General features: G+C 32.1%; 212 protein-coding genes, 2 tRNA genes and 1 pseudogene (2 of these 215 only partly in view). 83 read left to right on the forward strand and 132 right to left on the reverse strand.

Translation table 11 applies throughout. The features are described 5' to 3' along the window. The 3 genes from RHP49_03400 to RHP49_03410 form a co-directional block, all read right to left on the reverse strand. On the reverse strand, positions 1 to 21 hold the start of the coding sequence (locus tag RHP49_03400; protein ID WNH13308.1) for a M1 family metallopeptidase. It extends 2244 nt beyond the left edge of the window; only the first 21 of its 2265 coding nucleotides appear in the window; the start codon lies at positions 19 to 21; its stop codon lies off the left edge, out of view. Positions 22 to 139: 118 nt separating this feature from the next. Further along, positions 140 to 643 (reverse strand): peptidase E, encoded by a 504-nt coding sequence (locus RHP49_03405; protein WNH13309.1) that lies wholly within the window; start codon positions 641 to 643, stop codon positions 140 to 142. A 130-nt stretch (positions 644 to 773) separates the two neighbouring features. Continuing rightward, positions 774 to 1574 carry a carboxypeptidase-like regulatory domain-containing protein gene (locus RHP49_03410; GenBank protein WNH13310.1) on the reverse strand — a complete coding sequence of 267 codons (801 nt, stop codon included), beginning with the start codon at positions 1572 to 1574 and terminating at the stop codon, positions 774 to 776. A 106-nt stretch (positions 1575 to 1680) separates the two neighbouring features. Between RHP49_03410 and pepE the strand changes: the two genes are divergently transcribed. Further along, positions 1681 to 2388, forward strand: a complete 708-nt coding sequence (pepE, locus tag RHP49_03415) for a dipeptidase PepE (GenBank protein ID WNH13311.1) — start codon at positions 1681 to 1683, stop codon at positions 2386 to 2388. 32 nt (positions 2389 to 2420) lie between these two features. Here pepE and RHP49_03420 read toward each other — a convergent pair. Continuing rightward, positions 2421 to 2493: transfer RNA gene (locus RHP49_03420), tRNA-Gly, on the reverse strand. 47 nt (positions 2494 to 2540) lie between these two features. Further along, the gene (locus RHP49_03425) at positions 2541 to 2966 is read right to left on the reverse strand and encodes a GNAT family N-acetyltransferase (protein ID WNH13312.1); all 426 of its coding nucleotides are present in this window, start codon (positions 2964 to 2966) and stop codon (positions 2541 to 2543) included. An 89-nt stretch (positions 2967 to 3055) separates the two neighbouring features. On the opposite strand from RHP49_03425, the gene RHP49_03430 reads away from it, so the two are divergent. After that, positions 3056 to 3526, forward strand: coding sequence for a GNAT family N-acetyltransferase (locus RHP49_03430; GenBank protein ID WNH13313.1), 471 nt, complete (start codon positions 3056 to 3058; stop codon positions 3524 to 3526). Between the two features lie 134 nt (positions 3527 to 3660). Here RHP49_03430 and RHP49_03435 read toward each other — a convergent pair whose 3' ends face one another. Continuing rightward, positions 3661 to 4062, reverse strand: coding sequence for an ankyrin repeat domain-containing protein (locus RHP49_03435; GenBank protein WNH13314.1), 402 nt, complete (start codon positions 4060 to 4062; stop codon positions 3661 to 3663). Positions 4063 to 4312: 250 nt separating this feature from the next. Between RHP49_03435 and gpmI the strand changes: the two genes are divergently transcribed. The 5 genes from gpmI (at position 4313) to RHP49_03460 (ending at position 8432) form a co-directional block, all read left to right on the forward strand. Continuing rightward, positions 4313 to 5827 carry a 2,3-bisphosphoglycerate-independent phosphoglycerate mutase gene (gpmI, locus tag RHP49_03440; GenBank protein WNH13315.1) on the forward strand — a complete coding sequence of 505 codons (1515 nt, stop codon included), beginning with the start codon at positions 4313 to 4315 and terminating at the stop codon, positions 5825 to 5827. A 54-nt stretch (positions 5828 to 5881) separates the two neighbouring features. Then, a complete protein-coding gene (locus tag RHP49_03445) occupies positions 5882 to 6286 on the forward strand; it encodes a hydrolase (protein WNH13316.1) in 405 nt (134 codons plus the stop codon). A 66-nt stretch (positions 6287 to 6352) separates the two neighbouring features. Beyond that, a complete protein-coding gene (gene map, locus RHP49_03450; GenBank protein WNH13317.1) occupies positions 6353 to 7171 on the forward strand; it encodes a type I methionyl aminopeptidase in 819 nt (272 codons plus the stop codon). Between the two features lie 71 nt (positions 7172 to 7242). After that, positions 7243 to 7620, forward strand: a complete 378-nt coding sequence (locus RHP49_03455) for a GxxExxY protein (GenBank protein ID WNH13318.1) — start codon at positions 7243 to 7245, stop codon at positions 7618 to 7620. A gap of 47 nt (positions 7621 to 7667) precedes the next feature. Then, positions 7668 to 8432, forward strand: a complete 765-nt coding sequence (locus RHP49_03460) for a methyltransferase domain-containing protein (protein ID WNH13319.1) — start codon at positions 7668 to 7670, stop codon at positions 8430 to 8432. On the opposite strand, the gene RHP49_03465 is transcribed toward RHP49_03460, so the two are convergent. Next, on the reverse strand, positions 8433 to 9101 hold the full coding sequence (locus RHP49_03465; GenBank protein WNH13320.1) for a uracil-DNA glycosylase family protein: 669 nt from the start codon (positions 9099 to 9101) through the stop codon (positions 8433 to 8435). Between the two features lie 61 nt (positions 9102 to 9162). Between RHP49_03465 and RHP49_03470 the strand changes: the two genes are divergently transcribed. Further along, positions 9163 to 9297: a 30S ribosomal protein THX gene (locus RHP49_03470; protein ID WNH13321.1), complete on the forward strand. Its 135-nt coding sequence runs from the start codon at positions 9163 to 9165 to the stop codon at positions 9295 to 9297. A gap of 3 nt (positions 9298 to 9300) precedes the next feature. Here the strand turns inward: RHP49_03470 and RHP49_03475 are convergent, their stop codons facing one another. The 3 genes from RHP49_03475 to RHP49_03485 form a co-directional block, all read right to left on the reverse strand. Continuing rightward, positions 9301 to 10026: a hypothetical protein gene (locus tag RHP49_03475; GenBank protein WNH13322.1), complete on the reverse strand. Its 726-nt coding sequence runs from the start codon at positions 10024 to 10026 to the stop codon at positions 9301 to 9303. A 4-nt stretch (positions 10027 to 10030) separates the two neighbouring features. Beyond that, a complete protein-coding gene (gene yaaA, locus RHP49_03480; GenBank protein ID WNH13323.1) occupies positions 10031 to 10789 on the reverse strand; it encodes a peroxide stress protein YaaA in 759 nt (252 codons plus the stop codon). 103 nt (positions 10790 to 10892) lie between these two features. Next, complete coding sequence (locus tag RHP49_03485) at positions 10893 to 11546, reverse strand: VOC family protein (protein WNH13324.1); 654 nt, start codon at positions 11544 to 11546, stop codon at positions 10893 to 10895. A 183-nt stretch (positions 11547 to 11729) separates the two neighbouring features. Between RHP49_03485 and yiaK the strand changes: the two genes are divergently transcribed. Then, positions 11730 to 12746: a 3-dehydro-L-gulonate 2-dehydrogenase gene (yiaK, locus tag RHP49_03490; GenBank protein ID WNH13325.1), complete on the forward strand. Its 1017-nt coding sequence runs from the start codon at positions 11730 to 11732 to the stop codon at positions 12744 to 12746. 68 nt (positions 12747 to 12814) lie between these two features. Here the strand turns inward: yiaK and RHP49_03495 are convergent, their stop codons facing one another. Next, positions 12815 to 13849 (reverse strand): RluA family pseudouridine synthase, encoded by a 1035-nt coding sequence (locus RHP49_03495; protein ID WNH14371.1) that lies wholly within the window; start codon positions 13847 to 13849, stop codon positions 12815 to 12817. Position 13850: 1 nt separating this feature from the next. Continuing rightward, complete coding sequence (locus RHP49_03500; GenBank protein ID WNH13326.1) at positions 13851 to 14405, reverse strand: PASTA domain-containing protein; 555 nt, start codon at positions 14403 to 14405, stop codon at positions 13851 to 13853. 202 nt (positions 14406 to 14607) lie between these two features. Here RHP49_03500 and RHP49_03505 point away from each other — a divergent pair, with 202 nt between their 5' ends. From RHP49_03505 to RHP49_03515, 3 genes are all read left to right on the forward strand, one after another. Then, positions 14608 to 15582, forward strand: a complete 975-nt coding sequence (locus RHP49_03505; protein WNH13327.1) for a D-alanine--D-alanine ligase — start codon at positions 14608 to 14610, stop codon at positions 15580 to 15582. A gap of 18 nt (positions 15583 to 15600) precedes the next feature. Further along, on the forward strand, positions 15601 to 16056 hold the full coding sequence (gene coaD / locus RHP49_03510; GenBank protein WNH13328.1) for a pantetheine-phosphate adenylyltransferase: 456 nt from the start codon (positions 15601 to 15603) through the stop codon (positions 16054 to 16056). Positions 16057 to 16118: 62 nt separating this feature from the next. Further along, positions 16119 to 16565 (forward strand): HEAT repeat domain-containing protein, encoded by a 447-nt coding sequence (locus tag RHP49_03515; protein ID WNH13329.1) that lies wholly within the window; start codon positions 16119 to 16121, stop codon positions 16563 to 16565. Positions 16566 to 16581: 16 nt separating this feature from the next. Here the strand turns inward: RHP49_03515 and RHP49_03520 are convergent, their stop codons facing one another. The 11 genes from RHP49_03520 to RHP49_03570 form a co-directional block, all read right to left on the reverse strand. Beyond that, positions 16582 to 16869: a YciI family protein gene (locus RHP49_03520; GenBank protein WNH13330.1), complete on the reverse strand. Its 288-nt coding sequence runs from the start codon at positions 16867 to 16869 to the stop codon at positions 16582 to 16584. A 10-nt stretch (positions 16870 to 16879) separates the two neighbouring features. Next, positions 16880 to 18544, reverse strand: coding sequence for a SulP family inorganic anion transporter (locus tag RHP49_03525; GenBank protein WNH13331.1), 1665 nt, complete (start codon positions 18542 to 18544; stop codon positions 16880 to 16882). 69 nt (positions 18545 to 18613) lie between these two features. Beyond that, the gene (locus RHP49_03530) at positions 18614 to 19015 is read right to left on the reverse strand and encodes a hypothetical protein (GenBank protein WNH13332.1); all 402 of its coding nucleotides are present in this window, start codon (positions 19013 to 19015) and stop codon (positions 18614 to 18616) included. Between the two features lie 190 nt (positions 19016 to 19205). Further along, positions 19206 to 19637 (reverse strand): doxx family protein, encoded by a 432-nt coding sequence (locus tag RHP49_03535; GenBank protein WNH13333.1) that lies wholly within the window; start codon positions 19635 to 19637, stop codon positions 19206 to 19208. Positions 19638 to 19757: 120 nt separating this feature from the next. Continuing rightward, positions 19758 to 22742, reverse strand: a complete 2985-nt coding sequence (secDF, locus tag RHP49_03540) for a protein translocase subunit SecDF (GenBank protein WNH13334.1) — start codon at positions 22740 to 22742, stop codon at positions 19758 to 19760. 190 nt (positions 22743 to 22932) lie between these two features. Then, positions 22933 to 23553, reverse strand: a complete 621-nt coding sequence (locus RHP49_03545; protein WNH13335.1) for a hypothetical protein — start codon at positions 23551 to 23553, stop codon at positions 22933 to 22935. A 73-nt stretch (positions 23554 to 23626) separates the two neighbouring features. Then, positions 23627 to 24553: a malate dehydrogenase gene (mdh, locus tag RHP49_03550; GenBank protein WNH13336.1), complete on the reverse strand. Its 927-nt coding sequence runs from the start codon at positions 24551 to 24553 to the stop codon at positions 23627 to 23629. Between the two features lie 310 nt (positions 24554 to 24863). Then, positions 24864 to 25880: a hypothetical protein gene (locus RHP49_03555; GenBank protein WNH13337.1), complete on the reverse strand. Its 1017-nt coding sequence runs from the start codon at positions 25878 to 25880 to the stop codon at positions 24864 to 24866. Between the two features lie 105 nt (positions 25881 to 25985). Next, entirely contained in the window at positions 25986 to 28532 is a 2547-nt protein-coding gene (locus tag RHP49_03560; GenBank protein WNH13338.1) for a TonB-dependent receptor, read from the reverse strand. Beyond that, positions 28519 to 29433: a FecR domain-containing protein gene (locus RHP49_03565; GenBank protein ID WNH13339.1), complete on the reverse strand. Its 915-nt coding sequence runs from the start codon at positions 29431 to 29433 to the stop codon at positions 28519 to 28521. Before RHP49_03565 ends, RHP49_03560 begins: the two co-directional genes overlap by 14 nt. A 68-nt stretch (positions 29434 to 29501) precedes the next feature. Further along, positions 29502 to 30023, reverse strand: a complete 522-nt coding sequence (locus tag RHP49_03570; GenBank protein WNH13340.1) for an RNA polymerase sigma-70 factor — start codon at positions 30021 to 30023, stop codon at positions 29502 to 29504. Between the two features lie 203 nt (positions 30024 to 30226). Here RHP49_03570 and RHP49_03575 point away from each other — a divergent pair, with 203 nt between their 5' ends. The 3 genes from RHP49_03575 to RHP49_03585 all read left to right on the forward strand — a co-directional run bounded on the left by RHP49_03575 (position 30227) and on the right by RHP49_03585 (position 32724). Beyond that, on the forward strand, positions 30227 to 31285 hold the full coding sequence (locus tag RHP49_03575) for a hypothetical protein (protein ID WNH13341.1): 1059 nt from the start codon (positions 30227 to 30229) through the stop codon (positions 31283 to 31285). 81 nt (positions 31286 to 31366) lie between these two features. Next, complete coding sequence (locus RHP49_03580; protein ID WNH13342.1) at positions 31367 to 32158, forward strand: membrane metalloprotease; 792 nt, start codon at positions 31367 to 31369, stop codon at positions 32156 to 32158. 104 nt (positions 32159 to 32262) lie between these two features. Beyond that, positions 32263 to 32724 carry a hypothetical protein gene (locus RHP49_03585; protein WNH13343.1) on the forward strand — a complete coding sequence of 154 codons (462 nt, stop codon included), beginning with the start codon at positions 32263 to 32265 and terminating at the stop codon, positions 32722 to 32724. 148 nt (positions 32725 to 32872) lie between these two features. Here the strand turns inward: RHP49_03585 and gyrB are convergent, their stop codons facing one another. Further along, entirely contained in the window at positions 32873 to 34822 is a 1950-nt protein-coding gene (gene gyrB / locus RHP49_03590) for a DNA topoisomerase (ATP-hydrolyzing) subunit B (protein ID WNH13344.1), read from the reverse strand. A gap of 575 nt (positions 34823 to 35397) precedes the next feature. On the opposite strand from gyrB, the gene RHP49_03595 reads away from it, so the two are divergent. The 4 genes from RHP49_03595 to RHP49_03610 all read left to right on the forward strand — a co-directional run bounded on the left by RHP49_03595 (position 35398) and on the right by RHP49_03610 (position 41092). After that, positions 35398 to 35664: a hypothetical protein gene (locus RHP49_03595; GenBank protein ID WNH13345.1), complete on the forward strand. Its 267-nt coding sequence runs from the start codon at positions 35398 to 35400 to the stop codon at positions 35662 to 35664. 5 nt (positions 35665 to 35669) lie between these two features. Beyond that, a complete protein-coding gene (locus tag RHP49_03600) occupies positions 35670 to 37070 on the forward strand; it encodes an amidase family protein (protein WNH13346.1) in 1401 nt (466 codons plus the stop codon). Continuing rightward, a complete protein-coding gene (gatB/aspS, locus tag RHP49_03605) occupies positions 37070 to 40411 on the forward strand; it encodes a bifunctional amidotransferase subunit GatB/aspartate--tRNA ligase AspS (GenBank protein WNH13347.1) in 3342 nt (1113 codons plus the stop codon). Before RHP49_03600 ends, gatB/aspS begins: the two co-directional genes overlap by 1 nt. Positions 40412 to 40558: 147 nt before the next feature. Then, positions 40559 to 41092, forward strand: coding sequence for a DUF2911 domain-containing protein (locus RHP49_03610; GenBank protein WNH13348.1), 534 nt, complete (start codon positions 40559 to 40561; stop codon positions 41090 to 41092). A gap of 96 nt (positions 41093 to 41188) precedes the next feature. Here the strand turns inward: RHP49_03610 and RHP49_03615 are convergent, their stop codons facing one another. Further along, positions 41189 to 41818, reverse strand: a complete 630-nt coding sequence (locus RHP49_03615) for a 7-carboxy-7-deazaguanine synthase QueE (protein WNH13349.1) — start codon at positions 41816 to 41818, stop codon at positions 41189 to 41191. 151 nt (positions 41819 to 41969) lie between these two features. Here RHP49_03615 and RHP49_03620 point away from each other — a divergent pair, with 151 nt between their 5' ends. From RHP49_03620 to rluF, 6 genes are read left to right on the forward strand one after another with little or no spacing between them, the layout of a single operon-like run. After that, positions 41970 to 43514 (forward strand): DUF853 family protein, encoded by a 1545-nt coding sequence (locus RHP49_03620; GenBank protein ID WNH13350.1) that lies wholly within the window; start codon positions 41970 to 41972, stop codon positions 43512 to 43514. A gap of 44 nt (positions 43515 to 43558) precedes the next feature. Continuing rightward, positions 43559 to 44122, forward strand: a complete 564-nt coding sequence (locus tag RHP49_03625) for a hypothetical protein (GenBank protein ID WNH13351.1) — start codon at positions 43559 to 43561, stop codon at positions 44120 to 44122. A gap of 9 nt (positions 44123 to 44131) precedes the next feature. Continuing rightward, entirely contained in the window at positions 44132 to 45103 is a 972-nt protein-coding gene (locus RHP49_03630) for a YitT family protein (protein ID WNH13352.1), read from the forward strand. A 23-nt stretch (positions 45104 to 45126) separates the two neighbouring features. After that, positions 45127 to 45495 (forward strand): cupin domain-containing protein, encoded by a 369-nt coding sequence (locus RHP49_03635; GenBank protein ID WNH13353.1) that lies wholly within the window; start codon positions 45127 to 45129, stop codon positions 45493 to 45495. Further along, the gene (locus RHP49_03640; GenBank protein WNH13354.1) at positions 45496 to 46323 is read left to right on the forward strand and encodes an alpha/beta hydrolase; all 828 of its coding nucleotides are present in this window, start codon (positions 45496 to 45498) and stop codon (positions 46321 to 46323) included. It abuts the gene before it with no gap. Positions 46324 to 46342: 19 nt separating this feature from the next. Beyond that, the gene (gene rluF, locus RHP49_03645) at positions 46343 to 47110 is read left to right on the forward strand and encodes a 23S rRNA pseudouridine(2604) synthase RluF (protein WNH13355.1); all 768 of its coding nucleotides are present in this window, start codon (positions 46343 to 46345) and stop codon (positions 47108 to 47110) included. Positions 47111 to 47183: 73 nt separating this feature from the next. Here the strand turns inward: rluF and folD are convergent, their stop codons facing one another. The 3 genes from folD to RHP49_03660 form a co-directional block, all read right to left on the reverse strand. After that, positions 47184 to 48062, reverse strand: coding sequence for a bifunctional methylenetetrahydrofolate dehydrogenase/methenyltetrahydrofolate cyclohydrolase FolD (gene folD, locus RHP49_03650; protein WNH13356.1), 879 nt, complete (start codon positions 48060 to 48062; stop codon positions 47184 to 47186). 95 nt (positions 48063 to 48157) lie between these two features. After that, positions 48158 to 49486: a signal recognition particle protein gene (gene ffh / locus RHP49_03655; protein ID WNH13357.1), complete on the reverse strand. Its 1329-nt coding sequence runs from the start codon at positions 49484 to 49486 to the stop codon at positions 48158 to 48160. Between the two features lie 410 nt (positions 49487 to 49896). Then, positions 49897 to 51648, reverse strand: a complete 1752-nt coding sequence (locus RHP49_03660) for a hypothetical protein (GenBank protein ID WNH13358.1) — start codon at positions 51646 to 51648, stop codon at positions 49897 to 49899. Between the two features lie 238 nt (positions 51649 to 51886). Between RHP49_03660 and RHP49_03665 the strand changes: the two genes are divergently transcribed. From RHP49_03665 to RHP49_03680, 4 genes are all read left to right on the forward strand, one after another. Next, positions 51887 to 52402 (forward strand): RNA polymerase sigma factor, encoded by a 516-nt coding sequence (locus RHP49_03665; protein WNH13359.1) that lies wholly within the window; start codon positions 51887 to 51889, stop codon positions 52400 to 52402. A gap of 223 nt (positions 52403 to 52625) precedes the next feature. Beyond that, the gene (locus RHP49_03670; protein ID WNH13360.1) at positions 52626 to 53525 is read left to right on the forward strand and encodes a FecR family protein; all 900 of its coding nucleotides are present in this window, start codon (positions 52626 to 52628) and stop codon (positions 53523 to 53525) included. Next, complete coding sequence (locus RHP49_03675) at positions 53518 to 55872, forward strand: TonB-dependent receptor plug domain-containing protein (GenBank protein ID WNH13361.1); 2355 nt, start codon at positions 53518 to 53520, stop codon at positions 55870 to 55872. Before RHP49_03670 ends, RHP49_03675 begins: the two co-directional genes overlap by 8 nt. Before the next feature lie 116 nt (positions 55873 to 55988). Further along, complete coding sequence (locus RHP49_03680) at positions 55989 to 57005, forward strand: DUF2971 domain-containing protein (GenBank protein ID WNH13362.1); 1017 nt, start codon at positions 55989 to 55991, stop codon at positions 57003 to 57005. A 161-nt stretch (positions 57006 to 57166) separates the two neighbouring features. On the opposite strand, the gene argS is transcribed toward RHP49_03680, so the two are convergent. Next, positions 57167 to 58951, reverse strand: coding sequence for an arginine--tRNA ligase (argS, locus tag RHP49_03685; GenBank protein WNH13363.1), 1785 nt, complete (start codon positions 58949 to 58951; stop codon positions 57167 to 57169). Between the two features lie 452 nt (positions 58952 to 59403). Here argS and RHP49_03690 point away from each other — a divergent pair, with 452 nt between their 5' ends. Next, complete coding sequence (locus RHP49_03690; protein ID WNH13364.1) at positions 59404 to 61473, forward strand: tetratricopeptide repeat-containing sensor histidine kinase; 2070 nt, start codon at positions 59404 to 59406, stop codon at positions 61471 to 61473. Here RHP49_03690 and RHP49_03695 read toward each other — a convergent pair. From RHP49_03695 to rpsL, 37 genes are all read right to left on the reverse strand, one after another. After that, positions 61470 to 62405, reverse strand: a complete 936-nt coding sequence (locus RHP49_03695; GenBank protein ID WNH13365.1) for an arginine deiminase-related protein — start codon at positions 62403 to 62405, stop codon at positions 61470 to 61472. The genes RHP49_03690 and RHP49_03695 overlap by 4 nt on opposite strands. Before the next feature lie 9 nt (positions 62406 to 62414). Next, positions 62415 to 63329, reverse strand: a complete 915-nt coding sequence (locus RHP49_03700) for an arginine deiminase family protein (protein WNH13366.1) — start codon at positions 63327 to 63329, stop codon at positions 62415 to 62417. 196 nt (positions 63330 to 63525) lie between these two features. Beyond that, positions 63526 to 64812 (reverse strand): citrate synthase, encoded by a 1287-nt coding sequence (locus tag RHP49_03705; protein WNH13367.1) that lies wholly within the window; start codon positions 64810 to 64812, stop codon positions 63526 to 63528. A gap of 166 nt (positions 64813 to 64978) precedes the next feature. After that, the gene (gene eno / locus RHP49_03710; GenBank protein ID WNH13368.1) at positions 64979 to 66271 is read right to left on the reverse strand and encodes a phosphopyruvate hydratase; all 1293 of its coding nucleotides are present in this window, start codon (positions 66269 to 66271) and stop codon (positions 64979 to 64981) included. Positions 66272 to 66427: 156 nt separating this feature from the next. Then, positions 66428 to 67534 carry a glutamine-hydrolyzing carbamoyl-phosphate synthase small subunit gene (gene carA, locus RHP49_03715; protein ID WNH13369.1) on the reverse strand — a complete coding sequence of 369 codons (1107 nt, stop codon included), beginning with the start codon at positions 67532 to 67534 and terminating at the stop codon, positions 66428 to 66430. An 89-nt stretch (positions 67535 to 67623) separates the two neighbouring features. Continuing rightward, complete coding sequence (gene rplQ, locus RHP49_03720) at positions 67624 to 68097, reverse strand: 50S ribosomal protein L17 (protein WNH13370.1); 474 nt, start codon at positions 68095 to 68097, stop codon at positions 67624 to 67626. Positions 68098 to 68158: 61 nt separating this feature from the next. Then, positions 68159 to 69151 (reverse strand): DNA-directed RNA polymerase subunit alpha, encoded by a 993-nt coding sequence (locus RHP49_03725; GenBank protein WNH13371.1) that lies wholly within the window; start codon positions 69149 to 69151, stop codon positions 68159 to 68161. A gap of 96 nt (positions 69152 to 69247) precedes the next feature. Continuing rightward, positions 69248 to 69853: a 30S ribosomal protein S4 gene (gene rpsD / locus RHP49_03730; GenBank protein ID WNH13372.1), complete on the reverse strand. Its 606-nt coding sequence runs from the start codon at positions 69851 to 69853 to the stop codon at positions 69248 to 69250. A gap of 192 nt (positions 69854 to 70045) precedes the next feature. After that, complete coding sequence (gene rpsK, locus RHP49_03735) at positions 70046 to 70429, reverse strand: 30S ribosomal protein S11 (protein WNH13373.1); 384 nt, start codon at positions 70427 to 70429, stop codon at positions 70046 to 70048. Positions 70430 to 70539: 110 nt separating this feature from the next. Beyond that, positions 70540 to 70914, reverse strand: coding sequence for a 30S ribosomal protein S13 (gene rpsM / locus RHP49_03740; protein ID WNH13374.1), 375 nt, complete (start codon positions 70912 to 70914; stop codon positions 70540 to 70542). Positions 70915 to 70916: 2 nt separating this feature from the next. Beyond that, on the reverse strand, positions 70917 to 71018 hold the full coding sequence (gene rpmJ / locus RHP49_03745; protein ID WNH14372.1) for a 50S ribosomal protein L36: 102 nt from the start codon (positions 71016 to 71018) through the stop codon (positions 70917 to 70919). 18 nt (positions 71019 to 71036) lie between these two features. Beyond that, a complete protein-coding gene (gene infA / locus RHP49_03750) occupies positions 71037 to 71252 on the reverse strand; it encodes a translation initiation factor IF-1 (protein WNH13375.1) in 216 nt (71 codons plus the stop codon). Between the two features lie 10 nt (positions 71253 to 71262). Then, positions 71263 to 72621, reverse strand: a complete 1359-nt coding sequence (gene secY / locus RHP49_03755; protein WNH13376.1) for a preprotein translocase subunit SecY — start codon at positions 72619 to 72621, stop codon at positions 71263 to 71265. Positions 72622 to 72635: 14 nt separating this feature from the next. After that, positions 72636 to 73088 carry a 50S ribosomal protein L15 gene (rplO, locus tag RHP49_03760; GenBank protein WNH13377.1) on the reverse strand — a complete coding sequence of 151 codons (453 nt, stop codon included), beginning with the start codon at positions 73086 to 73088 and terminating at the stop codon, positions 72636 to 72638. A 13-nt stretch (positions 73089 to 73101) separates the two neighbouring features. After that, entirely contained in the window at positions 73102 to 73284 is a 183-nt protein-coding gene (gene rpmD, locus RHP49_03765) for a 50S ribosomal protein L30 (GenBank protein WNH13378.1), read from the reverse strand. Between the two features lie 11 nt (positions 73285 to 73295). Beyond that, positions 73296 to 73820 (reverse strand): 30S ribosomal protein S5, encoded by a 525-nt coding sequence (gene rpsE / locus RHP49_03770; GenBank protein WNH13379.1) that lies wholly within the window; start codon positions 73818 to 73820, stop codon positions 73296 to 73298. 6 nt (positions 73821 to 73826) lie between these two features. Next, the gene (gene rplR, locus RHP49_03775; protein ID WNH13380.1) at positions 73827 to 74183 is read right to left on the reverse strand and encodes a 50S ribosomal protein L18; all 357 of its coding nucleotides are present in this window, start codon (positions 74181 to 74183) and stop codon (positions 73827 to 73829) included. A 10-nt stretch (positions 74184 to 74193) separates the two neighbouring features. Continuing rightward, entirely contained in the window at positions 74194 to 74736 is a 543-nt protein-coding gene (rplF, locus tag RHP49_03780; protein ID WNH13381.1) for a 50S ribosomal protein L6, read from the reverse strand. A gap of 17 nt (positions 74737 to 74753) precedes the next feature. Beyond that, positions 74754 to 75152: a 30S ribosomal protein S8 gene (gene rpsH / locus RHP49_03785; GenBank protein ID WNH13382.1), complete on the reverse strand. Its 399-nt coding sequence runs from the start codon at positions 75150 to 75152 to the stop codon at positions 74754 to 74756. A 74-nt stretch (positions 75153 to 75226) separates the two neighbouring features. Continuing rightward, entirely contained in the window at positions 75227 to 75496 is a 270-nt protein-coding gene (rpsN, locus tag RHP49_03790) for a 30S ribosomal protein S14 (GenBank protein WNH13383.1), read from the reverse strand. Positions 75497 to 75499: 3 nt separating this feature from the next. Further along, positions 75500 to 76051, reverse strand: a complete 552-nt coding sequence (rplE, locus tag RHP49_03795) for a 50S ribosomal protein L5 (GenBank protein WNH13384.1) — start codon at positions 76049 to 76051, stop codon at positions 75500 to 75502. Between the two features lie 2 nt (positions 76052 to 76053). Then, a complete protein-coding gene (rplX, locus tag RHP49_03800) occupies positions 76054 to 76365 on the reverse strand; it encodes a 50S ribosomal protein L24 (protein WNH13385.1) in 312 nt (103 codons plus the stop codon). Between the two features lie 14 nt (positions 76366 to 76379). After that, on the reverse strand, positions 76380 to 76748 hold the full coding sequence (gene rplN / locus RHP49_03805) for a 50S ribosomal protein L14 (protein WNH13386.1): 369 nt from the start codon (positions 76746 to 76748) through the stop codon (positions 76380 to 76382). 2 nt (positions 76749 to 76750) lie between these two features. After that, positions 76751 to 77008, reverse strand: a complete 258-nt coding sequence (gene rpsQ, locus RHP49_03810; protein ID WNH13387.1) for a 30S ribosomal protein S17 — start codon at positions 77006 to 77008, stop codon at positions 76751 to 76753. Between the two features lie 12 nt (positions 77009 to 77020). Then, the gene (rpmC, locus tag RHP49_03815; GenBank protein WNH13388.1) at positions 77021 to 77212 is read right to left on the reverse strand and encodes a 50S ribosomal protein L29; all 192 of its coding nucleotides are present in this window, start codon (positions 77210 to 77212) and stop codon (positions 77021 to 77023) included. A 13-nt stretch (positions 77213 to 77225) separates the two neighbouring features. Then, positions 77226 to 77645: a 50S ribosomal protein L16 gene (gene rplP, locus RHP49_03820; protein ID WNH13389.1), complete on the reverse strand. Its 420-nt coding sequence runs from the start codon at positions 77643 to 77645 to the stop codon at positions 77226 to 77228. 21 nt (positions 77646 to 77666) lie between these two features. Continuing rightward, positions 77667 to 78395, reverse strand: coding sequence for a 30S ribosomal protein S3 (gene rpsC / locus RHP49_03825; GenBank protein ID WNH13390.1), 729 nt, complete (start codon positions 78393 to 78395; stop codon positions 77667 to 77669). Positions 78396 to 78402: 7 nt separating this feature from the next. Continuing rightward, positions 78403 to 78810, reverse strand: a complete 408-nt coding sequence (rplV, locus tag RHP49_03830) for a 50S ribosomal protein L22 (protein WNH13391.1) — start codon at positions 78808 to 78810, stop codon at positions 78403 to 78405. A 6-nt stretch (positions 78811 to 78816) separates the two neighbouring features. Continuing rightward, positions 78817 to 79095 carry a 30S ribosomal protein S19 gene (gene rpsS, locus RHP49_03835; protein ID WNH13392.1) on the reverse strand — a complete coding sequence of 93 codons (279 nt, stop codon included), beginning with the start codon at positions 79093 to 79095 and terminating at the stop codon, positions 78817 to 78819. Positions 79096 to 79098: 3 nt separating this feature from the next. Beyond that, a complete protein-coding gene (gene rplB, locus RHP49_03840) occupies positions 79099 to 79926 on the reverse strand; it encodes a 50S ribosomal protein L2 (protein ID WNH13393.1) in 828 nt (275 codons plus the stop codon). A gap of 10 nt (positions 79927 to 79936) precedes the next feature. After that, positions 79937 to 80227, reverse strand: a complete 291-nt coding sequence (gene rplW / locus RHP49_03845) for a 50S ribosomal protein L23 (protein WNH13394.1) — start codon at positions 80225 to 80227, stop codon at positions 79937 to 79939. A gap of 5 nt (positions 80228 to 80232) precedes the next feature. Then, on the reverse strand, positions 80233 to 80862 hold the full coding sequence (gene rplD / locus RHP49_03850) for a 50S ribosomal protein L4 (GenBank protein WNH13395.1): 630 nt from the start codon (positions 80860 to 80862) through the stop codon (positions 80233 to 80235). After that, a complete protein-coding gene (rplC, locus tag RHP49_03855) occupies positions 80862 to 81479 on the reverse strand; it encodes a 50S ribosomal protein L3 (GenBank protein ID WNH13396.1) in 618 nt (205 codons plus the stop codon). Before rplC ends, rplD begins: the two co-directional genes overlap by 1 nt. Before the next feature lie 159 nt (positions 81480 to 81638). Next, positions 81639 to 81944, reverse strand: a complete 306-nt coding sequence (gene rpsJ, locus RHP49_03860) for a 30S ribosomal protein S10 (protein ID WNH13397.1) — start codon at positions 81942 to 81944, stop codon at positions 81639 to 81641. 11 nt (positions 81945 to 81955) lie between these two features. Beyond that, positions 81956 to 84082 carry an elongation factor G gene (gene fusA, locus RHP49_03865; protein ID WNH13398.1) on the reverse strand — a complete coding sequence of 709 codons (2127 nt, stop codon included), beginning with the start codon at positions 84080 to 84082 and terminating at the stop codon, positions 81956 to 81958. A gap of 6 nt (positions 84083 to 84088) precedes the next feature. Next, entirely contained in the window at positions 84089 to 84565 is a 477-nt protein-coding gene (gene rpsG / locus RHP49_03870; protein WNH13399.1) for a 30S ribosomal protein S7, read from the reverse strand. Between the two features lie 23 nt (positions 84566 to 84588). Beyond that, on the reverse strand, positions 84589 to 84963 hold the full coding sequence (gene rpsL, locus RHP49_03875) for a 30S ribosomal protein S12 (GenBank protein WNH13400.1): 375 nt from the start codon (positions 84961 to 84963) through the stop codon (positions 84589 to 84591). Positions 84964 to 85256: 293 nt separating this feature from the next. On the opposite strand from rpsL, the gene RHP49_03880 reads away from it, so the two are divergent. The 8 genes from RHP49_03880 to rlmB all read left to right on the forward strand — a co-directional run bounded on the left by RHP49_03880 (position 85257) and on the right by rlmB (position 99342). After that, complete coding sequence (locus RHP49_03880; GenBank protein WNH13401.1) at positions 85257 to 86960, forward strand: POTRA domain-containing protein; 1704 nt, start codon at positions 85257 to 85259, stop codon at positions 86958 to 86960. A 117-nt stretch (positions 86961 to 87077) separates the two neighbouring features. Next, on the forward strand, positions 87078 to 90227 hold the full coding sequence (locus RHP49_03885) for a SusC/RagA family TonB-linked outer membrane protein (GenBank protein ID WNH13402.1): 3150 nt from the start codon (positions 87078 to 87080) through the stop codon (positions 90225 to 90227). Positions 90228 to 90247: 20 nt separating this feature from the next. Continuing rightward, positions 90248 to 91711 carry a SusD/RagB family nutrient-binding outer membrane lipoprotein gene (locus RHP49_03890; GenBank protein WNH13403.1) on the forward strand — a complete coding sequence of 488 codons (1464 nt, stop codon included), beginning with the start codon at positions 90248 to 90250 and terminating at the stop codon, positions 91709 to 91711. Positions 91712 to 91744: 33 nt separating this feature from the next. Next, positions 91745 to 92392, forward strand: a complete 648-nt coding sequence (locus RHP49_03895; protein ID WNH13404.1) for a DUF5011 domain-containing protein — start codon at positions 91745 to 91747, stop codon at positions 92390 to 92392. Positions 92393 to 92402: 10 nt separating this feature from the next. After that, positions 92403 to 92936, forward strand: a complete 534-nt coding sequence (locus tag RHP49_03900; protein ID WNH13405.1) for a lipid-binding protein — start codon at positions 92403 to 92405, stop codon at positions 92934 to 92936. Positions 92937 to 93535: 599 nt separating this feature from the next. Beyond that, positions 93536 to 96805 carry a SusC/RagA family TonB-linked outer membrane protein gene (locus RHP49_03905; protein WNH13406.1) on the forward strand — a complete coding sequence of 1090 codons (3270 nt, stop codon included), beginning with the start codon at positions 93536 to 93538 and terminating at the stop codon, positions 96803 to 96805. Between the two features lie 11 nt (positions 96806 to 96816). Next, positions 96817 to 98382, forward strand: coding sequence for a SusD/RagB family nutrient-binding outer membrane lipoprotein (locus tag RHP49_03910; protein ID WNH13407.1), 1566 nt, complete (start codon positions 96817 to 96819; stop codon positions 98380 to 98382). Between the two features lie 225 nt (positions 98383 to 98607). Then, positions 98608 to 99342: a 23S rRNA (guanosine(2251)-2'-O)-methyltransferase RlmB gene (gene rlmB / locus RHP49_03915; GenBank protein WNH13408.1), complete on the forward strand. Its 735-nt coding sequence runs from the start codon at positions 98608 to 98610 to the stop codon at positions 99340 to 99342. On the opposite strand, the gene RHP49_03920 is transcribed toward rlmB, so the two are convergent. Then, on the reverse strand, positions 99339 to 100064 hold the full coding sequence (locus RHP49_03920) for a rhomboid family intramembrane serine protease (GenBank protein WNH13409.1): 726 nt from the start codon (positions 100062 to 100064) through the stop codon (positions 99339 to 99341). The genes rlmB and RHP49_03920 overlap by 4 nt on opposite strands. A 187-nt stretch (positions 100065 to 100251) precedes the next feature. Between RHP49_03920 and RHP49_03925 the strand changes: the two genes are divergently transcribed. Next, positions 100252 to 101529 carry a replication-associated recombination protein A gene (locus RHP49_03925; GenBank protein WNH14373.1) on the forward strand — a complete coding sequence of 426 codons (1278 nt, stop codon included), beginning with the start codon at positions 100252 to 100254 and terminating at the stop codon, positions 101527 to 101529. A 159-nt stretch (positions 101530 to 101688) separates the two neighbouring features. Here RHP49_03925 and RHP49_03930 read toward each other — a convergent pair whose 3' ends face one another. From RHP49_03930 to radC, 4 genes are all read right to left on the reverse strand, one after another. Next, positions 101689 to 102564 (reverse strand): hypothetical protein, encoded by an 876-nt coding sequence (locus RHP49_03930; GenBank protein WNH13410.1) that lies wholly within the window; start codon positions 102562 to 102564, stop codon positions 101689 to 101691. 105 nt (positions 102565 to 102669) lie between these two features. Next, on the reverse strand, positions 102670 to 103362 hold the full coding sequence (locus tag RHP49_03935; GenBank protein WNH13411.1) for a YjjG family noncanonical pyrimidine nucleotidase: 693 nt from the start codon (positions 103360 to 103362) through the stop codon (positions 102670 to 102672). Next, positions 103349 to 104653, reverse strand: a complete 1305-nt coding sequence (locus RHP49_03940) for a polysaccharide deacetylase family protein (GenBank protein WNH13412.1) — start codon at positions 104651 to 104653, stop codon at positions 103349 to 103351. The genes RHP49_03935 and RHP49_03940 overlap by 14 nt, the downstream gene beginning before the upstream one ends. Positions 104654 to 104710: 57 nt before the next feature. Further along, on the reverse strand, positions 104711 to 105409 hold the full coding sequence (gene radC / locus RHP49_03945; GenBank protein WNH13413.1) for a DNA repair protein RadC: 699 nt from the start codon (positions 105407 to 105409) through the stop codon (positions 104711 to 104713). A 49-nt stretch (positions 105410 to 105458) separates the two neighbouring features. Between radC and RHP49_03950 the strand changes: the two genes are divergently transcribed. Beyond that, positions 105459 to 106346 carry a dienelactone hydrolase family protein gene (locus RHP49_03950; GenBank protein WNH13414.1) on the forward strand — a complete coding sequence of 296 codons (888 nt, stop codon included), beginning with the start codon at positions 105459 to 105461 and terminating at the stop codon, positions 106344 to 106346. 4 nt (positions 106347 to 106350) lie between these two features. Beyond that, a complete protein-coding gene (locus tag RHP49_03955) occupies positions 106351 to 106809 on the forward strand; it encodes a VOC family protein (protein WNH13415.1) in 459 nt (152 codons plus the stop codon). Positions 106810 to 106829: 20 nt separating this feature from the next. Here RHP49_03955 and RHP49_03960 read toward each other — a convergent pair whose 3' ends face one another. Both RHP49_03960 and RHP49_03965 read right to left on the reverse strand, forming a co-directional pair. Next, the gene (locus tag RHP49_03960) at positions 106830 to 108185 is read right to left on the reverse strand and encodes a Mur ligase domain-containing protein (GenBank protein ID WNH13416.1); all 1356 of its coding nucleotides are present in this window, start codon (positions 108183 to 108185) and stop codon (positions 106830 to 106832) included. Positions 108186 to 108314: 129 nt separating this feature from the next. Further along, positions 108315 to 109049 (reverse strand): hypothetical protein, encoded by a 735-nt coding sequence (locus tag RHP49_03965; protein WNH13417.1) that lies wholly within the window; start codon positions 109047 to 109049, stop codon positions 108315 to 108317. A gap of 188 nt (positions 109050 to 109237) precedes the next feature. On the opposite strand from RHP49_03965, the gene RHP49_03970 reads away from it, so the two are divergent. The 3 genes from RHP49_03970 to RHP49_03980 all read left to right on the forward strand — a co-directional run bounded on the left by RHP49_03970 (position 109238) and on the right by RHP49_03980 (position 117432). Continuing rightward, positions 109238 to 115348 (forward strand): MG2 domain-containing protein, encoded by a 6111-nt coding sequence (locus tag RHP49_03970; GenBank protein ID WNH13418.1) that lies wholly within the window; start codon positions 109238 to 109240, stop codon positions 115346 to 115348. A 141-nt stretch (positions 115349 to 115489) separates the two neighbouring features. Beyond that, the gene (locus RHP49_03975; protein ID WNH13419.1) at positions 115490 to 116014 is read left to right on the forward strand and encodes a hypothetical protein; all 525 of its coding nucleotides are present in this window, start codon (positions 115490 to 115492) and stop codon (positions 116012 to 116014) included. A 2-nt stretch (positions 116015 to 116016) separates the two neighbouring features. Further along, a complete protein-coding gene (locus tag RHP49_03980) occupies positions 116017 to 117432 on the forward strand; it encodes a M64 family metallopeptidase (GenBank protein WNH13420.1) in 1416 nt (471 codons plus the stop codon). A 1-nt stretch (position 117433) separates the two neighbouring features. Here RHP49_03980 and RHP49_03985 read toward each other — a convergent pair whose 3' ends face one another. The 3 genes from RHP49_03985 to RHP49_03995 form a co-directional block, all read right to left on the reverse strand. Further along, positions 117434 to 117955, reverse strand: a complete 522-nt coding sequence (locus RHP49_03985) for a DUF4136 domain-containing protein (protein WNH13421.1) — start codon at positions 117953 to 117955, stop codon at positions 117434 to 117436. Positions 117956 to 118077: 122 nt separating this feature from the next. Next, positions 118078 to 119076 (reverse strand): GTPase ObgE, encoded by a 999-nt coding sequence (gene obgE, locus RHP49_03990; GenBank protein ID WNH13422.1) that lies wholly within the window; start codon positions 119074 to 119076, stop codon positions 118078 to 118080. A gap of 171 nt (positions 119077 to 119247) precedes the next feature. Then, positions 119248 to 120357: an adenylate kinase gene (locus RHP49_03995; GenBank protein WNH13423.1), complete on the reverse strand. Its 1110-nt coding sequence runs from the start codon at positions 120355 to 120357 to the stop codon at positions 119248 to 119250. A gap of 136 nt (positions 120358 to 120493) precedes the next feature. Between RHP49_03995 and RHP49_04000 the strand changes: the two genes are divergently transcribed. From RHP49_04000 to RHP49_04010, 3 genes are all read left to right on the forward strand, one after another. Further along, the gene (locus RHP49_04000) at positions 120494 to 121648 is read left to right on the forward strand and encodes a 5-(carboxyamino)imidazole ribonucleotide synthase (GenBank protein WNH13424.1); all 1155 of its coding nucleotides are present in this window, start codon (positions 120494 to 120496) and stop codon (positions 121646 to 121648) included. A 2-nt stretch (positions 121649 to 121650) separates the two neighbouring features. Next, a complete protein-coding gene (gene purE, locus RHP49_04005) occupies positions 121651 to 122130 on the forward strand; it encodes a 5-(carboxyamino)imidazole ribonucleotide mutase (protein ID WNH13425.1) in 480 nt (159 codons plus the stop codon). Between the two features lie 152 nt (positions 122131 to 122282). Beyond that, on the forward strand, positions 122283 to 124319 hold the full coding sequence (locus RHP49_04010; protein WNH13426.1) for a M3 family metallopeptidase: 2037 nt from the start codon (positions 122283 to 122285) through the stop codon (positions 124317 to 124319). Positions 124320 to 124353: 34 nt separating this feature from the next. On the opposite strand, the gene RHP49_04015 is transcribed toward RHP49_04010, so the two are convergent. After that, the gene (locus RHP49_04015; protein ID WNH13427.1) at positions 124354 to 125271 is read right to left on the reverse strand and encodes an AraC family transcriptional regulator; all 918 of its coding nucleotides are present in this window, start codon (positions 125269 to 125271) and stop codon (positions 124354 to 124356) included. Positions 125272 to 125442: 171 nt separating this feature from the next. Between RHP49_04015 and RHP49_04020 the strand changes: the two genes are divergently transcribed. From RHP49_04020 to RHP49_04035, 4 genes are all read left to right on the forward strand, one after another. After that, positions 125443 to 126942 carry an aldehyde dehydrogenase family protein gene (locus tag RHP49_04020; protein ID WNH13428.1) on the forward strand — a complete coding sequence of 500 codons (1500 nt, stop codon included), beginning with the start codon at positions 125443 to 125445 and terminating at the stop codon, positions 126940 to 126942. Positions 126943 to 127008: 66 nt separating this feature from the next. Continuing rightward, positions 127009 to 127371 (forward strand): DUF779 domain-containing protein, encoded by a 363-nt coding sequence (locus RHP49_04025; protein WNH13429.1) that lies wholly within the window; start codon positions 127009 to 127011, stop codon positions 127369 to 127371. 89 nt (positions 127372 to 127460) lie between these two features. Then, positions 127461 to 128015 carry a sigma-70 family RNA polymerase sigma factor gene (locus RHP49_04030; protein ID WNH13430.1) on the forward strand — a complete coding sequence of 185 codons (555 nt, stop codon included), beginning with the start codon at positions 127461 to 127463 and terminating at the stop codon, positions 128013 to 128015. Between the two features lie 2 nt (positions 128016 to 128017). Continuing rightward, on the forward strand, positions 128018 to 128281 hold the full coding sequence (locus RHP49_04035; GenBank protein ID WNH13431.1) for a hypothetical protein: 264 nt from the start codon (positions 128018 to 128020) through the stop codon (positions 128279 to 128281). On the opposite strand, the gene RHP49_04040 is transcribed toward RHP49_04035, so the two are convergent. Beyond that, the gene (locus RHP49_04040; GenBank protein ID WNH13432.1) at positions 128274 to 129107 is read right to left on the reverse strand and encodes a hypothetical protein; all 834 of its coding nucleotides are present in this window, start codon (positions 129105 to 129107) and stop codon (positions 128274 to 128276) included. The two genes, RHP49_04035 and RHP49_04040, sit on opposite strands and share 8 nt — an antisense overlap. A gap of 120 nt (positions 129108 to 129227) precedes the next feature. On the opposite strand from RHP49_04040, the gene gcvP reads away from it, so the two are divergent. From gcvP to RHP49_04070, 6 genes are all read left to right on the forward strand, one after another. Further along, positions 129228 to 132077: an aminomethyl-transferring glycine dehydrogenase gene (gene gcvP, locus RHP49_04045; GenBank protein ID WNH13433.1), complete on the forward strand. Its 2850-nt coding sequence runs from the start codon at positions 129228 to 129230 to the stop codon at positions 132075 to 132077. 103 nt (positions 132078 to 132180) lie between these two features. Next, positions 132181 to 133239: a ketoacyl-ACP synthase III gene (locus RHP49_04050; GenBank protein ID WNH13434.1), complete on the forward strand. Its 1059-nt coding sequence runs from the start codon at positions 132181 to 132183 to the stop codon at positions 133237 to 133239. Positions 133240 to 133241: 2 nt separating this feature from the next. After that, positions 133242 to 133763 carry a methyltransferase gene (locus tag RHP49_04055; protein WNH13435.1) on the forward strand — a complete coding sequence of 174 codons (522 nt, stop codon included), beginning with the start codon at positions 133242 to 133244 and terminating at the stop codon, positions 133761 to 133763. Positions 133764 to 133833: 70 nt separating this feature from the next. Beyond that, the gene (locus RHP49_04060; GenBank protein WNH13436.1) at positions 133834 to 135015 is read left to right on the forward strand and encodes a glycosyltransferase family 4 protein; all 1182 of its coding nucleotides are present in this window, start codon (positions 133834 to 133836) and stop codon (positions 135013 to 135015) included. A gap of 169 nt (positions 135016 to 135184) precedes the next feature. Continuing rightward, complete coding sequence (locus tag RHP49_04065; GenBank protein WNH14374.1) at positions 135185 to 135700, forward strand: acyltransferase; 516 nt, start codon at positions 135185 to 135187, stop codon at positions 135698 to 135700. A 2-nt stretch (positions 135701 to 135702) separates the two neighbouring features. Continuing rightward, positions 135703 to 136668: a Gfo/Idh/MocA family oxidoreductase gene (locus RHP49_04070; GenBank protein WNH13437.1), complete on the forward strand. Its 966-nt coding sequence runs from the start codon at positions 135703 to 135705 to the stop codon at positions 136666 to 136668. Positions 136669 to 136699: 31 nt separating this feature from the next. Here RHP49_04070 and RHP49_04075 read toward each other — a convergent pair whose 3' ends face one another. Together RHP49_04075 and RHP49_04080 are read right to left on the reverse strand one after the other, a co-directional pair. Beyond that, on the reverse strand, positions 136700 to 137506 hold the full coding sequence (locus RHP49_04075; protein WNH13438.1) for a DNA/RNA non-specific endonuclease: 807 nt from the start codon (positions 137504 to 137506) through the stop codon (positions 136700 to 136702). A gap of 1 nt (position 137507) precedes the next feature. After that, entirely contained in the window at positions 137508 to 139169 is a 1662-nt protein-coding gene (locus RHP49_04080; protein ID WNH13439.1) for an alkaline phosphatase family protein, read from the reverse strand. A gap of 109 nt (positions 139170 to 139278) precedes the next feature. Between RHP49_04080 and RHP49_04085 the strand changes: the two genes are divergently transcribed. Together RHP49_04085 and RHP49_04090 are read left to right on the forward strand one after the other, a co-directional pair. Next, entirely contained in the window at positions 139279 to 140016 is a 738-nt protein-coding gene (locus RHP49_04085) for an ABC transporter permease (GenBank protein ID WNH13440.1), read from the forward strand. Beyond that, positions 140016 to 140783, forward strand: a complete 768-nt coding sequence (locus RHP49_04090; GenBank protein ID WNH13441.1) for an ATP-binding cassette domain-containing protein — start codon at positions 140016 to 140018, stop codon at positions 140781 to 140783. Before RHP49_04085 ends, RHP49_04090 begins: the two co-directional genes overlap by 1 nt. Before the next feature lie 46 nt (positions 140784 to 140829). Here the strand turns inward: RHP49_04090 and RHP49_04095 are convergent, their stop codons facing one another. From RHP49_04095 to RHP49_04110, 4 genes are all read right to left on the reverse strand, one after another. Further along, entirely contained in the window at positions 140830 to 142056 is a 1227-nt protein-coding gene (locus RHP49_04095; GenBank protein WNH13442.1) for a DUF389 domain-containing protein, read from the reverse strand. 317 nt (positions 142057 to 142373) lie between these two features. Continuing rightward, positions 142374 to 143453: a mannose-1-phosphate guanylyltransferase gene (locus RHP49_04100; GenBank protein WNH13443.1), complete on the reverse strand. Its 1080-nt coding sequence runs from the start codon at positions 143451 to 143453 to the stop codon at positions 142374 to 142376. Then, positions 143446 to 144054, reverse strand: a complete 609-nt coding sequence (locus RHP49_04105) for a sprT domain-containing protein (GenBank protein ID WNH13444.1) — start codon at positions 144052 to 144054, stop codon at positions 143446 to 143448. Before RHP49_04105 ends, RHP49_04100 begins: the two co-directional genes overlap by 8 nt. Positions 144055 to 144213: 159 nt before the next feature. Beyond that, positions 144214 to 144900 (reverse strand): SDR family oxidoreductase, encoded by a 687-nt coding sequence (locus tag RHP49_04110; GenBank protein WNH13445.1) that lies wholly within the window; start codon positions 144898 to 144900, stop codon positions 144214 to 144216. Between the two features lie 141 nt (positions 144901 to 145041). Here RHP49_04110 and RHP49_04115 point away from each other — a divergent pair, with 141 nt between their 5' ends. The 4 genes from RHP49_04115 (at position 145042) to RHP49_04130 (ending at position 148600) form a co-directional block, all read left to right on the forward strand. Further along, complete coding sequence (locus tag RHP49_04115) at positions 145042 to 146148, forward strand: DUF4242 domain-containing protein (protein WNH13446.1); 1107 nt, start codon at positions 145042 to 145044, stop codon at positions 146146 to 146148. A gap of 114 nt (positions 146149 to 146262) precedes the next feature. Then, on the forward strand, positions 146263 to 146637 hold the full coding sequence (locus RHP49_04120; GenBank protein WNH13447.1) for a group 1 truncated hemoglobin: 375 nt from the start codon (positions 146263 to 146265) through the stop codon (positions 146635 to 146637). A gap of 22 nt (positions 146638 to 146659) precedes the next feature. Beyond that, complete coding sequence (locus RHP49_04125; protein ID WNH13448.1) at positions 146660 to 148051, forward strand: FAD-binding protein; 1392 nt, start codon at positions 146660 to 146662, stop codon at positions 148049 to 148051. 75 nt (positions 148052 to 148126) lie between these two features. Further along, positions 148127 to 148600 carry a cupin domain-containing protein gene (locus RHP49_04130; GenBank protein WNH13449.1) on the forward strand — a complete coding sequence of 158 codons (474 nt, stop codon included), beginning with the start codon at positions 148127 to 148129 and terminating at the stop codon, positions 148598 to 148600. A gap of 62 nt (positions 148601 to 148662) precedes the next feature. Here RHP49_04130 and RHP49_04135 read toward each other — a convergent pair whose 3' ends face one another. The 5 genes from RHP49_04135 to porU all read right to left on the reverse strand — a co-directional run bounded on the left by RHP49_04135 (position 148663) and on the right by porU (position 157318). Further along, the gene (locus tag RHP49_04135) at positions 148663 to 150288 is read right to left on the reverse strand and encodes a pyruvate dehydrogenase complex dihydrolipoamide acetyltransferase (protein WNH13450.1); all 1626 of its coding nucleotides are present in this window, start codon (positions 150286 to 150288) and stop codon (positions 148663 to 148665) included. A 3-nt stretch (positions 150289 to 150291) separates the two neighbouring features. Then, positions 150292 to 151290, reverse strand: coding sequence for a pyruvate dehydrogenase (acetyl-transferring) E1 component subunit alpha (pdhA, locus tag RHP49_04140; GenBank protein WNH13451.1), 999 nt, complete (start codon positions 151288 to 151290; stop codon positions 150292 to 150294). Positions 151291 to 151501: 211 nt separating this feature from the next. Further along, complete coding sequence (gene cdd / locus RHP49_04145; GenBank protein WNH13452.1) at positions 151502 to 151984, reverse strand: cytidine deaminase; 483 nt, start codon at positions 151982 to 151984, stop codon at positions 151502 to 151504. Positions 151985 to 152204: 220 nt separating this feature from the next. Then, on the reverse strand, positions 152205 to 153407 hold the full coding sequence (gene porV / locus RHP49_04150) for a type IX secretion system outer membrane channel protein PorV (protein WNH13453.1): 1203 nt from the start codon (positions 153405 to 153407) through the stop codon (positions 152205 to 152207). 32 nt (positions 153408 to 153439) lie between these two features. Continuing rightward, positions 153440 to 157318 carry a type IX secretion system sortase PorU gene (gene porU, locus RHP49_04155; GenBank protein ID WNH13454.1) on the reverse strand — a complete coding sequence of 1293 codons (3879 nt, stop codon included), beginning with the start codon at positions 157316 to 157318 and terminating at the stop codon, positions 153440 to 153442. Between the two features lie 266 nt (positions 157319 to 157584). Between porU and gldJ the strand changes: the two genes are divergently transcribed. Both gldJ and murF read left to right on the forward strand, forming a co-directional pair. Further along, on the forward strand, positions 157585 to 159282 hold the full coding sequence (gldJ, locus tag RHP49_04160; GenBank protein ID WNH14375.1) for a gliding motility lipoprotein GldJ: 1698 nt from the start codon (positions 157585 to 157587) through the stop codon (positions 159280 to 159282). A gap of 157 nt (positions 159283 to 159439) precedes the next feature. Next, positions 159440 to 160714 (forward strand): UDP-N-acetylmuramoyl-tripeptide--D-alanyl-D-alanine ligase, encoded by a 1275-nt coding sequence (gene murF / locus RHP49_04165; protein WNH13455.1) that lies wholly within the window; start codon positions 159440 to 159442, stop codon positions 160712 to 160714. A 571-nt stretch (positions 160715 to 161285) separates the two neighbouring features. Here murF and RHP49_04170 read toward each other — a convergent pair. The 9 genes from RHP49_04170 to RHP49_04210 form a co-directional block, all read right to left on the reverse strand. After that, entirely contained in the window at positions 161286 to 162053 is a 768-nt protein-coding gene (locus tag RHP49_04170) for a LuxR C-terminal-related transcriptional regulator (GenBank protein ID WNH13456.1), read from the reverse strand. A 174-nt stretch (positions 162054 to 162227) separates the two neighbouring features. Further along, a complete protein-coding gene (locus RHP49_04175; GenBank protein ID WNH13457.1) occupies positions 162228 to 162485 on the reverse strand; it encodes a GIY-YIG nuclease family protein in 258 nt (85 codons plus the stop codon). Between the two features lie 58 nt (positions 162486 to 162543). Then, a tRNA-Val gene (locus tag RHP49_04180) sits at positions 162544 to 162618 on the reverse strand. Between the two features lie 63 nt (positions 162619 to 162681). After that, positions 162682 to 163899, reverse strand: a complete 1218-nt coding sequence (locus RHP49_04185) for a folylpolyglutamate synthase/dihydrofolate synthase family protein (GenBank protein WNH13458.1) — start codon at positions 163897 to 163899, stop codon at positions 162682 to 162684. Positions 163900 to 163901: 2 nt separating this feature from the next. Continuing rightward, entirely contained in the window at positions 163902 to 164753 is an 852-nt protein-coding gene (locus RHP49_04190) for an energy transducer TonB (protein ID WNH13459.1), read from the reverse strand. Beyond that, positions 164753 to 165145 carry a biopolymer transporter ExbD gene (locus RHP49_04195; GenBank protein WNH13460.1) on the reverse strand — a complete coding sequence of 131 codons (393 nt, stop codon included), beginning with the start codon at positions 165143 to 165145 and terminating at the stop codon, positions 164753 to 164755. Before RHP49_04195 ends, RHP49_04190 begins: the two co-directional genes overlap by 1 nt. Position 165146: 1 nt before the next feature. Next, positions 165147 to 165848, reverse strand: coding sequence for a MotA/TolQ/ExbB proton channel family protein (locus RHP49_04200; GenBank protein ID WNH13461.1), 702 nt, complete (start codon positions 165846 to 165848; stop codon positions 165147 to 165149). A 107-nt stretch (positions 165849 to 165955) separates the two neighbouring features. After that, positions 165956 to 167356, reverse strand: coding sequence for a sodium:proton antiporter NhaD (gene nhaD / locus RHP49_04205; GenBank protein ID WNH13462.1), 1401 nt, complete (start codon positions 167354 to 167356; stop codon positions 165956 to 165958). A gap of 256 nt (positions 167357 to 167612) precedes the next feature. After that, a complete protein-coding gene (locus RHP49_04210) occupies positions 167613 to 168680 on the reverse strand; it encodes an anhydro-N-acetylmuramic acid kinase (protein ID WNH13463.1) in 1068 nt (355 codons plus the stop codon). Between the two features lie 105 nt (positions 168681 to 168785). Between RHP49_04210 and RHP49_04215 the strand changes: the two genes are divergently transcribed. The 10 genes from RHP49_04215 to RHP49_04260 all read left to right on the forward strand — a co-directional run bounded on the left by RHP49_04215 (position 168786) and on the right by RHP49_04260 (position 177782). Beyond that, positions 168786 to 169928 (forward strand): acyl-CoA dehydrogenase, encoded by a 1143-nt coding sequence (locus RHP49_04215; GenBank protein ID WNH13464.1) that lies wholly within the window; start codon positions 168786 to 168788, stop codon positions 169926 to 169928. Between the two features lie 151 nt (positions 169929 to 170079). Further along, positions 170080 to 170415 (forward strand): arsenosugar biosynthesis-associated peroxidase-like protein, encoded by a 336-nt coding sequence (locus RHP49_04220; GenBank protein WNH13465.1) that lies wholly within the window; start codon positions 170080 to 170082, stop codon positions 170413 to 170415. 90 nt (positions 170416 to 170505) lie between these two features. Continuing rightward, positions 170506 to 171561 carry an arsenosugar biosynthesis radical SAM protein ArsS gene (arsS, locus tag RHP49_04225; protein ID WNH13466.1) on the forward strand — a complete coding sequence of 352 codons (1056 nt, stop codon included), beginning with the start codon at positions 170506 to 170508 and terminating at the stop codon, positions 171559 to 171561. A 9-nt stretch (positions 171562 to 171570) separates the two neighbouring features. Continuing rightward, positions 171571 to 172065, forward strand: a complete 495-nt coding sequence (locus RHP49_04230) for a rhodanese-like domain-containing protein (GenBank protein ID WNH13467.1) — start codon at positions 171571 to 171573, stop codon at positions 172063 to 172065. After that, the gene (locus RHP49_04235; GenBank protein ID WNH13468.1) at positions 172058 to 172687 is read left to right on the forward strand and encodes a TIGR04282 family arsenosugar biosynthesis glycosyltransferase; all 630 of its coding nucleotides are present in this window, start codon (positions 172058 to 172060) and stop codon (positions 172685 to 172687) included. Before RHP49_04230 ends, RHP49_04235 begins: the two co-directional genes overlap by 8 nt. Further along, entirely contained in the window at positions 172680 to 173492 is an 813-nt protein-coding gene (locus tag RHP49_04240) for a purine-nucleoside phosphorylase (GenBank protein WNH13469.1), read from the forward strand. The genes RHP49_04235 and RHP49_04240 overlap by 8 nt, the downstream gene beginning before the upstream one ends. Positions 173493 to 173561: 69 nt before the next feature. Continuing rightward, entirely contained in the window at positions 173562 to 174530 is a 969-nt protein-coding gene (arsM, locus tag RHP49_04245) for an arsenosugar biosynthesis arsenite methyltransferase ArsM (GenBank protein WNH13470.1), read from the forward strand. 31 nt (positions 174531 to 174561) lie between these two features. Further along, a complete protein-coding gene (locus RHP49_04250; GenBank protein ID WNH13471.1) occupies positions 174562 to 175440 on the forward strand; it encodes a DUF547 domain-containing protein in 879 nt (292 codons plus the stop codon). 24 nt (positions 175441 to 175464) lie between these two features. Further along, positions 175465 to 176184, forward strand: a complete 720-nt coding sequence (locus RHP49_04255) for a TIGR04283 family arsenosugar biosynthesis glycosyltransferase (protein ID WNH13472.1) — start codon at positions 175465 to 175467, stop codon at positions 176182 to 176184. 77 nt (positions 176185 to 176261) lie between these two features. Continuing rightward, positions 176262 to 177782: a carboxypeptidase-like regulatory domain-containing protein gene (locus RHP49_04260; GenBank protein WNH13473.1), complete on the forward strand. Its 1521-nt coding sequence runs from the start codon at positions 176262 to 176264 to the stop codon at positions 177780 to 177782. Positions 177783 to 177862: 80 nt separating this feature from the next. On the opposite strand, the gene RHP49_04265 is transcribed toward RHP49_04260, so the two are convergent. After that, positions 177863 to 178594, reverse strand: a complete 732-nt coding sequence (locus RHP49_04265; GenBank protein WNH13474.1) for a metallophosphoesterase family protein — start codon at positions 178592 to 178594, stop codon at positions 177863 to 177865. Positions 178595 to 178672: 78 nt separating this feature from the next. Next, positions 178673 to 179680, reverse strand: a complete 1008-nt coding sequence (locus tag RHP49_04270) for a glycoside hydrolase (protein ID WNH13475.1) — start codon at positions 179678 to 179680, stop codon at positions 178673 to 178675. Between the two features lie 93 nt (positions 179681 to 179773). Here RHP49_04270 and RHP49_04275 point away from each other — a divergent pair, with 93 nt between their 5' ends. From RHP49_04275 to RHP49_04290, 4 genes are all read left to right on the forward strand, one after another. After that, a complete protein-coding gene (locus RHP49_04275; GenBank protein WNH13476.1) occupies positions 179774 to 181117 on the forward strand; it encodes an FAD/NAD(P)-binding oxidoreductase in 1344 nt (447 codons plus the stop codon). Positions 181118 to 181127: 10 nt separating this feature from the next. Then, the gene (locus tag RHP49_04280) at positions 181128 to 182708 is read left to right on the forward strand and encodes a 4Fe-4S binding protein (protein WNH13477.1); all 1581 of its coding nucleotides are present in this window, start codon (positions 181128 to 181130) and stop codon (positions 182706 to 182708) included. A 628-nt stretch (positions 182709 to 183336) separates the two neighbouring features. Beyond that, positions 183337 to 184029, forward strand: coding sequence for a glycosyltransferase family 2 protein (locus tag RHP49_04285; protein WNH13478.1), 693 nt, complete (start codon positions 183337 to 183339; stop codon positions 184027 to 184029). Beyond that, positions 184026 to 185516, forward strand: coding sequence for a glycosyltransferase family 2 protein (locus RHP49_04290; protein ID WNH13479.1), 1491 nt, complete (start codon positions 184026 to 184028; stop codon positions 185514 to 185516). The genes RHP49_04285 and RHP49_04290 overlap by 4 nt, the downstream gene beginning before the upstream one ends. A gap of 247 nt (positions 185517 to 185763) precedes the next feature. On the opposite strand, the gene RHP49_04295 is transcribed toward RHP49_04290, so the two are convergent. The 3 genes from RHP49_04295 to RHP49_04305 form a co-directional block, all read right to left on the reverse strand. Then, on the reverse strand, positions 185764 to 189564 hold the full coding sequence (locus RHP49_04295) for a hypothetical protein (GenBank protein ID WNH13480.1): 3801 nt from the start codon (positions 189562 to 189564) through the stop codon (positions 185764 to 185766). Between the two features lie 430 nt (positions 189565 to 189994). Further along, the gene (locus RHP49_04300) at positions 189995 to 190591 is read right to left on the reverse strand and encodes a mobile mystery protein B (GenBank protein WNH13481.1); all 597 of its coding nucleotides are present in this window, start codon (positions 190589 to 190591) and stop codon (positions 189995 to 189997) included. Further along, positions 190582 to 191043: a mobile mystery protein A gene (locus tag RHP49_04305; protein ID WNH13482.1), complete on the reverse strand. Its 462-nt coding sequence runs from the start codon at positions 191041 to 191043 to the stop codon at positions 190582 to 190584. Before RHP49_04305 ends, RHP49_04300 begins: the two co-directional genes overlap by 10 nt. 377 nt (positions 191044 to 191420) lie before the next feature. Between RHP49_04305 and meaB the strand changes: the two genes are divergently transcribed. Next, positions 191421 to 192425, forward strand: coding sequence for a methylmalonyl Co-A mutase-associated GTPase MeaB (gene meaB / locus RHP49_04310; GenBank protein ID WNH13483.1), 1005 nt, complete (start codon positions 191421 to 191423; stop codon positions 192423 to 192425). 387 nt (positions 192426 to 192812) lie between these two features. Here meaB and scpA read toward each other — a convergent pair whose 3' ends face one another. From scpA to mce, 8 genes are all read right to left on the reverse strand, one after another. Further along, entirely contained in the window at positions 192813 to 194945 is a 2133-nt protein-coding gene (gene scpA / locus RHP49_04315) for a methylmalonyl-CoA mutase (GenBank protein ID WNH13484.1), read from the reverse strand. After that, positions 194942 to 196759, reverse strand: coding sequence for a methylmalonyl-CoA mutase family protein (locus RHP49_04320; protein ID WNH13485.1), 1818 nt, complete (start codon positions 196757 to 196759; stop codon positions 194942 to 194944). Before RHP49_04320 ends, scpA begins: the two co-directional genes overlap by 4 nt. Before the next feature lie 23 nt (positions 196760 to 196782). Next, positions 196783 to 198072: an acetyl-CoA hydrolase/transferase C-terminal domain-containing protein gene (locus RHP49_04325; GenBank protein ID WNH13486.1), complete on the reverse strand. Its 1290-nt coding sequence runs from the start codon at positions 198070 to 198072 to the stop codon at positions 196783 to 196785. A 50-nt stretch (positions 198073 to 198122) separates the two neighbouring features. Next, a complete protein-coding gene (locus RHP49_04330; GenBank protein ID WNH13487.1) occupies positions 198123 to 199442 on the reverse strand; it encodes a sodium ion-translocating decarboxylase subunit beta in 1320 nt (439 codons plus the stop codon). A gap of 65 nt (positions 199443 to 199507) precedes the next feature. Then, a complete protein-coding gene (locus tag RHP49_04335) occupies positions 199508 to 199933 on the reverse strand; it encodes a biotin/lipoyl-containing protein (protein WNH13488.1) in 426 nt (141 codons plus the stop codon). Between the two features lie 30 nt (positions 199934 to 199963). Continuing rightward, positions 199964 to 200326: an OadG family protein gene (locus RHP49_04340; GenBank protein WNH13489.1), complete on the reverse strand. Its 363-nt coding sequence runs from the start codon at positions 200324 to 200326 to the stop codon at positions 199964 to 199966. Beyond that, positions 200326 to 201885 carry an acyl-CoA carboxylase subunit beta gene (locus tag RHP49_04345; GenBank protein ID WNH13490.1) on the reverse strand — a complete coding sequence of 520 codons (1560 nt, stop codon included), beginning with the start codon at positions 201883 to 201885 and terminating at the stop codon, positions 200326 to 200328. The genes RHP49_04340 and RHP49_04345 overlap by 1 nt, the downstream gene beginning before the upstream one ends. A 40-nt stretch (positions 201886 to 201925) precedes the next feature. Further along, positions 201926 to 202333, reverse strand: coding sequence for a methylmalonyl-CoA epimerase (gene mce, locus RHP49_04350; protein WNH13491.1), 408 nt, complete (start codon positions 202331 to 202333; stop codon positions 201926 to 201928). Between the two features lie 183 nt (positions 202334 to 202516). On the opposite strand from mce, the gene RHP49_04355 reads away from it, so the two are divergent. Continuing rightward, the gene (locus tag RHP49_04355; GenBank protein ID WNH13492.1) at positions 202517 to 203923 is read left to right on the forward strand and encodes a mannosyltransferase; all 1407 of its coding nucleotides are present in this window, start codon (positions 202517 to 202519) and stop codon (positions 203921 to 203923) included. 10 nt (positions 203924 to 203933) lie between these two features. On the opposite strand, the gene RHP49_04360 is transcribed toward RHP49_04355, so the two are convergent. The 14 genes and pseudogenes from RHP49_04360 to RHP49_04425 form a co-directional block, all read right to left on the reverse strand. Next, positions 203934 to 204302, reverse strand: a complete 369-nt coding sequence (locus tag RHP49_04360) for a hypothetical protein (GenBank protein WNH13493.1) — start codon at positions 204300 to 204302, stop codon at positions 203934 to 203936. 221 nt (positions 204303 to 204523) lie between these two features. Further along, positions 204524 to 204745 carry a hypothetical protein gene (locus RHP49_04365; GenBank protein WNH13494.1) on the reverse strand — a complete coding sequence of 74 codons (222 nt, stop codon included), beginning with the start codon at positions 204743 to 204745 and terminating at the stop codon, positions 204524 to 204526. Positions 204746 to 204759: 14 nt separating this feature from the next. After that, entirely contained in the window at positions 204760 to 205083 is a 324-nt protein-coding gene (locus RHP49_04370) for a hypothetical protein (protein ID WNH13495.1), read from the reverse strand. Between the two features lie 49 nt (positions 205084 to 205132). After that, entirely contained in the window at positions 205133 to 206659 is a 1527-nt protein-coding gene (locus tag RHP49_04375) for a bifunctional GNAT family N-acetyltransferase/carbon-nitrogen hydrolase family protein (GenBank protein WNH13496.1), read from the reverse strand. Between the two features lie 2 nt (positions 206660 to 206661). Beyond that, on the reverse strand, positions 206662 to 207636 hold the full coding sequence (locus RHP49_04380; GenBank protein WNH13497.1) for a deoxyhypusine synthase family protein: 975 nt from the start codon (positions 207634 to 207636) through the stop codon (positions 206662 to 206664). Beyond that, positions 207626 to 208565 (reverse strand): annotated as a pseudogene (gene speB, locus RHP49_04385) (agmatinase). Before speB ends, RHP49_04380 begins: the two are co-directional and overlap by 11 nt. Then, positions 208555 to 209952: an arginine decarboxylase gene (locus tag RHP49_04390; protein WNH13498.1), complete on the reverse strand. Its 1398-nt coding sequence runs from the start codon at positions 209950 to 209952 to the stop codon at positions 208555 to 208557. Before RHP49_04390 ends, speB begins: the two are co-directional and overlap by 11 nt. Before the next feature lie 524 nt (positions 209953 to 210476). Next, complete coding sequence (locus RHP49_04395) at positions 210477 to 211331, reverse strand: S4 domain-containing protein (protein WNH13499.1); 855 nt, start codon at positions 211329 to 211331, stop codon at positions 210477 to 210479. 78 nt (positions 211332 to 211409) lie between these two features. Beyond that, positions 211410 to 212312 carry a geranylgeranylglycerol-phosphate geranylgeranyltransferase gene (locus RHP49_04400; GenBank protein ID WNH13500.1) on the reverse strand — a complete coding sequence of 301 codons (903 nt, stop codon included), beginning with the start codon at positions 212310 to 212312 and terminating at the stop codon, positions 211410 to 211412. A gap of 54 nt (positions 212313 to 212366) precedes the next feature. Next, a complete protein-coding gene (locus RHP49_04405) occupies positions 212367 to 213296 on the reverse strand; it encodes a mevalonate kinase (protein ID WNH13501.1) in 930 nt (309 codons plus the stop codon). Between the two features lie 120 nt (positions 213297 to 213416). Next, on the reverse strand, positions 213417 to 214496 hold the full coding sequence (locus RHP49_04410) for a diphosphomevalonate decarboxylase (protein ID WNH13502.1): 1080 nt from the start codon (positions 214494 to 214496) through the stop codon (positions 213417 to 213419). Beyond that, on the reverse strand, positions 214497 to 215036 hold the full coding sequence (locus tag RHP49_04415; GenBank protein ID WNH13503.1) for a DUF1697 domain-containing protein: 540 nt from the start codon (positions 215034 to 215036) through the stop codon (positions 214497 to 214499). Continuing rightward, on the reverse strand, positions 215037 to 216290 hold the full coding sequence (locus RHP49_04420) for an NAD(P)/FAD-dependent oxidoreductase (protein ID WNH13504.1): 1254 nt from the start codon (positions 216288 to 216290) through the stop codon (positions 215037 to 215039). Further along, positions 216287 to 216976 (reverse strand): glycerophosphodiester phosphodiesterase family protein, encoded by a 690-nt coding sequence (locus tag RHP49_04425; GenBank protein ID WNH13505.1) that lies wholly within the window; start codon positions 216974 to 216976, stop codon positions 216287 to 216289. Before RHP49_04425 ends, RHP49_04420 begins: the two co-directional genes overlap by 4 nt. Before the next feature lie 61 nt (positions 216977 to 217037). Between RHP49_04425 and RHP49_04430 the strand changes: the two genes are divergently transcribed. Continuing rightward, entirely contained in the window at positions 217038 to 217880 is an 843-nt protein-coding gene (locus RHP49_04430; protein ID WNH13506.1) for a hypothetical protein, read from the forward strand. A 145-nt stretch (positions 217881 to 218025) separates the two neighbouring features. Here the strand turns inward: RHP49_04430 and RHP49_04435 are convergent, their stop codons facing one another. The 5 genes from RHP49_04435 to msrB all read right to left on the reverse strand — a co-directional run bounded on the left by RHP49_04435 (position 218026) and on the right by msrB (position 225579). Then, positions 218026 to 221721, reverse strand: coding sequence for a metallophosphoesterase (locus RHP49_04435; protein ID WNH13507.1), 3696 nt, complete (start codon positions 221719 to 221721; stop codon positions 218026 to 218028). 201 nt (positions 221722 to 221922) lie between these two features. Continuing rightward, complete coding sequence (locus RHP49_04440) at positions 221923 to 222852, reverse strand: aldo/keto reductase (GenBank protein ID WNH13508.1); 930 nt, start codon at positions 222850 to 222852, stop codon at positions 221923 to 221925. Between the two features lie 57 nt (positions 222853 to 222909). Further along, positions 222910 to 224472: a YdiU family protein gene (locus RHP49_04445; GenBank protein ID WNH13509.1), complete on the reverse strand. Its 1563-nt coding sequence runs from the start codon at positions 224470 to 224472 to the stop codon at positions 222910 to 222912. Between the two features lie 113 nt (positions 224473 to 224585). After that, positions 224586 to 225125, reverse strand: a complete 540-nt coding sequence (gene msrA, locus RHP49_04450) for a peptide-methionine (S)-S-oxide reductase MsrA (protein ID WNH13510.1) — start codon at positions 225123 to 225125, stop codon at positions 224586 to 224588. Then, on the reverse strand, positions 225115 to 225579 hold the full coding sequence (msrB, locus tag RHP49_04455; GenBank protein WNH13511.1) for a peptide-methionine (R)-S-oxide reductase MsrB: 465 nt from the start codon (positions 225577 to 225579) through the stop codon (positions 225115 to 225117). Before msrB ends, msrA begins: the two co-directional genes overlap by 11 nt. Positions 225580 to 225773: 194 nt before the next feature. Here msrB and RHP49_04460 point away from each other — a divergent pair, with 194 nt between their 5' ends. Then, complete coding sequence (locus RHP49_04460) at positions 225774 to 226973, forward strand: DUF5706 domain-containing protein (protein WNH13512.1); 1200 nt, start codon at positions 225774 to 225776, stop codon at positions 226971 to 226973. On the opposite strand, the gene RHP49_04465 is transcribed toward RHP49_04460, so the two are convergent. Then, the gene (locus tag RHP49_04465) at positions 226970 to 229354 is read right to left on the reverse strand and encodes a GAF domain-containing protein (protein WNH13513.1); all 2385 of its coding nucleotides are present in this window, start codon (positions 229352 to 229354) and stop codon (positions 226970 to 226972) included. The genes RHP49_04460 and RHP49_04465 overlap by 4 nt on opposite strands. Positions 229355 to 229533: 179 nt before the next feature. Further along, a protein-coding gene (gene araA / locus RHP49_04470; protein ID WNH13514.1) for an L-arabinose isomerase crosses the window boundary here: on the reverse strand, positions 229534 to 230686 show its 3' portion. It continues 353 nt past the right edge of the window; 1153 of the gene's 1506 nt are visible here — the last part of the coding sequence; the start codon falls outside the window, past its right edge; it ends in the stop codon at positions 229534 to 229536.

Consider the following 230686-nt stretch of genomic DNA (forward strand, 5'->3'; position numbering starts at 1 on the left):
GCAGTACTTTAATTTTTTCATTATCAATCTTTATTATTACTTATTAAACTTTAGCTTTTAGCCTTTAGCAAAAATGACATTACTAATCACAACTAAAAACGCGCAAAAATAATAAATATTGAAGTTATTTTACACAGTATTAATCAAAATTTAACACTGCAATAGTGTCTTTAACGGTAAGAATGAAACTTTTTTGTTTGGAATTTATTTTTGTTTTAATAATATTTTGCTGTTCTTGAATTAAATCAAACAAAACTTTATTAGTAATTTCAAAAGAATTTATGCTATTTACACCTTGTATTTCTAAATAACATTTCATTATATCATAATCATACTCTTCACCAATAAAATCAAAATCGACTTTTTCTCCGTTAATTTTTATACTTATTTTTTCACGTAAATAACTTTCAATATAGGTGTCAACATTTTTAGGCTTGAGTTCTTCCCCAAAAGTGATATTTGTATCATATCGCTGACGTAGTAAACTTTCAATATCAGAAAGAAACAGTCTTGAGGTTATTTGTAAAGATTGTGTTTCTTCAATATAATCTATTTGAGTTGTACTTATATAATAATCGTGAATGGCTTCAAAAGCAAAAAAAGATAGTGAACAAAATAATATTATAGCTTTCAAAAATTTCATCTTCTAATATTTGATACGAATGTAATGTTTTCAAAAAGTGTTCCAAAAAACATTAATCTATAATTGAACTTAAATTTTCTAAACACCTTCTGTCTGTATTTCATTCTTAAAAAACCAAGATTTTAAAACCTTACTTTGTTAACTTTAAAAATTCTATACTTTTACTATGAAGAAGTTCTAAAAACTCCATTTCATTTCCGTAATTAAGCAATGAAAAATCAAAATCGCTACTTTCTACATAAGCTATAAATTCCTCGACACGATGTTCTGGAATATCAAAATTATCAACTAAAAAATCTGAACCAAAATAATATTTAATAGCTTCTACAGGAACATCTGGAATACCCCTTTCTTTTTTATTACTAGCTTTTGACCTGAATAATGGTAATAATAGTTGATCTACCACATTTATTATATTAAGTCCGTTAACCATAGTAACATGCTGTGTGGGTATAGCTTTATTATCTACTTTTGTTTTATTATCATTTTCAAATTCAAATTCTTCTTTATGTTTTATCCCATAATACAAAGCGTCTAGCTTTGGCTTAAACAATTTTGTTGCTTGCAGATCTGCTTCTAAATTACCTGATAATTTGTTTGGTAACAAAACAATTTCATCTAACCTGTTTATTTCTTCTATTAAAAAGATTTTCATTGTTTTTGAAGCAATAATATCTTTATTTACTTTGAATTTAATATTTTGAAATTGTAAAGCGCTAACCTCAATAATATCATGTAGTCTAACAGTTAATGTAAACTCCCCGTTTTCATTACTAATAGTCCCCTTATTTAGAGATGTATTAAAAATAGTTATACCTGCCACATCATTACTTTCAACCATAATTTTACCTTTCACGTCTATGCTACTAAAAGTTTGAGAGGTCATATTTAATGCTGACAAAATCAAAAAAAGTGTAATAATTTTTTTCATGTTATTTTTTACTCTAATTTAACACTTAAAACTTACTTTAGTATTATTATATATATAAAATTTTGTTATATACTATATTTGCAATCCTTATTCTTAAGAATTAAATATGCGACATATTATTATTGCAAGTACCTCAACAACACATGGAAGTGGTTATCTAGAATATCTTTTAAAAGATTTAGAATTATTTTTTAAAAATACTGAAGAAATACTTTTCATACCTTATGCAAGACCTAGTGGATTATCTCATGACGATTACACACAAATAGTAAAAATCGCATTTTCAAAAATTAACAAAACAGTTAAAGGCATTCATGAATATGAAAACCCAATTGATGCCTTAAAAAAGGCTAAAGGTATTTTTGTTGGAGGTGGTAACACATTTGTACTTACCTATCAATTATACAAAAACAATCTAATTACTTCTTTACAATCTGCTGTTAATAATGGCACGCCCTACTTGGGCACAAGTGCTGGGAGTAATATTTGTGGTCTTACAATAAAAACCACAAACGATATGCCTATTGTATACCCACCAAGCTTTAATGCATTAGCATTAGTTCCATTTAATATTAATCCGCATTATCTAGACCCAGATACTAATAGTAAGCACATGGGAGAGACTAGAGAAATGAGAATTAAAGAATTTCATAATTTTAATACGCAACCAGTTATTGGATTAAGAGAAGGCAGTTGGCTACATGTACAAAATGATTCTATTATTTTAAAAGGGACATTAACAGCACGAATTTTTGAGTATAATCAAATTCCTTATGAAGTTGAACCTAGTACAGAACTAAATATATTAAAATAAAAAAAGCCTCATATTTCTATGAAGCCTTTAAGAGCGAGAGACCGGGTTCGAACCGGCGACATTCAGCTTGGAAGGCTGACGCTCTACCAACTGAGCTACTCTCGCATTAGCGGTTACAAATATATAATCTATTTATTATAATACAAGAAAAATTACAAGGTTTTTATAAAATGAAAGCCTAAAATTTTAAAGCCTTCATTAAAATAAAACTTATGTGACGGAGCGTTAGCAACATAGGTATTTAATTCGACAGATTCATAGCCTTTTTCTTTTACATAATTATAAATCCACTTAAAAAAAGCTTTCCCCAAGCCTTTTCCTCTATAAGCTTCATCTATATAAACATGATCTGGCTCAACACTTCTTCCTGAATAATGCCTAGTACAAAACCACAAGCCACAAACACCTATTAATTTATCATCATCATAAATAACGGCGCATTCATAGTTTTGATCTTTCATTTCAGAAAAACGTTGCTCTAAAACCTCATAAGAAATTCTATTATTATTTAACTTTTCAACCAAAGGAACCACAGCGTTTATACTTTCCTTATCTATAATTTCAAACTTAAATGACATTATTTGTTTTTTATGTGAAGATAAATAATTTCATAATCTCTATCAAATTGAAAAATAATTTTGTTTAAGTTTGAAATTATTACGTAGAAATGAACAACCAATCATATAATAAAAAAGAAAAAGGGTATTCAATAAAAAGAATTGACGCTAAAGAAACGCATCAAGTAAGACACCCCGTTTTAAGAGGAGGCAAACCTATTGAGTCTTGTGTTTTTGATGGTGATAATCTAAACACAACAATTCATTTAGGTCTTTTTGTAAAAGACAAACTAATTGGAGTTTGCTCATTTTTAAAAAACAATCATGATTTAATTTCAGAAACTTCACAATATCAGCTTCGAGGTATGGCTATTTTAAAAGCATTTCAAAATTACGGTTTTGGTAAGGCTATATTAAATTATGGAGAATTATACCTTAAAAATGAAGGCACGAATACTATTTGGTGTCATGCTAGAGAAATAGCTGTTAACTTTTACAAAAAAAATGGATACCAAATAATTGGAACACCTTTTAACATTAAAGATATTGGTTTACATTATATTATGTACAAAACATTATAAAACTTAATAATTAGGCTGATTTTAACCAAAAACAGCTCTAAAAAACATAAAAGTTGAGTCGTCTTAAAACAAAAAAAGCCTTGAAATCAAGGCTTTTTCGAGTGACTAACTCATAACAATTATATAATTTATAATTATTTTTTCTTTTTAGCATCTAAAGCTTCTTTAATAATAACTTTAGCTTCATGAGCGCCATGTAACTGCGCATATTTAGCAGCAGTGAAACCTTTATCCGACTTAGCTTTTAAATCAGCTCCTTTTGAAATTAAAAGTTTTAAAATCTCAGTTCTATTATATTTTGCAGCGTACATAACTGGTGTCATACCATTAGATTTTTCATTAACATTTTCTCCTCTAGCTAATAATTTTTTTACGGTCTCTACATCTCCTTTTGCTATAGAAACACAAAATGAGTTTACTTTAACAGAATAATAGTCTTCAATATTTGTGTTTACTGTTTTGCTAAAAGATGTTGCATTTACTGATACTATTGAAAAGCATAATGCGATTGCGGAAATAATGATTGTTTTTTTCATGATGAAAGATTTTAATTTGATTAATGATTACGTTTTTTGATATACTAAAGAGACGATTAGAACTTTAAACTGTTACACAAAAAACAGTTTTTACCACATTTTTAACGTTTAATTCACATTCTTTTAACGTAATTACTCATTTTTTAAATTCTTACTAAAACCCTTAAAATATTAGCCTTTTCAGAGGTTTTATACACCTTATGAGGACAAACTTCTTTATCTTTGTCTAGCAATTAAAATTTAACAAAAAATGAACAAAAAAGTTATCTTAATGATACTTGACGGCTGGGGAAATTCACCAGACCCAAAAGTTTCAGCTATCGATTATGCCAATACACCTTTTATAGATTCTTTATATAAAAAATATCCATTCGCAACCTTAAGGACCGATGGGTTACATGTAGGTTTACCAGAAGGACAAATGGGAAATAGTGAAGTAGGACACATGAATCTTGGCGCAGGACGTATAGTATATCAAGATTTAGCAAAAATTAACCTTGCTATTGAAAAAGATACTTTAAAAGATGAAAAAGTATTAGTTGATGCGCTTAAATATGCTTCAGATAATAATAAAAATGTACACTTTTTAGGATTATTAAGTGATGGTGGTGTGCATGCTCATACAAGTCATTTAAGAGGTTTTATAGATGCTGCAAATAAAGCTGGTGTAAATTCTTTTGTACATGCTTTTACAGACGGTCGCGATGTAGATCCTAAATCTGGAAAAGGCTACGTTGCCGATTTAGAAAACTATATTGAAGGCACAAACACAAAAATAGCTACCATTACAGGTCGTTATTATGCCATGGATAGAGATAACCGGTGGGAGCGCGTAAAATTAGCTTATGATGCTATTGCAAAAGGTATTGGTACAAAAACATCAAATGCAACCGCTTCTATTCAATCTTACTATGATGAGGACATCACTGATGAATTCATCAAACCTCTAATTCTTACAGATGCCAATAATGAACCTATTGCCAAAGTAGAAAAAGATGATGTTGTTATATTTTACAACTTCAGAACAGATAGAGGGCGTGAATTAACAGACATGTTAAATCAAAAAGATTTTCCAGAATATGATACTAAAAAAATCGATTTATACTATGTAACTATTACGAATTATAGTGATGCGTTTAAAGGTATAAAAGTAATTTTCAATAAAGATAATATAACAGAAACCCTTGGTGAAGTTTTATCTAAAAATGGCAAAAAACAAATTAGAATAGCAGAGACAGAAAAATATCCTCATGTAACTTTTTTCTTTTCTGGCGGACAAGAAACCCCTTTTGAAGGCGAATCGCGTATTTTAAAAAATTCACCAAAAGTAGCGACCTACGATTTACAACCAGAAATGAGTGCTTACGAGTTAAGAGATGCACTAGTTGAAGAACTTAAAAAAGGTGAAACCGATTTTGTTTGTTTAAATTTTGCAAACGGTGACATGGTTGGACATACCGGTATTATGGAAGCAGCTATTAAAGCATGTGAAGCTGTTGATGCTTGTGTAAATGATGTTGTAACAACAGGTTTAGAAAACGGTTATACAACACTACTAATTGCCGATCACGGAAATTGTGAGACGATGATTAACCCAGACGGCAGTCCAAACACTGCACATACAACAAACCCTGTGCCTATCATTTTAATTGACAACGATTTAAAAGAAATTAAGGACGGTGTTTTAGGTGATGTTGCGCCAACCATATTAAAACTTATGGGAGTTGAACAACCTAAAGCTATGACACGTTTCCCTTTAATATAAAGCGTTGAAAAGAAATTATTGTACTTTTGTATGAAACTCAAGTCTTTAATTTAAATGAACTTTAACAAACAACTTATTATTGCTGTAGATTTTGACGGCACTATAGTTGAAGATGCTTATCCTAAAATAGGGAAGCCCATACTTTTTGCTTTTGACACTTTGAAAAAGTTACAAGAAGAAGGGCATCGTCTAATTTTATGGACTTATAGATGTGAAGACAAATTAGAAGACGCCGTTAAATTCTGTGAAGATAATGGCGTCTTTTTCTATTCGGTAAATAGTAGTTTTCCAGAAGAAGAATATACTCACAATGTAAGCAGAAAAATTCATGCCGATTTATTTATAGACGATAGAAATATTGGTGGTTTTTTAGGTTGGGGAGAAATATATCAAATGCTAACAAACACGATACCTCCAATAAAAGAGAAAAAGAAAGGTTTATTTAGTTTTTTTAAGTAATTCTTTCAAAAACTAAGCGTAGTCACTCTTTCTATTTTAAGTATCTTTGCCATTATTTTTTGAACCATGATAGTTATAAAAACCCGAGAAGAAATAGAATTAATGCGCGAAAGTGCTTTAATTGTATCTAAAACATTAGGAGAAGTTGCAAAAGCAATTAAACCAGGCGTCACTACCTTACAACTTGACAAAATTGCAGAAGAACATATTAGAGACCACGGTGCTATCCCTGGTTTTTTAGGACTTTACGATTTCCCAAACACCCTTTGCATGAGTCCGAATACTCAGGTAGTACATGGAATTCCTAATAGCGAACCACTAGTTGAAGGTGATATTATTTCTATAGATTGTGGTGCTTTAAAAAATGATTTTTATGGCGATCATGCCTATACTTTTGCTGTTGGAGAAATTGACTCTGAAACAGAAAAACTACTTCAAGTAACAAAAGAATCTTTATACAAAGGAATAAGAGAATTCAAATTAAATAACCGTGTAGGCGATGTTGGTTATGCCATACAGAAATATTGTGAAGATCATGGTTATGGTGTTGTTAGAGAATTAGTAGGACATGGATTGGGTAGAAAAATGCATGAAGACCCCGAAATGCCTAATTATGGAAAACGAGGTCGAGGCAAGAAATTTGCTGAAGGTATGGTAGTTGCCATCGAACCTATGATTAACATGGGAACACATCGTATAAAACAGCACAGAGATGGTTGGACCATTACCACTTTAGACAATAAACCTAGTGCTCACTTTGAGCATGATGTTGCTATTGTTGACGGCAAGCCAGAATTACTTTCTACATTTGCTTATATATATGATGCCTTAGGTATTACCTCTAATGAAGAAGATGAATTTCGAAAAGAGGCATTAGTACTGTAAATCTCTCGCACTGAGATTCGCTGAGGCTCACTGAAATCCACAGAGAATTCTCAACTTCTAATAAAACATCTATGTATAACAAGATTACAGAAAACATTATTGGAGCCGCCATCGAAGTTCATAAAGCACTTGGCCCTGGTTTACTGGAGTCTGCATATCAAGAATGTTTATTTCACGAATTAAAATCTCTTGGTTACTCTCTAAAAAAAGAAGTTGTTCAACCAGTAATCTACAAAGATATAAAGCTTGATCATGGTTATAGAATTGACTTACTAGTTGAAAATAAAATTGTGATTGAATTAAAAACAGTTGAAAAATTTACTGATGTACATTCAGCTCAAATCTTAACTTATATGAAATTAGGTAATTATCCTTTAGGATTATTACTAAACTTCCAAACTAAACTCTTAAAAAACGGTATTAAAAGGTTCATAAACACAAACGAGTAAAACTCTATGATGCTCTGTGTCACTCAGAGAATCTCAGTGTAACAACTATGAAAAAAATCTTCAAAATAATTCTAAACACCATCCCGAGACCTTTATTAATTAGGCTAAGCTACCTTATTCGTCCCATTTTAGCATTTTTTTTAAAAGGCAATACATTTACAGATCCTATTGATGGTAAAAGTTTCAAAACATTTTTACCTTACGGCTATGGCACTCAACGCAACAATGTATTATCACCTTCAACTTTAAGTTTAGAACGCCATAGATTACTTTGGTTGTATTTAAAAAATGAAACTGATTTATTTTCTGCGAAAAAAGAAGTACTTCATTTTGCTCCAGAACAATGTTTTTTAAAACGTTTTAGAAAACTAAAGAATCTAGATTATACCACTACAGACCTACTCTCCCCTATTGCTGATGTAAAAGCAGATATTTGCAACCTGCCTTTTAAAGATAACACGTATGATATGATTCTTTGTAATCATGTTTTAGAACATATCCCTGACGACACAAAAGCCATGAAAGAAATGTATCGTGTTTTAAAACCAGGTGGTATGGGTATCTTTCAAATTCCTCAAGACTTATCTAGTGAAACTACTTTTGAAGATGATAGTATTACAGATAAAAAGGAACGTGCTAAAATATTTGGACAATATGATCATGTTCGTGTTTATGGTCGCGATTACTTCAATAAATTAAGAGATATTGGTTTTAAGGTTGAAGAAGTAGATTATACAGCAACACTTTCCGCGGAAGCCATAGAAAAATATTGTTTAGCCAAAGGGGAAATTATTCCTGTTTGCTTCAAGTAATTACAAAAATTCCCGATACTGCATCACTCTAAAATCGAATGTATTAAATTTAGGATTCTTTGCTTTTAACTGTTTATATAAAGGTATTCTACTTATTGAGATATTAGCTGCTCCAGAACCCGAGGTTAAAGACACCGTTTTTATGGTTCTAGAAAAATTATCGTCTGCACGCAGTTCAAATTTGTGAATACGTGGTATTTCATTAGAAACTAATTCTAATCTTAAACCATAATCTTTTATATGTTTTCTAAAAAAATACTCAGGACCATTTTTACTATTACCTCCTGTAAAAAGTAGCGTATCTATATTAGGATACTGTCTTAAATATTTAACTAAATCACGAAGTTTAATATTTTTCATTCCTAAATCTGAAGCATCAATTTTCTCGCGCTCACAACTGTCTACAATATCACAAACACCAATTTTATGACTGATTAAAAATTGTTTTCGTTCTTCTACAGCTTTAACAGAATTATCAAAACTCAAATCTAAATTATGAATTTTATCAATAAATAACCACAAGGAATTGTAATAGCTTCCATAACAAAAATCGACATCTTTTTCTAAAAGGTCTCCTGTTGAAAATCTTGGAGGGGGCAATGTTCCAACTATTAATTTTGTTGTTGAAGATTGAATAAATGGTTTATATGGATGTATATGTTTAAACACTTTTCTTGCTTATATCAGTTAAATAATGTATTTTATATGTAAATTAAAAACACAATAAATTATGGGTAAAGGTGATAAAAAAACAAAACGCGGAAAAATAAATCGAGGCACTTTTGGTACTCGACGACCACGTGTTAAAAAGAAACAATCTATTGAGAATAAAATTAGCATTACCAATAAAGCTACACCAAAATAATATTTAATTCATTTCTTTTAAAAGCTTTTCAACTTCTAGTGTCGTTGATTTAAAAAGGCGCTTGTTTGGTTTTGTCATATGCTGAGACTCGGCATATATCTCTTCAAGCACCTCTTTTCCTGCTTTGGTTTTATTTCTACTCAATAAAAATTTAGCATATACTAAACGTTCGTTATAAAAAGAGTAACGTACATCTATAGCTTTTAGGTTAGTTTCTGCTTCGTCTACTTTACCAATTCTTTCTAGAGCTAATCCGTATAAAAACTGCGATCTAGATTTCTTGAATTCAGAATGGTCAATTATTTTTTCTGCATATAAAACAACCTTTTCAAAATCTTCAACATTAAAATAACACTCTATAAGTTTCTTAAAAACATAAAGATCGTTTTGTTGGTTTCCTTCAAGAGCTTCTAAATAATGTGAAATCGCATTATTATAATCTTTTATTTCTAAATACGCATCAGCTAAATTCACTCTGTTTTGATATGATTCTGAAAACTGAAGTTGCTTTTCTAAATCATTAATCTTTTTGGTTGGATTTATTATATGAGTGATTTCAGTAGTAATTTTTTCAGCATCACGTTTATTATAAACCTGAGTTATTAAATAAATGGCGCAGCCTATTCCTGGTAAAAACATAATTAAGAAAACCCAATAATATGGGTTTCTGTTTTTATACATATGATATATACAATAGCCTTGAAGCAATAATATTAGGTAGTAATGCATATTATTATCTTATAAAGATTAAATCGGTTTCAGTAGACATGGGCTCACTAAAACCATATCCATCATAATTAAATCCTTTTAAATCATCTATAGTTTGAGCATTAGTATCAATTATGTAACGCGACATTAAACCTCTTGCCGCTTTAGCATAAAATGAAATAATTTTATACTTACCGTTTTTAAAATCTTTAAAGTTTGCAGTAATTACAGGTACTTTTAATTTTTTTGTATCAATAGCTTTAAAATATTCATTGCTGGCTAAATTCAAAAACAACTCATTATCTTCTAACTCTTCATTTAAGGCATTAGTAATAGTATCTTTCCAAAATTCATATAGATTTTTGTTTCTTCCAACAGGAAATTTAGTTCCCATTTCTAAACGATAAGGCTGAATTAAATCGGTTGGCTTTAACAAACCATACAAACCAGAAAGAATGCGAACTGTATTTTGTGCAGTCTCTATTTTTTCCTGTGGAATTGTATATGCATCAAGCCCTTTATAAACATCACCATTAAAAGCATACATGGCTGGTCGTGCATTATCGGTAGTGAAAGGTAATTGCCAATCTTGATTACGCTGAAAGTTTAATTGCCCCAAAGCATCCGAAATACTCATAAGTTTTGATAAACTATTAGCAGATTTACTTTTAAGTAGCTTATTAATACGTTCTGATTGTGACAAAAAACTAGATTCGGTATATTGTGTTGTTGGTAGTGGGGTTTCAAAATCCAGTGACTTTGCTGGTGACAATACTAATTTCATAAGTAAGTTTATTTTTCCATTTCCGCGAAAGCGAAAATCTCAATTTTTATATTTTAATTCCACAAATGGGAATAGTTATTATTTATTTTTTAAAATATCTAAATTACGATAATTCTTTTATCTCTCCGTTTATAAAACTAAAGTTATAATCGCCTTTTATAATGAAGTCGGATGTATAAGCTACCTCTTGTGTAGGATGCCATTTTTTAATAGATTTATTTATTAAAATAAATAATCCTTCATCGTTTCCTAAAGCACAGAACCTAGAAAAATCGCCATCAAAAACAGGAATTGCTTTTATACTATTTATGGCATTATAAACACCTTCGATATTGGTTGTAGCTATAGCCATTTCACTAATTGAGAGAATAGATTTTGGTGAAAAAACAGATTTAGCAACCAAACCTAAATTCTTTCTAGCAATAAATTCTATAATATTTTTATCGGCATCATAAAAATAAATAGCTTTAGCATTCCAACTTTTAAAATCCGATATCAGGCGCTCACCATCAGGTAGAATAGGCACACGTTTTTTTAGCCAAATCAGCGCTTCCTCAATTTTATTTGAGTAAATATTAAATGCTATATGCGATGGTTTTGTTTCTTTTTTATATTCAAAAGTCAAAATACTTCCTTGTGTATTAAAAGAAATTTTTTCTTCGGAATTATAAACCAATTCTAAGTCTAAAACATTTTGATAAAACTGTTTTTGATTTTCAATATTATTGGTAAAAAGTGTAATTTCTTTTATTATCATAAACCAAATATAATTTAGTTAAATATAACTAACATGCTATTTAAAATGAAAAATTTTATGATTTAATAAACGATTATTATGGTTCCTTAATTAAAAAACACATTACTTTATATATTTAAAAAAAACTAACTTCGCTTTGTTACTCCCTTTATATAAATATTTTGTAACCAAAAAATTAAGCTAATGACAAAACCTACCGTAAATATCCCATTTAACGAAATGCAGGATGTACTTTACAAACTGCTTTTAAAGTATAAATTTTCAGAATCAAAAGCTCAATTAATGGCTAGAGTATTCGCAGAAAACACTTTAGACGGGGTGAATTCACATGGAATTAATCGTGTGCCGCTTTTTATTAAATATGTAAAAGAAGGTATTATAAAAATTGATACTGAAGCAGAAAAAGCTGAAACCTTTGGCAGCATAGAACGATGGGATGGCAACCATGGACCTGGTATTATTAATGCTACAAAATGCACTACAAGAGCTATAGAATTAGCTAAAACACACGGGATGGGTTTAGTAGCCTTGCGTAATACCAACCACTGGATGCGTGGAGGCACATACGGTTGGCAAGCAGCAAATGCAGGCTGCATTTCTATACTTTTTACTAATACCAAACCTAATATGCCACCTTGGGGCGGAAAAGATAGTCGCATAGGTAATAATCCTTTTATTATTTCAATACCACGGGAATCAGGTCATATTGTTCTTGATATGGCAATTTCTCAATTCGCTTTCGGAAAAATTAATGAGTATAAACTAAAAGGAGATAAACTGCCCTACCCTGGTGGTTGGGATGCAGACAACAACCTGTCTAACGATCCTGAAAAAATTTTAAAAAAAGAGCGTGGCTTACCTATTGGTTACTGGAAAGGATCGGCGCTTTCAATGATTTTAGATATGTTAGCAACATTACTATCCGCAGGAAACTCTACCTATAAAGTGGGCTTAAAAGCATTTGAAACAGGGGTTTCCCAAATATTCTTATGTATAGCACCCGAAGTATTCAATGATAAAAATATACAAGAAACACTACTTAACGAAATTATTGATTACACACACGATGTAGAACCTATGCACGCTGGAGATAAAATATACTACCCAGGTGAACGCACCCTACAAACTCGCACTAAAAATTTGAAAAACGGTATCCCTGTAAGTACTGAAATATGGAATACAGTTTTGAGTTTGATGTAAAAATTTAAAACGCTGTGCATTACCTCAACTTAAATTAAGCTAAAGAGTGTCACAAAAAAACTTTTAAACTAAGCGCCTTGATGTTTTGAATAGGTACGCCACTTTTCAATACATTCTTTCATATCGTCTGGAATAGGTGTATCAAACTTTAAGAACTCTCCTGTTTTTGGATGTACAAAACCTAAAGTTTTAGCATGTAACGCTTGTCTTGGTAATACTTTAAAACAATTATCTACAAATTGTTTGTATTTGGTAAAGGTGGTACCTTTTAACACTTTTTCACCTCCATAACGCTCGTCATTAAACAATGTATGACCAATATGTTTCATATGCACACGTATTTGATGGGTACGACCAGTTTCTAGCTTACAAGACACTAAAGTTACATATCCCAAACGCTCTAAAACTTTGTAATGGGTTACAGCTGGCTTGCCTTTATCGGCTTCATCATCTAAAAACACGGTATTTTGCAATCTGTTTTTTGGGTGACGTCCAATATTGCCTTCTACAGTACCTTCATCTTCTTCCATATTGCCCCAAACAATAGCAACGTACTCGCGTTCGCTAGTTTTATTAGCAAATTGCAACGACAAATGTGCCATAGCGGTTTCCGTTTTAGCAACTACTAAAAGTCCACTTGTATCCTTATCTATTCTATGTACTAAACCAGGGCGTTCGCTAGAGTTATTTGGCAAATTATCAAACCTATAAATTAAAGCATTTATGAGTGTTCCTGAGTAATTTCCGTGACCTGGATGCACAACAATTCCTGCTGGTTTGTTAACCACAAGAAGCTCATCGTCTTCATAAACCACATCAAGCGGAATATCTTCACCTACCAATAAATTTTCAAATGGTGGATGCGCAAACAACACTCTAATTTCATCAAAGGGTTTTACTTTGTAATTAGACTTTACAACAACATCATTAACAAAAATACTTCCGTTTTTAGCAGCTGCCTGAATTTTACTTCGGGTTGCATTTTCAACAAAATTCATTAAGTATTTATCTATACGCAATGGTGTTTGTCCCTTATCTACGGTAAAAGCATGATGTTCGTAGAGGTTATCTTCGTCTGGTAATTGTGGTGTATAATCTTCCATTTTATGGTCTGTTACCATTACCAAGCACCAAATCTATTACAGATGTTTTGGCTAGTTTATCACCGGGTTGTATGGTTTTTCCTTTATAAGTCATTTTAAGCACTAAATCTTTCCCAATATTATCCTCATAACTAAGCTTACCAACTCTAAAACCTAGAGCTTCTAAGGTAGGTTTAGCTTGTCTAAAAGTACGTTCTCTTAAATCTGGAACTACTATTTTTCTATAACCTGAAGGATTTAATGTTAAGTATATTTTTCTATCTTCCTTTACTTTTGTCCCTGCTGGTGGCTCTTGTTCTATAACCGAAAACTTAGGATAATCTGGATTAAAATTTGCAGAATCCTGAATTTGCATAACCAAATTATTTTCGTTCAATTCTATTTTAGCCACACTAATAGACTTTCCTGTTAAATTAGGAACAGTCTCAAAATCGCCATGGTTTGTTGATACATTTAACCATTTTAACGCGATAAAGCATATAACAACTAATCCCACAACGGCCAACAAAATTTGCTTTAAAAAAGTTTTACTGGCAAAAAATTTAATAATACTCATTTACAGAATTTTCAATTAGGCAAATATATAAAAACAGAACTGTTTTTTCTTTTGCAATATATATGATATTTTAGCTTAACTAATAATAGATACGATTTATTGTTTGTTTTAGATGCATATAGAGTATAATTAAAAAATATTTCTGCATTAGAAGAAGAATTTTAAAGATCCCCTCCTTTGAGGGAAAAACAAAATATTATTAATGAAAAAAAATATAGCCATTATTATGGGAGGATATTCAAGCGAATATCGAATCTCTTTAAAAAGCGGAAACGTTGTTTTTGAAACTTTAGATAAAGATAAGTACAATGCTTATAGAATCCATATTTTTAAAGACAAATGGGTTTATGTAGATACAAATAATGCTGAATTTACGGTTGATAAAAATGATTTTTCAGTTACACTAAACAATTCTAAAATTACGTTTGATTGTGTTTTTAATGCTATTCATGGATCTCCTGGTGAAGATGGATTTATGCAAGGATATTTCAAACTTTTAAATATTCCTCAAACCAGTTGCGATATGTACCAAGCCAGCGTCACCTTTAACAAAAGAGATTGTTTAAGTATTTTAAAACCTTACGGAATAAAAACTGCCGAATCTTTTTTCTTGAACCTTGGAGACCGTATAAATGAAGATGCTATAATTACAAAAGTAGGCTTACCGTGTTTTGTAAAAGCAAATAAAGCAGGTAGTAGTTTTGGGGTTACCAAGGCTCATAAAAAGGAGGAATTAAAAAATGCAATTGATGTGGCTTTTAAAGAAGATGATGAAATTATTATTGAATCATTTTTAGACGGCACAGAAGTTTCAGTTGGTGTTATCACCTATAAAGGCAAAACAAAGGTTTTACCTATTACCGAAATTGTAAGTGAAAATGATTTTTTCGATTATGAAGCTAAGTACTTAGGAAAATCACAAGAAATAACGCCTGCGCGTTTAACAACAGAACAAGAAACTAAAGTGAATACCGCTGCAAAAAAGGTTTATGAGGTATTAAAAATGAAAGGATTTTCTAGAAGTGAATTTATTTTTAAAGATAATGAACCGCATTTATTAGAAGTTAACACTGTACCTGGATTAACCCGAGAAAGCATATTACCACAACAAGCAGCCGCAGCAGGAATTAGTATGAGTGATTTATTTGATAATGCTATTGAAGAAGCTTTGAAATAAAAATTGTAATTTTAAAAAATGAACAGAGCTATATTTCCAGGGTCTTTTGATCCGTTAACAAAAGGACACTACGATATTATAAAACGTGGCATCCCACTCTTTGATGAAATCATTGTTGCCATTGGTGTAAACGGCTCTAAAAAATACATGTTCTCTCTTGAAGAACGGAAAGCTTTTATTGAAAAATCTTTTGCCGATGAACCTAAAGTGAAAGTCGCTACATACGAAGGTTTAACCGTTGAATTTTGCAAGGAAATTGGCGTTGAATTTATTTTACGCGGTTTGCGTAATCCTGCCGATTTTGAGTTTGAAAAAGCCATTGCATATACCAATAGAGACCTTGCTCCTATTGAAACCGTATTCCTATTAACATCCGCAAATACATCGCATATCTCTTCTTCAATTGTACGAGATGTCATTAAAAATAATGGCGATTACACTAAGTTGGTACCTGATAGTGTGCGAGTGAAATAAACATAAATTCTGTAACGTTTCTTATTTATTTTATACTAATAAATGATTACATCTTTAAATTTATGTATTACCAAATTGCATATATCCTTTTTAAACTGAAATTAATTCAGCCATCTGAGAATGCTATTAGCTTTTGGATGCAGAATAATCATGTTAAAAAACTAGAGTATGCTTTAAAATTTGGAAACTACAAAACAAGACAATTAGCTGCTGAAGCTTTAGAATTTGCTGGCAAACCTTCATCTATCCCTGTGCTTCTTGATGCGATAAGTGATAAAGTTCAAAACGTTTCTATTGCTGCTTTAAATGCATTAGAACGTATTGATCCTGAAGATGAAATCATTAAAACAGTCATAAAAAAAAGATTCCATTGGGTAACTCAAATAAGGGAAGCCTCAAAAAAACGTGAAGCCAACAAAGGAAAAAAGCATAAAATTTATAAATGGGAAAGAGCTAGTAAAAAATCTTTTGAGCGCGTAAAAGAGCAACTAAAAAGACCAATGCGATAGCTTTACTTCATATGGTTTAATCTATCAAAAACTTAAGGGCTTCCGACGTTTTACTTGGTATGAATTCAGTAAATTCATAAACAGCTAAATCACGAACCTTAAAAGGATCTTTTTCTATAATGTCTAGTAATTCATTTTCATTAGAAAGGTTACTTAAAATAACACCTCCAGTTCTTGGAACTTTTCTTCCTGAAGCAATAAAATTTCCGAGGGTAAATTGTTCATCTAAATATTCAATATGCTCGTTTATATATTTGTCTATAATATCTAAAGAAACTTTGTAAGTAACATTTATGATATACATAATATAATATTTAAAATTTATACTCTGAAAGTCCTTTGGTAAAAGCCTCAGGGTTTTCGGCTAAATAATAACGTGGGTCATCAACAGCTTCAATAATAACTTCTCTAAATTTTGGACTCGACTTATACAATAATATTTTACAATCGTCGCTTAAATGTTTTAGCTTAATTGTTTTACCTTCAGCTTCGTATTTATTTACTAAATTGAATATCGCTTCAATTGCAGAATGATCACTTATTCGAGATTCGACAAAATCAATTTCCACTTTTTCAGGGTCATTTTTAATATCGAATTTTTCGTTAAAAGCCTGAATAGAACCAAAAAATAATGGCCCCCAAATTTCGTATGTTTTGGTTTTACCATCTTCTGAAATCCGTTTTCTTGCTCTAATTTTCTTAGCATTTTCCCAAGCAAAAACTAATGCTGAAATAATAACACCTACAAATACGGCTATGGCTAAATCATAAATTACAGTAACAGAAGAAACAATAATTAACACTATAGCATCTGATTTTGGAATTTTTCTAATAATTCTAAAACTAGACCATGCAAAGGTTTCTATTACCATCATAAACATAACACCTATTAAAGCTGCTATTGGCACTTGTTCAATATACTTGTCTGTAAATAGAATAAAGGTCAGTAAGGTTACTGCCATCATAATTCCAGATAATCTCCCTCGACCACCAGCATTAAGGTTAATAACTGTTTGCCCAATCATACCACAACCACCAGTACCACCAAATAACCCACTTACTATATTTCCAGCACCTTGAGCAAGACATTCTCTATTTCCATTACCGCGTGTTTCAGTTATTTCATCAACTAAATTCATTGTCATTAAAGACTCTATCAACCCTACCGATGCTGCTAAAAAAGCATATGGTAAAATAAACCTTAAGGTATCTAAATTAAAAGGTAAATTTTTCCATAAGTCTATATTTGGAGTTGGAAATTCTCCTTTCAATCCACTGCCTCCGCCTTCAATAATATACGAACCAACAGTACTAACTTCTATACCTCCAAATACAACGATAGCTGTTGTAATAAGAATAGCCGTTAAGGCTGCAGGCAATTTGTTTGTTATTTTTGGTAAAACCCATATAACACCCATAGTAAGCAATACTAAACCTATCATTACATAAAGCTCGGCACCCTGCATAGGAATATTTATATACTCTTTTACACCTTCAACTGATACTTCTAACTTCTTATGAGAAAACATACGTACTTGAGCTAGAAAAATAACGATTGCTAACCCATTAACAAACCCCATCATTACAGAGTGTGGAATCAACCTCACGAATCGACCTAATTTAAATAAACCTGCTCCTATTTGAAAGACTCCCATTAAAATAACAGCCGCCAACAAATAGAAATAGCCCATATTTTCGATGGGTGTGTCAAACATCATACCTTTAGCATGACCTTCTGAAATTAAGTGCACAAAAATTACAGCAACGGCACCTGCAGCACCAGAAATTAAACCTGGTCTGCCTCCAAAAATAGCTGTAATTAAGCCAATAATAAATGCTCCTGAAAGCGCAACTAAAGGATCTATTTGAGCTACAAAAGCAAAGGCTACTACTTCAGGAATCATGGCTAATGAAGTTGTAATACCTGCTAATACATCGTCTTTAGCATTAGGTATTATCTTTCTAATAAATTCAGTCATGGTTTGTTTTTTGAAGGTGCAAATTTACGGTTAATTAAGAGATGCACAAGAATTTGTCTCAATTTTACTTTACTGAGACACTAAAACGTTTGAAACAAAAACTGAATGTTGCGTATTTAACCAATTTAACGCTTGATCTCTTTTCTGAAATAATTTAATATTCCAATTATTTTCTTTATTAATATTTATCAATGTTTCGGTTGACATTAACCCGCCACTTGTACCAATAAGAACAGCCATAGCTTTAATCTCTTTCAAATTACCTATACTAATTTGAGCCTCAAAAGTATAACTGTAAGAGTTCTTTTTATTTATTAATAACAAAATAGGAAGCGATAAATTATTAAGCAAAAAATCATGATATTCATCAACCATAACTTCATTCATCTCTATTCCCTCTCCAACAATAACTTCAGCTAAATTGCTATTTAAAATAGAAATAACGCCAAATGACAATTCATAACTTTTCATACAAACCTTTTTTTTGAGAGATTCTAAAAAAACTATAAAAACATTTAAATACTCATTTTCCCATAGCAATTACAACGCCAAAATAGTTCATTTTTTTCAAAATTATACCTGCTTAAAATAATTAATCAACAAAAAAAACCTATCATACTGAAGACGAAAGGCTTAATTAAATAAAGAATTAAAATATTTTTTAGAGATCTCTAACTTTATAATTTTCTATTGGATAAATAAAAAGTAAGGCGCTTATTATAACTATATTTTTAATTATATATTGACCAACTAATGTTAAAGCATAAGGTGCTTTAGTAAAAGAATCTTCAGAAAAGCATATTAATGGTATAAAGGTTAATACTAAATGTAATAACGCTGCTGTTACTGCAACTTTCATCTTTAAATTAAAGATTAACATACAGCCAATAATAACTTCAATGACTGCTAACATTACAATACTTATATTTTCAGGTAAAACTCCTATTGTTAAAAAAGTTATTGTCTTTTTGGCTAAATCTTCGGCTGGACTTAACTCCGGAAAAAATTTAAGCATCCCAAACCAAAAATAGATAACACCTATACTAATAGCTAAAAATCTACCTTTATTAATTCCTAATATAAAACGTGTCATATTTTTTTAAGTTCTATTATTATTCTAAATTATATTAAAAATTTCTGCAAACTACGAATAAAAAAAAATCCTATCAACTAAAAAGTTGATAGGATTTTTTAATTAAGTTAAGAATTTGGTTTAACTTTTCTTTTTATCTTCTAACTTTTTCACTGAATCATACATAATTGGCGTTGCTATAAATAGAGACGAATATGTCCCTACTACAACTCCTACTATTAAAGCAAACATAAATCCTCTAATAGAATCACCCCCAAAAATAAAGATAGCTAACAATACCACTAAAGTTGTTAATGACGTATTTAATGTTCTGCTTAAAGTACTGCTTAATGATACATTTACCACTTTTTCAAAATTCCAAGAAGTATGCTCGTTAAAAAATTCACGAATTCTATCAAATACAACCACAGTATCATTTAAAGAGTAACCAATAACTGTTAGAATTGCTGCAATAAATGCTTGATCTATTTCCATGCTAAATGGCATAAACCTATAAGTTAACGAAAACACTCCCAATACAATAACAACATCATGGAATACAGCTACAACTGCACCAAGAGAATATTGCCATTTCTTGAAACGGAATAATATATAAAGGAATACTACGATTAAAGACCCTAATATAGCCCAAAAAGAAGCTTGTTTAATATCATCAGCAATGGTTGGACTTACTTTAAAAGACTCCATTAAACCTACTTGTTTATTTACATCATTTAAATCTATAAAATCTTCGTAACTAACTCCTGATAAATGGGATTGTAATGTATTGTATAATTTCAATCTTATTTCTTCATCTACCTCAGCACTAGCTTCGTTTACTTTATATTTAGTAGTAATTTTTAACTGATTGGCATCTCCAACAGTTTTAGCATCAGCACTACCAAAAGCATCTGCCAAAGTTGCCGAAATTTCTGAAGCACTAACATCTTGTGCAAAACGTACTTGATAAGTTCTACCTCCAACAAAATCGACGCCTTGATCTAATCCGTTTGTAAATAAAGAACCTAAACTTAATACAATAAATACTCCTGAAATGATATAAGCAATTTTACGTTTCGATAAGAACTCTATATTTATATTTCTGAAAAGATTTTTAGTTATTGCTGTAGAAAAATCTAACTTTCCTCCTTTATTAGCATACCAATCAACCAATAATCTTGTAATAAAAATTGCAGTAAATAAAGAAGTCATAATACCTATTAATAAGGTAGTTGCAAACCCTTTAATTGGTCCTGTACCGAAAACAAATAAAATTAAAGCCGTAAGACCAGTTGTAATATTGGCATCTAAAATTGAAGATAACGCATTACTAAATCCATCTTTAATAGCTTCTTTTTGTCCTTTACCTTTAGTAAGCTCTTCTCGAATACGTTCAAATATAAGTACATTCGCATCTACCGACATACCTATTGTTAATACAATACCTGCAATACCTGGTAATGTTAATACCGCTCCTAGCCCTGATAAAATACCGAAGATTAAAAGAATGTTTAATAACATTGCAACATCTGCAAATGCACCTGCTTTTCCGTAATAAAAAACCATCCAAATTAATACAAGCGCTAAAGCGATCATGAAAGACATTTTACCACTATCAATAGCTTCTTGACCTAAAGAAGGTCCAACTACTGTACTAGAAATAATATCTGCTGATGCTGGCAACTTACCTGCACGCAATACGTTTGCTAAATCGATAGCTTCATTTAGTGTAAAATCTCCAGATATAGAAGAACTACCACCAGCTATTGGCCCTGTAGTAACTCCTGGAGCAGAATACACAACATCATCTAAAACAATTGCAATTTGACTGCCTTGAGAATATGCTTTACCAGTCATTTCCTCCCAAATCTTAGCCCCTTTTGCATTCATTTGCATAGACACTTCAGATTTTCCTGTTGGACCGAATTGATTTCTAGCATCAGTAACTACTGCACCACTCAATTCTGGCGTGTTATCTCTATTACCAATTAATGCATATAAATCTACTATCTCACTATTCTTTTTAGGTTTACCAAAAGCAAATTTCGCATAACGCATTTCAGCAGGAAGCAAAGCTCTTACTTGTGGCATGTTTAAATACTTAAGAACTGTTTCTTTATCTTTTATTGCAAATCTTGCAATAACTGGTCCACCTTGGTAGCCTTGTCCTTTAATTAAATCGAAAATTGGATTTACTGTTGCTACTTCAGTAGAATCAGTTGTTGCATCTCCTAAAAGGTCATCAATAGCCGAATCGGTAGCATCTTCAACATCATTAGGTTCTTGCTCTGCAGTTTCGGTTTTTGGCGCTACTACATCTTTTAATACTTCATTAGCTTGTCCTAGAAAGTTAAAAAACTGTTCTCCTTTATAGGCATCCCAAAACTCTAATTGCGCCGTACTTTGTAATAAAGAGGTTGCTCTTTCAATGTCTTTAACCCCTGGAAGTTCTACTAAAATACGTCCCGAACTACCTAAACGTTGAATGTTAGGTGATGTAACGCCAAACTCATCAATACGCTTACGTAATACTTCAAAAGCAGAAACAATAGACTCATCTATTTTAGTTTCAATAATACCTTTAACTTCTTCATCAGCCATATTTCCATTAATCTCACCATCTAATGCTTTCGTATAAAAAATATCTGGAGAAGCTAATTTTGTATCGCCTTTTATTTTATCAAAAGCAACAAAGAAATCTTCTAAATAGGTGTTTTGACTATCCTTTTGAAGCTCTGATGCATCATCTAATGCTTTATTAAAAACAGGATCTTTAGTGTTATTTGCTAAGCCTTTTAAAATGTCTTTAACTGAAACTTGCAAAATAACATTAATACCACCTTTTAAATCTAAACCAAGATTCATGGCTTTTTGTTTCACTTCATTGTAAGTAAATTTAGCAATACCAATATTAAAAACAGTATCGGTTGCTATAGCTTCTAAATAGCTAGCTTCTTCCATACTTCGCTTTGAACGATAATCGTCTTCTGTATCTGGAATTTTACTAATAGCAGTTTCTTCTGCTTGGTTCTCAATTTGCTTTGCTTTGAATGTAAATGATAATTGGTAAAGACTTACCAAACCAAATAAAATCGCAAATAATTTTACTAATCCTTTGTTTTGCATTTTATATTTTTTTGTGGTCAAATTTTTTTAAAACGGGCAAATATATGCTTTACCTCTAAATTTGACAATTTTTTATATTTAAATAAGGTTTTATAGCTTCATTATATTAAAATGAACACTATATCTTAATTATAAGAATACTTGTAATTATTCTGGGGAAGTGTTTATAATCCAAAAGAAAATCACCCAGTTAGCAAATTGGGCCAGCTCTAACTTCGGGTATTTTGTGTAACGCATTGTCTATAGTTATCGTAATATTTCTACGAATCTTATAGGCTACTTTTATAATACTATCTTTTTCTGAAATGTCTATATTATTAGCAGATAAATAGACATTAGGGTTAAAAAACCGATCATTTTTAGGTTTTGGTTCTAATACATACTTTCCATTGAATCCTAAATCTGAATGATTGCCATTATCAATTTCAAAAACATCAATATTATAACTAAACGAATCGTCGTTTAAAGGTGATTTGACAGGGTTTTTATCTTGACTAAAAGGTGCATAATCAAGTATTATATGTTTCTCTTTAGAAAAGGTTTTTTTTATACTAGCGACATCTGTATCACTATAATAAGAAATTCTTAAGCTTCCTTTTTCAATCTCGGCTACTTGTATATTTTGAACTCCTAAATCTTGCAATTGTTTTTTTACAATCGCAATGGTTTTTTGAGCTTGATTAGTAGTTGTATCAACATTTGCAAACTGCAACACAATTTCTTGATTGGGTACAGAAATTTGTTCATGAAAAACAACTCCTAAAACAGTAAGAATAACAACTAAAGTACTTATGTACCACCTTTTCTTCATGTGCCAAATATAAAAAAATAAAGACTGTATTTCTACAGTCTTTATATAAATATCTATTTTAAGGTATTTTATTCTATAATTCTAATAAACCATTCGTTTTTCTAACTCCTTCTGCACTAGCTTGCATGTGTGCTTTTTCAGCATCACTTAGCTCAATATCAACAATACTTTCTATACCATTTTTACCTAAAATTACTGGTACTCCAATACAAATATCATTTAAACCATATTCACCTTCTAACAACGTAGAACAAGGGAATAATTTCTTTTGATCGCAAGCAATAGCTTGAACTAAACCACTCACAGCGGCTCCTGGTGCATACCAAGCAGATGTTCCTAACAATTTAGTAAGTGTAGCCCCTCCTACTTTAGTATCTTCAGCTACTTGTTGTAAACGCTCTTCATTTAAAAACTCAGAAACTTTGATACTATTTCTAGTTGCATGAGACGTTAATGGTACCATACCTGTATCGCTATGTCCACCAATAACCATTCCATCTACATCGCTAATTGGAGCTTCTAAAGCTTCTGCTAATCTGTATTTAAAACGTGCAGAATCTAAAGCACCACCCATACCTATAATTCTATTTTTAGGTAAACCTGTAGATTTATGTACTAAATAAGTCATGGTATCCATTGGGTTACTTACAACAATAATAATTGTGTTAGGAGAATACTCTATTAAATTTGCAGATACTGTTTTTACAATACCAGCATTAATTCCTATTAATTCTTCACGAGTCATACCAGGTTTACGAGGAATTCCAGAAGTAATCACACAAATATCGCTTCCTGCAGTTTTACTATAATCATTAGTAATACCTGTAATTTTAGTGTCAAACCCATTTAAAGAGGCACATTGCATTAAATCCATAGCTTTTCCTTCAGCATAGCCTTCTTTAATATCTAATAATGCGACTTCTGATGCGAAATTTTTAATAGCAATATACTCTGCACAACTTGCGCCTACTGCTCCTGCTCCTACAACTGTTACTTTCATAATTTAAATTTTAATTTGGTTTTTGTTTGTATATGTAATTTGAATCAATAATTTCCACATTAATTGAAATAATTATTGCTCAAATTTCATAATATATATAATTGAATTTTATGACTTTAGTCATGCAAAATTACGAATTTAAATACTCTAAATAAAAAAAGTGCAAGATTAAATCTTACACTTTTTCAATACTAATAACTAAAAAAAACTAACTAAAACTAAACAATTATTTATTTTAATTTTTTTATATAAATTTAAATGCTTAAACCACTATTAGGCATTATAACCTAAAGGGATGATTTTTTTCAAATTATCTAAAACCAAAATTAATACCTACTGAAAAAGCATCAAATTCAGCTAAGTGATATTCAGCATTAAGTCTGAAAAAACCTAATTTTAATTTTGTACCAATAGTACCACGCACCCCAGAAACTTTACTCGATACTGAAAATGGGTCAACAATATTTTTTGATGTTATTAAACCGTTAGATATTCTATAAGTTCCTAACATATCTGATTCTGATTTTCCACTTATAAAACCAACACCACCATAAAAGTTAATTACAGGAAGTTTTGTTGAAGCTATAAGTTGTAATAACCAAGTATTTGTTTCATTTTCTATGCGTTGATTTTCACCTTCTATTACAGATGAATCTGTTAAATCGTATGAACCATCTAAATGCGTATATGCAACTAAACCCGATATAGCAACTGGTAATAATTTATCTGCTGGCAACCATTTGGTAAATTCCATTTGCAAACCAGCTCCGTACATACTTAAATCGACATCATCTGTTTCTATTTTAGGAAGAAAACGAGCCTTAACCTCTATACCTTTACTAAGCCCTAAAGCACCTTGAATAAATGCTGACGGCAATAAATTAGCACTTCCTGAACCAATACCAGTTGGCAATTCAATTTCCTCTGTTTGATTTCCAAAAATAGGATCATCATAAGTAATTTCAACACGTATGCTTGGATTATTTTCTCCTAAAGCAGTAGCTACCATTTTAGAATTAGAGCCATCAACAAATTGCACATTACTATAATCGCTCACATTCATTAAAAACATTTTGTTCTCATCTTTTATTAAAGCAGCATTTGCAACTACAGAAATTTCAAAACCGCCTAATGGTTTCGCATCTGCTGTATTAAACCAATTGGCATTCATGCTATACATTAAACCGTTGGTACCTGGCATTAAATAATCACTTGCAAAACGCTGTGCATCATCTAAGCCAGCAGCCAAAAGTGCATCTAAATCATTTTGCGCTTTTGAAGAAATTGTTGCAATACACAACAAGATAAGTAGGAATGTCTTTTTCATTTTTTTTGAATTATGGAATGGAACAAATATAATAAAAAAACCACACAAATAACACTTTATCGTTTTAAATTGCTTTTTAACGATATTGCTATGTGTGTTTTATGATTAAAAATTTAATCTGAAACTGATATTAGGTGTTAGACCAAGAGATTTATTATTTATTTGAATAGCTTTACTTGTATCTTCTGGATTAACCTCATAATATCTATTTATGGTATTTTCTCTATCTAAAATATTTAAGACACCAACTCTAAATACACCCAAAACAGTTTCTGAAAATTTGAAGTCATAGGCAATTGAAGCATCTAATCGCATAAAATCATCAATATTTTCATTATTGGGCGCATCATAATTAATGCGGGTATTATTTCCATCTTGAACAGTTTCATTACCATCAATGGGTTTTGTAAATGGTTGTCCCGAACGCCATATACCACCTATGGATGCCTCTAAGCTTTCTAAAACATTATAATTAAACGCCAAAGAAACCGAATGTCTAATATCTACATTGTTTGGAAAAACAGAAGGCGTAATACTTGCAAATTCATAATCATTTATACTATAAGTATAGCTTAACCAAGTACTATAAGTATCTGCCGTTTTATTCAATAAAAACTCAACACCTCTTGAATTGTAACGCCCCTCTGCATTAACATATTGAAAATTATTATAAAATCCTTGATTTGATGCCGTAATACCATCTACTAATTTATAAAACCCTTCTACATCCAACAACCAATTATTTTGATTAAACTCAAACCCAAAAGATGCTTGCTTACTTTCAGAAATTTTTATTTCTTTTTCGTTAGCCAAAATCCATCTCCTGTTTTCAACACCTAAAAAATCATCTTGAAAGTCTATTTTTTGATTTGCAGATTGGTTTTTAAATTCTCCTTGAAGTTTTATAGCAAAATGACGAGATAATTTTTGCCTTAAATTTAAACGTGGCTCAAGAATAAGTTTATTAAACTTTTGAAAGTAATTACCCCGAACACCCAATCGCAAATATGTTGTATTATTTCTATACTCTATTTCACTAAAAAGCGCATGATTTAACAATACATCCTTTTTAACTCTATCATAAGAAGGCGCACTAACAGTTGTTTCGTATAAAATACCAATTTCGCTGAATTGATACCCGCTTAAAAGTTTAAAAACATTATTAATTTTATAATAAGTATTTAACTTAACTCCTGTTTCTAAAACTTCATTTGCCTGCGTAAGTCTTTGGTCTGTTTCAATCCTATAATTAGTAGCATCTACATTATATTTAGAATAAAACGCAGACAAACGGGTTGTTAATTTAGTATTCCAAACTGCATCCCAACGACCTCCCAAACCTAAATTTTCTTGTTTTAAATTACTCGTTTTTGATTCAGTTATTCCATCAGAATTTTGGTAACTTTCGGTATAATCTAAATTATTATTAATACCAATAACATTGGCTCTAAACTTATGTTTATCAGTAATATCAAAAAGCAACTTTGCTGTATAATCGTAAAAGAAAAAATCTGACGATCTATTACCATCTGTTATATTATCACTATTTGTGGTAAGCTCACTATCTTGAAAACTGCGTTCAAAATAATTATCATAAGTTGGGGAATTAAATACATCTGTAAAAGATCTTCTTCCTGAAACGTGCAATGCCAATTTTTTACTTATTGGTATTTCAAAATACGCATCTGCATGTATTAAATTAGCGCCAAATCCACCAGAAAAATCATTTCCAATAACATCTTTTGTAGACATATTAATAGTACTAGACACTCCATCACTAAACTCACTCGAAGTTCCATTTTTTATTACAACAACTTTATTTGTAAGATGCGGATTGTAAGCAGAAATAAGTCCAAAAAAATGCCCAGAGTGATACATTTTTATACCATCCCATATCATTAAATTTTCGTCGTTTGTTCCACCACGCACATTAATATTTGCAACACTTTCATTAACGCTTTCTATACCAGGAAACGCTTGAATAGATTGCAAAATATCCGGCTCTGTTAATCCAGGAAGCGTGCCAAATTTCTTTGTATTTAAAACAGTACTACCATCTGTTCGTTTTTGCAAGCCTGTGATTAAAAATTTAGAAATTAACACTTGGTTTAATTCTTCTATATCTTCCTCTAAAACAATAGTTTTACAGTGACCATCAATCAACATTAATTCTTTAGCAGAAAAGCTTGCTGTTTTATAACCAATAAATGAAATAATAATAGTTTCATCTACAGTTATATTACTAAAATTAAAAACACCATCAATATTCGTAATAACACCTTTTGAAGTGTTTTTTACATAAACAGAAGCTCCTAAAAGGGGTTTGTTATTTAGTTTTGAAGTAACAGTACCACAAATTTTAATTCGCTTATTTAAAGTAGAGACAGTGATGTATCGATCGTCTAAAAATTTAAAATTTAATAATGTTGAAGCATTAAGACTGCTTATTATCTCTTCAATAGTATCCGTAACTAGTGGTTTGTTTATAAAGACATTTTTAACGTCGTTTTCCGTGTACGAGAATTTTACATCAAATTGTGTTTCTAATTGCTTTATTAAAGCTAGTATCGATAATTTTTCTTGTGATTGTAAACCAAAAGAAAAAATACTAAAACATAAAAAAACAATAAATAGATATTTAGTTTTTAGCATAGTTATAGAACTCAACTTTATTGCCATTAATTTTGTAGCTCAAATTTAATGGAATCGTTACAGACTGCAAGGCTACGTTTTTATCCTTATGTGTAAAACTTCCTGAAAACAACTTCGCTGTATTAATATTTTCAACAGAAATAGACATATCAAACTGAACTTCTAACTCGTCAATAACTTGCCAAAGCGGCACATTATCAAACGATGATTCTTGAGCTATCCAAGACGGATTTTCTGCAATAAAATCTTTAACCAAAATCACTTCGTCTTTAATAATTCTAAAGGTTTTACCTGGAGTCAAAACAACTTTACCCTTATCACTTGTTACGCTTACAGAACCTTCGTAACATTGAACTTCAAAATAATTATCGCGTTCTTTTACATTAAACTGAGTACCTAAAACCTGAATACTTCCCGCCGCCGTGTTAACGGTAAACTTTTCTCCCTTTGTCACTTTAAAAAAAGCCTCCCCATCCAAATTCAAAGTTCTATTATTTTTCCATTCTTTTTTATTGTATGTAAGATGAGATTGCGCATTTAATATAACTTCAGAATTATCTGGCAAATTAAACACTCTTGTTTCTGCTATTTGGGTTTCAAAAGATTTTATATTGTTGAAAAACAAAAAATAAGATGATGCCAACAGTACTACAAAAATAGCTGCTATTTTTAAAAACGACTTAAAGTTTAAAGGTATTACTTTAGATTCTTGCTTATTAAAAGTTCTGGTTTTAAAATCTGCCAAAGCCTTTTGTGCATCCACCTCAGGAACAGTTATTTGTTTTGCATAAAAGCCTGCTTTTTCTAAAACAGAAAAGTCTTCATTAGGGTATAACTCTTTAATTTCTTCAGAAGAAATTTCACCATTAAACCATTTTAATATGTCGTTTTCTTTACTCATTAATTTGATGCGTTACAATTATTAGACACCTATATATTTATTTACCCTATGTTATTTTTTAATTTTCTTTAAATATTTATGCCTTCCATTTTTTTACGGAGTATTTTTAAAGCTGCTGACATTCTTTTTTCTACTGTTTTTTGAGATATATCAAGCAATTCTGCTATTTCTCTGTATTTCTTATCCTCTATTCTATTTAATAAAAATACTTCTCTTTGTTCTTCACTTAAATCCGAAATCACAGACTCCAACTTTTGTTTAAACTCATTTTCTTCTAATAAATATTCTGGACTTAAATTTGTCTGATCAACATAAGGAGACTCTTTTGCATATGACATCACAACTTTTTGATGACGAACCGTGTTTAAAAAAAGATTATTAACGGTAGTAAACAAATACGTCTTTGCTTTTTCAAAATCAATTTTAGAACAATTTTCCCATACTTTTGAAAATGCGTCTTGCACAAAGTCTAAAGATGCTGCTTTATCACCACATTTGTAATAAGCAAAATTATTAACTGACTGAATATGTTCTAAGTAAAAAGAATCAAAGTATGATTCTTGGCAAAGTTTAGGTTTGGAGCTATTCATAAATCTATATAATAGTATGATTCAACAAAAATATGAATAAAAAAAACAAGTCGTAATCATCTTAAAAACATACACTTACATGTTTGTTTATGAAAAACAATAAAAAACCATAGGGTAAATCAAATGCTAAGGGTCTTAAATATAGAAAGCGAAAAAAAATCGCTGTGAAAAAGAAAAACTTTATAACCCAAAAAAATTTAATCATGAAAAATTTAAAATTATTAACCGCAATCTTATTAACATCAATTTTTAGTTTCACATCTTGTCAAGACGAAATTGATAGTGAAAACGGACAAAATCCAAATACCAATTCTGCTCAATCTCCAACTGCAAATAACCTTGAGCGTTCATCAATGCATGATGGTAGTTTTGACGATTTTTTAGACGGGATGTCTTGCTCTTCTATTTTATTACCAGTAACTGCAACAATAAATAATACCGAAATAACTATTATTAATGAATCTCAATACAACTTAGTTTTAAACATTCTTGGAGAATTTACTAATGATAACGATTCAATCGAGTTTCAATTTCCACTTTCAGTAATGCTAAATAATTACACTGAAGTACAAATAACAAATCAGATAGAATATGATGAACTTATGAATGCTTGCGAACAAGCTGAACAAAATGCCGATGACGCCATAAATTGTCTAGATATTAATTTCCCAATTACTATTTTAACGTACAGCTTAAACTTTGAACAAACTGGCAGTATTATTATTGAATCTAAGCAACAACTATATACTTACATGAATAATTTTGGTAATGATGAATTATTTGCCATAAACTATCCAATAACAGCTAGTTTAGCAGGACAAAGCAATACTGTTGTAGAAATTTCAAGCGATATGGATTTACAAACTAAAATCACACAATGCCTATCTAATGATGACGCTATGAAAGAGGCGGAAGAAAATGCACAAAATTTAGAAGACATTCTAGTTGAAGGCACTTTTAAAATTGAATCTTTTATAAATGCGAGTATAAATAGCGCTAATGATTATGCAGACTACACTATTGATTTTGCTAACGACTTAAGTTGTAAAGCTGAAAACATAGTAAATACAACTGCCAATAATATTGAAGGAACCTACACCGTAGCATCAGAGCTTGAAGTATTTTTATCGTTGACATTTTCTGGAAATACTGCTTTCGAATTATTAAACCAGACCTGGGAAGTAACTAGCTATTCTGAAAATTCAATCTCTATGCAAAGCACAACAAATACAGCGATAACCTTAGTTTTAACCCAAATATAAACTAAGTTAGTATCTGTAATATATGTTATGGTAAAACAGCTGTCTATATCAGGCAGCTGTTTTTAAGTAAAAAAACAAATTATGAAATATAAAATTTTAATAGCAATAATCTTATTTGTATTTATTAACGCTTGCTCAAAAGATGAACCAGTAAACAATAATGATGATACTCCAAACAACACAATTAACAAATCATTAAATAGACAAGCAACTGGCAGTTCTGCTAATGATTTATTATCAGACGATACCTTTACAAACATGATTATAGAATTGGTTTATGTAGAAGGCCTTGAACCTACTCAAACAGCTATAGATAATTTTGTATTGTTTCTAACAAACAGAACCTATAAACCAGATGGCATAATCATTGAAAAAAGAGCTATTCCATCACCAGGAAAGGACGTATATAGTATTGAGGATATTGCAGATATAGAAAAAGAACAACGCAAATATTATAATACAACAGATAAAATTGCTGTTTGGGCTTATTTTTCAGATGGAAAATCCGATAAGGATTCTGAAGCGAATAATACGGTTGTTTTAGGAACAGCTTACTGGAACACTTCATTTGTAATTTACGAAGAAACTATTAAAAACCTAAGCAATAGCCCCCTCGAACCAAGTCGTTCTCTTTTAGAAACTACAGTTATCAATCATGAATTTGGACATATTTTTGGACTTACAAACCTTGGAACAAATTTACAAAGCAATCATGAAGATGAAGATCATCCAAAACATTGTAATGTAGAAAATTGCTTAATGTATTGGGCTACAGAATCTGCAGTAAACATTTCTAACATGGCAAACATGAGTTCTGCACCTCAACTGGACTCCCAGTGTTTAGCCGATTTAAAGGCTAACGGAGGTAAATGATTTTTTTAAATTAAAATAAGAAACGGTAGGGTAAAATACTTTAAAAGTGTCTTATTAATGAAGGCTTATTAGTAGCTTATTTATTAATTAAAAAAATTAGACTTATGAAATCACTTAAAAAATTAATGCTTGTAATAATTATAGGAACTTCGATTACATTATACAGTCAAGAAACTGAAGTATCAAACGAAAAACTTGTTGATAAAAAATCATATTATCAAAAAAGAGCTACTGAAGATGCCAAATACGAACAACAATTTAACGCAGAAACTAAAGCAGATGAAGAGGTTTTTTGGAAAGACCAAAAAGCGTATGAAGACAATTTAAAACGAAAAGACAGAAAAGCCTATCGAGCTTATATGAAAGGTAAAAAAGATGCTTACGCTAATCATTATGACCATTGTAACAACCATTGTCATCATAGTGATTATTATTATCACCATGCTTCATTTTATTATTACAGATATAATGGGTATTATTATGAAAGCGACCCAAGAAGAAAGACTATTAGTACAAGAGCTCGTGTTTCTACTCCAAATATAAAAGTAGGCTTAGGATTATTTTAAATAAGTTGATGTTATTAAATTCAAATAACAAGATATAAACCTTTTGAGCAAGAGTACCAAAACCATTTAATAATAAAAGAGACTGCCTAAAATTTTAGGCAGTCTCTTTTTATATAAAAACATTTAAATAAATTTAAAAAAACATCTTTTACGCATCAATATTCGCATAAATAGCATTTTTCTCAATAAACTCTCTACGCGGAGGTACTTCATCTCCCATTAACATAGAGAAAATTCTATCTGCTTCTGTACCATTATCAATTTGAACTAAACGCATGGTTCTAAATTCAGGATTCATTGTTGTATCCCAAAGTTGCTCAGCATTCATTTCCCCAAGACCTTTATAACGTTGTATTTTAGATCCATCTCCAAATTCCGAAACAATAGCATCGCGTTCTTTATCAGACCAAGCATATTGTTTTTTTGCACCACGCTTCACTAAATATAATGGTGGTGTTGCAATATAAATATGTCCGTTCTCTATAAGTTCCTTCATATACCTAAAGAAGAATGTTAAAATTAGAGTTGCAATGTGACTACCATCAATATCGGCATCACACATAATAACTACTTTATGGTAACGTAATTTTGAAAGGTTAAGCGCCTTACTATCTTCCTCAGTTCCAATAGTAACCCCTAATGCTGTAAAAATATTTTTAATCTCTTCGTTTTCAAAAACTTTGTGAACCATCGCTTTTTCAACATTCAATATCTTACCTCTTAATGGTAAAATCGCTTGAAATGCTCTATCTCTACCTTGCTTAGCCGTTCCACCTGCCGAATCTCCCTCTACAAGAAATACTTCGCATTTTGCAGGGTCTTGCTCAGAACAATCACTTAATTTACCAGGTAAACCACCAATACTCATAACGGTTTTACGCTGTACCATATCACGTGCTTTTTGCGCTGCATGACGTGCTTGTGCTGCTAATATTACTTTTTGAACAATAATTTTAGCATCATCCGGATGCTCTTCTAAATAATCGGTTAACATTTCTGAAACCGCTTGACTTACCGAAGCAGAAACTTCCCTATTTCCTAATTTAGTTTTTGTTTGTCCTTCAAATTGTGGCTCTTGTACTTTTACAGAAATAATGGCAGTTAATCCTTCACGAAAATCATCACCAGCAATATCAAACTTTAAGTTTTTTAATAAGCCCGATTCATCTGCATATTTTTTAAGTGTATGTGTTAAACCACGACGGAAACCAGAAAGATGTGTTCCACCTTCATGTGTATTAATATTATTTACATACGAATGTAAATTCTCGGCATACGATGTGTTATAAATCATAGCGACTTCAACAGGGACACCATTTTTTTCACCTTCGAAAGCAATAACATCTTTCATTAATGGCTCACGAGTCGCATCTAAATACTTGATAAACTCCTTAAGACCTTCATCTGAATGAAATGTTTCTCCTTCAAACTCACCATCTTCTTTTTTAGATCTTTTATCAACTAAATGAACAGTGATTCCTTTATTCAAAAATGCTAATTCTCGCAAACGACTTGCAAGCGTATCATAACTATACTCTAAAGTTTGAGTAAAAATAGTTGAGTCTGGCTTGAACGTAACCGTTGTACCTCTTTTATCAGTCTCTCCTACTTTTTTAACAGGATAGATTGCTTTTCCACGTTCGTATTCCTGTTCCCAAATCTCTCCTTTTCTATATACAGTCGCTTTTAAACTTTCTGACAAAGCATTCACACAACTTACACCAACACCGTGAAGCCCACCAGAAACCTTATAAGAATCTTTATCAAATTTACCACCTGCACCAATTTTAGTCATAACAACCTCCAATGCAGAAACACCTTCTTTTTTGTGCAAATCTACTGGAATACCACGACCATCATCTTCTGTAGTAATCGAGTTATCTTCATTAATAGTAACGGTAATATTATTACAATGTCCTGCTAAAGCCTCATCAATCGAGTTATCTACAACTTCATAAACTAAATGATGTAAACCTCTTGTACCTACATCTCCAATATACATAGAAGGACGCATACGTACATGCTCCATACCTTCTAATGCCTGAATACTATCTGCCGAATAATTATGCTCGTTAAAGACTTCTTTTTCTTCGCTCATATTATTATATATCTATAATTTAAAGTTTAGTTTTATAACATAAAAAAATGACGCCTATGCATCATTTTCAATCACTAACAAATATACGGATTTTAAACTCATTTTAAAAGTATTTTATCGATTCCACATAATAATTATCAACATTTGTTAATTACTGAAAAGTGTCTTAAATCACCTAAAAAGCGCCTTAAAATGGATTTAGGCATGTTTTCACCCATCAATAATTAAATAAAAACCAAAAAGCAGCTAAAACACGCTATTTTGAATGTAATTATCCCAAAAACTCACTAAAAAAACAACTAGCTCAACATAAAATCGTTTGTTTTTTTCAAAAAAAATCAAGTATGAGATTAAACTAATAAAACCAAAAAACCAAACACCCTTTCATATTTTCAACTTACACTGTGTTTTTATATGAATTCATAATAAAATTTAGAAATTTACACACATATTAAAAGAGTATTCACTAACATTCCCTTTATACTAAGTTTAAAGACTTAGACACATAAACTCCATAAAAACTTTCGTAATTTTACCACCTAAAATTTCCGCTATAAAAATTAAGATTTAAAAGCATGAGTAAAATTATGACAGTCGACATATTGTCGAGCATTAAAGGAGCACAACCATCTGAGGCTGTGAATAAATTATTTGAAGTTATTAAAAACGCTAATTCAACAAATAACACCTTTAATAATGTTAATAATAATTGTGTGTCTTTAAATGATTTAAGAGATGATATTGTAATTGAAAGTTCTGAAACTGAAAAACAAATCATTAAGGAAAACTTCCCAAAAGAAAAAGACGGTTATTTAGTGGTTGCTAAAGTTATTGAAGAGTAAAAATTATGGAATCTCAAATAAAACTCATACACCAGCAATTGGTGTCTAAACAAGTGCGTTGTATAGATTTGATACAGCAAAAATTAGATTTGCTAAAAAACAATACCCACAACACGGTTAATTCTCTATTAGAAACTTTAGCTTTAAATTTAGCTACAAAAGTTGATAATAAAATTGCCAACGGAGAGACTATAGGCTTACTTGAAGGCATTCCTTTTGGGATTAAAGACGTGTATATGCTTCAAGGCACATATACAACGGCAAGTTCTAATTTATTAAAAAACTATAAATCGGCATACACAGCAACAGCCATTCAAAAGCTTTTAGATGCTGGTGCCATTCCTATTGTAAAAGAAAATTGCGATAGTTTTGGTCATGGATCTTCTAGCGAAAACACCATTTTTGGCGCTGTTAAAAATGCTATCAATCCAGAACTCGTTGCTGGTGGTTCTAGTGGAGGATCGGCAGTTAACGTTGCTAAAGATTACACCGTATTTTCTATTGGTGGCGACACTGGCGGCTCGGTACGACAACCTGCTGGCTACAATAATATTTATGGATTAAAACCTACTTACGGCAGAATTTCGCGTTATGGCTTAATGGCATATGCATCTTCAACAGACTGTGTAGGACCTTTAGCAAAATCTGTTGAAGATATTCGCATTGTTTTAAATGTGATGAGCGGAAAAGATGTTAAAGACCAAACCACTTACGTTTCCGCGGAAATAAACGAAGATTCAATTTTAAATTCCGACAGCGTTAAAACCGTTGGTTACTTCAAAAACTTTATTGAAAGCGAAGCAATTGACACGCAAGTAAAAGCTGATTTTTTAGCGACTATTGAAAAAATAAAAGCAAAAGGCATTGTAGTAAAAGCTTTAGATTTCTTTGAATCTGAAACTTTGGTTTCTACTTATTATACCTTAGCTATGGCCGAAACCGCCTCTAACCTATCACGTTTAGACGGTACCAATTATGGCAATAGAATAGAAGCTGAAAATTTAAAAGAAACCTATGCAGTAACACGTTCAGAAAATTTTTCAGAAGAAACCAAACGTCGAATTGTTGGAGGCAATCAGGTATTATCTCAAGGGTTTTCAGATGAAATATATTTAAAAGGATTAGCCATTCGCGATCAGATTTCAGAAAATTTCAACAATGATTTTAATGAAGTAGATATCATCCTTTCTCCAGTTACACCTAGTACTCCACCAAAAATAGGCGATAGTTTAAAAGACCCACATGCTATGTATTTATCTGATGCTTATACCGTTGGTTTTAGCCTAGGACAATTACCAACGCTTACTGTACCACAAGGTACTGCAACGGGGTTACAAATTACAGCAGCAAAAAATAATGACGAACTTGTTTTGAAGTTTGCTAACTTCTTAAAAGATACGATATAATGGAATTAGAGCAAATAAACGAGGCTTTAAAAGCCCACGATTTAGAATTGGTAATCGGACTGGAAACACACGTTAGATTAAACACCAAAACCAAGTTATTTTGTTCTTGTCCAAATCAAGAAATAGATACCCCAAACCAAAACATTTGTTCAGTTTGTACTGGACAAATGGGCGTTTTACCCGCCATAAATAAAGAGGCCATAACAAAGGCTATTTATTTTGGAAAAGCTGTAAAATCTTCTTTTGAAAACGAAGTGATTTCCTGGGATAGAAAACATTATGAATACCCTGATAACCCGAAAAACATACAAATTACGCAGTTTCATAACCCCGTTATTCCAGACGGTCAAGTTTCTTGTTACCGTAATGACGGGTCTCAATTCACTGTGAATTTAACACAAGTTCATATTGAGGAAGATGCTGCTAAATTGATGCACGAAAAGAAAACATCTTTAGTCGATTTTAACAAAGCAGGAGTACCACTTATTGAAATTGTTACAGAACCATGTATTCGTCATATTGAAGATGCTTCAACTTATGCGCAATACATTCAGCGTATTGTTCAGAATTTAAAAATAAGCGAAGCTAATCTTGAAAAAGGAGAGTTTAAATCGGATGTTTCAGTATCGCTTCGTAAAAAACACAGCTACAAATTAAATCCACGTACCGAAATAAAAAACCTAAACTCTTTTAAGTTTATGGTTGATGCTTTAAAAGAAGAAGTCGAAAAGCAACTCAACTACTTTTTAGAGCATAAAGAATTTAGACCAGACCAAACTACGGTTTTATGGGATGCTGAATTAAAGCAAACCAAAACCATGCGTAAAAAAGAGTTTGAAGCAGATTACCGCTTTATTTCTGAACCTGATTTGCCATTTGTTTCTATCAAAGATGTTGTTGAATCTATTGATGTAGATTTAAGCACACTTCCTTATGCCGTAGAATCTATTTTAATAAAAGGGGGTGTTTTGCCACAAGACGCTAAATTTTTTACAGCCGATTCGTTACGCTCAGAAACTTTTATTGCTATAAATAATATAATAAGAGACCCGTCTTTTGTTGCTAAAACATTAGTAAATAATATTGGTGCCGATGAATATGCCGACATACATAGAATAGAGCATCTTATTGAAATTTTTCAGCTTTTTAAAGATGAAAAAATAACATCTGTATTAGTTCAAAATGCAATTACTTCCTATTTAAAAGATAGAAGTTTTGATTACAATAAGTATTTTGAAGACAATACTATTTCGGAATCTCAGATTAAAGAAGCAATTCAAAAAGTAATTTCTGAAAATGAAGCCGTTGCCAACGATATAAAAAATGGAAACCAAGGAAAAGCTGGAATTCTAGTTGGAAAAGTCATTGCCATTATTGGTAAAGGCGCTTCAGGAAAAGTGATTCGCCAAGGAATTATTAATGCAGTAGCTACTAGTGGCGGAGTTGGAAACGGAATGTCTAACATAAAAGACTCTTCTGCTCAAAAAGCAAATAACCAAGAACCAAAAGCTTTAACAGAAGAAACACTTCCAGAGATTCCGTTAATCATTAAAGAGGAGTACAGAACACATAAAATATCTGATTTATCAGAAAGTTCAATTTCAGAAACTGTAACACTTGCTGGCTGGGTATCTAGTGTACGTGACCATGGTGAATTGATGTTTATAGATTTACGTGATTCGAGTAACGAAATTTTCCAAGTACGTTTAAGCAGAGAGTCTTTCGCTAATCTAGATGATCTGGTAAAGTTGAAACCAGAATCGGTTATCACAGTTACAGGAACGGTTGTTCAACGTAAAGAAGATGATTATAATGCATCACTTAGAGCAGGAACCATAGAATTAGAAACATCAGATTTAGATATTTTAAATCTATCTAAAACCTTGCCGTTCGAAATTAAAAGAGCGACAAAAACTAATGAATCTGTTCGTTTTCAATATAAATATTTAGATCACAGAAATGACGATGTTCGAAGAGCTATAGTTAATCGTCATAAAGTGATTAAATTGATGCGTGATATTTTAGACGAGCAAGAATTTCTAGAAGTAGAAACACCAATACTAACAGCGGGAACCGATGAAGGCGCAAGAGAGTTTATTGTGCCAACAAGAAAAAAAGCAGGATCTTTTTACACATTACCACAAGCACCTCAACAATTCAAACAAATTTTGATGGTGTCTGGTTATGAGAAATATTTCCAAATAGCACGCTGTTTTAGAGATGAAGATTCTCGTGGCGATCGTCAGCCAGAATTCACACAGTTAGATATAGAAATGGCATACGCCAGTATGCAGCAAATTATAGATTTAAACACAAAAATGTTTAATAACATCGTATCGAAAATATATGGTAAAAAATGGATTTTACATCCGTTTGAAATCATTACCTATAAAGATGCTATGGATAAATATGGTTGCGACAGACCTGATTTACGCTTCGGATTACAAATGGAAGACATTACTGCCATTGTAAAAGAAACCACCTTCCAAGTATTTAGCAAACCTATTGATGATGGTGGTATTGTAAAATGTATTAAAGTTTCAAAAGAAGAACAAGGTAAAAAACGCTTATCTAAAGGGCAAATAGAAAAACTAACAGCTACCGCTCAACAACACGGTTTAGGTGGCTTAGCATATATTATTGTAAATGAAAATGATTTACAATCGCCAATAATTAAATTCTTAGGTGAAGATATTGCTGCAGGAATTATTAAAGCTACAAATGCTCAAGTTGGTGATATTGTGTTCTTTTCTGCTGCCGATTATGAAACCGCTAACAAAGCATTAGACGCTGTTCGTCAAGAATTAGGAGCCATGTTAAAATTAATTAATCCTAAAGAGTTAAGACCAGCTTGGGTCGTTGATTTCCCAATGTTTGAAAAAACAGATGAAGGTCGTTGGACATTTACACACAACCCGTTCTCTATGCCAGCGATCTATGATATTGACAAACACATGAATGGTAAAGAAGATGAAATTGGGACCATCATTGCTCAACAATACGATTTAATACTCAATGGTTACGAAATTGGAGGAGGCTCCGTTCGTGCTCACAAACCAGAAATATTAGAGGCTACCTATAAAAACATGGGTTATAATAAAGAGGAAATGCTTAAAAGCGTGGGTACTATGTACGAAGCTTTCCATTATGGCGCACCACCACACGGCGGTATTGCTTGGGGAGTTGATAGATTAATGATGATTTTAGAGAAAAAAGCATCTATTAGAGAAGTTATGGCGTTCCCTAAAACAGGCACTAGTGAAGATTTATTATTTGGCTCACCTTCTCCTTTATCTGACAAAAAAGTAGAAGAAATGAATGTTAGAGTAATCCGCAAATAATTGTTTTAACTTAATTATAAAACTTAAAGCTTCAGTTAATCCTGAAGCTTTTTTTAGGCACATAAAACATAAATTTTAACATTCCTAAACGACTTTTATAAAAACTTTAAGACAGTTTCAGTTTATCTTTAAAAAAAATATAAAATTATGACAAAATCAACTTATTTAACAACCATCGCTTTAGCATTTGTAATGCTATTTTCTATTAATGTAAATGCTCAGAAATTTGCTAAATTGGATAAAAGCCCAATGGATGCTGCCGCATTTCCTACTGATTATAAAGACGCAAATAAACTGATTAAAATAGTTTACAGCAGGCCTCAACTTAAAGGACGTGAATTAAGTAAACTTGCTCCTAACGGAAAAGTTTGGAGAACTGGTGCAAATGAAGCTGCTAATATCACATTATACAAAGACATGAAAATTGCTGGTGAACCTGTAAATTCTGGCGAATATTCTCTTTTTACAATTCCTGGAGAAAAAGAATGGACAATCATTTTAAGTAAAGATATTAATGTTTGGGGTGCTTATTCTTACAATGAATCTAACAATGTTATTAAAGTTTCTGCACCAGTAAGTTCTGGAGAATTATTAGAAGCTTTTTCTATAGCATTTTCTGATGATGGCACAATGCATTTAGGATGGGGAACAACAAGAGTTGCTGTACCTTTTACTAAATAAGTTAGCAATTTGCAAAACTAAAAAGTTCCGAAAAACGAATATGTTTATCGGAACTTTTTGTTTTATCTATTTTATAACAGTAACCGAATACTGAATTTAAGGAATATTCAAATATTTATGCGTTTGTAAAGAGACTTTCCATTTAGGATTCGCCATGACATAATCTACAATTTCTGGCACCACTTTATCTCGCTTACTCCACTCGGGTTGTAAATATAAAATGCAGTCTTTATTAACCTTGGCAGCTTGTTCTTCTGCGAAACGAAAATCATCTTTATTGTAAACAATCACTTTTAACTCATGAGCATTCTCATAAACCTCCTTAGTAGGAAGCTTCATTTTTTTAGGAGATAAACAAATCCAATCCCAAACACCTGTTAATTTATAAGCTCCAGATGTTTCAATATGAACTTGTAAGCCTTCAGTTTTTAATTGTGTTGTTAAAGCTGTCATGTCCCAAGTTAAAGGTTCGCCACCCGTAATAACAATAGTATCACTATACTTTTTAGCGTTTTCAACAATCTTTGCAATATCTGTAGGCGGGTGTAAATCGGCATTCCAACTTTCTTTAACATCACACCAATGACAACCCACATCGCATCCACCAACACGTATAAAATAAGCCGCTGTTCCCTTATGAAATCCTTCTCCCTGAATGGTATAAAATTCCTCCATTAAAGGCAACATTTCACCTTTATCTACTAACTCTTGTATCTCTTTATTCATCGTTTGCAAAGATACATATAACTTAAATTATTTTAGTTATTTTAAGTTTCAATTCTAAAAACACGTGTCGTTATTATGTATGATATAAGAATTAAAAAGTCTATTTTTTTCTTCCTTGTTTTTCCTGTATTTTTACCCAAATTTATTTGGCATGAGTAACAAAGACACTTTTTTTAAATACATAACGGAAGGTAATACAACAAAAGGTGATTTTATTCCTGTAGGAGCTGCTATGTTAGACAGCGAAACCATAACAGGTGCTCATGTAAAAATCCCCTTAAAAACCATGAATCGTCATGGCTTAATTGCTGGCGCTACTGGGACAGGAAAAACAAAATCGCTACAGGTTTTAGCAGAAAATTTAAGCGATAAAGGAGTTCCTGTTTTACTTATGGATATTAAAGGTGATTTAAGTGGGTTAGCACAACCAAGTCCTGGGCACGCAAAAATTGATGAACGTCACGAAAAAATAGGGCTTCCCTTTGAAGCTAAATCGTTTCCTGTTGAAATATTAACCTTATCTGAACAAGACGGTGTTCGTTTAAGGGCTACGGTTAGTGAATTTGGCCCTGTTCTTCTTTCAAGAATTTTAGATTTAAGCGAAACACAAACAGGTGTTGTTGCTGTCATTTTTCAATATTGTGACGACCATCAAATGCCTGTTCTTGATTTAAAAGATTTCAAAAAGATATTGCAATATGCAACTCAAGAAGGTAAAGACGAATTTACAGAAGCTTATGGAAGAATATCTACTGCCTCAACAGGTGCTATTTTAAGAAAAATTGTAGAGCTTGAACAACAAGGAGCAGATTTGTTTTTTGGTGAAACCTCTTTTGATGTTGATGACTTATTAAGAGTTAACAATGAAGGTCGTGGTTATATTAATATCATGAGACTAACCGATATTCAAGATAGACCAAAATTATTTTCAACATTTATGCTGAGTTTGTTAGCCGAAATCTATTCAACATTTCCTGAACAAGGTGATAGCGACAGACCTGAACTTATTATTTTTATTGATGAGGCACATTTAATTTTTAATGAAGCTTCAAAAGCATTGCTAAGTCAAATTGAAAGTATTGTAAAATTAATACGAAGTAAAGGAGTTGGTTTATATTTTGTAACACAAAACCCAACTGATGTTCCTGAAGGTGTTTTAGGGCAACTCGGTTTAAAAATACAACATGCTTTAAGAGCCTTTACTGCAAAAGACCGAAAAGCTATAAAACTAACCGCAGAAAACTATCCAGACTCCGAGTATTATGATACTACCGAAGTATTAACATCGCTAGGTATTGGAGAAGCATTGGTGTCTGCTTTAGATGAAAAAGGACGACCAACACCATTAGCAGCAACCATGATGCGCGCTCCTATGAGTAGAATGGATGTTTTAACAGAAACTGAATTAGGCAGTTTGCTTTCTAACTCTAAGCTTGTAAAAAAATATAATAAAACTGTTGATAGAGAAAGTGCTTATGAAATGCTTAATAAAAAAATTGAGTTAGCTGAAACTGAAGAAGCTAAAGAAAAAGTAAGACAAGAGCGTGAAGCTCTTAAAAAAGCTCAATCTAAGCAACGTGAATACTCTACAACAAGAAGAAAAAGTACCGCTATGAATCCTATTGTAAAAGTACTTACTAGTGCTACATTTATACGTAGTGTTTTTAGCATATTAACTAAAGTGATAAAAAAATAAGTCGATAATCGGCATTTAATTAACTTAACAAACAGCTCCATTTAATGCGTCATTCATTTTTAGGCATTTTAGCCATAACCTTATTAGTAGTAAGTTGTAACAAAGAACAAAATCCGTTTGAAATTAGCAAACAACATATTGGTGTTTTAACAGATTCTACTCAAATAAAAGATTTAAAAACTATTTTTAGCAACGATTCTGTTGTGAAATTTATTAGTGGAGACGAATTCGCTGGAAGCAGAAATAATATAGAAGTTTTTGAAAAAGGAGGAAAAAAACTATTAATACTTACACCAAAACAAGCTTTAGATTCTACATCGGTTATTGAAAGCATTCAAATTATTGATCCACGCTATAAAACGTCTAAAAACATATCAACACTAAGCACGTTTAAAGAGGTTTCAAGCACCTATAAAATTTCAAAAATCAGTAATTTAATTAACGCTGTCCTTATAACTGTTAATGAATTGAATGCCAGTTTTGTAATAGATAAAAAAGAACTTCCTGCAAATCTAAGATTTGATATGAATTTAAAGGTTGAAGCCACTCATATTCCAGATAATGCAAAGCTGAAATATTTTTTCGTAAATTGGAGTAGTTCTAACTAATCCGAAAAAATGAATCCACTTTTTTCAAAATTACTAATCGATGTTGCACGTAAAAGGCTTGAGAAAAAACAAGCTAATAAACCTATCAGTAAAAAACAGATAGTTCCTTTAGCAAGAAAATTTCAAGTTGAAATATCTCATGCTATAAAAGAATATATTTTTATTATAATAGGTGTGTTCTCAGCTGGTTTTGGGCTAAAAGGATTCTTACTACCAAATAGCTTTATAGATGGTGGTGCTACTGGAATTTCCTTATTATTAAAAAATATAACATCGTTAGAATTGGGGTTACTTTTAGTATTAGTAAACCTCCCTTTTTTAATTCTAGCTTCAAGAACTATTGGCATAAAGTTTGCACTAAAAAGTATAGTAGCTATTACACTGTTAGCCTTTGTTGTTCACTTTATTAATTACCCTATTATTACAGAAGACAAACTATTAATTGCAGTTTTTGGTGGTTTCTTTTTAGGTTTAGGAATAGGAATGTCCATGAGAGGTGGAAGCGTTATAGATGGCACAGAAGTTTTAGCGATATATTTAAGTAGAAAACTCTCATTAACTATTGGAGATGTATTACTATTAATCAATATTTTAATATTTTCTGTTGGAGCTTATATCTTATCTATTGAAATAGCACTTTATGCTATTCTTACTTATTTATCTGCTGCTAAAACAGTAGATTTTGTAGTTGATGGCGTTGAAGAATATGTAGGTGTTACTATTATATCGAATAAACATGAAGATTTAAGAAAAATGATTACAGAAAACCTAAGGAGAGCCTGCACTATTTATTCGGGAAAAGGAGGTTATGAAAAAAACGGGAAAAGTTATGATAAAGATATCATATACACGGTGGTAACGAGATTAGAAATTGCAAAACTGCAAACAGAAATTGATAAAATTGATCGAAATGCATTCATAATAATGGGAGTTGTAAAAGATTTAAAAGGTGGTATGATAAAGAAAAAACCCATGAAATAAAAAACACAAAAAGTTTAAAATTAGTGACTCAAAAAAAATACACCATACAAAACACCCCATTTGTAGTTCCTACTACCGATGGAAAAGTTATAAAAGAACATTTTGGTTTAGCAACCGATGGGAACTCTCAAATTAGTATTGCTCACATGAAAGCACCCGCTGGTTGGAGCGAACCTTTTCAAACTCCAGAGTTTGACGAATACACCTTTATTATAAGCGGTAAAAAACAATTTATAATTGAAAATGAAACTATTATTTTAGAAGCAGGACAATCAATAAAAATTAAAAAAAATACGCGAGTACAATATTCCAATCCGTTTACAGAAGTATGTGAATATATTGCTATTTGTACACCTGCCTTTTCTATAAACTTAGCAAAAAGAGACCATTAAATGAGTAAATATATCCCTAAAATAATTGGACACACCATAAACTTTACTAGCTATTTTTCATCTAAATATGCTGCAAAATTGGCTGTTAAAATATTTTCAACACCTAAGAAAGGTAAAATAAGTGGAGAAGAAGCCGACTACCTTAAATCTGCTGTTCAAGATGATATTACATATAAAGATTTTTCTATAAAAACATATCGCTGGAGCGGAAAAAAAGATACTATTTTATTAGCTCATGGTTGGGAGAGCAATGCTTATAGATGGAAAGATTTAATAGATTTATTAAAAAAACACGACTACAACATCATTGCTATTGATGCACCTGCTCATGGTAATTCGGGCAGTAAAATATTTAATGCTGTATTATATTCTGAATGTATCCACCTTGTCGCTAAAAAATTTGACACAGACATTATTATAGGCCACTCTATAGGCGGTACTGCCGCTGCCATTTCTTTAAGTAACTATAGCGCTTTATCCACAAAAAAATTAATATCGTTAGGAGCACCTTCTAACTTTCGTGGATTAGTGAACAACTACATTAAAGTAATGGCTTATAACAAAAAGGTTTCAAAGGCAATGAATGCCTATTATTTAAAACATTTTGGACAATTACCAGAGTACTTTTCTGTCGCCAATTTTTCAAAAAACATTCGAGCAAAAGGGCTTATTATTCATGATAAAAAAGATAGAATTATTTCATATAGAGATGCTTTAGACTACTCAAAACACTACAAAAATTCTGAACTCATTAGAACCATTGGTTTTGGTCATGGATTAAAATCTGAAAAGGTATACAATCATATTTTAGACTTTTTAAAGGCATAAATTATCGTACTTTTACCCAATGGAAGATCAACTAAAACGCATTAATAAATTTTTAAGTGAAGTTGGCTACTGCTCACGCAGAGAAGCCGATAAACTTATTGAAGCAGGACGTGTAACTATTAATGGTGTCATACCTGAAATGGGTACTAAAATTGCCCCTAATGATGTGGTTCATGTTGATGGCGTAGAAATAGAAAACAAAAAAGAATCTTTTGTTTATTTAGCTTTTAATAAACCTGTTGGTATTGTTTGTACAACCGACACCGGTGTTGAAAAAGACAATATTATAGATTTTATAAACTACCCTAAACGTATTTTTCCTATTGGAAGGTTAGACAAACCCAGTGAAGGCTTAATTCTTCTAACGGATGATGGCGATATTGTAAACAAAATTCTTAGGGCTAGCAATAACCATGAGAAAGAATATATTGTAACGGTAGACAAACCTATTTCTCAAACCTTTTTAGAACGCATGCGTAACGGCATTCTGTTAGAAGAGTTGAAACAAACAACTAAAAAGTGTGCTGTTAAAAAGATAAACTCGCATACTTTCAGTATTATTTTAACTCAAGGTTTAAATAGGCAAATTAGACGTATGTGCGAATACTTAACTTATGAAGTGGAAACACTAAAACGGGTTCGCATTATGAATATAAATCTAGATATGCCTATTGGAGAATATAGAGAACTTACTAAAGAAGAATTTATTAATTTAAATAAACTTTTAGAAGATTCTACTAAAGAATACAAAGCAACTAAACTGCAAAAAAAAGATAGACGATTTTAACTTAAGTCTCAAAAAACAAAAAACCTTGTAAATTTTTAATTCACAAGGTTTTTTATTTATATTTTACTCTATACTATTTCAAATTTCTTTCTCTAGCAAGTAATGTGTTTTTAAGTAACATGGCTATAGTCATTGGCCCTACACCTCCTGGTACAGGAGTTATATAACTTGCTTTTTTACTTACGCTTTCAAATTCTACATCACCAGCTAACCTGTATCCATTTTTCTTAGTGGCATCTGGCACACGTGTAATTCCCACATCAATAATAACAACATCTTCTTTTACCATATCTCCTGTTAAAAACTCAGAAATACCAATAGCAGCAACAATAATGTCTGCATTTTTTGTGATATCAGCTAAATTTTTAGAACGACTATGAACAACGGTAACTGTAGCATCTCCCGCTGGTCTTTTCTGACTCATTAAAATACTCATTGGACGACCAACAATATGACTTCTTCCCATAACTACTACATTTTTACCAGAAGTCTCTACTTGATACCTTTCTAATAATTCAAGTATACCATAAGGCGTTGCAGGTAAAAACGTTGGTAAATCTAAAGCCATTTTCCCAACATTTGTTGGATGAAAACCATCAACATCTTTATCTGGATCTACTGCCATTAAAACTTTTTGTTCGTCAATATGATCTGGTAAAGGCAACTGCACTATAAACCCATCAATATCATCATCGTTATTTAGGTCATTTATTTTTCCTAATAATTCTTCTTCACTAGTGTAATCTGGCAAATCTATAAGTGTAGAATTAAAACCAATACGCTCACAAGCTTTTACTTTAGCATTTACATAGGTCATACTTGCACCATCTGTACCTACTAAAATGGCGGCAAGGTGTGGCACTTTTTCGCCTTTAGAAATCATTGCTTTAACATGCTCAGCAATTTCATCTTTTATATCGTTACTTACTTTTTTACCGTCTAAAATTGTCATGCTTTATCTGTTTTTGCCACGAATACACGAATATTTTTTTTATCGTAAAGACGCAAACTCAAAATTTATTTTTATTTACTGAATATTAACTCAATCTACTTCATATTCTGCATCATCTGCATCATCTTTTTACCGCCACCGCCTTGCATCATCTTCATCATTTTGCTCATTTGGTTAAACTGTTTTAAAAGCTGATTTACCTGCTGAACAGAAGTTCCTGACCCCTTTCCTATTCTAACTTTTCTGCTCGCGTTTATTATTGACGGGTTTGTTCTTTCTTTTGGTGTCATAGAATGAATTATAGCTTCAATACCTTTAAAAGCATCATCATCAATATCTATATCTTTCATCATTTTTCCAGCTCCAGGAATCATACCCATAAGGTCTTTCATGTTCCCCATTTTCTTTATTTGCTGAATTTGCTTTAAGAAATCGTCAAAACCAAATTGATTTTTCGCAATCTTCTTTTGAAGCTTACGTGCTTCAACTTCATCAAATTGCTCTTGAGCACGTTCTACTAACGACACCACATCTCCCATTCCTAAGATACGATCTGCCATACGAGAAGGATAGAACACATCAATAGCTTCCATTTTCTCGCCTGTACCAATAAACTTAATAGGTTTATTGACTACAGATTTAATAGAAATTGCAGCTCCACCACGTGTATCACCATCTAGTTTGGTTAGAATAACACCATCAAAATTTAAAACATCGTTAAAGGCTTTTGCTGTATTTACAGCATCTTGCCCTGTCATAGAATCTACAACAAACAAAGTTTCTTGTGGTTGAATAGCTTTATGAATGTTAGATATTTCGGACATCATCACCTCATCTACAGCTAAACGACCAGCAGTATCTATAATAACTACATTAAATCCGTTTGCCTTTGCATAAGCAATACCTGCTTTAGAAATAGCTACAGGATCATTATTTCCTTTATCACTAAAAACCTCAACACCAATTTGCTCTCCAACTACGTGTAATTGGTCTATTGCAGCAGGACGATATACATCACAGGCAACCAATAAAGGTTTCTTTGTTTTTTTGTTTTTAAGATAGTTGGCTAGCTTACCTGAAAAAGTTGTTTTACCAGAACCTTGTAAACCCGACATTAAAATAACGCTTGGTGTACCAGAAAGGTTAAGCCCTTCGGCATCGCCTCCCATAAGCTCGGTTAATTCGTCTTTTACGATTTTAACCATTAATTGTCCCGGCTGTAACGTAGTTAATACGTTTTGACCTAAAGCTTTTTCTTTTACTCTAACAGTAAACTCTTTTGCTATTTTAAAGTTAACATCGGCATCCAATAAAGCACGTCTTACCTCTTTTAAAGTTTCGGCAACATTTACTTCTGTAATACTTCCGTGTCCTTTAAGAACGTGTAAGGCTTTATCTAATTTATCGCTTAAATTATTAAACATATATTTCAGTCTTCTATTGGCAGTTTGCGGTTAGCAGCCTGCTCATAAATTTAAAGATGCAAAGTTAATGATTTGAAGTGTATTAATGAAGTTGGTTTTTATAAAAAAATGTTAGTTTATCGTTAGCCTGCTTTTTGCTTTAGGGATTTTACATTGGCTAACATTTTAAATTAATGAAATCATGAATGCGTTGCATTTACAGTGATAGCTTTTGGCGAGGCGAGTATCGAGCCAAAACTTTTAGAAGAAAGCCCGACCCCACCCCGATAGCTATCGAGAGTGGTAACGCCCAAATATTTTTAATAAAAAAAAGGTTGTCAAATAAATTTGACAACCTTCATAAAGGAAACTTAACTTATAAATTAACCTAACCAACCCAAAAGATAAGGTTTCCTTTTTACCAAAACATATTATATTTTCTTTTCAAGCACTAATATTCTTTCTATTTCACCAGTAGAATTATAGTCTTTCAATTCAATTCTATCTTGTGCAATTTCTTTTATCCTCCATCTATGGTTTAAGTCATTAAATGGTGCATTACTCCCAAAAAATAATCCAAGATGTAAACCTTCATTTCTATATGCTAACCAAGAACCACTAAAAATACCATTATTAGGATCTATAACTTTAACTCGACCTGTTTCCATAAAGTCTAAAGTATACATATAGAATTTTTCCGGATTATTAACACCATTATTATGATAAGCAGCTACTTCCCATTCTCCATTAATTAACACATTGTCAATAAATTTTAAATCGTCATCGGCATCTGGACAATGTCTTCTTAAAACCATTTTATTATTCGCATTTTCCAACTTAATTAAACCTGACTCTAAGAATGTTATTAACCACTCAAGATTTAAGTTTGGACGTCCTTCTAAATTAACTTGTAAAATAAAACCAGCATTTCTAATGCCAATTTCATAAGTTCCTTCTACTAGTTCACCATTAACTCTAAGTTTAACAACGTTATTTGGAAAGAATTTAAGTGGTGTACCTATATACTCATTTTCATTATCGGATCCATTTATATTTAAGCGAGATACTCTCCAAAAACATTCTTGTAAATAGTTTTCTATGCGTTCTTTAGTAACATCAATAACAACATCACAATTTTTATTTAAAATAATTCTATTACCACCTGCTTGGTATAATTTTATTCTACCTGGTCCTAAATCATAAACAAACCATTCTAAAGTAAAGTCTGCTAAATTATCAAACTTTAAGTTTATTAAAGCACCATTATCTGTTACACGAGTTGTCCATGTACCAGTTAACATGTCGCCACCTCTAGCACGCATTTTTACAATATTTTCAGCTTTAAATTGAATAGCATATTCATTATAATGCTCTAATAAATCATCATCATTTCTTTCAAATTCATGAACCACCCAAAAGCAAGTCATTAATAATCCATCCAAACGCTCTTTATCAAAATCGTTATCATGATAATCATTATCATCATCTTCATCACAGGCATCTTTTGCCTCTCTAATAGTTGTTTGCAATTCTTCGTTATTAATTACAACAATTTCAGATCCATCGGCTAAAAGCATCGTTACAGGAAAGTTAATACTTGCTAAAAATTCAGAATTTCTAACGCGCTCTAAAAAACGATGTAATGCTCTATCATTTTCAATAGTTTTCACATCAATAACTTGAAAAGCTGTATCATATACTGAAAATGCTAATGGATATTGAAAATCGATACATTCAATATCATCATCTTCTTCATTTTCACCAGCACAATCTTGAATTAGTTCTTGTAGAGCTAGACGATTTTCTATAACAATTTCCTCATAATTTGATGAAACAATTGTAATAGGAAACACAATGTCTAAATTATCATCGTCATTATCAAACTCATCAAAAATGGCCTTGATAACTTTATAATCTTCTTCAGAATCAATAGTGATTTCAAGACCATTTACAATAACAATAACAGGTAACTCTATAGATAAGCAACTCGCATTATCTATAATATTATCTTTAGAACCATCTAACTTAGCAGTAGAAGTCATTAACGTTGTAAGTTCTGAAGTTGCAGTAAGTGCTTCTGTCTCTGCTGGTGGAGTGATTTCTGTTACTTCATCTTGACAAGAAGTAAACATTAAAAGGGCAAAAAAAGGTAATAGTAATAATGTTCTCAATTTGGTATTCATAATAAATGAATTTGGGTTAAACATAGCTTTTTGAATATAAAACAGGATAACTTTAAAAATTCCTACCCTTTATCTCCTTTTTTTTTATTTTAGTAAAAAAATATAGCTTTTGGATTATTAAGTAAAATCTATATTTCTTTACTTAGACTCCCGCTTTCGCGAGAATGACAATTCCAATAGAAACCTCAATGCTATGCAATGAGGAGTTTTTTTTGAGTGCAACCAACTACCAACAACAATGGGAAAACAACTACATGAAAATATTTGTGAGGAACGCATGTTTTCTTCTATATTTAATAAACACTCAAAAAATTTATACAACTTTTTATACTATAAATTTGGTGATTTATTAAATCCGAAAGATAAAGTACAAGAAGCTTTTGTTAAATTATGGCAAAACTGTGCTAAGATTTCACCAGATAAAGCAAAGAGTTTTCTATTTACTACCGCAAATAATTTAATGTTAAATGAAGTTGCTCACCAAAAAGTAGTTTTAAAGCATCAACAAACCAAACCTAAAATGCATACTAACGAAAGTCCTGAGTTTTTAATGCAGGAAAGTGAGTATCATGATAAATTACAAAAAGCACTCGCGAATTTAACCGAAGCGCAACGTGTCGCTTTTATGATGAATCGTATTGAAGGAAAACGTTTTAAAGAAATTGCTGAGATTTTAGACATTTCGACCAAAGCGGTTGAAAAACGTATTTATGGGGCTTTGGAAAAATTGAGAAAAGACATTAAAGAGTTGTGAAAGAAGAAAAAAAATGACAGAAGACTGAAGACCTATAAGTTATTAAAATTAAACTTTTGTTTTTCGCACAAAGTCACTAAGACTCAAAGTTTTTCTCTGTGAATCTCTGTAAAAACTCCATGAATCTCTGCGTAGCATTTTGGAATTTGGAATTTATTTTTTGTTTTTTTTAAGTAAGGGTAGGGAAAAATAAAACATAACTGTTATATAATTGAATAAGCAAATGATGAACAGAGAAAAACTCATATCGAAATGGTTAGATAACAATTTAAATAATCTAGAACTTGAAGCGTTTAAAAACCTTGAAGACTATGACGATTTAGTAAAGTTAGACACCAGCTTGCAAACTTTTAAAGCAGATAATTACGATACCTCTAAAGAATTAGAAACCGTATTATCTACTATAAAAAGTAAAAAGCAACAACCAACTCATTGGTTTAAGCCTTTTATGCGTATTGCTGCTATACTTGCCATTTGTTTTAGTTTATACTATTATATAACAACTATAGATACTACAATATCAACTATGGTAGCTCAAAAAACAACTATTGATCTACCAGACGCATCTAGTGTTTCCCTCAACGCTAAATCGTTATTAGCTTTTAATAAAAAAGATTGGAAAAATGAACGCGAAGTAGAACTTCAAGGTGAAGCTTTTTTTAAAGTTACAAAAGGCTCTACATTTAAAGTTATAACAAAACTAGGAACCGTAACGGTTTATGGCACTCAATTTAATATAAAACAACGAGATAATTATTTTGAAGTTATTTGCTACGAAGGTTTAGTCGGGGTTACCCACAACACTCATGAAACGAAATTAAAACCTGGAGACAGTTTTTTAATTATAGATGGGGAAATAATTGCTAAAGAAAAAGAAAACCGCTCGACACCTTCGTGGTTAAATAACGAAAGCACCTTTAAAAGTTTGCCATACAAAACGATTATTGCCGAATTTGAAAGACAATATGACGTAGATATTACTCTAGTAAATATTGATTCTAACCAATTATTTACAGGGAGTTTTATGCACAATAATATAGACGTTGCTTTGAAATCTATTTCCTTACCCTTACATTTAACTTATAGTAAAACCAATAATACTATCATATTAAAAGGTGAGTAAAAACATCCGTTTTTCTATTATTATTTTAATATTTTTTTTGAATAATGCTTACCTAAAAGCACAATCCGTTCAAGAAGAAAAGCAACCGCTTATTACCTTATTAAAAACACTTCAAAAAACATATAATGTTAGTTTCTCGTATGCCGATGAAACTATTAAAGACAAAAAAGCAACACCTTTAAAAAAGGATTTAACCCTACAAGAAGCTTTAGAATTTTTAAAACTTGACACCAATTTAGATTTCGAACTTATAAATAACAGATTTGTTGTAATTAAAACGCAACAAAACACTAATAGATTATTTAAAACTCAGAGATTAGAAGAAATTGTAGTGAATAATTATTTAACTACAGGTATAACAAAACTTAACGACGGGTCGATTACCATAAATCCTGAAACCTTTGGTATTCTTCCAGGATTAATAGAACCCGACGTATTACAGACCATTCAAGCACTTCCTGGTGTTTTAAGTGCCGATGAAACCGTATCGAATATTAATGTTCGTGGTGGCACACACGATCAAAATTTACTATTATGGGATGGGATTAAAATGTATCAATCTGGACATTTTTTTGGTCTTATTTCTGCTTTCAATCCCTATACTACTAAACATGTAAATGTTTATAAAAACGGAACGCGCTCTAAATATGGCGATGGTGTTTCTAGTATTATAGACATGCGATTATCTGATAATATTGATAACGAATTTAATGCAGGTTTAGGCTTTAATTTAATTAATGCCGATGGCTATGCTAAAATTCCGTTATCTAAAAAAACCGAATTGCAATTATCGACGCGTCGCTCTATAACCGACCTCATAAACACCTCTACCTTTGAGCAGTACTCGAAACGTATTTTTCAAGATTCCGATTTTAATACAGCTAAAAACAATGACAATTTTATTTCTCAAAATGAATCGTTTTATTTTTACGATGTTACTGCCAAATTTTTATATGATATTACTAAAAAAGATAAAGTCAGACTGCACTTTTTAAACATTTATAACGATTTAAATTATGATGAACAATCGACTATTAATGACCGAAATGAAGCTTTAAATAGCAAATTATCGCAACGCAATTCTGCCATTGGTATTACTTACACAAGAGATTGGAATAATACCTTATCTACAACCTCACAAATTTATATATCTAACTACGATTTAGATGCTACCAATTTTGATATTTTGAACAAGCAACGTCTTATTCAAGAAAATGAAGTCTATGATGGTTCTGCTAAAATGGATATAAATTACATCCCAAATAACCAATTTAAAATTAATGGCGGTTATCAATTTAGCGAAGTTGGTATTAGCAATCTAGAAGATGTTAGTAACCCAAATTTTAGAAGCTATATAAAAGAAGTTATAAGAAGCCATGCTATATATGCCGAAACTAGCTTATTATCAAACCATGCTAAAACAAAATTAGTATTGGGTGGGCGCTTAAACTATTTTAAAAAACTTGATGTAATTTTAGCAGAACCAAGGTTAAGCTTTAGCCAGCGGTTTTTAAATTATTTTAGACTTGAGATTTTAGGCGAATTTAAAAGTCAGACTACCTCACAAATTATTGATTTACAAAACGATTTTTTAGGGATAGAAAACAGACGCTGGGTATTAGCTAATAACAATAAAGAAGTGGTAGTTAACAACACTAAAACCATTTATCCTGTACCCGTTTTAAAAAGTAAACAAGCATCAGCAGGCATTCATTATAACAAAAATAGGCTATTAATAAGTGCCGAAGGCTACATAAAAAAAGTAGACGGCATTACAGCTAGGAGTCAAGGATTTCAAAACCAATATCAATTTGTAAACAGTATTGGACGTTATAACATTAAAGGCATTGATGTTTTGCTAAACAAACAATTTAATACTATTATTAGCACTTGGATATCCTACTCTTACAGTAGCAATAATTATACGTTTAACGATTTAAATGAAGGACAACGATTCCCAAACAATGCCGATATAAGGCACGCTATAACTTTTGCTGGCACTTACACTTATAAAGATTTAAAAGTAGCTTTAGGTTTAAATTGGCATTCTGGAAAACCTACAACATTACCAGATGCTAATAATCCAGTAAATGAAGGTGAGATAATCTATCAAAAACCAAATCATTCTAATTTAAACGATTATTTAAGAGCAGATTGCTCTGCTACTTATGGGTTTTACATTTCAGATACAGCTCGTGCTACTATTGGCGCATCTGTTTGGAATATTTTAAACAAAAAAAACATCATAAACACCTACTACACTTTAGATGATGAGAATACGGTTAACAAAGTTGAAAACCAGTCGTTAGGTATTACTCCTAATGTAAGTTTTAGAGTAAGGTTTTAATTTGATTTTATCAGAAAAATTCGCCAACTTCGTTTAACATTAGATGTAAAAACATTAAAACGATTTCATATCAAGTAGTTATCTATAAGTGTATTAAAAAATCATAAAAGAATAAAATGGGAGAAAAAATATTAAATTTTGATACGGCTTTTCCATTAATGGAGAAATTTGACAAAGAGGTTTTTAAAAAAGTTTTTCCAAAATCGACCTATTTACAAGCTTATCATTTAGGCAGAATAGTAGGAAAGTTTAATTACAAAGGATTATTTGACAATACAAATTACAAGGTTAGTATAGATGAATCTTTTATTCATTTTACTTCATTACAAGCTTTAACAAGTATTTTAAATAATGGTTTTTTTAGATTATCTGAATTCAGACACTTTGAAGACATTGAAGAACTACATTACGCCTCTAAAATATTTAGTGATATTGACTCATTTAAACCAAATGAAGAAAATATCAATGACCAAAAAGAAAATTGTTTTGCCTTATCTGCTTGCCTAAAAACAGAAAACACTCTTAAAAATTCTTTTATGTGGGAAAAATATGGCAATAAAGGAAAAGGAGTTATTATTCAATTCAAATTAAATTATGATAAAATATTCAAATTTCTTTTAGGTAAAGTACAATATGGAGAAGAGGGTTTGAAAAACATAACCTATATAAAAGAGCTTGCTGAAAAATTTAGAGTCGAAAATGATGGTTTTTATTATGATGAATTCCCAGAAAGGATAATGGAATTTTTAGCGTTTCATAAACAAGATAAATATTTATCCGAAAACGAAGTTCGGTTCTTTTTTAACGAAAAGAAACGAAAATATGATAAACACAACCACGAATCAATTTATGAAGATATTACCGCAAATAATGAAGTAAGATACTTCTTTAAAACATTCCTAACTGAAAGAAAATCAGTTTTAGAAAGAGAAATTAACAACAAAGAAATTAGTAACCAATATTTCGAACTATATCCAACAATTGAAATAGAGAATATAATTTTAGGCAATAATCTAGACATTAAGAGAAAGGTGGAAATATTTCAATTACTATCAGTGATTAAAACTAAATATAAATATAATTTTGAACTTCATCAACTCACAGATGAAGATACAATTCAAGAATTCAGATAATAGAATATAAAAGCCTACACCTAACAATGCAGATAAAAATTGCTTAATTCAGTAAAATAGAATGTTTCTAAAACAAATTAATATTAAATTTAAACATCGGAAAATTGCTTTTTAAAACTCGCAACTTTTCATATCCAAAACCGCTAAACAAACCTCAAAAATTACATCCTTTCAGGAACTTGAATACCTAAAACGCTAAACGCATTTTTTATGGTATTGGCTACCGTATTAGAAAGCTGTATTCTAAGCAACTTTTCATTGTCGGTATCGGCACCTAAAATAGACACGTTTTGGTAAAAAGAATTAAATTCTTTTACTAAATCATAAGTATAATTAGCCACTAAAGCTGGACTATGGTTTTCAGCAGCATTTTGTATCACCTCTGGAAACAATTGTAATTGCTTAATAAGTTCTTTCTCTTTAAGATGTAATGGCAAATCTTCAACTGTTTGCGCAACAGCCTCTTTTACATTGGCTTTTCGTAAAATAGATTGAATTCTGGCATACGTATATTGAATAAAAGACCCTGTATTTCCTTGAAAATCTATAGATTCTTTCGGATCAAACAAAATACGTTTTTTAGGATCTACTTTTAAAATGTAATATTTTAAAGCTCCTAAACCAATCGTTTTATATAAGTCTTGTTTTTCTTCTTCTGTGTATCCATCAAGCTTTCCTAATTCTTCTGAAATCTCACCAGCAGTACGCGACATCTCATCAACTAAATCATCAGCATCAACAACAGTACCTTCTCTACTCTTCATTTTTCCGCTAGGTAAATCTACCATACCATAACTTAAATGATATAAGTTTTCTGCCCATTCAAACCCTAACTTTTTCAGAATTAAAAACAACACTTGAAAATGGTAGTCTTGCTCGTTACCAACAGTATAAACCATACCACCAACATCTGGAAAATCTTTAATACGTTGTATAGCAGTACCAATATCTTGCGTCATATAAACCGCAGTTCCATCGGCACGAAGTACTATTTTTTTATCGAGTCCGTCTTCGGTTAAATCACACCAAACCGAACCATCTGCTTCTTTAATAAAAACACCTTTTTTTAATCCTTCAGCAACAAACTCTTTTCCTAATAAATAGGTATTACTTTCATAATATAAGGTATCAAAATCTACTCCTAGGTTTTTATAACTTTCTGCAAAGCCTTCATACACCCAACCGTTCATTTTTTTCCAAAGCGCCACAACTTCTTCATCACCTGCTTCCCATTTTAAAAGCATATCTTGAGCTTCTAATAATAATGGTGCATTCTTTTTGGCTTCTTCTTCTGTTTGTCCTTGGGCAATTAAATCTTGAATTTCCTTTTTATATTCTTGATCGAACTTTACATAGTAATTCCCAACTAATTTATCGCCTTTTAAACCCGTACTTTCAGGAGTTTCTCCGTTACCAAACTTCTCCCAAGCCAACATACTTTTACATATATGTATACCACGGTCATTTATAATTTGAGTTTTATATACTTTTTTACCAGACGCCTTTAAAATTTCGGCAACACTATACCCTAAAAGGTTATTTCTAACATGGCCTAGATGAAGTGGTTTATTAGTATTAGGTGAAGAATACTCTACCATAATAGCTTTTTCTTCGGCATTTGGCGAAACAAAACCATATGTTTCATTTTCTTTTATGCCATTAAAAAAGTTAATATAATATGAGTCGCTTATTTCAATATTCAAAAAGCCTTTTACAACATTAAACGCTTTTACATCTTCTACAAACTCTACCAAATAATTACCAATAGTTTCTCCTATTTGTACTGGATTTCCTTTCACAAAACGCAACATAGGAAAAATAACAACAGTAATATCGCCAGGAAATTCTTTTCGGGTAGCTTGAAATTCTACCGATTCTAATGTTACATTAAAACTTGTTAAAACAGCTTGTTTTACTTGGTTTGATAAGGTTTCTTGAAGACTCATTAATCGTTACTTTTTTAGGTGAGCAAAGATAAAACTTTTATTTATGCCTTGTTGCAAAAATTAGCTTTTATAAGCCAATACAATCTGTAGTTGAACCTACATTAAAATCACAACCAAATCATTAATAAATAAAATGCAAAAAAAAAGAAAAAAACAATGTGCATTTCATCGGCTAAAGTGTCGTTTTCCTATGATTTTTGCCGTTCATCTATTCGTCGATTTTTTCTCAAAAATAGACCTATCCATTCATCTAATTTTTTGGTAGTAAAACCCATAAATTAGATTTTGATAAGCGTTTTTACAACTTTTGTTGAGTAAAGCTATTAATATTTTTTTTGTTTTATTAAAAACACTAATAATAGATTACAGGATAAAATTAGGACTTTCTTTATTTCCCTCAAATAAAGACACTAAATGATTTTATTTTAAAGCACTGTAATACTAATGATTGTATGAGGAAAACAATTACTTTAATTATATTATGTTTATCTATATTCTTTGGTTTTTCTCAAACTAAGGAAATAGACAGCATTTCCATACAATTAGCGTTTCAAAATCAAGATTCTACAAAAGTTGAAACGTCTTTACTATTAATTAAATCACTTTATGAAATTAAAGAATACGACAGAGCCTTAAAATATATTGTTCAAAGTGAAAAACTCTCTTCAAGTATAAACTACAATAAAGGTATTGCCGAAATAACGTATTATAAAGCCTTAATTTACGCTGCAAAAGATGATTATATAAATGCTACCAGCGGTTATAATAAAGCAAAAGAATTATTCATTCAATTAAGTGACACTCTAGGTGTTGCTTATGTAAACAATAGTATCGGGTTAATAGAAATTAAGCGTGGTAACTATGCTAACGGATTAAAACACTTACTATCTGCCATTAAAGAATTAGAAAGCAGACGCCTTAAAAGAGAACTTTCTTTAGCTTATAGCCACCTAGCCAAAGCCTTTTATGAAATTCATGACTACGATCAAGCAATAGATTATAATTTAAAAGCCTTAGAGGTTCAAGAACAACTTAATGACGCTGTAGGAATTAGTCAAACTAACAATCAACTTGCCGAATTATACTCCATTAAAAAAGAATACAGAAAAGCTATTGAATTTTACGAAAAAGTTATTGAGGGTAATACTGGTGCTAGTGATTCTATCCGTGCTCAAATATTCCCAAAACTTGGAGGTGAATATTTAAAATTTAACGATTATGAAAAAGCTTCTAAATATTTAATTGAAGGCTACAACTTAAATACACGTTTTAAAAACGAACCTAATTTACTAATTGCGTTAAATAATCTAGGTGATTTAAACTTAAAACAAAGTCGATTAATTTTAGCTGAAAGGCAATTATTGCAAGCTGGAGCTATTGCTGAAAAAATTGATAACAAAACGGAGTTATTAAAGCATTATAAATTAATGAAAGCTTTAGATTCTACCAAACGTAATTTTGACAGAGCTTTTATTTGGCAGCGCAAATACTATGATTTAAAAAATAGCCTTAATAGAAAGACGGTTTCTTTAGACACAAAAACAAAAGTTTCTAATGCTCTAGAATTAGAAACTAATTTTGATAATAAAGAAGCATTCATCCAACCTGAAGAAAAAGCAACTAACGCTGAAGGATTAAAATTCTTTAATAAATACAAGCTCATTTTTTACGGATTAATAGCTGCATTAGCTATTGTATCTGTTTTTTTAGTTCTTATTTTTTTAAAAAGAAATAATAATATAAAATACACTCAAGAATTAGAAGAAAAAAACATTAAAATCGAATTACAAAATGAAGCCTTTTCAGAACAAACCAAACATCTGGAAAATGTTAATAATGTAAAAGATAAATTATTTTCTATAGTATCTCACGATTTAAAAGACTCGCTTTCATCTATTAATGGCTTTATAGATTTACTTAGAGAAGGATCTTTAACTAGAGAAGAGTTTGACAACTTAATTCCCGAATTAAGCGAGAATGCCAACAATGCTTCATTATTGCTATTTAATTTATTAAACTGGTCTAAATCTCAAATGCAATCATTAGAGCCTAAACCAACTTTATTTGATATTCAAGAAGTTTTTGAAGATAAAGTGAAACTTGTTGAACAACGCATGGAAAGCAAAGGCATAGAATTAATAGATCACTCGTTACGAGATTTTGCTTATGCCGATAGAAGTATGTTTGAAATTGTTGTTCAAAACTTACTTGCCAATGCTCTAAAATTTTGTAAAAATGGAGACTCCATTACCATTGCAAACCACATTAGTAATGGTAGTTGTATTGTAAGTATTGCAGATACGGGTGTTGGTATTTCAAAAGAAAATATTGAAAAACTATTTAAGAATAATTCTTTTACTACCATGGGTACCAACAACGAAAAAGGAACTGGTTTAGGACTATCTATTTGTAAAGAATTAATAGAGCTTAATAATGGTAAAATCTGGGTAGAAAGTACTCAAGGTGTAGGAAGTACCTTTTATGTACAACTTCCAAAATCCAGACCTAATGGAGACCATTAGGCTTTAGGTAAAAACACTTCTGCCATCATACATCGCGCACTACCGCCCCCACAAGCTTCAATAGTCTTCAAGGAACTAGAAAGAATAGCCGTATGCTTTTCTAATTTTTGTATCTGAGATGCTGTTAATGAATTATAAGCCGATTCACTCATTATTAAATACAAAGTATCATTAGCACCTTTTACTTGTAGCATATTACCAGCAAAATTATTAACCTGAGATTCTGTGATGTCTATAATTTCTTTTCCGTCTTCTTTTAAATGGGTAATGACATTTTTACGTTCTTTCTTATCATCAATACTACTTAAGCAAATAACTGCAAACGTTTCACCTAAACACATCATAACATTGGTATGATAGATTGCTTTACGCTCACCCTCTACAGTTTGGTTTGCTGAAAAAACAACTGGAAAATATTCAAAGTCTTCACAAAACTCAATGAATAAATCTTCATCTGCACGAGGTGACAATGCACAATATGCTTTACGATTTACCCGATCTAACAAAAGGCTTCCTGTGCCTTCTAAAAAAACATTTTCTTCTTCAGCACTTGTATAATCAATAACATCATGTATTAAAAATCCAGCGTCTTCTAATTTTAAAAGGACATCTTCTCGACGCTCAAAACGTCTATTTTCAGCAAACATGGGATATAAGCCAACGGTTCCATTTTCATGAAAAGACACCCAGTTATTAGGAAAAATAGAATCAGGAGTATCAAACTCATCCGTATCATTTACAACCACTACATTAACCCCTATTTCTCTTAACTTTATGACATAATCATCAAACTCTTGTTGTGCTTTTGCATTAATAGCAGCTGGTAACAAGCCCGCCAATTCCTTTTGGTAATAGTTATTTACGGCTGTTTGTTCGTTCATCCTAAAATTGATAGGACGAATCATTAAAATAGTATTTGTAGTTTGTTGCATATATTTAAATTAATCCCTAATTAATGGCATAGTAGAACATCTTAACAAACCTCCTTGTTTTGAAATTTCGGCATAAGGAACTTCTTCAACCTTAAAACCTTGTTTACGTAACCATGTATTTAAGCGTGTAAAGTTTTTTTCAGATATAATAACATCTTCAGAAATGGAAAAAATATTACTATTCATTTGGTACATTTCGTCTTTATCAATTTCAAATATATTTTCTTTTCCAAAAAAGTCAACTAACCATTGATATTCCTTTTCAACTAAAAACCCGTTTTTATGTATAATAGCTTTGTCTTTTCCAATAGGTTGAAAACAGCAATCTAAATGCAAAGCATTTTCTTTAGCATTGGTATTTGACTTTCTAAGCTCAAAAGATTTGACAATTTTATGAGGAAACAATTCTTGAATAGCAATAACTGCATCCATATTGGTGCGAGCAGTAATTAAATCTGGATAATCAATGCCAGAATATGTTCCAATAAAAATATAATCGTTCCAAGGCATGACATCACCGCCTTCAACATGACATTCTTCTGGTAAAATAATACGGTTTTCTTCTTCTACTTGATTCCATATATACCCAATAGCTTCGACTTCCTCTTCTCTATTAGGTAATATATTTGCCCGTAGCATCTTATTTTCGATTACAAAAGCAATATCACGTGAAAATATTTGGTTACAGTTTTCTATAACTTTTGGTCTTAAAATAGTAACATCATATTTTTCAAAAACAGATGCTACAGCATCTAATTCAAGAATCATATCTTCTTCTTTAGGATAGGTTGCCGTCAACACATGTTCAATACTCTTAGGGTCATAGCAATCTTCTACTTTTGGCGTAGGACCATTACTTTTCGCAGTTCCTAAAACAACGGTACGCAACCGTGATGTTTCATTATTTACATTTAATTTAAGCATTTACAAACGTAAAAAATATATTTCACTTTTTGAAAAATTAATAATAATATTTCAGTTTAACTAAGAATTTATCATTTTAAAACTAAAAATAAACAAAATATTAAATTAAAGTCATTAATTACAACGCCTTATAAACAAAAAAAAGAGCTTCATAGAAAACTATGAAGCTCTTAAATAATACATTATAAAATATTATTTATCTTTTTTCAATGGGCACAAACGATCTTTCTGTTGCTCCAATATATAATTGTCTAGGTCTTCCAATAGGTTCTTTACGTAAACGCATCTCACGCCATTGAGCAATCCACCCTGGTAAACGTCCTAAAGCAAACATAACGGTAAACATATCGGTTGGTATTCCCATACCTCTATAAATTATACCTGAATAAAAATCTACATTAGGATACAATTTTCTATCAACAAAGTATTGATCTTCTAAAGCTTCTTTTTCTAGACCTTTAGCAATATCTAAAATAGGATCTTTTATACCTAAATCGCCTAAAACCTCATCGGCAGCTACCTTAATGATTTTTGCTCTAGGGTCGAAATTTTTATAAACACGGTGTCCAAAGCCCATTAAGCGGAAAGGATCTTGCTTATCTTTAGCTTTAGCCATATACTTTTTAGTATCTCCACCATCTACTTTTATAGCTTCTAACATTTCTAAAACCGCTTGGTTTGCTCCTCCATGAAGTGGTCCCCAAAGCGCAGAAATACCTGCAGAAATAGATGCAAATAATCCAGCATGTGATGAACCAACTATTCTAACCGTTGAAGTTGAACAATTTTGTTCATGATCGGCATGAAGAATTAAAAGCTTATCTAAAGCATCTACTAAAATTTTATTTTGATTATAATCTCCATTAGGTTTTCTAAACATCATTTTCAAAATGTTTTCTACATAACCTAAAGAATTGTCACCGTAGTCAAGAGGTAAACCTTCTTTCTTACGAAAAGTCCAAGCTACTAATACAGGAAATTTTCCTAATAAACGGACTACTGATTTATACATATCTTCTTCAGATTCTACATTTACTGAAGATGGATTAAAAGCCGTCAATGCACTTGTTAAAGAGGAAATAACACCCATTGGATGTGCTGACTTAGGAAAAGCATCTAATATCTTTTTTACATCTTCATCAACAATAGATTCAGCTTTAATATCATCATGAAACTTGTCATTTTGTTCTTTTGTAGGAAGTTCTCCAAAAATTAAAAGATAAGCAACTTCTAAAAAATCAGCTTTTTCTGCTAACTCTTCAATAGAATACCCTCTATATCTTAAAATTCCTTTTTCTCCATCTAAGAAAGTAATTGCACTTTCGCAAGAACCCGTGTTTTTAAAACCAGGATCTAAAGTAATAACGCCACCTGTGTCAGTTCTAAATGTTTTAAAATCTATTGCAACTTCATTCTCTGTTCCTTTAAGTAAAGGAAATTCATGTTTCTTACCATCGATTTCTATAGAAGCAGTATTTGCCATATTTTTAATTAATTTGTTATGTTTAGCGGGAAGCTAATTTACAAAATTAGTGCCGATTTAAGAAAAAGATTAGTAAAGGTTTTAATAATTAACAAATCAGTAATATTGTTCAAAAAAAAAAGCGATTATTAAAAAAAATAACCGCTTTCTTAAAAAAATAATTTTCTTATTTTATTTTAAATGCTTTTTCTTGTGGGAAGTAAGCAATTTCTCCTAACTCTTCTTCAATACGAAGTAGTTGATTATATTTAGCCATACGGTCACTACGTGATGCAGAACCTGTTTTTATTTGTCCACAATTAAGTGCTACAGCTAAATCGGCAATAGTATTATCTTCTGTTTCACCAGAACGGTGAGACATTACAGAAGTATAACCAGCATTTTTAGCCATATTAACAGCTGCAATCGTTTCAGTTAAAGAACCAATTTGATTTACTTTAATTAAAATTGAATTAGCAATACCTTCTTCAATTCCTCTAGACAAACGCTCAACGTTAGTTACAAATAAATCATCACCAACTAATTGTACTTTATCTCCAACTAATTCTGTTAAATATTTCCAACCTTCCCAGTCGTTCTCATCCATACCATCTTCAATAGAAATAATAGGATACTTAGCAACTAGCTCAGCTAAATAATCTGCTTGTTCTTTTGAAGTTCTTACAACACCTGTATCTCCTTCAAACTTTTTGTAATCATATTTACCATTTTCATAAAATTCAGCTGATGCGCAATCAAGTGCTATCTTAACTTCTTCACCAAATTTATATCCAGCATTTTCAACTGCTTTTGCTATGGTTTCTAATGCATCTTCAGTACCTCCAGCTAAGTTTGGCGCAAAACCACCTTCATCTCCTACTGCAGTACTTAAATCTCTATCATGAAGCACCTTCTTTAGATTATGAAAAATCTCAGATCCCATTTTCATAGCATCTGTAAAATTTTTAGCTTTAACAGGCATAATCATGAACTCTTGAAATGCTATTGGAGCATCACTATGAGAACCACCATTAATAATATTCATCATTGGTAATGGAAGTGTATTTGCAGACACACCACCTACGTAACGATATAAAGGTAAACCTAACTCTCCTGCTGCTGCTTTAGCTACTGCTAAAGAAACACCTAAAATGGCATTAGCTCCTAATTTTGATTTGTTTGGAGTTCCGTCTAAATCGATCATAATTTGATCAATTAAGTTTTGTTCAAAAACAGAAACACCCAATAATTCTTGAGCAATAATTGAATTTACATTATCAACTGCTTTTAAAACACCCTTACCCATGTAGTCGCTTCCACCGTCTCTTAATTCGACAGCTTCATGCTCTCCTGTTGATGCTCCTGATGGCACAGCAGCTCTTCCTAATACATCATTTTCTGTTACAACATCTACTTCAACAGTAGGATTTCCTCTAGAATCAAATATTTGTCTAGCGTGAATATTAATTATTACACTCATAATTTGGTTTATTTTTAATCTTGTTATTACTTCAAATTTACGGCTATTTCTTATTTATTTTTAGATGTTTTTAAATAAATATTGAAAAACACGTCTACAACGTTTTAGTAAAGAAAATCCTCAAAAAAAGCGTTGTTTTTTGAGGATTTATAATTATTATTTATTTTTTATATTTTCAATAAACTGATCGAAAAGGTATGATGAATCATGCGGTCCAGGACTTGCTTCAGGATGGTACTGAACTGAAAAACAATTTTTATTTTTCATGGCTAAACCAGCAACAGTTTGATCATTTAAATGTACGTGAGTTACTTCCAAATCTTGATGTGCCTCAGCCTCTTCTCTATTCACTGCAAAACCATGGTTTTGAGAAGTAATTTCACCTTTTCCTGTAATCATATTTTTCACAGGATGATTAATACCTCTATGCCCATTATGCATCTTATATGTAGAAATACCATTTGCACGAGCAATAACCTGGTGTCCAAGGCAGATACCGAACAAAGGCAAATCTCTTTTTATAATCTCTTTAGCAACTTCTTGAGCTTCTATTAAAGACTCTGGATCTCCAGGACCATTTGACAAGAAGTAACCATCTGGTTTAAAAGCTTCTAATTCTTCAAATTTTGAATTATAAGGAAACACTTTAATATAAGCATCTCTACTTGCAATATTTCTAAGAATATTCTTTTTAATACCAATATCTAAAGCCGCTACCTTATAGGTTGCATTTTCATCACCATAATAATAAGGTTCTTTTGTAGACACTTTGGACGCTAACTCTAAGCCTTCCATATTTGGTACATCTGCCAACTGTTTCTTCAATCCTTCAATATTATCAACTTCAGTTGAAATAACAGCATTCATAGCGCCATGGTCTCTAATATAGCTTACCAAAGCTCTCGTATCTACATCTGAAATTGCTAAAAGGTTATTTTTATTTAAAAAATCTTCTAAAGAACCATCTGCAGCATCTCTAGAATATTCATAACTAAAATTTTTAACAATAAGACCTGCGATTTTTATAGAATCTGATTCTATTTCATCTTCATTTGTACCGTAGTTCCCAATATGAGCATTGGTTGCTACCATAAGTTGCCCATAGTAAGATGGATCAGTAAAAATTTCTTGATATCCAGTCATTCCAGTGTTAAAACAAACTTCTCCAAAAGAAGTTCCTTGTTTTCCACCTACTGCCTTACCGTAAAAAATAGTGCCATCGGCTAATAAAATTATGGCTTTTTGTCTTTTTTGATATTTCATTTGTTCGCTAAAAAAGTTTTACAAAATTGCATAAAAAAAAGGATAAACTAAAATAGTTTATCCTTAATATTTTAAATGCTTATTAACATTTATTCTTCTTCGTTTGATGCTTTAGTTTCTACAACTGGAGCAGCTTCTGGTTTAGAACCACCTCTTCTACTTCTTCTAGTTGTTTTCTTAGCTTTCTTTTCTGCATTGTAAATTTCATTATAATCTACAAGTTCAATCATAGCCATATCAGCATTATCACCTAAACGATTACCAAGTTTAATAATTCTTGTATAACCTCCAGGTCTATCAGCAATCTTAGGAGCTACATCTCTAAACAATTCTGTTACAGCATCTTTTTGTCTTAAACGAGCCATTACAATACGTCTATTGTGTGTTGTATCTTCTTTAGATTTAGTAATCATAGGCTCTACAAATTGTTTTAAAGCTTTTGCTTTAGCAACCGTTGTATTAATACGCTTATGTTCTATTAAAGAACAAGCCATATTAGCTAACATTGATTTTCTGTGAGCTGTTTGTCTACCTAAGTGATTTATTTTTTTTCCGTGTCTCATGACATTTGTTTTATCATCTTGCTACCAAACTCGACTTGTGCGAGGAGCAAAATATGATTAATTAATCTTTATCTAATTTATATTTGCTTAAATCCATTCCGAAATTTAAACCTTTAACATTTACAAGCTCTTCAAGCTCTGTTAAAGACTTCTTTCCGAAGTTTCTGAATTTCATTAAATCATTTTTATTGAATGATACTAAATCTCCTAAAGTATCTACTTCTGCAGCTTTTAAACAGTTAAGTGCACGAACAGATAAATCCATATCGATTAACTTAGTTTTAAGCAACTGTCTCATGTGAAGAGATTCTTCATCATAAGTTTCAGTTTGTGCTATTTCGTCAGCTTCTAATGTAATACGCTCATCAGAGAATAACATGAAGTGATGAATTAAAGTTTTAGCACCTTCTGTTAAAGCATCTTGTGGCGTAATTGATCCATCAGTAATGATTTCAAAAACTAATTTTTCATAATCCGTTTTTTGTTCAACACGATAGTTTTCAATACTATACTTAACATTCTTTATAGGTGTGTAAATTGAATCTGTAAAGATTGTACCTATTGGTGCAGATGCTTTTTTATTTTCTTCTGCAGGTACATAACCTCTACCTTTTTCAATTGTGATTTCCATGTTGAAATTAACTTTAGGATCTAAGTTACAGATAACTAATTCTGTATTTAAAACTTGGAATCCTGAAATAAATTTTTGAAAATCTCCAGCTGTAATTTGTTCTTGACCTGAAATAGAAATAGAAATTGATTCGTTATCAATATCTTCAATTTGTCTTTTAAAACGAGCTTGTTTTAAGTTTAAGATGATTTCTGTAACATCTTCAACTACACCTGCAATTGCAGAAAACTCATGGTCTACACCTTCAATTCTAACTGATGTAATTGCAAATCCTTCTAATGAAGATAATAAAACTCTTCTTAAAGCATTTCCAACTGTTAAACCATAACCTGGTTCTAAAGGTCTAAATTCAAATTTCCCCTCATAATCGGTAGAATCAATCATGATTACCTTATCGGGCTTTTGAAAATTAAATACTGCCATATTTTTCTTCGTTTTAATTGTTATTTGGTTGCGCGGTTTAAAAGTTTGAAGAAATACTTATAAACCCTTTGGCCAAATACCAATATTAATAATTTATTATTTAGAGTATAATTCGACGATGAATTGTTCGTTAATGTTTTCTGGAATTTGAAGTCTCGCAGGAACAGAAACAAAAGTTCCTTGCTTTGTATCTGTGTTCCAAGTAATCCATTCGTAAACTTGACTTGAGTTTGAAAGAGATCTTTCAATAGCTTCAAGTGATTTTGATTTTTCTCTTACAGCAACAACATCACCAGCATTTAAAGAATAAGAAGGTATATTTACCAACTCACCATTTACAGTAATGTGTCTGTGAGAAACTAATTGTCTTGCTCCGCTTCTAGTAGGTGCTATTCCCATTCTAAAAACTACGTTATCTAATCTAGACTCACAAAGTTGTAATAAAACTTCACCTGTAATACCTTGAGAAGCTCTAGCTTTTTTAAATAAACCTCTGAATTGTCTTTCTAAAATACCATAAGTATATTTAGCTTTTTGCTTCTCCATTAATTGGATTGCATATTCAGATTTTTTTCCACGACGTCTTGCGTTTCCGTGTTGACCTGGAGGGTAATTTCTTTTTTCAAAAGATTTATCTTCTCCAAAAATAGCTTCACCAAATTTACGTGCTATTTTAGTTTTAGGACCAGTATATCTTGCCATTTTAAATTGTTATTTAAGAGTGATTATGAATTAAGGTCTTAATCTTATCCTTCGATAATCGTTGATCTCTTGTTGATACTTGTTATTATTTTTTCAGTTTGCAAATTTATGCAAAAAATTAATACCATCTATTAAATAGATGATATTAATTTTATTTACTTGATTTATTTAAAACACGTGGTTTAGACGTGATTAAACTCTTCTTCTTTTTGGAGGACGACATCCATTATGTGGTAATGGAGTAACATCAATAATTTCTGTCACTTCAATTCCTGCATTGTGAATAGAACGAATAGCAGATTCTCTACCATTTCCTGGTCCTTTAACATAAACCTTTACTTTCTTCAAACCAGCTTCTTGTGCTACAGCTGCAGCATCTTCAGCAGCTAATTGAGCAGCATAAGGTGTGTTTTTCTTAGAACCTCTAAATCCCATTTTACCAGCAGAAGACCATGAAATAACATCTCCTTTTTTGTTGGTAAGTGAAATAATGATGTTATTGAAAGAAGCTGTAACGTGAGCCTCTCCAACAGCATCTACAATAACTTTACGTTTTTTTGTGCTTGTTTTTGCCATAATTTCTAGTGCTTAGTTATTAGTTGATAGTCGCTAGAATCCTAAACCATTATAATTTCAAACAGATTCTTTCCAACGTCTAAATACTAAAGACTAAATATTTCTAATTATTACTTAGTTGCTTTTTTCTTGTTAGCAACAGTTTTTCTTCTACCTTTTCTAGTTCTAGAGTTGTTCTTAGTACGTTGACCTCTTAAAGGAAGTCCCGATCTATGACGAATACCTCTGTAACATCCAATATCCATTAAACGTTTAATGTTCAATTGTGTTTCAGAACGTAATTCACCTTCGATAGTAAAAGTTCCAACAGCTTCACGAATACCACTAATTTGGTCATCGGTCCAATCTTGAACTTTAGTACTTTCATCAACTTTAGCTTCTGCTAAAATTTCTTTTGCTCTACTTCTACCTATTCCATAGATATAAGTTAAAGAGATAACTCCTCTTTTGTTTTTTGGTATGTCTACACCTGCAATTCTTGCCATAATTACCCTTGTCTTTGTTTAAATCTAGGATTCTTTTTGTTTATCACGTAAAGTCTACCTTTTCTACGCACGATTTTACAATCTGCACTTCTTTTTTTACTGATGCTCTTACTTTCATCGTATTAGTATCTATAAGTTATTCGAGCCTTCGTTAAATCGTAAGGACTCATTTCTAATTTAACTTTATCTCCTGGTAAAAGTTTAATATAATGCATACGCATTTTACCAGAGATATGCGCTGTCACAATGTGACCATTTTCTAATTCAACACGAAACATCGCATTTGATAATGCTTCTATAATTGTGCCGTCTTGTTCTATTGCTGCCTGTTTTGCCATAGTATAATATTTAAGCTACTGCTTTTCTATTTTTACCTGTTTTCATCAAGCCATCATAGTGTCTATTCAACAAATAAGAATTTACTTGTTGCATAGTATCTATAGCTACTCCAACTAAAATTATTAATGAAGTACCTCCAAAGAACAATGCCCATCCTTGTTGTACGCCCATAAGTTTAACTATAAATGCTGGGAACACAGCAATAAGTGCTAAAAATATAGACCCCGGTAAGGTTATTTGGGACATTATTTTATCTAGATATTCTGAAGTTTCAGAACCTGGACGAATACCAGGAATAAAACCTCCACTACGTTTTAAATCGTCTGCCATTTTATTTGTTGGTACTGTTATCGCAGTATAAAAATATGTAAATACAATTATTAACAACGCGAAAGTTAAATTGTAAGCCAACCCAAAAATATCAGTATAATTTGTTTGTAACCATGCTCCAAAAGCAGAATCCTTTAAGAATGAAGAACCACCAATCCAACTCGGCACAAACATAATAGCTTGAGCAAAAATGATAGGCATAACACCAGAAGCATTAAGCTTTAATGGGATGTATTGTCTAGATCCAGCCATAGCACTTTTTTCATAGCCACCAGAAGCTGTTCTTCTAGCATATTGTACCGCTATTTTTCTAACAGCCATTACAAGTAATATAGCTGCAAGAATGATAACAAACCAAACTACAAGTTCTATTAAAATCATCATTAATCCACCATTACCACCTCCTTCAATTCTAGAAGCATAATTTTGAACAAATGATGCAGGCATACGCGCTATAATACCAACCATTATTAATAATGAAATACCATTACCAATACCCTTATCTGTAATTTTTTCACCTAACCACATTGCAAATATACAACCCGTTACCAAAATAACTATTGATGAGAAATAAAAGGTAAATCCTGTACCTAATAAAAAGGCAGAAGATGGTATACCAAAAGCAGGTTGTAAACTAGCTAAGTATCCTGGAGCTTGAAATAAACATATCAAAATAGTTAACCAACGTGTAATCTGATTAATTTTTTTCTGACCACTAGCACCTTCTTTTTGCAGTTTTTGTAAATAAGGAATTGCTATTCCCATTAACTGAACGACAATAGAAGCAGAAATGTATGGCATAATACCCAAAGCAAATACTGAAGCATTTGCAAATGCTCCACCTGTAAAAGCATTAAGTAAACCCAATAAACCTCCATCAGCTTTATCGGCTAAACCTCCTAATTGGGAAGCATCAATACCTGGTAAAACAACTTGTGCACCAAAACGATAAACTAATAACAGACTCAAACTAACTATGATTCTGTTTCTTAGTTCTTCTATTTTCCAAACATTCTTTAATGATTCTATAAATTTCATACTTATAATAAGTCTTATAAAGTTACAGCTTCTCCTCCTGCAGCTTCAATAGCAGCTTTTGCTGAAGCAGTAAACTTATGAGCAGATACTTTTAATTTAGCTTTTAATTCTCCTCTACCTAAAATTTTAACTAGATCATTTTTTCCAGCTAAACCGTTTGAGAACAATAATTCGAAATCTACTGTATCCTTTATTTTCTTATCATCAACCAATTGTTGTAATGTATCTAAATTGATACCTTGATATTCTACACGGTTAATATTAGTAAAACCAAATTTAGGAACACGTCTTTGAAGCGGCATTTGACCACCTTCAAATCCTAATTTCTTAGAATAACCAGAACGAGACTTAGCACCTTTGTGACCACGAGTTGCAGTACCACCTTTACCAGAGCCTTGACCTCTACCTATTCTTTTTCCTTGATTTTTTACTGAACCTTCTGCAGGTTTTAAATTACTTAAATCCATTTTCAGTTTTATATTATTTTGTTTCTTCAACAGAAACTAAATGTGAAACTTTAGCAACCATACCAAGTATATTTGGTGTAGCTTCATGCTCTTTTACTTGACCAATCTTTTTAAGACCAAGAGCTTCTAAAGTTCTTTTTTGTCTTTGCGGACGATTGATTGCGCTTTTAACTTTTGTTACTTTAATTTTTGCCATCTCTGTCTTTATTAAGCGTTAAAAACTTGTTCAAGTGAAATACCTCTATCTCTAGCAATAGCATTCGCATCTCTTAATTGTAATAAAGCATCAAAAGTAGCTTTTACAACATTATGAGGATTTGAAGACCCTTGTGATTTAGATAATACATCATGTATTCCAACTGCCTCAAGTACTGTTCTAACAGCACCACCAGCAATAACTCCTGTACCAGGAGCTGCAGGAATAATGTTTACTCTTGCACCACCGTATTTACCTTTTTGTTCGTGTGGTAAAGTTCCTTTTATGATAGGAATTCTCACAAGATTTTTCTTAGCATCTTCAACAGCTTTTGCAATTGCACTAGCAACGTCTTTAGATTTTCCTAAACCTTGTCCTACAACACCTGCTTCATCACCAACCACAACGATTGCTGAAAAACCAAATGCTCTACCACCTTTAGTTACTTTAGTAACTCTTTGTACACCAACTAAACGATCTTTAAGATCTAATCCACCTGGTTTTACTAACTCTGCACTTTTATATTTTTGAAACATAATTTCTTAGAATTTAAGTCCTGCCTCTCTGGCTCCTTCAGCTAATGATTTTACTCTACCGTGATATAAATATCCGCCTCTATCAAAAGCGATCGTTTCTACACCTGCCTTTAAAGCTTTTTCAGCAACAGCTTTACCTACTAGAGTAGCCACTTCTGATTTATTTGCTTTAGCAGAACTAATATCTTTATCTCTTGAAGATGCAGCACTGATAGTTTTACCAGATACATCATCAATTATTTGAGCATAAATTTCTTTATTGCTTCTAAAAACAGCTAATCTTGGTTTTGTTTCTGTTCCAGAAACAATTTTACGAATTCTGTTCTTAATTCTTATTCTTCTTTGATTCTTTGTTAATGCCATAACTAATTTTTTAAGCTGATTTACCTGCTTTTCTTCTTATTTCCTCACCAACAAACTTAACACCTTTACCTTTGTAAGGTTCTGGTCTTCTAAAACCACGAATTTTCGCAGCTACTTGTCCTACAAGTTGTTTATCAAACGAGGTTAGTTTAACAATCGGGTTTTTTCCTTTTTCTGAAATAGTCTCTACAGTGACTTCTGGAGCTACATTCAAAATAATATTATGAGAAAATCCTAAGGCTAAATCTAATTTCTGACCTTGGTTTGATGCTCTATAACCAACACCAACCAATTCTAATTCTTTAGTCCATCCTTTAGATACACCTTCAATCATGTTATGCATTAATGATCTATATAAACCATGTTTAGCTTTTTGATCTTTAGAATCAGAAGAACGAGTAACCCATACGCTACCGTCTTCTACTTTTATTTCAATAGAATCGTAATTTTGTGTTAACTCTCCTAATTTTCCTTTTACAGTTACTACGCTATCTTTAACGTCAACTGTTACACCTTCTGGAATGGCTACTGGATTATTTCCTATTCTTGACATTTCTTTCTGGCTTTAAATTAGTAAACGTAACATAAAACTTCTCCACCTACATTATCTCTTTTGGCTTGTTTACCTGTCATTACTCCATGTGAAGTAGAGACAATAGCAATACCAAGACCATTAAGGATTCTAGGTAAGTCATTAGCACCTGCATACTTACGTAAACCTGGTGTACTAATTCTTTGAAGTTTCTTAATTACTGGTTCTTTTGTTTCTTTGTTGTACTTAAGAGCAATTTTAATTGTTCCTTGTACTGATGAATCATCAAACTTATAACTTAAAATATATCCTTGTTCGAATAATATTTTAGTAATGTCTTTTTTCAAATTAGATGCAGGTATTTCAACCACTCTGTGGTTAGCACGCACTGCATTTCTAATTCTCGTAAGATAATCCGCGATTGGATCTGTATACATATTTATTAATTTGCGGTAGTGGTTTTCAAAAAACTCTTTTTCTTGAACCTAAAACCAATTTATAATCTTTTTTATTACCAACTTGCTTTTCTAACACCTGGTATTAAACCTTGGTTAGCCATTTCTCTGAAAGTTACACGAGATATACCGAAAGTTCTCATATATCCTTTAGGTCTTCCAGTTAATTTACATCTATTATGCATGCGAATTGGAGAAGCATTTTTTGGTAACTTTTGTAATGCTTCATAATCTCCAGCTTCTTTTAAAGCTTTACGTTTTTCAGCATATTTTGCTACTGTTTTAGCTCTTTTTACCTCACGGGCTTTCATTGATTCTTTAGCCATATCTTAGTTCTTTTGAAAAGGTAATCCTAATTCGGTTAATAATGATTTTGCTTCTTTATCAGTTTCTGCAGTCGTTACAAATGTAATATCCATACCTGATATTTTATTGACTTTATCAATATTTATCTCTGGAAAAATAATTTGTTCAGTAATTCCTAAATTGTAATTACCACGTCCATCAAATCCTGTAGCTTTAATACCGTTAAAATCTCTAACACGTGGAAGTGCAGAAGTTACTAAACGATCTAAAAACTCATACATTTTTTCACCACGTAAAGTAACTTTCACACCAATTGGCATGCCTTTACGTAATTTAAAAGATGCAACATCCTTTTTAGATAATGTAGATATCGCTTTTTGTCCAGATATAGTAGTTACTTCTTCTACAGCGTAGTCGATTAACTTTTTGTCTGCAACTGCTGCTCCAACTCCTTTAGATATTACTATCTTAGTAAGTTTAGGAACTTGCATTACATTCTTATATCCAAATTCGTCTGTAAGAGCAGCAATTATTTTGCTTTTATACTCTTCTTTAAGTCTAGGTGAATATGCCATAACTATATTACTTCATTAGATTTTGTTGAAAATCTTACTTTTTTATCGCCTTCTACTCTATAACCAATTCTTGTTGTTTCTCCTTTTGAAGTTAACAATGATAAATTAGAAATATGAATAGCAGCTTCTTTCTCTACGATTCCTCCTTGAGGATTTTGTGCACTTGGTTTAGTATGTTTCTTAACCATGTTTACACCCTCAACAATCGCCTTGTTCTTTTCTATCAATACTTTTTGTACTTTACCTTCTGATCCTTTATGATCTCCAGCAATTACTTTTACAGTATCTCCAGTTTTTATTTTAAGCTTTCCCATCTTAATATTCTGTATTAAAGCACCTCTGGTGCTAATGATACAATCTTCATGAATTGTTTATCACGAAGCTCTCTAGCAACAGGACCAAATACACGTGTACCTCTCATCTCACCCGTTGGGTTTAATAAAACACAAGCATTATCGTCAAATCTTATATAAGATCCGTCTGGTCTTCTTACTTCTTTCTTAGTACGCACAACAACTGCTGTAGAAACTGCTTTTTTCTTAATGTTTCCATTAGGAGTTGCATCCTTAACAGAAACAACTATCTTATCACCTACAGAAGCATATCTTCTTTTAGTTCCTCCTAAAACACGGATAACTAAAACTTCTTTTGCTCCAGTGTTGTCTGCTACTTTTATTCTTGATTCTTGTTGTAACATAATTACTTAGCTCTTTCTATTATTTCAACTAATCTCCAACATTTAGATTTACTTAAAGGTCTTGTTTCCATGATCTTTACAGTATCTCCAATATTACAATCGTTCGTTTCGTCGTGCGCAACATATTTTTTTGTTTTTAACACGAACTTACCATACATAGGGTGCTTTACTTTTTTAACCTCTGCAACAACTATTGATTTTTGCATTTTGTTACTAGTAACAACTCCTATACGTTCTTTTCTTAAATTTCTTGTTTCCATCTTTCAGCAGAATTATTGTAATTCTCTTTTAGTTAATTCAGTCGCAATTCTAGCTACAGTTCTTCTAATTGAACGTAATTGAATTGGATTTTCTAAAGGAGATATTGCATGAGCCAATTTTAGGTCTGAATAACTCTTTTTTGTTTCACCAAGTTTCTCTTGTAACTCAGCTACAGATAATTCTTTAATTTCTGATTGTTTCATAATATCAAATAAATTATGCTTCGTAATCTCTAGCGATTAAAAACTTAGTTTTTACTGGCAATTTTTGAGCTGCTAAGCGTAATGCTTCTTTAGCTACATCTAGAGGTACACCTCCAATTTCAAAAATTACTCTTCCTGGTTTACATACTGCAACCCAGTATTCAACGGCACCTTTACCTTTACCCATACGTACTTCAAGAGGCTTTTTTGTAATTGGCTTGTCTGGAAATACTTTTATCCAAAGTTGCCCTTCTCTTTTCATGTAACGTGTAGCGGCAATACGAGCTGCTTCAATTTGACGAGATGTCAAAAACGTTGAATCTAACACTTTTATTCCAAAAGTTCCGTTTGAAAGTTGGTTTCCTCTTTGAGAAAGACCTTTCATACGTCCCTTTTGCTGTTTACGAAATTTTGTTCTTTTAGGCTGTAACATTTTTCTTTACTTTATAAAAAATTACTTTCTACGACGAGGGTTCGATTTATTATTTCCACCACGTCCTCCGGCTCCACCTTTTCCTTGCTTTTTGGACATTCCAACAAGCGGAGAAAGTTCTCTTTTACCATATACTTCACCTTTCATGATCCATACTTTAACACCTAATCTACCATAAGTAGTATGTGCCTCAACTAAAGCATAATCAATATCGGCTCTAAAAGTTGATAAAGGAATACGTCCTTCTTTGTAGTGTTCAGAACGTGCCATTTCAGCTCCATTTAAACGACCACTAATCTGGATTTTAATCCCTTCAGCATTCATACGCATTGTAGCAGCAATAGCCATTTTAATAGCACGTCTGTATGAAATTCTGTTTTCAATTTGACGAGCAATGCTAGATCCTACTAAAAATGCATCAAGTTCAGGTCTTTTAATTTCAAAGATATTAATCTGAACTTCTTTTCCAGTAATTTTCTTAAGTTCTTCTTTTAACTTGTCTACCTCTTGACCGCCTTTACCAATAATGATACCTGGGCGAGCCGTTGTGATAGTAACGGTTACAAGTTTAAGAGTTCTTTCGATAATTACTCTACTAACACTAGCTTTAGATAAACGTGCGTGAACATATTTTCTAATTTTATCGTCTTCGGCAAGCTTATCTCCATAATCATTACCTCCGTACCAGTTAGATTCCCATCCTCTGATAATACCTAAGCGATTCCCGATTGGATTTGTTTTTTGTCCCATATCTATCTTAGCTTTGTGTGTTATTTTTTGCTCCAACTACGATTGTTACGTGGTTTGAACGTTTTCTTATTCTGTGTGCACGACCTTGAGGAGCTGGACGTAATCTTTTTAACATAGATCCGCTATCAACTTTTATCTCTTGTACAATCAATTCAGCCTCTTCAATATTAGCTTCTTCGTTTTTAGATTGCCAGTTTGCAATTGCAGACAATAACAATTTCTCTAAACGACCAGATGCTTCTTTTTGGTTGAATTTTAATATATTAAGTGCATGTTCTACTTTTTCGCCTCTTACTAAATCAGCTACTAAACGCATTTTTCTCGGTGATGTAGGACAGTTATTAAGTTTAGCAAAAGCAACTTGCTTTTTAGCTTCCTTAATAGCGTCTGCCATTTGTTTTTTACGACTTCCCATAGCTTACTACTTTTTACCTTTATTTTTAGCACCTGCATGTCCACGGAATGAACGTGTTGGTGAAAATTCTCCTAATTTATGACCTACCATATTTTCAGTAACATATACTGGTACAAATTGACGGCCATTGTGAACTGCAATTGTTTGTCCAACAAAATCCGGAGTAATCATACTTGCTCTTGACCAAGTTTTGATTACTGTTTTTTTGTTAGTTTCAACATTAACAGCTACTTTCTTTTCTAATTTATAATGAACGTAAGGTCCTTTTTTTAATGATCTTGCCATGTCTTATTTCTTTCTACGTTCTACAATATATTTATTACTTGCTTTAGTCTTAGAACGGGTTCTGTAACCTTTAGCTGGAATACCGTTTCTAGAACGAGGATGTCCACCTGAAGACTTACCTTCACCACCACCCATTGGGTGATCAACTGGATTCATAACTACTGGTCTCGTACGTGGTCTTCTACCTAACCATCTAGTTCTACCTGCTTTACCTCCTACTAATAATTGATGATCTGAATTAGACACAACACCTATTGTAGCCATACAGTTAGCAAGAATTAATCTTGTTTCACCTGAAGGTAATTTAACAGTTGCAAACTTACCATCTCTTGCCATTAACTGAGCAAAAGCACCAGCACTACGAGCCATAACAGCTCCTTGACCTGGACGTAATTCTATACAAGAAATAATAGTTCCTAATGGAATTTGACTTAATGGCATTGAATTTCCAATTTCAGGAGCAATACCTTCTTGACCAGATACTACATTTTGTCCAACCTGTAAACCATTTTGAGCAATAATGTATCTTTTTTCGCCATCTTGATAGTTCAATAATGCAATAAAAGCTGTTCTGTTTGGATCGTATTCAATAGACTTAACTTCTGCTGGAATTCCAGTTTTGTTACGTTTGAAATCGATAATACGATACTTTCTTTTATGACCTCCACCTATATAGCGCATGGTCATTTTTCCTTGACTGTTTCTACCACCAGACCTTTTGTTCGGAACGAGTAAACTCTTTTCCGGCTTATCAGTAGTTATGGCGTCATAACCATTTACTACTCTAAATCGCTGTCCTGGTGTGATTGGTTTTAATTTTCTTACTGACATTTGTCTTTAATTACATGTTACTGTATAAATCAATCATTTCACCTTCCGCCAGTTGTACAATTGCTTTTTTAACAGCATTTGTTTTACCATGTTGAATACCTGTCTTTGTATGACGAGTTCTTCTATCTGGACGGACATTTATAGTACGAACTTTTTCAACAGAAACACCATAAGCAGCTTCAACTGCTTTTTTGATTTCTACCTTGTTCGCCTTTGTATTCACTGCGAATGTATAGCAGTTGTTTAACTCGCTATCAGCTGTCGCTTTTTCTGTGATTATAGGTTTAATTAAGATATTCATTGTTTCTATTTACTTAAATTTGTTTCAATTCCTTCTAAAGCTCCTTCTAAAAGCACAATTTGATTTGCATTTAAAATCTTATAAGTGCTTAATTCTGAAGAAGTTACAACTTCAGAGCTTTTTAAATTGCGCGATGACAAATATACATTATTATTTGACCCACCCAACACAAAGAGAGATTTTTTGTTTTCTAAATCTAAAGCCTTTAAAACAGCTGTAAAATTCTTAGTCTTTACAGTGTCAAAATTAAAGTCTTCTAAAACTACAATTGACTTCTCTCCTGCTTTGATACTTAAGGCAGATTTACGTGCCAAACGCTTCACATTTTTATTAAGTTTGAAGCTGTAATTTCTAGGTCTTGGACCGAACATACGACCACCTCCTTTAAATACACCAGACTTAATACTACCTGCTCTTGCTGTACCAGTTCCTTTTTGCTTTTTAATCTTACGCGTACTTCCAGAAATCTCAGCTCTTTCTTTCGATTTGTGAGTTCCTTGACGTTGGTTTGCTAAATATTGTTTAACATCCAAATATACTGCGTGATCATTAGGCTCAATAGCAAACACATCCTTAGAAAGGTCTGCCTTTCTACCTGTGTCTTTTCCGTTTATATCTAAAACTGCTATCTTCATTACTTTCTAATAATTACATAAGAGTTTTTGTGACCAGGCACACAACCTTTAACCACAAGTAAGTTCTTTTCAGCAACTACTTTTAAAACTCTTAAATTTTGAACTTTAACTGTGTCTCCACCCATTCTTCCTGCCATTTTCATTCCTTTGAAAACTCTTGCAGGGTAAGATGCAGCTCCAATAGATCCTGGCGCTCTTAAACGGTTATGTTGACCGTGAGTAGCTTGACCTACACCACCGAAACCATGACGTTTTACAACACCTTGAAATCCTTTACCTTTAGATGTTCCTGCTACATCAACAAATTCACCTTCAGCGAAATGTTCAACAGTGATTGCATCTCCTAATTTGTACTCCGCATCAAAACCTTTAAATTCAACGATTTTGCGTTTTACAGAAGTTCCTGCTTTTTTAGCATGACCTAAGTCAGCTTTAGTAGCGCTTTTTTCTGTCGCGTCATCGAAACCTAATTGAACAGCTTTATAACCGTCAACTTCTTCAGTTCTGACTTGGGTAACGATACATGGTCCAGCTTCGATAACTGTACAAGGAATGTTTTTTCCGTTGTCATCAAAGATGCTGGTCATACCGATTTTTTTTCCAATTAACCCAGACATAATTATTTATTTAATTTATTACTTATTTAAAATATTTCAGGGACAAAATACCTTTCGTCCCTGAAATGCATTTTACCGTTTTTCCTTAACCAATCGTTAAGGACATGTTTAAAACTTATCGTTTCTTTTCATGAGATTCCTGCCTTCGCAGGAATAACACTAAACTTTGATCTCTACTTCAACACCACTCGGTAATTCAAGCTTCATTAACGCATCAATTGTTTTTGATGACGAAGAGTAAATATCTAATAATCTCTTGTAAGAGCTTAATTGAAATTGTTCTCTTGATTTCTTATTTACGTGTGGAGAACGTAATACAGTGAAAATTTTCTTGTGAGTTGGTAATGGAATTGGTCCAGTTACAACAGCACCAGTACTCTTTACTGTTTTTACAATCTTATCAGCAGACTTATCTACTAAGTTATGATCGTAAGACTTTAATTTTATTCTGATTTTTTGACTCATTTTCTTAGATTTTAAGCTTCAACACCTTTAGCTGCTTTAATCACTTCTTCAGATATATTTGAAGGTGTTTCGGCATAATGTGAAAATTCCATTGTTGACGTTGCACGACCTGAAGATAATGTTCTTAATGTTGTTACATATCCAAACATTTCTGATAATGGTACAGTTGCTTTTACAGTTTTTGCACCAGCTCTATCACCCATATCACTTACTTGTCCTCTTCTTCTATTTAAATCTCCTACAATATCACCCATATTTTCTTCAGGAGTAATTACCTCAAGTTTCATAATAGGTTCCATTATTACTGCTTTTGCAGCTTTAGCTGAATTTTTAAATCCAAGTTTAGCAGCTAATTCGAAAGATAATTGATCCGAATCCACATCATGGTATGATCCATCTCTTAACGTTACTTTCATAGCGTCAACTTCGTATCCTGCTAATGGTCCATTAACCATTGCCATTTTGAATCCTTTTTCAATAGAAGGAATAAATTCCTTAGGAACATTACCACCTTTAATTACAGATTCAAATTGAAGTCCTGTTACACCTTCATCAGCTGGCTCAATCGTAAATACGATATCGGCAAACTTACCACGACCACCAGATTGTTTCTTATAAACCTCTCTATGATCTGCAGATTGTGTAATAGCTTCTTTGTACTCTACTTGTGGCTGACCTTGGTTTACTTCAACTTTAAATTCGCGACGTAAACGATCAACAATAATATCTAAGTGAAGCTCACCCATTCCAGAAATAATAGTCTGTCCTGAAGCTTCATCAGTTCTAACTGTAAATGTTGGATCTTCTTCTGCTAATTTAGCTAAAGACATACCTAATTTATCAACATCAGCTTTAGTTTTAGGCTCAACCGCAATACCAATTACTGGATCAGGGAAGTCCATAGATTCTAAAACAATAGGATGCTTTTCATCAGACATCGTATCTCCAGTCTTAATATCTTTAAATCCTACAGCTGCTCCAATATCTCCTGCTTCGATATAATCGATAGCATTTTGTTTATTAGAGTGCATTTGATAGATACGAGAGATACGCTCTTTTTTACCTGAACGGTTGTTCAAGATATAAGAACCAGCATCTAAACGACCAGAATATGCTCTAAAGAATGCTAAACGACCTACGAAAGGATCGGTAGCAATTTTAAATGCTAAAGCAGCAAACGGCTCCTTTACATCTGGCTTACGTAATTCTTCTTTCTCAGTATCTGGGTTTACACCTACAATACCGTCTTTATCCATTGGAGAAGGCAAATAACGACATACAGCATCTAATAAGAATTGTACACCTTTATTTTTGAAAGCAGAACCACAAATCATTGGAATAATAGCCATATCCATTACAGCAGCTCTAAGTGCAGCGTGCACTTCTTCTTCTGTAATAGAATCTTCATCTTCCATGAATTTCTCTAAAAGATTTTCATCGTAAGTCGCTACTTCTTCAATAAGTAATGCTCTGTATTTTTTAGCTTCAGCTTTTAATTCCTCTGGAATTTCGATAACATCAAAAGTCGCCCCTTGAGTTTCATCATGCCAAATAATAGCTCTATTTTTTACTAAGTCTACAATACCTTTAAAATCTATTTCGTCACCAATGTTTAAAACGATTGGCACAGCATTAGACTTTAACATATCTTTTACTTGTTGACAAACACCTAAAAAGTTAGATCCTTGACGGTCCATTTTATTAACGAAACCAATTCTAGGCACTTTATAGTTATCGGCTAGTCTCCAGTTAGTTTCAGATTGAGGCTCAACACCATCAACCGCACTAAATAAGAATACTAAACCATCAAGTACACGTAAAGAACGATTTACTTCAACAGTAAAATCAACGTGGCCCGGTGTGTCAATTATATTAAAATGGTAATCTTTTGCATCCGCAGTAGGCTGCCCATTCTCCATAGGGAATTTCCATTCACAAGTTGTAGCGGCAGAAGTAATTGTAATACCTCTTTCTTGCTCTTGTTCCATCCAGTCCATTGTCGCAGCACCGTCATGTACTTCTCCAATTTTATGAGAAACTCCTGTATAATAAAGAATACGCTCTGTAGTAGTGGTTTTTCCTGCATCAATATGCGCAGCAATACCTATATTTCTAGTTAATCTTAAATCTCTTGCCATTTCCTATTAAAATCTAAAGTGAGAGAATGCTTTATTTGCTTCTGCCATTTTGTGAGTATCAACTCTTTTCTTAACAGCCGCTCCTTCTTCTTTAGCTGCTGCTAAAACTTCTGACGCTAAGCGTAATGCCATAGATTTTTCGTTTCTTTTTCTTGAATAGCTAATTAACCATTTCATTGCTGTTGAAACTTTTCTATCTGGACGAATTTGCATTGGAATTTGAAATGTCGCACCACCAACTCTACGACTACGTACTTCTACGTGAGGCATAACGTTTGATAGAGCATCTTTCCAGATTTCTAAAGCTGTTTTTTCTTCGTCAGTTTTTTTTGAGTCTACAATATCAATTGCATCGTAGAATACTTTAAAAGCTACCGATTTCTTCCCATCCCACATCATCATATTAACGAAACGAGTTACTAACTGATCGTTAAAACGTGGATCTGGTAAAAGCGGTCTCTTTTTTGCTGCTCTTTTTCTCATGTCTTCTTCTTAAAGTTTTTTTATTACTTCTTAGGGCGTTTTGCACCATACTTAGATCTACGTTGCGTTCTACCTGAAACACCAGCGGTGTCTAAAGCTCCACGAACTACGTGATATCTAACTCCTGGTAAATCTTTTACCCTTCCACCTCTAACCAATACTATCGAGTGCTCTTGTAAATTGTGACCTTCTCCACCGATGTATGCATTTACTTCGTTTCCGTTTGTTAAACGAACCCTTGCTACCTTACGCATTGCTGAGTTAGGTTTTTTAGGTGTCGTTGTATAAACACGAGTACACACACCACGTCTTTGAGGACACGAATCTAAAGCAGCCGATTTACTCTTCTTGGTTATTTTGGCTCTTCCTATTCGTACTAATTGTTGAATTGTTGGCATATAAATTATATAATATATTTAATAATCCTCTTTTAAGAGGGCTGCAAAGGTAAAAATTAAAATGAATAATTCAAACCCTAATTCATTAATTTTCACAACATAGCCAATATTTTTTTTAAGCCCTTATGTTACCACTAAATTTAAAGCGTAATTATCGTGCTTATTTTCTAATAATTTAAAATTTCTTAAAGCAATTATCACAAAGCGATTCCAATAGAAATAAAAAATTATACAGCCCCCATATTATAAGTATAGATTTTCCGTTAGATTTACACAAAAAAGTTATTTGTAGCGTGATAAAACCTTTTTACTTATTCCTTATTATATATTCACTTTTATCAGCAAAGATATATTGCCAAAACTTCCATCTAAAAGTTTACGGAAATTCTGAATACGAAACACAAACTATAGATTCATTAAACTACTTAAAAACACATTTTGATTTTAACTCTATAAAACTTGAAGTTGATTCTATCCAAAAAGCACTTTATAGAATAGGTTATATCGAACATAAATTAACCCCAATAAAAAAAGAAAACGATTCTACATTTATTGCTCACTTTCATTTAAAAAAAAAATTCAACACCATATATATATATTATGCTAAAAACTCAATAAGCACAGAGATTTTAAATTTAATTTCAAAAGATGTTTTTGAGGATTACTTCATAATAAAATTCAGTGAAACCGAGAGCGTATTAAATTTTATAAATTCAAAAATTTCAAATCAAGGACTCCCCTTTTCTAAATTAAGGTTGTCAAATATTAAAGCATTAAAAAACCAAACCCTAACAGCTGAACTTATTATTGAATCTAACACAAGAAAAAGAAATATTAGCAATATTATTATTAAAGGCTATGAAAAATTTCCTCGTTCTTACTTAAAAAACTATTTAAACATTAAACCTAATCAATCTTTTAACTTAAGCCTAATAAAAAAGAAAACAGAACAGCTAAATGATTTAAAATTTGCAAACCAAATAAAAGCCCCTGAAGTTTTATTTTCAAAAGACTCTACATCCTTATATTTATATTTAGAAAAAGCCAAAAGCAATTCGTTTGATGGATTTTTAGGATTTGGCACCAATGAAGAAACTAACAATTTGGAACTTGATGGGTACTTAAATTTAAATCTGACAAATAATTTAAATTTTGGAGAAACCTTTAGACTACTTTATAAAAGTGACGAAAACGATCAAAAGACTTTCGATACCAATTTAACACTTCCTTATATATTCAAATCACCTATTGGAGTTGATTTGCAATTACGCATTTTTAAAAGAGACTCATCTTTCACAACCATTAATCAATCTGCAAAGCTGCATTACCAAATTAATTCTAAACATAAAATATACGCTGGTTTATTAAATTTAGAATCTAACAACCTATTAACAGAAAATACTACAACTAATAATATAGCAGATTACAAAACATCATATTACTCTTTTGCATATGAGTTTATAAAACAACAATCTTATAATTTTTTATTCCCTGTAAATTCTAAATTTTATTTTGAAGCTAATTTTGGCAAAAGAAAACGAAAACGAATAGACGAATCTCAAAAGCAATCACAATTTACTATTGATGCTTTTAAAACTTTTAATCTTAACCTTAAAAACAGCATTTATATTAGAGTAAATAGTTCAACATTAATTTCTAACACCTACTTAGAAAATGAATTATTTAGAATTGGTGGCATTAATTCTATTAGAGGATTTGAAGAAAACAGCTTACTAGCATCATCATTTGGCATTATTAATAGCGAATACCGATTACAATTAACGAATAGTATCTACATAAATTCTATTACAGATGTCGCCTATTTTGAAAATAAAATCCTAAACACAAGAGAAAAACTCTTTGGATACGGTTTTGGGTTCGGTATTTTAACCAAAGCAGGACTACTTAAATTTAATTATGCCAATGGCAAATTAGAGAATCAAAAATTTAAACTATCAAATTTTAAGATACACATCAGTATAACTACAGATTTTTAGCATTTTTCTAATATTTCCTTAAAATTCGCACCTATAAAGCAAATTTTAATCATTATTTGTTGTTTTATTAACTTTTTATTGTGATTTTTGACACTGACTAATTCAAATAATTATAAAATGAAAACAAAGTTTAGTGGAATTCTAACGCTATTACTAGCGTTTGTAGTGCAACTAACGTTAGCACAAGAAAAGACAATTTCAGGTACGGTATCAGATGGATCTGGCTTACCCCTTCCTGGAACAACTGTCTTAGTTAAAGGTACTAGATCTGGTACATCAACAGATTTCGATGGTAAATATTCAATTAAAGCAAATACAGGAGCCACTCTTGTGTTTAGTTTTGTTGGGTATACTACAAAAGAAATCGCAATTGGTTCTTCCAACACAATTAATGTTACAATGGAAGAAGACGCAGAGTCTTTAGAAGAAGTTGTTATAACAGCAGCTTTAGGTATTAAGAGAGAAAAAGCTTCTTTAGGTTCCGCAGTTACTACTGTAAATTCTGAAAAACTTAATGAAGGATCTCAGGCCAATATAGCAGATGCTATTAAAGGTAAAGTTGCTGGTGTAGTTATATCTAATGCTTCTACAGATCCTGGTGCCTCTTCTGGTGTCATAATTAGGGGTATAAGTTCCGTTGGCGGAAGTAATCAACCTTTATATATTGTTGATGGTGTGCCAATCAATAATGGTTCAAATTTTTCTGACAGTTTAAATGGTGGTTACGATTTTGGTCGTGGTTCACAAGATATTAACCCAGATAATATAGAATCTATTTCTATTTTAAAAGGTGCTTCAAGTACAGCGTTATACGGTTCTAGAGCTGCAAATGGTGTTATTATAATTACTACAAAAAAAGGAAGTAAAGAAAAATTGAGCGTTGATTTTTCAAGTTCTGTATTTTTCTCAGATTTGTTACGTGCACCTAAATACCAAAATCAGTTTGGTCAAGGTTGGGATGGTCAGCATTTTTTAGGAGAAAATGGTTCTTGGGGACCACGATTTGATGATAGCACGAAAGTTTGGGGTAATATAGTTAACAATTCGCAAAAGCTTAAGCGTTATGCGTTTCAAGAAGATCAGCTAAGAAACTTTTTTGATATTGGTGAAACCTATATTAATAATGTAGCAGTTTCTGGAGGATCTGGTAATACGATTGGGAGAGTTTCTTTTAATAATACAAGCTCTGATGGTATTTACCCAACAACCGCTGATAGTTATGAAAGAAATACTTTTACTCTATCATTTCAATCAAAAATGGATTTTTTAACCTTTGGTGGAACATTAAATTATATTAATACTTCTGGTAGTGCCGTTGCAACAGGTCAGGGACTTTCAGTAATCAACAATTTAATGCAGATTCCAAATGATATTGATATTACAGAATTTAAAGACTACAAGAATGATCCATTTAATAATGTGGACAATTATTATACACCTTATGGTGTTACTAACCCATATTTCACATTAAATGAAGACGGTAGTGGGTACTTAAAAGAACGTCTTTATGGAGCTTTTGATATATCTGCAGAAATTAATAGTTGGTCTAGTATAGGTTATAGATTTGGTATAGATCAGTATTCAGATAACACGAAAATTTGGCAGGCTATTGTAGACGCATCTCCAGGAAGCCCTAATGATGATACAACTACAGAGCAACCTGGGTCTTATGCAGAAGGGACAAATATTGTAAAACAATTTAATCACGATCTTTTTTATAATTTAGATTTAAATATTTCTGAAAAGTTTAATATAGCTTCAACGTTTGGGTTTAACTATAATGACAGATTTTCAACTAGTATTTCATCATCAGTGAGCTCCCAAGATATTCCAAATTTTTATTCTTTGTCGAATTCAGCTGCTACTCCAATAACAGCTTCTTCAATTAATAAAAGGAGATTATATGGAGTATTTAACTCTACAACATTCTCATACGATGATATGTTGTATATTACTGGTAACTTAAGAAACGATTGGTATTCTACACTTCCAGTACAAAATAGATCTGTATTATACGGTGGTGTAAATGGATCTTGGATATTTACAAATACATTCCCTGAAATAAAAAAAGTTGTAAGTTATGGTAAATTAAGAGTTGGCTATGGTGAAACTGGTGTAGACACTGGTGCTTACCAAGTGCAGTCTGTGTTTGTTTCTGGATCTATAGATAATCAAGGTTTTAGAACACTTGCATTTCCTGCAGGAGGACTTAATGCTTTTGAAGTTGGAAACAGACTTGAAAGTCCAAACTTAAAACCTGAAAGAAGAAAAGAGTTTGAAATTGGTGGTGAAATTTCGTTTTTTAAAAATCGTATTTCTTTAGACGTTACTTATTACGATGCAAAAGTGGAAGATCAAATTTTGAGCTTACCTCTAGCTGCTACTTCTGGTTATACGACTCAGACAGCTAATGTTGGTACAATATCTAATAAAGGTATCGAAGCATTAATTAATTTTAGTATTTTCAGAAATTCTGATGGTTTTAATTGGGATACATCAATCAATTACACAAAAAACGAATCTATTCTTGAAGAATTGGATGATAGACTTGACCAAATAGACTTAGGAGGATTAAGCACTATTGGACTAGTTGCAAGAGAAGGCCAGCCTTTGGCTTTATTAGAAGGTAGTGTACCACAACGAGATCCTAATGGAAATATAGTAGTAGACGCTAATGGTGTGCCAATTGCATCCCCTATAAAAGAGGTTTATGGTGATACTCAGTATGATTATACTTTAGGTGTTTCAAACAATTTCTCATATAAAGGATTATCTTTTGGTTTTAGTTTAGATATAAGACAAGGCGGGTTAATGTACTCAAGAACGGCTGATATTACACGATTTACTGGTAACTCGATTACTACAACAATAAATGATAGAAATGCTTATATAGTTCCTGGCTCTGTGCAGGAAGTTTTACCTGGTACTTTTGTTACTAATACTATTGCAATAGACAATGAGCACTGGGATGATTATTATCGTGCTATTGCAAATGAAAGAGAAACTGTTATTGATAAGTCTTTTGTTAAGTTAAGAGAGGTGACTCTTGGATATAAATTTTCAGATAAAATTATAGGAAAAACACCATTCGATCATTTATCTATAACTATTGTTGGTAGAAATCTTCTACTTTTCACACCAGAATCTAACCAATATATCGATCCTGAAGTATCTACTTTCGGTACTGATTTAAATAGTCAATTTGGTGAGTTTAGTGCTAACCCTTCTACAAGAAGTGTTGGTGTAACATTGAAAGCTAAATTTTAATTAATTTTAAAAATAAAGAAATGAAAAACATAATAAAAATTCTTTTTCTTACAGTCATGATTAGTTCATGTGAAGAAGATTTAAATATAAATACAAATCCAAATACTCCTATTGGTGTAGATAAAAGTTTTGTATTAACGGCTGCAGAAGGGTCTATAGCTACAGTTATTGGAGGAGATTTAACCAATTTAGGAGGATTTTTAGCACAATATCATACTCAATCTCCAAGCGCAAGTCAATATTTAAATATTGACACATATAATATGAATACCGATTATGCAAATAGATTATGGTCGGAACTTTATGCGGGTGCATTAAACGATTTAGAATATGTGAAAGAAGAGTCAGAATCTGAAGGTGAAACAGGAAGTAATTTAATCGCAGTATTATTACAATCTTATACATTTCAAGTTTTGACAGATCTATTTGGAGATGTTCCCTATTCTCAAACACTTCAAGGAAATGATAATATTAACCCAGCACCTGATGCTGGTGAAGATATCTATTTGGGTATTATTGAAGATATTGATGAAGCTTTAGCAAGATACAATGCTAATCCTGTGGCCTCGACAGTAGGTTCTCAAGACAACATTTATGGAGCTAATATGGATGATTGGGTTAAATTTGCGAATACTTTAAAATTAAAATTATTTATAAGAATGGCTTATACCAGTCAAGCTAATGCTAGTGCAGTTTCTGCCCTTTTAGCTGAAGATAATTTTATTACTAGTGATGCAGTATTTACAGCATACGCTGAAGAACAAGAAGAAAATAAAAACAACCCATTTTATGATGTACAACTAGATAGATTAGGAGATGTAAACAATGTTGCAAGCAACTCATTACTAATGTTTTACACGGATAATTCAGATCCTAGAATAGATGCTGTATATAGACCAACTTCGGCTGGTATACAAAGAGGATTAGATCAAGGAGATAGAGGCAGCTTCGCAAATGAAACGGCCTCAGCTTTTGCTAGACCAAAAGTTTTACCAAATACACCTGTTTACTTTATGACAGTTGCAGAGAGTAATTTTCTCCAAGCTGAAGCCCTTATTCGTTATTCTAGTGGTGCAGGAGCTAAAGATAAATATGAGCTAGGAGTTATAAATTCTTTTCTTACTTACGGTTTGACTGAAGCTGATGCCACACCATTTATTATCTCTGGGGGCGCTTATGAATATATAGCTACAGGAGGTATTGAAGATGATGTAAGACAAATTATGGTGCAAAAATGGGCGTCTTTAGCTTATGTTAACAATATTGAAGCATTTTTTGAAATTAGCAGAACAAATTATCCAGAAATTGTGGCTTTCGGTTCAGAAGATTACTCTATTGGAAACTTGATTGTGTCTATAAATTCTGTTCTACCAGGTGGTCAAACTCCCAAAACACTTTTTTATGCGGATAACGAAGTGGATAGAAACACTAATTTATCTCAGAAAGCTTCGCTTATTGAACCTATTTGGTGGGATCAGAAATAACTTACATAATACTTAATTTAAAAAATTAAAAAAATGAAAAATAAAACATTAAATAAATTCTGCTTCTTGCTGGCTATATTTTTTATAGTTGCATGTAGTGAGGAAAGACCTATAACTTCTGAAATTACATTTTTTCCTACTTTTGAAGTTTCTGGTGACCAGTACATGACTATAGAACAGGGTAGCACTTTCACGGATCCTGGAGCTATAGCACTTGCTGGAGATGGTACTCTTCCTGTTACTACATCTGGATCTGTAAACACAAGTACACTTGGCGTTTACAAGTTAGAATATAAAGCAACTAATGTTGATGGTTTTGAAGGTTCTGCTTTTAGATATGTTGCTGTTGTAGACGATTTAGCTGCTATCACAAGTAATGATTTAAGTGGAAGTTACACTAGAGATTCAAACACTGGGCATGTAATGACACTTACCAAATTAGGCGGTGCCTTTTATGATGCCGATGATGTTCTTCCAACGAACAAAATCAATGTTTTTATTGTACAAGTCTCTAGCACAGAATTAATCGCACCGAGACAGTCGAGTCGATTCGGAGATATTGTAATAGACCCAAGTGTTGAGGCTGGAAGTAGTGGAACAATTTTGGCTACTGGAGATATTACCCTTCAAACTTATATAGGATGTTGTGGTGTTTTTACTCGTCGTTTTCTTAAAAATTAATAAAAAAATTATGGATACAATAAAAAAATATATAGTTCTCGTACTAATTGGTATCATAGCCTTTACTTCTTGTGAGACTGAAGAAGGTTATGAAGATTATACTGTAGAAAATACTAACTTATCAGACATGTCTGGAGATTGGTATGTCGAAGTTTTTGTAGATGATGATTTGGTGTCAGATTATATACGTATTACAACATCTAATTCAGCTTCTTCTGAAAATAGTTTGCAAATTTATGATCACTTTAATTTTTGGTGGATGAATGTGGCTGTTCCAGCTGATCTATCGTCATTAACATTCTCTGGAACTGATTTATTAAGCAGCGTTGAAGATGATGATACAGACACAACTGATGTGTTTGAGACTTACGATGTCAATGTAAACGTTTCAAATGGTTCTGTCATAAAAGACGGAACTGTTACCTCTGGCACAGGTAATGTAGCCGACTTAATATCCTTTGATGTTGAGTTCGCTGATGACCCTGGAACCATTTATCATTTTGAAGGATATAAAAGAAGTGGATTCTTAGAAGACGAACACTAAGAAATTTACTTGTCTAATCCTAAATAATCGATATAGATTAAAAAAGGATTAAAAATAAATATTTAAACCTGAACAATAGTTTTATTGTTCAGGTTTTTTTGATTTGTATCGTTTTGGTTTTACATTATTTTGATGATGCATTTGTATTGGAGTTAGCATGTTGCTTGAAAATAGAAATTCAAATTAATAAATTTCCATTCCTATAGAAAATCAATTGAATTAGCAAAAACCAACAATAATATCATTGAAAAAAACTCGCTATTAAATCACATGATTTAAACCAAATTGGCATATCAGTTTATACACTATAAAATGTATATATTATTGAATAGAAAGTTATATCCGAAATTTAAATTTGTTAAAAACGGGCTTAAGTAAAACCATGAATGGGTATCTACATAAAAAAAATTTGAATGGCTAAACAAAAATGCTATTAAAACATAATTAATAGAATTCTTGTTTATTTTAATTGTTGGAGTTTCCACCTATTCATTAAACCACTATAGTTCAGCATTTTATTTAATTTTTTTAACACTTGTTTATTGCTATTTTAACAATTTATTAGTATTTTTAAAATGACTAATTCAAATAATTATAAAATGAAAACAAACTTTAGTGGAATTCTAACGCTATTACTAGCACTTATCGTGCAAATAACGTTTGCACAAGAAAAGACAATTTCGGGTACGGTATCAGATGATTCTGGTTTACCCCTTCCTGGAGCTACTGTCTTAGTTAAAGGTACCACAACTGGTACATCAACAGATTTCGATGGTAAATATTCAATCGCAACTGAACAAGGTTCAACACTTGTATTTAGTTTTGTTGGATATACTTCTCAAGAAATTGTGATAGGAGTATCTAACACAATTAACATCTCTATGAAGGAAGATGCAGAAACTTTAGAAGAAGTGGTTGTAACTGCATTGGGTATCTCAAGAGAAAAGAAGTCATTGGGATATGCTGTTCAAGAGGTCAGTTCTGAAGAGTTAAACAAATCACAACAGACCGATGTAATAAGTTCGCTTTCTGGTCGTGTTTCGGGAGTTCAATTAAATTCGTCCACTAATATGGGAGGATCAAAAAGAATTGTTATCCGAGGCGCAAGCTCATTTTTTGGAGAAAACCAACCTTTAATCGTATTGGATGGTCTACCTCTAGACAATTCTAACTTCAACTCAGATGCAACACAAGAAGGTAATGGTGGTTATGATTATGGAAACACACTAAATGATATAAATCCAAATGATATTGAAAGCATGACTGTATTAAAGGGTACGGCAGCGGCACTTTATGGTTCAAGAGCAGCTAATGGAGTTATTATAATTAACACAAAGAAAGGTAAAGCAGGAACGGATTCTTTTAGTATTAATATGAGTTCTTCTGTTAACATGGAGAGTGTTTATTTAATGCCCGATCTTCAAAACAAGTATGGTGGAGGTGCAATTATAGATGATGAAGATGGAGGTGTGGATGGCTTTGAAGTGGCAAACATAAACGGCTCAGACTATAAAGTTGTACAGTATGGCGTTGATGAAAGCTGGGGACCACGTTACAATCCCAATATTTCAGTGCTGCATTGGGATGCTTTCAGTGAAGATTACCCAGCAGACTATTTAATGCCCAGGCCTTGGGTAGCTCCAAAACACGGTGTTCGGGACTTTTTTGAAACTGGTGTATCAACCGTTAATTCCGTGTCTTTAACAAGAACAACTGAAAATGCAGGTTTACGATTTGGTTATACTAACACAAAAACAAGTGGAACTATCCCTAACTCTGAAATGTTGAAAAACAACTTGACTCTAAGCGGAAATATGAAATTAATGGATAAGCTTAGCTTAAGTTCATCCATGAATTATGTTAGAACAAGTGCAAAAGGACGACCTTTAATAGGTTATCCTGCTAGTAACCAAAATTTCGGTACCCCACTTGGACAAACTCTTTTTCAATGGACTCAACGTCAAATTGATTATGAGCGCTCTAAAAATTACTTAAATAGCGATGGTACTCAAAGGTCTTGGAACAGAAATGCATGGGATGACCCAACACCACACTATTCAGACAATCATCACTGGGTCGCTTATGAAAGCTATAGTGATGATGAAAGAGACCGTTTCTTTGGAAACTTTGGACTAAATTATGAAATTACTGAAGGACTTGTTCTTGGTAGCCGTGTTAGTGGGGATATATATACCTTCTATAACCGAGAACGTGTTGCCGTTGGATCGCAAGCAACATCCTTTTATTATGAATCTGTAAGAAATAACTATGAATATAATTTTGAGACAACTCTGAATTATGACAAACAAATTAACGACCAATTTCATATTAATGTCTTAGCTGGAGCAAATAAAAACAAGCAAAGATTACACCTTAATAGGGGTCAGACTTCTGGTGGATTGGTAGTTGCTAGATTATATAATTTATTAAACTCTGCCGGAAATGTATTAATTAATGATAATACTACTCAAAAAAACATTAATAGTGTTTTTGGAAGTTTAGGAATTGGATTTAATGATATGTTGTTTTTGGATTTAACGGCAAGAAATGACTGGTCTTCTACTTTACCTGAAAAACACAACTCCTACTTTTATCCGTCTGCTTCATTAAGTTTTCTTTTTTCAGAGCCTTTGGAAGTTTCTTGGTTAAATTATGGAAAAATCCGTGCAGGTTGGGCAAATATAGCTAAGGATACAGATCCTTATAATGTTATTTCGACTTACCAGTTTAATACAGATGGTACTTTTCAAGGTACACCTAGAATATTTTCGCCAGAAGACCTTTTAAACAGTAATTTAAAACCTGAAAGAACAGAGACATGGGAAATAGGTATAGAAACTAAATTTTTAAATAATAGAATTGGTTTAGACCTAACATATTTTAATAATATTACAACTGATCAAATCATCCCTTTAGAGGTATCAAAAGCTACTGGCTATAATGGTAAATTTATAAACGCAGGAGAAATAACCAATAATGGAATAGAAATAACATTACAAATCGCTCCAATTAGAACAGAAGACTTTAGTTGGGATATTGGTATTAACTACACAAAAATCAACAATGAAGTTAAGGAAATAGTTGAAGGTATCGATGCTATGGATCTTGGTAGTGCACCTTTTGATGGAGTCACTTTAAGAGCTTCTGTAGGGAAACCTTATGGAGAGCTTTGGGGGTATGACTTTCTTTATGACGATGACGGAAATAAAGTAGTTGGTTCGAATGGCTATTGGAGTAGGACTGCAAACCTGGTTCCGTTAGGTTCTATTACTCCAGACTATAATATGGGTATTAGAAATTCTTTTTCGTATAAGAACTTCGATCTAAGCTTCTTATTTGATATCCAAAAAGGAGGTAAATTTTATTCTGTTTCACATATGTGGGGACACTATGCAGGTACATGGGGGCCTACTGCCGCTGTAAATGATCAAGGCAATGAAATACGTGACCCTGTAAGTGAAGGGGGAGGTATTCGTCTAGATGGTGTTACCGGTGATGTTACTTTTAACACAGATGGTACTTACACGGTTTCAAATACTGCAACAAATGACAAATATGTGTCTGGACAAGGTTGGGCTGCAAGACATTATCATGGGTTTGGGATGCCAAGTGCCCAAAGTGTTTTTGATGCAGATTATGTTAAATTGAGAGAATTAGCATTGGGATATGACCTTGATGTTAGCAAACTTAAAAATATTAAATCTGTACGTTTCTCAGTTTACGGAAGAAACTTATGGACATTTGGTCTAGACTACGCTGGTCTCGATCCTGAGGTTACAGTTAATGGTTCAGGAAACGTTCAAGGTATTGAAGGAAGTTTTATTCCAACGACGCGCACTTATGGCTTTAAAGTAGAAATAGGAATTTAAAAAAACAAACAATGAAAAGAATAAATATAAAGATTCTCTCACTAGTAATGATTGTATTATTCAGTGCCTGTGATGTAGATTACGAAAACAATCCAAACGAAATTACCGATCCACCAACATCTGGATTGCTTAACGATGCTGTTAAAAAAATGATGGACGACCTATATGACGAATGGTTTATGGGTAGATTCACCCAAGTAACGGTTCAATATTGGACTCAAACAGCTTATGCTGATGAAGACAGATATGTATATAGGGAATCTCAACGCGAAACCTGGGAACAATTTTATAGAAATGCTGAAAATATCCGTAGGGTAATTCAGCTAAACACTGATGAAAGCACAAAAACAATTAACAGTCAATACGGCTCAAATAATAACCAAATAGCTGTTGCCAGAATACTACTTTCATTTACTTTCAACGTTATGGCTGATACATGGGGAGATATACCCTATTACTCATATGGAAGTGATGACGCCGACTTTCAAGCCTTAAACTTAGCAGGTGCAGAAATGGAGATTCTATCTCCTAAATATGCTGAGCAATCCAAAATTTACAAAGACATTTTAAACGAACTTCAAGAAGCTGAAGCCATGATAAATGTTAATGAAACTGGAGTTGTTGGCGATAATATATTTAATGGTGATATGGCTTTGTGGAAAAAATTTGCAAATTCCCTTAGACTTCGCGTAGCAATAAAAATAAAAGGTGTAGATGCAACCACTGCTAATTCTCATATTACTGATGCCGTAAATAAGGGTGTATTTACTTCAAATTCTGACAATGCCGGATTTGGCTATGAGGCAGCCGCTACTAATGCCGCTCCATTTTATGTCGCATTTAATGTAAGTAACAGAGCCGACTTTGCTATATCCCACCCTTTCACACAACTACTATTGGGTAACAATTTAGTAGACCATTCAGGAACAGATATTGTTAATAACCCGTTTGAAGGAATGATGGATCCTAGAATAGAAATTTATGCTAAGAAAAATAGTAATGGCGACTATGTTGGTATGCCAATATCTGATAACTCTGCAGACGCTGGCGTCTATTCGTATGAAAGCCCTCCGGGAGCTGTTATTATAGATAAGCCCGATTACACGCAATATTTAATGGAATTTGCAGAAGTTTCATTTATTTTGAGCGAAGTAAATAACTGGGATCAAACCAATTACGAAAATGGTGTAAGAGCATCAATGAGTAAATGGGGAGTTGCTCAAGCTGATATTGACTCTTATGTTAGCAACCTTCCACCTGCAAGTATGGAGACTGTACTTACACAAAAATATATAGCTCTTTATATGGATGCGCATACTGCCTGGCAAGAATACAGACGTACAGGGTATCCAATGACCCTCTTAACTCCCGGGACTGAATTTAGTGTTACACCCGTAGCTGGTACCACCCTTGATTATACATTCACTTCTTTAGTTGAAGGAGTTACGGACTTGCCTTTTAGATTACAATATCCAGATTTTGAAAGAACATTAAATGGAGACAATAGAGATGAAGCCGTTTCTCGATTGAGTAAGGGTGACGTTATCGATTCGAAATTATGGTGGGATATGAATTAAATAAATAATATTGAAGTTTATTAATCAATCGATAATAAGGAGGAGCAAAGCTCCTCCTTTTATTTTCTTAATGTCTTATCCTGCATAAATTTTATGCACAGGATTATAATCCAATCTCTTAATTAAAAAAAAACGGAGTAAAATCAAGAAAAATATTCCTTTAATAAAAAACCCTTTTTCAAGTTAAACTTCAAAGACCAGTAACTTTTTTTATACCTTTACCCCATGCAAGAACAAACACAAATTTTTGGTATTAGAGCTATCATAGAAGCTATTAATTCGGGTAAAACTATTGATAAAGTTTTTCTTCAAAAAGGTTTAAAAGGAGAGCTGTTCAGTGAGTTAGAGACTGCATTAAGAAAAAACAGTATTAACTCGTCTTACGTTCCTGTTGAAAAACTTAACAGATTAACTCGAAGTAACCACCAAGGTGCTGTTGCTCAAATATCGCCTATCGCTTTTCATGATATGGAAACATTAGTTACAAGTGTTATTGAATCTGGGAAGACTCCACTGTTTTTACTACTCGACCAATTAAGCGATGTGCGAAATTTTGGTGCTATTATTAGAACTGCAGAATGTACTGGTGTTGACGGTATTATTATACAAAAAAGAGGTGGTGCTCCTGTAAATGGTGATACTATCAAAACAAGTGCAGGTGCCGTTTTTAAAATTCCTATTTGTAAAGTAGACCACATTAAAGACGCTGTATTTTTCATGCAAGCATCAGATATAAAAGTGATTGCTGCTACCGAAAAAACGGATAATACTTTATATGATGTTTCTTTTAAAGAACCTTGTGCTATTATTATGGGATCTGAAGACAGAGGCATAAACCCATCTACATTAAAAGTTGTGGACGCCAAAGCAAAATTACCTTTATTGGGTGAGATAGAATCTTTGAATGTGTCTGTTGCCTGTGGTGCTTTTTTGTATGAAGCTGTGAGACAACGCCGTTAATCTTTATTTTCTTTGTATGTATAATTTATAGTAGGTGGCTCCGCTTCTATTTCTGGTTCTAAAGATTCTATAAAATTTCCATCTGCATCAAAATGTTTTAAAAACGGATCATCATCTTCATTATAATTTTCTTGTTCCCAAGCATATTTTTTGGGTTTTGCTATTTGTTTTTTAAAAAATAAAGCGAATAAAAACCCCGTTATTAAACCCGATAAATGTCCTTCCCATGAAATACCTTCTTTAACAGGCATAGTATACCAAATCATACTTCCATAGAGAAAAACAACTAAAAGGGATAAGGCTATTAAGCGGTAATACTTCGCAAAAACACCTTTAAAAAAAGTAAAACTTACTAATACATAAATGAGTCCGCTTGCTCCAATATGATAGGACGGGCGTCCAATACACCAAGTTAAAAACCCTGAAAATAAAATCCCTAAAAAAACAACTTTCCAAGCTATAGGCTTGTAGAAATAAAACAATGCCATTGATAATACAAACAAAGGAATGGTATTATGGTATATGTGTTTTATATCGCCATGTATAAACGGACTTAAAACAATACCTCGTAATCCTTTTATAGTTTGAGGATACACGCCGTACTTACTAAAATTGAAACCAAAACGTACCTCAAACCAAAACACCAACCAAATAATAAGCACAAAAAAAATAGGATAAGCCACTACTCCTGTTGAAAATTTAAAATGTTCTTGGTTTTTCATTAGCTTAAATATAGCAAATAGTTAACCAACTTGGTGTTTGGTGCTAAAATGGCAGATATAATTGTCCAAAGGATTATGCATTGGGAAACATGCCCAAATTAAAATAAAACATAACTTTATATATCCAAATTCTTTTAAAAGATTCCTGTTTTCACAGGAATAAAAACTTTAATTTTACATTATGAATGTGAATGAACCTTTAGCGGAACGATTAAGACCGAAAACTTTAGAAGACTATATAAGTCAAACACACCTAGTTGGAAAAACCGGTACGCTAACGCAACATATAAAACAAGGACTCATTCCGTCTATGATTTTTTGGGGACCACCAGGCATTGGTAAAACCACGCTTGCCAATATTATTGCAACTGAATCTGGCAGACCTTTTTATACCCTTAGTGCTATAAATTCTGGAGTTAAGGATATTCGTGATGTTATTGAAAAAGCAAAACAAAGTGGTGGTTTGTTTACAACCAAAAACCCCATTTTATTTATTGATGAAATACATAGGTTTAGTAAATCGCAACAAGACTCGTTATTACAAGCTGTAGAGAAAGGTTGGGTAACTTTAATTGGAGCGACTACCGAAAACCCGAGTTTTGAGGTCATTCCCGCACTACTTTCTCGCTGTCAAGTTTACATTTTAAATGCATTTGACAAAACCGATTTAGAGACCCTTTTAAAGCGGGCAATAGAAAAAGATGAATACTTAGCTAAAAAAGATATAAAACTTAAAGAAACCAATGCACTTATAAGGCTTTCGGGAGGTGATGCTAGAAAACTTTTAAATATTTTTGAGTTGATTGTAAACTCTGAAAATTCAGATACGGTTATTATTACAGATGATAGTGTATTACAAAAAATTCAAAATAATACGGTGCGTTACGATAAAACAGGCGAACAGCATTATGATATTATTTCGGCATTTATAAAATCTATTCGTGGCAGCGATCCTAATGCTGCGGTTTATTGGTTAGCACGTATGATTGAAGGTGGCGAAGATGTTAAATTTATTGCCAGACGTTTACTTATTTCAGCTAGCGAAGATATTGGAAATGCCAACCCAACGGCTTTGGTAATTGCCAACAACACATTTCAAGCCGTTTCTACAATCGGCTATCCAGAATCTAGGATTATATTAAGTCAGTGCGCTACGTATTTAGCTTGTTCTCCTAAAAGCAATGCGGCTTATGTGGCTATTGGCAATGCGCAACAATTGGTGAAACAAACGGGCGATTTATCAGTGCCATTAGGCATTAGAAATGCACCAACAAAATTAATGAAAGAGCTTGGATATGGTGATGATTACAAATACGCTCACAACTACGAAGGCAACTTTGCCAATCAAGAATTTTTACCAGACGCCATTAAAAATACTACATTTTACGAACCTGGAAATAATGCTCGAGAAAACGCACACCGCGAATTTTTAAAACAACGTTGGAAAGATAAATACGGTTATTAATTTTTGGGCGTTACCTTTATCCTGAATTAATTTCAGGATAAAAGTCGGGCTTTCCGCTATATCTTTTTATATTGGATTCCTGCGAATGCAGCAATCCAACATAAAAAGGATGCCGCATCAATCCCTAACGCAACATCTCATTACAAAATAAGTTTTTAATTAAAATTTAATATTCAGAACTTCTTGTTTTAAAACATCATTTTCATAATATTCTAAAATCCAATCGCTACCTTTTTTAGATAAAGTGCCATTTTTACTTATAACTAAAAAAACATCCTTCATGCTAGTTTTCTTAATTTTATAAATCACTTTTGGAGAACTATCAACTAACTGAAAACCATTTTCTATTTCTTGAGCATATAAAACAGAAGTTGATGCTTTCATATCAACTTTTTCTTTTGTATTTTTTACTTCTTTTGTCTGTACTTTTACAACAGGAGCCTTTTTCACTACCTCAACAACAGTCTCTTCAACCTCAATAACCTCAGCTTTCTTTTCTTCTTTAAGTGCTTGAATTTCTTCTTTTAATTTTTTAATTTCTTTGGCAACTTCATTTTTGACCTCTGTATTTTCTGTTGCAACCATAACATCTTTTGCTTTTGGCTCGTATTTATAATTAACAGCTTCAAAAGACTTAAAAGCATTTCTAATCGCTTCTGTATAAGCCTTATTATATTCCTTCTCTCTACTTTCTCCTAGTTGCGATGTAAATACTACTTGGTCGTTACACCCTTTTAGGGTTATTAATAATTTCGTTTTAAAAAGCCCAGCATCTTTTGTAACATTAGATCGTAGTGCTAAACATCTATTTCGCACTAAATCTTCTGGGTATTCATCACCTTCCATTAAAGTTTCGAACCCATATTTATTAAATAAGAATTGAGTTAATGCATTTAATTGGTATTGATTACTCTCTTTTAAAAAATCATATTTTGTTGGAACAATTACATATTTGTAGTCGTTTAAATTAGCTTGAGAAAATACACTTGTTACAATTAAACACGCAACAAGTAACGAGAAAAACTTAGTCTTCATTTTTATTAAATATATTGTTAAAACTTAAATGTAAATATACGGTTTGTGTATGTTAAATTATAAAATCATCCAATTTAAACTAGATAATTAACTTTTATTTTAGATTTATAAATACTTTTTCAAATCTAAAAGTGTATTAATTTGTTTCAAATTATTATCTATAGTCACATTATTAACATCAAAAAAAATAGCATCCATTCCTATTTCTAAAGCACCTAAAATATCGGCTTCATAATTATCGCCTATCATAACGCTTTTACTAACATCAGTATTTGCTAATTCTAATGCATAATTAAATATTTTAGGGTTTGGTTTTTTAACGCCAACCATTTCTGAATTTGTAACCGTTTTAAAATAATGGTGAATATTAGATTTCGTTAATTTACCATGTTGCACGTCTTCAAAGCCATTAGTAATAATATGAAGATTATAGGTTACATTAAGATACTCTAGGATTTCAAAAGTATGATCAAACAAATGATTATAACTTGTTAAGTGTGTTATATAATCATCTGATAATTTATAAATTAAAGACGATTCAATTTGAATATCGATTGCTAAAAAAGCATCATTCAACCTTCCAAAACGTAAAGCTTCTTTCTCTATTTTTTCTTCTCTATAAAGCTTCCAATATTGTAAATTTATAGGTTCATAATGCGATAAAAAATGGTGTAAATCAACGTCTATATTATTTATTTCAAATATCTTATTAAATGTTAAGGCGGAGTTTTTATCAAAATCCCAAAGAGTGTGATCTAAATCGAAAAACACATCGGTAATACCATTAAGCTTCATCATTTGCAGAATCTAAAATTATATTAAACAACTCTTTAAAACCGCTCCATCTTTGGTCATCGCTAAACGTATAATTATGAAATACAGGAACAAACTCACCATTAACTTGTTTTACTTCATTAATAACTTCATTTAAAACTTTCTTTTTATCTAGTAACGATTTTGTTTTTAACAAGGCATAATCCATAAGATGATAAGGACAAATTTTTAAAGGTGTTTGTATTTCATAATCTAAATCGTAAAACAAAAAAGGCGTGCACGACCCTGCCCTAAAACCAATTTCATTTACGTAACCCATAGTATAGTCTTCTCTAATTTCTAATTCTATATAGTTTCTATAAGACTCAGGTAAATTAAGCTTAGAAAACGACTGTCTGCAAGCTTTTAGCGGATTGTTAATAATCTCTTCTATCCTAATTTTTTCCTTTTTCAAAATAGACGCATCATCAATAGCGAAAAACGACGTTTTTAAGCCTACTTTACTATAATCTGCTACATGCTTTATAAGTGATACAAACCCTTTTTTATTAGCATTTATCCCTTTATCATAAGTAGAATAATCGCCAATCATGAAGAAAAACAAAAACTTGAATTTTGATTGTTTTTGCCTGTTAATTACATATTTAAAAGTATCAAATGGGTCATGCTTAAAACCAAGAATCACCATAAATCTATAATACAAACTTTTAAACCTAAAACTAAATAAATCTTTTATAGTACCTCCCAAAGTTCTCATGATTCCTTTTAATTTATAGGTATAAGCACTAGGCACATCTATAATAGGTTTTATACGATATGATTTTTCAGGATACTGAAATTCTGGAAATTGATTTTGTAAAGCAGCTTTAAACTTATAAGCCCAAATATCTACTACGGGTTGATGTAAAAAATTGTTTTTATAAGCAATACTTTCTGAAGCAGTAAACCTACCATATTCATCTTTTACATGTGGTAAATATTCTTCGTAACGCGATAGTAAATAAAAGGAAGCTGAAAAAATATCAAACGGAATGGAACTCTTTTCACCTATGTAAAAAAAACATTTGGTTGTACCCCAGTCGTGTATATTAATTTCAACATCACTTAACCCCTGCTCAAATAAAATATCATGACTTTTAACAAAAAATTCATTACCTAACTGCTGTTTTGTATAAGACATCTTTAAACTATCGTGAGCAATAAAGTCTTCAATTTTAGTTGTAAAAGACACTTGTATACCTAAAACTCTAGTACAAATATGTTTAAAAACATATTTTACGCGTGGTGTTATTTTATGTGTATAAACTAAAAGCATAGCCCCTCTCTGTCCTTTGGACATCTCTCCCAAAGGGAGAGAATATCGTTAATCAATTCATAATATTCCTTCATCAGCAAAACTAAAGTATGCATTTTCTGTTATAATAAGGTGGTCTAATACTTTTATATCTAAACTTTCTGCAGCTATTTTTAATTTAGATGTAATATGCTTATCGGCTTCACTCGGTTTCAAAGCCCCTGACGGATGATTATGCGCTAAAATTAATCCTGTAGCACCAACTTCTAACGAACTTTTAATAACCAAACGCACATCTACCAATGTACCTGTAATACCACCTTTACTTAACTGATTTTTTTGAATTACCTTGTTCGAATTATTTAAATAGATAACCCAAAACTCTTCATGCTGCAAGTCGCCAATAACAGGTTGCATAAGTTCGAAAACCGAATTACTAGACGTTATTTTCTTTTTCTCTAAAGCCTGTTCGCCTCTTCTACGTCTTCCTAATTCTAAAGCCGCAGTAATTGTTATGGCTTTTGCTTCTCCTATACCTTTAAACTCTGTAAGTTGTTTAACAGACAACTTTCCTAATTCGTTTAAATTATTATCTACACTTGCTAAAATTCGTTTACACAATGCTACCGCGCTTTCTTCTCTGTTACCCGATCCTATTAAAATAGCAACCAACTCTGCATCGCTTAGCGTAGCTTTACCTTTATACAATAATTTTTCACGAGGCTGATCATCTTGGCTCCAATTCTTTATAGAAAATGATGATGGTTTTTCTTGCATTTGTTAAAGATAAATATTGTAAATTAGAGAAGCAATAAAAATTTGAATTATGAAAAAACTAACTAAAGAAGATATTAACCAAGAAGTTTTTGATTTATATGATGACTATGCCCATAACAAAATTGATAGACGTCAATTTGTTGAAAAACTTTCGCTCTATGCTGTTGGTAGTATTACGGTAGGATCCCTTTTGAGCTTTATCACTCCAAATTATGTCGATACTCTTTTGGTACAGCCAGATGATCCCAATCTAGATTCAAACTATATTACCTATTCGTCTCCCAAAGGTGGTGGTACCATTAAAGGTCTTTTATCTAAACCAAAAGATTCAACGAATAAGTTACCAGGAATTATTGTTGTTCATGAAAATCGTGGTCTAAACCCATATATTGAAGATGTTGGTAGACGTGCAGCTCTTGAAGGCTTTATTTCTCTGGCTCCAGATGCGTTATCGCCTTTAGGGGGTTATCCTGGGAATGATGATGAAGGTCGCACATTACAACGCCAGCGAGATAGAAATGAAATGCTTGAAGATTTCATTGCTGCTTATAATTACTTAAGCAATCACAAAAATTGTAATGGGAAAATAGGCGTTGTAGGATTTTGTTTTGGCGGCTGGATTGCTAATATGATGGCTGTAAAGCTGCCAACGTTAAAAGCTGCGGTTCCGTTTTATGGCGGACAACCATCAGCAGAAGATGCTGCTAAAATAAAAGCACCTCTATTGCTACAATATGCTGGATTAGACACTCGTGTAAATGCAGGTTGGACAGACTATGAAACCGTTCTTAAAGAAAACAACATTGAGCATACCGCATATTTTTACCCAGAAGTAAATCATGGGTTTCATAATAATACCACACCACGTTATGATGACAAAGCAGCTACATTAGCTTGGGATAGAACGGTAGCATTTTTTAAAGAAAAACTTAAATAAAACGATGAAAAAAATAATTTTATTAATCATTTTCATTCCGTTTTACAGTCCTATAAGTGCACAAAACAATTCTGATTTTTCTATGAATTTTAATCATGTGGCACTTTCTGTAAAAGACCTTGATGAATCGGCTAAATTTTACATGAATACTTTAAACCTTAAAGAAATTACAAATAAAACCAAGAAAGCAAGTAGAAGATGGCTATCGTTAGGTGAGGGCAAAGAATTGCATTTAATTTCAGATTATAATGGTAATGTTATAGTAAATAAGGCTGTACATATGGCATTAACAACATCTAACTTTGACTCCTTTATAAAAAAACTTCAAGCAATGCAAATTAAGTATTATGATTGGCCAGGAAACCAAAACATAATAAGTATTCGAGCTGATGGAATAAGACAGGTGTTCTTTCAGGACCCAAATGGCTATTGGATTGAGGTTAATAGTGTGGGAGAAAACTAGTATAGTATTGAAATAATAAACTACTTTATAAGTCCCTTAACAGCATCAAAATCCAGTCCGCCATAATTACCCGAACTCATTAAAAGCAACGCTTTATTATCAAAATTCTGCGAGAATAAAAATGCTTTAAAATCGTCTGGGTTAGTATAAATAATTAAATCATCACGCTGAAAAGCATTCGCAATCTGCTCATGTGTGACTTCTTTAAGTTTTTTAATTTCTACCGCATTTGGCGAATAGAATACCACAGCAACATCGGCAGCATCTAAAGCTCCTTTATATTCTTTTAAAAACTCCGCATTTAAACTACTATACGTATGCAATTCTAAACACGCCACTAAAATTCTATTTTCGTATTGCTCTTTCACAGCTTTTGTAGTAGCTTCTACTTTACTTGGTGAGTGTGCAAAATCTTTATAAACCACACTGTTTTTGCTTTCAGCTATTTTTTCTAAACGCTTGCTTGCACCTTTAAACGTGGCAATGGCTTCGTAGAAATCATCTTCATCAACACCCATGTGCTGGCAAATCCACTTGGCTCCTGCTAAATTGTTCAAGTTATGTTTTCCAAAAACTTCAATGGGTAATACTCCTTCTGGAGTTTCTAAAAGTGTTTCGCCATTTTCAACGGTATATTCCGGGGTATGATAAGGCAGTTTTCTAATGGTATTTTGAGACGCTTCAACAACGCGCTTAACTTCTAGATCTTCTTCATTATAATTAATACTACCACCACTTACAATGGAATCTACAAAGATGCTAAACTGCTCAACATAATTCTCGTAGGTTGGAAACACATTGATATGATCCCAAGCGATACCACTCAACAAAGCTATATTAGGTTTGTATAAATGAAATTTTGGGCGCATATCTATAGGGGAACTTAAATACTCATCCCCTTCTAAAACCATGAAATCGTTATCTTCGGTAAGTTTTACCATCACATCAAAACCTTCTAATTGTGCGCCTACCATATAATCGACATCGCGATCATGATAATGCATCACGTGTAAAATCATAGAAGTTATAGTTGTCTTACCGTGGCTACCACCAATAACCACTCGCGTTTTGTGTTTAGCTTGTTCGTACAAAAACTCTGGGTAACTATAAATTTTAAGCCCTAATTCTTGGGCTTTTAAAAGCTCAGGATTATCAGCTTTTGCATGCATACCTAAAACTATAGCGTCTAAATTTTGAGTGATCTTCTCTGGATACCAACCAAAAGCTTCTGGCAACAGTCCTTTAGTATCTAATCTAGATTTTGAAGGTTCAAAAATAGTATCATCGCTTCCTGTTACTTGGTATCCTTTATTGTGTAATGCTATGGCTAAATTATGCATGGCAGAACCTCCAATAGCTATAAAATGTACGTTCATGTGTTTGTTTTGAATTCTAAAATGTCACTTCAAATAATTCCTAAATACCCAAAATTATATCGTGAAGTAAATATATGAATTGATTGGTTTTTGCCACTAAAGACAGCTATTAATTTTTAATATTAAATTTTATAACTGCTTTTTTTCTAAAGCTTGTATTTGTTCTAGCAAATCTTTGTCTTGATGCTGTTCATAAGCTGCATAAAGATTCGAAATAGCTTTTTCATGTTGATTTTGCGAAATATAAAAACGTGTTAGCTTATCATAACAAATTAACGATCCGCCTTCTTCAATAGCTTGCTTATAATATTTTTCGGCTAACTCAAGTTCATTATCATACTCATAAATATATCCTTTTGCCAAATAGCCATCAACTTTTGAGAGGTTTTCTAATTCTTGTGCATAATGCAAGGATTTACTTTTACTACCTCCAAAAACTCCTGGTAATTGCATATACAATTCTACTAAAGCCCAGCGGGTTTCGAGATGGCTAGGATCTAATTGGGCTGCTTTAATAAATGAGGCTTTCACATCACCAATAAACCCTATAGCCTTAAATTTATTTTGCAATGCTTTCATACCTAAAACACCACCATATTTGTAATGATAATTAGCATTACCAGGGTTCGCTTTTACTAACTTCTCATAAGTCCCAATAGCATCGTCCCACTTTTTTTGATGACCATAAGTATCTCCTAAAAGTTCAATAGCGTTTAGACTACTTGGGTTTTCAATAAGATATTGACTAATTAAAACTTCGGCTTTTTCAAATTGTTTATTCTCAAATAATTCTTCTACGGTATCAAGACTTGTTTGACTAAAAACCAATACAGGACAAAGAAATAAGAATAATAGTTTTTTCATAATATGGAATCGATAGCACAAAAATAAGCTTTCATTAATAAACTTAAAAATTAACAATAATACTGTATAACAGTTGCTATCTATTTTAGATATAAAAATCCTACCTTCACTCAACCAAACAATCACTTTACTCATTGGTGCTTTTTTGGTATAACTTTTGAAAGTAAATTAGACACAAACTTTTAATGATGAAACACACACTATCTATATTAATGATAATCCTTTTTGCTAATTTATCTAATGCGCAAACCAATGATTATAAAAACCTCTGGAGTAAAGTTGACACTTTTGAAATGCAAGGTTTACCAAAATCGGCTTTAAAAATTGTTGAAACCATTAAAAAGCAAGCCACAAAAGACAAAAACAAACCACAGCTTATAAAAACTATGCTTTTTAAAAGCAAGTTTGCATTGATTTTAGAAGAAAATGCACAATTAAAAATTATAAATGACTTTAAAACTGAAATAGAAAAAAGTACATTTCCAACAAAAAATATTTTAGAAAGTTTACTTGCTAATTTATACTGGCAATATTTTAAACAAAATAGGTGGCAATTTTACAATAGAACTAAAACATCTGAAAAAGTTGATACTACAGATTTTAGAACTTGGGATTTACAAACGCTTTTTAACGAAATTCATATCCATTTTCAAAGCTCGTTACAAAACGGATTGATGCTTCAATCTGAAGCTTTAAACACTTACGAAGCTATATTAAAACTTCAAAAAGAATCTCAAGTTTACAGACCCACGTTGTTCGATTTTCTAAATCATAATGCTTTAGAATTTTACAAAACGAATGAATCAAACATAACCAAACCTGCTTATAAGTTTGAAATTAATAATCCTGATTTTTTATGTGATTCTGAGGTTTTTTCAACTTTAACCATCACATCTAAAGATTCAACTTCGTTGCAGCTGAATGCTATAAAAATTTATCAGAATTTAATTCAGTTTCATTTAAAAGATAAATCACCTTTAGCCTTAGCTGATGTTAACATAGAACGCCTAAAATTCATAAACCAAAACGCTACTTTCAATGATAAAGAAGCTCTTTTATTAGCAACATTAGAAACTGAAAGTAACCAAATAAAACCTCATGAAGCAACTGCTTTATATGATTTTGAAATGGCCTCCATTTACGTTAAACAAAGTATAAAATACAAACCTAATAATGAAACCAATCGTTGGAAAGCTAAAGAAGCTATAGAAATTTGTAATAACATTATTTCTAAATTCCCTAAAAGTAAAGGCGCTGAAAAATGTAAAATTTTAAAACAACAAATTGAGTTACAAACGCTTCAAATTACCACTGAAAATTTCCTTCCCATCCAAAAAAACGCACGTCTGCTTGTACGTTATAAAAACATAGACCAACTTCAATTTAAAATTTTTAAAATTAGCAGAAAGCAATTAGAAAAACTAAATAAAACATACAGAAAAGACGAGCAGTTAAAGTTTATTGAAAAGCTAAATGTAACAAGTGATTGGAATAGTATTTTACGAAACGAAAATGATTATCAAACGCATACCACAGAAATTTTAGTTCCAAAACTAAACAACGGTACGTATTTAATTTTTGCGAATTTAAAAAGCAATAGTGAAACCTTTGCTTTTAGTACCATACAAGTTACCAATTTAGGATTGGTTGAAACCGATAGCGAAAATTACAAAACGTTTCAAGTTATTGATAGAATTAACGGCAAACCAATTGTTGACGCTAAAGTTGAACTTAGTTTTCAAGAGAATAATAGTCAAAACATACTAACTGAAAATCATACAACAGACACAAAAGGACTCATAACTATTAAAAAGGATAACGACCGCTATAGAAACATTACGGCAAAGGTTAACTACGAAAACGACTTAGCTTATTTTGGAGATTACTATGTTAACCGAAAATACAAAAAGAAAAAAGAAAAAACTATTTATAAATCGTTCTTATTTACAGATAGAAGCATTTACAGACCAGGGCAAACAGTTTATTTTAAAGGTATTGCTATGAAAACTGAAAATAGCAAATCTGAAATAATTCCAGACGAATCAGTTTTTGCCACATTATACGATACAAACGGTCAACAAATTTCAGACTTAAATTTTGACACCAACGAATTTGGTTCATTCTCAGGAGAATTCATACTACCTAACGGAGGTCTTACAGGACAATATTACATTGAAATCTCCTCTGTCTTTTTACCGATTAAAGAAAACTATTACTTCTCAGTAGAAGAATATAAACGTCCAAAATTTGAAACTAAATTTACTCCTGTAACCGAAACCTATAAAGTTAACGATTCAGTAACCATAAAAGGTCATGCATTGGCTTATGCTGGCAGTAACATTACTGATGCCAAAGTGGTATATCGTGTACACCGAAAGGTAGAATACCCACGTTGGTATTATTGGTACCGACCAAGATTTAACAGCGAGTCTCAAGAAATAACACATGGAGAAACTATTACAGATGAAGAAGGCACATTTGAAATTATTTTTAAAGCGCAACCAGACCAAAGCGTAGATAAAACTAGTTTGCCAATTTTTAAATATGAAATCACTGCCGATGTTACCGATTTAAATGGCGAAACACGAAGTGCTACAACCCTAGTTAATGTTGGATATCATGCCTTAATAGCCAATATGTCAATTGCAAATCTTTTAGATAAAACTAAAAAGACACATGCCATTAATATTAATACCAAAAATTTAAATGGCGAGTTTGTTCCAGCAAATGGCGTTATTAAAATTTATAAACTAAAAGCACCAAATAGTGTTTTAAGACCGCGACCTTGGGCAGCTCCAGATTATCAAGACATTTCTGAAGAAACTTTTAAAAACCTATTTCCGCATGATGCATATCATAATGAGCATAATTCTAACCATTGGGAAAAAGGCGATTTAGTTTTTAATAAATTATTTAATACCAATAAATCAAAAACCTTAAAATTAGGCAACATTAAAAAATGGGAATCAGGTCAGTACATTATTACTCTAGAAAGCAAAGACAGGTTTGGACAAATTGTAAAAGACGAGATTAAAACAACACTTTATAGCGATACGGATAAAACTTTGGCAGACCATCAGCTATTTAGTATTACAAGTAATAAGTCTAGTTATAACACAGGCGATACAGCTATTATAACGTTGGCTTCGGCGGCCTATAATTTAAACGTAACCGTTTCTATTGAGAAGAAAAACAAGGTTACACAAACACAGATTATTCATTTAAACAACAATAAAAACACTATCAGCATTCCTATAACAAATGAAGACGTTGGTGGCTTTTCGATACAGTATAGTTTTGCTGCTTTTAATAGTTTTGAATCTGCTAACTTAAATATTTCTGTACCGTATTCTAAAACTGATTTAGATATTGAAACCATCACCTTTAGAGATAAATTACAACCAGGTACTGATGAAACGTGGAGTTTTAAAATTAAAGGTCCACAAGGTGATAAAGTAAGTGCCGAGTTATTAGCAAGTATGTACGATGCATCATTAGATCAATTCAAACCCCATACTTGGAATTTTAATCCCATTAATAATCCGACGTTTTATTCATATAATCAAGGTAATGCGAGACAGAGTTTTGGGATACGTAATTTCAGGGTTTATAACACAAGACGAAGTCTTTATTATCCACAACAATATTACGACCAATTCAATTGGTTTGGATTAGACTTAAGAGGATCGAAAAGATATAGTATTACATCTGCTTTACGAGGAAGAGTTGCTGGAGTTCAAATTGTGGAAGATGAGATGGAAGTAGAAGAAATTACGATGTTTAATTCTGAATCTGATTTAGATGAAGTTGTAACTGTTGGTTATGGTACCCAAAAGAAAAATGACTTAGTTGGCAATAGTATAAAGGATAGGACTTCAATAAGTTTGAATGAACAACCAAACTTCGACAACATAAAAATCCGTAAAAACCTTCAAGAAACAGCCTTTTTCTTTCCTCAGTTAAAAACAGATCAAGCAGGTAACATAAGTTTTAGCTTCACCACTCCCGAGGCTCTAACCCAATGGAAATTGCAATTATTAGCACATACCAAAACATTAGAAAGTACGACTAAAACATTAACAACAGTAACTCAAAAAGAATTGATGGTGATACCAAACGCACCACGTTTTTTACGCGAAGGCGATTATATTACTATCAGTTCTAAAATTGCAAACCTAACAGAAAAAGAACTTTCTGGAGAAGTCATTTTAATATTAACAGATGCCATTTCTGGGAAAGATATTTCCAGTAAACTTTTCCATAAACAAGCTAATTCTCCCCTTTCGGAAGAGCCAGAGAAGGCTTTTACCGCTCTTGCAAAAGGCAATATACAAGTATCATGGAATTTGTCGATTCCTGAAGATATACAAGCAGTGCAATATAAAATAATAGCTAAATCAGGAACCTTTAGTGATGGTGAACAAAATGTATTGCCTGTTTTATCAAACAGAATATTGGTTACTGAAACGTTGCCCATGTGGATTCGCTCTAATGAAACAAAAACATTCACTTTGGATAAGTTAAAAAATACTTCGAATGCGCTCAGTACAAGCTCCTCAACAACACTCAAAAACCACAAACTGACTTTGGAAATGACTTCCAATCCTGCATGGTATGCAGTACAGGCGCTTCCTTATTTAATGGAATATCCTTACGAGTGTAACGAACAAACGTTTAGTAAATATTATGCCAATGCATTAGCAAGTCATATTGCAAATTCAAACCCTAGAATTCAAGACGTATTTAATCAATGGAAGTCTCAGGATGTACTTATTTCTAATCTTGAAAAAAATGAAGAGCTTAAGTCTATTTTAATTCAAGAAACACCTTGGCTACGTGATGCACAAAGTGAAACCGAACAGAAAAAACGTATCGCATTATTATTTGATTTAAATAAAATGAATAGTGAATTACAATCGGCAATGCGTAAATTAGAAAATAACCAAATGACCTCAGGAGGTTGGGCTTGGTTTAATGGCGGACGAGAAAACCGATACATTACCCAACATATTATTACTGGTTTTGGTCATTTAAACAAGTTAAGCGTCACCCTGAGCGCAGTCGAAGGGTCTAAAATGACAGAAAAAGCTATCGAATATTTAGATGCTCAATTTATAAAAGAATACAAAGACATTAGAAAATATGATGTAAAAACAGATTTATCTAAAGACCATTTAAGTTACACCCAATTACATTATTTATACATGCGAAGTTTTTATTCGGAAATAAAAAAATCGAAAGAAGTTGAAACTGTAATGGCATATTATCAAACTCAAATTCAGAAATACTGGTTAAATCGCTCTTTATATTCAAAAGGATTAATGGCTTTAGTATCGCATAGAAATAAGGATTCTAAAACAGCTTCTGAAATATTAAAGTCTTTAAAAGAAACGAGTATTACTTCAGAAGAGTTAGGCATGTATTGGAAATCAAATACCAATTCATGGTACTGGTATCAAGCGCCTATAGAAACACAATCTCTTTTAATTGAGGCTTTTTCTGAAATTGAAAACGAAACAGAAATCATTGATAATTTAAAAGTATGGCTTCTTAAAAATAAGCAAACAAACCGTTGGAAAACCACCAAAGCAACTACCGAAGCGGTGTATGCCTTATTACTTCAAGGTAGCGATTGGTTAAGTGTAACGGATATGGTTGATGTGGTTATTGGCGGACAACACATTGAACCGTCAAAACTTGAAAATGAAAAAATTGAATCAGGCACAGGTTATTATAAAACGGTATGGAATTCTCAAGAAATTAAACCAAAAATGGCAAACGTTACTCTAACTAAAAAAGGCAAAGGAATTGCTTGGGGAAGTTTAAACTGGCAATATTTTGAAGATTTAGATAAGATCACAACTGCTGAAACACCTCTAAAATTGAGCAAAAAACTATTCCTTAAAACGAATACAGATTTAGGTGAGGAAATTTCAGAAATCACAGAAAAAACACATTTAAAAGTAGGCGACTTGGTTCGCGTTAGAATAGAATTACGAAGCGACCGTGCTATGGAGTTTGTTCATATGAAAGATATGAGAGCTTCTGGCTTAGAACCTATAAATGTTTTATCGGAATATAAATGGCAAGATGGTTTGGGATATTATGAAGCGACAAAAGATGCCTCAACAAACTTCTTTTTTGATTATTTACCAAAAGGGGTTTATGTTTTTGAATACGATTTACGTGTAAATAATGCAGGTCATATGAGTAATGGCATAACAACTATACAAAGTATGTATGCGCCAGAATTTAGCAGTCACAGCAAAGGCGAAAGAATTAATATAGAGAGATTTTAACATTAAGCTAACGTTACTCTTTTAAAACTTAACATTACTTATTATTCTTCATAGTTAAAAGGTGGTCTACAAATACCTCCTTTTTATATATTAGTGTTTCGTTTAAAATCTTAACTTTACAGGAACTAAATAGTTGTTAGATTGATAAAATCATTGCCCCAAAATAATTCTACTTACAATAACCTTAATACAATTATTTTACTTCTTATTGTATTATTAGTAATGTCTTGTGGCACTAAAAAAAGCAGCGTTCAAGAAGGAGCTATAGAAGAAATAAATCCGAAGCTTCTATTTTTAAACTATACTATTTCAAAAGATAAAAGCGATAAAAAATCAATCCAGTTTATTAATAAAATAATAGCTGATGGCAAAGCAAAATCTAACAGTAACAAATACTTTAATACAGGAAAAGTAGGCGATTTAAAATGTGCTCAATTAGATAAAGATTCTACAGAAATTAATCATGTTATAATCAAAAATCCTTTGCTTAAAACTATTGAATCTCTAAACGACTCGCTAATCTTTGAAAACAAAAATATCATTCTAAACAAAGCGCCTATTTCATTAAGACTACAATTAAATAGTAAAACAAAATTGATTGTTATTAGCGAAATAATAGATACTCTACAAAACAGCTCCCCTTTAATTACCACAAAGCTTGATTAACTATGAAGTATATTTTTTTAATAGTTTTCCTAATTAGTTTTCAACATGTTTCTGCTCAAATTTTTGACATTGAACCTATTAAAATTTCTGGCGATGATAAAAGAATAAACCTCGTCATTTTAAGTGAAGGCTACCAAGAAAGTGAACTAGATAAGTTTATAACTGATGCTACTAATTTTACAAATAAAGTATTTAACGAATCTCCTTTTAAAGAATATGCAAACTATTTTAATGTGTATGCCATAAAGGTACCTTCTGACGAAAGTGGAGCAGATCATCCAGGAACTGCTACAAACGTTACCGAGCCTTATAACAATTTAGCTACAACTTATGCAGACACTTATTTTAATGCTACTTATGATTCTTTTGGAACACATTGGCTACTCTATTATGAAATAGATGGTAATAGTGCAAATAATACTAAAGCCAAAATAAATACTCTTTTAGCTACTAATTTCCCTTCTTACGACCAAGCTTTAATTTTAGTAAATTCATCTGAATACGGTGGAAGTGGAGGCGATTTCCCAATGGCTTATACCGGGTATTGGGGAACTAATGTTATCATGCACGAAATTGGTCATTCCTTATTTAATTTAAAAGATGAATATTACCCTGGCGATATTTTAGCTGCTGAAGCTATTAATATGACAAAAGAAACCGATCCAAATTTAGTAAGATGGAAAAACTGGCTAAACTATAATAATGTTGGAATATACCAATATACGTGTTCTACTGGTAGTTGTAATGAATGGTACAAACCTCATCAAAATTGTATTATGGAAAGTATAGACAAACCTTTCTGTTCTGTTTGTAAAGAAGGAATTATTGAAAAAATACATGAATTAGTATCGCCTATTGATACTTTCACACCAACTTCTAACACACTTGACAATTCTAGTTTCCCTATTAATTTTCATTTAGAATTAATAGAACCAAATCCGAATACATTAAAACGTAATTGGACTTTAAACACCCTAGATTTTGCAACCGATGTAGATGATGTTTCTGTTTTAGAAACAGATTTAAATTCAGGAGTAAACACATTAACAGTTGTTATTAATGACGAAACATCTTTAATAAGAGTTGACAATCATGATACATTTCATGTTTATACTGTAACGTGGACTATTGATAACACATTAGGCTTTGAAGATATTACTTCAAAAATAAATAATTATAATATCTCTATGTTTCCTAACCCATCAAATAACATCGTTAATTTTAAATTAGAAAGCACCAGTGATGCAATAATGAAAGTTGACATTATTTCTTTAGACGGAAAAATAATAAAAACCATTTCTATATCTAATTACCAAACACATCAAGTAGATGTTAGTAATTTAAGTCAAGGTATCTATTTGACTAATTTCTATACTAATAATACTTTTATTGCTAGTAAAAAACTGGTTAAGAAATAATCTACTTTTTAGGAGGATACTTTACTAATACTTTTTCAACAATAGCATTTAAACGTGCTTCTCGATTTTCTGGTGTAGCGTTTGTGTTAAAACTTGATTCACTTATTGCTTGCCAAAACAACTGTTTTTTATTTTCGTCTACAAAATCGATAGAGATTTGACGATTTATATTTGCCTGACCAATAGGTAATCCTATAGAAATTCCACCACCTACATTACGTCCACCACCACCTACTCCAATACCCACAGTTTCTCGTTGTACCCCTTGATATTCAGTGCTTTTTATATCAATAAAAAAATCTGGTGTATCAGACAAAGAAAACCCTTTCTCTTTCATTTTTAGGTCTAAGGCATCTAAAAGACGATTCGTATCAAACTCACTTAATCCCGTTTTCATATCACTATAATAATTATAGGTTTGATACTTGGAAAAGTCAGTTCCTCTATCATAATCATATGCCACATAAATTGGAGCGCAAGAAACGACTAACAGAAATAAAATAATCGTTTTAATAAATTTCATAATCTATTTTTTTATAAAATTAATCAAAAATTATTTCAATAATATGATTCTATACTAGAATTGCATTAGGCGCTGAAGCGGTTGTTTGAGCTCCTAGAAGAAAGTCTCCTTGTAGCAATACACTAATCATTCAACATTTTCCACAACGTGTCTTTTAACTCAGTAATTCCTTGTTGAGCAACCGACGAAATAAATAAGTATGGTATAGGCAATTCGTTATCAAGTTCTACTTTAAGCTCTGCTTTTAACTCATCATCCAACATATCGGATTTAGAAATCGCTATAATACGATCTTTATCCAACATTTCTGGGTTGTAACGACGAAGCTCATCTAATAGAATATCGTATTGTTTTTTAATATCTTCAGCATCGGCAGGAATTAAAAATAATAATATAGAGTTACGCTCAATATGACGTAAAAAATAATGCCCAAGACCTTTTCCCTCTGCTGCTCCTTCTATAATTCCAGGAATATCTGCCATCACAAAAGTTTTAAAATCGCGATATTCTACAATACCTAAATTAGGTTTTAGGGTTGTAAACTCGTAATCGGCAATCTTTGGCTTTGCAGATGTAACAACCGATAAAAGCGTTGATTTTCCAGCATTTGGAAATCCAACTAAACCAACATCAGCAAGTACTTTTAATTCTAAAGTAATATGTCGCTCTTCTAGCGGCATACCAGGTTGTGCATAACGCGGTGTTTGGTTCGTTGACGATCTAAAATGCCAATTTCCTAAACCACCTTTTCCACCTTGAGCTATAATTCTTTCTTCATCATGCTCGGTAATTTCAAAAATAATTTCGTTGGTTTCAGTATCTCGTACAACAGTTCCCAATGGCACATCTACATACATATCTTCACCATCGGCACCAAAGCTTCTGCTTTTACTACCACTACCACCATGACCTGCTCTAATATGCTTTTTAAACTTTAAATGAAGAAGTGTCCAAAGGTTTGAGTTTCCTTTAAGAATAACATGACCGCCACGGCCACCATCACCACCATCAGGTCCACCTTTGGTTATATACTTTTCGCGATGTAAATGCGCAGATCCTTGCCCTCCTTTACCAGAGCTTACAAACATTTTTACGTAATCTACAAAATTCCCTTCGGTCATGATTCAAGTTAAAAGTTATGAGTTAAAAGTTAAAAGTTTTCCAACTCTTACTTTTTATTTTTTCCGCGAAAGCGAAACATTTAAAATATGTAGTTCTCAAGAATTAGAAACTATATTTTTATATTTGAGATACAGTTCCTAATTTTTGAGATTTATGCTTTCCTAAAAGCCTTATAATTTGTCAATTACACTACTTAAACGTACTGTAATATCTTCAATACTACCAACACCATCAACACCATAATATTTGTCTTGAGCCGAGTAGTAATCTTTTAAAATAGCTGTTTTATTATAATATTCTGTGATTCTGTTTCTAATAATAGATTCATCGGCATCATCTGCTCTTCCGCTTGTTTTCCCTCTACCTAGTAAACGTTCTACTAAAATCTCGTCTTCAACTTCTAAAGCTATCATCGCATTTATTTGCGAATCTTTACTATCCATTAATTTACTTAAAGCGTCTGCTTGTGCATTGGTACGAGGAAAACCATCAAAAATAAAACCATTAGCATCGGTGTTTTTTTCAACCTCAGCATTTAACATATCAATGGTTACTTGGTCTGGAACCAGTTCGCCTTTATCCATATAAGATTTAGCTAACATACCTAGAGCGGTTTCGTTTTTAATGTTAAATCTAAAAACATCGCCTGTAGAAATGTGTACTAAGTTGTATTTTTCTTTTAAGAATTCTGCTTGTGTTCCTTTCCCTGCTCCTGGAGGGCCAAATAGCACTAAATTTGTCATGTGTTTTGTTTCTTTTATTTGATATACTTCAGGAATATCTCTTCCTAATCCATCATAGTCTAAGCCGTAACCAACTATAAATTTATTAGGAATTTCAATTCCAACATAATGTAGTTTAAAGTCTTTTTTATATGCTTCGGGTTTATAAAACAGCGTGGCAATTTTTAAAGATTTTACATTTTCATTTTTAAAAATTCGGTGCACTTCTGCCAATGTATTTCCCGTATCAATAATATCTTCTAAAATAACAACCGTACGACCTGTTAAATCTTGAGTAAGCCCAATTAAACGTTGAATATCTTCTGAAGACTTTACGCCTTCATAAGAAGCTAACTTTATAAAAGTAACTTCACATGGTTTTGGGTACTTTTTTACAAAATCGCTCACTACCATAAACGATCCATTTAAAATGCCAATAAATACAGGGATTTCATCTCCAATATCATTCGAGATTTCCTCTGCCATTTTAGACAATGCCTTGTCTATATCTTGTGCAGAAATAAATGGTTTAAAATATTTGTCGTGTAGCTTTATCACGGTAATTAATTTTTGAAGAGGCAAAGATAATCAATAGATTAAGGAATAACGCTTTTTTGATTTACGAATTAAGAAGTAATTTAAGATTTAAGTGTATTTTTGCATATCAATTAACAGAAAATTGTAATTATAAACAATGAATTATTTTTCTTCAAATTTTAAACTTGGTATTCTTGGTGGCGGACAATTAGGTAAAATGCTACTTTACAATACCAGAAAATTTGACATTTACACAAGTGTTCTAGAAGCTAGTAATGAAGCACCATGTAAAATTGCTTGCGATGAATTTCACTTAGGTGATTTAATGGATTACGATGCGGTTTACAATTTTGGAAAACAAGTAGATGTTTTAACTATTGAAATTGAGAACGTTAATATAAAGGCATTAGAAGCACTAGAAAAAGAAGGTGTAAAAGTATACCCTGCTTCTAAAACACTAAGAACGATTCAAAACAAAGCGACACAAAAACTATTTTATATTGATAACCACTTACCAACAGCTCCATTTTCCAGATTTGCCTATACTTCTGAAATAAAAGAAGCTATTAACCACGGTGGTTTAACCATGCCTTTTGTTTGGAAGTGTGCTCAGTTTGGGTATGATGGTACGGGTGTTAAAATTGTAAAAACAATTGATGATTTAGAAGGCTTACCTAATGTAGAATGTATTGCCGAAAACTTAGTACCTTTTAAAAATGAATTAGCAGTTATTGTGGCAAGAAATGCTTCAGGAAATGTTAAAACCTATCCTGTTGTAGAAATGGAATTTCATCCAGAAGCGAATCAAGTAGAGTATGTGATTTGTCCAGCAAGAATTCCAGAAGCTGTTGCTAAAAAAGCAGAAGAAGTGGCTTTAAAAACTTCCGAAGCTTATAATCACGTAGGGCTTTTAGCTGTTGAAATGTTTCAAACCCAAAATGATGATATTTTAATAAACGAAGTCGCTCCTAGACCACATAACTCTGGTCATCAAACTATCGAGGCTAGTTACACCTCTCAATTTGAACAACATATTCGTGCTATTTTAAATCTGCCTTTAGGAAGAACTGATAGTAAAGTTGGTGGTGTTATGGTAAATTTAGTTGGAGCCGAAGGCTATTCAGGTGATGTTGTTTATGAAAATATTGAAACTATTATGAATATGGATGGTGTTACACCACATATTTATGGTAAAAAGCAAACGCGACCGTTTAGAAAAATGGGACACGTTACTATAGTAAATGAAGATTTAGCTGAAGCTAGAAAAATAGCCGAAGCGGTAAAGAAAACGATAAAAGTAATAAGTAAATAATTATGAGTAAAGTTGGAGTTATTATGGGAAGCAAAAGCGACCTACCTGTTATGCAAGATGCTATTGACATTTTAAAGGGATTTGATATAGAAGTTGAAGTTGATATTGTTTCAGCACACAGAACTCCCGAAAAATTATTTGACTATGGTAAACATGCACACACTAGAGGTTTTTCAGTTGTTATTGCTGGTGCTGGTGGAGCTGCTCATTTACCTGGTATGATTGCTTCTTTATCGCCATTACCAGTAATTGGTGTTCCTGTAAAAAGCAGTAACTCTATTGATGGCTGGGACTCTGTGCTTTCTATTCTTCAAATGCCAGGTGGTGTTCCTGTGGCAACTGTAGCATTAAACGGCGCAAAAAATGCTGGAATTTTGGCAGCACAAATTATTGGTTCTTCTGATAAATGTGTGCTTGATAAAATTATTGCTTACAAAGAAGGTCTAAAAATTAAAGTAAACGAATCAGCTAAAAACTTATAATAAAAAAAGCCTCAAATTAAATTCGAGGCTTTTTAGCTATTAACAAAAATTCTTTTGAGTTAGTCACTCTGTATATTTTTCTGACTCAAAGATATAAAAAATTTATTATGTACGCATAGTAAACTTCTTTTTTTAACATATTTACATCTAAAATGATAAAGAAATCATTAATCACGCCTTTTAATACTAAGTATAATACAGCTCCTTTTTCTAAAATTAAAAACGAAGATTATCTTCCAACTTTTAAAGAAGCGATTAAAGAAGCTAAAGACGAAATTGCAGCTATTGTAGATAATGAAGAAGCACCTTCTTTTAAAAATACCATTGAAGCTTTAGACTTCTCAGGAGAACAATTAGATAGAATTTCCAGTATTTTCTTTAACTTGAATTCTGCCGAAACCAATGAAACTATTCAAAAAATAGCACAAGAGGTTTCACCTTTATTATCAGAGTTTAGTAATGACATTACCTTAAATTCAGATTTATTTAAACGCGTAAAAGCTGTTTATAATGCTAAAGATGAATTAGATTTAACTACCGAACAACAAACTCTACTTGATAAAAAATATAAAAGTTTTTCTAGAAACGGCGCAAATTTGCCAGAAGACAAAAAAGAAAAACTTAGGGAAGTTGACAAAAAATTAAGTCAGTTAAAATTAAAATTTGGAGAAAACGTATTAGCCGAAAACAATAAATTTGAAATGCTAATAACTAATGAAGATGATTTAGCGGGCTTGCCAGAAGGCACCATAGAAGCTGCTAAACAATTAGCTGAAAGCAAAGACAAAACAGGTTGGCTGTTTACTTTAGACTACCCAAGTTATATACCGTTTGTAACGTATGCAGATAATAGGGAACTTCGCAAAAAAATAACCCTTGCTGCAGGAAGCAAAGGCTTTCATAATAACGCCTTAGACAATCAAGAAAACGTTTTGCATATAGTAAAACTTCGTCATGAACGTGCTAACTTATTAGGCTACAAAACCCATGCACATTTTGTTTTAGAAGAACGCATGGCAGAAACGCCAGAAACTGTTCTTAATTTTTCTCATGAACTGTTAGACAAAGCAAAACCAGCTGCTGAAGACGAATTTAAAAATTTAGAAAAATTTGCTAAAGAATTAGATAATATTGACCGACTTGAAAAATGGGACGGCTCTTATTATTCAGAAAAGCTAAAACAAAAATTATTTAGTTTAGATGATGAATTACTAAAACCATATTTTAAATTAGAAAATGTCATTGATGGCGCTTTTACGATAGCCAATAAATTATTCGATTTAAACTTTGAAGAAATCAATGATATTGACAAATACCATGAAGATGTTTTAACCTACAAAGTAACCGATAATAATGGCGATTTAGTATCTATTTTTTATGCCGATTTTTTTCCTAGAGCAGGAAAAAGAAATGGTGCGTGGATGACGTCTTACAAACCTCAATACATAATAAATAACGAGAATAGCAGACCGCACGTTTCTATAGTTTGCAACTTTACAAAACCAACCAAAAGCAAACCATCGCTTTTAACTTTTAATGAAGTCACAACCTTATTTCACGAATTTGGTCATGCCTTACACGGCATGTTAGCCAACACTACCTACCCTAGCCTATCTGGAACTAGTGTGTATTGGGATTTTGTGGAATTACCTAGTCAAATTATGGAAAACTGGTGTTTTGAAAAAGAAGCTCTAGAATTGTTTGCAAAGCATTATGAAACTGGAGAAATTATCCCGATGGAATTGATTGAAAAAATAAAAAAATCGTCAACCTTTCATGAAGGCATGCAAACCTTACGCCAGTTAAGTTTCGGACTTTTAGATATGAGTTGGCATAGTGAAGATCCATCAAAAATAACAAATGTAAAAACTTTCGAATCTGAAGCTTTTAAGAACACATCACTATATCCTGAAACCAAAGAAACTTGCATGAGTACAGCCTTTTCTCATATTTTTCAAGGTGGTTATTCTTCTGGTTATTACAGTTATAAATGGGCTGAAGTTTTAGATGCCGATGCTTTCGAATATTTTAAAGTATCAGGGATTTTTAATAAAGAGGTGGCTACTAAATTTAAAGACAATGTACTTTCTCAAGGTGGTACAGAAAACCCGATGACACTTTACAAACGTTTTAGAGGACAAGAACCAAAACCTGAGGCTTTGTTGAGACGAGCTGGGTTATTGAAATAGAACCAATTCCGCTTAGTTAAATCTTAAATTAAAACTAGGCGGAAATAGAGTTTTTAAATTGCTGAGGTGTCATCAATTCCATTTTTTTAAATTGCCTGTTGAAATAACTCACATTATTAAAGCCAGATTTAAAAGCAATTTCGGACATTCTAAAATCCTTGGCTTCTTTTATTAGTTTTTTAGAAAATTTAATTTTTTCCGAATTAATATAATCAATAGGAGAAATGCCTAATGTATTTTTGAATTGCTTATGAAAGTGTGATGTACTCATATAAGCTTTTTTAGACAAAATATCTACCGTAATATCCTTATTCGTTAAATTCTCTTTAATAAATTTAATCACAGTCCCAATTCTGGTATCACTGAACATTTGATTCGGATCATTTATAATTAACGCTTTTGCTTTAGTTTGTAATAACCTAACTATTAGTTCTTGAATCATTAAATCCAGAAGCACATCCTTTGATTTATTATTGTTTGTAAACGTATAAGTTAAGCGTTCTATTAGATGGTTTACATCTATATTATTTATTAAATGAGATGCATTTTTATCTAAATCCCAATTGTTATTTTCCTTTTCAATGGTAACATTTTGATTAAATTTTTCTACGACTTCATCAATTTTAAAAGTATCAATTCCTAAAGCTAAACATTGAGTAGGACTGTCTTGAGTTGCTAGAGGAAAATCTATAACCATTTCCTTTTTAGTAGGCATTACTACCGATTCGCCAGGAAAAAAATCAAATGCCTCTAACCCATCAATATGCATAATTTTCTTTCCAGTAAGCATACTAGCTATAATTGGAAAATCGAAGATTAATGAAACTTTTTCTGCATAAGTGTGAGTTTCATAAATATTTAATTCAGCATACTCTGCACTATAAATTGTTCTATTCTCTACCAAAGTGGAAAGCTTTCTGTGACTTCTATGGTGATTTAATAACTGCCTCATAATCAATATTACAAAAAAATAATTTTAAAAGTTTGTTATGATAGATACGTTCAAAAATATGATAAATATGTTCAATATAATTAGAAAATGATAAAATAACTTTATAAAAACAAAATTTTTACTAAAAATTAAGCCAAAAAACTAAACTATTAATAATTAAATAAATTTTATATGAGTTATTCTAAACCAAAATTTAAAGAGACCTATTTCAATTTTATAAATGGAAAATTCACGCCTCCAATTGGAGGAGAGTACTTTGAAAACACATCTCCAATTGATAATAGTTTAATTGCTAAATATCCGCGTTCTCAAAAAGAAGATGTCGAATTAGCTTTAGATGCTGCTAATGTTGCAAAAGAAGCTTGGGGAAATACTTCAGCAACACAACGTGCCTCATTATTAAATAAGGTTGCTGATATTATTGAAGAAAATTTAGAAGAATTTGCTTTAGTTGAAACATGCGACAATGGAAAACCAATTCGCGAAACACTAAATGCAGATATTCCTTTAGCTATAGATCATTGGCGATATTTTGCAGCTTGTATTAGATCTGAGGAAGGTAGCGCAACTGAATTGGATGTCAACACTTTATCCATGAATATAAAAGAACCACTTGGCGTTATTGGTCAAATTATACCTTGGAATTTCCCCTTATTAATGCTGTCTTGGAAATTACCACCAGCTTTAGTAACAGGAAATTGTGTCGTTTTAAAACCTGCAGAACAAACACCATCTTCTGCCACGTTATTAATGGAGAAAATTGCAGATGTTTTTCCTCCAGGTGTTGTAAATATTGTACATGGTTTTGGTCCTGAAGCCGGCAAACCTTTAGCCTCAAGTTCTAAAGTAGATAAAGTAGCTTTTACTGGAGAAACCACAACTGGGCAATTAATTATGCAATATGCATCGAAAAATTTGAATCCTGTTACTATGGAATTAGGTGGAAAATCGCCTAACATCTTTTTTAATTCCGTTATGGATGCAGACGATGCCTATTTAGACAAAGCCATTGAAGGTGCTGTTTTATTTGCCTTTAATCAAGGTGAAGTATGTACATGTCCTTCAAGGTTACTGGTTCAAGAAGATATCTATGATGCCTTTATGGAACGTGTCATAGCTAGAACAAATGCTATAATCCAAGATAATCCATACAATATCAATACTATGGTTGGAGCCCAGGCCTCTAACGATCAATATGAAAAAATTCAGTCATATTTAAAAATAGGGAAAGAAGAAGGTGCCAAAGTGCTTGCAGGTGGAGAAGCCAACAAATTAAGCGGAAATCTGGCTAAAGGATTCTACATAAAGCCAACCATTTTGGAAGGCCATAATAAAATGCGCGTCTTTCAAGAAGAAATTTTCGGACCTGTAGTATGTGTTACTAAATTTAAAAATGAAGCTGAAGCATTAGAAATAGCAAACGACACTCTTTATGGTTTAGGCGCAGGTGTCTGGACACGGGACGCACATCAATTATATCAAATTCCAAGAGCCATAAAAGCTGGTCGTGTTTGGGTAAACTGCTATCATACCTATCCAGCCCATGCACCATTTGGAGGTTATAAAAAGTCTGGATTTGGCAGAGAAAATCATGTCATGATGCTTAATTATTATCGTCAAACCAAAAACATGTTAATCTCATATGATAAAAATAAATTAGGGTTTTTCTAATAGATTGACTATTAATTGTTAAGGCTGAATTATTAAATGATTCAGCCTTTTTTAATATATTTAAATATGAAAAGAATTGCTATCACAGAAGCAGCAGCTAATATTGTAAACCAATTAAAAAACAAACATGGTGAACTCATTTTTCATCAAAGCGGCGGATGTTGCGATGGTTCTGCTCCCATGATTTTTGCCAAAGAAGATATGTATCTAGATGACAGTGATGTGCTATTAGGAATCATAGAAGGCGTAAACTTTTATATGAATATAGATCAATTTGAATATTGGAAACACACACACTTAACAATAGATATCACAAAAGGTCGAGGCTCTAGTTTTTCTTTAGAAATACCTTTAGGTATTCGATTTATAATTCATTCAAGACTTTTAACAGATGAGGAAAATGCTGTTTTAAATCCAAAGAAAGGATGAAAAATCCAAGTTGAAAAAAGCCAAAATTCAAAGATTGAAAAACATTCATTTATTTACCTTATTTTTGACTAAATAAAAATTTCGCAACAATGCCCAAACATAAAATTAATCCAAATAAGTGGATCGATTTATATTCCGATTATCTTTACAACTACACGATTTCTCGTGTTAGTGATAGAGAGATTGCGCAAGATTTGGTTCAAGACACCTTTTTTGCAGGGCTAAAATCTATGAAAAATTTTAAAGGAGAAGCAAGTGAACGCACCTGGCTCATCTCTATTTTAAAACGAAAAATTATTGATCACTACCGAAGAATAAATTCTAACAAAGGAAAAGCAGAAGTTAGAATTACTTATAATGATGATAGTGAAAGTGAGGGTGATTGGCTAGAAGAACGCGTTGCAGATCCTTTTGACAAAACTGCAGAAGACAGTATGCAAAACGAAGAACTTGGTGATGCTATACTTCATTGCTTAAGCAAATTACCAAAAAAACAAGCTGATGTTTTTAAAATGAAAACCATTGAAGGTTTTGAAACAGAAGTAATTTGTAATGAACTAAATATTACAGCGTCTAACCTTTGGGTAATCATTCATAGAGCTAGAACAGCTATGGCCGAATGTTTAAAAGAAAACTGGTTTTAATTATGAGCAAGAAAGTTAAGGTTGTAATTCCTTGTGATGAAGCAAATCATGTTTGTGATAAAACACAATACAAAGAAGCTTCATTTTGGGAAATGATAAAACTCAATATACATTTAATTTACTGCAGAGCTTGTAGAAAATATACAAAGAACAATGCTCTACTTACTAAATCAATTACAAATTCTAAAGTTGAGTGTCTTAATAAAGACTGTAAAGAGAAAATGAAACAAAAACTTGAAAAAGCCATAAAGGAAGAAACTAATTAAATAAAAGCATCATAACAAGCCATAGAATTGGCAACCCTTCTACCCAAAGCGCACTGTAATATTTCCTTTGTTCAATTTTAGAATATACCAATAACAATAGTGTAAAAACTGTAATAATCAGTAATATTAAAATTTCACTAAGCATTATGTCGTTTTTAAAAAACTCTAAAAAGAAAAAAACTAATAATAATATTACACCTATAGCCTTAGTTTGCTTCACGCCTATTTTTTGAGGCACCGTAGAAAGCTTCAAACTATCATATCGTAAATCCCTGATTTCAAAAGGCAACATTAAAACAATTATAAAAATATAGCGCTGCACACCTGTTAATATTACGTCTGCATTTATAAAATAATCATTATTTATTAACGGAAGAAAAACAGTAACACCACTCCAAACCAATCCTATTAAATATATTTTAAGTCCACCAATACTTCTCAAATTATGTTGACTATCTAAAAACAAACGCTTTGGTAAAAAAGGAATAGCATATAAAAACGTAACAATACCAAAAACAGCAATATAAAACAATGTAATTTTATTCAGTTGAAGCCCATAATAACACATCAATAAAAAACAAAAAAAAGAAAACAACTGAATACTTTTTAACCAGTTGGTTAGGCTTCTATGATGAAATTTTGCAATCCCAAAATATTTTACAAAATTATAACCTGTTATAGTCGCATAAAATATAAAATATAATACATGTTCATCATAAGAAATATCAAATTCAATAAGCGTTAACCAGGTTAATGAATATACCGATAACGCTACATGAATACTACTATTTATATAAAAATTTAAAAGTTTCTTAAGCACTGACATTTTACAAAAATAAACAAACTGTTAATAACGTTTCCAAATGGTTAAAAACTTTCCGTTTTGCACAATAAAACGCATTAATTATTACTTATTTTTGCGATTTATATAACAAATCATAACTTAATGAACACAAACGCTTTTGCATTGCGTCATATTGGCCCTAGAGAAGAGGATAAAAACCTTATGTTACAGACTATTGGTGTCGACTCATTAGACCAATTAATATATGAAACCATACCAGATGATATTCGTTTAAAAAACGGATTAAATTTAGAAGAACCTATGACAGAGCATGAATATTTGCTCCACATACATGAACTTTCTAAAAAAAACAAAGTCTATAAAACTTACATCGGGTTAGGATATCACCCAACAATACTACCTGCAGTTATACAAAGAAATATTCTTGAAAACCCAGGATGGTACACAGCATACACACCTTACCAAGCTGAAATTGCACAAGGAAGATTAGAAGCGCTTTTAAATTTTCAAACCATGGTTATTGATTTAACAGGAATGGAAATTGCAAATGCATCACTTCTTGACGAAAGTACTGCAGCAGCAGAAGCTATGAGTTTATTATTTGCAGTTCGTGATCGTGCACAAAAAAAGACAGGCATAAATAAGTTTTTTGTTTCAGAAAACATTCTACCTCAAACATTATCGCTTCTTCAAACTAGAGCAACCCCAATTGGTATTGAGTTAGTTATTGGTAGTGAAGATAATTTTGATTTCTCTTCAGAATTCTTTGGAGCCATTTTACAATATCCAGGTAAAGATGGACAAATAACAGATATAAAAACTTTTATTAGTAAGGCTAATGATGCTCAAATAAAAGTAGCTGTAGCTGCCGATATTTTAAGCTTGGTAAAATTAGAAGCTCCCGGTAAATTTGGTGCCGATGTTGTTGTTGGAACCACCCAACGTTTTGGTATTCCAATGGGCTATGGCGGTCCTCATGCAGCCTATTTTGCTACCAAAGAAGCATATAAACGTGACTTACCTGGGCGTATTATTGGTATTACAAAAGATACTAATGGCAACAGAGCTCTCCGCATGGCTTTACAAACACGCGAGCAACATATTAAACGCGACAAAGCAACTTCAAATATATGTACCGCACAAGTTTTACTAGCTGTAATGGCTAGTATGTATGCGGTTTACCATGGAGCAAACGGTTTAAAATTTATTGCCAATAAAGTTCATAATAAAACATCTACTTTAGCCAATGCTTTAGAAAAACTAGGCTATAAACAAGTAAACACGTCTTTCTTTGATACGCTTCAGGTAAAAACAAAAGCTAAAAAAATTAAAAAGGTTGCTACAGAAAAGAAAGTAAATCTATACTATCCAGATAAAAACACAGTTACCATTTCTATTAATGAAACCACTTCAATTAGAGATATTAACTATTTAATTTCAGTTTTTGCAGAAGCCGCTAAGAAAGAAACTATTGTGTGTTCTTCTATTGAAAGCTTTAATAATATTGATGAATCGATACAAAGAACTTCGGATTTCTTAACTCTTGATGTTTTTAAAACATATCATTCTGAAACCGAATTGATGCGTTATATAAAATCGTTAGAGCGCAAAGATTTATCATTAAACCATTCTATGATTTCTTTAGGATCTTGTACCATGAAACTAAACGCTGCATCAGAAATGTTGCCTTTAAGCATTTATAAATGGGCCAATATTCATCCTTTTGTTCCTGCAAAACAAGCTAAAGGCTATTTAACTGTTTTAAAAGAATTAGAAGATCAGCTAACTGAAATCACTGGCTTTGCAGCCACTTCCTTGCAACCTAATTCGGGTGCTCAAGGAGAATTTGCTGGACTTATGGTAATAAAAGCATATCACGAATCGCGTGGCGACCACCATAGAAACATTTGCTTAATTCCATCATCTGCTCACGGTACAAACCCAGCTAGTGCTGTTATGGCTGGTATGAAAGTTATTGTTACCAAATCAACCGAAGAAGGCAATATTGATGTTGATGATTTGCGCGAAAAAGCAGAATTATACAAAGACAACTTATCGTGTTTAATGGTAACCTACCCATCCACACATGGTGTATATGAATCTGCTATTAAAGAAATCACTAAATTAATTCATGATAATGGCGGACAGGTTTATATGGATGGTGCCAATATGAATGCCCAAGTAGGACTTACCAATCCAGGCAATATCGGAGCTGATGTTTGCCACCTCAACTTACACAAAACATTTGCTATTCCTCATGGAGGTGGAGGTCCTGGTGTTGGCCCTATATGTGTAGCTAAACAATTAGTGCCATTTTTACCAGGAAATCCAGTTATTAAAACAGGTGGTAAAAAAGCAATTACAGCCATATCTGCAGCACCTTATGGATCTGCTCTTGCTTGCTTGATATCTTATGGCTATATTAAAATGTTGGGTGCCGAAGGTTTAACAGAATCTACTAAAATAGCCATTTTAAATGCCAACTATATTAAACAACGTTTAGAAGGTAATTTTGATACTTTATATTCTGGTGAACGTGGTAGAGCTGCACATGAGATGATTGTAGACTGCAGACCTTTTAAAGCCAACGGCATTGAAGTTACAGATATAGCGAAACGTTTAATGGATTATGGTTTCCATGCTCCTACTGTTTCTTTTCCTGTTGCTGGAACATTAATGATAGAACCAACAGAAAGCGAAAGTAAAACAGAAATTGACAGGTTTTGTGATGCAATGATTTCTATTAAAAAAGAAATAGATAGCGTTTCTAAAGAAGACAACAACAACGTTTTAAAAAATGCGCCTCACACCTTAGAAATGATTACAGCCAACACATGGGATTTACCATACTCTCGTGAGGCTGCAGCATTTCCTTTAGACTATGTAAAAACAAACAAATTTTGGCCTAGTGTAAGACGTGTGGATGATGCCTATGGAGATAGAAATTTAGTATGCTCCTGCGTTCCTATTGAAGCCTATGCAGAAGCGTAAAATAAGCTGTTGAACATCGTAAAATAATTCGAAAATATCATGCCTTTAATTATAAAGTAATTATCTTGCTGTTACTTTAATTTAAAGGCAATTTTTCTACAATATGAATATCAAAATTACTGGCACAGGAAGCTATATACCTGCCAATATAGAGAAGAATGAAGAGTTTTTCAATAATGAGTTTTTAAATAGCGATGGCTCAACAATTAACGCTCCCAACGAGGTAATCGTAAAGAAATTTAAGGCTATAACGGGCATTGAAGAAAGGCGTTATGCAAAAAAACATTTAAACACATCAGATATAGCCTCTTTTGCTGCCGAAAAAGCGATTGAGGATGCTAAAATTAATCGTGAAGATTTAGATTATATTATTGTAGCTCACAACTATGGCGATATAAGACACGATAGTATTCAAAGTGATACCGTGCCTAGCATAGCTTCTAGAGTAAAACATCTTTTACGCATTAAAAATCCAAAATGTGTAGCATATGATATCCTTTTTGGTTGCCCAGGTTGGGTAGAAGCTACAATTCAAGCAAATGCTTTTATAAAATCAGGGATTGCTAAAAAATGTCTTGTTATAGGTGCCGAAACCTTATCTCGTATGATTGATCCACACGATAGAGATTCTATGATTTATAGTGATGGTGCTGGTGCTGTGGTATTAGAATCTACAAATGATGAAGGTGGTATAATCACTCATAATACGGCTACTTATGCCTTTGATGAAGCACACTTTATATACTTTGGAGAAACCTATAAGCAAGAAACTAATGAAGACCGTAGATACATAAAAATGTACGGCAGAAAAATTTATGAATTTGCTTTAACCAATGTACCGCTTGCCATGAAGTCTGCTCTTGACAAAAGTGGTATTGACATTAAAGATGTTAAGAAAATACTCATTCATCAAGCCAATGAAAAGATGGACGAAGCTATTGTAAAGCGCTTTTATGAATTATATAATCTTGAAATGCCTGAAGGTATTATGCCAATGAGCATTGGTAAATTAGGAAATTCTAGTGTAGCAACTATACCAACGCTATACAATATGATATTAAAAGGCGCTCTTGAAAACCAAGAAATAAATAAAGGTGATGTTATTATTTTTGCAAGTGTTGGTGCTGGTATGAATATAAATGCTATTGTCTACAAACAATAATTATGTACAAAAAAAACTATCCAAGTAAACGTTTTAAACACACTATAGAATTTTTAAAAAGTAATGTTTCTAATTCTGAATCTATATTAGATTTAGGAATAGAAAATGCTTTAACAAATGTGATGCAACAACATGGCTATTCTGTTAAAAACACAAAAGGTGAAGATTTAGATATGGACACTTCAACAATAACAAATTCTAATGCAGATGTCGTTACAGCCTTTGAAATTCTAGAACACCTTATATCTCCTTTTACTGTTTTAAAAGACATAAAGGCCAACAAACTAGTTGCAAGCATACCTTTAAGGTTATGGTTTTCTTCAGCCTATAGAAGTAAAACCGATTTATGGGACAGACATTTTCATGAATTTGAGGACTGGCAGTTCGATTGGCTTTTAGAAAAAGCGGGGTGGAAAATTATAGACCGAAAAAAATGGACAAATCCAACAAAAAAAATAGGCTTCAGACCTATTTTACGATGGTTTACTCCAAGATATTATATAGTCTATGCCGAAAGAGTTTAATTTTATTATAAGTAAATGATTGTTTTCTTTTTTCAATCATAAATCAAAAAAACATCATTAGCTTAATAAAATGAATATCGGAGTAGTACTTGATAATGAATTTGATAACGACCATAGGGTTCAAAAAGAAATACGTGTATTATTATCTGAAGGGCATTCAATCTTCCTTTTATGCTTCGACTTTGGCAATGCATACAAAACCTATAATGATATAGAAGTTACCAGAATTCCTATTCATAAAAAAATTAAAGATGCTTTAGTTTTGCTTAGTACCAACTTTGTGTTTTATGAATTTTTATGGAAACAACACATTACATCATTTATCATAAAAAATAAGTTAGATGCTTTACATGTTCATGATTTATATCTAGCAAAGGCTGCTAAAAAAGGTATTTTAGCATCTCCATTTTCTATACCTCTTACTCTAGATTTACATGAAAATTACCCCGCAGCAATAAACTCATACGAGTGGGCTACAAAAGGTTGGAGAAAACACATCGTTCAACCAAAAAAATGGTATAAAAAAGAAGGTGAATATCTAAAATATGCTAACAACCTTATTGTCTTAAGTAACTATTTTAAAGATAATTTATTACAAAGATTTACCTTTTTAAAAGCGACACCAATTTCTGTTCATCCGAATATGCCAGATTTTGAAAGTTTTGAAAGCTTTAAAAAAAATGATTTTCCTGTAGCATTTGAATCCATTCATCCCACAGTTTTTTATTTTGGTGTTGTTGCCAAACGTAGAGGCATAATTGATATTCTTCCTTGGCTTATCCAGTTATTAGAAAAAGGAAAAAAATTCCACACCCTTATTATTGGACCGATAGATAAAGCTGATAAAAGGCTATTTAACAGTTACATCAATCACCCTGTATTAAAAAACAATCTAACTTACATTCCATGGAGTGATGTAAAATATCTTCCTGCCTATTTAAAAAAAATAAGTATTGGATTAGCGCCATTTCAGGTAAATGCTCAACATGACTCAGGAATTGCAAATAAACTATTCCAATATATGTATGGAGAAATACCAATATTAGCAACTAAATGTAAAGCACAACAAGAACTTATCGAAAATTCTGGTTGCGGATTACTATATGATAATTTTGAAGAGTTTGACGAAAACCTTACTAAATTAATAGAAAATCCCGAATTAAGAAAAACATTGGGAGCAAAAGGAAAGAAAGAATTGCTTAAACTTTATAAAGAAAAAGCGGATTGCAATTTTATTGAAATATACAAATAAGCATTTTTTTGTTTCATGGGAATCTGAAAACTTTCATAAAAGTTCCTTATTTTTATACGCCGCATTATTTCACTTAATTACAACTTAATATAACCTAGCTGTTTTGAATACAAAAAATTTATTTTATTCCCATCCAACAGCAGTAATTGATTCTAATTCTGAAATAGGTATGCATACCAAAATATGGCATTTCTCTCACATAATGAGCGATTCAAAGATTGGAGAATCTTGCAATATTGGACAAAATGTAGTTATTTCACCTAACGTTATTATTGGCAATCGGGTTAAAATTCAAAATAATGTATCTGTTTACAGTGGCGTAATATGTGAAGATGATGTTTTCCTAGGTCCTTCAATGGTATTTACAAACGTTATTAACCCTAGAAGTTTTATTGTTCGTAAAAAAGAGTTTTTAGAAACTTATGTAGAAAAAGGTGCGACTATTGGTGCCAATGCCACTATTATATGTGGAAATCGTATTGGAACTTATGCCATGATAGGTGCTGGTACTGTAATAACAAAACCTGTACCTGCCTATGCGTTAATTGTAGGTAATCCTGGAAAACAAATAGGATGGGTTAGCAAATATGGTCATAGGCTAACTTTTAATAGTAACAATGAGGCCACTTGTAAAGAAAGTGGTGAAAAATATAGAATAGACAACAATACTTTAATTCCTGAATAAAATTGAAAAAATTTGCCTTAATGGGAGCTGCTGGTTTTATAGCCCCACGACACTTAAAAGCTATAAAGGAAACTAACAACCAACTTCTTGCTGCTTACGACCCCAATGATAGCGTAGGTATTATAGATTCTTTCTTTCCTCAGGCTCATTTTTTCACCGAATTTGAGCGTTTTGATCGTCATTTAGAAAAATTACGCATAGAAAAACAGCAAGCTATCGATTATGTATCAATTTGCACACCTAATTATTTACATGATGCCCATGTACGTTTTGCATTAAGAAATGGTGCAGATGCTATATGTGAAAAGCCACTGGTATTAAATCCATGGAATGCAGAAAAACTAATAGTTTTAGAAGAAAATTATTCAAATAAAATTAATACTATTTTACAATTAAGACTACACCCTTCTATAATTGCGCTGAAAGAAAGAATTAAAAATGAACCAAGTGATAAGATTTATGATATTGACTTAACTTATATCACTTCAAGAGGAAATTGGTATTATGCTTCATGGAAAAGTGCTATTGAAAAATCTGGTGGTATTTGTTCCAATATAGGAATTCATTTTTTCGATATGCTCATTTGGATTTTTGGTGATGTAGAAAAAAGCATAGTTCATGTTATGGAACATGATAGAGCTTCTGGAGTATTACATTTAAAAAACGCCAATGTTAGATGGTTTTTATCTATTAATTCAGATACTTTACCTCAAGAAATTTCAGAAAGTGGACAACGAACGTTTAGAACGATTACAATAGATAAACAAGAACTAGAGTTTAGTGCAGGTTTTACTGATTTACACACAGAATCTTACAAACACATTCTTTCTAAAAATGGTTTTGGAATATCTAAAACTTTAAAATCGCTTAAATTAGCTCATGAATTAAGACATGCGCCTATTGCACCTCTTACTGATGATTTTCACCCTTTTGCTAAACTTCCGTTATCAAAACACCCATTTAGCTGAAGTCGTATTATTTAGTCTCAATAAAAATGAATTAAAAACTCCAATCTTTATAACGACTTGAAGCTTCTAATTCATTTTCAATAGCATCATCTAACTCAGAAAAAAAATCAATTCCGGTTAGTTTTTCAATGGTATCTACAGATACTACGAATTCATATAAAGGTTTATTAGAATCTTTATGAGGCAGTAAGAAGGCTATCATTTTTGTTTTCCCTGTGTTATTATCAATTAACACTTTATAAAACTGATTTGGAACAGAAACATGCTCGTCTCCAATAGTTTTCATATTCCCTTTTAATACACCTCCCGTCACAACAAAAACACCATCATATTTACTAGCCCAATAGCGCGTTTTTTGTTCTAAGCTATTCCAAATACCAGCGTTAAATTGATGGTCTTGCGGACTAATATTACTTGTTAAAAAAGTTTCATCGTGAGCAAACTGACTATAACGTCTATCTCCAGCAGGACATAAATGCCCACGGTCGTAACCAGATTTTTTATAATTTCTCCAATCGGCCGCCCCTGTTTTTACAGCTTTATCAATTTCAAAATACGGACGCTTAAAATTGGCATTAGATAAATGTGATTTTTTTAGTTCGTATGCTACCCATTCTGCCTGTTCATGGGACTCACTATATGATAACGAATACCCTTCATGATGTACAATTTGTCCTGTTGTACTCGTTGGTAAAAAATATTCGTTGGTATTATTTTTTACATGCTTACCATCTTTAACAATTTCAGCTTGCTTTTCTTCATTTAAAAAATACTCATAACTATAAACCCCTAAAAGAATTAAGGCAGCTATAACTGAGTATAAAGTTCTTTTGTTCAAACTATTCCAAAACAAATTCTAAAGGTTGTCCTGTGGTTCCGTTTGGAAAACTTATTCCTAAATAAGCTGAAATTGTTGGAGCAATATCTGTGATATTAGTTTTCTTAAAAGTCTCACCGTGTTTAATACCTTTTCCGAAAAATAAAAGCGGCACATGAGTGTCGTAATTTAAACCAGAGCCATGCGTTGACCCTGTTTTACTATAAGAAATAAATGCTGGGTCATAAACAAAAATAACATCTCCAGAACGTTTTTGATTAAATCCGTTTTGTAATAAAGCTTCAATGCCTGTGTTAAATGACGCTGAACTCATTGTTGTAGCTGTATACACTTTATCTATATGATCGTAATTAATTATTTCATTAACAATATCTTCTTGTACATCGTCTAAATCTAGATTTAATTCTTTTATTTTTTCTCTATTTAAAAATATTTGGGTGTTACTAATATTTTCAATCAAATTTGTTACACCATATTTAGTATTCATAAACACATTTAACTTCGATTTTTGTTCCTTAGTATCAATATAACCAGCTGGTATTTTTACACTTTGCAAATATGCAGGTACATTTACTGCTGCATGATCTGCTGTTAAAAATATGGTATATTCTCCTTTCCCTATTTTTTCATCTAAGGCATTAAACAAACGCTCTAAATCTTTATCTAAACGAATATAAGTATCTTCAATTTCTTTAGAATTCACTCCAAATTTATGCCCAACATAATCTGTAGAAGAAAAGCTTACCGTTAACACATCTGTTATAGCATCTTGCCCTAACTGTTCACCATCTATTGCAGCAATAGCAAAATCTGCAACAATACTATTTCCATAAGGAGTTGATTTTAAAATATCAAAACCTCCATTATTATCTTTTAGAGATTTTAAATCATAAGGAAATGTTGCTTTTTCTTTTCCTTTAAACGTACCTTCAAAATTATTTAAATCGCTTCCACTTTCTATATAAATAGATTGATCGTATAAGGTATTCCATGGTTTCAAATACGACTCTGCAACATCTGACTTATTAAAATCTGTCACCCATTTTGGTAAACTCTCAAGATAATAAGTACTTGAAACAAAATGCCCTTCGTTTTTCCCTCTAAACCAATATGCCGCATTTGCAGTATGACCAGCAGGTAAAATAGCGCCTCTATCCTTTATAGAAATACCAATAGTTTTACCTTTCATTTGTGTAAACAATCTGTTTTCGTCAGCAAATGTTGTAGTTTTCATTCTGTGTGGAGACATACGCTCTGATTCAGAATCTGTTCCGACAGCTTTAACTGAAGCATCTCCTGTGCAATAAACCATCTTTTTTTGTTCTTTATCATACCAATCGTTTGCTATAACCCCATGATATTTTGGTGTTGTTCCTGTAAAAATTGAAGTATGCCCAGGACCTGTTTTAGTTGGCGCATAATTAAAATGATTGTTTTTACAATTAAACCCTTCTTGTATCATACGCTTAAAACCACCATTTCCATACTTAGTATAAAAACGTGTTAAATAGTCGTAACGCATTTGGTCAACAACAATTCCAACTACAAGTTTAGTGTTATTTTTTTCATCATTTAATGACTCTAACTCACCTGATGTAACTTGAGCCATTGAGGACAGACTGAATATTAAAAGCAATAAAATTATTTCTATTTTTTTTGACATAATCGTTTTCTTATGAAAATCAAAAATACAGAATTAAAAACATCATAATTTAAAATTAAAGTTAAATACCTCCAACTTTTTTTTTACTTTAGCACTATTAAATTTTACTATGACATACCTTCATAATATTGGGTCTTATTTTTTAATGATTATCGAGATGTTTCGTAAACCCACCAAGTGGAGTGTTATGAAAAAATTGGTTTTCAAAGATATAGACGATTTAATTATTGGCTCTATAGGCATCGTTGCTTTTATATCATTTTTTGTTGGTGGGGTTGTAGCAATTCAAACAGCATTAAATATAAGCAACCCTTTAATCCCGAAGAGTTTGGTTGGTTTCGCAACAAGGCAATCTATAGTTCTAGAATTCGGTCCCACATTTATTTCTATCATTATGGCAGGAAAAGTAGGCTCTTTTATAACTTCCAGCATAGGCACTATGCGAGTTACAGAACAAATTGACGCCCTAGAAGTTATGGGAATTAATTCTTTAAACTATCTCGTTTTTCCAAAATTTATATCCATGTTATTATACCCTTTTGTAATTTCTATAGCTATGTTTTTAGGGATTTTTGGTGGTCTGGTAGCTAGTGTTTACGGAGGTTTTAGCTCACTTGACGATTATATAACTGGAATTCAATTGGACTTTGATCCTTTTCATGTTACATATGCTTTTATTAAAACGACTGTATTCGCTTTTGTTTTGGCAACAATCCCTTCTTTTCATGGGTTTTACATGAAAGGTGGTGCTCTTGAAGTTGGTAAAGCGAGTACAACCTCTTTTGTTTGGACAAGTGTTGTAATAATTCTTATAAATTATTTACTAACTCAAATGATGCTAAGCTAATGATAGAGGTAAAAAATTTACATAAATCCTTTGATGGCGTTGAAGTTTTAAAAGGAATAAGTACCTCATTTGAAAAGGGAAAGACCAATTTAATTATAGGTCAAAGTGGTTCTGGAAAAACTGTTTTTCTAAAATGCTTGCTTGGTTTATTTGAATACGAAGAAGGCTCTATATCTTACGACGGGAAAATTTTCTCTAATTTAACGGAAGATGACAAACGGAATCTTCGTGCAAAAATAGGCATGGTATTTCAAGGCAGTGCTTTATTTGATTCTATGACAATAGCTGAAAATGTGATGTTTCCATTACAGATGTTTACTAAGATGAGCAAAAGTGAAATGCAAGACCGTGTAGACTTTGTTTTAAACCGTGTACATCTAGAAAACGCACATAATAAAATGCCAAGTGAAGCTTCTGGTGGTATGCAAAAACGTGTTGCTATAGCAAGAGCCATTGTTAATAATCCGAAATACTTATTTTGCGATGAGCCTAACTCTGGGTTAGATCCAAAAACGGCTATTGTTATTGATAATTTAATTCAGGAAATTACAGACGAATATCAAATTATTACAGTAATCAACTCTCACGATATGAATTCCGTAATGGAGATTGGTGAAAAAATTGTTTTTTTAAAAGATGGATTAAAAGCTTGGGAAGGATCCAATCAAACCATTTTTAAAACTGACAATAAAGCAGTTACAGATTTTGTTTATTCTTCTGAATTATTTAAAAAAGTACGACAAATGTATATTGAAGAAAAGCAGTAGTTGAAGCTGAGGTATAAACATTTACTTCTTTCACATAAAAAACACTTTAATTCAATCTCTTAACAACTAAAGTATCTAAATTAAGTTTTAACTTTAACCACTTTTCTAGCTTTTCTTTATCCTTTTTTCTAAAATCTTCTTTAGCTAAAGAATCAACCCATTTTACAGAAAAAACACTTATCGTATCTATTTTAGTAAAATTAGAATTTACAACATTAGCATAAGAGAACTGTTCTATGGTTTCGTAATTAATTTTCACTTCTTTAGTTAGTTCTTCAAAAGGAATATAATTCTTTTCTAATTTTGATAATTTTGAAACTTTTTTTTCTAAAAATGCTATTTTTTGTGTTTGAGATAATAAATCTAAAGAATCTCTAGTTCTGAGTTCTTCCATATATTTAAAATTGTCTAAATTTTTAGACTTATTTTGATTTAACACCAATTTAGTATTAGACAATGCGTTATAATTACTCATTCTCTTTTTAATAACTTCAATTGTTGACTCTGGGATTTCATCTAACCCAAACGTATTTAATTCAATGGCGTGTGTTTTATTATCTGAGTAATTATAAATAGCATTCTTTTTAATGTATTCATAATGTGGCAAAACGGTTAGTTCATTATTCACAAATGCCTTGGCATCTCTAGTAAAATTACTCTCCTGTAAAACGTTTATAAAAGTCCATACTGCGGGAACCATAACCACAATCGCTACCAAAGAAGCAATTCTACCTATACGCTTCCGCTTAGCAGAATTAACGTATTTAAGCATCGGAAACCGCAATACTTTTAAAACAACAAAGGTTGCCAGCGCTATAAAAATTGTATTGATGGTAAACAAATACATAGCTCCACCAAAATATTGCCAATTTCCTTTTGCCAATCCATAACCTGCTGTACATAAAGGTGGCATTAAAGCCGTTGCAATAGCTACTCCAAAAATAACGGATGCGATAGTCCCTTTTTTGGTTCGCGCTATAATTAATGCTAAACCACCAAAAAAAGCAATTAAAACATCTCGGATATCTGGTTTTACACGACCTAAAAGCTCTGAAGTATCTTCACTTAGCGGAAACAAATAAAAGAATAAAAAAGCTGTGAGTAAACTAAGAACAATCATGGTTCCTAGATTAATTAATGATCTTCTTAACGTATCAACATCATTAATGGCTATAGAAAGTCCAATACCAAGAATAGGTCCCATAAGTGGCGAAATTAACATGGCTCCAATAACAACAGCAGTAGAATTAGCATTTAAACCAATAGATGCCACAAAAATAGAACACACCAAAATCCAAGCCGTAGCGCCTTTAAAAGGAATATCTTTCTTTATTGCTTCTACAGTAGCATCCCTATCTGTATCTTCTCTAAAGTCTAATAATTCTTTTAGAAATTTTTTAATCTTCTCTAATAACCCTTGAGCATCCTTTTTGATATCTTCTTTTGACTGCTCAACAGAAAATTCTTTTTTTCTTCTTCAGAAAAATTAAACTTATTTTCTTCCATAATAATGATTATTGCCTCTAAAACACTAATATAAATTAATTTAAGATAAGTTCACCTAAAATATTTTATGCGATTTATTTCGACTTAACCATACTGCTCTCCAAACTTTCCCTTAACTTTTTGAAGTACTTTTTTTATGTCTTGTTCTTTTGTCTTAGGATAGATTAACAACACCTCATCCTTATCTACAATAATATAATCCTTTAAGCCATCAACAACTACAATCTTATCGTTTTTAGTACGTATCATATTACCCGAGGCATCTTCAACTAAAGTTCTTGCATTAACAACAGCATTCTGATTAATATCTTTGTTTAATTTATCATATAAACTTCCCCATGTTCCTAAATCGTTCCAATCAAATTCAGCAGCAATAACAAATACATTTTTAGATTTCTCCATAATGGCATAATCTACAGATATGTTTTCTGCTTTCGGGTAATTCTCTTTTATAAAATCTTCTTCAAATTCTGTATTGTATGCTGAAATTCCAGCTTCAAAATGTTGATATAATTTGGGTTGATTATTCTTAAATGCCGCTACCACACTTTTTACACTCCACATAAAAATACCTGCATTCCATAAAAAATTACCTTGTGCAATAAAATCTTTTGCGGTTTCGTAATCTGGCTTTTCTCTAAACTGATTTACCGCCTTTATTGTATCATTTGAAATTTTATCAAATTCAATATATCCATATCCTGTATTTGGAAATGTTGGTTGGATACCCAATGTCATTAAAGCATCATTTTTAGAACAAAATTCAAATGCTTGTTCAACATTTTCTGAAAATGTAGCTTCATCCTCAATCCAATGATCACTTGGTGCAACTATCATAACCGCATCTGGATTTTCTTTTTGAATTTTTAATGAGGCATATAAAATGCATGGTGCTGTATTTCGCATTGCAGGTTCTAAAACTACTTGCTTTTGCGTTACTTCAGGTAGTTGTTCTAAAACCAAATCGTTGTAGCGCTCGTTGGTTAATATATATATGTTTTCTTTTGGAATTAAATGTGTGAGCCTTTGAAAGGTTTTCTGAATTAATGTATCGCCAGTTCCCAACATGTCATGAAATTGTTTTGGAAAATCTTGTGTACTTACTGGCCAAAACCTCGATCCTACTCCTCCTGCCATTAATATGGCATAATAATTTTTATTCATAGTGTTTTTTTAATAATTCTACTTCTGCATTAGGATTAAAAAGATACAATCTTCCTGTCTGTATCTCAATACATTCAAATCTTTTAACCCGTTTTCTACCCATCTGAAAAATTCTCCCATTATATAGTTTAAAATTGCTTCCTACGGGTACTTCAAAAATATATGTTTTATTATTGGGTTTATCAAACTTTTTTAATGATAAAGCTAAATTAACATCTGTATCGCTTGATGCTTTTGGATTTTTGAAGTGTTTAGCTAAAAGCGGAAGTAATTCGTTTGGAAAAATATCAGGATTTAAAAAAGGTAACATTAAATGCTGAAATGTCCGTTTCCATTCAATACCATGTGGCTTTATAAGCTTTCCATAAGTATTATAAGCTTCAAAATGAGCAATCTCATGTATCAGTGTTATTAAAAACTTATACTCATTTAAGTTTGAATTTATAGTTATTTGATGCTTACCATTTGGCAATCGCATATAATCGCCATGTCGTGTTTTACGCTCTTTTTTAATTTTAACTAATAGGTTATCATGCCCTAAAAGTTTTAAAACTTGAGGCATTGCTTTAGGTGAGATAAAATCTTGAAGCTTGCTTTTCATTAAAACAAAAATACTTTAATTATTAAAAAGTAGTCTTGATAAGACTCTATTTCTATTTTTAAGTTCAAAAAAAGCAGGAGACTTTAAGTTAAAATCTTCTGCTTTTTTATATTAAATTGCTTCTATTAATACACAACTTTATTATTCAACAAAATAAATTTAAGGCGTCGAATTGGAAACCTGCAATAATTTCCCATTATAATATTTATTTCCACTAAGTGAAAAATCGAAAATATATTGTGCCATTTCTAAAGCTGTAGTTGGTGCTTGATAGCCAGGAAAAGCCTCTTCTAACATTTCAGTTTGCACAGCTCCTAATGCTAAAACATTAAATGAAACACCAGACTCTTTATATTCTTCAGCTAGTAATTCTGTTAAAGTGATTACTGCTGCTTTACTAGAACTGTATGCTGCTAAACCTGGAAATTTCATACTGCCTTGCACGCCTCCCATAGAGCTTATAGTTACTACATGACTTCCATCTTTCATAAAAGGCAAAGCAATTCGAGTTAATTCGGCAACTCCAAAAACATTGGTTTTATAAACAGCATCAAAATCTTCCATAGTAATTTCAGCAAAAGGTTTATTAACCAACATACCTGCATTATTTATTAAAACATCTACTTGCTTCCAATTTTCCTTTATAAACTCTTCAACTTTAGTATAGTTATTAACATTGGCTAAATCAAACGGAAATGTAGTAACATTATCTAGTTTTAGTTTTTGTATAGGCTCTTCATTGCGCGAAAGTGCTAAAACATGATGTCCTGCTTTTGAAAAAAGTTGAACCAACTCAAAACCTATACCTCTACTTGTTCCTGTAATTATAATGTTTTTACTCATCATTAATTCTTATTTGTGTTTAAAGATAAAAAACTCACCGGAATCATTCTACTTTTATCTATGGTTTAATAACGTCTATTTAAAGACCTTTTCACAACTTGCATAACCCATTAAAAATCACTAATTTGTATAAAAATAAAAACTATGCCAATATATTTAGATCTCCATGAATTACCTGAAGGCATAACGGCAGAACATGTTGCTGAGATGCATCAAGCTGATTTAAAAATTGAACATGAATATAATTGTCGTGGTTTAACTTATTGGTGTGACGAAAAAAGACAAACAGCTTTCTGTTTAATAGAAGCTCCAAACAAACAAGCTCTTAAAAATTTACACGAAAAAGCACATGGTGAGGTTCCCTTAAAAATAATTGAGGTAGAAGACACCATAGTTGAATCGTTTTTAGGCAGAATAAAAGATCCTGAAAAAGCTAAAAACACAAAACTAAATATTATAAACGACCCTGCTTTTAGAGTTTTAATGATCATAGAAACTAGTAATTATCTAAATCGCCTTGAATCGAATCAATATACCTTATTTACTCAAAAATTTCATAATAATGTATCTAAAACATTAAAAAAGTTTACGGGTCGCATTGTAAAAAAAGATAACAACTCATATTTGGTATCATTTAAATCTGTAACAGATGCCGTTTTGTGTGCTTTAAAAATTCAGTTCCAATTCAAATACGTTACACCAAATTTAGACCCTTCTACACGCAGACTAAATATTGCTTTAAGTTCTGGCGTACCAATAACTAATAAGGATAATATTTTTGAAGAAACTATCACACTAGCAACACGTATGTGTGATTTTATTAAAGAGCAACTAGTAATTACTACTGAAGTAAAATTATTATACGAAAGCGAAAACATGAATGCTTCTATTGATGATAAAATGATTAGAACACTGAAGCCTAACGAAGAAAAATTTTTAAATCAACTCATTGATTTTGTAGAACAAATATGGAACAAACCGAACTTTAATGTAAATGATTTTAGTAAAGCTTTAGGCTTAAGCAAATCGCAACTTTATAGAAAACTAACTAATCTAACAGGACTATCACCAAATAGTTTTTTGAAAGAATTCAGATTACACAAAGCTCTAAATTTATTACATAAACAATATGGCAATATTTCTGAAATTGCTTTTGAGACAGGTTTTAATAGTGCAGCATATTTCTCAAAATGCTTCCTTGAAAAATATGGCATTCTACCCTCAAAATATATTCAGCAACATATAGGATAATATATATTTTGATAAAATCATAAATGGTTCAAAACTCTACTTTTTTGAATTAAATATAGAAGTACTTTTATTTTACTATGCATAGATTTGATTAATAACTAACACAATTACATTATGAATAAAACACTTTTTGAACGATTAGGTGGTAGAAATGGTATTTCTAAGATTGTTGATGATACCGTTGAAAACCACATGAACAATCCTGCCGTAAACGCAAGGTTCATGCCTTTTAAAGAAAAACCAGAACAATTAGCTATTATAAAAAGTCATACAGTTGATTTTTTTAGTGCTGGTAGTGGTGGACCAAACGATTATAAAGGAAAAGATATGGTAACTGCTCATACTGGCATGAATATTAGTCATGCAGAATACATGCATGTGATGGATGATATTGTTATGGCTTTAGATAAAAATAATATTGATGAAGACTCTAAAAAAGATGTGCTTTCAATACTATGGTCTCTAAAAGGCATGATGATTGGTAAATAAATAATTCTAAAAATAGACAAACATGAAAAAATTAGTTAAAGATTTAGACGCTTCTTTAATTGATGAATTTATTTCAAAGCTTAGAGGACATATTGTATTACCTAATGATGATACATATGATGAAACACGTAAAGTATACAACGGTATGATAAACAAACATCCCGGAATGTTTGTAAAATGCGTTGATGTTGCAGACGTTATGGCTTCTGTAAATTTTGGAAGGGAAAACAACCTATTGGTTGCCGTAAGAGGCGGAGGCCATAATGGTGGTGGCTTGGGGTTGTGTGATGATGGCTTAGTGATTGATTTATCTGGCATAAAATTTATACGCGTAGACACATCAAATAATACAGTTAGAGTTGGAGGTGGCAATCTTTGGGGAGAAGTTGACCATGCCACACACCCCTTTGGACTTGCTGTTCCAGCAGGAATAATTTCAACTACGGGTGTTGGCGGATTAACACTTGGCGGAGGTGTTGGACATCTATCAAGAAAGTATGGATTAACAATAGACAATCTTTTAGAAGCCGATATGGTTTTAGCCGATGGATCATTTGTAACAGTCAATAAAGATCAAAATGCCGATTTATTTTGGGCTATACGTGGTGGTGGTGGAAATTTTGGTATTGTAACATCATTTAAATTTCAAGCCCATAAAGTTAAAACCGTTATTGGCGGCCCCACTCTATGGCCTATTGAAAGGACTGAAGAAATAATGGAATGGTACCATGAGTTTATACATAATGCTCCAGAGGAGTTAAATGGTTTTATAGCCACTATGATTATTCCTGGACCTCCTTTTCCAGATTTTTTACATGGAAACCAATACTGCGGTATTGTATGGTGCTATACTGGTGGTCAAGAAGAATTTGACAAATTAATAAAACCAGCTATGGATTTAGAGCCAGTTTTTGCACATGTGGGCGAAATGCCATATCCGTCCATACAAACTTTGTTTGATGGATTAATGCCTCCAGGTTTGCAATGGTATTGGAGAGCCGATTTTTTTAACGAATTAGGACCAGAAATAAGAAAAGAACATTTAAAATTCGGATCTAAGATACCTACACCATTATCTCAAATGCACTTATACCCTATTAGTGGCGCAGCGAGTAGAGTTGGTAATGAAGATACTCCTTGGGCTTATCGCGATGCTAAATATGCGGGTGTTATTGTAGGGGTAGATCCAGATCCCAAAAATGCTGATAAAATCACCAAATGGTGTAAAGATTACTGGGAAGCACTGCACCCATATTCATCGGGTGGTGCTTATTCCAATTTTATGATGGATGAAGGCCAGGAGCGCGTTAAAGCAAGCTACAAACATAATTACAACCGTTTAGTTGAAATTAAGACTAAATATGACCCAAATAATTTGTTTAGTGTCAATCAAAACATAAAACCAAAAAAATAATCCTGGTTCTCCAATTTTTTTAGAAGTAGGGCTTTTGGCATCTTTAAATCATTGTTAAACAAAACTTTATATATTATGAAAATTTTTAGACTAAGAATCCCCAAAAAGAAGAATGTGTTTTTCGTCTTCTTATTTTTGTTAAGTATTAGTTTACTTGCACAAGAAAAAAAAATGATTAAAAATGAAATGTCTTTGGTAAAATCGATTGATGATACTGACATTGTATGGAATCCAGCACCAGATTTTTTTCCTGGTTGTTCATTTACCATTTTGCATGGTGAAATTGAAAATCCAAATTTAGATTTCTTTTTTAAAATTGAACCAAATACAAACGTTATAAGCCATACTCATAATTCTTCTGAACGAATGATACTAATTACCGGTGAATTAGAGGTCAATTATGAAGGTGAGAAATCAAAAATATTAAAAGCAGGAAACTATGCTTATGGTCCTGCAAAAAAACCTCACAAAGCAAAATGTCTTGATAAAGGTCCTTGTGTATTATTTATTGCAATGGTAGAGCCTTTCGATGCTGTTCCAATAGAATAGTAGAAAAGGATTAATTTAAAAATAAAAAAAGCTCTTTTAGAGCTTTTTTTATTTTTATAGAATTATACCAACATAGTTACCGGATTTTCAATATATCCTTTTAATGTTTGAAGGAATTGAGCTCCTGTTGCACCGTCCACTGTTCTATGGTCACAAGCTAACGATAATTTCATGGTATTCCCCACTACAATTTGACCATTTTTAACCACTGGCTTTTCAACAATATTTCCAACAGAAAGAATGGCTGAGTTTGGTTGGTTGATAATAGATGTAAATGTATCTATTCCAAACATACCTAAATTAGAAACCGTAAACGTACTACCTTCCATTTCTGCAGGTGTCAACTTTTTATTTCTAGCTTTTCCTGCTAGATCTCTAACTGCAGCACCAATTTGAGGTAAAGATTGCTCGTTTGCAAATTTTACTACGGGCACTACTAATCCATCTGGAACAGCTACAGCTACACCAATATGTACATGGTTATTTAATCGCATTTTATCTGCGAACCATTGTGAATTTACTTGAGGATGTTGTTTTAATGCCAAAGCACAAGCTTTAACAACTATATCATTATAAGATATTTTAGTATCTGGAATGGTATTAAATTGTGTACGGAAAGCTATTGCGTTTTCCATATCAAACTCTACACTTAAATAATAATGAGGTGCAGTAAACTTAGAATTTGTTAATGCTTTTGCAATAGCTTTACGCATTTGCGAATTAGTTACATCTTCAAAATCTTCTTGTCCTGCTGGTACAAATTTACCAACTGAAGCTCCTCCAGATTGTGCTGGAACAAAATTCTCAACATCACTTTTTACAATTCGTCCGTTTTCACCAGAACCTTGAACTTGAGTTAAATTAATTCCTTTTTCTTCAGCTATTTTTTTTGCTAAAGGAGATACAAATAATCTTCCGTTAGCCGTAACTGGTGTAGGTGCTGGCGCACTTGTTTTTTGAGCAACTACTGGTGTCGATTTTGGAGCTTCTTGTTTCGTTTCAACTTTTGGAGCTTCCTCTTTTTTAGCAGGCGCAGCAACATTAGAAAAATTAGCAGCAACACCAGAAACATCTGTTCCTGCAGGTCCAATTATAGCTAATAAAGCATCTACTTTTGCAGATTCTCCTTCTTGTAAGCCTATTTCTAATAAGGTTCCTGATTGAAATGACTCAAACTCCATAGTCGCTTTATCAGTTTCAATTTCTGCTAAAATATCACCTTCTTCAACTGTATCTCCAACTTTTTTAAGCCAAGTTGCAACAGTTCCTTCTTCCATAGTATCACTTAAACGTGGCATAGTAACCACTATAACACCTTCTGGTAATTCTTGAGTTGGTACAGCATCGCTTTTTTCTTCAACACCTTCAGTCGGTTCTGTGATAGCTTCTTCTTCTACTTCCGCGGAAGCGTTTCCACCTCCTCCGTTTAACAACCCAGAAATATCTTCACCCTCATCACCAATAATAGCTAAAAGCTCATCTACTTTTGTTGTTTCACCTTCTTGAACACCAATATGAAGTAAAGTCCCTTCATTAAAAGACTCAAATTCCATCGTTGCTTTATCAGTTTCAATTTCAGCTAAAATATCACCTTCTTCAATTTTGTCACCTACTTTTTTTAACCAAGTTGCAACAGTTCCTTCTTCCATTGTGTCGCTTAATCGCGGCATATTTACTACTATAGCCATAGCTTATATTTTATGTTGAATAAATGGGAAATCTTCTTGTTCGTAAACCATATCGTAAAGCTGTTGCACTGGTGGAAATGGAGATTCCTCTGCAAATTTCTCACACTCTGCTACTCTATCTTTTACGCGTTTATCAATCACTTTAATATCATCTTCAGAAGCATATTTTTTCTCAAGAATAACATCTTTCACCTGTGTAATTGGGTCAATTTTCTTGTATTCTTCAACCTCATCTTTCGTTCTATAATGCTGAGCATCACTCATTGAATGCCCTCTATAACGATAAGTTTTAAGCTCTAAGAAAGTTGGCCCTCCGCCTTTACGTGCTCTTTGAATCGCTTCATCAAAAGCTTCAGCAACTTTAATTGGGTTCATACCATCAACTGGTCCGCAAGGCATATTATAACCTAAACCTAATTTCCAAATTTCAGTATGGTTCGCTGTACGTTCTACAGAAGTACCCATTGCATATCCATTATTTTCACAAACAAATACTACTGGAAGATTCCAAAGCATCGCTAAGTTAAAAGTTTCATGTAAAGACCCTTGTCTTGCAGCACCATCTCCAAAGCAACATAGTGTTACACCATCTACGCCGTGAAATTTATCTCCAAAAGCAATACCTGCTCCTAATGGAATTTGACCTCCAACAATACCGTGACCTCCATAAAAACGATGTTCTTTAGAAAATATGTGCATAGAACCACCCATACCTTTAGATGTCCCTGTTACTTTTCCATAAAGTTCAGCCATAACACGTTTTGGGTCTACACCCATCCCTATGGGCTGCACGTGATTTCTATAAGCTGTAATCATTTTATCTTTAGTCAAGTCCATAGCATGTAAAGCTCCTGCTAGTACAGCTTCTTGACCATTGTATAAGTGAAGAAATCCTCTTACTTTTTGTTGTATGTATACCGCAGCTAGTTTGTCTTCAAACTTTCTCCAGAATAACATATCTTCATACCATTTGAGGTAAACCTCTTTTGTGATTTTTTGCATCGACTAATATTAGGTTTTACTTAAGCGAAATACAAAAGTAATACTTTGAATGTTATTGCGAAAACCTAAATTAATTAAAGTATAAAAAATATCAAAAAAAAAGCCGTTTACACACAAGATTGTATAATTAATAATTTTTTATATTAATTGCTATCGTATTGAAAATTTTAATCGATTACATTAATTAAAACCACCAAATTTTATTGAACCTTTATAAAACTGATTTATCGAATACTAATGGTAATAAATTTGCAAGTGAATTTGATTTTACAATCTTACCTTTTTCTCCCATAAAATAAATTTCTATAGGTGATTCTTGTTTCTCCTCATACTCCGATATTGCTTGTCTGCAAGCACCGCACGGCGGAATAGGCGTTATCGTTGTTTGCCTTTTTGACGCTGCCGATATTACCATTCTTAAAACTTTTGCTTCAGGATATTGAGACCCTGCATAATATATAGCAGTACGTTCTGCACACAATCCAGATGGATAGGATGCATTTTCTTGATTATTTCCTGTAATTACTTCTCCATTATCTAAAAGTAATGCTGCTCCAACATGAAACTTAGAATATGGCGCATAAGCATTTTCTCTAGCTTTAACTGCTTGTTGCATTAATAAAGATATTTCTTCTGGAAGCTCATCTAAATTTTCAAAAACATATAATGTGGATTCTATTTTTACTTCCTTCATAAATTATTTATATCAATAAAGTTAAGAAATTTTATTCCTCTCTTAATAGTAATTGCAAAATAAACATCTCTTAACTTAGATTCCTTCATTCTAGAGAATGACAAATTAATTAAGAATCCTTGACTTAATACCAAGGTGTTTTTTTAGTTAACAAACTATTTAAACAAAAAAAACTATTGCTTATAGCAATAGTTTTTTTTGTTTATTCTATTGAGTATTTCTAGTATTCGTTATACTCTCCATCTCCAATATTAAAAGTTAAAGAAAAACGCAACGTATTTTCTAATGGACTTTGCACTTTTGAGGCTGAAAATAAATACGATAAATCTATATTTACCACATTAGCCTTAAAACCAGCTCCTAGTGCTAAAAACTTTCTAGCGCCTTTATCTTCACTCTCATTAAAATAACCTGTTCTAAAAGCAAACGAATCTTGATACACATACTCCGCACTAAGTGCCCATGTAAATTCTTTTAACTCCTCACTAAAACCATCTGGAGCATCTCCAAACGACTGAAACATTCCAGACAAGAAACTCACATCTGGATCTTTCCCCTTAACAATAATTGTTGGCTCATCTCCATCTTGATTTTCATCACCATCAGTATCAACATAACCATAAACAGGAGGTGTTGGCACTAATAATTTAGCAACTTCAGCTGTTACCGAAACTTTATTATATTGATCAAATATAAAATCGAAACCAGCTCCTAAACGCAAGTTTGTTGGCTGAAAATTTTCTTGTCCGCCTTCATCATACTTAAATTTAGGTCCTATATTTTGAATTGCAAAACCTGCTCTCCAACGTCCATTATAATCAGAATAAGCCTCTTCTTCACTTTGATAATACCCAGAAATATCAACACCAAAAGTATTGGCAGGTGTAGCATCACCATCGACACCATTTAATCTTAAATCTGAACGCAAATAACGCATAGCCACAGACATTGCAAATTGATCAGAAAGACGTAAAGCGTAAGATGCATCAATAGTTAATTCATTTGGTCTTTGTATTAAAGCTTCTGAAAATTCATCTGTTACAAATTCAATATCGCCTAAAGAGAAATATTTTAAACTAGCTGCAAAAGCACTACGCTCATCTATTCTATTAAAATAAGTAACATTTCCTAAAAAAATATCATTTACCAACTTACTTAAATAAGGTGTATAACTAACTCCTATTCCTGATTTGGTTTCTGAAAAGACATATTTTGATGAATTCCATTGTTGAGAAAACGCATCTACAGAGGTAGCAACCCCCATATCACCTAAAGCCGCTGCACGAGCATCTGGAGCAATTAAAACAAAGGGAACTCCTGTTGTTATAACCCTTCTATCTTGATTTGGAAAAACAATAGTTTCTTGGGCACTTACTTTTAATAGAAAAGCAAATGCTAATAATAGCAATAATTGGTTTTTCATGAATTAGTTTTATTTAGCAAATATAATTGTTTTTATAATATTACGAGTTTCTCTATTTTTTCTACCTTTTTATTTAAATAACTAGAATGTACCTTTAGTTTATAAATATAAACCCCTTTTCCTATTTTATCTCCAAAATCATCTCTACCATCCCAAACGATATCTCTTGACAAGGAACTAGTGGTTATTAAACCTCCTGATGTTTGACCATTAAGTGTTTTAACCAATTTTCCGGAAACAGTGAATATCTGTATAGAAACGTCTAAAGACTCCGAACTATTGTGATTAAACCAAAATTCTGTATAATTTACAAACGGATTTGGGTAATTAAGCACATTATTTATAACCAATTCTTGATCTTTATCAAATACAACAAACTGAATTTCGGATACTGAAGAATTATTATAAACATCCCATGCCTTAAGAGTTAAGGTATGAAGACCTGGTTCTAAATCTCTAAAAGGAAAACTTAAAACACCTTTTTTATAATCATCGACTTCTGTTTGATAATAATCATTTAAAACTACTGGATTTGTCTCATCACCATCAAGTATCGCTATAATATCATGACCAATACCACTTGCTGTGTTTATACCATTTTCATCTTCCATTTTAGCAAGTAGTGTAGGTGATTCGTTTGTAATACCGCCGGAAACAAAGTTTTCATCATTCATATACAAAGTAATGACTGGCCCTATATTATCTTCAGCAGCATTTTCATTTATTCCTCCAATTTTTACTGTATTAATACTTGCTCCAGATTTATCCTGAAGTAAGGTTTCATTCTTAGCATAAAAACTTACTTTACCAAATCCAACTGGTATACCAATATCTTTAGGTACAACAAAATCGAATTCAAATTGTCCATTAGAAACAGATGCTTGCCCTCTAAAAATAATTTCTCCAAGTGTGGTAAAATCTAATTTAACAAGCTCTCCATTTAAACGTGTTCCATCATTTGCTAATGTTTGTCTTTCAATAGATTTATCGTAAATAGTGGTTGAAAGTGTGCCGCTATAATTATTTAAAATATTACCAGAAACATCTGTAACTTCACCTGCCATCTTTACATAACTAAGTGCTTTTAATGTGTCTGTTGATTGGCTTATTGGAATATCATTAATTTTCGTTAACCTTATATTCGGTTTTGAAATTGCCAATTTCATGGCTGGGTCTCCTATAAAAAACACTAAGCGTCTTTGAGAATTACCAGAAATAAACGGATCATTTTTGGTTAACCTTAATGCCTCTGCCATTGAAGGATATTCATAGTCTTGATAGCTATCATTATCACTATATGAAAACAAATACTGTCCTAAAGTGTTATTAAAATTAATAGCAAAATTTACAAAAATCTGTCTGGTAGTTGTAATCAAACCTATAGATCCAGCTTGTTTATTCCAATAAGCAAACTCGCCTGCTGTTTGTCTAAACGGATTATCAAATTTTGTAAACTCACAAGTAACTGTTACAAAACAATTAAGTTTATAAAAATTTCGAAATCCTTCTATATCGGGTTTTAACAAAATACGCTCTTGAGCTAAACCATCTTCACCACCATGACCAAAATAATTAACAACTAAGGCTCCATTATCGATTGCATTTACTAGTTCGGTATTTACTTTTGGGTATCTATTTCCTCCAGCTGATGACTCTTGTTTAAATGCATCTGAATGAATTTTAACTACATTCATAAATGATTTTTCTTGAGTCACTAAATTTCCTATATTATCTGTAGTTTCTTGCAAAATACCCTCCCAATCTTTATCGACATCATCAGACACTACCACAAAATTATTCCTCCAACTACCAAAAGCTTCTTTTATATGATAAGATTCTACTTTATCAACCATTTCTTTAGCTCGTTGCGGCGTATCAATTAGCATACGACCTACTGCAATATCCAGTTTATCATTTGTAGACATAGTTCCTTCGTTATCATCCATCATACCATAAAAATCATCAGAAACGAACGAATTAGTAAGATTAAAACTCCCATAAGAATACCAAGAGGGAACAATGTTAATATTATTCTGAATTCTATCTTTGTAATCAAAAGAACCATCTCCAAATAAACACAAATATTTTATTCTGTTTTCTGGCGCACTAGCATTACCATACACATATTTCACTAAATTCCTGATAGCACCAACATCCTGATTACCTGTACTAAACTCATTATAAATCTCATCTAAACCAAACACTTTTACATTTAAATTATATTGCTTTCTATTAATTTGAGCTAAACGTTCGGCTTCACTAAGCAAATTATTGGGTGTTACTATGATATAATCTACATCTTGAAATTCACCTTCATTATTTATAAAAACGGTACCTTTTATATTTTGATTGTATACAATCGTATTGGAATCAAATTTAGGTTCATAATAATCTGAAGGCGTTATTGCAACATAGGTTTTCAAAGCCCCTAATTGAGATGTAAAACTTAGGGTTGCAGCAGAATCTTTATGCTTAAAATTAGACACATTATATATATCTGTAACATCCCAAACCTCAGATATTTGTGATGCATTAGAAATGTTATATTGTCCTATCCCAGAGCTAGAAATAACACTACTATTTTTAAACTGAAACTGCTTATCATGAAAACTTAATTTTCTAGTTGCTTTAATTGATATATAGTCTAAATACCCTAAAGCACTTGGATTTCCTTGATTATCATAATTAAGCTCTACTGATATTATTGATGAATTCAAATTAACATTTCCAATAAAAGCTCTTTCACTTGCCAAAGTAGGAGTTGATGCAGCAGCTATAGAAAGCGTGGATATTGAAGCTCCATTTACAGAAAGTGCCATAGAAGTAGAGGTAGTAGATGCTGCAGCAACATAAACCCTTAAACTTATAGGTTCTGATGTTACTATATCTGGGAAATCAAACTTAAATTTTTTATTTGTATCGACATCAAATCTATCTCCAAACCACCGTCTTCCTAAAAAAGCTATATTATATTCATCCTTTTCATGAAACTTATAATCTTCAAAAGTATCAATAACTAAATCTACTACTCCGGTAGGTTGTGTAAATGGCTGAATTCGCTTACCAGCACCAGAACTTATATTAATAAAATAATACGTTTTATCTGTATAACAATTTATGTTGGTATTACTTTCTACATTAAATTCTTTTGGTCCCTGTGCATAAAACAAAATATAATCTTGTGCATTAAAAACTCCATCTTCTTCTCCTACAAACTTTACAGCATTCTCCTCAATATCTATTGGATATGAAACTGAATTAGAATAAGGAATCATACGGCCTCCATTACCATATACTTTTATATTTCTAGGGTTTACATTATTAACCTTAACACCTAAACGTTCTAAAAAATTCCTAGTCAACTTAAAAACTCCAGTAGTATCTACATAAAACTTATACCACTCTCCAGAATTCAATACTGAATTACTTATAACTTTAGCCTGACTTTCTTTTTTTAATGACGACAACTTATTAATTCCACTAGAGTAATTTAATTGAAATGAAACAATCTTTTTGAATGTTCCATTTTCATCCTTAATAATTGGAGACAGTTGAAAAAAGGCATATAATCTATCTCTAGATTTAGAATTCTTTAGGCTAAATTTTAATTTTTTCGGAATATTATTAATATCTAAATCTTTTAAGTCAGATTTAGATATTGAAGCATAAGATACATTACTAATAGTAACGTTAGATTCATTTATAGTACTTGGAATCTCCCATTGATCTACAAACAGTAAACCTGAATCAAAATCATAGCTAAAATTTTCTTTATTAAAAGATGGAAATTCAATAGTATAAGTACCCGCAGAAAATATCTGAGAATCTGCCCAAGTAAGCACATATTTCTTTTGCTGTGGGAATACAACAAGACTACTTATTAAAAATAATAGTAATAATTTTTCTTTCATCGCTAAAATAACGTCATTAAAAGCCTGTTATTATTAATTAAAAACAACATTTTTAAAAACAGCATCAAAAATACAATAATAAATTAGTAAATCATGCGTTAATACAACACAAAAGAACGGTAAAAAACAGCTAAATCATCGTTGTAATAACCAAAAAATAGGTTGAAATGCGCTTTTTTTTGGTTAAAATGCAAAAAATAGCTTGCGTTGTTCGGTTTAATTCTTATATTGCAGCTCCAAAAATATTATTAGCTTACTTAAAAAGTATGGATATGAAAAAAGTAGTAACATTCAAGATTTTGTTTGTTTTGACTTTAACAATAGTCTCAACTAGTTGTAAAAAATCTTCGAGTTCAAAGAATAGCTCTAGAGCTACTGGATGGCAAATAAACTCCAGAGAAGGCGGATTTCAATACAATACAGATTTTGAAGAACAGGAAACTTCCCCGGGTTTAGTATTTGTTGAAGGTGGAACTTTTACAAAAGGGCGTGTTCAAGATGATGTGATGCATGATTGGAACAACAGTCCAAATCAGCAACACGTTCAATCTTTTTACATGGATGAAACTGAAGTTACAAACGCCATGTATATGGAGTATTTAGATTGGATAAAAAGGGTTTACCCTCCATCTGATGAAAATTTCAGAGCAATTTATCATGGTGCTTTACCTGACACACTTGTTTGGAGAAACAGATTAGGTTTTAACGAAGTTATGACCGACAATTACTTACGTCACCCAGCTTACGGAGAATATCCTGTTGTTGGAGTAAGTTGGATTCAAGCTGTAGAATTTGCAAATTGGCGTTCAGACCGCGTTAATGAATATAATTTAGAAAAAGCAGGTTATTTAAAGCGTGATGCCAAAATTTTAGATGTTAATGCTGACTCTAATTTTAGCACAGACACCTATATTAATGCTCCAAGTTTAACTTATGGTGGAAACGAAGAAATTATTAATGGAGAATCTCGTGGAAGAAGAAATATACAAACTGATGCCGATGGTAATGAAACTGGAATTTACGCGACTCGTGAAACTGGAATAATTTCTCCAAAATATAGGCTACCAACTGAAACTGAGTGGGAATATGCCGCTTTAGGATTAAGCGAAATAAGAAGTTACAATCTTTATCGTGGTCGTAAAAAATACCCATGGGATGGACAATATACACGTTCTGGAAAACGTAAAACACGCGGTGATCAAAAAGCTAATTTCAAACAAGGAAAAGGTGATTATGGTGGAATTGCTGGATGGTCTGACGATGGAGCAGATATTACTAATGCTGTTAAATCATACGAACCTAATGATTATGGTTTATATGACATGGCTGGTAATGTTGCTGAATGGGTTGCCGATGTTTACCGACCTATTATAGATGACGAGTTTAACGACTTCAATTACTACCGTGGTAATGTTTATACTAAAAATGCTATTAATGATGATGGCACAGTAAAAATAGTAACAATAGATAATATTGTTTATGACACACTGTCTAATGGAAAAGTTGTTGCAAGAAATTTACCTGGTGAAATATTACAAGTTCCTGTTGATGAAAATGAAACCTATTTACGTACTAACTTTGATAAGAGTAATGAAATAAACTTTAGAGACGGAGACAAACGTTCTTCTCGTTATTTTGAAGATTTCAACGAAGACGAAGAAACAAATAGCGAAAATGAAGAATCAAGCACAAGAAAAATGTATAACTCTCCTAAACACAAAATCACTAGAGATTCTTTAGGAAACATTATTAGAGAATACGATAAAGGAAACAATAGAACATCTTTAATCAATGATGAAGTTAGAGTATACAAAGGAGGTTCGTGGAAAGACAGAGAGTATTGGTTAGACCCTGCTCAAAGACGTTACTTCCCACAAGATATGGCAACAGACTATATCGGGTTTAGATGCGCTATGTCTCGTGTAGGCTCAAAATCTAAAGCAAAAAATAAAACTAAAAACTAGATACGTTTTTTAACAATAAATTAAAAGTCCTAGCAATTTGTTAGGACTTTTTTTTATACATTTAATACGAAAATATTAATCGATAATTAAAATCGAGGTTTCAGATAAAATTGTCTTTCCTGTAAAAACGGGAATTAAAACAAAACCTATTTAACATTTGGAAATAAAAGCATTACACGAGCTTTTCTTAAAATGTCATTCTGTATGTACTGACACGAGAAAAATTCAAAAAAACGATATGTTTTTCGCTCTTAAAGGCGATAATTTTAACGGGAACACATATGCTGAAAACGCTCTTGAAAAAGGAGCTAAATACGCCATAGTAGATGAGACCGAATTCAACACATCAACTAAAACTATTTTAGTAAACAATGTACTTGAAACGCTTCAAAAATTGGCTTCATTCCATAGAGACTATTTAAAAACACCCATAATTGCTTTAACTGGCAGTAATGGTAAAACAACCACCAAAGAACTTATTAACGTAGTATTATCTCAAAAATATAAAACTACTGCAACTATAGGCAATCTAAACAACCATATTGGTGTTCCGTTAACCTTATTATCAATGACCAAAAACACAGAGATTGGTATCGTAGAAATGGGTGCTAATCATCAAAAAGAAATTGAATTTTTGTGTAACATAGCGAAACCAGATTACGGGTATATTACTAATTTTGGCAAAGCACATTTAGAAGGTTTTGGCAGTGTTGAAGGGGTTATACAAGGTAAAAGTGAAATGTATGATTATTTAATAAGCAACGACAAAACCATATTCGTTAATGCTAATGATTCTATTCAAGTTGAAAAAACCAAAAACACCAAAAGATTTTCATTTGGAAATACTAATGCAGATATTAACATTGATTTTAAAGAAGCACAGCCATTCGTTAAATGCGCATTTAATAATCAAGAAATTGAAAGTAAACTTATTGGTGAATACAATTTTAACAATATAATGGCTGCGATTGCGATTGGAACCTATTTTAAAGTAAATAGCACCTCAATTAAAGACGCTATTGAAAACTATACACCGTCTAACAACAGATCTCAAATTATCGAAAAAGGCACTAATAAAATTATTTTAGATGCCTACAATGCGAATCCAACAAGCATGAGGGCTGCTTTGGAAAATTTTGGAAAACAAGCAGGAGATAAAATAGCTATACTTGGTGACATGTTCGAATTAGGAACTGAAGCTAAAGTAGAACACCAAAATATTGCTGATTTGGCGATTTCATTAGATATCAATGAAATTATTTTTGTTGGTGAGAATTTTTATCAATCAGAAATTGATTCTAAAAAAGCTAAAAAATATAAATCCTTTTCATTCTTTGAAAAAGATTTTGATTTTTCTAAATTAAAAAATAAAACGCTTCTAATAAAAGGCTCTAGAGGCATGGCTTTGGAGCGGTTACTACAGGTTTTATAGAAAGCTTTACAAAAACAAAAAAGTGCCCATGCTATTTTTTATTTGACACGGACACTTCTTTTGACGTTCTCCCTAAGAACTAATTAATAGCAGTTGCAAGTTAATCCACTTGTTTAGAGATTGCAATACTCAATTTGAGTATTTTACATTAAATAGCCTATATTTTCGTTAAACGAATACCTTACACCACATAAAACCCTGTATTACTTATATTTAAAATTAAAAAAATATTTTTATTAATGTAAAGCGCTCCTGATGAAGCTGGGTTGAGATAACTTAAAATTATTAATTGAAAACCCTTATATAATCAAGACTTATTACAAATAATTACATCAAAATTGATATGGAAAAAGATGTTGAGTATAAACAACAAACAAGTGTCTATATTTTAATTTTATAGACACTTGTTTTTGACGTTCTCCCTAAGAACTAATAAATAGCAATTGCAAGTTACTACACTTAATTAGAGATTACAATACTCAATTTGAGTATTTTACATTAAATAGCCTATATTTTCGTTAAACGAACACTTTCTATCGTCTAAGAACTTGTTTTGATGATATTCATAATTCTAAATAATATTTTTATTCATTTTTAACAATGCAACAAGCTCGCCTGTAGAAGACATATTAAGTTTTTTTAAAATATTTCTACGATGAGTATCTACTGTATTAGAACTTATATTTAATTGTTTTGCAATAGTTTTGCTCGTATAATTTAAAACTAATAATCTAATTATATCACGCTCTCGGTTACTAATTCCGTCGGATAGTAGTCTTTGAGAGAAATTATTAAAATACACCGTCTCATATTCATTATTATTGTTTAGCAACTTAGCAGATGCACAAACTTGCAATTTAATTTTCTCAGACAACACCGTATAATGCGCTAAGCCAATTATAGGTTTATTCTCTGCATCAAATTCCAGAGGCGTTGTATTTTGTACAATATTTACATACACATCATTGGCATTCTTAAAACGATAATTCCAAGTGTAACTCATTTTTGTCCTATCTTCTACACTAATTTCATTTAAGGTAAAGGTCATGAGTTCATTTAATGCCAAAAGCCATTTTTCTAGATCCTCAGGGTGCATTCTACTCCAAAAATAACGCATGCCTTTTTTCTCGAATAAACTTTTATCCATACCTAAACAAGATTGCATATTTTTACTGATAAACTCAAATGACAAATGCTGAGTATTAGTAACACAGAAAAATGTTGAACTATAAGGCAAATAGGTGTCCAACTCAATAAATTTCTCGATATGCCTCTCTAATGAAGGGGTATCGTAAGATTTAAATATTTTTTTATAAACCTCCTTTATATGTCCCGTCATACATTGTTTTTTATATAAATATAAAAAACATATATACTAACACAAAAATAAAGACAAAAAGAACTGATTATAATGGAAGATAAAAAAAATCCTGATGAAATTTCATCAGGATTTTTTTAAGTGGGCGACAAGGGATTCGAACCCCTGACCCTCCCGATGAAAAATCGGGATGCTCTATTCTTTACTTTTTACTTTAATAAGCTTTTCTATCATTTTTCTACTTTTCCACTTCTTTATTTGCAATTCTCGTTTTATAGAATCACTTTTAGAATCATAAACCTCTGTATATTTCAAAACCCAATCCTTAGATTTTCCAGTAAAACCCTTATGGTTTTGCAAATGCTTATCTAATCTTATTAGCACATCTTTGGTAGAACCAATGTAATATTTATTGATTGTTTCTGAATATAGAATGTAAACGTAATATTTCATAGAGAAAAAAAATATTTTACATAAAAAAATCCTAAAGTATAAACTTTAGGATTTTTTGTGGGCGACAAGGGATTCGAACCCCTGACCCCTTGGGTGTAAACCAAGTGCTCTGAACCAACTGAGCTAGTCGCCCTTCAAACAGGTGTGCAAATATAAGCTAGATTTTCAATCTGCAAAAACTTTTTCAATAAAATTTTTAAATTATTTCTGCTACAACAAATGTACTACCTCCTATAAAAACAAAATCGCTTAACTCAGCATGTTTTAAAGCCGTTTTATAGGCTTCATTTACAGAATTATAGGCTTCTCCTTTTAATCCAAACCTATTAAAAACACGTTTCAATTCTTTAGCATCTAATCCACGTGAAATATCTGGTTTACAAAAATAATATGTAGCTTTTTTAGGCAATAAATCAATTATTGAACTTAAATCTTTATCATTTACGACTCCAAAAACAATATGTAACCTATCAAAAACTTCTTTTGATAGCTGGTTCATGACATGAATTAGTCCTTCTCTATTATGTCCTGTATCACAAATAACTTTAGGCTTGTCGTTTAAAACTTGCCATCTACCTAATAAACCCGTATTCTTTACAACATGAAGCAACCCTCTTTCCAAATGTTTTTGATGTATTCTATACCCTTTTTGTTGAAGCGCTTTAACTGCCTGAATTACTGTTTTAATATTCTTAGCTTGATAGCTTCCTTTTAAATCAGATTCATAAGCTTTTGAAATACTTTTATCTGCAAATACAATTTCTGAGTTATTAGTTTTAGCTAAATCTTTAAAAACAGCTGTTGTTTCCTTTTGGGTTTCACCAATTACAACGGGAACAGATGGCTTAATAATTCCTCCCTTTTCAAAAGCAATAGCTTCTAGTGTATGTCCTAAAAATTGCGTATGATCTAATCCAATGTTAGTAATTACAGATACTTCTGGAGTAATTATATTTGTTGAGTCTAACCGACCTCCTAATCCAACTTCTACAATAGCAATATCAACCTTTTGCTTAGAAAAATAATCGAAAGCCATACCAACAGTCATTTCAAAAAATGACAAATTATTAGCTTCAAAAAAGGCCTTATTCCGCTTTATAAAACCAATTACAAATTGTTTACTTACTTCCTTTCCATTTACCTTAATACGCTCTCTAAAATCTTTTAAATGTGGCGATGTATATAATCCAGCTTTATAGCCAGCTTCTTGCAATACAGAAGCCAACATGTGACTAGTTGACCCTTTTCCATTGGTTCCTGCAACGTGTATTGACTTAAAATTTTTATGTGGATTATTTAAATGATTTATTAGTAATATGGTATTACCTAAATCTACTTTGTAAGCCGACTTCCCTTGTTTTTGATACATTGGTAGCTGAGAAAACATCCAATTAAGAGTATCTTGATACGTCATGACTATTGCCCCAGTTTGAAGTTTACTTTTACAAAACCAATCTGTTTTACTGGCGCCTTAGAATCTGCTGGCCACTTATGAGATAATGCTATTTTCTTTGCTGGATCCAATAAACATTGTGCCGTATTAGTTGTTCCTTTTTGACCTGGTTCTGCTGAAATAACATTACCGCTTTGGTTTACAATAATCTTTACAATCACCATTCCAGATTCATTGCAATCTTGCTTAAGTGTTTTATAGGTTGCTCTACCTCTACCGTTTAAACCATAACCAACACCACCATTTCCTGATCCCTGACCTCCAAAATAACTAGGCGCGTATGGATCTCCATCTAATTGCCCTTTATCTCCAGCTTTATTATCATTGCCTTCACTTCCTGTTTCAGTGCCTTCAGATTTACTAACCCCACCAATTAAAGCATCTAACTTTTTCTTTTTCTCGTCCTGTTCACGTTTTTCTTTAGCTATTCTATCTGCTTCAGCTTTTGCTTTTGCATCAGCAATGGCCTTCGCTTTAGCTTCAGCCTCTTTTTGTTTCTTTATAGCTATTTCTTCAGCATTATCGGCAGTTAGTACTTCTTCTTTAACTTCTGATGAAGCTGTAGGTTCTGCTTTTGAGGTTTCTTCTGGTTGAGGTGGTTTTTCAACTTCTCTAGGTTCAGATTTTATTGGTTTTTTAGGCTGAATATTACCTTTACCAAAATCGGTAGTACCAAAATTTACTGCAACACCATACTCCTCTGGAGGATCCATATAGGGCGCACCAACCACAAATAACAACAGTAGTAATATAACAGTTATTAATGCTGTTATTTTTGCTGAATTTTTTTCGTGTTTGGTTTCAAGATATTTCATTAATTAGGCTTTACAGCTAATATGACCTTAAACTTATTTCGATTAGCTATATCCATAACCTTTACAACATTTTCAACAGGCACCGATTTTTCTGCTCTTAAAACAATCGTTGGTTTTTCTTCTAATGAAAGCACGGCAAGTAATTCGTTTTCTAAAACACTTTCTCCTACCCTTTTTTGATCTATATAATACGTTAAGTCTTTCTTTATACTTACCGCTACCGATTTTTTGTTTTCTGTTTTCCCACTAGCTTTAGGCAGCAATATATCGATAGCACTTGTAGATACCAATGTAGAAGCTATCATAAAAAAGATAAGTAACAGAAAAACAATATCTGTCATTGAAGACATATTGAATTCTGGTGATACCTTATTCCTTCCTCTAATATTCATACTAAGATGGTTCGTTTAAATGATCTAAAAACTCTAATGAATTTGCTTCCATTTGATATACAATCTTATCCGTTTTTACAACTAAATGATTATAAGCCATAAAAGCAACGATTCCTACAATTAACCCAGCAACAGTTGTTGTCATAGCCGTATAAAGTCCGCTAGCCAAAACATCCATTTGAATGGTGCCACCAGCATTAGCTAATTCAAATATTGCTAAAATCATTCCAATAACTGTACCAAGAAACCCAATCATTGGTCCCGCTCCAGAAATAGTAGCTAATATACTTACATTCTTTTCTAGTCCATAAATCTCTAATCGCCCTGCATTTTCTAATGCCGTATTAATATCAGCAAGTGGTTTCCCTATTCTAGAAATCCCTTTACCAATTAATCTAGATACAGGAGAATTTACTTGAGCACAAAGCATTTGAGCGGAATCAATTTTACCATGACTCACATGATCTTTAATTTGATTCATAAAATTAGCATCCACAACTGATGCTGCTTTAATAGCAAATATGCGTTCAAAATAAATATAAATGGCTGCTACAAGTAATAAGAACAAAAGTGCTATAATTATTTGTCCGGCAGCGCCTCCACTACTAATTAATTCTATAATGGAAAGTGTTTTTTCAACAGATTCTCCATCTGTAAGCAATTCTGCTCCTTCTTGCGTATTTTGTAATAATGTATTTAGCATATAATTTTAAATTTATTGCAACTGTATAACGTCCTTATATACGTTAAAGTATCGCAAAAGGTTTTCTTTTTTTTGCTTTCGCGGAAAACTACTTATATATTAATTTTCTAAAACAATGTTCTTGTAAACATAAATGCCACTGATCCTACCAAGAAACCTACTAAAGCCAACCAAGAAATCTTTTTTAAATACCAGAAAAAATCAATTTTTTCCATTCCCATAGCAACTACACCTGCCGCAGACCCAATAATTAACATACTTCCTCCTGTACCTGCCGAATAGGCAATAAAGTGCCAAAGTTCATTATCAATAGGCTCATGGAACATACCTAAACTAGCGGCTACCAAAGGCACATTATCTATAATTGCAGACCCAACTCCTAATAAAAGAACAACTAAATCTGAAACACCTTCATGACCACCTGGATGAATTTCGGTACCTAACATAGGCATCTTTTCTTGTAGTGATCCTGCAAAATTAAATAGAATACCTAAAGACTCTAAAGCAGCAACCGCCATTAATATTCCCAAGAAAAACAAGATACTTGGTAACTCAATTTTAGATAATGAATAATGTACTGGACTATGTTGCGCATGGGCATCGCTTTCTTCAGCATCATGTTCAGTAAAACTAAATTTAGAACTACTGTAAATTTCAGCAAAAATAGCTACAACTCCTAAAGACAACATCATACCTACATAAGGAGGCAAATGTGTAATCATTTTAAAGACAGGAACAAATACAATAGCTCCTAATCCTAAATAAAGCATTATTCCACTAAATTTAGATTTCTTTTTTTCTTCAACGTCTTCAACGTCTAAATCACCTTTAAATGCTGGTAAAAAAGACGCTATAAATGTTGGTACTGCCATACACAAAAATGACGGCAATAATAAATAACCTATTAAATGACCTGTTGTTACTTTTTTACCAATCCATAACATCGTTGTTGTAACATCTCCAATTGGAGACCATGCCCCACCTGCATTTGCAGCAATAATGATTAAACCAGCAAACCAAATACGAACACTCCTATCTTTTACAATTTTTTGAAGTATTGAAATTAATACGATAGTCGCTGTTAAATTATCTATAATAGCTGACAAAACGAAAGCTAATATGGAAAAAACCCAAAGAATTTTACTTTTCTTCTTGGTTTTTATAAAGTCTTTAATAGTTGAAAAACCATCAAAATAGTCAATGATTTCAACAATGGTCATTGCTCCTAAAAGAAACACCAATATTTCAGATGTTTTACCTAAATGATGCAACAAGGTTTCCTCCATCATATGCATCTTTTCATCAGAGCCTAAACTACCAAACCCTTCTAACAATGAATGGCTACTAGAATCAAACCATTGCGGAAAGCCTTCAATTCCTAAAGCAATTAGAGCCCAACAAATAGCCATCATAACCAGTGCTGGTATTAATTTATCTATTTTTATACTATGTTCTAAAGTAATGGCTAAATACCCCGTTACAAATACTAAAATAATTGCTGCTTCCATAAATTTATAATTAAATAAGTTGCTTTAGTACTGACTTACAGTTCAGTAGCACTAATGCCTGTTTTTGATTTATTATTGTTATATACTTTTCCTATTGTTTTTCTAATAATTATTTCATTTTTAACCAGTATTTGAATTTGATTTTTGTCAAATAACAACGATGAACAAATGTAGCTTAGTGATGATTAAAAAGATGTAATTTCATTTCAACAAATATAAAAAACTAAAGAGCTTTACTATTAATTTTTTGTTATTTTTAAAGAAGATATATTTTACCAGAACTATGATTTTTTAAAGCCCCTGTTACACTTTGTAAGCAATTAACTTCATTTCTTATTTTTAAGACTCCTAAAAATCCAAAAATTAAAGCTTCTTTAAATTCTACAATAGTTTTCGACGGTTCTATAATTTTGTTTTTTGTATGTGATTTAAGTCTGTTTATCAAATACTTATTATAAACCCCACCTCCTGTAACTAATACAGAAGCATTATTTTTTTTATTAATTTCGACTGCAAGTTGCATAGCAATATGCTCTACAAAAGTTTTTAAAACATCTTTTACTTCAAGCTGAAAATTATTTATTAACGGAAAAATATTTTTATCAACCCATTCTAAGCCCAAAGATTTTGGATGCTGCATTTTATAAAATTCTAAATCATTTAGTTTACTAAGTAATTCTTGATTAATAATTCCGGTTGAAGCAATTTTTCCTTCATCATCGTATTCAAACCCTATTAAATTTACATAATGATTTAAAACAATGTTTACTGGACAAATATCATAAGCTATTCGGTTGCTTTCAAATTCGGTTGAAATATTTGCAAAACCTCCTAAATTTAAACAAAAATCGTATTCAGAAAACAGCAACTTATCACCAATAGGAACCAATGGAGCGCCTTGCCCTCCTAGCTCAACATCTTGAACTCTAAAATCGCAAACGACATTCTGATTTAACAAGGTCGCTAAAAAAGGCTTATTTCCTATTTGATAGGTTAACTTTTTTTGAGGTTGATGTAACGCCGTATGTCCATGAGTACATACTGCATCAATATTTTTTATATTATTTTTATCAATAAAACTATTTATAACTTGTGCCAAATAAGCTGTATACTCCTCATCTATTTGCTGTAATTCCTGTAATGAATTAGCCACTAGAAGCTTTAAAATATTTTGCCACGTTTCATCATATGTAACCGTTTGGGCATATACAATTTTAAAGCTCCAAACTTTATCAAATATAAATTCAACAAAAACAAAATCTATACCATCTAAAGATGTTCCAGACATGACACCAATTACATTGTATTGGTTTTTATCCCCCATATTATTTATCATATTGTGTAAAAATAACAATACTTATTAAAAATATGACACTAAAAAACTATATTTGTATATATTTTTTATCAAATCAATAATATATTTAAAATTATGGATTTCACACTTTCAGAAGAGCATATAATGATACGCGATGCAGCTCGCGACTTTGCTCAAACCGAATTACTACCTGGAGTTATTGAACGAGACAACAAACAAGAATTCCCTAACGAGTTAGTAAAAAAAATGAGCGATTTAGGATTTATGGGCATTATGGTTGATCCTAAATATGGCGGCAGTGGTATGGATGCGATTTCTTATGTGCTTATTATGGAAGAATTATCTAAAATAGATGCATCTGCTTCGGTAATGGTATCTGTAAACAATTCCTTAGTTTGCTATGGACTAGAAACTTATGGAACAGAAGAACAAAAACAAAAATATTTAACAAAACTTGCTACTGGTGAATCTATTGGCGCATTTTGTTTAAGCGAACCAGAGGCTGGAAGCGATGCGACTTCACAAAAAACTACTGCAATAAAAAAAGGTGATCACTATATTCTTAATGGCACAAAAAACTGGATTACAAACGGTGGACGCGCAGATATATATATAGTAATAGCACAAACGGACAAAGACAAAGGATCTCATGGTATTAATGCTTTTATTTTAGAAAAAGGGACGGAAGGGTTTCATGTTGGCCCTAAAGAAGACAAATTAGGAATTCGTGGAAGCGATACACACACGCTTCAGTTTAACGATGTTAAAGTTCCAAAAGAAAACAGAATTGGTGCTAATGGCTCTGGATTTAGATTTGCTATGAAAACCTTATCTGGTGGACGTATTGGAATTGCTTCTCAAGCACTTGGTATTGCTTCAGGCGCTTATGAGTTGGCCTTAAAATATTCTAAAGAAAGAAAAGCATTTGGCACCGAAATATCCAACCATCAAGCCATTGCTTTTAAACTAGCCGATATGCATACTGATATTGAAGCGGCTAGAATGCTTGTTATGAAAGCGGCTTGGGATAAAGATCAAGGTAATAATTACGATATGTCTAGCGCTATAGCAAAACTATACGCCTCTAAAGTAGCCATGGAACATACCGTTGAAGCAGTTCAAATTCATGGTGGCAATGGTTTTGTAAAAGATTACCATGTAGAGCGCTTAATGCGTGATGCAAAAATTACTCAGATTTACGAAGGCACTTCAGAAATTCAAAAGATTATCATTTCACGGAGTATTTTGCGAGATTAACTGTTACATTTTTAGTTGTATTAAATAAAATAAAAGTAGTGCATCGTTTCTTTTTAAAAGAAGAAACAGATGGGCTACTTTTTTTGTTAAGTATTATAAAACTTCCCGACTTAAGCAATTAGATTTATATCTTTAGTCCAAAATATATAACATGCAAAAAACATATTACGATCCAGCAGATTTAAAAAAATTTGGCAAAATAAGCGAATGGAATCAAGAATTAGGCGATAAATTTTTTGAGTATTACGGAAAAGTATTTGAAGAAGGCGCTCTTTCTGCAAGAGAAAAATCTTTAATTGCATTAGCAGTAGCACATACAGAAAGTTGTCCTTATTGCATAGATGCTTACACTAAAGACGGTTTGCAACGCGGCATTACAAAAGAAGAAATGATGGAAGCCCTACATGTTGGTGCGGCTATAAAAAGCGGAGCTACTTTAGTAATGGGCGTTCAAATGATGAACAAAGTAAATAAGCTTGAAATGTAATCAAAGTTCTAATTTTGGTAAATAAAATTTCACAGGTGGCTTATCCTGAGCGAAATCGAAGAGTCTTCTTCAAGAAAATTAAATATATTAATGGCAACAAAGTCCCTACATAAACGCGAAAGCGATTTAGCAAACAGTAATAGGCAATTAGAAATTTTGTCGAATGGTATCTTTCAAAATGGAGAGCTACCAACTTTTAAGACTAAAATTACCGAAACAAATCAATTTCCGCTTAAAGCTAAAAAATTAGAAATCCTACAAATAAATGTGGGTTATATGTGTAACCAAGTTTGCGAACATTGCCATGTTGATGCAGGTCCAGATCGTAAAGAGGTTATGACGCGTGATACGATGCTACAATGCCTAGATGTCATAAAAAAAACAGGCGCACACACCCTAGACCTAACAGGAGGTGCTCCAGAAATGAATCCTAATTTCCGTTGGTTTGTTGAGGAAGCTGCCAAAGCTGGCATAAAAGATTTTATTGTCCGTTCTAACCTCACCATTATTAAAGCCAATAAACAGTATCACGATTTACCCGAATTCTTCAAGAAGCATAATATCCATGTTATAAGCTCTATGCCACATTGGACACAGGGAAAAACAGACAAACAACGTGGAGATGGTGTTTTTAATACATCTATAAAAGCGCTTCAAGAACTAAATGCTGTTGGTTATGGTATGCCAGATAGCAAATTGAAATTAGATTTGGTATACAATCCTTCTGGAGCCTTTTTACCAGGAGATCAATTTTCGATGCAGAAAGAATTCAAAAAAGCATTAAAAGAAGATTTCGATATTCAGTTTCATAATTTATTCTCTATAACAAATTTACCTATTAGTAGGTTCTTAGATTATTTAATAGCTTCAGAAAATTACGAAGATTATATGTATGCTCTAGTTGAAGCTTACAATCCAACAACTGTTGCAAACGTGATGTGCACCAATACACTTTCGATAAGTTGGGATGGCTATTTATTTGATTGCGATTTTAATCAGATGCTAGAATTGCCCGTAAATAGTAAAGCAAAACACATTTCAGAATATAATGAAAGTCTTCTTAAAGGAAGAGATATTGTTATTTCTCAACATTGTTATGGTTGTACTGCTGGCGCAGGAAGTAGCTGCCAAGGGAGTGTAGCTTAAAAAGAAAATATGAAAAAGTTACTTTTTATTATTTATATTGGTATTTCAATTTCGGGGTTTTCACAGAAAAATCTTGAAAAGATGTTGAAACATCAAAACAGAGAAAGTATTCCATATATTTCTGTAGATTCACTTAAAAACCTAAAAGAAAATTTTATTTTATTAGATTCCCGAGAAGAAAGAGAGTTTAAAACCAGCCATTTAAAAGATGCTATTTATGTAGGTTTTAATTTTTTTAATTTAGACTCCGTTAAACAAAATTTACCCAATAAAGATTCTAAAATAGTAGTGTATTGCGCTTTAGGTATTCGCTCTGAAGCTATTGCCGAAAAACTTAAAGAAGCAGGTTACAGGAATGTTTTCAATTTGTACGGTGGTATTTTTGAATGGAAAAACAACGACTATGAAGTAGTAAATTCAAATGAAAAAGTAACAGACTCCATTCATATCTTTTCAAAAAAATGGAGTAAATGGCTAAAAAAAGGCATAAAAGTATATGAATAAAGAGCTCGTTATTATTTTTGTAAAAAACATAAAACTTGGAAAAGTTAAAACCCGACTAGCAAAAACCATTGGAAACCTTGGTGCTTTTGAGGTATATAGCGAATTAGTTAAGATCACAGAAACAGCGACTTCAGAAATAAAAGCAGATAAACGTATCTATTTTTCAGATACCATTATGAATACAACTTGGAATCACCATCAAAAATTCATACAAGAAGGTGACGATTTAGGAACACGCATGAAAAATGCTTTTTTAAAAGGATTTAATGACGGCTTTGAGCGCATTGTTTTAATTGGATCTGACTTACCTGATATTAGTGCGCTTCATATTGAAAACGCAATTGAAGCATTAAACAAAACCGAAGTTGTTTTTGGACCAGCTGAAGACGGGGGATATTACTTAATCGGACTTAACAAAATGCACAGCTTCATTTTTGAAAACAAACCATGGAGTCAATCAAATTTATTAGAAAAAACATGTCTAGAATTAGATAAAAAAAACATCAAATTCACTACATTAGTAACGCTTAATGATATTGATACTTTTGAAGATTTAACTGCTTCATCATTCTACAAATCAAATCTTAAATTACAACAAAGAATACAACAATTAAATGATTAAATACATAGAAGAAACCGTAACTTACCTAAAAGAAAAAGGATTTGAAAACCCTGAAATAGGAATCATTCTTGGCACTGGATTAGGGCAACTTATTAACCATATAGACATTATAAAAGAAGTTAGTTATAACCACATTCCAAACTTCCCAACAGCAACCGTAGAGTTTCACAAAGGCAAACTTATATACGGAACACTAGAAGGCAAAAAAGTCATTGTAATGCAGGGGCGTTTTCACCTTTATGAAGGCTATACACTACAAGATGTTACCTACCCAGTTCGTGTTATGGAAAAATTAGGCATCAAAACCTTATTAGTTTCCAACGCCGCAGGTGCCATAAACCTTAACTTTAAAAAAGGAGAACTGATGCTTATTGAGGATCATATAAATCTTCAAGGCAGTTCGCCTTTAGCATTTAAAGGTGTTGAATTATTAGGTGAACGCTTTACAGATATGAGCACACCTTATGATGCCGAAATCAATTCAACCTTTAAAACTATCGCCAAAGCTAACAACATCACTTTACACGAAGGTGTTTATGCTAGCGTTGTTGGTCCTCAATTAGAAACAAGAGCAGAATATCGCATGCTAAAAATTATAGGATCAGACGCCGTTGGCATGAGTACTGTACCAGAAATTATTGTTGCCAACCATTTAAAATTAAAAGCAGCAGCGGTGTCCGTTTTAACAGATGAATGCGACCCAAGCAATCTAAAACCTGTAAATATTACAGAAATCATTGAAATGGCGGCAAAAGCTGAACCTAATATGATTACACTATTTAAAGAATTAATAAAAATATTATAAACAAGTCGACAGTCTTCAGTTCGCAATATTCATTTAAACTAAAAACTGTTAACAGAATACTAAAATCAAATGAGCTACCTAGAAACTACACACGATGTTTATAAAGAAGCGGCACTTACACCAGATGTTGGCCTGTGCTGCACTACAAATCCTATTTGGGAATTACCAGGTTTAAAAATCCCCAAAATCATGCAAGAAATGAACTATGGTTGTGGTTCAACGGTTCATGCTCGCGACCTAACCAACAATCCTAAAATGCTTTATGTAGGTGTTGGAGGTGGTATGGAATTATTACAATTCTCATATTTTAATCGTGAAAAAAGTGGCGTTATTGGTATTGATGTGGTAGACGAAATGCTAGAAGCCTCTCGTAAAAATTTTATAGAAGCTGAAGCTGAAAACGATTGGTTTAAAAGTGAATATGTAGACCTTAAGAAAGGAGACGCTATGCATCTACCTGTTGAAGATAATAGCATTGATGTCGCTGCTCAAAACTGCTTATTCAATATTTTTAAAGCAGACGATTTAAAAAAAGCCATCGCAGAAATGTTTCGCGTTTTAAAACCGCACGGAAAACTAGTTATGAGCGACCCAACTTGCGAGCAACCTATGAATGATGCGTTAAAAAACGATGAACGCCTGCGTGCTTTATGCCTTAGTGGAAGTTTACCAATTGCAGAATACGTAAAAGCATTGACAGATGCTGGTTTTGGAACTATTGAAATTCGCGCTCGTAAACCTTATAGAATTCTAGACACTAAACATTATCCAACAGAAGAACTTATTTATATAGAATCCATAGAAGTAGCCGCCATAAAAGACCCGATGCCTGCTGACGGACCGTGTATTTTTACTGGTAAGGCAGCTATTTATTATGGTGAAGACGACTATTTTGATGATAAAGCTGGTCATGTTTTACTAAAAAACCAACCGTTAGCCATTTGCGATAAAACAGCAGGTGCTTTAGCATCGTTAGGTCGAGACGATATATTTATTAGCGAATCTACTTTCCATTATGATGGTGGCGGATGTTGCTAGACGATAATCGCTATTTGATTATTATTTTATAATGAAATACTATAGTCTCATTTTTATAATTTGTTGTTATTCGGCTTGCTCGGGAACAAAACTAGTTGCTAAAAAAACATCTGAAATTTCCAAAACAGAAAATGATACTATGGGTTATAAAAACGAACCCGTAAAATTGATTCCTTATAAAACTACTCAAGAAATAACAAAAACAAAGCTTGATGAAACTTCAACTGAAAAACCAGTGAAATTTAATCAAGCTCTAACCAAACGTTTTATTGAAACACATCAATTATGGGACGATTTACTTCGAAAACACGTAACAAATAGCGGGCTTGTTAATTACCTAACCTTTAAAGAAGATAGAAAATCATTAACGACATACATCACTCTTTTGAGCCAAAAACTTCCTGATGACAATTGGCCTAAAGAAGATAAACTAGCCTATTGGATTAATGCATACAACGCCATGACCATCGATTTAATTTTACGAAACTACCCTGTAAATAGTATAAAAGATATTAAAGACCCATGGAAACAACGTTTATGGAAATTAGGCCACAAATGGTATAACCTTGAAGATATTGAACATCAAATTTTACGAAAAATGAATGAACCGCGAATTCATTTTGCTATTGTATGCGCATCATATTCTTGTCCTAAATTATTAAATAAAGCATATACCGCTTCTAAATTAGAATTGCAATTAACCAATGCTACTAGAGACTTTTTAATAGATAAAAATCGAAATAACATCACAGCTAACAATCTTGAACTTTCTAAGATCTTTCAATGGTTTTCAAAAGATTTCAAACAAGACGGCTCTTTAATTGACTTTTTAAATAAATATTCAACTATTAAAATTTCGAATAAAGCAAAAATGAGCTTTAATGATTATAATTGGAGCTTAAATGAGTAACTTATTGCTTTCTATAATTAAACTATGAACTATCTGATTTCGATAATAATTCCCATAATTAATGAAGCAGATAACATTTCAAACCTATTAAATCACCTTTTAAAAAGCGCTTCAGAAAAAAACATTTCTGAAATTTTAATTGTTGATGGAGGTAGTCGTGATGGTTCTCAAGACATAGTGCAATCATTTGAATCTCTAAATAATTTCAAAATACTTTTATTAAACTCAAAAAAAGGACGCGCAAAACAAATGAACTTAGGTGCAAAACACGCAAAAGGAAATATTCTTTATTTTCTACATGCCGATTCTTTTCCTCCTAAAAATTTCGACACCTTTATTATAAATCAAGTTAACAAAGACAATCTAGCAGGTTGTTTTAAAATGAGATTTAACAGCAATCATGTATGGTTAAAAATGGCGAGTTGGTTTACACAATTTAATTGGAAATCGTTTAGAGGTGGTGATCAAAGTCTTTTTATAACGTCATTACTTTTTAATAAAATAGGTGGTTTTAATGAAGCGTTTACTATTTATGAAGACAACGATTTTATTAGAAAGCTTTATACTCGAAATCAATTTGTAGTGATACAAGAATGGATAACCACCTCAGCCAGATGCTATAACACCAATGGCATTTATAAACTTCAATATCATTACTGGAGCATTCATATTAAAAAATGGCTCGGAGCTTCGCCCAAAGTGTTAAATGATTACTATCATAAACACATAAATGTTAAAAACTGATAAAATTCACTTAAGGAAATTTTAAATGTTACAATCAGCTCATTTAATCGTCTACTTTTATACAAAACAACGATTACATGAACCATCTTTACAAAGTTTGTTGCCTGTTTATCTTTATATCATTACATAGCTTTTCACAAGAATCTATTAATGCCAAAATACTTGATTCTACATCACAAAAACCCATTCCTTTTGCTACTATTTCTATAAACGACAACTCGGGAGTTATAAGTAATAACAATGGTGAATTCTTATTGTATTTAAACAAAAAAGTTTCAAAAAAAGATTCTTTAACCATTAGATGCTTAGGCTATGAAAGCAAACATTTTTTAGCAAAAACATTTCATGATAGCATTGTTTTGTTGAGTCCGAAATCTATAGAACTCGATGAAGTTCTAGTTTCTAATAAAAATTATACTACCGAAGAAATTATAGAAAAGACAAAAGAGAACCTGGCCAATAATTACGATTTCAGTTTTATAAAAAGCAAACTATTTTACAGAGCCTCTCATTATACAAACGTATTGAAAAAGGATGTTACTATTAAGAAATCTACAATACCAGAATTCAATCAAGGTTTTGTTGACAGTCTTTTAAATGCGATGCCTAATAACGCTGATAGTTACACCGAAACATTATCCAATATGTATGGCAAATCTGGAATAATAGATTCACTAAAACTAGATATCATAAAAGCTTCTCGTCTATACGATAAAAGCCGAGAAATAACCTTTGAAGGTTATGAAGAGAAATTCAATACTATTATAAAGAAACACGTAAAGCGCGATTCTTATTTTAAAATTAAATCTGGCATTTTTGGGACTAAAGAAGAAATGGATTCTAGTTTTTATGATTCTGAAAAACCTAAAAAGGATGAAACAGAAGCTTTTCTTGAAGAACAAAAGAAAAAAGAACAGGAACGAAAAAACAATTTCACAAAATACACGAAGTATTCTATTTCTAGATTACAACGCAACAGTTTCACTTCTGAAGATAGTTACTTAAACTTTTTAGAAAAACCAAACAGATACGAATTCAAGCTAGAAGATTACAGTTTCTTAAACAATGAGTTTGTTTACATTATAAGCTTTACACCAAAAAGAAGTGAAGACTACAAAGGCACCATTTATATAAACACAGACGATTTTGCTATTATTAGAGTCGATTATGAAAACGTAAAAGCTCTTAAAAACTTTAAACTGCTAGGTCTTTCATATAATGCTTATTTAAAACAAGGCACTTTAATTTATGAAAAAAACGCATCAAACAAATATGCTCTTAAATACGCAGAGGTTGAAGAAGGTAATAAATTCGGAATTAAAAGACCTTTAAAAATTATTGAGAAGAACAAACACACCAAAGGCAGAAGAAAACAAAACGAATTGTCGTCTGATATTCATTTTATACTGTCTAATAGAGAGAAAAAAGAATTGGTGGTTTTTGAAAATGACGCCATAACTGAAACCGACTTTACAGCTTTTGAAGAAAAGCCAAAAGTAAAGCCTATTTATTTACCAAAATACGATCCTGAATTCTGGAAAGGCTACAATGTGATTGAACCCAACCAAGCTATTAAAGATTTTAAAAGTATTGAGTAAGCCCGTTGTGCTTTATAAATGGTATTTGCCTCAAAACAGCTATTTTATGTTAATGGAATGACATAAAAAAAGAACAATCTTTAATCTTTATTCCGCCCTTTCTCATCAGGATAAAGATCTCTAATTATATCACTTTGCAGATATATTTTTGTATCGATATTCATTCCTGTTAATTTTCCAGAAAAAGCAACACCCGTATCTACATTCCATATGTTAGCTGCATTCATAGGTTCAAAAGAATTGAAATTGGTTGTTGGCGTATGACCAATATAAATTTCATGATAATGCTGTAAACGTTTTGGAAACAAAACAGAATCTTTATTTATGTTTTTATCTATAGCTAAAGCCATTTCCCAAAGGGTTCTATCAAAGTAAAGTGTTTCTTCAAAAACCTCTTTAGTCACGCCATGCATAGACGTAAAACCTGCATGTAGAAACAATCGGTTTTTATCATCTAAATAATAAAGTTTTAAGTTTTTAAAAAACTCTAAATGCTCCTTTTTTTCTTCAGCAGAAAAGCCTGTATAACTCTCCATGGTTTCTTTTCCTCCATGAATATACCACGTTGGGTTCACATCTCCAGAATCTAACCAGTTTTCACACCAAACATCATGGTTCCCTTTGATAAAAACACAGTTTATTTTTTGAGATAATTCTATAAGAAATTGAACAACTTGTGCAGCTTCACTCCATCCATCAACATAATCGCCCATAAAAATAAGGGTATCATCATCTTTAACTTCCAGCTTATTTAACACCTGAATTAAAGCTTTTAAACCGCCATGAATATCACCAATTACATATGTTCTCATATCCTATTCTTTTTTTTTGCAAAACTAATGGAATCTGTTTATAATTATAAAATTGAAGATTAATTTTATATTAAAACTTTAATAATTCGCATACATATCTTTAATCAAAGCTTCCGCAGGCTTGTTTTGTGGTGTAAAACGCGAGTTATTTTCACCACCTGCTTTTTCATTATTATGATGCCATTTCCAAAGAAAACCACCAGCAAACCAATTTTCATTCCAGAACGTTTCAAACAAAGCCTGGGTCGTATTTTTTTGAGCTTCTAAGTTTACATCGGTCATACTTCTATCGCTTTTCCAAGGTTCTTTTCCAGAAAAATCAACACTTCTATAACCAAACTCGGTAAATAAAATAGGCTTCTTTAATGTTTTAGAGCATTTAGCTACAGCCTCTTTATATGGTATTAAACCTGCTTTACAAACTTCAACAGTAGGTGTTTTTTCGTCACTTACAGGAAAATAAGCATCAATACCGATGTAATCTAACTGATCCCAAAAAGGGGTTCTATCATATTCATTCCAATTAGCAGCATAAGTTAATTTCCCAGAATACAACGCTCTAATTTCTTTTATTAATTGTTTCCAGTAATCTGGTCTATAATCTATAAAGGTTTCCAATTCGGTTCCAATACAAAATATGTCGGCATGAACGTCTTCTGCTATACGTGCATATTCAAGAATAAATTTAGAATACGTTGTTTCTAATTGCAACCATTCTTCGTCATTATTCATTTTAATAAAACCAGTAAACTGCCCTCTAGAAACCCATATTTGAGGTTTTACCATCACTTTAATGCCTTTGTTTTTTAAAACGTCGACATACTGTTTCACGCCAACCCTAGTTTCACCAAACCACTGTCTATTAGAATTATACCTAACTTCCGGATGCTCTAAATCTTTAATAAAACCAAAAGGCATTAATGCGGCATAATTAGCATGTATATTAATTATAGGATTGACATGAGAATTGTTAATAGAATCTCTAGACGCTACAAAACTAACTCCATTTATTTTAAGAGGTTTTATAGATGTCATTGAACAAGACGCTAATAACAAACATGAAGCAAACACTAAAAAGATTCTCATTTTCTATTTTTTTGACTAAATTTAAACAAATTGAACATACAAGATAAGGTTTTAACAAAACCTTCGACAAAAAAAGTTTACTAAACCAATCCTATGGAACATATTGTTATTATTGGTAATGGAATTTCAGGAGTCACTGCTGCCAGACATATCCGGAAACTATCTAACAAAAAAATTACCATTATTTCTGCTGAAACTGATTACTTTTTTTCTAGAACAGCACTTATGTATGTATACATGGGACATCTAGAATTCCAACATACGCAACCTTATGAAAATTGGTTTTGGAAGAAAAACAGAATCGACCTTAAAAAAGGTTTTGTAAAGGCTATAGAAACAACATCTAAAACCCTTTATTTTGCTGAAGGTGACACCATGCTTTACGATAAACTTATTATTGCAACAGGCAGCAAGCCAAATAAATTTGGATGGCCAGGTCAAGATTTAAACGGCGTTATGGGTATGTACCACAAACAAGATTTAGACAATCTTGAAAAACACGCTCCCAATAACAAAGTCTGTAAACGTGCTGTTATTGTAGGCGGTGGACTCATTGGTATTGAACTTGCTGAAATGCTTCATTCTAGGCACATTCCTGTTACTTTTTTAGTGAGAGAAACCAGTTTTTGGAATGGTATTTTACCTGAAGGTGAATCTGAAATGATAAATAGAGAAATTTTAGATAATGGCATCGATTTACGTTTGGGTGTCAATTTAAAAGAAATAAAACCTGATGAAAAAGGCCATGTTAAATCTATAATCATTGCTGAAACTAACGAAGAAATTGAATGCAACGTGGTAGGATTAACAGCAGGTGTATCGCCTAACATCGATTTTATAAAAACATCTGATATTGAAACAGGGCACGGTGTAAAAGTGAATCGGTTTTTAGAAACCAACATCCCCGATGTATATGCTATTGGCGATTGTACCGAACAACATGAAGGCATAGACCAACGTCGCCCTATTGAAGCCGTTTGGTACACAGGCAGAATGATGGGAGAAACCGTAGCGCAAACTATTTGCGATAATAAAACGGCATACAAACCAGGACATTGGTTTAACTCTGCTAAATTTATAAATATAGAATACCAAACCTATGGTTGGGTTTGGGCACTAACAAAAGATAATGAAGCCCGTTTTTATTGGGAACATGAAGATGGCAAAAAATGCATTCACCTAAATTACGATAAAAAGACACGGGCATTTATTGGCATTAACACGTTCGGGATTAGAATGCGTCATGAATTTTTCGACAAGGTTTTAAACGAAAAACAATCAGTAGATTATGTTTTAGAACATTTAGCCGATGCTAATTTCGATCCTGAATTTTACAAACTTCACGAAAAAGATATTGTTGCAAAATTCAACCAAGAAAACAATACTAATATTCAACTTAAAAAGAAAAGTTGGAAACGCATCTTTCAAACCTCATAAATAAATCAAAATGAAGCACATTCAAAAAATAGGACTTGGTTTATTTATAACAGGACTTGCTGTATTTATTGCACTCATCTTTTTAGGCAAATACCAACTCACTCCAACGCAGTTTGAAACTTTTATAAGCAACAACGGCATTAAAAGTGAGCTTTTCATAAACGATATGAAAAATAATGTGGTAGGTAAAACATTTACAAATCCATTTTCATTGTCATCAAAAATCACATCGGCATTAGAAAGTGCTAATAAAACACACGAAACTAAAAAAGAATGGAGCAAAAAAGTTTGGGGCAAACCTCATAGTCTTGCTTACGAAGTTGCTAAAACATCGGGGAGCGGAATCATAGAGGAAAACAAAGGACTGTTTTGGTGGCTCACGTTTGGTTTAGGCATTTTAGGAGCCTTACTATTTATTATTCCAAGCATTATTACTTTAGGTCCACCAGGTATTAAAAACAATAATGTATATCATAATAGTGCGACCAACCGGGGTTGGATTGGCTGGTTGGTATTTATCTTTTTAGTTACTTTTTATTTGCTACTTTATTTCCGTCCAGAATATATAGTTAACTGGACCTATATTGTAGATCCTATAAGCAAAAGTATAAGCGGTAATCCAGCAGGACAATGGTTTTTGTACGGTTTTCTATATTGCGTCGTTATGGTCGTTATGGCAGTACGCATGTATATTAAATACCGTAATAATAAATATCAAATATTACGAACCACATCGGTATTATTCTTTCAAATTGTATTTGCCTTTTTAATACCAGAAATTTTAGTGCGTTTTGAAAAACCTTGGTACGACTTTAAAAATGCCTTTCCTTTAGATTACGATTTCTTTTTTAAATGGAATTTAAACGAGCTTATTAATAGTGGTGGTTTTGGATTATTCATATTAATTTGGGGAATTGTTTTAACACTCGTTGTTGTGCCTGTTATGGTGTATTTCTTCGGAAAACGCTGGTATTGCTCCTGGGTTTGTGGCTGTGGTGGTTTAGCCGAAACTTTAGGCGATCCTTACCGCCAATTATCAAACAAAACACTTAAAGCTTGGAAATTTGAACGCTGGATAATCCATAGTGTTTTATTATTTGTGCTTATCATGACGGGATTTACTCTCTATTCTTATTTTTCAGGAGCCAAAGTCGTTTTGGGTATAAAAACACAAACCATTCAAGATATTTATAGCTTTTTAATAGGGTCTATTTTTGCAGGAGTTATTGGCACGGGCTTCTATCCTATTTTTGGAAACCGCGTATGGTGTCGTTTTGGTTGTCCGTTAGCTGCTTATTTAGGATTTGTACAACGTTTTAAATCGAGATTTAGAATTACTACCAATGGCGGACAATGTATTTCATGCGGAAACTGTTCTACCTATTGCGAGCAAGGTATTGATGTTCGTGCTTATGCACAAAAAGGTGAAAACATTATACGTTCTAGTTGTGTAGGCTGTGGTATTTGTAGTGCCGTTTGCCCAAGAGGTGTTTTAAAATTAGAAAACGGCCCTGAAGAAGGACGCATCAATCCTACCGATATTTTATTAGGAAACGATGTCGATTTAATGAATTTAGTTAACAAAAAATAATAAAATTATTGTCACATTGAGCGCAGTCGAAATGCTAATAAAAATCATAAACTCAAAAAGTCTCCAACTGCGCTCAAACTGACACAAAAGTCTTAATTGAAAAACATGAATCTATTTTAAGAGTGATGAAAAGAAGGCACAATGTATCGAAAAACACTCTAAAACTAAAAATTGTCACATTGAGCGCAGTCGAAATGCTTATAGAAATCATAAACTCAAAAAGTCTTCGACTGCGCTCCGACTGACACAAAAGTCTTAATTGAAAAACATGAATCTATTTTAAGAGTGATGAAAAGAAAGCACAATGTATCGAAAAACACTCTAAAACTAAAAATTGTCACATTGAGCGCAGTCGAAATGCTTATGGAAATCACAAAACAAATAAGTCTTCAACTGTGCTCAAACTGACATTAGAGCACATTAAGTAATGTTTAATGAATCAAATTTCATTAATAAAAACAGTAAAATCCACACGAATTGACAAGCTTTATTCATTTACAAAATGACCCTTTTAAATTAAAAAAAGCATCTAAGCTTCGAGTCTATAATCAAATTCGTAAAAATCATAAAATTTTGTTAAAATTCTAGCCAAAAGAGTTGTACTTTTGCGCTTTGAAAGAAACACTTAATGCCCAATATAAAAGTCATCATACCTGCTTATAACGAAGCAAATTCTATCGCAAATGTCATTCATGATATTCCTGAAATTGTTGACGAAATTATAGTGGTGAATAATAATTCTACTGATGATACAGAAGCTAACGCCAAAAAAGCGGGTGCTACTGTTTTAACTGAAACAAAAATGGGCTACGGATATGCCTGCTTAAAAGGCATGCAACACATTGCTAATCAAACCAAAAAACCAAATATTATTGTATTTTTGGACGGTGATTATAGCGATTATCCTGAAGAATTAACCAAAATAGTAGCTCCCATAATTAACGATAATATAGATTTTGTTATAGGCTCTCGTGTTAAAAAACTACGAGAAACAGGCTCTATGACTACACCTCAAATTTTTGGTAATTGGCTAGCAACCAGTTTGATGCGCTTGTTTTTTGGTGCAAAATACACAGATTTAGGCCCCTTTAGAGCTATAAAGTACGACAAGTTACTAGCCCTCAATATGGTAGACAAAACTTATGGTTGGACCGTAGAAATGCAATTAAAAGCCTTAAAACAAAAACTAAGCTACACCGAAGTACCTGTAAACTACAGAAATAGAATTGGCGTTTCAAAGGTGTCAGGAACAATAAAAGGTGCTATATTTGCAGGCGTAAAAATCTTGAGTTGGATTTTTAAATACAGTATTAAAAAATGATTTTAGAAACAATAATTATAGTTATTTACACCGTTGCGTTATTAATGATTTTTACATACGCATTGGCGCAGTTAAACCTGTTATTTAATTATTTAACCTCTAAAAGAAAAAAAATCACAGGCGAAACGTTCGATTTCTCAAATGCTGAAGAAGTGCCATTTATAACCATACAACTTCCCGTTTATAACGAAATGTATGTTATGGAACGCTTGTTAGACAATATTGCTAAAATTGATTACCCACAAGATAAATTAGAGATTCAAGTTTTAGATGATTCTACCGATGAAACCGTGGCAACCACACGTGCTCATATCGAAGCCTTACAAGCTACTGGATTAGACATTCAACACATAACCAGAACAGACAGAACAGGTTTTAAAGCAGGCGCACTTAAAGAAGGTTTAAAAATAGCAAAAGGCGAATTCATTGCTATTTTCGATTCCGATTTCCTTCCAGAAGAAGATTGGTTAAAACGCACCGTACCGTATTTTAAAAATCCGAAAATTGGCGTGGTTCAAACCCGTTGGGGACACATAAACCGAAACTACTCCATACTAACAAAAATACAAGCCTTTGCCTTAGACGCCCATTTTACATTAGAGCAAGTAGGACGAAACAGTAAAGGACATTTTATAAATTTTAACGGTACAGCAGGTGTTTGGAGAAAAACCTGCATTTTAGATGCTGGAAATTGGGAAGGCGACACCCTTACCGAAGATCTAGATTTAAGTTACCGCGCCCAATTAAAAAACTGGGAATTTAAATATTTAGAAGATGTAGAAACACCTGCCGAACTTCCTATTGTTATAAGTGCTGCACGCTCTCAACAATTTAGATGGAACAAAGGAGGTGCCGAAAACTTCAAGAAAATGATGTGGCGCGTTCTAAAAAACCAAAACATATCTACAAAAACAAAAGTACACGGACTTTTGCATTTACTTAATAGCACCATGTTTTTAAACATTTTAATCGTGGCGGTTTTAAGTATTCCTATGTTGTATATAAAAAACGAATACGCCCATTTAAAATCGTATTTTATAGTTATGAGTTTCTTTGTACTAAGTACACTTATCTTTTTTATATGCTACTGGTTTATGTATAAAAACACCTATGGCGGTGGCTTTAAAAATTTCTTTAATTACATAGGTATGTTTTTCGTGTTTTTCTCAATAGCCATGGGCTTTTCATTACACAATACCATTGCCGTTTTAGAAGGCCATTTAGGTAAAAAATCAGAATTTGTACGCACACCAAAATTTAATATTGGTGCTCTAAAAGATAGTTGGAAAAAGAACAAATACATTAAAAAAACCGTATCTGTGCATGTTATTTTCGAAGGCATCCTCATGCTATATTTCGCATTTGGTATGTATAGCGCCTTTATTGTGGGCGACCAAGGTGGCGATTTCGGACTCTTCCCATTCCACCTTATGCTATTTTTAGGCTTTGGCTACGTGTTTATAAAATCGCTAACCTCTAAGGTTTAAAACCAGCTACCGAATAGAAGAATATTTAGTATTATTTGGGCGTTTCCCGAAAAGGGTCGCGCTTTCCGCTATATCTTTTTTTGCCATTTATGGCAGCAAAAAAAGGATGCCGCATCAATCGCTAACGCGAGGAAAAAAAGATTCGTCTAACATTACGTTTTAATTAAAAACAGTAAACTTTCACACTAGTAGTTACCTGAAATTGAGTATCTTAATCCTAGATTAACATTGTTTTATAAATTATTGATCACTCCAAACTTCTCAATAATGCACTTTCGTCTTCCCTTTTTGCTTGAGACAAATAGTTATCCCGAAGTGTTCTAAAAATTTGAGATACTTTTGGATAAGTAAATTTAGTCTCTTCAAAAAGAAAATCAAAATAACCTGCTCTAAACCTCTCTATATTACCACCTTCAAAAGCTCCTCTACTTGTAAAACCTAAGTTATTTGAAATTTGAACACCAAATGAGTTCTTTATTTCTTTTGTATCAATTTCTTCAATAACATCATATATTTCAGTATCAAATCCCTTTCTTTCTTTCATATCAATTGGATATTTGGCAAATAATTTTCCTAAGCAATCATCTGTGATTTTAATTCTATGATTAGCAGAAGCGAGCTCCCTTACCTCATTTATCCATTGCTTAAATTGATCAGAATTAATAGTTCCATCTTCCTCTAATGAAGGTATTAAATTAAAAGAATTAAATATATCCCAACCCACTTTAAGAATTTCTTGAAAATTTGGGTCGTCTTTTACTTTCTGAAGCTCTATCTCTCTAAGCCCTTCTTCTTCTGGTAAATAAACCTGACTCAATATACCAAAATATTCTTCTGGCTTTTGAGACATTAATTTATAAAGGTTTTTTGGCAAAGTATTATATGAAGCTCCTCCCCTAAACACAAATATGAATTTCATTTCAATTTTTGCAGCTCTTTCAATATCATAATCACTTCTCGAATATAAGAATTCTAAAAGATTTTTAAACTGATGGTGATCAAAGCTAGACGAATCTTCAAAATCTACAAAAGATATTTTTTCAAGTACTGTTAAGACTTCTTCTGAGGTCAAAGTGTTTTTATGCACATAAGTCCCCCACCCTAAAGTATTTATAAGCGTTATACACTTATCATACTGTTGTAATTTATCTAAAGCATAAAAAAGCTCTTCTTTACTATCTGCATATAAAAACCCTTGCTTAGATTTCCAATATAACTTTTCCACTTCTACATTTCTCAAATCAGTAATAAACCACCACAAATGAATACTACCTCGTAATGAGTTCAAAAAATTAATAATTCCTTGTGAAGATAATCCTGTCTTAATCATCATATCTAAGACTTCTGTTTGTAAATGTAAATTTGTCTTGTTTTCAGAAATTCGAATAAACTCTCCTACCAAAGACAAAATACTTTTATCTTTTGATTCTACCTGATTATAAACAATAAGTTTATTTTCTTCACTTAAGTTATCAGATAATGCAAGTGCATTGCCGTATAAGTATGGATATTCAATTTTAGACCCTAGTTCAAAAATCTTCTCTACTCCATACTTTTCAAGAACTTTTTCAACAAACGCAAGTCTCCTTAAAAATATTTCATTATTCCGGTTTTCGTAATCGTCACCTTGCTTTCCTTCAATAAATTCTGGATGGTGTTCTTCAAACAAGTATGAATCATTTAGCACATCATTTTCTGGTTTAAACCTAATAGCAATTTGTTCAATTTTATCAAGAATATCATTAGGTAGAGACCAATGTGCTGTTGGATAACTTCTGTGATTACCTATAAATTTTCTAAACTTATGAAACACCTTACTTTTGTTTTCTTCATTAAAGGACATACTTGTTTTTATTGCTTTCAATCCTGTATCTATTCTACTCCATTCCATATCATCTAATAAATCTATAAGAGATAATATTCTTTCGATGTTATCTTTAGACATTTCAACAATATTATCTAAACAAAAACCTCTCATATAATGAACTTCACGTTGAGTTACTTTGATTTCTCTAAGTTCTGAAAATAATCTCCATTTGGGTCTTGGTTTATGAAATGCCGTATCATTCTTATTTCCTACTAAATCATACAAAAGTCCGTATAAAGTATTAGGGTGTTTTTTTACAAGAATTTCTAATATCTTTTTTCGGTCTTCTACATTTGTATTCGTTTGGGGATACCAAGTTCTGTATATGCTTTTAAGATTACTTAAAGGAGTGTTAGTTGTAGGGAAAGTTTCAGGAGAAATTGATATTATTTCACATAGAATTAGTGAAACTTGCATAAGGTGTTCTGGAAACCACGCAATAATATCCAAGCACCATAATAATGGAGCTAAATCATTGGAATTATGCATAAACCCCTGTTCAACTTCAAAAAATGAAGTAACTGATTTATCTTTTATTATTCTTTCCAGATTATTTAAAAACACTGCTGGAGACGCCTCTGCTAAGAACTTTAGATTACTCGACAACGACCTCCAAACCATAATATCATTACTAAGAAGCTCCCGAACGATATAATCAATATATGAAGATACATTTGGGATAGAGTTTATACCATAATCATCTCCAAAGACAGATATAACAGTAAGAGATTCACATATACCTTCTCTTAATTTAGATGAATATTTTGACCTATTCTCAGGGGTCTGATAATAATTACATCTATTTTCTAAAGGCAGAGTATATTTATGTGAGACCTCACATAATACCTCTAAACAAATTTCTTTGAAATGCTCAAGATTTTGTTGGGTTACATACTTTGCAAAGTACAACCAAGAATCAGTAGGAGAAACTAATCTCCAAACTCCATTTATGTGATAAACAGGCGAATCTTCTAAAGTTACCAAAACTCTTAAAAATTGAATATATTCAGCAGAACTTTTTCTACTTATTTTTTCTACAAGATCCTTGTCACCTTCACGATTCTCAGAAAATCGATTAATTATAAGCATAGGAATAACATCTATAATCTCTATACTCTCTAAATATTTCGGTATCGTAGTATCATCATATTTTAGCAATCGTTTTAGTACAGATATATTCCTACCTGAATTTTTAGTTAGAATTCTTGTTTGCTCAGAATCAATTCCCATCTTTTCTAATCCTTTTTCAAACGTATTTCTAGAAACTATTGGTAATTGAATTTTTTCAGATGTCGAAACTTCATCGGAAAGACTTATTGGAATTATTATTTTATGTCCCTTTTGAACAGCCCCTCTCAAATCTAAACTCTCTACTTTAAATTTAGTTATTATGATTAAAGATTTATCTGTTTGAATAAATTGATTAAAGGCATCTCTATTATCAATAACCACAACATTTGTGTCAAGTATATCATCAGACTCTTTTATAACTGATAAAGGAAATGCTATTGCTTCATCTGTAGTTATTGATTTGATATAAAACACCCCTTCATTACTTTTTAAAAATGATTTAACAGCCTCCACCTCTTTTAACCTACTATCCCCTAATAAGATTTCAGGAACTATTTTAATAGATTGATTCTGACTCCAACATTCCCAATACTCCTCTACAGTATATATACCTAAAGTTGGCCTTTTCAATTTTTCAGCAAGCCATAACTCTACCGTTGGAGCTAATTCTAACCATTGTTCAATATCTATTGCGTCTATATATCTTACATCTTTCCAAAACTCTTCACTTTTCTTTTCTTCGACCCATTTACTTTTATCTCGATATCTTTTTCCATTTACATTAATATAAGTGGTTTCAACATTTACTTTTCCTAAAGTATTATTTTTTCTTTTTTCATAATCATCATTTGCTTTTTTTCCTTTAGCATTTGTAGTTCCAAACTCCCAAACACTTTCTCCCAAAGGAACAAACATATTCTCAGATTCAGTAATAAGTTCTCCATCAAAACCTCCAGTTTGAACATCTTCTCCATAGGAAAAATGGAAATTTTTAATAGTACTATTATCTATAGTAGCTAAAATTAGTTTTCTAATTAAGTGTGGTAAATGATATTTACAATCTACTGTATTAGCCCACATTTCCAAATCATTTGTAGTTATAAATCTCATATATTATTTTTCAGATATAAAGTGTATATTTTACAAAGTTGCATATAACGACTTGACATTAAATCATTTTAGTGATTTACATCTATCTCTATACGAATTTAGCTATTTTTTCTGACAAACCAAAGTAAGACTTCAACTAACCATCTTCAATTCCATCCAATACACCCAGCTCTATTCCATCCTATTTTAAGTACAAAAAAAAATACATAATGCATGCTGATTTTTTGTATTATCAGTATCTTTATGTCAGTAATGTTATTCAAAAAATGAAAGACTACAAACCAAAAAGCAGACTCACCGCACAGGCCTATATTGATGGTGTTTTAAGTGGCAGCAGGGTTATTTTTCAAGCGCCATAACCATTATAGAAAGTAATTTAGAAAGCGACAAATAATCTATTATAGTTTAAAATATTGTAAACTTAGATACTTTAGTTTTTAGCAAATGCTATGAGAGGTATTATATTGCCATTGTCGGCTTTTCTTAAAGCGCTAATGTAATTTTTTCTTGTTTCATTGGCTCTTACCATGTTAGATTGATGCCAACTAAAAGGTTCTTTTCCAAAAACAGATTCCATTATTAAATCTGCCATCATTCTTGAATGCCTTCCATTTCCGTTTGGAAAGCAGTGAATGGCTACTATGCGATGTTTAAATCTAATAGCAATTTCTTCTGGGGTATAGGTTTTGTTTTCTAACCAATAGGTTGTATCGTCAATAAGGCTTTTTAATTCTATCCCTATATGAGCCCATTTTATGCCAATATTTTTGTCAGATTTTCTAAAATTACCTGCCCATTTCCAAACATCGCCATACATTTTCTTATGTAAATCTTTTATAAACTTTTCTGTAAATATCTTATCTGCTTTTAAATTGGTACGAATAACCCATTCAACGGCCTTTTCAATATTTAATTGTTCAAACTCATCAAGTTCTTGCTGCGTCGTTATGGATTTTATTTTTAGCCCTTCTTTTTCTTCTTCACTTAAAGGCGTTTGTCCTTCGGCATATTTTAGGTTTAATCCCATAACGATTTTCTCATTTCCCTTTTTATATCATTGGCTAAATCAATTATAGATGCTTTAATTTTTTCATCGCTAATACCTTGGTCTTCTAACTTCATATTTTGATTGGTTCGTAATACAATTTTACGAGCCAATTTTTCAGCTTTCAAACTAATTAAATTATCAATAGTTCCTTCTTTTGGAACAAAACCGTATACCAGTTTTAATTCTAAAACATTACCAACTTCTTTCAAGGAGTTTATTGATATAGAACCTTTTGCTTCACTTTCTTCAATTTTTTTAACACCTTGTTTAGTTATACCTAATTTATCCCCAAGTTGTGCCATTGTCATGTTAAGCGTCGTTCTAATAGTATGTATCCATCCTTTATCTGGAACCAAGACAATTTCTGTTTTTTGAAAAGGCTTTAATTTCTGATCCAATTGTTCAATCAAAAGTTGTTTCTTATTTCTCATTATTTTCAATTTTGTATTGGATTAAGCTTATAAATACTTTTAAAAAGTAAACTTAATTGTTTACAAATATACATAAAAGTAAACCAATAAGTTTACAAAAACACAAAAAAGTAAATAGTTAAGTTTACTTATAAGCAGTAACTTAAATTAAAGCCAACTCGTAAATATGAAATCGTTTAAATCTTTTATATCTTACCCTAAACGAAATTAGCCGTTTTTTTTCTGATAAAATAAAGTAAAATTCAACTTACCAACTTATATTCAAAACAATCCATTCCCTCTTAATTTTATCCTATTTTAACCATAAAAAACAAGGTATTATTCATGGTGATTTTTTCCATTATCAGTATCTTTATGTCAGTAATGTTATTCAAAAAATGAAAGACTACAAACCAAAAAGCAGACTCACCGCACAGGCCTATATTGATGGTGTTTTAAGTGGCAGCAGGGTTATTTTATCGAGAGCCATAACCATTATAGAAAGCAATTTAGAAAGTGATAAACTTCTTGCTAAAGATATCATTCAACATATTTTACCAGCATCTGGTAATTCTATACGCATTGGTATTACGGGCGTTCCTGGTGTTGGTAAAAGCACGTTTATTGAAGCGTTTGGCAAACACCTTATTAATCAAGGTCATAAAGTTGCTATTCTATCTATAGACCCTAGTAGTCAACGTTCCAGAGGTAGTATTTTGGGCGATAAAACCCGTATGGAAGAATTAAGTAATTTAGAGAATGCTTATATACGCCCGTCGGCTTCTGGCGAAACGCTTGGTGGTGTTGCCAATAAAACCGCCGAAAGCATGCTACTTTGTGAAGCAGCTGGTTACGATGTTATTTTAATTGAAACCGTTGGTGTGGGGCAATCGGAAACAGCTGTACATGGCATGACCGATTTTTTCCTACTACTCATGCTTGCTGGTGCTGGAGACGAACTTCAAGGTATCAAGAAAGGCATTATGGAAATGGCAGATATGGTGGTAATCAACAAAGCCGATGGTGATAATATTCAAAAAAGTGAAATGGCGCGTTTACAATATCAAAATGCGTTGCATATTTTTCCGCAGTCTGATTCTGGTTGGTCGCCAGTAGTCACAAAAGCATCATCTACAAAAAACATAGGTATTGATACCGTTTGGGATGAAATTATAAAATACAAACAATTGGTTACCGATAATGGCTATTTTTATGAAAATAGAAATCAGCAAAAAATACGCTGGATGTATGATAATATTAATGATGAATTAAAACAGTTGTTTTATGGCTCGAAAGATATTGCGAGTAAACTTGATGTTTTAAAAAAGGATATTATTTCTTCTAAAATATCGCCTGTAAAAGCAGCTCAAAAAATAATTGAGGAGTTTAAGGAGTCGTTTTGATACCTCAGGTGTCACTTCGAGTGATTCCAAAGCATGAGGAATTGTATCGAGAAGCATCTTAAAAACAAAGTATAATAAATACCTAAAAGCATTACTCTTAAAGGTTCTCGATACTAATTTTGCTAAAAAAAGCAAAATTCACTCGAACTGACATACTTACTATATCTAGAACTTAATTAACAAACACTCTGTCATTCCTGCGAAACTGATAGGTTCATGAATACATTGGTATAAAAATTTAAACAATGAATAACGCAGGAATCCACAAGACTTGTCTTTACAGAATATAGATTCCTGCCTGTGCAGGAATGACAAAAAAACAAAACCCCATCTATGTTTAAACACAAACGAGGTTTTCAATCCAATCAATCTATTAATTTAGTCGCTCTACTCTTGTTCTAAATATTTCTCCATAATAGTAATAGCCGATTCGGAAATAACCGTTCCTGGTCCGAAAATGGCAGCTACTTTACGTTCTAATAAATAATCGTAATCCTGCTCTGGTATAACACCACCAGCAAACACCATAATATCTGGTCTTCCTAATTTTTCTAATTCGGAAATTAATTGCGGAATCAACGTTTTGTGTCCTGCTGCTAAACTAGAAGCACCTACAAAATGCACATCGTTTTCAATGGCTTGTTTTGCGACCTCTTCTGGTGTTTGAAACAAAGGGCCCATATCCACATCAAAGCCTAAATCGGCAAAACTAGAAGCCACAACTTTAGCGCCTCTATCATGTCCGTCTTGTCCCATTTTTGCTATCATCACACGCGGACGACGACCTTCAATCTCTGCAAATTTATCGGCAACTTCTTGTGCTTTTGCAAATGTATCATCGTTATTTACTTCTTTACTATACACACCACTTATTAATTTAGTATCAGCTTTATGTCGTCCAAAATGCACTTCTAAAGCATCTGATATTTCACCTAAAGTTGCAAAATTTTCGGCAGCTTCAACAGCTAATTCCAATAAATTTCCTTTTCCAGTTTCAGCACAATCTGTTAATGCTTTTAATTTAGCATCAACCACATCTTGATTTCTGTTGGCTTTTAATTTCTTTAAACGCTCTATTTGAGATAATCTTACTACCGAATTATCAACTTCTAAAATCTCGATATTCGATTTTTCATCGGTTTTAAATTTATTAACCCCAACTAGAATATCTTGTCCCGAATCTAAACGCGCTTGTTTACGTGCCGAAGCTTCTTCAATACGCATTTTAGGAACACCTGTTTCAATAGCTTTGGCCATGCCTCCCAGCTCTTCAACTTCCTCAATAAGTTTCCACGCTTTTTTAGCAATTTCTTGTGTTAAGTATTCTACATAATAAGAACCCGCCCAAGGATCAACAGATTTGGTAATCTGCGTTTCATCTTGAATATATATTTGAGTGTTACGTGCTATTCTAGCCGAAAAATCGGTTGGTAATGCAATGGCTTCATCCAGGGCATTGGTGTGTAAAGACTGTGTTCCTCCTAAACCTGCTGCCATGGCTTCAATACATGTTCTAGCGACATTATTAAAAGGATCTTGCTCACTTAAACTCCAACCCGATGTTTGACTATGCGTACGCAACGCCATAGATTTTGGGTTTTGTGGATTGAATTGTTTTATAATTTTCGCCCAAAGCATACGTGCTGCACGCATTTTAGCAATTTCCATAAAATGATTCATCCCTACTGCCCAGAAAAAAGATAATCTAGGAGCAAATTCATCAATTTTTAACCCGGATGCCAACCCTGTTCTAATATATTCTAACCCATCGGCTAAGGTGTAAGCCAACTCAATATCGGCCGTTGCACCTGCTTCTTGCATGTGGTAACCACTAATAGAAATAGAGTTAAACTTAGGCATATACTTGGTCGTGTATTCAAAAATATCACCAATAATTTTCATAGAAGGTAATGGTGGGTAGATATACGTATTACGCACCATAAACTCTTTTAAAATATCGTTTTGAATAGTTCCACTTAAGTGATCTAATGACACGCCTTGCTTTTTGGCTGCTGCAATATAAAACGCCATAATGGGTAATACCGCACCATTCATAGTCATGGAAACCGACATTTTATCTAACGGAATTTGGTCGAATAAAATCTCCATATCCAAAATAGAATCGATAGCAACACCTGCCTTACCAACATCGCCAGTAACACGTGGGTGATCGGAATCGTAACCACGATGCGTTGCTAAATCGAAGGCCACTGAAAGCCCTTTTTGACCCGCAGCTAAATTTCTTCTATAAAACGCATTAGACTCTTCTGCTGTTGAAAACCCAGCATATTGTCTGATAGTCCAAGGTCGCGTTGCATACATCGTACTGTAAGGTCCTCTTGTAAAAGGAGGAAGTCCTGCAGCAAACTGTAAATGCTCTGCGTCTTTAATATCGTCTTTAGAAAAATGTTTTTTTACAGGAATGCCCTCTGGAGTATTCCAAATATCTTGATTATCTGAAACAACTGTATGCTGTTTAGAATCTGTATCTAATGTTAAATCTGAAAAATCCCGTCTCATACTTGTAAAGATTTAATTTTTTTTTGAATTTTATTCTGAACACTTGAAATTGTTTGTATCACATCCGATTTTAAATGAATGTAACCATCTAATCCAGCTTCATTTAATGCATCAACAATACTTACAGGGTTGCCTGCTAACAAAAGTACTTTATCTGTATTAAGTGACCTAAATGTTTCTACAAATGCTAAAGCACTTTCATCGTAATCAGGATCTGAACTACAAATAACCACCACATCAGAATCTGATAAGGCACTAGTTTTTGCAGCTTCTATGGCGTCCTCATAGCTTTTTTCTTGCCATACTTCAAATCCAGAAACACCTATAAAATCATATGAGAAAGCAGCTCTTGCTTTTCGCATGGTTAAGTTACCATAACTGGTGAGTTCTACAATAGGACGTTTGTTTGTTTCATCAACAAATTGCTCGGTTACCTTTCTTATGGCTTCAATTTCTAATGATGCCCTTCTTGGTGTTAATACTTTTGAATTGGAAGTATCACCAGAAGAAAGAATATCTGAAGGCACTGTCTCCATAAGATTAGGATATTTATTTACCCCAACCATTGGCAGTCTTCTTTGGCTTATCAGCTTTATTTTCTCTTGACGTATTTCGGCAATTTGTTGTTGAATAAACTCACTTTCAAACGCGTTATAAAATCCGCCTTGAGCTTCAATAGCTTTAAAAAGCTCTAATCCTTTTTTAGCAATTTTAGTACTTGCTTCTTCTATAAAATAAGAACCGTCAACAGGGTTTGCTACTTTACCAAAATAAGATTCCTCTTTTAAAATGGTTGAAATATTTCCAGCAATTCTACTTGAAAAATCGGATGCGTTATTAAATTCTTTATCATAAGCATCAATAAACACACCATCTACATTCCCTAGAATGGCAGACATAGCTTCTGTAGTTGCTCTTAACAAATTGGTATGGGCATCGGTTACCGATTTACTCCAAACAGATGTTTTAGCTGTTAAAGCATGTTTGAATTGCGTAACACCAAATTGATTTGCTACAGCATTCAATAAACTATTAAATGCTCTAAACTTAGCTATCTCAATAAAATACTCTGAACCTATAGCCAATTGAATATGCAAATTATTAAATATAGGCTCTACATCAAGACCTTTATCTAAACATTGTTCAATTAAATACACTAAAGCATTTAACGTATATGCCACTTCTTGAACTTGATTAGAACCCGCATCTAAAAATGTGGTTCCAGAAACAAAAATGGTTTTAAATTCCGAATACGACGCTCCTAATTTTAAAAGCGCTTCTAAAGTTTCAAACTTGCTTGTATCCAAACTTCCTTTAGTGAGATATTCTGAAATTATTTCTAAATCGAAATATCCTCTAAGGTTTTTAGAATTGTCTAAATTCTGCTCTGCAAAAGCAAAAAAATCTTTAGCAAAACCGATAACGTTATTATCTAAAGCAAACGAAACGGCAATTTTATTAATATCTACTTCGCTCAAAAGAATAGCTGCAGAAACAGGATCTTTCATATGAAACAAGAGTCCGGTAACCCCTTCTTTAACCGCTTTTAAAGCGGCCTTGTTTCCATCTTCGGCAGAAGCCACACAAATGGCTCTATAATTAATTAAGTCTTGTGAATTCTGGCCGGTATTAGGAAGATACTCTAAAGCATCTTCTGTATTATAAAAAGGTTGAAATTCTAATTTATTTAAGTTTTTCCAAACTAATTTTCTATTGAAATCTGCACCTTTTAAATCGACATTTACTTTCTCCATCCATGCCGCTTTAGTAACAGGATTGAAATCTGAAAAAAGTGTTTTTTTATTAGTTTCCATATAATCTATATTTAAGAACTCGTTTAAACCATAACACTATTGCTTCCAAAACGCTCAAAAATAGCTTGATCTAATTCAGCTCTATGATCTGGATGCGCAATATCTCTAAGTGCTTCTGCACGTTGTTTTAAGGTTCTTCCAAATAATTCGGCAATACCATACTCTGTTGCAACATATCTAGCATGAGCTCTTGTGGTAACCACACCTGCTCCTGATTTTAATGCTGGTACTATTTTAGAAACCCCTTTTAAGGTGGTTGATGTAATTGCAATAATTGGCTTACCTCCTTTTGATAAAGCCGCACCACGCATAAAGTCCATTTGTCCACCAACACCAGAGAACATTCTAGTTCCTATGGAATCGGCACAAACCTGACCTGTAAAATCTATTTCGATAGCCGAATTAATAGCAGTTACTTTTGGATTTTGACGAATAATAGCGGTATCATTCACATAAGCGATATCATTCATTTCTATTTCAGGATTATCATCCATAAAATCATATAAACGTCTTGTTCCCATAGCAAATCCAGATATAATTTTATAAGGATTCACCTTTTTTTGTGAACCGTTAACGATTCCTTTTTCAACTAAATCGACAATCCCTTCAGAGAACATTTCTGTGTGAATGCCTAAATTTTTATGATTATGAAGAAAAGTTAAAACCGCATTAGGAATACCACCTATACCCATTTGAAGCGTTGCGCCATCTTCAATAATTCCTGCAATATTCTTTCCAATAGCTTTTTCTTGCTCTGTTGGAGCCACAAATTTCATTTCATAAATTTCCTCTTCTACTATAACGCAAGCATCAAATTTATTTACATGAACCAGTGCATCTCCAAAAGTACGTGGCATTCTAGAGTTTATTTGCGCTATAACTGTTTTGCCTTTTTCAATGGCAGATATCACAATATCTACAGAGACACCTAAAGAACAAAAACCATGTTTATCTGGTGGCGATACGTTTACAAGAACGACATCTAAATCCATATATCCATCACGGAATAAACTTGGAATATCACTTAAAAAGATTGGAATATAATCAACAGTATTTCCTACCATTTTTCTAACATTACCTCCAATAAAGAAGGCACTGGTATGAAAACTTTCTCTTAATTCCGGATTTGTATATCCGCATTCTCCTTCTGTATGTAAATGGCAAATTTCAACTTTTCTAAGTTCGGGTGCACGCTCTACCATCGCTTTAATTAAAGTTTGAGGTGTTGCAGAGCCGCCTTGAATTAACACTCTATTTCCTGATTTTATAAGCTTGACAGCTTCGGAAGCTGACATTACATTTGGAATTTTCATATCTAAAAGTTTTAATTTAATCGTGCTTTCTTTTAATAAACAATCTGTTTCTATCCTAAGAAACTTAATATAATACCTGCTGCAATTGCAGATCCAATAACACCTGCTACGTTTGGTGCCATCGCGTGCATCAATAAATAGTTTTGCGGATCGGCTTTAAGCCCTTCAGCATGTACTACCCTCGCACTATCTGGAACTGCAGAAACACCAGCTGCTCCTATTAGCGGATTTAATTTTTCGTCGCCTTTAAGGAATAGATTCATGAACTTTGCAAATAGTAAACCGCCACAAGTTGCTATTACAAATGAAATGGCACCTAAAGCAAATATCATCATAGAATCTTTGGTAATAAATATATCGGCTTGTGTTGAAGCACCAACCGTTACACCTAAAAGAATAGTTACAATATCAATTAATTTTGTACGAGCTGTATCTGCAAGTCTTTCTGTTCTTCCCGATTCTTTAAGTAAATTTCCGAAGAATAGCATACCTAATAACGGTAATGCACTAGGCGATATAAACGTGGTTAATAATAATGCTACTACTGGAAAAATCATTTTTTCCTTTTGTGAAACCGCTCTAGGAGGTTTCATTCTAATTAATCGTTCTTTTTTTGAAGTTAACAACTTCATTATTGGGGGCTGAATTACTGGTACTAAAGCCATATATGAATATGCCGCAATAGCAATTGGGCCTATCAAGTTTTTAACCGTGGTACCATCTGCTAACACATTAATACCATTCGCTAATTTTGAGGAAAGGAATATGGCCGTTGGACCATCGGCTCCTCCAATAATACCAATAGCACCCGCTTCTGGAAGATTAAACCCTAAATACAATGCTCCTAAAAACGTCGCAAATACTCCTATTTGCGCAGCAGCTCCTAAAAGCATTAGCTTAGGATTTGCAATAAGCGATGAGAAATCGGTCATGGCACCAATTCCTAAAAATATAAGTGGCGGATAAACACCTTTAACTACGCCAAAATAAAGATAATTTAATACCGATCCAGCTTCATAAATCCCTGTTTGGTTTCCAACTACAAATGGAATATTACCTATAATTACCCCTGTTCCAATTGGAATTAATAAGAGTGGTTCGTAATCAAATTTAATGCCGAGGTATATAAAAATAATACCGACTAAAATCATGATAATATTACCCGATTCTGCATTTGCAAAACCTGTATATTGATAAAACTGTTGTATCCCGTTTATTGCTTCTGAAACAAAACTTTCTTCAGCAGCACTTTCTGATTCTACTAAGGTGGTAGACACTGATGATGTTGAAGCATTAGAAGTTAACCCTAAAACTGGTCTAGCAAAAATAAGTAGCGATAGAACTCCAAATATTAATATTACTTTCTTCATTTTTTTCTTTTTAAGTCACTCGAGATACTAAACACTTCTTTAACTCGAAATAACGTTGCCTAATTTTATTCTAATTCTATCAATACTTCGCCTTGAAGAACTTGCTGTCCTACAGCTACATTTACAGCCGTAACAACTCCAGATTTTTCTGAAACAATATTGTTCTCCATTTTCATAGCCTCAAGAACTAATAATAAATCGTTCTCTTTAATGGTATCGCCAACTTTTACATTTAGAGATAAAATAACACCTGGAATTGGTGCTGAAATTTTTGTTTTTGCTGAAGAGCTTGGGTTCACTTTAACAGGTTCAACTGGTGCTGCACTAGAAGGCTTACGAACTAATGTTGGTGTTTTTCGTGTTTTTATTTCTTCTTTCATTTTAACGGAATAACTTGTTCCGTTAACTTCCAACTCTATAGTGTTATCTTCTTGAGAAACAATTTTAACACCATAACTGTTCTCGTTTATTTTAAATGTGAAATTTTTCATAATACTGTATTTCTTATAAGATTCAAAACTCTAAAATCTATTTGTATATGCTCCATATATTTTAGAACTCCAAGGAGAATATAATTTACGAGCTTGTTTGATAGTTAAAATGGCATTTTCATGATCATGTCGTTCATTTAAATACATATGAATAGCTACCGATATTGCTGCTGCTATTTCTCCTGTAAATTCTTGATTTACTTTTGGAGAAATCTCTTTAACTTTTTTATCTGGTCCTTTAGAAATTATTTTATAGACATAAAGCATCGTTGGCAATCCATATTTAAAAACCAAAGTTAAAAGCAATAATCCGCTAAAAACAATGGTTAAACCTGTAGCCAGAATAACATATCCTTCGCTTAATGTATCGATATATAATAGTAAGTTTTTCATTACAATGGAATATTTGAATGTTTCTTAGGAGGATTTACCTCTTTCTTATTAGCTAATAATTCTAAAGCTCTAATGATTCTAAACCTTGTATTTCTTGGTTCAATAACGTCATCAATAAAACCATACTTAGCCGCTACATAAGGATTAGCAAACTTGGTGTTATATTCAGTTTCTTTTTCTTCAATGAAATGTTGTTTTTCTTCGGCATCTTCAATTTTACGAATATTAGATCCTTCTAAAACTTCAACAGCGCCTTTAGCTCCCATTACAGCAATTTCTGCTGTTGGCCATGCATAATTTAAGTCACCTCTTAATTGCTTACAACTCATAACATCATGAGCACCACCGTATGATTTACGAAGCGTGATTGTTACTTTAGGCACCGTGGCTTCTCCATAAGCAAATAACAGTTTTGCTCCATGTAGAATAATACCCGCATACTCTTGTCCTGTTCCTGGTAAAAACCCAGGTACATCTACTAACGTAACAATAGGAATATTAAATCCGTCGCAAAAACGAACAAATCTGGCTGCTTTTCTAGACGATTCACAATCTAAAACACCTGCGTAATATTTAGGTTGATTGGCAACGATACCAACCGATCGTCCATTAAAACGAGCAAAACCAACAACGATATTACGAGCGTAATTTCTATGAACTTCTAAAAACTCGCCATTATCCGTTATTGTTGAAATAACATCTAAAATATCATAAGGCTGATTGGCATTTTCTGGAACAATAGTGTTTAAAACATCATCTAATCTATCAATAGGATCAGATGTTGTTATAGTTGGTGGATCTTCAAGATTATTTGAAGGTAAGTAGCTTAATAGTTTTCTAATAAGTATTAAGTTTTCTTCATCATCTTCTGCTAAAAAGTGAGACACTCCAGATTTTGTAGAATGCACTGTTGCCCCTCCCAATTGTTCGGTAGTTACAACTTCTCCTGTTACCGCCTGTACAACTTTTGGCCCCGTTACAAACATGTAACTCGTTTTATCGGTCATAATGGTAAAATCGGTTAAAGCAGGCGAATAAACCGCTCCCCCGGCACAAGGTCCTAAAATGGAAGATATTTGAGGAATAACACCAGATGCCATAATATTTCTTTGAAAAATCTCTGCATATCCAGCAAGTGATCTTACACCCTCTTGTATACGTGCTCCCCCACTATCATTAAGTCCGATTACTGGTACACCAATTTTCATTGCCATATCCATAACTTTACAAATTTTCAACGCATAGGTTTCTGAAAGCGAACCACCAAATACCGTAAAATCTTGCGCAAAAATGTACACAATTCTACCATCAATAGTTCCATGCCCTGTTACAACACCATCTGAAAGATAAATTTGTTTATCTAAACCAAATGATTTTGTTCTATGGGTAACAAACATATCAAACTCTTCAAAACTGTCATCATCTAAAAGAATATCAATTCTTTCACGAGCTGTTAATTTCCCTTTAGCATGCTGAGAGTCTATACGTTTTTCACCGCCTCCCATCTTTGCTTTAGCTCTTTTCTCAATGAGTTCGTTTATTTTATCTTGATTTGTCATAAGTATATGTTTTTGCTTATCTACTCTTGTTAGCTCAATATTATTCTTGTTTTGAACAAAGTTCTGTTAGCACGCCCAATGTTGACTTTGGATGCAGGAAACCAATATTTAATCCTTCAGCACCTTTTCTAGATTTTTTATCAATAAGTGTTACCCCGCGCTCATCTGCCAACTTTAAAGCTGCATTGGCACTATCTACTGCAAATGCTATATGATGAATTCCTTGACCTCTTTTAGCAATGAATTTACCAATAGGTCCATCGGGTGAAGTACTTTCTAATAATTCAATTTTTGTATTACCAACTAAGAAAAAGGCAGTTTTCACTTTTTGATCTGCAACCTCTTCTACAGAATAACATTTCATTCCTAAAATGTCTTCATAATACTTGATGGATTCTTCTAAACTATCGACAGCAATTCCTAGGTGTTCTATATGTGAAATATTCATAACTAATTTGTTATTAGATGGTATTAAGTGTTTTAATAATATCCCAAAATTAGAACAGGAGTGTTTTTTAATTCATGACAGATGTCATGTAATTCAATTATTTTCAATTAAATACTAACTACAACGTAATAGTGATATTAAATTTTTGACTACATGATGCGCAAATAAGATTATATTTGAAATATGCTTTTAAATGCTACTTTTTTTAAACTAAACAGGACGCCCTTACTTATAGTTTTGGCAAGTTTTCTGTTCTATATATCTTTTGCTTATGACTTATTACGTACCGATTATCTGAAATTAATGATGCTTTTTGGAGCCTTATTTTTTTTATTTTATAAGCTGATTCACTTTTTTAAAAGCAACATCACCTTTTTAACCTATCTTGCTTTTGGTTTTAGAGCTGTTTTTATTTTAGCAATCCCCAATTTATCACAAGATTTTTATCGTTTTATTTGGGATGGAAGGATGATTTTAGAGGGTTTTAACCCTTATCTTTATAATGTAGAATCGTTTATTTCTAAACAGATTTTTCCCGTTGCACAAGCCCAAGATCTATACGCAGGAATGGGCGCTTTAAATGCGAGTCATTTTACAAACTATCCGCCCATAAACCAATTATGTTTTGTTATTGCTGGTTTGTTTTCTGGTAAGAGTATTTTAGGTTCTGTAATCGTTATTAGATTACTGATTATTTTGGCTGATTTTGGTACACTCTACTTTGGGAAAAAACTTTTAAAAAAACTCAACCTTCCTGTTTATAATATATTCTGGTATATTTTAAATCCATTTATAATTATTGAACTCACAGGTAATCTTCATTTTGAAGGGGTTATGATTTTCTTTTTAGTTTGGAGTATTTATCTTCTACACATTGAGAAATGGTCATGGGCTGCTGTAGTTTTAGCGTTGTCTATTTCAACAAAATTGATTCCTTTACTATTTTTGCCTTTGTTTTATCAGTGGTTTATGAAACGTAATGATAGAAAATGGATTCCTGCCTTCGCAGGAATGACAAAACTTATTAGCTTTTATGGTATTATTGCCATTATAACCCTACTATTATTTCTGCCTTTTTATTCTTCAGAATTTATAGATAACTATACACAAACTATTACACTATGGTTTCAAAAATTTGAATTTAATGCTAGCCTATATTATATTGCTAGAGAAATAGGATATATCTTTAGAGGCTATAACGAAATTGCTGTTATTGGTAAAATACTAGCACTTTTGGTCGTTCTATTTACACTTAGTATTAGCTTCTTCAGAAAAAACAAAACAACTGTAGAACTAATTACTGCGATGTTGCTGGTTTTAAGCTTTTATTACTTTACAGCCACAACATTACACCCATGGTATATTGCCACGCTTTTAATTTTATCGGTGTTTACAAAATATAAATTTCCGCTGGTCTGGAGCTTTATAATTATACTGAGTTATCTGGCCTATATAAATGTTAATAAACAAGATAAATCTGAAAACCTATGGATTATCGCTTTTGAGTATGCAATCGTATATGGCGTATTTATTTGGGAAATGTTTTATAAAAAAAAGCTCCCGAAAAAGGAGCTTCATTTAAAAATATAATGAAATAAAATTACTGTTTTTCTAATTTAATAATCGTATTTATTTCATCTTCAGACTCATTACCGTCTTCATCAATAGATTTTTCGACTGTAGTGGTATACGTAATTTTAAATTTTGTTTTAATTAAAACTTCATCATCTAAATTAAATTTCTCTAAAACAGATGCTTTAACATCTTGAAAGGTGAATGTTTTTTCTTCTCCTTCCCCATCAAGGTAAATAAAATTATATCCGTAATCTTCATGACCGTCGTAAGTTCCTTTTAAAACTAAATCGTCATGAACATTAATATCTGTTATATCTAGAAATGTATTAAAGCTAGATAGCGAAAAAAACAACAAAGCGACAACACTTACAATAATTAAAAATTTTGTTTTCATTTTGATAAAATCTAAAAATTAATTTGAAAAATATATCGGATATATGCCTACCACAAGTCCGAATTACTTACAGCAACTTTACTCATAAAATCACTAGTAGCTAACTTCTCTTTATATTTTCGCTTTAATTTAGATTTAAATTACACAAAACTCTACCTTTCGTAATATCAATGCTTAAACATCTTAATACCATGTAAAATAACGTTTCAATAAAACAAATTTTAAATTGGTTTTAAGCTTTCTACTCTATAAATAACATCATCTCCGTCTTCATCTTCCACAAATGTTATTCTAAATTCTTGTTCAACTAAGTTTTTGTCATGTTTTAAATCATACTGTTTTAAAACACGTGGATGTACTTCTTCAAAGGCTAATTCCTCACCATTTTCAAACCAAAAGTTGTAATAACCGTTTTTGTATTCCTTAAAAACAGCTGTTCTCATAATACTAATTTTTATTAATCGTTATCGTCTATATCTTCATCAACTATATCTGGATCTTGAACTGCTTCTGGATCATTATTATCAAAATCTTCATAATCATCTTCATCATAATTTTCCATAGTTCGTTCCAATTTCGTACTTACTTTTACTAAATACTTAGTATCGTCCGTTGTTACCTCGACAGCTTCTATGATTTCATTATGTTGATTTTTGAACGATATAATATGATCATCATCATAACCATCAGGATATTTTTCAACTAAAAGCGCCAGAATTTCTGGAGTCAATTTTTTAAAATCTACGATAACTCGTTTTAAATTATCATTTCTATTTTTCATTTTTCTGGGGTAAAGGGTTAGTTACAAGTTTAAATATACTTATTTAAGATTATTTTACACGAATAACATCATAAAAATCTTTTCTTCTATCTTTTAAATTTTTAACAGCTCCAAACGAGTGAAGTTCTCTTAACAAACTTAAATCTACATCGGCAACTAATATCATTTCGGTATTTGTTGTGGCTTCTGCTTTAATACCATTACTAGGAAATGAGAAATCACAAGGCGTAAATACTGCCGATTGTGCATATTGAATATCCATATTATTTACATTAGGTAAATTACCAACGCTTCCAGATATGGCTACATAACATTCATTTTCTATGGCTCTTGCTTGTGCACATAAACGCACACGTGAATAGCCATTTTGAGTATCGGTTAAAAAAGGAATAAATAATATATCCATACCTTCATCAGCTAATAAACGAGCTAATTCGGGAAATTCTGAATCATAACAAATAAGTATCCCTATTTTACCACAATCCGTTTCAAAAGTTTTAAGTTTATTTCCGCGTTGCATACCCCAAACTTTGGCTTCATCTGGAGTAACGTGTATTTTCTCATACCGCTCAAAACTACCATCTCTTCTACATAAATAGCCTACATTATACAATTTATCGTCAACGACCTCTGGCATACTACCTGAAATAATATTAATATTATATGATATAGATAACTGCTTAAGTTTATTAATTATAGTTTCTGTAAATTTTGCTAATTCTCTAATAGCATCTGGCTCGTGTAAATGATTAAATTCAGCCATTAAAGGCGCATTAAAAAACTCTGGAAATACAGCGAAATCTGATCTGTATGCAGCGACACTGTCAATAAAGTATTCTACTTGCTGCATTAAATCGTCTAAACCTTTATAAGGTCGCATTTGCCATTGTATCAAACCAAGTCTTACTATAGTTTTTACCGTACTTGCTTTTTTTCTAGGTTTAGTATAATAAATATTATCCCATTCCATTAAAACAGCATATTCATTAGATGCCGTATCACCTTCTAAATAATTCTTTAAAACACGTACAGGATGAAAATCGTTAGAAATTTGAAAATTTAAAACGGGGTCATGAATTTCTTTACGCTTTACCTTTTCAATATATTCCTTTGGTGTTAATTCTTTATGCTTATGATAATTAGGCATTCTACCTCCAAAAACAATACCTTTCAAATTTAGGTTTTCACAGACTTCTTTTCTATAATCATATAGCCGTCTTCCTAATCGTAAACCTCGGTATTGTGGTTTTATAAAGACATCGATACCATATAATACATCGCCATCTGCATGATGATTTTTAAAGGACTCTCCGCCTATAATATCTTCATAAGTATGTTCATCATCAATACTATCATAATCTACAATAAGCGACAATGCGCATCCTGCTATATCTCCATCTATTTTAATAATAACCTGTCCTTCTGGAAACATTGAGGTTAAATCTTCAATATGGTGCTTTTTCCAGTAGGAATTAAGCACACCTGCATAAGACTCTAATGTTGCTGTTTTTAAATCTTCAAAATCATCAACAGTTAGGTACTTAAGTTCTATATTTTCAATTTTTTTTGCGTCCATGGTTATTGACCTAATAAATAGGCAAAAATTAATGGTGCAACAATTGTTGCGTCACTTTCTATTATAAATTTAGGTGTATTAATGTCTAATTTTCCCCAGGTAATTTTCTCATTTGGTACGGCGCCAGAATACGACCCATAACTTGTTGTAGAATCGCTAATTTGGCAAAAATAACTCCAGAAAGGTGTATCTGTACGTTCCATATCTTGATAAAGCATTGGCACAACACATATTGGAAAATCACCTGCAATACCGCCTCCTATTTGAAAGAAACCTATACCATTTTTAGAATTATCGGTATACCAATCGGCTAGAAAGGTCATGTATTCTATACCAGATTTCATGGTACTTGCTTGTAATTCTCCTTTTAAAACATAGCTAGCAAAAATGTTACCCATTGTGCTATCTTCCCAACCTGGGCATACTATAGGCAGGTTTTTTTCTGCAGCAGCATACATCCAAGAATCTTTTAAATCAATTTCGTAATACTGCTCTAATACACCAGACAATAACATTTTGTACATATACTCGTGTGGTAAATAGCGTTCGCCTTTGGCTTCTGCTTCTTTCCAAATTTCAACAATATGACTTTGTAAGCGTCTAAAAGCTTCGTGCTCTGGAATACAAGTATCTGTGACACGGTTTAAACCTTTTTCTAGCAAATCCCATTCTTCTTGTGGTGTTAAATCGCGATAATTTGGTACACGTTTGTAATGCGAATGTGCTACTAAATTCATGATATCCTCTTCAAGATTGGCACCAGTACAAGAAATAATTTGAACTTTATCTTGACGAATCATTTCTGCAAAACTTTTACCTAATTCAGCCGTACTCATAGCACCTGCGAGCGATACTAACATTTTTGCACCACTATTTAATTGTGCTTCGTAACCTTTTGCAGCATCAACTAAGGCAGCTGCATTAAAGTGTAAGTAATGTTTTTCTATAAATTGAGAAATTGGCCCTTTAGTACTCATCGTCATCGTTGAATTTAGAAATGTTATTTTTTTGTTTTGATGTCTGGTTTGCATTATCGTAATCGTCATCTATAGCTTCATCCATAAATTTATAACTTAACATTTTATAATACAACTTTGCTGCTAAAAAGTCGGATGACTTTTCTCTTTTATTAGGACATAACTCTACAATATCAAATCCTACCACATTTTTTTCTGCAAATACTTGTTTTAAAAAATCTAAAGTTTCATACCATAGTAAACCGCCAGGTTCTGGAGTTCCTGTACTTGGCATAATTGAAGGATCGAAAGCATCTAAATCGAATGTAATAAATACATTATCTGTCATTTGATCGATTGCTGAATCCATCCAAGTATCATCAACTGCCATATCATGAGCAAAATATGTTTTCTCTTCATCCATTACGGTTTTCTCCATGATATCCATAGAACGAATCCCCACCTGAATTAAGTTAGTCGTTTGACTTGCTTCATATACAGCACAAGCATGATTACATATTGAACCATCGTATTCTTTTTCTTAAATCGGCATGTGCATCGATATGTAAAACCGTTAGACTTGGATACATTTCGTTAAACGCACGAATGGTTCCAATAGAAATAGAATGTTCACCACCAAAAATGGTAACAAATTTATTTTTTTTGATGTATTTTTTAGTAGCTAGATGCACTGCATCTACCATAGCTTCTGGCGAAGCATCTTCAGTAACGGCATCAGCTAAAAACACACCTTGTTGATATACTTCGGTACCTGTTTCAATATCATAAAGCTCCATATTTTCAGAAGCATTTAAAAAAGCATCGGGACCTTTATCAGCTCCTTTTTGCCACGTACTAGTACCATCATAAGGCACAGGAATTAAAACAATTTTTGCACGTTCTAATTTTGCAAATTCTTCTGGAATACCAGCATAAGTATTATTGCTCATAACCTAAAATTTTAAGTAAGTCTTCACTTTTTTGTTGTTCACTAAATAGTTTTGTTGTGATGTTTCCATCAGCATCTCTATCAATTAAAATATGTTTTGGAGACGGAATTAAACAGTGCTGCAAACCGCCAAAACCACCAATAGTTTCTTGATAAGCACCTGTATTAAAAAAACCAATATATAATGGTTTATCTTTATTATATTTTGGCATATAAATAGCGTTCATATGTTGTTCACTATTATAATAATCATCACTATCACAAGTTAACCCTCCTAACAAAATACGTTCGTAACTATCTTGCCATCTATTTATAGGTAATAAAATAAAACGTTTATTTATGGCCCAAGTATCTGGCAACGTCGTTATAAAAGATGAATTAATCATATTCCATTTTTCACGATCGTTTTGTTGCTTTTGATACAATACTTCATAAATAGCACCACCACTTTCGCCAACAGTAAAACTACCAAATTCTGTAAAAATATTAGGCACATCTACTTCTTCTTCCTCACATGCTATTTTAATTTGATTAACAATTTCATCAATCATATACTCGTAATCAAACTCAAAACCTAATGAATTTTTAATTGGAAAACCACCACCAATATTTAAACTATCTAAAGACGGACAAATCTTTTTCAAACTGGTGTAAACTTTTAAACATTTATGAAGTTCGTTCCAATAATACGCGTTATCCCTAATACCTGTATTTATAAAAAAGTGAAGCATTTTAAGAGATACTTTCTTATTGTTCTGAATTTGATTTTTATAAAAAGGAACAATATTTTTATAGCCAATTCCTAAACGCGATGTGTAAAACTCAAACTTAGGCTCTTCCTCTGAAGCTATTCTAATCCCCACATTAAATCCGCCATTAATCTCTTCAGAAAGCAAATCAATTTCTTCATAATTATCAATAATAGGAATAGCATTTTTATGCCCATTATTAATTAATCTGGCAATATTAGTAATGTATTGAGCACGCTTAAAACCGTTGCTAATTACAAATGTATCATCTGTAATTTTGCCCTCTGCTTTTAAACTCTCAATAATATCAATATCAAAAGCCGAGGATGTTTCAATATGAATATCATTCTTTAATGCCGTATCTAATACATGCTTAAAATGCGAGCTCTTTGTACAATAGCAGTAGTTATATTCACCCTTATAATCATGCTTTTCAATAGCACTTGCAAACCACTTTTTAGCCTTATTAATATTATTTGATATTTGTGGTAAATAAGTAAACTTTAACGGCGCACCATATTCTTTTGTTAATTGCATTAAATCTATGTCATGAAAATGCAATTGTCCCTTTTCAACTTTAAATTCCTCTTGCGGGAAATCAAAAGTCTGATTTATTAAATCAATATATTTTGTATTCAATGTGTTATTTTAAAAAAGTTAAAGATGTAATTTGTATATTAACTAGACGTTAAGATAGTAAAAAACAAACAATATCAAACTTGAATTTCTCTTTGGGTAGTAGGCACAAAACCATATTTATGCTGAATAGCATATATAGGAGATACGGAAGTTAGCTTTAAAATTCGGTCGCTTAATCTGTAAGCTGCTTTTGAATATGACTTCCTAATTTTCAAAAGCCCGAACATAGAAACAGAGTTCAAATTGTTCAGCTAAATAGATTGCAAATGAAAAACAAAAATTTTAATTACAAACTTTTTTTTACTTTTTTTTTGAAAAATTTTTAGAAACTATTTTTGGTAGTTATCAAATGCCCAAGTTTTATTATTGCTTCTATTTTAAACTATAAAACTCATAAATATAATGATTTAATTTCACGTCCTCCTAATTTGGAGAGCAAAACATATAGTTCAATCCTTAAAGCAAAAAAAAAGAGGTATGAATTAAATTATCACACCTCTTTTAAATTATTATTTATTTAGCATTTATAACATCTTCAATGTATTCAATTCCTGCTCGGTTAAATGTTTCCAGCTACCACGTGGAATATCTTTTTTAGTAAGATGACCTATAGCAACACAGTCTAAATTAACCACTTCATATTTTAAATAATCAAAAATGGTTCTAATAATAGTGTTTCCTGTATTTTTTACTTTTAAGCCAATTTCTTTTTTAGAGGCACCATCTATATAGCTAATTTCCTCAACAGCAATAAGCTTACCTTCTACTTTAAAACCTTCCTGAATTTTCTTTAAATCTTCAAGTCTTAAATTCTTATTTAATTCTATATGAAACAAACGAGAAACGCCATTTTTAGAATTTGTAAACTTATCTGCAATAGCATCGTCATTGGTAAAAAACAATAAGCCTTTAGAATTTCTTCCTAAACGCCCAATTGGCTTTATACGAGATGTTGTAGCGTTAGCTACCAAATCCATAACCGTTCTTCCTTTACCCTCACTTGTTGTCGTTGCAAAACCTTTAGGCTTATTAAGCAATACATATGCTTTTTGTTCTGGGTTAATTCGTGCACCATCATAGCGCACCTCATCTTCTAACTTTACTTTATAGCCCATTTCGGTAATTACTTTACCGTTAACAGTTACCAAACCAATAGCGATATGTTCATCGGCCTCACGACGTGAGCACATACCAGAATTAGCGATGTATTTATTTAGCCTAATTTCGTTCGGATTACTAGGTTTTTTAGGTTTAGGTGTTGGCGTAACACCTCCTTTTTTTATAGGTGCATTTCCTCTTGCATAGCTCTTTCCTTTACTATTATCACTACCTCTACCTGAAGGTTTTCCTTTTCCTTTACTCCCTTGATGCCTGTTCATTGATTACAAATTTTTGCAAAGATACAGAAAGCTTCATAGCTTTCAATCTTCAAAATTACAAATATAAAATTACGATTTTTAAATACGATTTAAAATAACACTAACATCTATTAATAAAAGACAAAAAACACCTGTTAGAATTATAAACTTAAGAATATTATGAAGTATTAAATAATGTATTTTTGTGCTCGATTTCCATAATAAAACTAAAAACACAAGCAATAAAAACACACTTAGATAGAAATAATAATACATATAACCTATATTATATTTAAACAACAAAAAATATGTTGGTATTAAAGTAAGACCAGACAATACACTAAGCATTATTTTTGATACTTTTTCACCATAAACAACTGGAATGGTATGATAATCTTGAAGCAAATCGCCTTTAATACTTTCTAAATCTTTGGTTAATTCACGCATAGAAATAATTAAAAACAAAAACATGGCATGCACAAAAACAACGTGCTCAAAATTTTTGTAATACATGAAAATAGCAAAAAAGGGTGTAATTGTTAAAACAGCCGAAGTTAAATTACCAATAAATGGTAGTTTTTTTAATTTATGAGAATAAAACCAAATACCAAAAATGTAAAATGCAAAGAAAACAACAGCATTAAAAGACACATAACTTGCCATAACTACAGCCATAAAATTAAGCACAAAATAAAATGACAATTTTGTGTTTTGACTTACCAATCTATCTAACCTTGACTTAATAGGTTTATTGATTAAATCTTTTTCAGAATCGTAAAAATTATTAATGATATAACCCGCTGCAATGGTTACTGATGATGCCAAAACAAGCATTAATAAATTAACATCAAAAACAACAACTCTTAAAGGTTTATCATGTGCCAGAACATAAATAGATGTAATATACTGAGCAATAACTACGACAAGAATATTATAGCCTCTAACTACAGAAAACATACTAAAAAATTTAAGTAGAATATGTTTCTGTTTTCTGTTTAACATAAAAACGTATTTGAAAAGACTCTCAGACTTAGCTAAGTGTAGCAGATTCAAAAATTAGAAATTGTATACAACTTCTAATTTATAATCTGAAAGAGATTGTTTTGCTTTTTCAATATCTTTGGTAAAACCAAGAATATAACCACCACCACCTGATCCACAAAGCTTTAAGTAGTACTCATTAGTTTCTATACCTTTTTTCCATAGTTCATGAAATTGCTGTGGAATCATGGGCTTAAAATGATTTAAAACGACTTTAGAAAGTTGTTTTGTGTTTTTAAACAAAGACTTAATATTTCCTGTTAAAAAATCATCAACACAAGCATCTGTATGTTTTATAAATTGATTTTTAAGCATTTTACGAAAACCTTCTTGCTTCATGCTTTCCATAAACAAGCTTACCATAGGTGCCGTTTCGCCAATAATACCGCTATCAATTAAAAAAACAGCTCCTATTCCATCACTCTGTTGCGCTGGAATACCTGTAGCCTCAATATTGTCTTTTGAATTTATAAGAATTGGAATGCTTAAATAACTATTTAAAGGATCTAAACCTGATGATTTGCCATGAAAAAAAGATTCCATAGCAGAAAAAATAGCTTTTAACTTTAATAGCTTTTCTCTGGTTAAATTTTCCAGAACAGTTATTTTATCAAAGGCATACTTATCGTAAATAGCAGCCACTAAAGCACCACTGCTACCAACGCCATAACCTTGTGGTATTGAAGAGTCGAAATACATACCAGAATTAACATCCTTTAATAATGTATCACTATCAAAACGCACTAGCTCATCATCAATACTTTGAATATACGTCGCAAATCGTTTTAAACTTTCGTTAGATTTGATAGTCTTTTCTGATGGATCTGCATCCATTTTTAAAGCACCATTATAAAAATTATAAGGAATAGATAAACCTTTAGAATCTTTTATGATTCCATATTCTCCGAAGAGTAATATTTTAGAGTAAAACAAAGGTCCTTTCATGTGTTTATAATTATTGTTTTTCATCAGTCACATGTACCATTCATTTAATCATTTTCTTGGGTATCGAAAATTTAGTTATGAATGTTTCATAAAACAATTCTTTGATGTGATTTTGCAAAATTACAACAGTTTTGCTCCAAAACCAATTCTATCACTAATATAGTGACCTTTTTGACAGTACACAACTAACTCGCTCTTAATGAATTCCAAAACTTGTTCACTTTCAATTTCTGGGTATAACACATGCACATTAGCTCCTGCATCTAATGTAAAACAGATTTTAGAACCTGTATTATGCCTAAATGCCCATATTTTATTGATAATTTCAAGTGTATTAGGTTTCATTAAAATGAAATACGGCATACTCGTCATCATCATAGCATGAAGTGTTAACGCTTCACTTTCTACTAATGCTATAAACCTATCTAAATCGCCACTTTTTAAGATTGAAATTATATCAGTAAGATTTTTATTTGCTTGTTTAAATCGTTCTTGAGCAAATGGATGTCCATGCATTAAATTATGGCCAACCGTACTACTTACTTGTTTTTCGCCTTTATCAACTAATAAAATAGTGTCTTGATAGTTTTTGAAATTCTCATGAACTTCAAAAGGGTATTTTACTCCAAATAAATCGGAACTCCCATCAATAGCATCGTGTTTACCCCAAACTACTAAATCACCTTCAAGACTTCTACAAGCACTTCCAGAACCTAATCTTGCTAAAAAAGATGCTTTTTGAATAAATAACTTATCAGAAACACTTTCAACTAATTCTTTTTCAACACTCATTAAACACAATGCTAAGGCGCTCATACCTGATGCTGAAGAAGCAATACCCGAACTATGAGGAAACGTATTTGATGTTTCAATTTTAAAATGATACTGTTTCAAAAAAGGCAAATAAGCTTCAATACGTTTAAAGAATGTTTCAATTTTTGGTTTAAAATCATCTTTCTTTTCTTCATCTAAAAATACTTCAAAAGAGAAATTGGCTTTACTTTCTTTTTTTGAAAAACTTAATTTAGTTGTCGTCTTACAATCGTTAAGCGTAAAACTTATAGATGGATTTTCTGGGATTTGATTTTCCTTCTTTCCCCAGTATTTAACTAAAGCAATATTACTTGGAGAAGACCATGTAAAACTTCCGTTTTCAACAGAACCTGTATATGGTTTCGGAATAAATTGTTGTGCTGTCATTTAACCTATTTCAGTTGACAAAGATAACAACTTTAGCATTGTTTTATAGTTTCTTGTAGTAACAGACACTTTTAATTTCCGTTCGAAGAAATTATTGTTGCATTTTGCTTTTCCGTAGCCCACTGGAGAATAGAAATACACACAATCATCGGTTATTACAAATTCTTCATTCGGATATTGAATTTCTTGTGTTTCAATAATTAAATTAACATCTGGGACAACATGCAAAATTGAAAAATAACTATTTTCTTTATTTGTCTCAGGAAACGGACACGTATCAAAAATTATTTTTAGTTCTTTAGGTGTTCTCACTAAAACGGGAACTTCAAAACCAAAATGATCGAGAATCGATTTTTGAATATTATTTTCTAAAGCCTTTATACTTTTTTCAGAAGATTGAAATATTACATTCCCACTTTGTATATACGTTTGAACGTTTTCTAAACCAGATTTAGAGAGCAACTCGCGTAATTCTGCCATGGAAACTTTTTTCTGCCCACTAACATTTATACCTCTTAATAATGCGATGTAAGTATTCATTTATTTTGAAATATTCTGAGCTACAATATAAGCTCCTGTCCACGCATTTTGAAAATTAAATCCGCCCGTAACCGCATCTATATTCAACACTTCTCCCGCAAAATATAAGCCTTTATGCAATTTACTTCCAAAAGTTTTAAAATTAACTTCTTTTAAATTTATACCGCCAGCAGTTACAAATTCTTCTTTAAACGTACTTTTTCCATCAACATTAAAAACTGCTTTTGTAAGCTGACCTGCTAATGCTTCTAATTGCGCTTTATTTAAATCTGCCCATCTAGTCTCGGCAGTCATATTTGATGCTAACACCAATTTATGCCAGAGGCGTTTTGGCAAATCAAATTGGGTTGATTTAAACACTGTTTTTTTAGCTAAATCTTGTTTTAATGTTTTTAAAAAACCTAAACAATCCTCAAATGCTTGTCTGATAAAATTAACTTCAATCTCAAATTTATAATCTCGTTTAGCAAACTCAATGGCTCCAAAAGCAGATAATTTTAAAATAGATGGCGCACTCATACCCCAATGTGTAATAAGCAATGGTCCTTCTGATTTTAAAACCTCTCTGTCTCTTTGAGACATCTCTCCTTTAGATGGAGAGAAATTATTTAACACTGTAATCTCTACATTTAAAGCCACTACACCAGGAATATCTTGTATACGTTCATCTTTAATATTAAAGGTAAAAAGCGATGGAACAGGTTGCGAAACTGTATGTCCCAAATCTTCTAAAAGTTTCCATATTTTAGGATTACTTCCTGTTGCAATCAATATTTTTTTTGAAGAAAAAACACCTTGAGTCGTTTCTATTTCAAATAAGTCTGCTTCTTTTTGAATTGATTTTACCGAATGATTCATTAAAACCTCAACCTGATACTTTTCAGCTTCATTTAAAAAACAATCAATAATAGTTTGCGACGAATTAGATACTGGAAACATCCTGCCATCATCTTCAATTTTAAGTGCAACACCACGTTTTTCAAACCACTCAATAGTATCACCCGTCATAAATTTATGGAAAGGACCTAACAATTCTTTTTCACCACGTGGATAATTCTGCACCAATTCTTGCGGAATAAACTCAGCATGTGTTACATTACAACGTCCGCCACCAGATACTTTTACTTTGGTTAGCACTTCCTTTCCACGTTCTAAAATAGCGACTTTTAAATCGGGATTTTGCTCAGCAATATTAATAGCTGCAAAAAAACCTGCTGCACCACCTCCTACTATTATAATATCTTTCTCAATCATATTCTGTCTGGAAAATCTGAAATTATAGCATCTACATTATAATCTTTCATACGGACAATCGTGTCTTTATTATTAGCTGTCCATACATTCACTTTATAACCCATATCTTTTGCCTCCTTAACATTATTCCTAGTTACAATGGCAATATTAGGGTGTATTGCATGGGCATTAATTGTTTTTGCAAACCCTATAGCCTCATCAACATTGGCTTTTGTAAGGACCGCTAAAGGCACTTGAGAATTTAAACTAAAAATATGTTCTAATTCATGATGCTGAAAACTAGAAACTATAAAATCACCATACATCCATCCGTGATAATCTATATGTTTTTTAATAATTCTTTCGGTTTCTAATGCTGTATTACGACCCTTTAATTCAATATTAAGTAAACACTTTCTATCAATAAAAGTGACAACTTCTTCTAAGGTTGGAATATCAAACTGACCATTAACTTGAAACGTTTTTAATTCTGAAAGTGTGTATTTTGAAATTTCTCCACTTGCCTGAGTCATTCTATCTAAAGTGAAATCATGAAAAACGACAAGCTCACCTGAAGCACACTTATGCACATCTATTTCAATACCATCAACACCAAACTCTAAAGCCTTTTTTATAGATGCCATTGTATTTTCAGCCAGATGCCCCATAGCACCTCGATGTCCTATACGTAAACAAGGTTTTTCCACTTAAATAATTCTTATTAAAAATATCTCTGTAAATTTAGCATTATAAATTATGACAGCCTAAATGAATAAATTTCTTTTATTAGTTATACTCCTAAACGCTTCTTGCCACACTAATAATCCTAAAATTATAGCCGATTTACCAAAAGATCTAGAAGAAGTTTCGGGAACGGAGACCATTGCTGATTCTGATTTAATTTGGATGTTAAACGATAGCGGCAATAAACCCAACCTTTACGGAGTAAGCAAAAAAGGAAATATAAAAAAAGAACTAAAAATAAAAGCTAAAAATAACGATTGGGAAGATTTAACTTCAGACAAAGCAGGTAATCTTTATATTGGTGATTTTGGAAATAATTTGAATGAACGCGAAAACTTAGCCATCCTTAAAGTAAAGCATTCCGATTTAAACAACAATAAAGCCATCGACATTGAACGCATTTCGTTTTATTACCCTAACCAAGATAAATTTCCTCCTAAAAAAGACAAGATGTATTTTGATTGCGAAGCATTCTTTCATTTTAATGACAGCCTCTATTTATTCACTAAAAGCCGCGTAAAAGATAATCCCGGAAAAACAGACGTCTATAAAATACCTGCTACAAAAGGTAACCATGCTGCTAAATTTGTGGGCACTTTTACTACTTGTGAAGATTTAACGTGTTGGACAACCTCTGTAGATATTAGTGATGATGGCAAGCAAATGGCTTTACTAACTCAAAAAGCAGTCTTGGTATTTTCAAACTTTAATGCTGATAACTTTTTTAGTGGTAGTATTGAAACCTATCATTTCAACTCTGAAACACAAAAAGAAGGCATTTGTTTCAAAAACAATAAAACACTTTATATTACCGATGAAAGAGATCAAGGTGGTGATGGTAATTTGTATGAACTTAAGTTGAAATAAGAAATTTATCTGGCTTCATTTTACCCTAAAAATCAAAAAAAAAAAAAAAAAAAAAATGAAATCCTTTATTTTAGATTCTCGCCTGCACGGGAATAACAATTTTAACGGAAACTCTTAGACGAAGCCTAAGAGAATTTCTTTTCGATTAAAATCCAAAACCAACTTTAAATGCTAAACGCAGACCATCATCACTATGAAACGTCGATACGTTAAGTGTTAAAATATCGGCTGCATTTGCAAAAACACCACCTCCAATAGACGTGTTCCATGAGTTAGAATTAAAATTAGAACTTGAAACTAATTCGTTGTCAACCCAAACACGACCATAATCAAAACCGCCATATACACCAATATTTAAAGGAAGTAATCCTGTTTTTACTTTACGAAGATTTAAACGTAAATCGGTACTTTGATAAAAAGAATTTTTACCAGAAAACCGCTCGTTTCTATAACCACGCAATCCATTATTTGCTCCTAAATTTGCTGATTGATAAAACTCAAAATCATCTCCAAAAATAAAATGTGCTTTTGCATTAGTTGCCAAAACCAATTGCCCGCTGGAAACCAATTTATAATCAAAACCTAACTCTGGAATAAAATAAGCTAATCCTTTTGATTCCTCTAAATTAGATTTATAACCAACTTGCAAACTCGTTTGCATGCCTAAAGTTGGAAATGCCTCATTATCTTTATTTTTATAACTATAAGTAGCTTCTGCTCCAACAAAATCCTTTTGGTTTTCAGTGCCGTTAGCTGTATAAAAATCATTAATAAATCTATCGCTTGTTTCTTCAACTTCAATAGACTCATAACTCAACCCTAATTTAAAATGAGCACCAGTACTTCCTCTCCAATTTATTGATGGCGCAAATTTTAACGTACTTAATTTTACACGGTTATAATCCATATTAAAATTAACTTCATCATCAACATTTAAATTAGGCGTACTATTTCCATAACCGAAGAAATTAATAGAATAATTAGGACTTGTAAATTTAGCATTTAATCCCAAATTCCAGGAACCAACAACATTAGAAAACTCAGCATTATATTCAAAATCATATCCGCTGGTTGCAAAATAATATGATGCAGAAAGCGTGTGTTGTGAACTAAACGGATTGCGTTCAAACCCATAATTAGTTAATGTATTCACAAAACCTATTTTAAATCCATCATCTGGATTTGCACCTAAAGTTGGCATAACTTGATAGGTGCTATTTTTAGGTTTACTATAATCATAAACATTGGTTTCATAATCATCTGTTAAGTTTTTACACCCTTTATTTGTAGTGAACTCACTTTTTTTAGACTTGTAATCATAGATTTTAACTTTCTTGCCATTTTCAATAGTGTATCTGTCATTATTTTGCCCACCAACAAGTCTAACTGTAATTAAATTATCGCCCTTACCAAAAACTTTAAACACATCTTTATCATCTAAACCATAAACCCAAAGTTCTTTAGTTTCAGATTTGTTATATATTTTCTCATGCAATACAGCTCCTTTTTCTCCATTCTTTATTCTATATACTGCTAACTTTGTTTGTCCGTTTGGCATACGTTCAATTTCAAATAAATCATCTTTATCTGTCCCTTTTATTATAGGCGTTTTATTAATTACCCTATAATATCTATTAGCAATTTCAGGAAGTTTTTTAAGCCTTGCCTTTAGTACGTGTTTTATTTTGGCTATTGTTTCTCCTTGTACTTCTTCTGGAAACGCTTTAAATGCTCTATCTATAACAGCATCGGTTAAATTCTTTTGAATGTATATAACCTGTTCTTCCCAATGTTTTTTTGAGGTATTAGGAAGTAACATCATATCTAATGAAAACGGACTAAAGTTAAACCCTTTTACATTTCTAATATCATCATTAAAACCTTCCATTAATTTTAACGGTGGCACAATTCGGGTTGCTAAACTCATTAAAGCGCCATCTCCCATATTAGAAAAAGCTTGATCTCGATCTCTTGGAATGGGTCTGTAAACAATTTTGTTAGATTCTTCAAATTCTGCCCATCGCCATTGATCGACATGTCTATCCCAATCTCCAATTACCATATCAAACAATCTGGCCCGCAAAAACATGACATCATCAACAACATATTTTTCATCTTTACGTAATTGTTTCATTAAGTCGTCAGTACTTTCAATTTTATTAGCATTTCCAAAACTCTTAAGATTGCCATGACCATCAGACACATGCTCTTCAATCATATAAAGTTCGTCTCCAAAACTGGAATTAAAACTAGCTAAAGCCTTTTGTTTTGGAACAAAATACAATACGGGGTTTGTATGATACAAATTAACTGCATCTGATAATTCTCCAGTAACAAATGGCGCATAAGGATGTGACCCCGTATAGAAATCTTGTAATACACGCTCGGTAACTGTACCATCAAATTGTCCTTCAATGTATTGATCTTTAAACGCCATGGCTTGTAAATACACGGTAGCACTTTTTCTAATGGCACGCATAACATAACGCTTCCCTTCTTTATTTATTAATTGAAGTGATTTTGATTGATGCCCGCCTCCTTTTCTTGTTGGTGTCAATCCTCCAAAAAGGGTATCTAAATTTACTGTTGGCACGTTTACTTTAGTGCCATAATATTTTCTATAACGCTCTCCCCAGATATATTTATGGAAATTACTTTTTTCAACTTCCTCAACTGAATAAACTGAAGCTAATTCCTGATTTGGAAATGATTCTCTGTAATTAGTAATCTCTTCATTTTCATCTTTAGAATAGATTTCAGTTTGAAAAATGACTTTGTCCTGTTGTGCTGAATAAAATCTAACAAAAGAAGATCCATCTTTAAACACATCCAATCTGGCAAACCCATTATCGCTAGAAGAAAACGCACCATTTACATTACGTGTTGCTGTTGCTTTAGAACCTGCTCCACTAATAATTTGAGCCAAATTATCTTGCTCTAAATATTGTAAACTATGCTCATGTCCAGACACAAAAATGACTTTATCGTTCTCCTGAGCTAAGGTTACAACACGCTTTTTAAAAGCACTATACTTTTTGTTTTGTAAATCGGCAGGCGATACACCGCTTGTTTTTCTTAAAATATTTTTAAGGGTTCCTAAAACCGGAATAGGCTTTAAATGCGATACAAAATCATATTGTCCGCCATGTGGACCATTACTAAACATGGGATGATGCAAAGCGATAACAGTTGTTTTACCTCGTGCTTTTTTAATTAAACTCTCTAGTTCTTCAAAAAATTTAAATCGTGTTTTTATTTCGCAATCATCATTAATAGTTGGATGTTTATCCCAATTTGTAATATACCATTCAGAATCAATAATTATCATAACAATATCATCCGAAATATCTACTTTTTCAATAGGACAACCATTTTCTGGTAAAAACGTATTTTTTCCTAAAATGTCTTCAACAAAATTTTCTTGACGTTTTAATCCTTTTAAACCACCACTATACCAATCATGATTTCCTGGGATAAAAATGGCATCTCCCTTAAAACCTTTAACTGAATTGGTTTGAACTACTAATTGATGTTCGGCGAAAGCCCTACTTTCTTCTCCCTTTTTCGGCATCCCTTTTGGATAAATATTATCACCTAAAAACAATACCGTACTTTTTTTTGAAGCCTCTTTTAGAATTTTTCCAAAATCTTTTATTGCTTCAGATTGAGAACCTAAAGGCGAATTTCCTCCATCTCCAATTAAATAAAAAGAATGTGCAATTTCCTTATTAGGAAAAATAGTTTCTGTTTCTGGGTTTTTATATTGAGTCTTATAAGTAGCGCAAGCATTTAGAATAATGACTACGACAAACAAGTATGATATTATTTTAAACCTCATCATAAATTGGATTAGTTTATCAAAGATAATAATTAGGTTTTTAATGAATAATTTCTTACAACTAGTAATATTCAAGTGACAAGCTACTAAAACCCTATACCCTTTTATTTTAATATATAGCAAAATTCTATTATTTAGATTCCCGCTTTCGCGGGAATGACAATTTCAACAGAAACTCCGAGACAAATCTCGAAGAATTATTATTCAATTCCAGTTCATATTACTGCGTTCTTGCCAATAATCTTTTGAATCAACTTTTAATGTCTTGAAAACATCTAATTCCTCTTTTGTAAAACTAAAACTCAAAGCTTTTAAATTTTGTTCTAATTGAATTTTATTAGAAGCACCGCTTAATACATAAGTAGGATTTAAATTATCCATTACAAAACGCAACGCAATCGCATCAAAACCAACCTTATATTTTTCTGAAAGCTGTTTCATAATGGCATACCCTTTTTGATAGCTTGAAAATTTTTTATTTTGAAACACACGACCATTAGCTAAAGCTTCTTTTATAATAACCGTTTTTCCACTTTTAATAAGTTTGCTTAAAACAGGAAAAGTAGATTGTTCGAATACATTGTAGGTTACTTGAAAACTATCAAATAATAACTCTCCATCAATTTCTACTTTCAATGCTGCTTCTAAAACGTCTTTCTGATTATAACCACTGGTAGTGATCCCAATTTGTAATCCTGTTTCTTTTTTTATATTATAAAGCTGATTTAAAACAGCTTGATTTTCTAATAAACCACTTTCAAAAGTTGCCGAATGCACTTGGTAGTACTTTAACTTAGGAAGCATTTCTTTTGAAACTTGCCATTGTTCTATCAACTTTTCTAAAGAATGCTCTTTAACCTCATGTTTACCGCTATAACCTAGTTCCCAATTGGCTTTATAAGTATAACCCCATTTTGTCCCTAAAATAACATCTTCATGATTTTTAGTATTATTCCATTCATTCAAAAAAGCTTCTCCTTTACCATAAGATGGCGCGGTATCAAAATAACGGATACCTAATTTATAAGCTTCATCTAATACTGAAAACGTATTGTTTTTAAACACTTTTTCAGATTTATCAATGGCATCATCTAGTCTAATATTTATATATTCTGGTCTACCCAATGCAGCCAATCCCAGCCCTATTTGTGTATCTAAATTCTTGATAATTATTGTTTTTAATTTGCTTTATTATGAACTGCATGATAACATGGAACAACCCACCTTATGTCTTGCCCATTCTGGTCGTTTTGCAAACCATTTTTCGTTTTCAGGTTGCTCGGCATAGGGTTGTTTTAAAAGCTGAAATAGTTCATCTATTAATTCATAATTCCCTTTTTCAGCGTCATCAATCGCTAATTGCGCCATATAATTACGAAGCACATACTTCGGATTTACAGCATTCATAATTTCCTTTCGTTTTTCTGAAGTGGTTTCTTCTTGCGCTAAACGTTCAGAATAACGTTGAAACCATGCGTTCCATTTTTCTTTTATGTCATCTGAAAGCTCATCAATACTATAAAACGCATCATGAATAATCTTTAATCCTTCAGAAGGTTTTTCTTTATTAAACTCACTTAATTTTCTAAAAAAAATAGTCATATCCGTTTCTGTGAGCAGCAAATTATCTTCTAAATTTTGTATTAAAGAAGTATCGAAAACATCTTCCGTTTCTAATCCTAATTTGGAACGCATCATCTTTAAAGAATTTGCTTCAAAATCTATTTTGTATTGGTCTAAAATACTTTCTAACGCTTCAACATCTTCAATTAAAGGAAAGAGTGCGTTTGCCAATTTATATAAATTCCAAAGTCCGATATTGGGTTGATTTCCGTAACGGTATCTTTTATGTTGTCTATCGGTGGTGTTTGGCGTCCAGCCATAATCGAACCCTTCTAACCAACCATAAGGTCCATAATCTATTGTTAAGCCCAGAATAGACATATTATCGGTATTCATAACACCATGTACAAAACCGACCCGTTGCCAGTGAATAATCATATCTAATGTACGCTTTGTCACTTCTTTAAAAAACGCTAAATAAGTTTCTTTTGAAGGAGTTCCTAAGTGACTAAAAAAATGTTTAATCGTATAATCTACTAATGTTTTCAATGTAGTTATATCCTGCTTTGCTGCAAATATCTCATAACTACCAAACCGTAAAAAGGAAGGGGCTGTTCTACAAACAATCGCTCCTTTTTCATATTCTGGATTACCATTATACAATACATCTCTTAAAACATCATCGCCAGATAAAGCCAAAGACAAAGCTCTAGTTGTTGGCACACCTAGGTGGTGCATCGCTTCACTACACAAATATTCTCTAATAGAAGAACGCAACACTGCTAAACCATCGGCTGTTCTAGAATATGGTGTTTCTCCCGCGCCTTTTAATTGAATTGCCCAATGCTTATTGTCGTGTTGTACTTCGACTAAATTAATAGCGCGTCCATCACCCAATTGTCCTGCCCAATTTCCAAATTGATGCCCTGCATAACACATGGCATATGGTTTTGTATTTGGCAGCACAGCGTTTCCTGTAAAGACATTTAAAAATATTTCACTTTGTGAATCCTGCTCTGAAAGCCCTAAATGTTTTAACATTTCAGGAGATACATGAAGTAACTTAGGGTTTGCTGTTTGCTTTGGTGTTACAAAAGAAAAACATGCTTTCTCAACCTGTCTTCTTGAATTTTCTAAAACAGGATCTGCTGGTAATTCTTTATTAAACGTGTCGTTTATATTTAATTTCATTTACATTCTCCTTTAGACCTATCAGTTCAATATTAAAAAATTGAAAAAACTTTATTTTTTTCCTTCAGTTTGAGACTTCAAGATTATTAAAACCTTGCAGATTAACACTTAAGTTACTTTAATTTATCGGCATGCATTTTTCGTAGTTTTGATAGCTTAGGTGTAATTACAGCACTACAATATCCTTGTGTGGTATTATTTGCATAATAATCTTGATGATAAGCTTCTGCACTATGAAATACGCCAATTTCACTTATTTCTGTAACTATTGGGTTTTCATAATATTGAGCCATTTCTTTAGTAACTATTTCAGCTATTTGCTTTTGACTATCATTATGGTAATAAATTACCGAACGATATTGCGTTCCTATATCTCCTCCTTGACGGTTTAAAGTTGTAGGATCATGGCTTGTCATAAAAACCACCAATAAATCTTTATATGAAATTATATTGGCATCAAAAGTAACTTGTACCACTTCGGCATGTCCAGTTAATCCAGAGCACACTTCTTTATAGGTTGGTGTTCCTGGAACAGTGCCTCCGGTATATCCCGAAACAATTTTTTCTACGCCTTTTATTTCTTTTAAAATAGCTTCAATACACCAAAAGCAACCACCACCAAGTGTTGCTAATTCTAATTTTTTAGTTGTCATTTTTAACGTCTTCCTTTTTTATTATCATAGATTCTGAATTAATACAATATCGCAAACCGCTTGGTTCTGGACCATCAGGAAACACATGTCCTAAATGCGCATCGCAGGTATTACACATAACCTCAACGCGTACCATACCAAAAGCGGTATCTCTTTCATATTTAATAGCGTTTTCTTTAATAGGCTGTGTAAAACTAGGCCAACCCGTACCAGAACTAAACTTAATAGTAGAATCGAACAATGGTGTATTACAACAAACACAATTATACTTACCTGCATCATGAACAGAACATAATGCTCCACTATGTGGACGCTCTGTTCCTTTTTGTCTGGTAATTCTAAATTGTTCTGAGGTTAATTGAGATTGCCATTCGGCATCTGTTTTTTCAACACGTTTATCTGGAGTTGGATTTCCGTTTACAGAAAAATTGATGATTTCTTTCCAAGTTAGCATAATATGGTTCCTTTCTTTTTTTAGTTAATTATAATATGCTTTTTCAATCTAAATATAGTCGAAAATTTTTCAAATAAATTACACTTTAACTTCTTTTAAACTATTTGAAAGTATGAATAAAATTTACGACGAATTATTACGTTACTTTATATTGTCAAAGTTTAGTATTTTTACTAAATAAACTGCTATAATTTATGGATAAACTTATTGTTGAAGCCGAAAAATACGCAACTACTCTTCTAACTGAAGCATTAGATGCTTCATTTATATATCACAACTTAACACATACACTACGTGTTGTTGAAAAAGCAAAAGAATTGGCAGAGCAATGCAGTTTAACCGATTTAGAAAAAAACATATTAACAATTGCGACTTGGTTTCATGATACGGGCTATACAAAAAATGTAAAAAAACATGAAGAAGAAAGTGTTGCGATTGCAAAAGCCTTTTTAAGTTCTCAAAATTGTCCCGAAAATAATATTAAAGCTGTTTGTGATTTGATTTTGGCAACAACAATTAATCACATTCCCCAAAATTTATCAGAAAAAATAATAAGAGATGCCGATTGTGCTCATATTGGTAGTAAGAATTATATCGAAGTATCAGAATTACTGAGAAAAGAATGGGAACTCACTTGTAATAAAACGTTAACTGAATTAGAATGGTTAAATGAGAATATAAACTTTTTATCAACTAAACATAAATTTCACACCAATCAAGCAGCTTTAAATTGGGGTAAAAGAAAAAGTAAAAACCTTTCAGAATTACTTAAAGCTAAAAAAAAACTTGACATTGATAGCAAAAAACTTAAACAAAAAAAAGAAGCATTAACTTTTAAGAAAAACAAAATAGAATTGCCTGAGCGCGGTATTGAAACCATGTTTAGAGTTACCCTAAAAAACCACATAACTCTTAGCAATATTGCAGATACTAAAGCTAATATTTTACTTTCCGTTAATGCTATTATTGTGTCATTAGTCTTAGCAAACCTTATTCCTAAATTAGATAATCCATCTAACCATTATCTTATAATTCCAACGGCTATTTTTGTGTTAGCGACTGTTACTTCTATTATTTTATCTGTTTTAGCAACTAGACCTAATGTTACTAGCGGTGAATTTAATAAGGAAGATGTTGTTAATAAAAAAGTGAATTTGTTGTTCTTTGGAAACTTTCATAAGATGAGTCTTAAAGACTTTGAATGGGCTATGGGAGAAATGATGCAAGACAAAGAATACTTATACTCATCAATGAAAAAAGATTTATATTTTCTAGGACTTGTTTTGAATAAAAAATACAAAATCCTTAGACTTACTTACTCTGTTTTTATGATAGGTATTATAATAAGCGTTATTGCTTTTACAATCGCTTTTCAATATTCAGGAAGAGTTTAAGCCTTAATCTCTTTCATTAAATCATCATAAGTATAGAACGATTTGTCTTCTTCACTTTTATGATACAGTACACTTACTCGAATGGCTTTCAAGCCTGTTACCGATTGTAAATCTTGTAATTCAACTATTTCAATATCAGCATCTAAATAATGTTTAGACTGAAGGAATTTAATATACCTTAAATATTCTATCTCATCTTGTTTTTGAGAATACACAATACTAATTTTACCTTTTTGAGTAACACGTTCTTTAGAGCCTTTTATATAGGCTTTATCTACACGCTTTTTTACAATTTCGTATCTAGCATTATAGGTGCCATCTACATCAAATTGTTTTTCATCCATTCTAAAACTTATTGATAATGGTTGATTAAATACTAAAATCATAGAAGCTACGTCAAGTGATATTGGGAATTTAGATTGCATTTGATAAAATGAATTTTCCATTTCGCACATCACTTGTAATTGCCATAACCTCAAATTAAACAAATAAATTGGATTAAAACTATCTTCTTTAGTTATTGCCTCTCCTATATACATATTATGCTCTACACCATCCGTTTTAAATCGCTCAAAATAATGTGGATACATAGCCTGTGCTTCTACTTGTTTTTTATCTAAAAGTGATGCCATTTCCTTATTAATTAAGGCTACTGTTTCATCATAATCTTTTCTATGGCTGTAAAGCACATTTACTTTATCATCAATATTTTCAAAATAAGTGTTGATTTCTTGTTTTAATGCATCTAAAGTATAAAGGTGCTTAAACACAGGGGCTATCTCTTGCTTAAAAAACTCAGAAATCTGTTGCTCACTATCTACTTGAAAATGATTATTTATACCGTCTAAATAATCATTAATTTGATAAATATACTGATCATATATTGGCAAAGCTTCAATGCGTGATGCACTTGTAAAAATACTTTTTACAGCATGTAGTTGAAGCGTTAAATCTTGTTTTGTTGCCTCATTTCTTGCTTCCGAAGACCCTTTTATATCTATTTGTCCATATAAAGGATAAACATCATCAAATGCTATTTTCTTAAAAACAGCTTGTTCTCCACTAAACTCTGCGTGAATAAAATTTTTAGCTTCCTTTTGAAATCGCCACCTTACACTAGGATGAATTGAAGTACATTCTTTTTGAATAATAGCTTCAATCAAATTTTCTTCTTCATTTTTTGAACGCTCAACTGCTGATACAATATAAGGCATCACATCAATGAGCTTATTAGCATTTACACTATTGAGTACTTTCGGTTTATCTGACACAATTTCTATTATCCCCAATAAACCATCTTCATTTGCTATAGGTGCAAAAATTACACTTTTAACACCCTGCTCATATAAAGCCTTTACTTGAGGCGCTTGTACTTTTGGATACTGCTTTAGTTTTTCAATTTTTTTATCAATATCAGATATTGCAAAGTATTTATTTTCTTCTATTAATCGTTCATAAGACTTTCCACATAAAGACTCTGAACAAGAAGCACTTTCGTTTCCGTTTAACAAAAAACTATTCATACCGGCACCATAAACAAGTTCGAATGTGTTTTCTGCTTTATTGTATATAGAAAAGCCAACTTTAATATCTTTTAAGCCAAAAAGCGATCTGAAAATTTCGTGAAACTTTTCTACAAAACTCTTATCCTTACGTCTATCTTCTCCAATTAAACTCGATTTAATATTTGATATAGACTGATCTTCAGTTACATCGAATATATTTGAGATAACAAATCCTTTAAAAACATAGCTATTTGGAGGGAACTTTTCTTTCCATAAATCTATATTATTAAAATTATCTAATAATTCATCATAATCTTCTTGAGCTAATTTAACGGCGTTCTCGGTTGGTATAATTTCACAAAAATCGGCATTATATAATATTTTATAATAACGCATAACGCCATCTTTATCTGGTATTTGATAATAAAATGGACGTTTAAAATTTATGACGTAACCATAACAAAAATTTAAAATGATGGTACATGCAATAATATACATATCATCATTTGGCATATTTTTTATTTCAAGTTCAAAATCTTCACCAGCATTTTTAATAATATTTTTAAAACGTTCTGATGAATTAAAATTTAAGTTATGTAAAGGAACAGAAGCCGTTTTAATTTCGTTTTGAGTTAAAAGAGGATTAAAAGTATCATGAAGTATCAGGTTTATCTCCTTTTCCCTTTTTTTTAATACAGACATATCACTAAAACCCGTTCGTAATTCGGGATAACTATCCACACTCTTTAAAATACGGTTAGCATTAGCTACAATAAATTCGTCACCACTTTTGGTTAAAGTTTCATATTGCTCTAATAGCTTATTAAAACTTACCTGCAAGTTTAATGGCGATTCAATATTATCATTAAGATCCATAATATTATAATTCTTATAGTACAAATTTACAAATTATTGGTTTAGTCGATATACACTAGACTTCTTAACAATAAAATTGTTACAAATTGCAGCTGTTATTTATATTTAAATATAGAAGAAATAAAAAGAGACTGTCTTTTAAGACAGTCTCTTTTAGGTTTATTAATTTCAGGTTTTAGTTAAAACCCTTTATTTAAAACATAAGCCGCATCATTCCAGCGAAGCTCTTGCTTAAATCTGTATAAATCTGTTTTTTCATCTATCAATAAAAACTCGATATCCATTATTTCAGCAAAATCTTCTAAAGACTCCGCAGAAATATTTTGACTATAACATGTATGATGTGCACCTCCAGCATAAATCCATGCAGCAGCAGCAGTTTGTAAATCTGGTTTAGCATCCCAAAGTACACGAGCTACTGGAAGTTTCGGTAAATCATTTTTAATTTCAACAGCTTCAACAGTATTTACAAGCATTCTAAAACGATTGCCCATATCTACAACAGAAGCATTTAGAGCTTTTCCTGCACCACCGTTAAACACTAATCTTACAGGATCTTCTTTTCCTCCAATTCCTAACGGATGAATTTCACAAGACACATCGCCTTTTGCAATCGATGGACAAATTTCTAACATATGAGACCCTAAACATGTTGTGTTATCTGGATCGAAATGATACGTATAATCTTCCATAAAACTATTTCCACCTTCTAATCCAGCACCCATAACTTTCATGGTACGTACTAAGGCTGAAGTTTTCCAATCACCTTCACCTCCAAAACCGTAACCACTAGCCATTAAGCGTTGTGTTGCAATACCTGGTAATTGTTTCATACCATGTAAATCTTCAAAGGTATCCGTAAAAGCTGTATAACCCCCTTCTTCTAAAAAGGCACGCATTCCTAATTCTATTTTAGCGGCATCTTTTAAAGCTGATCGCATCGTGCCATCAGTTTTAATTTTTGCTGCCATCACATAGGTATCGTCATATTCCTGAACAAGTCTATCAACTTGAGCATCTGATATGCCATCAATATATTTTACTAAATCGCCAACACCATAACCATTAACTTCATACCCAAATTTAATTTGAGCAGATACTTTGTTTCCATCGGTTACAGCAACATGTCTCATATTGTCTCCAAAACGAGCCACCTTCATCTTTCTACTATCTGCTACTGCATTAGCAACACGACACCAGTCAGCAACTTTAGCAATCACTTTCTCATTTTGCCAATGCCCGACAACCACTTTACGATTTAATCGCATTCTTGAAGCTATAAATCCAAACTCACGACCACCATGAGCCGATTGATTTAAATTCATAAAATCC

The organism is Flavobacteriaceae bacterium HL-DH10 (assembly GCA_031826515.1).
Taxonomy (GTDB): domain Bacteria; phylum Bacteroidota; class Bacteroidia; order Flavobacteriales; family Flavobacteriaceae; genus Thalassobellus; species Thalassobellus suaedae.

Coding starts and splice junctions, on each gene's coding strand:
- gpmI (WNH13315.1), top strand. CDS start 4,313: ATGAACAAAAAAGTTATCTTAATGATACTTGACGGCTGGGGAAATTCA.
- RHP49_04130 (WNH13449.1), top strand. CDS start 148,127: ATGAAAATTTTTAGACTAAGAATCCCCAAAAAGAAGAATGTGTTTTTC.
- mdh (WNH13336.1), bottom strand. CDS start 24,553: ATGAAAGTAACAGTTGTAGGAGCAGGAGCAGTAGGCGCAAGTTGTGCA.
- RHP49_04060 (WNH13436.1), top strand. CDS start 133,834: ATGAATATCGGAGTAGTACTTGATAATGAATTTGATAACGACCATAGG.
- RHP49_03895 (WNH13404.1), top strand. CDS start 91,745: ATGAAAAATAAAACATTAAATAAATTCTGCTTCTTGCTGGCTATATTT.
- RHP49_04260 (WNH13473.1), top strand. CDS start 176,262: ATGAACCATCTTTACAAAGTTTGTTGCCTGTTTATCTTTATATCATTA.
- RHP49_04050 (WNH13434.1), top strand. CDS start 132,181: ATGAATATCAAAATTACTGGCACAGGAAGCTATATACCTGCCAATATA.
- RHP49_03545 (WNH13335.1), bottom strand. CDS start 23,553: ATGAAGAAAAGGTGGTACATAAGTACTTTAGTTGTTATTCTTACTGTT.
- msrA (WNH13510.1), bottom strand. CDS start 225,125: ATGACAACTAAAAAATTAGAATTAGCAACACTTGGTGGTGGTTGCTTT.
- RHP49_04080 (WNH13439.1), bottom strand. CDS start 139,169: ATGTCAAAAAAAATAGAAATAATTTTATTGCTTTTAATATTCAGTCTG.
- gyrB (WNH13344.1), bottom strand. CDS start 34,822: ATGAGCGAAGAAAAAGAAGTCTTTAACGAGCATAATTATTCGGCAGAT.
- RHP49_04305 (WNH13482.1), bottom strand. CDS start 191,043: ATGAGAAATAAGAAACAACTTTTGATTGAACAATTGGATCAGAAATTA.
- RHP49_04270 (WNH13475.1), bottom strand. CDS start 179,680: ATGAGAATCTTTTTAGTGTTTGCTTCATGTTTGTTATTAGCGTCTTGT.
- RHP49_04065 (WNH14374.1), top strand. CDS start 135,185: ATGCATACCAAAATATGGCATTTCTCTCACATAATGAGCGATTCAAAG.
- RHP49_04360 (WNH13493.1), bottom strand. CDS start 204,302: ATGAAAACAAAATTTTTAATTATTGTAAGTGTTGTCGCTTTGTTGTTT.
- rpsQ (WNH13387.1), bottom strand. CDS start 77,008: ATGGAAACAAGAAATTTAAGAAAAGAACGTATAGGAGTTGTTACTAGT.
- RHP49_03955 (WNH13415.1), top strand. CDS start 106,351: ATGAAAAAAATAATTTTATTAATCATTTTCATTCCGTTTTACAGTCCT.
- RHP49_04355 (WNH13492.1), top strand. CDS start 202,517: ATGCTTTTAAATGCTACTTTTTTTAAACTAAACAGGACGCCCTTACTT.
- RHP49_03555 (WNH13337.1), bottom strand. CDS start 25,880: ATGAAAAAGACATTCCTACTTATCTTGTTGTGTATTGCAACAATTTCT.
- RHP49_04445 (WNH13509.1), bottom strand. CDS start 224,472: ATGAAATTAAATATAAACGACACGTTTAATAAAGAATTACCAGCAGAT.
- rpsN (WNH13383.1), bottom strand. CDS start 75,496: ATGGCTAAAGAATCAATGAAAGCCCGTGAGGTAAAAAGAGCTAAAACA.
- rplN (WNH13386.1), bottom strand. CDS start 76,748: ATGTTACAACAAGAATCAAGAATAAAAGTAGCAGACAACACTGGAGCA.
- RHP49_03670 (WNH13360.1), top strand. CDS start 52,626: ATGATGAACAGAGAAAAACTCATATCGAAATGGTTAGATAACAATTTA.
- RHP49_03680 (WNH13362.1), top strand. CDS start 55,989: ATGGGAGAAAAAATATTAAATTTTGATACGGCTTTTCCATTAATGGAG.
- rplQ (WNH13370.1), bottom strand. CDS start 68,097: ATGAGACACGGAAAAAAAATAAATCACTTAGGTAGACAAACAGCTCAC.
- RHP49_04280 (WNH13477.1), top strand. CDS start 181,128: ATGAAGCACATTCAAAAAATAGGACTTGGTTTATTTATAACAGGACTT.
- arsS (WNH13466.1), top strand. CDS start 170,506: ATGGCAACAAAGTCCCTACATAAACGCGAAAGCGATTTAGCAAACAGT.
- radC (WNH13413.1), bottom strand. CDS start 105,409: ATGCAAGAAAAACCATCATCATTTTCTATAAAGAATTGGAGCCAAGAT.
- RHP49_04460 (WNH13512.1), top strand. CDS start 225,774: ATGGATAAACTTATTGTTGAAGCCGAAAAATACGCAACTACTCTTCTA.
- RHP49_03970 (WNH13418.1), top strand. CDS start 109,238: ATGAAACACACACTATCTATATTAATGATAATCCTTTTTGCTAATTTA.
- RHP49_03920 (WNH13409.1), bottom strand. CDS start 100,064: ATGAAAAACCAAGAACATTTTAAATTTTCAACAGGAGTAGTGGCTTAT.
- RHP49_03565 (WNH13339.1), bottom strand. CDS start 29,433: ATGAGTAAAGAAAACGACATATTAAAATGGTTTAATGGTGAAATTTCT.
- rlmB (WNH13408.1), top strand. CDS start 98,608: ATGCAAGAACAAACACAAATTTTTGGTATTAGAGCTATCATAGAAGCT.
- eno (WNH13368.1), bottom strand. CDS start 66,271: ATGAGTGTAATAATTAATATTCACGCTAGACAAATATTTGATTCTAGA.
- RHP49_03695 (WNH13365.1), bottom strand. CDS start 62,405: ATGCAACAAACTACAAATACTATTTTAATGATTCGTCCTATCAATTTT.
- rpsS (WNH13392.1), bottom strand. CDS start 79,095: ATGGCAAGATCATTAAAAAAAGGACCTTACGTTCATTATAAATTAGAA.
- rplF (WNH13381.1), bottom strand. CDS start 74,736: ATGTCAAGAATAGGAAATAATCCAGTAGCCATTCCAGAAGGTGTAACA.
- RHP49_04410 (WNH13502.1), bottom strand. CDS start 214,496: ATGACAGCACAACAATTTATTCCGAAACCATATACAGGTTCTGTTGAA.
- RHP49_03935 (WNH13411.1), bottom strand. CDS start 103,362: ATGATGAAGCTTAATGGTATTACCGATGTGTTTTTCGATTTAGATCAC.
- rpmD (WNH13378.1), bottom strand. CDS start 73,284: ATGGCAAAAATTAAAGTAACAAAAGTTAAAAGCGCAATCAATCGTCCG.
- meaB (WNH13483.1), top strand. CDS start 191,421: ATGAAAGACTACAAACCAAAAAGCAGACTCACCGCACAGGCCTATATT.
- RHP49_04055 (WNH13435.1), top strand. CDS start 133,242: ATGTACAAAAAAAACTATCCAAGTAAACGTTTTAAACACACTATAGAA.
- RHP49_03690 (WNH13364.1), top strand. CDS start 59,404: ATGAGGAAAACAATTACTTTAATTATATTATGTTTATCTATATTCTTT.
- RHP49_03585 (WNH13343.1), top strand. CDS start 32,263: ATGAAATCACTTAAAAAATTAATGCTTGTAATAATTATAGGAACTTCG.
- RHP49_04375 (WNH13496.1), bottom strand. CDS start 206,659: ATGGACGCAAAAAAAATTGAAAATATAGAACTTAAGTACCTAACTGTT.
- RHP49_03505 (WNH13327.1), top strand. CDS start 14,608: ATGAAAAAAAATATAGCCATTATTATGGGAGGATATTCAAGCGAATAT.
- scpA (WNH13484.1), bottom strand. CDS start 194,945: ATGAGACGGGATTTTTCAGATTTAACATTAGATACAGATTCTAAACAG.
- RHP49_04030 (WNH13430.1), top strand. CDS start 127,461: ATGCCCAAACATAAAATTAATCCAAATAAGTGGATCGATTTATATTCC.
- RHP49_03515 (WNH13329.1), top strand. CDS start 16,119: ATGTATTACCAAATTGCATATATCCTTTTTAAACTGAAATTAATTCAG.
- RHP49_03485 (WNH13324.1), bottom strand. CDS start 11,546: ATGATAATAAAAGAAATTACACTTTTTACCAATAATATTGAAAATCAA.
- RHP49_03460 (WNH13319.1), top strand. CDS start 7,668: ATGAAAAAAATCTTCAAAATAATTCTAAACACCATCCCGAGACCTTTA.
- RHP49_03435 (WNH13314.1), bottom strand. CDS start 4,062: ATGAAAAAAACAATCATTATTTCCGCAATCGCATTATGCTTTTCAATA.
- RHP49_03980 (WNH13420.1), top strand. CDS start 116,017: ATGAAGTATATTTTTTTAATAGTTTTCCTAATTAGTTTTCAACATGTT.
- RHP49_03595 (WNH13345.1), top strand. CDS start 35,398: ATGAGTAAAATTATGACAGTCGACATATTGTCGAGCATTAAAGGAGCA.
- RHP49_04090 (WNH13441.1), top strand. CDS start 140,016: ATGATAGAGGTAAAAAATTTACATAAATCCTTTGATGGCGTTGAAGTT.
- RHP49_04415 (WNH13503.1), bottom strand. CDS start 215,036: ATGAATACTTACATCGCATTATTAAGAGGTATAAATGTTAGTGGGCAG.
- rpsE (WNH13379.1), bottom strand. CDS start 73,820: ATGTTTCAAAAATATAAAAGTGCAGAGTTAGTAAAACCAGGTGGATTA.
- gcvP (WNH13433.1), top strand. CDS start 129,228: ATGAACACAAACGCTTTTGCATTGCGTCATATTGGCCCTAGAGAAGAG.
- RHP49_04240 (WNH13469.1), top strand. CDS start 172,680: ATGATTAAATACATAGAAGAAACCGTAACTTACCTAAAAGAAAAAGGA.
- RHP49_04000 (WNH13424.1), top strand. CDS start 120,494: ATGAATTATTTTTCTTCAAATTTTAAACTTGGTATTCTTGGTGGCGGA.
- fusA (WNH13398.1), bottom strand. CDS start 84,082: ATGGCAAGAGATTTAAGATTAACTAGAAATATAGGTATTGCTGCGCAT.
- RHP49_04290 (WNH13479.1), top strand. CDS start 184,026: ATGATTTTAGAAACAATAATTATAGTTATTTACACCGTTGCGTTATTA.
- RHP49_04170 (WNH13456.1), bottom strand. CDS start 162,053: ATGACGGGACATATAAAGGAGGTTTATAAAAAAATATTTAAATCTTAC.
- RHP49_04235 (WNH13468.1), top strand. CDS start 172,058: ATGAATAAAGAGCTCGTTATTATTTTTGTAAAAAACATAAAACTTGGA.
- RHP49_04020 (WNH13428.1), top strand. CDS start 125,443: ATGAGTTATTCTAAACCAAAATTTAAAGAGACCTATTTCAATTTTATA.
- RHP49_04015 (WNH13427.1), bottom strand. CDS start 125,271: ATGAGGCAGTTATTAAATCACCATAGAAGTCACAGAAAGCTTTCCACT.
- RHP49_03885 (WNH13402.1), top strand. CDS start 87,078: ATGAAAACAAAGTTTAGTGGAATTCTAACGCTATTACTAGCGTTTGTA.
- RHP49_03890 (WNH13403.1), top strand. CDS start 90,248: ATGAAAAACATAATAAAAATTCTTTTTCTTACAGTCATGATTAGTTCA.
- RHP49_03620 (WNH13350.1), top strand. CDS start 41,970: ATGAGTAACAAAGACACTTTTTTTAAATACATAACGGAAGGTAATACA.
- argS (WNH13363.1), bottom strand. CDS start 58,951: ATGAGTCTTCAAGAAACCTTATCAAACCAAGTAAAACAAGCTGTTTTA.
- RHP49_03520 (WNH13330.1), bottom strand. CDS start 16,869: ATGTATATCATAAATGTTACTTACAAAGTTTCTTTAGATATTATAGAC.
- RHP49_04210 (WNH13463.1), bottom strand. CDS start 168,680: ATGGGGGATAAAAACCAATACAATGTAATTGGTGTCATGTCTGGAACA.
- RHP49_03430 (WNH13313.1), top strand. CDS start 3,056: ATGAACAACCAATCATATAATAAAAAAGAAAAAGGGTATTCAATAAAA.
- RHP49_03965 (WNH13417.1), bottom strand. CDS start 109,049: ATGAAAAAACTATTATTCTTATTTCTTTGTCCTGTATTGGTTTTTAGT.
- RHP49_03405 (WNH13309.1), bottom strand. CDS start 643: ATGAAATTTTTGAAAGCTATAATATTATTTTGTTCACTATCTTTTTTT.
- RHP49_04040 (WNH13432.1), bottom strand. CDS start 129,107: ATGTCAGTGCTTAAGAAACTTTTAAATTTTTATATAAATAGTAGTATT.
- RHP49_04345 (WNH13490.1), bottom strand. CDS start 201,885: ATGACAAATCAAGATAAAATAAACGAACTCATTGAGAAAAGAGCTAAA.
- RHP49_04100 (WNH13443.1), bottom strand. CDS start 143,453: ATGAATAAAAATTATTATGCCATATTAATGGCAGGAGGAGTAGGATCG.
- RHP49_03625 (WNH13351.1), top strand. CDS start 43,559: ATGCGTCATTCATTTTTAGGCATTTTAGCCATAACCTTATTAGTAGTA.
- rpsC (WNH13390.1), bottom strand. CDS start 78,395: ATGGGACAAAAAACAAATCCAATCGGGAATCGCTTAGGTATTATCAGA.
- RHP49_03985 (WNH13421.1), bottom strand. CDS start 117,955: ATGAAATTTATTAAAACGATTATTTTATTTCTGTTAGTCGTTTCTTGC.
- RHP49_04340 (WNH13489.1), bottom strand. CDS start 200,326: ATGAAAAACTTACTATTATATATCGATACATTAAGCGAAGGATATGTT.
- RHP49_04110 (WNH13445.1), bottom strand. CDS start 144,900: ATGATGAGTAAAAACATTATAATTACAGGAACAAGTAGAGGTATAGGT.
- rplR (WNH13380.1), bottom strand. CDS start 74,183: ATGGCATTAACAAAGAATCAAAGAAGAATAAGAATTAAGAACAGAATT.
- secDF (WNH13334.1), bottom strand. CDS start 22,742: ATGCAAAACAAAGGATTAGTAAAATTATTTGCGATTTTATTTGGTTTG.
- msrB (WNH13511.1), bottom strand. CDS start 225,579: ATGCTAACTTGGAAAGAAATCATCAATTTTTCTGTAAACGGAAATCCA.
- carA (WNH13369.1), bottom strand. CDS start 67,534: ATGAAATATCAAAAAAGACAAAAAGCCATAATTTTATTAGCCGATGGC.
- RHP49_04190 (WNH13459.1), bottom strand. CDS start 164,753: ATGAAATATCTTGAAACCAAACACGAAAAAAATTCAGCAAAAATAACA.
- rplB (WNH13393.1), bottom strand. CDS start 79,926: ATGTCAGTAAGAAAATTAAAACCAATCACACCAGGACAGCGATTTAGA.
- RHP49_03960 (WNH13416.1), bottom strand. CDS start 108,185: ATGAACGTACATTTTATAGCTATTGGAGGTTCTGCCATGCATAATTTA.
- RHP49_03600 (WNH13346.1), top strand. CDS start 35,670: ATGGAATCTCAAATAAAACTCATACACCAGCAATTGGTGTCTAAACAA.
- RHP49_04010 (WNH13426.1), top strand. CDS start 122,283: ATGATAAAGAAATCATTAATCACGCCTTTTAATACTAAGTATAATACA.
- RHP49_04420 (WNH13504.1), bottom strand. CDS start 216,290: ATGATTGAGAAAGATATTATAATAGTAGGAGGTGGTGCAGCAGGTTTT.
- RHP49_04380 (WNH13497.1), bottom strand. CDS start 207,636: ATGAGTACTAAAGGGCCAATTTCTCAATTTATAGAAAAACATTACTTA.
- purE (WNH13425.1), top strand. CDS start 121,651: ATGAGTAAAGTTGGAGTTATTATGGGAAGCAAAAGCGACCTACCTGTT.
- RHP49_03725 (WNH13371.1), bottom strand. CDS start 69,151: ATGGCAGTATTTAATTTTCAAAAGCCCGATAAGGTAATCATGATTGAT.
- RHP49_03525 (WNH13331.1), bottom strand. CDS start 18,544: ATGACTGAATTTATTAGAAAGATAATACCTAATGCTAAAGACGATGTA.
- RHP49_03495 (WNH14371.1), bottom strand. CDS start 13,849: ATGGAAGATTATACACCACAATTACCAGACGAAGATAACCTCTACGAA.
- rpsD (WNH13372.1), bottom strand. CDS start 69,853: ATGGCAAGATATACTGGTCCTAAAACTAAAATAGCACGTAAATTTGGT.
- RHP49_03425 (WNH13312.1), bottom strand. CDS start 2,966: ATGTCATTTAAGTTTGAAATTATAGATAAGGAAAGTATAAACGCTGTG.
- RHP49_04435 (WNH13507.1), bottom strand. CDS start 221,721: ATGATGAGGTTTAAAATAATATCATACTTGTTTGTCGTAGTCATTATT.
- RHP49_03705 (WNH13367.1), bottom strand. CDS start 64,812: ATGGCAAATACTGCTTCTATAGAAATCGATGGTAAGAAACATGAATTT.
- porU (WNH13454.1), bottom strand. CDS start 157,318: ATGAAAGAAAAATTATTACTATTATTTTTAATAAGTAGTCTTGTTGTA.
- RHP49_04105 (WNH13444.1), bottom strand. CDS start 144,054: ATGAAAAGCAAGCTTCAAGATTTTATCTCACCTAAAGCAATGCCTCAA.
- RHP49_03950 (WNH13414.1), top strand. CDS start 105,459: ATGAAAAAACTAACTAAAGAAGATATTAACCAAGAAGTTTTTGATTTA.
- RHP49_04285 (WNH13478.1), top strand. CDS start 183,337: ATGCCCAATATAAAAGTCATCATACCTGCTTATAACGAAGCAAATTCT.
- RHP49_03610 (WNH13348.1), top strand. CDS start 40,559: ATGACAAAATCAACTTATTTAACAACCATCGCTTTAGCATTTGTAATG.
- folD (WNH13356.1), bottom strand. CDS start 48,062: ATGACAATTTTAGACGGTAAAAAAGTAAGTAACGATATAAAAGATGAA.
- RHP49_04125 (WNH13448.1), top strand. CDS start 146,660: ATGAAAAAATTAGTTAAAGATTTAGACGCTTCTTTAATTGATGAATTT.
- RHP49_03660 (WNH13358.1), bottom strand. CDS start 51,648: ATGAATACCAAATTGAGAACATTATTACTATTACCTTTTTTTGCCCTT.
- rluF (WNH13355.1), top strand. CDS start 46,343: ATGGAAGATCAACTAAAACGCATTAATAAATTTTTAAGTGAAGTTGGC.
- rpsL (WNH13400.1), bottom strand. CDS start 84,963: ATGCCAACAATTCAACAATTAGTACGAATAGGAAGAGCCAAAATAACC.
- rplD (WNH13395.1), bottom strand. CDS start 80,862: ATGAAGATAGCAGTTTTAGATATAAACGGAAAAGACACAGGTAGAAAG.
- rplE (WNH13384.1), bottom strand. CDS start 76,051: ATGGCATATTCACCTAGACTTAAAGAAGAGTATAAAAGCAAAATAATT.
- RHP49_04120 (WNH13447.1), top strand. CDS start 146,263: ATGAATAAAACACTTTTTGAACGATTAGGTGGTAGAAATGGTATTTCT.
- RHP49_04395 (WNH13499.1), bottom strand. CDS start 211,331: ATGAACAGGCATCAAGGGAGTAAAGGAAAAGGAAAACCTTCAGGTAGA.
- RHP49_04195 (WNH13460.1), bottom strand. CDS start 165,145: ATGAATATTAGAGGAAGGAATAAGGTATCACCAGAATTCAATATGTCT.
- ffh (WNH13357.1), bottom strand. CDS start 49,486: ATGTTTAATAATTTAAGCGATAAATTAGATAAAGCCTTACACGTTCTT.
- RHP49_04325 (WNH13486.1), bottom strand. CDS start 198,072: ATGAAAATTCCAAATGTAATGTCAGCTTCCGAAGCTGTCAAGCTTATA.
- RHP49_04465 (WNH13513.1), bottom strand. CDS start 229,354: ATGGATCTTAATGATAATATTGAATCGCCATTAAACTTGCAGGTAAGT.
- RHP49_04265 (WNH13474.1), bottom strand. CDS start 178,594: ATGAGAACATATGTAATTGGTGATATTCATGGCGGTTTAAAAGCTTTA.
- rplV (WNH13391.1), bottom strand. CDS start 78,810: ATGGGAAGTCGTAAAAAACAAATGGCAGACGCTATTAAGGAAGCTAAA.
- RHP49_04185 (WNH13458.1), bottom strand. CDS start 163,899: ATGACGTATCAAGATACTCTTAATTGGATGTTTTCTCAGCTACCAATG.
- cdd (WNH13452.1), bottom strand. CDS start 151,984: ATGAAGGAAGTAAAAATAGAATCCACATTATATGTTTTTGAAAATTTA.
- RHP49_04135 (WNH13450.1), bottom strand. CDS start 150,288: ATGGCTATAGTAGTAAATATGCCGCGATTAAGCGACACAATGGAAGAA.
- rplW (WNH13394.1), bottom strand. CDS start 80,227: ATGAATATCTTAATTAAACCTATAATCACAGAAAAAGCGACAGCTGAT.
- RHP49_03630 (WNH13352.1), top strand. CDS start 44,132: ATGAATCCACTTTTTTCAAAATTACTAATCGATGTTGCACGTAAAAGG.
- RHP49_03445 (WNH13316.1), top strand. CDS start 5,882: ATGAACTTTAACAAACAACTTATTATTGCTGTAGATTTTGACGGCACT.
- RHP49_04115 (WNH13446.1), top strand. CDS start 145,042: ATGCCAATATATTTAGATCTCCATGAATTACCTGAAGGCATAACGGCA.
- gldJ (WNH14375.1), top strand. CDS start 157,585: ATGGATATGAAAAAAGTAGTAACATTCAAGATTTTGTTTGTTTTGACT.
- RHP49_03615 (WNH13349.1), bottom strand. CDS start 41,818: ATGAATAAAGAGATACAAGAGTTAGTAGATAAAGGTGAAATGTTGCCT.
- pdhA (WNH13451.1), bottom strand. CDS start 151,290: ATGCAAAAAATCACAAAAGAGGTTTACCTCAAATGGTATGAAGATATG.
- coaD (WNH13328.1), top strand. CDS start 15,601: ATGAACAGAGCTATATTTCCAGGGTCTTTTGATCCGTTAACAAAAGGA.
- RHP49_03410 (WNH13310.1), bottom strand. CDS start 1,574: ATGAAAAAAATTATTACACTTTTTTTGATTTTGTCAGCATTAAATATG.
- rpsH (WNH13382.1), bottom strand. CDS start 75,152: ATGTATACAGATCCAATCGCGGATTATCTTACGAGAATTAGAAATGCA.
- RHP49_03700 (WNH13366.1), bottom strand. CDS start 63,329: ATGCTTAAATTAAATGTAAATAATGAAACATCACGGTTGCGTACCGTT.
- RHP49_04300 (WNH13481.1), bottom strand. CDS start 190,591: ATGGGATTAAACCTAAAATATGCCGAAGGACAAACGCCTTTAAGTGAA.
- RHP49_04035 (WNH13431.1), top strand. CDS start 128,018: ATGAGCAAGAAAGTTAAGGTTGTAATTCCTTGTGATGAAGCAAATCAT.
- RHP49_03580 (WNH13342.1), top strand. CDS start 31,367: ATGAAATATAAAATTTTAATAGCAATAATCTTATTTGTATTTATTAAC.
- RHP49_03560 (WNH13338.1), bottom strand. CDS start 28,532: ATGCTAAAAACTAAATATCTATTTATTGTTTTTTTATGTTTTAGTATT.
- RHP49_03570 (WNH13340.1), bottom strand. CDS start 30,023: ATGAATAGCTCCAAACCTAAACTTTGCCAAGAATCATACTTTGATTCT.
- RHP49_04215 (WNH13464.1), top strand. CDS start 168,786: ATGGATTTCACACTTTCAGAAGAGCATATAATGATACGCGATGCAGCT.
- RHP49_03530 (WNH13332.1), bottom strand. CDS start 19,015: ATGAAAAGTTATGAATTGTCATTTGGCGTTATTTCTATTTTAAATAGC.
- RHP49_03475 (WNH13322.1), bottom strand. CDS start 10,026: ATGCATTACTACCTAATATTATTGCTTCAAGGCTATTGTATATATCAT.
- RHP49_04220 (WNH13465.1), top strand. CDS start 170,080: ATGCAAAAAACATATTACGATCCAGCAGATTTAAAAAAATTTGGCAAA.
- RHP49_04025 (WNH13429.1), top strand. CDS start 127,009: ATGAAAAGAATTGCTATCACAGAAGCAGCAGCTAATATTGTAAACCAA.
- RHP49_03535 (WNH13333.1), bottom strand. CDS start 19,637: ATGACACGTTTTATATTAGGAATTAATAAAGGTAGATTTTTAGCTATT.
- pepE (WNH13311.1), top strand. CDS start 1,681: ATGCGACATATTATTATTGCAAGTACCTCAACAACACATGGAAGTGGT.
- RHP49_03900 (WNH13405.1), top strand. CDS start 92,403: ATGGATACAATAAAAAAATATATAGTTCTCGTACTAATTGGTATCATA.
- RHP49_04255 (WNH13472.1), top strand. CDS start 175,465: ATGAACTATCTGATTTCGATAATAATTCCCATAATTAATGAAGCAGAT.
- yiaK (WNH13325.1), top strand. CDS start 11,730: ATGACAAAACCTACCGTAAATATCCCATTTAACGAAATGCAGGATGTA.
- RHP49_03940 (WNH13412.1), bottom strand. CDS start 104,653: ATGCTTTTAGTTTATACACATAAAATAACACCACGCGTAAAATATGTT.
- RHP49_04335 (WNH13488.1), bottom strand. CDS start 199,933: ATGAAAAATTTCACATTTAAAATAAACGAGAACAGTTATGGTGTTAAA.
- RHP49_04365 (WNH13494.1), bottom strand. CDS start 204,745: ATGAGAACAGCTGTTTTTAAGGAATACAAAAACGGTTATTACAACTTT.
- RHP49_04320 (WNH13485.1), bottom strand. CDS start 196,759: ATGGAAACTAATAAAAAAACACTTTTTTCAGATTTCAATCCTGTTACT.
- RHP49_04200 (WNH13461.1), bottom strand. CDS start 165,848: ATGCTAAATACATTATTACAAAATACGCAAGAAGGAGCAGAATTGCTT.
- infA (WNH13375.1), bottom strand. CDS start 71,252: ATGGCAAAACAGGCAGCAATAGAACAAGACGGCACAATTATAGAAGCA.
- arsM (WNH13470.1), top strand. CDS start 173,562: ATGAGCTACCTAGAAACTACACACGATGTTTATAAAGAAGCGGCACTT.
- RHP49_04400 (WNH13500.1), bottom strand. CDS start 212,312: ATGTTAAACAGAAAACAGAAACATATTCTACTTAAATTTTTTAGTATG.
- map (WNH13317.1), top strand. CDS start 6,353: ATGATAGTTATAAAAACCCGAGAAGAAATAGAATTAATGCGCGAAAGT.
- RHP49_04370 (WNH13495.1), bottom strand. CDS start 205,083: ATGAAAAATAGAAATGATAATTTAAAACGAGTTATCGTAGATTTTAAA.
- RHP49_04405 (WNH13501.1), bottom strand. CDS start 213,296: ATGAAAGGACCTTTGTTTTACTCTAAAATATTACTCTTCGGAGAATAT.
- rplC (WNH13396.1), bottom strand. CDS start 81,479: ATGTCTGGGTTAATTGGAAAAAAAATCGGTATGACCAGCATCTTTGAT.
- rpmC (WNH13388.1), bottom strand. CDS start 77,212: ATGAAACAATCAGAAATTAAAGAATTATCTGTAGCTGAGTTACAAGAG.
- RHP49_04230 (WNH13467.1), top strand. CDS start 171,571: ATGAAAAAGTTACTTTTTATTATTTATATTGGTATTTCAATTTCGGGG.
- RHP49_04250 (WNH13471.1), top strand. CDS start 174,562: ATGAAATACTATAGTCTCATTTTTATAATTTGTTGTTATTCGGCTTGC.
- RHP49_03640 (WNH13354.1), top strand. CDS start 45,496: ATGAGTAAATATATCCCTAAAATAATTGGACACACCATAAACTTTACT.
- mce (WNH13491.1), bottom strand. CDS start 202,333: ATGAATATTTCACATATAGAACACCTAGGAATTGCTGTCGATAGTTTA.
- RHP49_03455 (WNH13318.1), top strand. CDS start 7,243: ATGTATAACAAGATTACAGAAAACATTATTGGAGCCGCCATCGAAGTT.
- nhaD (WNH13462.1), bottom strand. CDS start 167,356: ATGGAAGCAGCAATTATTTTAGTATTTGTAACGGGGTATTTAGCCATT.
- rpsJ (WNH13397.1), bottom strand. CDS start 81,944: ATGAGTCAAAAAATCAGAATAAAATTAAAGTCTTACGATCATAACTTA.
- RHP49_03905 (WNH13406.1), top strand. CDS start 93,536: ATGAAAACAAACTTTAGTGGAATTCTAACGCTATTACTAGCACTTATC.
- RHP49_03500 (WNH13326.1), bottom strand. CDS start 14,405: ATGAGTATTATTAAATTTTTTGCCAGTAAAACTTTTTTAAAGCAAATT.
- RHP49_03665 (WNH13359.1), top strand. CDS start 51,887: ATGGGAAAACAACTACATGAAAATATTTGTGAGGAACGCATGTTTTCT.
- RHP49_04175 (WNH13457.1), bottom strand. CDS start 162,485: ATGAAATATTACGTTTACATTCTATATTCAGAAACAATCAATAAATAT.
- RHP49_04430 (WNH13506.1), top strand. CDS start 217,038: ATGAATAAATTTCTTTTATTAGTTATACTCCTAAACGCTTCTTGCCAC.
- RHP49_04275 (WNH13476.1), top strand. CDS start 179,774: ATGGAACATATTGTTATTATTGGTAATGGAATTTCAGGAGTCACTGCT.
- RHP49_03470 (WNH13321.1), top strand. CDS start 9,163: ATGGGTAAAGGTGATAAAAAAACAAAACGCGGAAAAATAAATCGAGGC.
- RHP49_03910 (WNH13407.1), top strand. CDS start 96,817: ATGAAAAGAATAAATATAAAGATTCTCTCACTAGTAATGATTGTATTA.
- secY (WNH13376.1), bottom strand. CDS start 72,621: ATGAAATTTATAGAATCATTAAAGAATGTTTGGAAAATAGAAGAACTA.
- obgE (WNH13422.1), bottom strand. CDS start 119,076: ATGACCGAAGGGAATTTTGTAGATTACGTAAAAATGTTTGTAAGCTCT.
- rpsM (WNH13374.1), bottom strand. CDS start 70,914: ATGGCAAGAATTGCAGGTGTAGACATACCAAAAAACAAAAGAGGAGTT.
- rpsG (WNH13399.1), bottom strand. CDS start 84,565: ATGAGAAAAAGAGCAGCAAAAAAGAGACCGCTTTTACCAGATCCACGT.
- rpsK (WNH13373.1), bottom strand. CDS start 70,429: ATGGCAAAAACAAGCACAAAAAAACGTAAAGTTATTGTAGATGCTGTT.
- RHP49_03575 (WNH13341.1), top strand. CDS start 30,227: ATGAAAAATTTAAAATTATTAACCGCAATCTTATTAACATCAATTTTT.
- rplP (WNH13389.1), bottom strand. CDS start 77,645: ATGTTACAGCCTAAAAGAACAAAATTTCGTAAACAGCAAAAGGGACGT.
- RHP49_04330 (WNH13487.1), bottom strand. CDS start 199,442: ATGAAGAAAGTAATATTAATATTTGGAGTTCTATCGCTACTTATTTTT.
- yaaA (WNH13323.1), bottom strand. CDS start 10,789: ATGAAATTAGTATTGTCACCAGCAAAGTCACTGGATTTTGAAACCCCA.
- rplO (WNH13377.1), bottom strand. CDS start 73,088: ATGGATTTAAGTAATTTAAAACCTGCAGAAGGTTCAGTAAAAAATCAA.
- porV (WNH13453.1), bottom strand. CDS start 153,407: ATGAAAAACCAATTATTGCTATTATTAGCATTTGCTTTTCTATTAAAA.
- gatB/aspS (WNH13347.1), top strand. CDS start 37,070: ATGGAATTAGAGCAAATAAACGAGGCTTTAAAAGCCCACGATTTAGAA.
- rplX (WNH13385.1), bottom strand. CDS start 76,365: ATGGGAAAGCTTAAAATAAAAACTGGAGATACTGTAAAAGTAATTGCT.
- RHP49_04295 (WNH13480.1), bottom strand. CDS start 189,564: ATGAGATTTATAACTACAAATGATTTGGAAATGTGGGCTAATACAGTA.
- RHP49_03930 (WNH13410.1), bottom strand. CDS start 102,564: ATGAAGACTAAGTTTTTCTCGTTACTTGTTGCGTGTTTAATTGTAACA.
- RHP49_04085 (WNH13440.1), top strand. CDS start 139,279: ATGACATACCTTCATAATATTGGGTCTTATTTTTTAATGATTATCGAG.